Origin of the sequence: Rhizobium sp. AN5 (assembly GCF_900215255.1) — a bacterium.
Lineage (GTDB): Bacteria > Pseudomonadota > Alphaproteobacteria > Rhizobiales > Rhizobiaceae > Agrobacterium > Agrobacterium tumefaciens.
On sequence record NZ_OCMJ01000004.1, the window covers coordinates 455,824 to 678,014 of the forward strand.

A 222,191-nucleotide genomic window follows, 5' to 3' on the forward strand; every position below is an offset into this window, starting at 1 on the left:
TCGGAAAGTTTCAGCTCGATATAGGTCGGACGACCGTGATTGCACTGTCCTGAACCCGGCGTGTTTTCCATCTGCCGTAAAAGCGCGTTCATCTCCTCCGGCCGCATGCGCCGCCCTGAACGCACCGAGCCGTGGCAAGCCATGGTGGCGGCGACATATTCCAGCTTGTTGGCAAGCGTGGAGGCGGCGTCCCATTCGGCGATCTCGTCGGCAAGCTGCCGAACCAGCCCCTGCACGTTGACCTCGCCAAGCATCGCCGGCGTTTCGCGAGCCGCGACCGCCCCCGGTCCGAAACGCTCGATGACCAGCCCCAGCGCATCGAAACCAGCCGCATGGTCCATCAGCCGGTCGCAATCCTCTTCGGGAAGGTCGATGATCTCAGGAATGAGCAGCACCTGTGAAGGCGGGCGTCTGGAATGCAGCGCATTGCGCATTTCCTCAAACACCAGCCGTTCATGCGCCGCATGCTGATCGACGATGACGAGGCCGTCTTCCGTCTGCGCGACGATGTAGTTCTGGTGCAGCTGCGCCCGCGCGGCGCCGAGCGGATATTGTAACGGTTCCAGCGACGGGCTTGCAGACGCCTCGTAAACCTCGCGGGGTTCCGCCCGCGCGGTCGGCATGGTGATGTCGGAAAAGCGCGATTGCACTGCCTCGGCAAATTGCATGTTCCCGGAAACGGCAAGCGGTCGGGAAGGCGAGGCCGCGGCGGACCATGTCGCAGCGGCAGACGGTCGGAGATTGGACGGGCTGTAGCCAGGGCGAAAGGCGTTCATCATCTGGCTGGCACCAGTCGTCGCCGCTCTGTCGCCGTCGCGGGTCAGCGCCTGGCGGATCGCACCGACGATCAGCCCGCGAACGAGGCCGGGATCGCGGAAGCGCACATCTGATTTCGCCGGATGCACGTTCACGTCCACAAAGGCGGGATCGAGCGTCAGGGACAGCACCGCGACCGGATATCGCCCGTGCGGCACGGTTTCGGCATAGGCACCGCGAATGGCGGACAACAGCAATTTGTCCTGCACCGGGCGACCGTTGACGAAGACATATTGATGCGCCGAGTTGCCGCGGTTGAAGGTCGGCACGCCGGCAAAACCGGAGAGCGTTACATCCTCGCGCCCGGCATCGATTTCGATGGCGTTGTCCTTGAACTCGGCACCGAGAATCTGCGCCATGCGGGCAAGGTGATCGTCGCCGGTGGAGGGGATTTCAAGTGTGGAGCGGTCGGTGCCTGACAGCACGAAGCGGATATGCGGAAAGGCAATTGCCATCCGTTTGACGACTTCGGTAATGGCGGCTGCCTCCGCTCGCTCCGTCTTCAGGAATTTCAGCCGTGCGGGCGTCGCGAAAAACAGGTCGCGCACCTCGACGATGGTGCCGGCATTGGCGGCGGCGGGCCGGACCTCGGAGACCTTGCCGCCGGTGACGGAGATCACCGAACCCTGTTCTGCGCCGTGTTGCCGGCTGGTGATGGAAAGCTTGGCAACCGAGCCGATGGAGGGCAGGGCCTCGCCGCGAAAGCCGAGCGTGCGGATATCGTCAAGCGTGGTGGATATTTTCGAGGTGCAATGGCGTCGGACCGCAAGCTCCAGATCGGCAGGCGACATGCCGGAGCCGTTATCGGTGATGCGCACCAGTCCCTTGCCGCCGCCCGCCGTGGCGATCTCGATGCGCGTTGCGCCCGCGTCGATGGCGTTTTCCACCAGCTCCTTCGTGGCGCTGGAGGGTCTTTCGATGACCTCGCCGGCGGCGATCTGGTTGATGAGGGTTTCTGAAAGCTGCTTGATGGCCATGATCGTCATTTTCGCGGATTCGTCACGGCTTCGAAAGCAAAAAACTCAAGTCGTGAAAGTTTGCACATGTTTTGCGGCCTGCCCGGCATTTGATCATTTCCGTCAACGTCAGGTTAAGCGTTAATCCGCCTTTAATCGGCCTTGCATATGGTGAGGCGGCTTGAAATGACTGCAGGAACGAGGCCCCCCTTCGCCGGGTGGTGTGACGTCGTATATGGGTGAACGTCATCTTCCCCTCAAGACTGCTTCAAGTAGCGAACCCTGATGTCTCTTTTTCGGAATTTACCGTTTCATCCCGGCATTTGCCTCGGACGATTCCAATAGAAACATAAGCCTGACCCTGAAAACAGGTGGGAGTTTGCAGTTGAGTGATTTGGCGTCCTCCGGCGCGGGCGTTCATACGGTGATGCTTGATGCCCTTTGCGACGCGCTTGGCGCGGCGATCGTCGTTTACGACCGGAACGATCACATCGTTTTCGCAAGCCGGAAGCTTTTGAGTTTTTTTCCACTGCAAGAGGCCGTTATCGGGCCGGGCGCGCGGCTGCGCGACTATCTGAGCGCGCTTTACGATTGTTATCTTCTGGAAGCGGAAAGCCTGTCCGCCAATGCCCGGCAGCTGGGACGCGAGGAATGGATTGGCGAGCGGCTGGCGCTGCACTGGAAGGAAAGGTCTGAAAAAACCGAGCGGCTGAAGGGGGAGCGCTTCCTGCGCTTCGTCATGAACCGCCTGCCTTCCGGGTTGGGCATCAGCGTCGTTGCCGATATTTCCGAACAGAAGAAAAGAGAAGAACAGTGGCGCATCGACCTTGAGCGCGTGCAGCTGATCGAAGACATTCTCGACAATCTGCCGTTTCCGGTCCTCGTCAAGGACCGGAACCTCGCCTATGCCGCCGTAAATAAAGCCGCCTGCACCATGGTCGAGACCAGTGCAGAGAGCATTCTCGGCCGCACGGTTTTCGATCTGCATTCGCGCCAGGTCGCAGGCCGGATCGACGCTGCCGATCGCAAGGTGCTGGACAGCGGCACGCCGAGCATCCTTCCCGAAAGGGTAAGGCGCGCGAATGGTGAAGAGGTGCTGACGATTACCCGCAAGCAGCGGGTGGGTCGGCCTGGCCGGCATTTCCTGGTCACGACGATGGAAGACGTGACCGCGCTCGCCACCATCGACGCGAACGGCATGCCCGTCATCCCCTCGCTCGAACATGTCGATTTCGTCGCCTCCACCTATGGCAAGGATGAAGATCGCGATGCCGCAGGCGGTCTGCTGAAAAGCAAGGCGGTGCTGGTGGTTTCCGGAAACGGGCGCTTTGCCGAAGCCGCCTGCCACCGGCTGGCCGCGAGCGGCATGGATCATGCCGTGGTGAGGAGCGAGGAAGAACAGCGTAGTTTCATCGATATCGCCGCTTCCGCAGGCGTCGGCATCGATGTCGTCGTCGTCGACGCCCAGATGAGTGTCACATGCCTCGATATCGCGGCTGCGCATGACCTGCCGGTCGTCACCATCGAGGAAGAGGAGATCGACGCTTCGCTGCTGCATTATCTCGCCGTCGGCCTCAAATCGTCTCCGAAGGAAAAATCCTCCGACGAGGACTGGGAGATCATGACCGAAGACCTGCCCAAAATCCTCAAGACCGGCGGCGTCTGCGAGATACTTCTCGTTGAGGACAACAGGGTCAACCAGATCGTCTTCTCACAAATCCTTGACGGATTGGGGCTGTCCTGGCGGCTTGCCACGTCGGGTGAGGAGGCGTTGCGTCTTTTTGCGGAACAGGCCCCGTCCGTCGTCCTGCTCGACACCACGCTCGGCGATATCGACGGTTTTGAGGTCGCCCGCCGTATGCGCGCACTGGCCGGCGCCGAGCGCATTCCCATCGTCGGCGTCATCACCCACGCTTTCGAGGGCGATCTCGACAAATGCCTGGCGGCGGGCATGGAAGACATGCTGCTGAAACCCGTCAGTCCCGATATGGTCGATGCCGTTTTCCTGCGCCTTTTCGGCAAGGATGCCCTGCGGCTGCAAGCCTGAAGCTCCTCCATTTCGGCTTTTTGTGTTAGAGCCGCTGGCCTTGCGGAAACGCCGCCGCATTTTCGATGCGCGGTTCTATGGCTTTTTTAATACTTGCCCTGCATTGTGATCGCGGTCGACACGGGATTCACGAGATGCAGGAATGAAACGGGCAGAGCCGCAGGCGTTGCACGTCAGCCAGAACGAGCTGCAGGCGATGGCTTACAGCGATCCACTGACGGGGCTTGGCAATCGTTACCGTTTGCGGGACAAAATCCGCATGCTCGCCAGCGAGCGTTCCAGCGATCCCGCGCCCTTCACCGTCGGCATTGCGAATATTGACGGCTTCAAACCCATCAACGATCTTTTCGGCGTGCAGGCGGGCGACGAGATTTTGTGCCAGGTCGCGCATCGGCTGAAGGCTTGCATTCCCGATGGCGCCGCCGTGACGCGCCATGATGGCGACGAATTCGCCTTCGTGCTGCCGCTGGTATTCGAGCGCACCGGCGCAGAGCGCATTGGCAACATGATCAAAGACGTGCTTTCTGCGCCTTACGATCTCGGCGACCGCAACGTCCGGCTTTCCTCCTCCTTCGGTTTTGCCATCTATCCCTTCGCCGGCGATGATTTCGAGGATTTGCTGAAAAGCGCCGAGACTGCGCTTTACCGTTCCAAGCGCCGTGGCCGTGGCCAGATAACGGTCTATTCGCGCGAGATTGCGCAGGAAATGAAGCGCGCCACCCAGCTGGAACAGGCGTTGCGTAACGCCATCATCACCGATGCGATCGACGTGCATTTCCAGCCCATCGTCAGGCTGGAAGAAGCGAAGGTCATCGGTTTCGAGGCACTCGCCCGCTGGAACGACCCCGATCTCGGTTTCGTATCGCCCGCCGTTTTCGTTCCGCTGGCCGAAGAACGCGGTTTCATCGACGCGCTGTCGGAAGCGCTGCTGAGGAAGGCTGCGGAAGCGGCGCTGTTCTGGCCGCGAGAGCTTTTCCTGTCCTTCAACCTGTCTTCCGCGCAATTGATGGATCCCGGCACAGCGGATAATATTCTGTCCATCCTGTCGCGTGTCGGCCTTGATCCGCACCGGCTGGAGCTTGAAATCACCGAAACGGCTGTCATGACATCCGCCGATACCGCGCAGCGCATCATCAGCGAATTGCAGGGTGCCGGTGTTCGTATCTCTCTTGACGATTTCGGCACCGGCCAGTCGAGCCTTGGCCGCCTGCGCGACTTCACTTTCGACAAGGTCAAGATCGACCGCGCCTTCGTGTCCCGCATCAGCAGCGACCGTCCTTCGGAACATATCATCAAGGCCATCGTCGCCATGTGCGAAGGGCTTGATCTAGAGGTCGTCGCCGAGGGCATCGAGGAGCAGGCGGAAGAGGAAAAACTGCGCGCGCTCGGCTGCGCCATGGGGCAGGGCTATTTTTACGGCCGCCCCGCCGATGCCGCCGCCACGCAGCGTTACCTTCACGAAAACTATCGCGAGATCCTGTCGGATATTCCCTGAGAAATGGAATGGCCTTGGAAATAAGGCTCTAGGGACCTCCCCAACCTCATTCCTGTGACGAGCACAGGAATGAGAAGGCGGCACGCGCCGCGCTTCACAACCGGTAGAGCGGCTCGAACCTGCCCTTCACCTCAATCCCCAGCTCGAATGTCTTTCCGTGCTGCGGATTGGCGGCAATGGCGTCGTCGTCAAGATTTTCGCGGGCGGATGTGACGAGAAGGCGCGACGCATCGGGCCCGATGAAGGCCGGGCAGGTGGTCTGTCCCGCCGGCACCAGATAGCGTTCGATGTGGTTGCCGTCGGCATCGTAACGATCGACCGCACCCATCCCCCAGCGGGCGTTCCAGATATGCCCTTCCGCATCGCAGACCGATCCGTCTACGCCACCGTCGATCCCGGCGGTGTCAATGAACACCTCTGCCTTGCCGGTGGGAAGTCCCGTCTCGGCATCGAGCGGCACCCTCATCAGCTCGTTGACCTTGGTGTCGACGTAATATCCGGTCGCGCCATCGGGCGAAAAGCAGATCGAATTTGGAATGCTGATATCGGCAAATAGCTTGGTCACGGTTCCCCTGGCAACGTGGTAGATGCTGCCCGCGCCGATTTGCGCCTTGCGGCTCATTGTGCCGATCCACAGCGCGCCCGAGGGATGCATACGCCCATCATTGGAGCGGTTGTCGGGCATGTCCTTTTCCAGCTCCGCATGCAGCGTCAACACGCCGGTTGCCGTATCGCGAAGGAAAAGGCCGTCATCGGAGGCGATCAATTGCTTGTGGTCGCTGATTTTCGCCAGTGCGCTGCCCATGAAGGGCAGGGCGTGCACCGTTTTGCGGCCGGAAGCGAGATGCAATTCATGCAGTTCGCGCCCGATGATATTGAACCACCAGGCCGTGCCGGTCGCCGGGTCGAAAGTCGGGCCTTCGCCAAGCGTCATCGGCGTTTCGTCAAGAACACGTCCGGCAAAGGGATAAACGGTCGCCATGCTCTTATCCTCCAATTGCTGCATCATAGGCCGAAAGCGTGACGATGGCGCGCTCGCGCACCTCCGCAGCCGTCATGCCGGGCTTGTAGAGACTGGTGCCAAGCCCGAAAGCGAGGATGCCGGCGTTGGTATAGTCGGCGAAATTCTTGTCCGAAACGCCACCAACGGCGGCAATGACCAGATCCTTCGGCAGGATCGTCCGGATCGCATTGATGCCGGCCGGGCCGATGATGCTGGCGGGAAAGAATTTCAGCCCGGTTGCTCCGGCCTTTGCGGCAACCAAAGCCTCGGTGGGGGTCAGAACACCCGGCATCGTCACCATGCCCTTGACGCGCGCGGCGGTGATGACGTCGGCATCGGCGTTGGGGCTGACCATCAGCTTGCCACCGGCGGCGTCCAGCGCATCCACGTCTTCCGTGCTGAGCACGGTGCCGGCGCCGATCAGGCAATCGGCGGGCGCCATCTTCGCGGCGATCTCGATCGAGCGGAACGGATCGGGCGAATTGAGCGGGATTTCGATGGCGCGGAAGCCGGTCTCGATCAGCGCGCCGACGACGCCTTCGGTTTCCTCGGGTTTAAGGCCGCGCAGGATGGCGATCAGCGGATATTTCATGGCGGGGAAGGGGATACGCATGGTGGGTCTTTCGTCCTTGAGCGGGATGGCGAAAAGCGTGAGCGGTTTTCGCCTGGAATTCCGCTCCACTGAATAATCTATGACCAGATGGCATTTGCGGCGGCTAACAACCCGCGCCGAACGGCCTCGTCTGCGTCGATGACAGTATATTGAATCTCAAGGGCTGCGAATGCACCCTCGTAAAGCGCACCGAGCGCGCCGGAGCCAATCAGCACCACCGGCGTGTCCCGCCGTACGGAGGAATGCGCACCGGCAATTTCCAGTCCGATCATGATACCGGAAAGCTTGGCCTTGGCGTCTGTCGCGGTGAGGCCGTGCAGCAATTGTCCGGAGCGCAGGGTGAACAGACGGTTGGTGGCGAGCTGCGGATTGGCATAGATGTCACGCACCGCCGCCCTGAATGCCTCGTGCTCGCCGGTAAAGGCTTCGGCTTCCGCCACCGCATGGGAAAGGATGGTCTGTTTCGAGATGACCTCGAACAGCTCACCGGTCATGAAGGTGGCAAAGCCCGTCACGTCGCTGCCATCCACCGTTACCCATTTGGAATGGGTGCCGGGCATGCAGACCAGCTTCCTGCCGCCACCGGCGGAGCTGAGTGCACCGAGCAATTGCGTTTCTTCGCCACGCATCACATCAGGTGCGTTTTTGTCCCGCTGCGCCAACCCCGGCAGAATGCGGACATCCCGCTCCTGACCCGGCACGCGCACCGCACCATCAAGAACCGCTGAAAGCGATGCAGGCACGTCGATATAACCGGCCTCCACCCAGCCCTGCCGCGCACCTGCCATGCCGCAGATGAGAACCGGCAGTTTTTCCGGTGCGCCGATGGCATCGAGATGCGATTGCAGCACCTCTGTAAAGCCGGTCCGCATGGCCGTCGTCATGCCTTCAGCACTTCTGCGCTCAGCCAGCACCGCGCCGGACCGGCTGAGCAGCCAGAGCCGGAAACTGGTCGTGCCCCAGTCGACGGCGATAAAAGCGGGTTCAGACATTATAACAGGCCTCCGTCTACGATTATGGATTGCGCGGTGATCGCGCTCGATGCCGATGATGCGAGAAACAGGCACGGACCCACCAGATCGGCGGCGACAAGCGTGCGCTTGAGACATTGCCGTGCCGTGGTCGAGGTGACGTCGTCGTCCGTCAGCCACAATTCTTTCTGCCGTTCCGTCACGATCATGCCCGGCAGCAGCGTGTTGACGCGGATATTTTCCGGCCCCAACCGTCCGGCCAGGCTTTTCGTCAGGCCGATGATGCCGGCCTTGGCTGCCGCATAAGAAGGAAGCTCGCCCATGTTCAGCAAAAACGAAATCGAGGAGAAATTGATTATGGCTGCGTCCTGCGCCTGCCGCAGATGTGGCAAGGCGGCCTGAACCGTGAAGAACATCTGCTTGAGATTGACGGCCTGATTGGCATCCCAATAGGCTTCTGTGACTGTATCGATGTCGTGGCGGTCGTCCCATGCGGCATTGTTGACGAGCACCTTGATGCCGCCGGTCGCAGCTGCTGCCGCCTCCACGCTCTGCCGGGTCGCCGCAATGTCGCGCAGGTCGGTCTTGAAGAAATGGACCTGATGGCGTGTGCTCTGCGCAAGCCGCGCAACGAGCGCCACACTCTGCTCTTCGGCGATGTCGATGAACGCGACCCTTGCGCCCTGCGCCGCAAAGGCCTCCACCAGCGATGCCCCGATGCCGGAGCCGCCGCCGGTGACGAGCACGCCCGCGTCCTTGAGGTCAGGGAAATGGGCTTGCATCATCGACATCGTCTCGTCCAGTAGGGGATTGATTGTTCCATTATTTGGAACTAGATTTTACTAAGTGGAATTATTCTCTTGGCCGCAGGCTTATGTCAAGACAGATGACGGTGGATGTTGCATGCCCGATCACAAAAACCCAAATGACAGCGAGCATGAGGTGGTTCCTGCCTTTGAGCGAAAAAAGGAAAGCGTAACCGGCACACTCGGTAAGGCCGTCTCGCTTCTGGAGCTTATCGCCCTTGCCGAAAAACCGATGCGCTTCACCGACGTTGTCGAGGCTTGCGGCCAGCCGCGCGGCACGGTGCACCGCCAGCTCGCCCATCTCGTGGCCGAAGGTCTGGTAGATCATGTCGCCGACCAGACCTATGTCGTGGGTCTGAGGCTGCTGCAATTGGCTGCCAAGGCCTGGAGCGGCAATGATCTGCGCAGCGTTGCCGCGCCGCATCTGGCGGCATTGCAGGAGGCGACGCAGGAATCCGTGCATCTTGCCGTTCTGAACGGCGGGCAAGTCACCTATCTGGACAAGATGGAGGGCAGGCATACTTTGCGCATGCATTCGCAGGTGGGCAAGACATCACCCGCCTATTGCACAGGGGTGGGCAAGGCCGCGCTGTCAATGCTTTCCCCTGACGATCTCGCTGCACTTGCCGCAGAGCTGGACTTCCACCGCTTCACGCAAAATACGATCGTTACCCCGCAAATGCTGGCGCAGGATGTGGCCGCCATTCGCAGCAATGGCTACGGTTTCGACCTTCAGGAGCATGAGATCGGCATTCACTGCGTTGCCGCGCCGGTAAGGGCGCCGGGGCGTAATTTTCTCGCTGCGATTTCCGTTACCGGCCCAGCCTATCGCGTGGATGTGGAGCAACTGCGGAAATGGGGTCCTCTGGTGCGCGAAACGGCCGATCAAATTTCGGCGGAACTTGCCTGCAGATTATCTCCGGTTGCGAATGGTTGAGAAAAATGGATGCATGAAGCTGTTGGTTTCCGCTTCAAAAACGGCAGATCGCGCGCCGGTGCGTGTAAGTGAAATCTTATTTTCGATTATTCGGAATTAAGTTTCAACTTTTGTTTGCATGAATCATTTTGGCGAGTAACATCCGCGCAATTTCCGCACGAAGGCAGGCCTTTGCGGCGGTATTTTCTCTTTTTTGAAGAACCGCTTCATGCAGAAAACAGAGACGGCCGCCGTTCAGTCGATTGGTGTTGATTGCGTTCGCGAGATCGCCGGTCTGAACACGCAATTCGATATATTCCGGTTTTTGAAACGGCTGACGGAAGCCTGGGGATTCAAAGCCTTCATGGTGCTGGACCTGTCGGCCGAAATGGCGAGCGAATTGTCGCAATGCACCATCATCACCAGCTGGCCGGCCGAGCTTTTGCAGCGTTATGACGAAGAGGGCATGCTGCAGAGAAGCCGGGTGATGGCGCAGTTGAAGAAATCGACCACACCCTTTTCCGTCTCCCTGGATTTTCTGGTCAGCGGCGATGAAAACGCGCCAAAAAAACCGGTCATCGGTCTTTTTGAGCGGTTCGATATGATCAATTCGGTGTGGTTTCCCGTTCACGACATCACCACGATGCGGGGAGCGGTGTCCTTTTCCGGCAACAAAACGACTTTGCCCACCAGCCAGCTTGCGGAACTTTTTTACATTTCCAGCCATATCTTTGCCCGGCTATCTGAAATCCGCCGCCTTGACCTGCGGGTTCCAGAGACATTGAACGAGCGCGAAATAGATTGTCTCAACTGGACGGCCGCCGGCAAGACCAGCGCCGAGATCGCTGAAATCATGATGCTGTCGGAACATACCATCAATCACTACCTGAACCGTGCGACGAAAAAACTCGATACGGTCAACCGCACCCAAGCCGTCGCAAAGGCGCTCCGGGTTGGTCTGATTAAATAGCGAAACCGCAAATTTATCATTGTGATAAATGGGTTCCTGGGCGATCCTTCTTTCGAATCACCGGGAAGGAGAAATCGTTTGCCGGAACGGCATAGGATAAAAGCGGGGTTTTCTCCGACTGTCGATTGCGCCGTACTGATAGCCGCTGCCGAAAAAGGCTTTGCTGCCGACGAAGGCGTCGAACTGGAACTCATCCGAAAACAATCCGCGCGCGCCGTGCTTGCAGCACTTGGCGAGGACGAGGTTCAGATCGCCCATTTGCCCGCCCCGGTTCCCGTCGGTTCCGCGGTTGGCCTCGATGACCTGCCGGCCGATATTGTCGGCGTCTTCACTCTTTCCCTTGGCGGATCGGCAACGACCGTTTCGCACGGATTTTTCGACGAGCTTTACCGGGAGGGCATGAAGCTGCCAGACCCGGCGGCGTTCGGGCGGGCGATGGCTCGTGTCTGTTCCGCGCGCCGGGCGGCGGGTGAAAAACCGCCGGTCTTTGCGATCGAGGATATCGTGTCCACGCCGTTTTATGCGCTGCGTTATCTGCTCGGAAGCTGCGGCGTGCTGCTCGGCCGCGACATGGAAATCGTCGAAGCCATGCCGAAGGCTATGCCGGCGCTTTTGGAAAGCGGCAAGGTCGATGCGCTCTGTACCGCCGAACCGGCGGGCAGCGCTGTGGTGCTGGGTGGCAGCGGGCGGATCGTCACCACGGGAGCGCTGATCTGGCACAACGCGCCTGAAAAGATACTGGCCGTGAAGCGGCCCTGGGCGGAAGAGAACGCCACTGTGCTGGAAGGCTTGCTGCGTGCGCTTTATCGCGCCGGCGAATGGTGCGCCAACTCCGCCAATATCGAGGAACTTACCGGCATTCTTGCCGCCCCCCATTATATTGACGAGAACGGCGAATTCCTGCTTCCGGCGCTCACAGGCTATATTTCCACTTCGCAAAGGGACATGCAGCGCTTTCAGGAGTTTTTCGTAACAAGCGCCAAGGCCGCCAATTTCCCCTGGCAAAGCCAGGCGCTGTGGTTCTTTAGCCAGATGTTGCGCTGGGGTGAGGTTCCCCCCGATCGCCAGTTCGATGCAGCCGTGGTGGAGGCTGCGCGCAATGCCTATCGGCCGGATATCTTCCGTAAGGCGATGAAGCCGCTTTTCGTGCCGGTGCCGGGCGCGAACCTGAAGCTGGAAGGCACGTTGCGGGAACCGGTCCATGTCGGCGCGTCACGCTCGGGTCTTGTCCTCGGTCCCGACTGTTTTTTCGATGGTCGGGTTTTCGATCCGGAAACGCTTGATATGGACGACGAAATCTGAAGTCTGCGAATAAACCGTCGCGATGATCCGCTGTTTGCGGTTTGGCATTGGCGAACGGGCCGCGTTTGTCTATGGATGGCGCGGAATGCAGCCCATATCCGGCGGGATGATGTAGCGGAGTAAACATATGGCAGAGGTCAGCAAGCACCAGGTCGAAAAGGCTTTGGAGGCAGTCATCTATCCCGGCAGCGGCAAAAGCATCGTGGCGCTTGGCATGGTCTCGGAAATCTTCATCGCCGACGCGAAAGCCTATTTCTCCATTACCGTCCCGGCCGACAGGGCAGCCGACATGGAGCCGTTGAGGCTTTCGGCTGAACAGGCCGCCAAGGGCGTTCCGGGTATCGCCGGTGCCGTCGTCGCGCTGACGGCGGATCGCAAACCCGGCACACAACAACCCGCACCGGCGCGCCCGGCACCGGCACCCGCGCGCCCTGCGGCTGCAACCGGCCGGCCGCCCGCGCAACCCGGCTCGTCGAAGGTCGGCGTACCCGGCGTCGGCGCGATCATCGCCGTTGCCTCGGGCAAGGGCGGGGTCGGCAAGTCCACGACCGCCGTCAATCTGGCGCTGGGCCTACAGGCGCTCGGCCTCAAGGTCGGCATGCTCGACGCCGACATTTACGGCCCCTCGCTGCCACGACTGCTGAAGATTTCAGGACGCCCGCAGCAGCAGGAAGACCGCATCATCATTCCCATGGAAAATTACGGACTGAAGGTCATGTCCATGGGATTTCTGGTGGATGAGGAAGCGGCGATGATCTGGCGCGGGCCGATGGTTCAGTCCGCATTGATGCAGATGTTGCGTGAAGTCGCGTGGGGTGAACTCGATGTGCTGGTGCTCGACATGCCGCCTGGCACCGGCGACGCGCAACTCACCATCGCCCAGCAGGTGCCGCTCGCCGGCGCCGTCATCGTCTCAACGCCGCAGGATCTGGCGTTGATCGACGCGCGCAAGGGCATCACCATGTTCCGCAAGGTGGAAGTGCCGCTGCTCGGCGTCGTCGAAAATATGAGCTACTTCATCGCACCGGATACCGGCGCGCGTTATGATATTTTCGGCCATGGCGGTGCAAAGGCAGAGGCTGAGCGGATTGGCGTGCCGTTCCTCGGCGAAGTGCCGCTCACCATTTCCATCCGTGAAATGTCTGATGCCGGAACGCCGGTGGTTGCCGCCGAGCCGGATGGTCCGCAGGCCGCCATCTACCGCGATATTGCGGAAAAAGTCTGGGCCCGCATCGGTGCTGGCGAAAGAAAAGCCGCGCCGAAAATCGTTTTCGAATAACGTACCGGTTGCGGAAGAAAAAAAGGCCGGGCGGTTGTCCTGCCTGGATATATTTTAAAAACAATATGTTAACTGGTGGCTTCGGGAAAGGCCGATGCATTTGAACGCCAGAGATGCATCGCCTGCAATGCTGTCGCGAGAAAATATTGCTTGATTGGGTCTCGCTTTGGGAGCATAGCCCTGCGCCGTTTGGTTCTTGGTCCGTCAGTCCGGCGGGATGTGAAAATCCCGCTCGTTCCGGTGTTCCCTGAAGTGTCGTCCAAAGGTTTGCCGACCTTGAACAGGATATGTTAAGCAGCATTGCGGCTGAAGCCAGCGATGCGGACCGGAGAAACGGATTGATAAAAGCCTATCGCGCCAACTGCGAGGCGATCAGCCTGTCGCCAGACGACGGCCGTGAACAGATTCCCGACGATATCGTCTGGATCGACCTTATCAATCCGACGAGGACGGAAGAGCAGTACGTTGAAAAACTGCTGGGGCTTGAGCTGCCCACCCGAGAGGATTTGAAGGATATCGAACCTTCCAGCCGCCTTTACATGGAAGACGGCAACGTCTTCATGACCGCCTCTCTGGTTTGGAAGGCAGATTCCGACGGTCCGCGCCTGACCGATGTCGCCTTTATTCTTGCCGGCAAGCGCCTTGTGACGATCCGTTATGCCGAGCCGAAATCATTCCACCTCTTCACCGCCGCCATCACCCGCGTGCCGCACGAGATGCGCAGCGGCACCGCGCTGTTGCTGAAACTGCTGGAAACCATCGTCGATCGCACGGCGGAAATTCTCGAAAACTCGGTGGCAGGCATCGACAATCTCGCCGCCGATCTTCTCGGCAGCCAGGCGCGCAGCAAGCGCAAGGCGCCGCGTTATCTAGAAGACCGACTGACGAACATTGCCGCCTATCATCGGCTGATCTCCAAGGTTCGCGACAGCCTTGCTTCCCTTGCACGCCTGCAGACTTTCCTGTCCACAAGTGCGCAGGTCCAGCAGGACAAGGAAGCGAGGGAACAGAGCAAATCGATCGGTCGGGATATCCAGTCGTTGAGCGAACATGCCTCCTTCGTTTCCGGTAATCTGACATTCCTGCTGGACGCGTCTCTCGGCATCATCAACATCGAGCAGAACGGCATCATCAAGATATTCTCGATCGCGTCGGTCGTGTTCCTGCCGCCCACTTTGGTGGCCTCGATCTATGGAATGAACTTTCAGCTCATGCCGGAGTTGAACTGGACGTTTGGCTATCCACTCGCGCTCGTCGTCATGCTGATGTCGGCAATCATCCCGTTTCTCTTTTTCCGTTGGAAGGGCTGGCTCTAAGGAGCCAGGATCATCATGTCTCAAATCGCAGACAAGGACGTTACCGAGAAGCCGGATTCGGATGACAAGCATCAGAACAAGGGGCTTTATGCCGCGATCCTTGGTTCTATCGGCGTCGTCTACGGCGATATCGGCACCAGCCCGCTCTATGCCTTCCGCGAAGCGCTAAAGCCGATCGCCTATGATGGCGTGACGAGAGAAGAAGTCATCGGCCTGACATCCCTGATGATCTGGTCTCTGACGATCATCGTGACGTTCAAATACATCACGCTCCTCCTGCGCGCCGACAATGACGGCGAGGGCGGCACACTCTCGCTTCTGGCGCTGTTGATGAAGACGGCGGGCACTCACCGCAGCGTTCTCATCGTGCTCGGCCTCATCGGCGCAGCCTTGTTCCTGGGCGATGCCATGATCACGCCGGCGCTATCAGTGCTTTCGGCGGTGGAGGGTCTGAAGCTCGTCACTCCGGCCATGGACGACTTTATTATTCCCATCTCCGTCTGCATTCTCATCGGCCTCTTCGCGATCCAATCGCACGGTACGGGAACGGTAGCGAAATTCTTCGGACCGATCACCGCCGTCTGGTTCCTGGTCATGGGTGTGGCCGGCCTCATTCATATCGCCGATGATTTCGGCATTCTCTTTGCCTTCAACCCCTGGCACGCGGTCGAGTTTCTCGCCAATGAAGGGTTTTACGGCATCGTCGTGCTGGGCGCGGTTTTCCTGACGATCACGGGTGCTGAAGCGCTTTATGCCGATCTTGGCCACTTCGGCCGCCGTCCCATCCAGTGGGCATGGTTCTGTCTGGTTTTCCCGGCGCTGACGCTGAATTATCTCGGCCAGGGCGCGCTGGTTCTCAAGGACCCGGCGGCGATGTCAAATCCGTTTTACCTGATGTTCCCGCAATGGGCGATCCTGCCGGCCGTCATTCTGGCGACCGCCGCCACCATCATCGCCAGCCAGGCGGTTATAACAGGCGCGTTCTCGCTCGTGCGTCAGGCGATCCATCTCGGCTACCTGCCGCGCATGGAAATCCTCTTCACTTCGGAAACCAATACCGGGCAGATCTATCTTCCCGCCGTCAACACCATCCTGCTGTTCGGCGTCGTCGCACTGGTGCTCACCTTCAAGAGTTCGGATGCGCTGGCCACCGCCTACGGCATTTCCGTTACTGGCGCGATGGTCGTCACCAGCATGATGTTCTTCGAATTCGTGCGCAAGCGCTGGCAATGGTCCATCTGGCTGGCGATTGGCGTGCTGGCGCCGCTTCTGCTGCTGGAACTGATTTTCCTCGGTGCAAACCTGCTCAAGATACATGATGGCGGCTATGTGCCGGTGTTGCTGGCAATCGCTTTCACCATCATCATGACCACCTGGCAGCGCGGCTCGAAAATCCTCTTCGCCAAGACCCGCCGCAGCGATGTGCCGCTGAAGGCTTTCGTGGCTTCGGTGGAAAAGGAAAGCGCCCATGCGCCAGTGCGCGTGCCCGGCACAGCGATTTTCCTGACTGGCGATCCGGATGCCGCACCCGCTGCATTGCTGCACAATCTCAAGCACAACCACGTCCTGCACGACAAGAACGTGATTTTGACGATCCGCACGGAAGACCAGCCGCGCGTCCGTCCCGAAAATCGTTACACACTGACGAAGCTGAGCGATCGTTTTGCCGTGGTCGAACTGCATTTCGGCTTCATGGAAACGCAGAACGTCACCCAGGCGCTCGGTTACCTCAGGCGCACGGGTTACAAGTTCGACATCATGTCCACCTCGTTTTATCTCGGTCGCCGCAAGCTGGTGCCGGATCCGAAATCGGGCATGCCGGGCTGGCAGAACCGACTGTTCATCGCGCTTGCCGAAACGGCCGCCGATCCCTCGGACTACTTCCGCCTTCCGGCCAACCGCGTGGTGGAACTCGGGTCTCACGTCGTCGTCTGATCATTAGAAGGTGGTTACACATTAACGTGAAGCCGCGCCCACGCGCGGCGTTAACCAAGCATCAAGGTTAATAAGAGATTCTCGAACACCTGTAACAAATATGGTTCCTGGTGTTCGGAGTGCTGGTTTTGCGTTCGAAAAGAGTAATGCGTCGTCGGTCCTTTGCGTCCCTTCAGGCATGGACCTCACCCGTTGTCTTCGGCCTTGCTGCCTGGCTCGTCTTTCCTTCCATCGCCGCACGCGCGGATTTGGCCTCCCTGCTGGCGGGGCTGGACAATGGCGGCGAGCAATGGCGCATGGTGCTGACCGCGTCTCCGGCAGGCTCCGTCCACAATGCCTCGCTCACCTTTAACGATGCGGAGGGGGAGGCGGCGTTGCATGGCAGCGGCATGACCCTGCCCGATGGCCGCAAAGTGGCTTTCGTCACCAACAAGAAGGGTGACGAGACGACACCCGACAGCGAGCGCGTCAACCGTGCCGCCAAGAAGGGTCGCATCGTCGCAACCGAAATCATGCAGCCGCCAAAGGCCTTCACCGCCGGTTCCGTGCTGGAACGCACCAGCATGCTGGATATAGAGCCGCTGAAGCGCAAGGACCGCACGGCTTTTGTGAAACCGAAACGCGACAGCGACGTCAAACTTGCCTCCTTCTATTTCCGCCGTGAAGAAAAGAAGGCGGACAAAAGCGTCTCTCCGATGCTGGCGGAACTCGTCACCAACAGGACTCCCGACATTCTCGCCACGGCTTACGCGCCGGCCGAACCGGATTTCGCCCGTGAATCTCCGTTCGACGCCATTCTGAAAAAGCCGGAGGCCGGCCGCTTCGTGCCGTTGATCGGCGCGGACGATCACGCATGGGCGGCAACGCCGCTGCCCGCTGCCGTGTTTTCCGCAGCCGAACAGCAATGCCTCGCATCCGGCATCTATTTCGAGGCACGGGGTGAATCGGTCAAGGGACAGGCGGCGGTGGCACAGGTGATCCTTAACCGCGTGCGCAACCCCTCTTACCCGAAAACCATCTGCGGTGTGGTCTATCAGAACAAGGACTGGCGCAACCGCTGCCAGTTCTCCTTCGCCTGCGACAATATAAAGGACCGGGTGAATTCCGAACGTCACTGGAAAATGGCGCGCGAAGTGGCCATGGCCACCACCGCCGGCAAAATCTGGCTGACGGAAGTCGGCTCGGCGACTCACTATCATGCCGTCTATGTTCGTCCCGCCTGGGGAAAATCCATGAAGAAGGTCGGCAGGATTGGCTTGCACGTCTTTTATCGAACCTATGGTGGCGGCTGGAGCTGATACCACCGCCAATTTGTCGCAATTTGCGTGTCAAAAATGCCGATTCCCGGGGGAAACATCGTCGACAAACGGCGATTTGGCGTTAAGCCTTTGTTTTTAAATATTTAATTTGTCAAAAAACAAGCTTCGCCAGTGCCTTGACTAGCGAAGCCCCTAAAACTATGTTGCGCGCGACTTCAGAGCGGGCTGGAACAGGCTTAATCCGTCACCGTTTACAACTCCAAAGGGTTCTGGCATGGCTGGAACGGAGAAAATGGGTGGGATTTTAAGATGACTGGCAACCGTGACGATAGTCTGGACGAGCGTCGCAAGCGCCTTGCCGAAGAGTTGGCAAAGGTGAAGGCGGAGGATGAGGCGGAAGTGAGGGCGGAGACCAATGCCGCGGAAAGCCGGAAAGGCTTTGCGATGGCGGTGAAGCTCTCATCGGAGTTCATTTCGGCCATCGTGGTCGGCGCTATGCTGGGTTATCTTCTGGACTATTTTGTCGGCACGACGCCGTGGGGGATGATCGTTCTTCTTCTTCTCGGTTTCTGCGCAGGCGTATTGAATGTGTTGCGCTCCACGGGCGCGGTGGCAAAGCCGCCGCTGCTTGAGAGAGCCGACAAGCGAGACGAGGGTGGAAAAGACGGCGTTTAAGCTGTTTTTTCTTGCAGTTGAGATGCCGCCATGAGCGGCGACAGGTAAAGAGGGCAGCCGGTGGCAAACGATCCGACCCATCAGTTCTTGGTGCAGCCGATCATTCCGATCGAAATTGGCGGCGTCGATTTTTCCTTCACCAATGCGTCGCTTTTCATGGTCGCGACCGTGGCCGCCGCTTCCGGTTTCCTTTATTTCGCAACGTCGAGCCGTGGTCTGATCCCGACCCGCATGCAGTCCGTTGCCGAAATGTCCTATGAATTCATCGCCTCCATGCTGCGCGAAGGCGCCGGCAAAAAGGGCATGGTGTTTTTCCCATTCGTATTCTCGCTGTTCATGTTCGTGCTGACTGCGAACCTTCTCGGCATGTTCCCGTATTTCTTCACGGTCACCAGCCAGATCATCGTCACCTTCGCGCTTGCCTGCCTCGTCATCGGCACGGTCGTCGTTTACGGTTTCTACAAGCACGGTCTGCATTTCTTCGGCATCTTCGCACCTTCTGGCGTGCCGAAGGCGCTATTGCCGCTTGTCGCGTCAATTGAAATGATTTCGTTCCTGTCGCGTCCGATCAGCCTTTCCGTTCGTCTCTTCGCGAACATGCTGGCTGGCCACATCACGCTCAAGGTTTTCGCAGGCTTCGTCGCCTCCATGGGTGCGCTCGGCGCGCTCGGTATCGGCGGTGCAGTCCTGCCTCTCATCATGACGGTCGCAATGACCGCTCTCGAATTTCTCGTTGCCTTCCTGCAGGCTTATGTGTTCGCGGTACTGACTTGCATGTACCTGAACGACGCCGTGCATGGTGGTCACTGAGAAGTAAAGTCGCTGGCCCCGGCAACGGGCGCCAAAAGATAGCCGCAACAACCAATATCTCAAGGAGTCTCACATGGAAGCGGAAGCAGCAAAGTACATCGGCGCAGGTCTCGCATGCCTCGGCATGGCTGGTACGTCCCTCGCACTCGGCCGTATCTTCGGTGATTACCTCTCCGGCGCACTGCGCAACCCCTCTGCTGCCGACAGCCAGTTCGGCCGTCTGGTATTCGGCTTCGCCGTTACGGAAGCTCTGGGCATCTTCTCGCTGCTCGTAGCTCTCCTTCTCCTGTTCGCTGTCTAATAACGGCATCAGGTCTGGATCACGGCTCGCGCAAATTGCGTGCCGTGATCCTTCGCATTTGCAGTCCCCCTGGAGGTGAGCATGTTCGTGACCGAGGCTTATGCCCAGTCAGCACCGACCGTAGGTGAAACGCATACGGAAACTCCGGCTGTCGGCCAGCCGCAACCGGAAGCCACGCACACGGAAACCGGTGTAGCGCACGGCGCCGAACACGGTGCTTCCGGCGTTTTCCCGCCGTTCGACCAGTCTACTTATGCATCGCAGGTCCTGTGGCTGGCGATCACGTTCGGCCTTTTCTACCTGCTCATGCAGAAGGTCATCGTTCCTCGCGTCGGCGGCATTCTCGAAAACCGTCATGGGCGCATTGCACAGGATCTCGATGAAGCGGCACGGCTGAAAAGCGAAGCCGACGCTGCCGTCGAAACCTATGAAAAAGAACTCGCGGCAGCCCGCGCCAAGGCAAGCTCGATAGGCTCCGCGGCACGTGACGCCGCCAAGGCGAAAGCCGATGCCGACCGCGTCGCTATCGAAGCCGGACTTGCCGAGAAGCTTGCCGCCGCCGAAAAGCGCATTGCGGGTATCAGGGATCAGGCATTCGCGGATGTCGGCGCCATTGCCGAGGAAACCGCGACCGCAATCGTCGACCAGCTGGTTGGCGCCAAGGTCAAGGATGCCGACGTCAAGGCCGCCATTGCAGCCGCTTCGACTGTGAAGGGAGCCTGATATGGCGTTTGATGCATCATTTTTCGCTCTTGTCGGTCTTGTCCTTTTCTTCGTCCTGATCGCCTATCTCAAGGTTCCGGGCATGCTCTCCAAGTCTCTGGACGAGCGCGCGCAGAACATTCAGGACGAGCTGGCCGAAGCCAAGCGTCTGCGCGAAGAGGCACAGCACCTGCTGGCCGAATACCAGCGCAAGCGCAAGGAAGCCGAAGCTGAAGCAGCCGGCATCGTTGCCGCTGCCGAACGCGAAGCGGCCGCCCTGACCGCCGAAGCCAAGCAGAAGACGGAAGAATTCGTCGTCCGCCGCACGGCCCTGTCGGAACAGAAGATCAAGCAGGCCGAAGAAGACGCCATCGGCGCCGTTCGTGCCGCCGCCGTGGATATCGCCATTGCAGCTTCCGAGAAGCTCATTGCCGAAAAGACCACCGCTGCCGCAAAGGCCAAACTTTTCGCCAACACCATTGGCGAAGTGAAGTCGAAGCTGAACTAAGTTCATCTCGGACTATTCAAAACCCCTCCGGCTCCCGCCGCGAGGGGTTTTTTGTTTTATGCCTCAACCGGGGGCGGTCTTGGCAAGCTCGCGGGTGCACACTTGTAGCACCGGCTTGCAGAGTGTCGATATCGATGTCTGTCGGCCTTTGGAGAAAAAGCATCGTCTTTGAAGACTGGATGCTGGCCGGCAATTCGTGGCTGCCGGTTTATCGAGGCTTGCTAAGTAATCGCGGGATAGATTGTCTTGGCCTCGAGCGCGATCAGTACCGCCAGTACAAAAGCTGCTGCTGTGGCAACCAGAAATGCGCCACTGAAAGCCAGGCCTGCTTTCGCGATACCCAAGCCGAGATCCTGCATCAGCCATCGTATCTGTGCCTGCGCATACCAGATCGTGGCGAGCGCGATAATGGCGAGCCCGAACGTAAGGCCATGTTCCAGAGGCATGGATGCAAAATCGAAACCCAGAACCAGGACAAATGTAAACGGCGCAGCCACGTAACATTGGCTGAAGAACGGCGGACGCAGGGAGTTTCGGGTGATCCTTACCCGTTTCCACCGCAGAAGCGTGACGGCCATACACAGCGGATAAATCCCGAATATAACACCACGCGCTATGAGCAGGTTCGAACCCGAACCAAGCTCCCGGGCGGCCAATGTGGGATCGTAAATGGTCGGAAGGGAGGCGGAGAGACCCTGCGAAAATAGCAGAGTGATCAGGAGGAAGAGGGGCGGACTCAGTGTGTCGTCATACTGGTCCTCAAGCCGATCCGCGAGTTCGCTGTCGGCGTAGCGCATCATGCTGAGCGGTGCGACGACCGATCGCCACATTGTCAGCGGATAGAAGAGGAGCCATGAAACCAGCTCGTAGAGAAGTTCTTCGAGCGACTTCAGCAGTTTCATGAAATCCAAATCTCTTCTCCCAAAGCCCTGCGCGTCCATGCATTGAGATAGAATTCTACCAGTGGAGACGGAGATCGTCACCTCATGGAAGGGCGCTGAAATCCGGTGCGAGGCCCGCATTCTCCGCTTCAGGATCGTCGATTTCGATCAGTCCTGCTTCAGTGGCCGGAAACTCATCCGGTGCAGCGGGCAGGGCCCATGGCTTTCTATGGCGCGCAGGTGGGCTGGTGTGCCGTAACCGGCATGGCCTTCGAAACCATAGGAGCTGTGCACTACACCGGCCCGTTCCATCATCCGGTCACGGGTCACCTTGGCGATGATCGAAGCGGCGGCGATTGAGAGGGAGCGGGAATCGCCCTTGATGACGGCCTTTGACTCGCAGGTGATGCCCGGCGGCTTGTCGCGGCCATCTGCCAGCACGAGGGCTGGGGAGATTTCGAGGCCGAGTACGGCGCGACGCATGGCGTCGAGGCTGGCGCGCAGGATATTCATGGTGTCGATCAGGCCGGGGCCGGAGGAGGCGACAGAAACGATCGATGTTTCCATGATTTGCAGAAACAGGCTTTCCCGTTTCAGCTTGGTCAGTTTCTTGGAATCGTCAAGACCATCAGGAATATTGTCGGGATCGAGAATGACAGCCGCCGCAACCACTGGTCCCGCGAGAGGTCCCCGGCCCGCCTCATCCGTGCCGGCCACGGGCCAAAGCCCCTTCTTCCTCGCTTCGAGTTCGAAGGAGAAATCGGGGCCCGTATCGGCGAGATCAAAGAGGGCAGGAGAATCGGGTGCGGTGCGGCGTTTCATGCGGCAGAAACTTGCACACACACCCGATCTCCTGCAAGCCCCCGGAAGCGGGCGATGACGGGCGCGGCCAACCGGGTCAAGGGGCGTGGCCAACCGTGCCCTTAGGTCGTCATGACCTTTGATCCTCCAACGGGGCGGCGGAGGAAAAACGATCGCACGCGAGGCGGCGGGTTCCGGGGGGTGATGTCCGACGGGCCAGGGAAAACCCGCCGGGCATTTCGTCAAGAGCATGGCCCCTTCAACAGGAAAGGGCCGCCACTCTTTATGGGTCTGCACCGCTTGTTATCGTTGCGCGCATCGTACTGCGCCATCGATCGGCCAAGCGGGCCTCATATTTTCAAAGCAGCGACAATTGCACGCCGGCACCTCCCGGCGGCACGAAGATATCGTCGCGCAGGTGAATGCCGCGGCGGATGAGGGCAAGCCGTTTCGTCGCCATTTCGAAACGCCTGCCGATCTGCCATGCATAGGGACCAGCACCCTTCATGCGTTTTCCGAATTCCGCATCGTAATCCTTGCCGTCGCGCATGGAGCGCACCAGCGACATGACATGCCGGTAGCGGTCCGGATAGTTGCGCAGCAGCCAGTCGCGGAAGAGGGGGCTGACCTCCAGCGGCAGCCGCAGCAGCACATAGGAGGCCTCCGTTGCGCCAGCGGCCTTGCCGGCTTCGAGAATGCGTTCGATCTCATGATCGTTGAGTGCGGGAATGACGGGTGCCATCATCACCGCCACGGGAATGCCGGCATCCGTCAGCGCCTTGACGGCTTCCAGCCGTTTTTCAGGCGTGGCGGCGCGCGGTTCCATGCTGCGTGCCAGCTTGCGGTCCAGCGTCGTCACGGAAATACCAACCTTGACGAGACCTTTCTTGGCCATGGGCGCCAGAATATCGATATCCCGCTTGATCAGGGCCGATTTGGTGACGATGGCGACGGGATGGTCGGCCTTTGCCAGCACTTCCAGTATCTGCCGCATGATGCGCCATTCGCGCTCGATCGGCTGATAGGGGTCGGTATTGGTGCCGATGGCAATGACGCGCGGCTTGTAGCCGGGCTTCGCCAGCTCCCTTTCGAGCAGCTTTGCCGCATCCGGCTTGGCGAAAAGCTTCGCCTCGAAATCCAGCCCGGCAGAAAGCCCCATATAGCTGTGCGTCGGACGGGCGAAACAGTAGATGCAGCCATGTTCGCAGCCGCGATAGGGATTGATGGAGCGGTCGAAAGGGATGTCAGGCGATTCGTTGCGGCTGATGATGCTGCGCGGCTTTTCCACCTGCACTTCGGTGCGGAACTCCGGCAGCTCCTCCAGAGTCTGCCAGCCATCGTCGAAAACTTCCCGCTGCAGGGCCTCGAAGCGCCCGCCCGGGTTAAGTCCGGCGCCACGCCCGCGACGACGGTCGATCTCGATGCGCAGGCCCGACGCATCGGCCAGCGCATTGGCAATGTCAGGCGTATGGCTCGGCTGGAAGGCAGCCTGCCCCGAAAGCGTATGGTCTCTCATCTGGATGCTCCCAGGGTGCCGCACGCCTCTCAAGGCAAGCCAACGCCCTAAACCGTTTCCACTCGAACCGGCGTTTCATCGCCTCTTCGAATGATTAAATTCCTACCCCAGAAATGAGAACATTACAAGAACAAAAAAATGCAAAATCGATAGCTGGCCGACCCGCCACCGGGGTGCCGTTCGCGCCAATCCCACCTGAAAGTCGGCTGGAGTTAAGCCTGAACGGTCGCGGATTTTCTGACATCCAGTGCAGTGGCAATTTATTGTGCGATGCGTTAGAGCTATGCATATGTTGACAGTCATAATGGAATGCCGGGATCAGGAACCGGAACTGGCGCATACGCTGTCTGCGCTTGTAACCGGGGCCGTGGAAGGGCTGGTAAGCGACGTTGTGATCCTCGATCACGGTTCGCGCGATGGATCGTCGCGCGTCGCCGATGCCGCTGGCTGCCGTTTTTATGCGCAATGGGATATTGAGGATGTCATGCGCTCGGCGCGCGGGCATTGGATCCTGCTGGTCGAGCCGGGTGCGCGTCCGCAGAGCGGCTGGATCGAAGAGATTCTCGAATATGTGGCTGTCTGTGCCGAGCCCGCGCGTTTCTCGCCGTCCCGGTATCACAAGCGGCCGTTTTTCAGCCGGATAGTGCGCCGCCGGCCTCCCTTGGAATGCGGCTACCTGATGCCGAAAAAACATGCGGTGGCGATCGCAAAATCCGGCATGGGCCTGACACAGCTCGTGCACGCGCAAAAGCCGCGCCGCCTGAATGCGGAACTGGTTCCCGCCTGGACGGCGAGAACTTCCAACTAACCTGCAACGATGATGAAGCTGCTGTCCCTAGCGGGCGGTGAGCACCTTGCCGGGGTTCATGATGCCGGCAGGGTCAAAGGCGTGTTTGATGCGCCGCATCAGGTCCATTTCAATGCCGGGCCGGATCGCGGCCAGCTCGTCGCGCTTCAGCTGGCCGATGCCATGTTCGGCCGAAATAGAGCCGCCGAGCGACAGCACGATGCCGTGCACGATCTCGTTCATATCCCGCCAGCGACCGATGAATTCAGCTTTGTCCGCACCAACCGGCTGGGAAATATTGTAGTGGATGTTGCCATCGCCCAGATGGCCGAAGGCGCAGACGCGGGCGCCGGGAATGGCGGCAAGAACGGCCTTTTCCGCCGTTGCCATGAATTCCGGTATCTTCGACACCGGAACGGAAACGTCGTGCTTGATCGACCCGCCTTCGGGCTTTTGCGCATCCGACATGCTTTCGCGCATATGCCAGAGCGCCTGACGCTGCGCTTCCGATGAAGCGATCACCGCATCCTCGACCAGCCCGGCCGAAAAACCGCGCTCCAGCAGCGATTGCATCATCGTTTCAGCCGTCTCAGCCGAATCGGAGGTGGAGATATCGATGAGCGCGTACCAATCATGCGGCGTTTGTAGCGGATCGCGCACGCCGGGAATATGTTTGGCGGTGAATTCCACGCCGATGCGCGGCATGAGCTCAAAGCCGGTCAACGCCGTGCCGCAGAGGTTGGAGGCCATTTCGAACAGCTTCAACGCATCGTCGGTGGATCGAAGACCGGCAAAACCCACCTGATGGCCGAGCGGCACGGGGAAAAGCTTCAGCACCGCACCGGTGATAATGCCGAGCGTGCCTTCCGAACCGATGAAGAGATCGCGCAGATCGTAACCCGTATTGTCCTTTTTCAGCCGGCGAAGCCCGTCCCAGATTTCACCTGTCGGCAGCACCACTTCAAGCCCCAGGCAAAGCTGGCGCATATTGCCATAAGCGAGCACCGCCGTGCCGCCGGCATTGGTGGCCAGATTGCCGCCGATGCGGCACGAGCCCTGCGAACCGAGCGACAGCGGGAACATCCGCTCCACGGTCGATGCGGCCTTGTGAATGTCGTCGAGAATGCAGCCGGCATCCGCAACGATGGTGTTGGCGACCGGATCGATGTCGCGGATGCGGTTCATTCGCTCGAGCGAGAGGATGATGTCGGTTCCGTCAGCACGCGGCGTCTGGCCACCCACGAGGCCGGTATTGCCGGTCTGCGGCACGATGGGCGTGCCGGTCTCGCTGGCGAGCTTCAGGATGGCTGCAACCTCCTCGACAGTGCCGGGCTTGAGCAGCAGCGGTGACGCACCATGGTAAAGCCCGCGATTTTCCACGAGACGCGGCGCCATTTCCGCAGCGTCGCGTACCGCGTTCTTTTCGCCGACAATGGCAGTGAAGCGGTCGAGGATGTCGGAGGAGGGAGCGGCGATTGTCATTGGCGTCTCGCTGTCATTTGAAACGGTGGGCGAAATGGTGAAGTACCGTCAGCCTCGCGGCGCGGCGGCGCGGGAAAGGCGGTCATTGATCGCCTCTCCAAGACCGTGGGCGGGAATGGTTGTGACCGCGATTGTCGCGGCACCACTCGCATCTGCTGCTTTGAGATAATCGAACAGATTGGCGGCCGCCTCGGCAAGATCGCCGGAAGGGCTGAGGTCGAGAACGGTACGGGCGATCTCTTGTCCCTCAACCGCGATGCCGCCGAACCGGATCAGTGCCTCGCCGGAAGAAACGGACGTCGCGTCGAGGCGAACGGCTGCACCGGGCGCATAATGCGAGGCGAGCATTCCGGGTGCCTCGATGGCGGCTGATGCCTTTTCCGGCCGTTCGAGCTGGGTGCCGGTGATGCGCTCGATCTCCTCGGTGACGACGCCGCCGGGACGAAGCAGCCGCACCCGCCCGTCGTCTTCCACCTTGACGATGGTGGATTCGACACCGACGGAGGCAGCACCGCCATCAAGAATGAGGTTGATCCTGTTCCCGAGATCGGCCTCGACATGGGCCGCACTGGTGGGGCTGATCTTGCCGGAACTATTGGCACTGGGCGCAGCAAGAGGTTTGTCGAACCGGCGGATCAGATCACCGGCGAAACCCTGCGGCACGCGAATGCCGACGGTATCGAGCCCCGCCGTTGCCAGTGAGTGAATGCCGCTTGAGGGTTTCAGAGGCAGAACCAGCGTCAGCGGGCCGGGCCAGAAGGCTTCCGCAAGGCGTCGCGACACGGCATCGAAAACCGCATAACGTTCGGCCATGGCGATATCGGCCATATGGCAGATCAGCGGATTGAACTGCGGCCTGCCTTTCGTTTCGTAAATGCGGGTAATGGCCGCCGCATCGGTGGCGTCCGCAGCAAGGCCGTAGACGGTTTCCGTGGGCAGGGCGATTGGCTGGCCGCGGGAAAGCTCCTCGACGGCCGCCTGCAAGGCGGTTTCCCGCTCGTTTTCGATATCGATATGACGCGCCATGATGCTGCCTTTCAGGGCGTCAATAGCGTATTTCAGGGCCTTATGGAAAGCGCTATCGTGGCTTTTATATTGCCTTGATGATCTTGCGCATCTCGTCCGAGCGGGCGCCGAGCATAAGCACGTTTTTGAGCGCTACGCGCGGGTCGTGGGTCTGGAACAGCAGGCCGCCGCGATGAAAGGAGGTATCGATAGCGATATTCTTGTTGGGAAGCGCGTTGATGGCGACTGCGAAATACATCCGCGAATAGCGCGCATCGATGTTTTCGAAGAAGTTCTCGGTCCCGCTCAACTCGGCGAAGAAATTCGCGAAATAGAACGACCAGAGCACATGGCGCTCGGCGTCGAAACTGGTTTTCGCTGCCGTGACATGGCAATAGCCGAGATGCGGCCGCTCATCCAGCAGATGGTGGAAAACCATCTTGGGAAAACGGATGGACTGGTGGAAGCCATTGAGACGGCTATGGGTGGCATCGGCAGCAGCCTCGAGCTTACGCCCTGTCATCGCCGCCACTTCGTCATGGCTGTAATAGACGCGTTCCCTCGGCAGCCAGCGTTCTTCGTAGCGGCTGATGCGCCCGGTTCGCAGGAAATCCGAATGCGCGGTCTTTGAACGTATCGGCGTGACCGAATGTTTGCCGGCATCGAAATAACGTATGCGTGTCGCCTTCTCCACCCGGAACGCCCTCGTTGTTGTCGATCAGGCAATATAGTTTAGGGCATGTTAAAACTCCGTTGCGCCACAACCCCCGTTTTTTAACGGGTAGAGAGGGAGCCGCGCGACATCATGCGTCATATTGCGACGTGGTTTCCGGCGGGGAATAGCTGCCGGATTTCGCAGCGGAATGGCGTGCAACGGCCATTGGCGCATGTCGCAATTTGTCGCCAATGCGGAAGCCGATGTCGCTGTCTGCGCTGCCGCAAATGAACGCTGATGTTTAGATGGGATCATACTTCCGCAGTCCGATAAATGGTGTGGGGCAGGGCGGTTTGATCGAGGATTTGGCCATGGAATTACGTGATACCGTACTGCGTCAGCTGAAGAACCGCCGCGAAGGCTTCAGCCTGGAACAGTCTTTCTACACGGACCCGGATTATTTCAATCTGGACATGGAAACCATCTGGTACCGCGACTGGCTGTTTGTCGGCCATGATTGCGAAGTGCCGAAGGCCGGTAACTACATCACCGTTCAGGTCGGCGCCTATTCCGTCGTCATCATTCGCGGTCGCGACGGACAGATTCGCGCCCTCCATAATTCCTGTCGCCATCGCGGTTCCCGCGTCTGCTCTTCTCATAAGGGCCAGTCCGCACGCCTCGTCTGTCCCTATCACCAGTGGACTTATGATCTGGACGGCAAGCTGCTGTTTGCCCGCCATATGGGCGATGATTTCGACAAGGCTGAATTCGGCCTGAAGCCGGTCCACTGCGAAACCGTTGCCGGTTACGTCTTCATCTGCCTGGCAGACCAGCCCGCCGATTTCGCGCCGATGCGCGCCGAGGTCGAAAGCTACATGGCGCCGCATCGCATCTGGGAAGCCAAGGTTGCGCATGAAAGCACGATCATCGAAAAGGGTAACTGGAAGCTCGTCTGGGAAAACAACCGCGAGTGCTACCATTGCGCCGCCAACCATCCGGAACTCTGCCGCACCTATCCTGAAAACCCGAGCGTTACGGGTACGGACGGTGGTGCAAGCGATCCCGAGATCGGTGGCCACTGGGCACGCTGCGAGGCTGCCGGCCTGCCGAGCCGCTTCAAGATCGATCCGAAAGGCCAGTTCCGTGTTGCGCGCATGCCGCTGATCGGCGAGGCGGAAAGCTACACAATGTCGGGAAAACGCGCCGTGCGCCGGCCGCTTTCCGATGATGTCAGCATCAGCCATATCGGCGCGCTGCTTCTGTTCCATTATCCGACGACCTGGAACCACTTCCTCGGCGACCACACCATTTCCTTCCGTGTGCTGCCGCTCAACGCCAATGAGACCATGGTCACCACCAAATGGCTGGTGAACAAGGATGCGGTTGAAGGCGTGGATTACGATCTAGAGGATCTCACGCACGTCTGGAACGAAACGAACGATCAGGACCGCCGCATCGTCGAGGAAAACGCCTTCGGCATCCGTTCGCCCGCTTACCAGCCCGGCCCCTATTCCATGGAAGACGAGGGCGGCGTGATGCAGTTCGTCAACTGGTATGCCGATTTCATGGTTGACCGGCTGTCGGGCGACAAGGCCCGCCTTTCGGCAGTAGCGTAACGCGAAGATGAATATGGCTGTGACCTACAAGCACATAGACGAGATGAAGCCGTGGAGCGACAAGCTCCACCTGCTGGAATGCATTTCGGTGACGCCCGAGACGCCTGACGTGATGACATTCCTGTTCCGGTCGGAAGATCAGAACTGGTTCCGTTATCTGCCGGGCCAGTTCGTGACGCTGGAATTGCCGGTAGGCAAGGAGCCGCTCTACCGCACCTACACATTGTCCTCCAGCCCGTCGCGGCCCTATGCGCTGTCGGTCACGGTCAAGGCGCAGGCCACCAGCATCGGCACGCGCTGGATGTTCGACAATCTGAAGCCCGGCATGAAAATCCGGGCACTCGGCCCCCTCGGCGATTTCTCTTATGTCCGGCATCCCGGCGACAAATATCTTTTCATCTCGGCCGGCTCCGGCGTGACGCCGATGATGTCGATGGTGCGCGACATGAGCGACCGTGCGCCGCAAAGCGACATCGCCTTCATCAATTGCTCGCGCTCGCCATCCGATATCGTGTTTCGTCACGAGCTGGAATATCTTGCCCGCTTCATGCCGAAACTGTCGCTCGGTTTCATCGTGGAAAATTGCGGCCGCACTGATCTCTGGTCCGGCTTGAAGGGCATGGTCGACAAGGCCAAGATCGCGCTTCTGTCGCCTGATTTCATGGATCGCACGGTGTTCTGTTGCGGACCGGAGCCTTTCATGGCCGCCATCCGCTCCATGCTGGATGCTTCCGGCTTCGACATGAGCCGTTACCACCAGGAAAGCTTTTCGCCAGCCGCCCCGGTTGCTGTGGGCGAGAGTATTCACACCGTGGCGGATGGCGAAGCACTCTCGATGGTGGGGTTCACGCTTTCCGGCAAGGAAGTACCGTGCCAGCCCGGCCAGACCGTTCTGATGACGGCGCGCGCCGCCGGTGTGCGCATCGGTGCCGCCTGCGAATCGGGAATTTGCGGCACCTGCCGGGTGCTGAAGCTCTCCGGCGAGGTGGAGATGAACCACAATGGCGGCATTCTCGATGACGAAATCGATGAAGGCTATATTCTCGCCTGCTGCTCGCGGCCGTTGACCGACGTGAAGGTGGAAGCCTGAGCGCACGAAATCCTGCGTCTTATGCGGGAATCTATTTTTGAACCGGAACCAAAGGTCTTAAAACTCGTTTGCACGTCATCGAATTCTTTTCGGGTGTTTCAATGGGGCTGCCCCTACCTCCGACAAGACCGAGTAGTTAGAAAGCGCGGTTCAACGCGCTACAGCAAACGGAGGAAAGATCATGATGAATTTCCGCACGACGAGCGTCGCTACGGCGGTTGTCCTGTTCCTGACAAGCTTCACGCCGTCGCAGGCGTTCCAGGCGCCTGTTCCGATGGCGAAGCCGGCAATCTCAACCGAGAATGTAGTGCCGGTGCAGTACCGTGAATGGGACCGCAGAGGTGACCGCAGATACGGCGACCGTATGTATCGTCCGCGCCCGTCGCGGGACGGATATTATAACGGCCATCGTGGCTATCGCGACCGCCGTCCGGGCTACCGCTATCACAACGGAATGTGGTTCCCGCTGGCGGCCTTCGCCACTGGCGCAATCATTGGCGGTGCCATGGCGCAGCCGAGACCGGCTTATGGCGGCAGTCATGTTTCGTGGTGCCAGAACCGTTGGCGCTCGTACCGCGCTTACGATAACAGCTACCAGCCAAACAGCGGTCCGCGTCGCGTATGCGTATCTCCCTACAGCCGTTAAGCACGCCTTTCGAAAGCCCGGGTCTGATCCGGGCTTTTGCTTTCAGGTGGCGAGTTTCGGTAACCGAAGCGTGACAACGCCGTTAATGCTGGGTTCAGGCGAAAGCGCCTAGCCTGCAACCTGTGATGTTCCAGCCAGCACCGACAAACTGGCTGGATAAAAAGAAAAAGGTGTTATTATTCACGTGCAACGGCCTGTCGACCGTCGTGAATGGAGGAAGTCAGATGAGAAGCTATGTGAAGAATATCCTGGCTGTCGGTCTTTCTGCAATCGTGGTTGCAGGAGCGATTGTTCCCGCTGAGGCAATGCCATTGCTGATGGCGCCGAAGAGTGTCGAGACCCTGGGTAACGATGCCAGCAAGAATATCGTCAATGTGCAATACTGGCGCGATCGTGACAATCGTGGCGGCTGGGGCGGCGAACGCCGCGGCTGGTACGGCGGCCATCGCGGTTATCGCGACTACCGCCCGGGTTATCGTCACCACGACGGTTACTGGTTCCCGCTCGCAGCCTTTGCGACGGGCGCGATCATCGGCGGCGCACTGTCGCAGCCGCGGGAAGTCTACCGTCCGGTTCCGGAATATCGCCCGCGCCCGGTATACCGCGAATATCGTCCGGTCCGTCGTGCCGGCATGAGCCAGGCGCATGTGAACTGGTGCTATGGCCGGTATCGGTCCTACGATGCCTATAGCAACACGTTCCAGCCCTACAATGGCCCACGCCAGCCCTGCTATTCGCCTTACAGCTGATAGCACTACTCCGTCATCCGGCCTTGATCCGGCAAGACGGAGTAGGGATTGACCAGCCTGATAGTTACTACGAGCCGCCCGGATACGGGCGGCTTTTTGTTTTCACAGAATGCGCGCCCGCTTCAGCACGTACCAGGCAAGCATAACCGAAATCACGATGAAGATGCTGGCCGCCATCGTGCCGCCGGTGCCGACCGTAAATGGCAACTCATCCGTGTTCATGCCGAAGAAGCCGGTGACCAGCGATGGCGGCAGCAGGAATGCCGTCATCAGCGACAGGATATAAAGATGCCGGTTGGTTTCGGACGAGAGTTTGGAATCGATTTCCTCGTGCAGCAGCCTTGCGCGTTCCTGAAGGGCATAGACATCGTGATCGACGGCCTCGAGGCGGCCCATCAGCCGCGAGGCGACATCCTCGAAACCGTCAGGCATCTCGTCCTCATCGGCGGCAGACGCCCGCCGCATCAGGGTGAGCACCGTGCGCAGATGCCGGTGGAGGCGAACGACCGTGCGCCTGAGCGGCGCAAGACGCCGCCGCTCGTCGCGGTTTTCGCTGTCATAGACCAGGTCCTCGATGGCGTTCAGCTCTTCGGTCGTTTCCATCACCAGGCTGATCAGCGAACGCTGGAATTCCGCGACGAGGCCTTCGAAGACATGGGCCGGCGTGAGGTAGCGGTTGGAATTCTTGTCGACTGCCGCTTTCAGCCGGTCCACTGAGCGCAACGGTTGCAGGCGGGTGGTGATGATGAAACGGTCGCTGACCGCGAAATGCAGCCAACCGAAATCACGCGTTTCCTGATCGAACTCGCGCTGGAAATCGACCAGCGTCCCATAAAGTGACTTTTCATCCACCGTGATGGATGGATGGGTTTCATGGGTGGTGAGGCTTGCCAGCGCTGCCGGATCGAGACCGTCGATCGTTTCGAGAAAGCCCGCCACCCGCTGATCCGCGAGATTGAGGTGCAGCCAGAAGAAGCCCTCGCATTGCGCCATCTCGCCAAAGCCCGCATCGGGCGCAAGCCGCCTGCACGGCGCCGTTCCGGGATGGAATTGATAGGCCCAGACAAGGCCGGGGATAGCGGGTGTTATGAGATCCATCGTGGCAGTCCTGACCGGCGGGAAGGGAGGGGAGGCGTCCGTCGCCCCAAGACGGAAGCGGCAGCGGAGGCACGGCACCTGTCAGCGCATGCTGAGCAAATTCATATGACAGTTTTATAACAATCCCGCTGAAAAGGCGGGAATTTTCAAATTGACGTTTACGTAAAAATCATTTAGCCCGAAAGCAACAGCACGATAGGCAAGAGCTTCGGGAGGAGGCAGCATGTATACCGCGCCGGTGGATGATATCGCCTTTACACTCAAACATGTGGCGGGTCTGCAAGACGCGTTGTCCAGGGGTGCTCTGGGAGACCTCGGTGAAGATGTGGTCGATGCCATATTACAGGAGGCCGGCCGTTTCGCCACCGAGCAGGTCGCGCCGCTTGCCGATATAGGCGACCGCCAGGGCGCGCGGCTGAGCGACGGCAAGGTCTCAACGCCGGACGGCTGGGCCGATCTTTACCGGCGCTGGGCTGAGGCCGGCTGGAACAGCCTCACCGCACCGGAAGAATTCGGCGGCCAGAACCTGCCGCATATGCTGAATGTCGCCGCACTCGAAATGTGGAATTCCGGTTCCATGGCTTTCGCGCTTGCGCCGACGCTCACCATGGGCGCGGTGGAAGCTCTCGTTGCCCACGGTAGCAACGACCTGAAGCGCCTGTACCTTCCCAAACTCGTCTCCGGCGAATGGACCGGCACGATGAACCTCACCGAACCGCATGCGGGATCGGACCTTGGCGTGCTGAAAACCCGTGCCGAGCGTAATGGTGACGGCACCTACCGCATTTTCGGGCAGAAGATTTTTATCACCTGGGGCGAACATGACGCCGCGGACAATATCATCCACCTCGTTCTTGCCCGCCTGCCGGATGCGCCGGCCGGCACGCGCGGAATTTCGCTGTTCCTCGTGCCGAAATTCCTGCCCGAAGACGATGGCAAGCCGGGCAGCCGCAACGACGTCTTCTGCCATTCGCTGGAGCACAAGCTCGGCATTCACGGTTCGCCCACCTGCACGATGATCTTCGGGGACGGAAAGTTTGGCGAAGAGAAGGGTGCCTTGGGCTGGCTGATCGGCGAGGAGAACAAGGGTCTCGCCTGCATGTTCACCATGATGAACAACGCCCGCCTTGCCGTTGGCATGCAGGGCGTGGCGATCTGCGAGGCGGCGACACAGAAGGCAATCGAATACGCCAGGGAACGCACGCAGGGCAAGGCGCCCGGCTGGCAGGGTTCCGGCATGAGCCCGATCATCGAGCATCCCGATATCGCCCGCACGCTGTTGACGATGAAAGCGCTGACGCAAGGTGCGCGCGCCATCTCCTTCAACTGCGCCCACGCCATCGATATGGCGCATGCCGCCGAGGACGTGGCTGAACGCGCCCACTGGCAGGAACGCGCAGCTCTTTTAACGCCAATCGCCAAGTCCTTCTCCACCGATGCCGGTGTCGATGTCGCTTCCATGGGCATTCAGGTGCATGGCGGCATGGGCTTCATCGAGGAAACCGGTGCGGCGCGTTACCTGCGCGATGCCCGCATCGCGCCGATCTACGAAGGCACCAACGGCATTCAGGCGATCGACCTGGTGGTGCGCAAGCTGCCGCTTTCCGATGGCGCACAGGTGCGCGGTTTCATCGCAGAACTGCGTGAAATCGTCGCCCGAACGGCTGCCTCGAACCGCAGCGATCTCGGCGAGACTGCCCGTTATCTCGAAACGAGTCTCACCGATCTCGAAACGGCGACTGACTGGTTGCTGGAACGCCTGAAAGCGGGCGAAACCGAAACCGCGCTCGCCGGTGCCACGCCCTATCAGCGCCTCTTCGGGCTGGCGCTCACCGGAGCTTATCTTGCCAAGGGCGCCCTGGCCCAGGTGGATGACGGCAGGGGAGCGCATCGCGCATCGCTCTGCCGGTTTGCGGCGGAAAACCTGCTGGCGGAAACGGCAGCGCTTAGGGATCGCGTCATTGCCGGTGCAGCAAGTCTCGCCGCCGCCCGCGCCGTGCTGGGTTAAGGAGAAAACCATGTCGGACGACCATATTCTCGTCGAGCGGGTCAGTCATGCGCCTGACGTTCTGACCATCCGCTTCAACCGGCCGGAAAAGAAAAACGCCATCACCGATGCAATGTATCTGCGCATGGCAGAGGCTCTGAAGGCCGCCAATGCGGACCCGGATATCCGTGTCGTCGCGTTTCTGGGTACGGAAGGCTGCTTTTCCGCCGGCAATGACATGGCCGATTTTCTTGCCTTCGCCATGTCTGGCGCAAAGGGCAAGCTCGCGGTGCTCGATCTTCTGAAGGCGCTGGCAACCTTCGAAAAGCCGCTGGTTTCGGGCGTCGATGGGTTGGCCATCGGCATCGGCACGACGCTGAACCTGCATTGCGATCTGACCGTTGCCTCCAACCGCAGCCTGTTCAAGACGCCGTTTGTGGATCTGGCGCTGGTGCCGGAAGCCGCGTCCAGCCTGCTTGCGCCAAAGCTCATCGGCCATCAGCGCGCCTTTGCCCTGCTGGCCATGGGCGAAGGTTTTACCGCCGAACAGGCCTTGCAGGCCGGAATGATCTGGAAAGTCGTGGCGCCGGAACATGTCGAAAGCGAAACGCTGGCGCTTGCCACGCGGCTTGCCGCCAAGCCGCAGCAGGCGCTGAAGATTGCCCGCGATCTCGTGCGCGGCAATCCGGCAGATGTGCTGGCCCGCATCGATGAGGAAGCCCGCCATTTCACCGCGCAATTGCAGAGTGCCGAGGCGCGGGCCGCTTTCGAGGCATTCATGCGGCGTTAAGCGTTCCGGCAGGAATTCCTTGCGGTTAAGGAACCGGGTAATATGGCTGGGGTTAGATAACGCAACGTCATCCTTCGAAGGCCACCCGCTATGCGTCACTTTGTTTTCGCCCTGACCGTCCTCCTCTCCGCTGCGACTGTCGCAGAGGCGGCGGCGACCGTGCCTTTGCCGGGTTCGAGCAATAACGTCATTCTGGCGCAGTCCACGCAAGAGGACAGCCCGAATTATTACTCCGGCAATTCCCGCGATCGCCAGCGCCGCGCGCGTTTTGTTTGCGTCATCACTCCACCGGACAGCGCCAATCGTCGTCGGCCCTATGTCTGCCCCATCGAACAGGGCCGCGTTGGCGGCGCCTGCCGTTGCTCGGGCGTGGTCGGCAACGGCACTGTTGACACCGCCTGGTGATTATTTCTCCAGCGTCGCCACCGCTTCCACATGCGGCGACCACAAGAACTGGTCGACCGGCGTGACGCGCGTGACGCGATAGCCGCCCTCCACCAGAATGGCGAGGTCGCGCGCAAGCGTCAGCGGATTGCAGCTGACGGCGACGATTTTCTTCACCGCGCTGCGCGCAAGTTCCTTGCACTGGACTTCCGCACCGGCGCGCGGCGGATCCAACACCACGGCATCGTAATTCTTCATTTCGCTCGTCATCAACGGCCGGCGGAAAAGATCACGCTTTTCTATGCTGACGGGTTTCAGGCCCTGCGTGTTGCGCGCGGCGAAATCGAGCGCTTTCAGCGGCTTGTCCTCTGCCTCAACCGCATGCACGCGGCCGACGCGCGCAAGCCGCAGCGCAAACGTGCCGGAACCGCAGAAGAGATCGGCGATGCGTTTGGATTTGCCAACATGGGCAAGCACCAGTTCCGCCATGGCGTCTTCGGCCTGTTTGGTTGCCTGCGTGAAACCGCCGGCCGGTGGGGAAACCGGAATGCCGCCGAATTCGATGATCGGCTTTTGCGGTTCGATCAGGATTTCGCCTGATAGCGCGACACGGGCGATGCCACGCATTGCCAGCACCGTTTCCGTCAATGTGCGCCGCTGTTTGTCGCCGACGGATTTGATGCCTTCGACGGAAATGTCGAGGCCCGAAAGCGTTTCAAGAACGGTCATGCGGAACGGTTCGGCATTCGACGCAAGGGAAAGGCCGATTGCGCGCACGGCGTCCAGCCGCGCGACGATACCGGGCGAGGTGACGGGACATTCCTCGATGGCGACGATGTGATGGCTGTTTGCCTGGTTGAAGCCGAGCAGCAGGCCCTTTTCCGTCTTGCGGGCAGCAAACACCGCGCGGCGGCGCTCGCCGGGGCGACAGATGACTAGATCGTCTACTGGCGGCGTCAGGCCTTTCGATCTCAGCGCCGAGACCACCAGCTCCCGCTTGAAGGCGTGGTAGGGCTGGTCGGCAAAATGCTGCAGCGAACAGCCGCCGCAGGTGCCGTTAACGCCCTCGGGGCCGAAGTGGCGGCACACGGGTTCGCGGCGATCCGTGGAGGCTTCCGCAATCGAGATGATGGTGCCGGTATCCTTGACCCTGGCGATCGCCACCGTTTCGCCGGGCAGGGCGAAGGGCACATAGACCGGGCCGTCGGGACAGTGCGCAATGCCGTCGCCCTGGGCGCCAAGGCTCTTGATGCTGACGGTCTGCGTGCTCATGGCTTTTCGCCTCCGAGAAGAAATTCGATATTGCCATCGCCGCCGGAAATCGGCGAGGGGATGAGACCGAGGCTCTTCCAGCCCATGTCTTCAACGAGCCAGCGTTCCAGTTCGGCAGCAACGGCAGGCGCCGTTTCCGGCTCTTTCAACAGCCCTGCCTTGCTGATGGCATCACGGCCTGCCTCGAATTGCGGCTTGACCAGCAGAACCGCTTGCGCGCCGGAGGCGGCAAGTGCGAGTGCCGGGGCAAGGGCGAGCTTTATGGAGATGAAGGACACGTCGGAGACGATGAAGTCCACGGACCGGTCATCAATGTCGTCGGTTGTCAGGAAGCGCGCATTCAGCCCTTCCAGATTGGTCACGCGCGGATCGTTCTCGATCCGTGGATGCATCTGCCCGTGGCCGACATCGATGGAGGTGACGTGTTTTGCGCCGCGATGAAGCAATACCTCGGTGAAGCCGCCGGTGGAGGCGCCGACGTCGAGGCATTCATGGCCCTTCGGATCGAGCCCGAAGTGATCGAGCGCGGCGGTGAGCTTGAGGGCGGCGCGGGAAACATAGGCCTGCGCCGGATCGGTAATGGCGATCTTAACGTTTCCGGCAACGGTTTGGCTGGGCTTTGTGGCCGTTTTCCCGTTGACGCTCACGGTGCCGCGCGCAATCGCATCGCGCGCACGCGAGCGGCTGGCAAAGTGGCCGAGCGAAACAAGAAGCTGGTCAAGCCGTTCATTTTCAGGTGTTTTGGACATGGTCCCGTGTCAATGACCGCCAAACCCCGCAGATGCAAGCGATTTATCGCGCGCAAGGCTTCGCAACGGCACCATTTGCCGCAGCGCAGGGTCGTTTCGTGGTCGTTAAACAGCATATGCGATTAATCCAATATAAAGGCTTGTATTGCACTTTGTCTGCAAGGCCCGTGCGGCCAGTCGGAACCTGCCATGACGGCATCTCCTCCCATTCCCAAAATTGCGACCGTTGCAGCGCAGACGCTTGCTCCGTGGCATCAGGTCGCCGAGAGAGTTTGCGATGTCGCTAAAAAATTTCCCCATCAACATTAAGCTCATTGTCACCTTCTGCGTCTTGATGGGCGTTTGCCTGCTCGCCTCGGCGGTGGTCTTCTGGCAGACGCTGGGGAGCGAGCACGTCACGGTCCAGAACAACAAGGCCAACAAAATCCTGCATGCGGTTGACGGTGCGACGGCCGCAATGCTGGAACAGGCCGTCAACCAGCGCGGCTTTCTGCTGTTTCGCAGCGACAGCACCTACAACGATGTTTTCGCCCAGCGCGATCTGATGCTGAAGAAGCTTGGTGAAGCCCGTGCGCTTGCCGCCGGCCAGCCGGACATTCTGAAATCCATCGATGACATGCAGGCATCCGCCACCGTGTTCTTCAAGGAACTGGCGGAACCGCAGCTTGCCGCCCGCAAGACGACCGAAGCACCGATTTCCGAAATCATCGAGATCGGTCGCAATCAGGCCAAGGGTCAGCTCGACGGTTTCCGCGCCTCCGCCGCCAAGATCAAGGACCAGCTGAATGGCTTGTCGGCAAGCTACGCCGCACAGCAGGATGCTGCCGCACTCAACCTCAAGCTCGCACTTCTGGGTGGCGGCGCGGTTGCCGGTCTTCTTGCTGTGGCCCTCATCTGGGCGCTGTCGCGCTCCATCGTCACGCCGATCGTCGGTATGACGGCGGCTATGAGCAGGCTTGCCGACGGCGATATGACCACGGAAGTTCCGGCTCTCGACCGCAAGGATGAAGTCGGCAAAATGGCGAAAGCCGTTCTCGTCTTCAAGGAAGCCGGGCTGGAAAAATCCCGCCTTGCCGGCGAAACCGAGCGCATGCGCTCCGCAACCGAGACCGAGCGCCGCCGCAACGAAGAAGAGAAGGCCCAGGACGAAGCCGCCAACGCCCTTGCGCGTGACGAGCTTGGCAAGGGTCTTGCGGCTCTGGCGGAAGGCGATCTCGCCTACCGTATCGAAACGCCGTTCGCCCCCTACATCGATCCCATCCGTATCGACTTCAACAGCGCTGTCGAAAAGCTGCAGCAGGCCATGCGCGCAGTTGGCGAGAATGCCGCTGCAATCAATGCCGGGGCTTCGGAAATGCTCTCTGCTGCCGACGACCTGTCGCGCCGCACCGAACAGCAGGCTGCTTCCATCGAGGAAACCGCCGCAGCACTGGAAGAAGTCACCACCACGGTGCGTGACAGCGCAAGGGGTGCTGAGGACGCCGGCAATCTGGTTCAGCGTGCCCGCAGCGGAGCGGAAAAATCCGGCGTCGTGGTCCGCAAGGCGGTTGCCGCCATGCGCGAGATCGAAAAATCATCAGGCGAAATCGGCAATATCATCGGCGTCATCGACGATATCGCTTTCCAGACCAACCTGCTTGCGCTGAACGCAGGCGTCGAAGCCGCCCGTGCGGGTGATGCGGGCAAGGGCTTTGCCGTCGTCGCGCAGGAAGTGCGTGAACTCGCCCAGCGTTCCGCCAATGCCGCAAAGGAAATCAAGACGCTGATCGGCGCTTCCAGCCAGCAGGTGGAAAACGGCGTCAACCTCGTCGACGAGACCGGCAAGGCGCTCGAACTCATCGTGGCAGAAGTCGAGGAGATCAACGCCCATGTCAGCGCCATCGTCGTCGCTGCCCGCGAACAGGCGACTGGTCTGCAGGAAATCAACACGGCCGTGAACACCATGGATCAGGGCACGCAGCAGAATGCTGCAATGGTTGAGCAGCAGACCGCTGCCAGCCATTCGCTCGCCCGTGAAGCGGAAGCGCTCAATAGCCTGCTCGGCCAGTTCAAGGTGGGCGGCGTTCGCGGTGCCGTTGCCGGCGCCGGCGGATATTCTGCTCCTCGCCAGTCCTCAGTGAAGCCTGTCTACCAGTCCGCACCCGCCGCACCAGTCAGAAAAGCCGCAGTGAAGCCTGCCTCCACAACCGCAAGGCCGGTCGCTTCACCCGCCCGCGCCCTTGGCCAAAGCCTCGCCCGCGCCTTCGGCGGCAAAGCGGAAGCGCCGGCTGCCAAGGATCAGGACTGGACGGAGTTTTGAACGGAACGATCAGGACCTTGAAATGAAAAAAGGGGGCCTGCGAAGTCCCCTTTTTGCGACAAGTTTTCTCACGCCCAATATCCATGGCCGATCAACCGAAGTGCAGGCCCTCTTCGCCTATGTGCCCTGTAGCCTGAACATCCGCGCGAAAAATGCCTTATTGGATAGACGGTGAATCAGGGCAGCAATGACGGCGGTTGCCGCAATGGCGAAAACGAGCCGTCCGGCGAGGACGCCATAGATATCGGCGCCTAGAGACATCACGACTATGGTGTCCTCAATCACGCTATGCGCAAAGCCCATGAACACGCATGACAGAAAGACCTGACGCGCCGATATGGTTCCCGATCGCGCCTCGCGGATCAGAAGACCGGCCCCGTAGGAAATCCCCAGGAACAATCCGATTGCGGTGAGATGTTCGGCCTCGCCGCGAATGCCGGCAAGACGCAACACCGGCGAAAGCGCTTTCATCATCAATTTCATCAGCCCGGTCAGCTTCAGGATTTCAAGGCCAAAGGACAGGGCGAGAAGGATGACGAGCATGAAGAGCATGGTTTCACCAAGGCCCCAAAAATAATCCACCCAGTCGGGTGTGGCGCTCATGGCGCTCCAGGCGGGGTTTACCGGAGCCGAAAGCCACCCCGTCGCCTCCAGAAGATGATGTAGCAGAAACGCATAAAGCAATCCGCCAGCGATGCGCAGCAGCGTCGTAGCGACTATTCCGGGGCCAGCCTTTTCAATGATCTTCTGTTCGATGGGCAGGCCGTGTGCGAACAGAATGAGGGCCGAAAAAACCGTTATATCCGCCACATCAAGTGAAGATACGGGAACGAGCGTGAAAACCAACGGCACCGCGCCCCATATTCCCACCAGCATTCCCGTCAACCACGCCAGACCCAGCTCTGGCGGAAGCCCGATCAGGTTCATGACCGGCGCAAAGGCAGGAGCAACCGCCTCGATCGCGCCCATCCTCGATAATATCTCGGTCAGGATAGCGATTGGAACCGTGATCCGGACGAGCACCCAATAAATTTCTAGCGTTTCCAGCGTCTTGCGCCAGACGGGCATCAGGAATGGCATCCGAGACTCTCCTTCAAGGTTGTTCCAATCCACTAGCCCGAGCCGGTTCGCATTTGCGGTCAAAGATTGCGTTTTTATGCAATTTTATTGCAAATTCACTGTCGGACGATATGGTTCGGAAATGGATAGGATCGACCGGAAACTCTTGAACCTCTTGCAGGGCGACGCGTCGCGCACGAATGTGGATATGGCCGACGAGGTGGGGCTATCGCCCTCCAGTTGCCTGCGCCGTCTGCAACGGTTGCGCAAATCGGGTGTGATCGACCGCATTGTCGCGATCCTCAATCCTGCCAAGGCCGGGCGGGTGATCAGGGCTCTGGTGACGGTGGAACTGAAGTTGCATGGCGAGCAGCACATGCGCCGCTTTCTGGACATGGCAAGCGCCGAAGAAGCCGTCTCACATGCCTATGCCGTCACCGGCGCAACTGATGTCGTGCTGATGCTGCGCCTGCGCGACATGGAGGAGTTCGATGCCCTGTGCGACAGGCTGTTCCGCGACCAGAACAATGTCGCGCGCTTCTTCACGATGGTCGTCATAAAAACGGCGAAAGAGGAAACGGCCATTCGGCTTTGAAGAGGCAACAGTTTAGCTTCGATGAGACGGTCCCGTCTCATCGGTGATCGTGCCGCAATCGAGCAAAAATATGGGAATATTGTTGGTTTCAGCCTTCGTTGGGAACGGCGCCGCTACGATCTGAACAACACCATTACCCCGCAAATCCCACACCTGCCTGACGCTGGCCAAGTGCGTTGAACACGGTGGAAACGATGCCGGCGCGGTCGAGGCCGGCATTGGCATACATGGTCTCGGGCTTGGCCTGCTCCACCCAATGGTCAGGCAGGGTCAGGGTCCGAACCTTCGGGCCATGGTCTAGCAATCCTGCGCTTGCCATGAAATGCAGCACATGTGCACCGAAACCGCCGACGGAGCCTTCCTCGATCGTCACCAGCACTTCGTGATGGGCCGCAAGCTGGCGGATGAGGTCGAGGTCGAGCGGCTTGGCGAAGCGCGCATCGGCAACGGTCGTCGAAAGTCCGGCGGCATCGAGGTCTTCGGCAGCCGCCAGGCATTCGGCAAGGCGTGTGCCGAAGGAAAGGAGTGCGACCTTGGTACCCTCCTTGATGATGCGGCCCTTGCCGATCTCAAGAATCTGGCCGCGTGCGGGCATCTCGACGCCCACGCCTTCGCCGCGCGGATAACGGAAGGAAATCGGGCCTTCATCATAGGCTGCGGCTGTGCGAACCATATGTTTCAGCTCGGCCTCGTCGGACGCCGCCATAACCACCATGCCGGGCAGGGTGGCAAGGAATGTGGTGTCGAACGAGCCAGCATGGGTCGGTCCGTCTGCGCCGACGAAGCCGGCGCGGTCGATGGGGAAGCGCACGGGCAAGCTCTGGATTGCCACATCATGCACCAGCTGGTCGTAACCGCGTTGCAGGAAGGTGGAATAAAGCGCGCAGAACGGCTTGTAGCCATCCGCCGCAAGCCCCGCCGCGAAGGTGACGGCGTGCTGCTCGGCAATGCCGACATCGAAGGTGCGGGCCGGGAAAAGCTCGGCCATCTTGTCCAGCCCGGTACCATTAGGCATGGCGGCGGTGACGCCGATGATCTTGTCGTCGAGGGTCGCTTCCTGGATAAGCGCTTCGGCAAACACGCTGGTATAGCTCGGCGCATTCGGCTTGGCTTTCGCCTGCGCGCCGGTAATGACATCGAACTTGTTGACGCCGTGATATTTGTCCGCTGCCGCTTCCGCCGGCGCATAACCCTTGCCCTTCTGCGTCACCACATGGATGAGAACAGGGCCTTTCTGGTTGTCGCGCACATTGCGCAGCACCGGCAGCAGGTGATCGAAGGAATGACCGTCGATCGGGCCGATGTGATAGAAGCCAAGCTCCTCGAACAGCGTGCCACCTGTCACGTAACCGCGCGCATGGGTCACGGCGCGGGTAATGGCGCGATCGATGGTCTTGCCGAGATAGGCGGTGAGTTTCTTGCCAAAATCGCGAAAGCCCATATAGGTGCGGCCGGAGGCCAGCCGAGCGAGATAAGCGCTCATCGCGCCCGTCGGCGGCGCAATCGACATGTCGTTGTCGTTGAGGATGACGATCAGCCGCGCGTCGAGCGCACCGGCATTGTTGAGCGCCTCAAACGCCATGCCCGCAGACATGGAGCCATCACCGATGACGGCGATAACCTTGCGGTCGCTCTGATCCAGCCCCGCCGCCACCGCCATGCCGAGACCGGCAGAAATGGAGGTGGAGGAATGGCCAGCGCCGAAATCGTCATATTCGCTCTCGGCCCGACGCGTGAAACCGGAAAGCCCGCCTTCCTGGCGCAGCGTGCGGATGCGCTCGCGACGGCCGGTCAGGATCTTGTGCGGATAACATTGGTGGCCGACATCGAAGATCAACCGGTCTTCCGGCGTGTTGAACACCTTGTGGATGGCAATCGTCAGCTCCACCACGCCCAGACCGGCACCCAGATGCCCGCCGGTGCTCGACACCGCGTCGATCATCTCGTCGCGCAACTCCCTTGCCAATTCCGGCAGGTCGCGATCGTCGATCTCCTTGAGATCGGATGGAAAATTCACCCGGTCAAGCAATGGGGTCTGTGGCATTCCGGTCAATCGTTCGGCCTTTTCTCGTGTCAGCGGCGGGCGCAAGTGCGTCTTTCATATGGAAAGCCAGCAGTTGAGCCCTGCATGTCGTTCACTTCTATAGAATTTCAACCCTCCGGCAAAGGGACAAACTCTTCTTCGTCGCCGGGAACGATATCGAAGCGTCCGGTTCTCCACTCCTGTTTGGCCTGCTCTATGCGTTCTTTTGATGACGAAACGAAGTTCCACCAGATGTAACGGCGCTGGTTGAGTGCCGCACCGCCGAAGATCATGATGTGACAGCCGCCGCTGCAGCTCTGCAACGTGATATCGTCGCCGGGCCGGAAGACGAGCAACTGGTCGGCGGCAAAAACGTCACCCGCGACATCCAGAGAGCCGGAAAGAATATAGATCGCCCGTTCCTCATGGTCGGCGGAGAAGGGAAATTTCACGCCCGCCTCCAGCGTCAGGTCAACGTAAAGCGTGTCGGTAAAAGCCGAAACGGGGGAAGTGAGGCCTTCGAATTCACCGATAACGACCCGGCCGGATGCGCCCTTGATATCGATCAGAGGCATGTCTTCCCGGGCGGTATGGGCAAATGCCGGGGCGATTTCCTCCATATGATCGGGGAGGGCAAGCCAGGTCTGCAGGCCGGACATGGAAAGCGGATGGCCGCGCAGGTTTTCCGGCGTGCGCTCCGAATGCACTATGCCGCGCCCCGCCGTCATCAGGTTGATGTCGCCGGGCCGGATGACCAGTTCGGTGCCGAGACTGTCGCGATGCTTGATTTCGCCGTCAAACAGATAGGTAACGGTGGAAAGCCCGATATGCGGATGCGGCTTGACGTCGAGCGCTTCGCCTGCCTTCAGGATCGCCGGTCCCATGCGGTCGAAAAAGATGAACGGGCCGACAAGACGCCGCTGCCGCGTCGGCAGCGCGCGCCGCACGGCGAAGCCGCCAATATCGCTGGTGCGGGGAATGATGAGGTTTTCGATGGCGTCGCAGGCGAAAGCATCACCCGCGACAGGATCGTTGCCGGGAAAGAAGGACATCCGAAGCTCCTCGTATCGTTACACGCAAGCTTACCACGAACGATACGACGTGGGAGCGCCGTAATGTTGAACGCTGTGTCGCCCCCGTTCAACAGGACGTGTTTATTCCCCGTCCAGCGGCTCCACGCCCTGCGGTTTTCCGGCGCGGTCGAGACGGATTTTCTCGATACGCTTTTCGGCGGCGTTCAGAAGCGTCTCGCAATGTTTTTTCAGGGCTTCGCCGCGCTCGTAGATGGCGATCGACTCGTCCAGCGCCACGTCTCCGCGCTCCAGGCGTGCGACAATGCTTTCCAGCTCGGCGACGGCCTTTTCGAAGGAATAACCGCTGACATCGGCTGTGTTGGCATTTTCCGTCATTTTCAACCCTTCATCATTCTCAAAATATGCATGGCCGCCGATTCCGCCAGCCCTTCCAGATCATAACCGCCTTCAAGCAGGCTGACGACCCGGTTCGAGGCGTATTTGTCCGCCATTTCCAGCAGCCGCCCCGTCGCCCAGTCGAAATCCTCGCCCACCAGATTGATCTGCGCCAGCGGATCGCGGTGATGGGCATCGAAACCGGCGGAGATGATGATGAGATCGGGCGAAAAATCGGCAATCGCCGGCAGGACGCGGGATTTGAACGCCTCGCGAAAATACTCGCTGCCGGTATTGGGGGAAAGTGGCGCGTTGACGACATTGTTCTTCACGCCGGTTTCGTTTTTATCGCCGCTCCACGGGTAAAGCGGCATCTGATGGGTGGAACAGAACAGCACTGACGTGTCGTTCCAGAAGATATCCTGCGTACCGTTGCCGTGATGCACATCCCAGTCGATGATGGCGATGCGCTCTGCGCCGTGCACCTTCTGGGCGTGACGGGCGGCGATTGCCGCATTGTTGAAGAGGCAGAACCCCATGGCCTTTGCGGTTTCCGCATGGTGGCCGGGCGGGCGGGACGCGACGAAGACGTTGTCGGCCGCACCCGCAAACACGTCGTCCACCGCCGCCATCGCAGCACCTATACCGGTCAGCGCCGCCTGCAGGCTTTTCGGCGAGACATAGGTGTCGGCCTCAACGCGGTTGATCTCGCCATCCTCCTCGGGAATCTGGCGCATGACGGACAGCAGATGCTCCTCCGGATGCGCCAGAAGCACGGCATCCTCGTTGGCCTGCGGTGCTTGCTTGCGGACCAGCCGCTCGAAATTCGGATGTTCGAGCGCAATGTTCAGAGATCGCAGCCGATCCGGCCGCTCGGGATGGCCTTCCGGCGTGATGTGTTCAAGGAAGATCGGATGTTCGTAAAGACGGGTCGCCATTCTCTAATCCTCCCGAAATAAGCTGCTCAGGCGCGCTGCGGCAAAAGCGGATAACCGACCATCACAGCGCGGCCGGCAAGGGCGGCAAGCACGGCCTTCAACGCATCGCCGGGAATGAAGGCGAGCGAACCCATGAACGCCTTTTCAAACCCGAGCCCGACCACCAGCGCCAGATAGGAGATGCCGAAGGCATAAAGCACGACCACGCCGCCGGCGAGGCTGGCGATGAAGAAACCGATACCCTGCGTCAGAGCCGACTGGCCGCGATTGACGAGTTTTTCCGAGAGCGTGCCGGTGACGAAAGCGGCAGCAATCCAGCCGATCAGGAAGCCCGTGGTCGGCGTGGTGAAGATGGAAAGGCCGCCGCGTCCGCCTGATAGGACTGGCAGGCCGATGGCGGCGATGAGGATGGTCAGGAGAACCGCGAGCGTGCCGCGTTTAGCCCCCAGCACGACACCGGCCAGCATGACGCCGAGCGACTGCGCGGTGATGGGCACCGGAATGAAACCAAGCGTGATCGGCGGCAAAAGTCCGAGTGCGATGATGATGGCGGAAAACAGCGAGATCAGCACAAGGTCGCGGGTCGTCATGGCTCGGGAACTCCGGGTGGTTGTTTTGCCGTCAGCTTTGGCCTCTGAAACCGCGCGCGTCAATGGCATCGGCAATGGCATCCGCATCCTTCAACGTCATAATCACGAGCGGCACGATGATCGTGGCCAGTCGAACGGGGAGGCCGCGCGCGCGGTGGGCATCGCGCACGGCATGGTAACGGTTGACGATCTCCGGTACGAACCGCACGACGAGCCCGACCGCGAGCCCGATATCGGCTGCCTTGACCAGCCCCAGCCTTTCCAGCGGGGCGGCAGCAAGCGCGATTTCATCCATGAATTGCGAAATGCTGACGGTGATGGTGACGGCGGTGGCGAGAAGCGCCAGTGCAGTCAGCCGCAAAAGATTGACACTCGCATCGTGTACCGGAAGCAGCAGATAGCTGAAGGCGGCAACGAGGAGAATGGTCAGCATCACCGGGCGTAGCCGCAGGCCAATCTCCCGGAATTGCAGCCGCGTCTCGCGCAGAATGGCGGCGGCCACAACGACGGCGCATCCAAGCAAAAGCAGATCGCGGGTGAGAAACAGCGCAATGCTGAAAACCATCAGCGTCACGAGCTTGAGGCGCGGAGAGACGCGGTAGAGCCAGCCGGTGCCTTCGACATGCAGGGACTTCATCGCGACGCAACCTCCAGATAACGTGCCACCGCCTCTTCGGGGTTGGCGTCTGCAACAAGCTCGCCTTCGTGAAAGACCAGTACGCGATCGAAGCCGGAAAGCAGCGGCAGATCGTGGGTGATGACGACAAGCGCCTGCGACAGCGCAGCCATTGTCTTTTCAACGATGGTGCGGTTTTTGAGGTCGAGCTGATTGGTCGGTTCATCGAGAATGAGGATTTGCGGTTCAGTGACCAGCAGGGCGGCCAGCGCCGCCAGCTGCAATTCGCCGCCGGAAAGCTCGTGCGCGCGTCGTTCTTCCAGATGAGCGATGCCGAGCCGGGCAAGCACGGCCTTGACCCGCGTTTCCGTCTCTGTCTTGCCGATACCGAGCTGCTTGAGGCCGAAGGCGACATCGTCGCGTATGATCGGCAGGATGATCTGGTTCTGCGGATTCTGGAAGATGAAGCCGACCGTTTGCAGCACTGCTCTCGCATCTTCGACGGTGTCGAGACCGTTCACCGACACCTTGCCGTGCGTCGGCTTTGTCAGACCATTGATCAGCCGCGCAAAGGTGGTCTTGCCCGAGCCGTTGAGGCCGATCACGCCTATACGCCGTTCAGTCAATGTCAGTGACACGGGCTGTAAAGCCTGCCTGCCCTCGAAGGCGACGCCTGCGGTGTCGAAACGGATTTCCAAGACTGATGCATCCCTCTATCGCTTTCCGGTTCTATATCGTGTCATCAACAGAAGTGAAACAAAGAACAAAAAAAGAACATTGCAATCCTGAAAAAGCCGTCATACCTTCTGCTTTATGACGATCAAGGTTTCAAACGAAGCGGCAAGGCGGATTTTTCTGGCGCGGCAGGGGCTTTGCTCTCCGCCCGGAAAGGCGCTTTCCAAGGATGGCCTGCTGCAGCTTATTACCGATATCGGTTTTGTGCAGGTAGACAGTATCGGCACGGTGGAGCGCGCCCATCACCAGATAATATTCTCCCGAAACCAGACCTACAGGCGCGAACATTTGACAGCACTGCTGGAAAAGGACCGCGCGCTGTTCGAGCACTGGACGCATGATGCCTCCATCGTGCCGACCGAATTTTACCCCTATTGGAAGCACCGCTTCCGCCGCCGCGAGCCGATAATTCAGGAGCGCTGGCGCAAATGGCATGGTGAGGGGTTCGATGCGGCTTTCGCCGAGACGCTGGAGCGCATCGCCGCCACGGGTCCTGTTCTGGCGCGTGAGTTGAAGGAGGAGGGTCATCAGTCCGGCGGCTGGTGGAACTGGCATCCTTCCAAGACCGCACTCGAATATCTGTGGCACACCGGTAAGCTTGCCATATCCGGCCGCGTGAATTTCCAGAAGGTCTATGATCTGGCGGAGCGGGTCATTCCCGGCGAGCACCACGAAAGCGAAGTGGAGCATACGCAATTCGTAGACTGGGCATGCCGGCAGGCGCTCACCCGGCTGGGTTTTGCCACCCATGGCGAAATCGCCGCCTTTTTCGATCTCGTTACCCCGCAGGAGGCGAGGGACTGGGTCAAGAGCCACCGTGACGAACTGTGTGAGGTCTCGCTTCTCGCAAGCGATGGCGGTGCTGCCCGTCCGTCCTATGCCTTTGCGGATTTCAGCGCCGATGTCGCCAACCTGCCGGAACCGTCGTCCCGCGTCCGTGTGCTGAGCCCCTTCGATCCGCTGTTGCGCGACCGCAACCGCACGGAGCGGCTGTTTGGCTTCTATTACCGTATCGAGGTCTTCGTACCCGAGCCGAAACGGCAATATGGCTATTACGTCTTCCCGCTTCTGGAAGGCGACCGGCTGATCGGCCGTATCGACATGAAGGCAGACCGCAAGCGCAGCACGCTGGATGTGCGCCGCCTGTGGCTGGAACCGGGCGTGCGCGCCTCAACGGGAAGGCTCGAGAAACTAGACGCGGAATTGTCGCGGCTTGCGAAGTTTACGGGGGTGGAGAGTGTGAATTATCTGGAGGGGTGGCGGGAGGTGTAATTGCGCCTTGAGCGGCGACTGTTTCTTCCGTCATGCTCGGGCCCGTCCCGAGCATCTGCAACGGACAATGTATAGGATGCGTTTGCAGATCCTCGGCACAAGACCGAGGATGACGCCGGACGGGCGGAGAGGACGCCAAATCGAAGCGCCCTCGCGACGTCCCTAGATCACCCGATATCCGTTGCCGAAATCTTGATCCCGAAGCCTTCCAGCCCGACATAATGGCGCTCGCGGGTCGTCATCAGCTTGATCGAGCTGATGCCGAGGTCTTTGAGAATCTGCGCGCCGAGGCCGATTTCCAGCCACTCATTTTCGCGGGAGCGGGCCTGTGCGTGCGCCTCGTCGGGATCACGCACCTTGCGCCGTCCGTCCACCTGGCCGACGCCGACAGACCCTTCGCGCAGATAGACGATGACGCCGCGGCCTTCTTCGGCGATCTTCTGCATATAGTGCTGCACCGGCTGCCGGTCGCCGAACACGTCGTCAGCAACGTTTTCAGGGTGCAGGCGGACGGGAATATCGACGCCATCGCGGATATCGCCGAAAATCACCGCCATATGCTGCATCCGGTCCCAGGGCAGGGAATAGGTATGCGCCTTGGCCGGCCCGAACGGCGTTTCGATGGTGAAGGAGGATTCCATCTCCACCAGCGTTTCCTTGCGCTGGCGATAGGCGATCAGATCGGCGACCGAAACATGCTTCATGCCATGTTTTTCGGCGAAATCCAGGACCTGCGGCCCGCGCATCACGGTGCCATCGTCATTGACCAGCTCGCTGATAACGCCGATGGGCGGCAGGCCAGCGAGCCGGCAGAGATCGACGGCCGCTTCGGTATGGCCGGAACGCATCAGCACGCCGCCTTCGCGGGAAATCAGCGGGAAGATATGGCCTGGCCGGGTGAAATCCGACGCGCCGACATTCGGGTTGGCGAGATTGCGCACCGTCAAGGTGCGGTCATCCGCGGAGATACCGGTCGTCGTGCCATGCTTGAAGTCGACGCTGACGGTGAAGGCGGTCGTGTGGGCGCTGTCGTTTTCCGCCACCATGGCGTTGAGGTTCAGCCTCTTTGCCTCGTCACGCGGCATGGGCGCGCAAACGATGCCGGATGTGTGGCGCACGATCAGCGCCATTTTTTCCGGCGTGCAATGAACCGCCGAAATAATCAGATCGCCTTCGTTTTCACGGTCGTCGTCGTCGGTCACGACAACGATCTCGCCAGCTTCAAAAGCGCGGATAGCGTCGACGACACGTTTCTGATCATAGGCCATTTCGGATTTACCTCACTTCAACCGGCCGGTCTGGCCACGATCTCTCAAATAATGGTCGGCAACGGTGCAGGCCACCATCGCCTCGCCGATCGGCACGGCGCGGATGCCAACGCAGGGGTCGTGGCGGCCCTTGGTACGCACATCCACATTGCGGCCGTCGGTGTCGATGGACTGGCGCTCCGTCAGAATGGAGGAGGTGGGCTTGATGGCGAAGCGGGCGATGACGGGCTCGCCAGTCGCGATGCCGCCCAGAATGCCGCCGGCATGGTTCGACAGGAAAATCGGTTTGCCGTCATTACCCATGCGCATCTCGTCGGCATTCTCCTCGCCGGAAAGCTCGGCCGAGGCAAATCCCTCGCCAATCTCCACGCCCTTGACGGCGTTGATCGACATCAGGCTGGAGGCAATATCCTGATCGAGCTTGGCGTAGATCGGCGCGCCGATGCCGGCCGGAACACCTTCCGCCACGACTTCGACGACCGCGCCGATCGACGATCCCGCCTTGCGGATGCCGTCAAGATATTCTTCCCACACCGGCACCATCGCCGGATCGGGGCAGAAGAACGGGTTCTGATCGACCTGGTTCCAATCCCAATTGTCGCGGTTGATCTTGTGTTTGCCGATCTGCACCAGCGCACCGCGCACATTGAGGCTCGGTACTACCTTGCGGGCGATTGCGCCTGCGGCAACACGCGCCGCCGTCTCGCGGGCGGAAGAGCGTCCGCCGCCGCGATAGTCGCGAATGCCGTATTTCAGATCATAGGTGAAGTCGGCATGGCCGGGACGGAAGCTGCGGGCAATCTCGCCGTAATCCTTGGAACGCTGGTCGGTATTTTCGATCAGCATGGAGATCGGCGTGCCGGTGGTTATCATCGTCTCGCCGTCCTCATCCAGCATCACGCCGGACAGGACTTTGACAATGTCATCTTCGCGGCGCTGGGTGACGAAGCGGCTCTGGCCGGGCTTGCGCTTGTCCATCCAGTGCTGCACCTCGGCAAGCGTGAAGCGAATACCGGGCGGGCAGCCGTCCACCACGCAGCCCAAAGCGGGCCCATGGCTTTCGCCCCAGGTGGTAACGCGAAAAAGATGACCGAAGCTGTTATGCGACATATTTCTCTAGACCGGAAAACGAGGGCGCGCCTGCGGACAGGGGCCGTTTAAAACAAGCGGATTTGTCATAGTAGAAAATCGGACCAAGGCAAAAGCCTTTCTTTCATCGCAAGTCCGATAAGAAGGTGACGCACCGTTCACGACGCCGAGCAGCCCGGAAAACGACAGGCGTGGCCATGGCTGACGACTGGGCCGGATGAATGATTCGGCGGAAACGGCGCAGGGTTTTCCAGATGACAAAAGTGTAAAGGTGCTGGTGTTTTCCACGCTGTTTCGCGGTTTTCCAATATTGCCGGGAAATGCGGTGTAAAAATCACTAACGACTTGAACGCGATCCAAAATCCGTTCATCAATTGGGCCGAAAATGTCATGGTTGCGGGCAATTTCCGCCACATTCGAAAGGCAATTCTTCATGCTTGTAAGGTTTTCACGCAAATTCACGAAAGCTAGATCGATGCGTATGATGATTGCCGCCCTTCTGGCCACCGCCAATTTGCTTATGCCCATCAACAGCTACGCCCAGAGCGTCGATGTCGAGGGAACGATCAGCAAGATCGACGTGAATGCGCTGACCATTACCTTGAACGACGGCAAGAATTACCGTGTGCCGGAAGAGTTCAATTTCGAAGGCCTGAAGGCAGGTGTGAAGGTCGTCGTTTTCTACACGGAAGTGGACGGAAAACGCGTGGTCGATGATCTCGAGGTCGTGCAGTAAACTGCGGTTTCGGCTCTGCCTGTTGTCGAGGCGGACCTCTCTAATCCCGGTCGGGAAGCTCCAGAATTTCCATCATGCCGGACTTGATCCGGCATCCAGCCGACGAGCGTCTGCGTGGCGGGATTGGTTTTTTCAGCCTAAAGATTTGGGCTGGACGGGTTCTGGCTCAAGGCCGGAATGACGGAGGAGGAGGATGATCGGTACCCTCACGAAATCCACTCGGCACTGTTCCTGTCGATCTCGACCTTCAAAATCCGGTCCTGCGGGATCTGCGTCGTAGAGGCTTCATCCTTGTCCATGCCGGAAACCAGGCGGAAGATCGAGCGGATCACGCCGCCGTGGCAGACACATACCGTTGGCACCTCGACTGAGGAAAGCCATGCGCCAATACGCCAGGACAGGATTTCATAGCTTTCAGCATGCTGACCGGGGGGAATGAAGTCCCACTTGTTGGCCTTGCGCGCCTTCACCCGGTCGGGAAATTCTTTTTTCAGTTCCGGCAGGGTCTGGCCTTCCCAGTCGCCGAAGGAAACTTCGACGAGGCGGTCGTCCGTGCGGTAGGTGTGGGGATCGAGCCCCATCGCCCCGCGCATCAGCTCCATGGTCTCGCGCGTGCGCCCGAGCGGGCTTGCCACGTAATCGAAATCACGCGCGGAGTCGCCGAGAATTTGCGCCAGAACCTTGCCGTTGCCGACCGCTTGCGCGCGGCCGAAATCATTGAGCGGAATGTCTTTCTGGCCCTGAAGCCGGCGTATCGCATTCCAGTCCGTTTGTCCGTGCCGGATCACATAGACGAGCAAGGCGATACCCCTGTTTCAAAGTTCGTTCGGCTCAGTCCTTGACCACCGAGATATCCGGCGCGTCAACGGCCTTCATGCCGATGGTGTGATAACCGGAATCCACGTGGTGGATTTCGCCGGTCACAGCCGTCGAGAGGTCGGACAGCAGGTAAAGCGCCGACTTGCCGACTTCTTCGATGGAAACGGTGCGCTTCAGCGGCGCGTTGTATTCGTTCCATTTCAGAATGTAACGGAAATCGCCAATACCGGAAGCCGCAAGCGTCTTGATCGGGCCAGCGGAAACCGCGTTGACGCGGATGCCGCGACTGCCGAGGTCTACCGCGAGATAACGCACGCTGGCCTCGAGTGCAGCCTTGGCCACGCCCATGACGTTGTAGTTCGGCATGACCTTCTCGGCACCGTAATAGGTGAGCGTGATGATCGAGCCGCCATCATTCATGATCGGCTCTGCCCGCTTGGCAACGGCGGCCAGCGAGAAGACGGAAATGTCCATGGTGCGGTTGAAGTTGTCGCGGCTGGTGTCGAGATAACGGCCGGTCAGCTCGTCCTTGTCGGAAAAGGCGATGGCGTGCACGACGAAATCGATCTTGCCCCAATGCTTTTCCAGCCCGGCAAAAACCGCATCGATCGTCTCGAGGTCGGTCACGTCACAGTGGCCGGCCATGAAGGCGCCCAGTTCCTGCGCCAGCGGTTCGACACGCTTCTTCAGCGCGTCGCCCTGCCAGGTGAGCGCGATTTCCGCGCCCGCGTCCGCGCAAGCCTTGGCAATGCCCCAAGCGATTGAACGATTATTGGCGACACCCAAGATGATGCCGCGTTTGCCAGCCATAAGGCCGGATGCCTGAGCCATTGTATGCTCCCTGATACTTTCGATTGATCCTGCCTATGGCATAGGCTGCAATCCTGTTCAAGATTGCCGAGGATCATCTACTGTTAGGGAACGTAACAAAGGGTGCGTTGTCCCGCCTATTCGCAAAACTTTTACAAATAAAGGCCTTCGCGCATGTGGCGCATGAGGTCTGTCACCTTCTCGTCCGGCTTTTCGAGCAGGATGATGCGCAATTCGATGACGAGATCGCCATATCCACCCTTGCCGTCGGCAAGCCCCTTTTCGGCAAGCCGCAGCTCGCGATCGGAGCCGGACCAGGCAGGAATGGTGACGGTTTCCTCGCCAAGCGGCGTCCGGATACTCGTCTCGCAACCCAGAACCGCGTCACTGAGAGAGATTGGCAGCGTCGTATGAATATCGAAGCCGCGAAGGGAAAAGGCATCGTCGCGCGCCGCCAGCAACGTGACGGCCAGATCGCCGCGCGCAATGTTCGGCAGCTTCAGCCCCTGGCCCTTTAGCCGCACCACATGACCGTCCGTCATGCCGGGTTCAAGCTGGAAGCGAACCTCGCGTTCGTCGGCAAGGGATACGGTGATCCATTTACGCTCCAGAAGTTCGGTGACCGTAACGGTGGCTTCCGCCGTGATGTCAGGTGCCTTTTCCGGCGGTGTCTGCGGGGGGCGGAAGCGGCGCACGAGAGCGCTGAAGAGATTGGCGGCGAGCGAGGCGGCTGCGGTTTCGCTTGCAGACGTCTGCGTGGTTTCGCCAGCACCGGGCGCATCGCCTTTAACGCCAGTGGCTGCGGCTTTCGCCGCTTCGGCTGCCTGCTGCACCTTGGGGTCGTTCTGCGCGTCGGCGCCGAAAATCCGCTCGACGATATCTTCGGCCGTTTCGGGTTTTGCATCGGCTTTCTGGCCGGTTTGCGCCCTGTTGCGGGCATCCGCACGGGCCAGTTCCTCCATAAGCTTCTCAGCGGCCCTGGCGCGCTCGGCGGCCTCGCGTGCCGCCTCCCGCTGCTGCATGATTGTTTCGCCGCGTTGCTTCTTCTCGGCCGCCTTGCGGGCCTGGTCGTAAAGATCGCGCTTTTTGGGGTCTTTCAAAAGATCGTAGGCCTGCCCGACCTCGGCGAATCGCGCCGACGCGTCAGGGTCGTCGCGATTGGCGTCCGGATGGACGGTTTTCGCCTTCGTGCGCCAGGCAGCCTTGATGTCTTCGTGACGGGCGTCACGTTTTAAGCCGAGGATAGAATACGGATCGCGCATGCGAAACACCAGTTACGTTGGCTCAGGCACGTGCAGCCGCTCATGGCGCAATCCTGAAACAAACCCCTCCGAAAAGGGATGCCTGCGATCATTCGCATGCATGCCCTCGGTTCAAACAACGTCGACTGTGGCAATAAGTTGCTAAGCAGTTGTTTACGGGGAATGCGCGCCGCCATGCGGCCGGATTTATTCCGCGCGCCAGGGTAAACAGTTTATTTCTGTTCGAAGCGGGTGAGTAACCATTCGCCGGTTTCCGACAGGCAGGCCTGCCCGGCATAACTCGCCACACCTTCGAAAGAGTGGCGCGTCGTCTTGAAATCGCGGCAGACGAAACCGCTGGACTTGTCTTCGTGAATGGTGGTGACGACACCGGCGCTGCCGGTTGCGGCATTGGCCCAGGGCAGGGGCTGTTCCGCAAGTTTGGTGAGATCCGCCGATGTCACCGCATTGCGGATGGTCGCGTCGTCGGTCTGCGGGTTATTATTGGGCTGGTTGGGAACAGAGGCGGTGGAAAGCGAGCGATCGACCTTGTCGCCGCCGAACAGGTCAAGGCTGACGCATCCGCTCAGCACCACAAGCATTGACACGATGGCGGAAACTTCCGCTATCGATGAAAGGAGGCCCTTTGTTCGACTGTTCGACTTTGCTATGACGGTCACCATCTTTCGCCAGAGATCATCTCTGGGGTCCAAATCAGCTCGGGAGCATTTTAGTCAATATGTCGGAAACGGGGTTAACATCCAGTGACTTCACTGAAGAAAATGAACCGTTCACGCTTTTTGCCGAATGGCTGAAGGACGCGACGGCCTCCGAAATCAACGATCCGAACGCGGTAGCACTTGCAACCGTCGATGAAAACGGCCTGCCGAATGTGCGCATGGTGCTGCTGAAGGACGTCGACGATCGCGGCTTCATTTTCTATACGAATTTCGAAAGCCAGAAGGGGCGCGAGATCCTAGGCCAGAAAAAAGCGGCCATGTGTTTCCACTGGAAAAGCCTGCGCCGGCAGGTGCGTCTGCGCGGCGAGGTGGAGATCGTTACCGACGCGGAAGCGGATAGCTATTACGCCTCGCGTCCGCGCGGAAGCCGCATCGGCGCCTGGGCGTCGAAGCAGTCGCGGCCGCTGGAAGGCCGGTTCGCGCTGGAAAAGGCGGTTGCCGAATACACCGCTAAATATGCGATCGGCGATATTCCACGCCCCTCCTACTGGTCCGGTTTCCGCATTCGCCCGGTCAGCATCGAGTTCTGGCACGACCGCAAGTTCCGCCTGCACGACCGTGTCGAATTCCGCCGCGAGACGCCGGATGAACCGTGGTCCAAGGTCCGCATGTATCCTTGAAAGCTGCAGGGGCAGGCCATCCTGGCTGCCTATTTCAGCAGCGAATCAAATAGCGGCAGGCCGATGACGGCGGAAATGGCGATCAGGCCGTAGCAGATGCGCCTGAACGCTGCCTCGTCGGCAAGCCCGTGCAGCCGCGCACCTGCATAAAGACCCGCCCCGTAAAACGGCAGGGCCAGCAGGAAAAAAACAAAGACGTCAGCGGTGAACAGGCCACCAAAAAAATAGCTGGTGGCGGAGATCACGGTCGAAATCGCAAAATAGAGAATGACATTGGCGCGCACGAAAGCGCCCTTAAGGGCGCCGCCAAGCCAATAGGCGACGATGGGTGGACCGCCCAGTTGCGCCGCACCCGAAAACAGCCCGGCAACAAGCCCGGTGAACAGGGTGAGCGGCGTTTTCGGCCGGCCGCTGTAACGCCAGCCGGAAACGAGAAATAACAGCAGCACGACAACCACGATGGAAATGATCCAGCGCAGGGTGAGCGGATCCCCGCCGGAAAGCAGCAGCGTTCCAAGCGGGACGCCGACAAGCGCACCGGCCGCCATGGTGAAGACTTCACGCCGGTCGGCCATGCGCCAGGCCGGCGGTATCATGCCGAGCGTCAAAACGCCGTCCACCACAAGAAGAACCACCGAGGCGATGCGCGGCCCGACAATGGCGCTTGCCAGCGGAATGAAGATGAGGGCCGCACCAAAGCCGGAAAAGCCGCGGGCAAGTCCGGCGAGAAAGGCGGCGCCCGCAAACATGGCGATCAGCGTCGGACTATGCGCGGTGATGAGAGCCGAGAAAAAATCGAGGAGAGGCATGGGTGACTGCATGGGTTTCGAATACCTCTTTATCCCGCATGCAGGCACCTGTTGCGGAAATTTCAGCTCATTGTCGCACGATCCGCTTTCGAATCGACGCCGCCCGAGAATCGTGATCAGAGTTGTATCTCACGAACAAAGGATGAACAAATGCTTGCTGTCTTGATGCGTCAGTTTGAAGCTGCCTCACAGAAATACGCCGAGGAAAATGGGATCGTCCCCGATCCCGACTGGTATATGCTGAAGCTTCAGGAGGAGGTTGGTGAGGTCACGCAGGCCTGGAACCGGCTGACGGGGCGTGGGCGCAGCAAAGGCAGAAGCGAAGAGGAGATGAAACGGGATCTTGCCGACGAAACCGCCGATCTCCTCGGCCATGTGCTGCTGCTCGCCCATTATAACGGTCTCGACATCGAAGGATCGATAGAGCGCAAGTGGCGTTTTACACCGTCGGCTTGACAGGTTACGGCAAGGTAACCGGCCTTTGCGCGGCCGGATCTGCCACTGCCGCGATCAAGACAGCGAGACGGTAAAGAACAGAATGGCGAGAATGGCGGCCACTGGCGTCATGACCTGCCGCTCCGCACGGCTTCGCGACATTGCATTCAATCCGATGTTCACCGCAAGCGTGCAGGCGATGATCCAGATGCCGGGTTCGACCCAGCCTGCCGGCCAGAGCGTGATGAGGTCTGCCTTTTGCAGCGGAAACGATGCGGCCAGGATATAGACCGCGACAGCCGCCACGCTGGTAAAGCGCTGCGCGACGGGCAGGACCCTGTGCTCGCCGCCCTAGGCGAAGCGACCGAAGGGCGCACCCGCCGCAAGGACGATCTGAAATGCGCAAAGCGCGAGTATTATTAGCGTCGCGAGCGACACGGCAACAAGCAGCGTGACTACTCCGTTGATGAATGCGCCGGCAAATGAATTCGAGCGGGATCGGCCTGTCAGCCTATATGTGAGGCACCATAAAGACCAATGGCTAAAGGCATGTGACGCGCCTTCATGCCTCTGATAACGGCGCCTGTTGCAGGAGGCCGGCAACCGCATGAAGATCGCTTGAAACGGCGATGCATTTTTCCCGCATTTCCTCGGTCGGCGGCGCGACATCCGGAACCATGATCGTCATCATGCCCGCCGAGGAGGCGGACCGCACGCCGTGCCAGGAATCCTCCAGCGCCAGGCAACGGCCCGGATCGATGCCGAGACGTTTTGCGGCAGTAAGATATGGCATGGGCGACGGCTTCGGCTCCGAATAGTCGCCGCGGGCGACGATGGTATCGAAACGTTTGAGCAGGTCATAGGGGCCGAGATGACGCGTGACGGAATCGTGCCGCGAGGAGGTGGCGATGGCGCGGCGGATATCGAGCCTGTCGAGAAGATCGAGGATTTCGACGACGCCGGGTTTCAGCGCCACGCCTTCCGCCATCATCACGGCAAGATGCCGGAGCCAGGCGTCGCGGAAGCTGTCGATCGGAAAATCCGCGCCATAATCGGCGAAAATGGTGCCGGTGATGACATCCCACGGGCTGCCGCAGACCTTCTGATAGGTCTCGACCCGCATTCTGTGGCCGCCCTCATCTGACGCGGCCAGAAAGGAATCGCGATAAAGCGTCTCGCTTTCGATCAGCAATCCGTCCATGTCGAAAACGACAGCATGCGGGAGAAAAGGCAGCATGGCAGCTCAACCGAACCGGAAGGGGCGTTCGCCGAGGCTTTCGAACGGGCGGAGCAGATAACCGTCCGGATCGGCGACGATGAATTGCCGGTTGCCGACCTCGACTGTGCCGCGCCTGTACCATTTTTCCTCTGACGGCAGGACAAGATCGATTGAGGCCCGCTCAAGCCGGGCGAGGATGGGCAGCAGGGAAGGAACGGCAAGTTGCAGATTCATGCCGCGGCCCAGCGGAAATTCAAGCGCTGCATTTTCCGCCACGAAGGTCCGGGTCGCACCGATCTGGTCGATCATCAGCTGCGCATCACCCAGCGCCAGATAGGCAAAGCCCTCTTCGGCGCGCTCATAAACCACATGAAAACCGATCAGGTCGCAATAAAAAGCGCGGCTTTTCTGCCAGTCGCTGACGGCTAGTTCCGGGACGAGGGCATTTCGTATGATGGTCATGGTCTCCTTTGCCGCGCAGGCCCGGCGATGGGAGGCGTGGCCTGCGGTGATGGGGCGATATTATCGTCTTCCGGGTGACTTGCCAGAGGAATCCTCATCATGGCAGCCATGTGCGGAGTTGTGAGCTGAAGCAGGTTCAACTTTTCGTCCTGCCACAGCTTTTCTCACGTCATGCCGGACATGATCAGGCACCCAGTCAGCCCAAGTCCTTGGGCTGAAAAGACTCATCTCGCCAAGCGGACGCGGACAGGCTGGATTCCGGCTCGAGGCCGGAACTACGCCTTCGTGCCGCCGACGGTGATCTGGTCCATGCGCAGATGCGGCTGGCCGACGCCAACCGGCACCCATTGTCCTGCCTTGCCGCAATTGCCGATGCCCGTGTCCAGTTTCGAATCGTTACCGATCATCGAGACGCGTTTCATTGCGTCCGGCCCGTTGCCGATCAGCATGGCACCCTTCACCGGCGCGCCGATCTTGCCGTTCTCGATGAGGTAGGCCTCGGTGCAGCCGAACACGAACTTGCCTGATGTGATATCCACCTGACCGCCACCGAAGGAAACGGCATAGATGCCCTTCTTGACGGAGGAGATGATCTCCTCGGGCGTCTTGTCGCCTGACAGCATGTAGGTGTTGGTCATGCGCGGCATCGGCACATAGGCATAACCCTGCCGGCGGCCATTGCCTGTCGCCTTCGCACCCATCAGCCGGGCGTTCTGGCGGTCCTGCATGTATCCCACCAGCCTGCCGTTCTCGATCAGCACATTATAGGCCGACGGTGTTCCCTCGTCGTCGACGGTGAGCGAACCACGGCGGCTGTCGATGGTGCCGTCATCCACCACAGTCACACCGGGGGCGGCCACCATCTCGCCCATCAGGCCGGCAAAGGCCGAGGTTTTCTTGCGGTTGAAATCGCCTTCGAGGCCATGGCCCACAGCCTCATGCAGCATGACGCCGGGCCAGCCGGAGCCGAGCACCACATCCATGGTGCCGGCCGGCGCATCGACGGCGCTCAGGTTGACGAGCGCCTGGCGCAGCGCCTCGTCCGCACCGCGCTGCCAGTTCTCCGTGGTGATGAAATCGCCAAAGCCGACGCGGCCGCCAATGCCGTAGGAGCCGCTTTCCTGCCGGTCGCCTTCACCAGCCACCACGGAAATATTGATACGGGTCATGGGCCTGACATCGCTGACGCGATGGCCATCGGCGCGCAGAATATCCACTACCTGCCAGCTTGCGGAAATCGTCGCCGTCACCTGCCGGACATTTGCGTGCCTGTCGCGCAGATAGGCATCGATATCGGTGAGAAGTTTCACCTTCTCCTCAAAGCTCGGGCTGCCGATGGGGTTTTCGTCGCCATAGAGCTTCTTGTTGGTGCGCTGCGGGGCTGCGGCATAGGAGCCGGAATACCCTCTGGTCACGGCGCCAACCGCATCCGAAGCGCGTTTCAGCGCACTTTGAGACAGTTCGCCCGCATGGGCATAGCCCACGGTTTCCCCGGCGACGGCGCGAAGGCCGAAGCCCTGGTCCGTGTTGAACGAACCGCCCTTGAGGCGGCCATTATCGAAGGTCAGCGATTCGGCCTGCGCATGTTCGATGAACAACTCGCCATCATCAGCGCCGGTGAGCGCTTCCGCGACCAGCTTGCGCAACTGCGTCTCGTCGCAATCGAAGAGATTTACAAGGTCGTTGGTCATTGAAGGCTCCAGTCTTTATCGTTCCTTCGATTTAGGCACTGGAGCCGACAGACGCAAGGCTGTCTCTTTAGACGAGGCTTCAGGGAAGGGCGTCATAGCCTTCGGCAAAGCCGGTGAGCTCGATCGGAATACCCACCCGGTCCTGATCCACGGATTCACGCAGCGCGAAAACCGCGTTCTTGCCGGCGCGCAGAACCTTCAGCAGTTCGTCGTCAATATCGACCTCGACATAGCAGCCTTCGGAGAAGCAGCGGGTGAAATAGGCGCGGCCAATATTGTTGTTGTCGATATAAAGCTCCATGCCGTCCTTCAGGAGCACGCCAAGCGGTGCGAGGATACGCAGGATGCGCGACTTGCGGTCGGCGGTTTTCAGGACCACCACCGAAAGCCCCACTTCCGGGCGGTCGTCGGCAATCACGTTCTGCATCAGGGCGCATTGATCTTCGGATGCGCCTGCCGGCTTGTCGCAGATCACCGACCATGCTCCATGCGTCGACTTCGGCGTTCCGGGCGGCTGCTGTTGCGCCAGCGCCGCTGCGGCGGGAGCGATGATGGCAAGACCGGCGGCGGCAAGAAAAGTGCGCGCGAGCGGGGAAAGACGCATGGATACCTCTGGGATTCGAATCAGTGCGGCTATTTTGACGCCATAATCCGGAAAAAAAAGCCTTGGTACCTCAATTCCAGCCGAGTTGGGCGGAAATAGGACCTGTTGCCAGGTGCATGCGCGTGATTTGACCGTGCGGCAGCCGGTGCCTGGTGGCTGAAGCCTGCTGCAAAAGCGCTGCCAGCAGGGGCTGCGCCGGATTTTGACCATTGCCAAGCGCGCCTGAAATATCTTGCGGGATACGGGACGTGGGAAACTCGGCTGCGATGAACAATGGTGAAATTGGCTGACATCCGTGTCCTTACGCATATTGCGGCAGAGGACAAACTGTGGTTTGAAGTTAGTAACATAAGCATGGATTCTGCGTCTGTAATTGATCAAGATCAGACGCGTGAGGGAGAGGGTACCGTGACGAATAGGATTTACGCAGCACTGGCGGGGATGACCTGTCTGCTCACGGCTGTCGGCGCCCACGCCGATCAGCCGGTGCATTGGCAAATGGGCATGCAGGAGGCCGCCACGCCGATCATGCACGAAATACGCTGGTTTGAACAATATACGCTCTGGTTCATTGTTCCGGTTACGCTTTTCGTTCTTGCGCTGCTTATTATCGTCGCCTTGAAATTCCGCGCAGCGAAGAATCCGGTGCCGTCCAAGACCAGCCACAACACCGCGATCGAAGTGGTGTGGACGCTTGCGCCGGTTCTCATTCTGCTATTCCTCGCTTTCCCGTCGTTCAATCTTCTGAACGCGCAGCTGACGCAGCCGGAAAACCCTGATCTGACGCTGAAGGCGACTGCGACGCAGTGGCTGTGGAATTACGAATACAAGGCTGCCGAGGGCGCCGAGCCGCTCGCCTTCGACAGCTATCTGCTGAAGGAGCAGGATCGCGCTGCTGCGGGCAAGGAGGACAAGGCCCGCTACCCGCGTCTTCTCGCGGTAGACAATGAAATGGTCGTTCCGGTCGGCAAGACCGTTCGCCTTCTGGTGACGGCGGCGCCAACGGACGTCATCCACGCCTTCGCCATGCCCGCTTTCGGTGTTAAGATCGACGCCGTTCCGGGCCGCCTCAACGAAACTTGGTTCAAGCCGGAGAAGGAAGGCCTTTATTACGGCCAGTGTTCCGAGCTTTGCGGCAAGGACCACGCCTTCATGCCGATCGCCATTCGGGTGGTTTCCGAACAGCAGTACAATGCCTGGCACGCCGCCGCCGCTTCAGATCTGAACGGCGCGAACCGGGCACTGATGGCCTCCGTCGATGGCGCTCCGCGCACGGTCGACGTTGCCGCCAACGAAACCAACTGAGACCTGGAGTGACGACAATGGCTGGACCTTCCGCACACGACGATCATCACTCGCATGGTCAATCCGCTCATGATGGGCGCGCGCATGATGATCATTCGCATGATCATTCCCATAAGCCGGGCTTTTTCGCCCGCTGGTTCCTGTCGACCAACCATAAGGACATCGGCACGCTCTACCTGATCTTCGCCATCATGGCGGGCATCATCGGTGGCGGGCTTTCGGTTGTCATGCGTATGGAGCTGCAGGAGCCGGGCATCCAGATCTTCCACGGTCTGGCCTCCATGGTTTACGGCTTCGAGGGCGATGCTGCCATCGACGGCGGCAAGCACATGTTCAACGTGTTCACGACAGCGCACGCGCTCATCATGATCTTCTTCATGGTCATGCCGGCGATGATCGGCGGCTTTGCCAACTGGATGATCCCGATCATGATCGGCGCTCCTGACATGGCTTTCCCGCGCCTCAACAATATTTCCTTCTGGCTGATCGTTCCGGCGTTCATCCTGCTGCTCCTGTCGCTTTTCGTCGAAGGTCCGGCGGGCGGTTACGGCGTGGGTGGCGGCTGGACCATGTATCCGCCGCTTTCGACCAACGGCATGCCGGGACCGGCGGTGGATCTTGCGATCTTCTCGCTGCACGTTGCCGGCGCGTCCTCGATCCTTGGCGCCATCAACTTTATCACCACCATCCTCAACATGCGCGCTCCGGGCATGACGCTGCACAAGATGCCGCTTTTTGCCTGGTCGGTTCTGGTCACCGCATTCCTGCTGCTGCTTTCCCTGCCGGTTCTGGCTGGTGGCATCACCATGCTTCTGACCGACCGTAACTTCGGCACGGCATTCTTCTCGCCGGAAGGCGGCGGTGATCCGATCCTCTACCAGCACCTGTTCTGGTTCTTCGGCCACCCGGAAGTGTACATCCTGATCCTGCCCGGCTTCGGCATCATCAGCCACATCGTGTCCACCTTCTCCAAGAAGCCGGTCTTCGGTTATCTCGGCATGGCATACGCCATGGTCGCCATCGGCGCTGTCGGCTTCATCGTGTGGGCGCACCACATGTACACGGTCGGCCTTTCGCTGGAAGCGCAGCGTTATTTCGTCTTTGCAACCATGGTCATCGCGGTGCCGACGGGTATCAAGATCTTCTCGTGGATCGCGACGATGTGGGGCGGTTCGCTGACCTTCTCGACCCCGATGGTCTGGGCAATCGGCTTCATCTTCCTGTTCACGGTCGGCGGTGTTACCGGCGTCCAGCTCGCCAATGCCGGTCTCGACCGCTCGCTGCACGACACCTACTACGTCGTGGCGCACTTCCATTACGTTCTGTCGCTCGGCGCGGTCTTCGCGATCTTCGCCGGCTGGTATTACTGGTTCCCGAAGATCACCGGCTACATGTACAATGAGGTCATCGGCAAGCTCCACTTCTGGGTGATGTTCGTTGGCGTGAACCTGATCTTCTTCCCGCAGCACTTCCTCGGCCTTGCCGGTATGCCGCGTCGTTACATCGATTATCCCGATGCCTATGCCGGCTGGAACCTGGTGTCTTCCTATGGTTCCTATATCTCGGCCGTTGCCGTGTTGATCTTCCTCTTCGGTGTTTGGGAAGCCTTCGCCAAGAAGCGGATCGCTGGCAACAATCCCTGGGGTGAAGGTGCGACGACGCTCGAATGGCAGTTGTCCTCTCCGCCGCCATACCACCAGTGGGAACAGCTTCCGCGCATTCGCTGAATGCCGGACCGGAGTGCGCGGGCAGGGCTTGCGAGCTCCGGAAGCTGAAAAGAGGGGATGGTGTGGGCTTATCCGCGCCGTTTCCCTTGAGGCGGACGGTGTCTGCTGCTGCGTGAGGCATTTTGTCCAAGCGAAGCTTTTCGTGCGACATGATAAAAGCCAAGTACTGCCACTATGAATGGGCAGACGCAGCAGGGCGACGGAACGGGCGTGGCGATATGCCAGGCGCATGGCATCGGGTCTTTGACCCCTGTGCTGCCCGTGCCGGAACGTTCGGACCAATGAATTGACGCACCGTGCATGCCGAAAACGACACTCTGTTTTCGGGCTGGTGCAAGGGATGTCGCGGCAAGCGGCATCTGAAGAAAAACAGGATACGAAATGACCGTCATAGACAATCGCGAAATGCTTGGCCTGGAAAGCTCCGAACTTTCGGAAGCCGGCGCGCGCGATTATTTCGAATTGCTGAAACCGCGCGTCATGTCGCTCGTCGTCTTCACGGCGTTTGCGGGCCTCGTGCTGGCGCCGGGCCACATCAACCCGGTCCTCGGCCTCATCGCCATTCTCTGTATTGCCGTCGGTGCCGGCGCATCCGGCGCACTCAACATGTGGTACGATGCCGATATCGACGCCGTGATGAGCCGCACCGCCAAGCGGCCGATTCCGTCCGGCCGCGTAGCCCCGGGCGAGGCGCTGGCTTTCGGGTTGACGCTCTCGGCCTTTTCGGTGGTCATCCTCGGCCTTGCGGTCAACTGGTTCTCCGCCGGACTGCTCGCCTTCACTATCTTCTTCTACGCCGTCGTTTATACGATGTGGCTGAAACGCTCGACACCGCAGAACATCGTCATTGGTGGTGCTGCCGGCGCTTTCCCGCCCATGCTTGGCTGGGCCTGCGTCACCGGCGGCGTTTCGCTTGATAGCATCATTCTCTTCCTCATCATCTTCTTGTGGACACCAGCCCATTTCTGGGCGCTGGCGCTGTTCAAGATGCGCGATTACGGCTCCGTCGGCATTCCGATGATGCCGAACGTGGCGGGCGAGCGCTCCACCAAGAACCAGATGATCGTTTACGCGGTGCTGACGGCTGCCGCTGCGGTCGCGCCGTATTTCACCGGTCTTGCGAGCCTCGGTTACGGCATTTTCGCTGCCGTGCTGAGCGTGATCTTCGTTTACTGTTCGCTCGATGTCCGGCGCATGCCTGACGGTGACGAAAAAATGCTGCCCGCCAAGAAGATGTTCGCCTATTCGGTGCTTTACCTCTTCGCCATCTTCTCCGGCCTCCTGGCCGATCATTTCGCTCCGGCCCTCAAGGCCGTGATTTCGGGAGTTTTTTGATGGAAACCGTGGAACTGAGCGCGGCGCAGAAAAAATCAAGGCGCGGGCGCAACGTAGCGCTCGGCGTCTTGCTCGCCGGTCTGGTGGTGCTGTTTTACGTCATCACCATCATCAAGATCGGCTCGCATTGACGGCCTGACAGTGAGAGCATGATCGGAGGAGAGGAGGGGACATGGCGAATACCGGGGCAAATATCGGGGCAGACAAGGCAATGGCCGAGACGCAGCGGGTGAGCAATCGCTCCATCCTCGTGCTCTGTCTCGTGTTTTTCTGCGCTATGATCGGTATGGCCTATGCCGCCGTTCCGCTCTACAGCCTGTTCTGCCGCGTCACCGGCTATAACGGCACGACCCAGCGCGTCGAGCAATATTCCGACGTCATTCTCGACAAGACCATCAACGTCACCTTCGACGCAAATACGTCGAATGGCCTCAACTGGGATTTCCGCCCGGTCGACAAGCTGGTCACGCCGAAAATCGGCGAAACGGTGCAGATCAATTTCAAGGCGACGAACCGCTCAGCGGTGGCAACCACGGGCACGGCGGTCTTTAACGTCACGCCCATGGAAGCAGGCGCTTATTTCAACAAGGTGGAGTGTTTCTGCTTCACCGAAACGACGCTTCAGCCGGGCGAAACGCTCGAAATGCCGGTGGTGTTTTTCATCGATCCGGATATCGCCACGGCGCGCGAAACGAAGAACATTCATACTTTGACGCTGTCCTATACGTTTTATCCGGCCAAAACCGAAAAACCGGTTGCGTCCTTGCCGGTAAAGACTGAATCTGGCGAAAGCAAATTGTGAGAGGAGACTCGGGCCTTTTGAGCAGGGCCGGGTCTGGGAAGAGATACCAGGGGATTGTCACACATGGCAGATACGCATCAGAAGAACCACGACTACCACATCATAGATCCAAGCCCCTGGCCGCTTCTGGCCTCGATTGGCGCCTTCATTCTGACCTTCGGCGGCGTCTGTTACATGCGTTACCTGTCGGCTGGCTCCTTCAAGCTGTTCGGCATGGAACTGGCCAATCCCTGGCTGTTTTACATCGGTCTCGTCATCGTGCTCTACACCATGTACGCATGGTGGGCAGACACGATCAAGGAAGCCAATGAGGGTAGCCACACCCGCGTCGTTTCGCTTCACCTGCGTTACGGCATGATCATGTTCATCGCCTCTGAGGTGATGTTCTTCGTCGCGTGGTTCTGGGCCTATTTCGATGCCAGCCTTTATCCGCACGAGGCCATTCAGGCGTCGCGGCTCGAATATACCGGCGGCCAGTGGCCGCCAAAGGGCATCGAGGTCATCGATCCCTGGCACCTGCCGCTCTACAACACCGTCATCCTGCTTTTGTCGGGCACCTGCGTCACCTGGGCGCACCATGCCCTGCTGCACAATGACCGCAAGGGCCTGATCACCGGTCTCGTCCTCACCGTTGCTCTCGGCGTCCTGTTCTCGACCGTGCAGGTTTACGAATACATGCACGCCCCGTTCGATTTCAAGAACTCGATCTATGGCGCGACCTTCTTCATGGCGACCGGCTTCCACGGTTTCCACGTTTTCGTCGGCACGGTTTTCCTGCTGGTCTGCCTGCTGCGCGCCATTGCCGGCGGCTTCACGCCGAAACAGCATTTCGGCTTCGAAGCGGCTGCCTGGTACTGGCACTTCGTTGACGTGGTCTGGCTGTTCCTGTTCTTCGCGATCTACATCTGGGGCGGCTGGGGCGCGCCGCTGGCGGAGTGATGCGGTTTGTTTTGTGACTCGGAGGGCGGCATCTGCCGCCCTTTGTGTTTAAACAGGCGGGCCGGACGGAGGTTTAACCGGCCCAAGGCGGGAGGCCATCATGTCTGAACCCGAAAACGGCGGTTTTGCGCCGGTGGACCCAATAAAAGTCGGGCTGAAGGGCTGCTGCCCGCGTTGCGGCAATGGCAGGCTGTTCGACGGCTTCCTGACCCCGAAACCCGCATGCAGCGCCTGCGGGCTGGATTACGGCTTTGCCGATGCGGGTGAAGGCCCGGCAGTCTTTGTCATGCTGATCGTCGGTTTCCTTGTCGTCGGGCTGGCGCTTTGGTTCGATCAGCGTTTTGCGCCGCCCGTCTGGGTGCATGTCATGCTCTGGTTGCCTTTTGCGGTGATCGTCTCCCTCGTGCTGCTGCGCAAGATGAAGGGCATCATGATTGCGCTGCAATACCGCAACAATGCAAGCGAAGGCAGGCTTGATCGTGAATGAGGTTTCCCACATGAAGGCGGCGGAAAGACGCATCTGGTTTGCCGCGCCGCTCGTCCTTTTGGCACTTGCCATCCTTCTCGGACTAGGCACATGGCAGGTGAAGCGGCTTTACTGGAAAGAAGCGCTGATTGCCGATATCGAGGCGCGGCGCAACGCAAGCCCGGCCACGCTCTCTCAGATAGAGGCCATTGCCAAAAGCGGCGGCGAAATTGAATATCGCAGGGTCAACGTTTCCGGCGTTTTCGATCATGCCCGCGAACGGCATTTCTTCGCCACCCACCAGGGCAGAACCGGCTATTACATCTATACTCCGCTGTCGCTTGCCGATGGCCGCATCCTCTTCGTCAATCGCGGCTTCGTGCCTTTTGAGATGAAGGAGGCGACGAAGCGGCCTGAAGGGCAGGTCGCTGGCGAGGTGGAAATCAAGGGACTGGCGCGCGCGCCGCTCGTTGCAAAACCGTCTTCACTGCTGCCGGATAACGATATCGCCAAGAACATCTTCTACTGGAAGGATCTGGCGGCCATGGCGTCGAGCACCGATATCCCGCCCAACAGGCTGGTCAACCTGTTCGTGGATGCCGACGATGCGCCGAACCCCGGCGGCTGGCCACAGGGCGGCGTGACGCTGATAGATTTGCCCAACAATCACCTGCAATATGCGATTACGTGGTATGGTCTGGCGGCGGCCCTTGTCATCGTCGCCGGTTTTGCCTATTTCCGGAACGGTAAGGCGCAAGGTGACTAACGCGCGCCCTGTCCGGTAAGGCTGGCTACCGGGCAAGGGCAAGGAGCACGCCAAGGAGCACGAATGAACATCGCCGTTTCCAAACCCCCTTTGACGATAAGGCTGTGCGGACCGCGCGGCTTTTGCGCGGGCGTGGACCGGGCGATCCAGATCGTCGTGCTGGCGCTGAAAGCCTATGGCGCGCCGGTCTATGTCCGCCACGAAATCGTCCATAACCGATACGTGGTCGAGGGGCTGGAAGCCAAGGGCGCGATTTTCGTCGAGGAACTGCACGAAATCCCCACCGAACATCGCGAGCAGCCGGTGGTCTTTTCCGCCCATGGTGTGCCGAAATCCGTGCCGGAGGATGCGCAGGCGCGCAACCTGTTTTATCTCGATGCCACATGCCCGCTGGTCTCCAAGGTCCATAAGCAGGCCATGCGCCACCAGCGACTCGGCCGCCATGTCGTTTTGATCGGCCATGCCGGTCACCCTGAGGTCATCGGCACCATGGGCCAGCTGCCCGAAGGCACAGTCTCGCTGGTCGAGACGGTGGAGGATGCCGGCACCTATGAACCGGTGGACCGGGAAAACCTCGGTTTCGTTACCCAGACAACGCTGTCTGTCGATGATACCGCAGGCGTTATTGCCCGGTTGCAGGAACGTTTCCCGGCCATTCAGGCACCAGCCGCCGACAGCATTTGTTACGCCACCACCAACCGTCAGGATGCGGTAAAGCAGGCGGCCCCCGGCTGCGATCTCTTCATCGTGGTCGGCGCGCCCAATTCGTCAAACTCGAAACGGCTGGTGGAAGTGGCGCTGCGTGCCGGTGCCAAACACTCGGTTCTGGTGCAGCGTGCGGCGGAAATCGACTGGGATGCGATCGGCGATATCCGCACCGTCGGTCTTTCGGCTGGCGCTTCCGCGCCGGAGGTCATCGTTGATGAGATCATCGAAGCCTTCAAGGCGCGTTTCGATACGACGCTCGATCTGGCCGTCACGGTGGAGGAAACGGAACATTTCCTCGTCAACCGCGAACTGCGCAGCATCGAGCTGACGACGGACGACATGGCTTTCGTGAACGGCAATGCCAGCAATGCCCTGCCACCGAAAGCCGCCACTGGCGCCTAGACCGGGATGGCGAGATATGTGAGCGGTTCCCGCCGCGCATACGTCATCCCCTCTTCAAATTTTCACTCCATCCTTCATCAAGAGATTTGAAATTGGCAGTTTATACGGACATCACCGAAGATGATCTGAGGAATTTCCTCATACAATACGACGTTGGCAGCCTCACATCCTATAAGGGCATTGCCGAAGGCGTCGAAAACTCCAATTTCCTGCTGCATACGACGAAGGATCCGCTGATCCTGACGCTTTACGAAAAGCGCGTGGAAAAATCCGATCTGCCGTTCTTCCTCGGTCTCATGCAGCATCTGGCCGCCAAGGGTCTGTCCTGCCCCTTGCCGCTGCCGCGCAAGGACGGGGAACTGCTGGGCGAATTGTCCGGCCGCCCGGCGGCGCTGATCTCCTTCCTTGAAGGCATGTGGCTGCGAAAACCGGAAGCGAAACATTGCCGGGAGGTCGGCAAGGCGCTGGCCGCCATGCATCTGGCCGGTGAGGGGTTCGAGATCAAGCGCCCCAATGCGCTCTCCGTCGATGGCTGGAAGGTGCTGTGGGACAAGTCTGAAGACCGCGCCGACGAGGTGGAGAAGGGCTTGAAAGACGAGATCCGCCCGGAAATCGATTATCTCGCCGCCCATTGGCCGAAGGATTTGCCTGCGGGCGTCATCCATGCGGACCTGTTCCAGGACAACGTGTTTTTCCTCGGCGACGAGCTTTCCGGCCTGATCGATTTTTACTTCGCCTGCAACGACCTCCTCGCCTATGACGTGTCGATCTGCCTCAATGCCTGGTGCTTCGAGAAGGATGGCGCTTATAACGTCACCAAGGGCAAGGCGCTGCTGGAAGGTTACCAGTCAGTGCGTCCGTTGAGCGAGGCGGAACTGGATGCCTTGCCGCTTCTGGCACGCGGCTCGGCGCTGCGCTTCTTCCTGACCCGCCTCTATGACTGGCTGACGACGCCGGCAGGCGCGCTGGTGGTGAAGAAAGACCCGCTGGAATATCTGCGCAAGCTGCGGTTCCACCGCTCCATCGGCCATGTCGCCGAATACGGGCTGGTTGGCGAATGAAACATGTCGATATCTTCACCGATGGCGCCTGCTCCGGCAATCCCGGTCCGGGCGGCTGGGGTGCTGTGCTGCGATATGGCGAGACCGAAAAGGAATTGTCCGGCGGCGAGGCCGATACCACCAACAACCGCATGGAGCTGCTGGCGGCCATCTCGGCGCTCAACGCGCTGAAAAGCCCCTGCGAAGTCGATCTCTATACCGACAGCGCCTATGTCAAGGATGGCATCACCAAGTGGATTTTCGGCTGGAAGAAGAAGGGCTGGAAAACCGCCGATAACAAGCCGGTCAAGAATGTGGAGCTGTGGCAGGCGCTGGAGGCGGCGCAGGAGCGCCATAAGGTGACGCTGCACTGGGTCAAGGGCCATGCCGGCCACCCGGAAAACGAGCGCGCCGACGAATTGGCACGCAAGGGCATGGAGCCTTTCAAACGCCGGTAACGGAAGTCTGATTTCTTCCACTCGGCCCTGATCCGGGCCAACCGTGATAAGGGATTGTGAAAACTGAAACCCGATCTATCTTGTCGTCAAACAGTTGGACGATGTTCCAGCGGAGGAGAGACATTCAGATGATCCAGCATTGTGTATTTCTACGGTTCAAGGCTGCAACGGCATCCTCTGAAAAACACGCGGTGTTTGAGGCAATTGCGGCCCTCAAGGACGTGATACCCGGCATAATCGATGTAAAATACGGCCAGAATGTTTCGCCGGAAGGCCTGAACGGCGGTTTCGTCGATGGCTTCATCGTGACACTGGAAAGCCCGGAAGCCCGCGACGAATATCTGGCGCACCCGCAGCACATGGAAGTCGGTCAACGTCTGGTCTCGCTGACCGATGGCGGTCTGGCCGGGCTTCTGGTGTTTGATATGAACGTGTGAAAAAGGGCGGTTTGACCGCCCTTTAATGGATACTGTGCTTCATTCGCGACGACAGAGAGGCGGTTTAAAGCTGCTCGATCATCGCCGCAGCGGCCGAGACCGTCGCCTGACCGGGATTTTCTTCCACGTTGAGCGACGTTACCACGCCGTCTTTCACCAGCATCGAATAGCGCTTGGAGCGCACACCGAGGCCGCCGCCGGAGAGGTCGGCATCGAGGCCGAGCGCCTTGGTGAAAGCGGCGTCCCAGTCGGCAAGGAAGTGAATTTTGCCCTGGCCGCCGGACGATTGTGCCCATGCGCCCATGACGTGCCAGTCGTTGACGGAAACGACGGCGATGTCATCCACGCCCTTTGCGAGAATGGCGTCGCGGTTTTCGAGGTAGCCCGGCAGGTGGTTCAGCGAGCAGGTGGGCGTGAAAGCGCCGGGTACGGCGAAAAGTACCACCGTCTTGCCGCCAAAAAGCGCATCGGTGGTGGTTTCCACCGGGCCATCGGCGGTCTTTTCCTTGAAGGTTGCGGAAGGCAGTTTTTCGCCGATCTTGATAGTCATGTCCATGCTCCTATGGCCGTTTGGTTCGCGCGACTATAGAGCAAGGAAAAGAAAACTGTCATACGGTTTTCGCGGGAAATTCCATGGCTGAGACAGCCGTTCGGGATATGCCGCCGACCCGGTCAGGGCTTTGGAAAGTTGAGCATGGTCTCCATGGTCCGATCGCCGGATTTGACAAGAATGGGCCAGCTGTTGCCCTGCACCTGATAGGTTTTCGGCAAGCCCTTGATGTTCATGTAGAAGGAGAGCTTGCGCTTGTCGCGCACCAGGTTCTGCGGCTCGTAATAGGCAAAACCCGAGGGGCCGGCGATGAATATCTCGGTCTCCTTCGGCGCGTTTTCCGGTAGCTGCAATTGCACGCCGAGCATGGTCTTGTCGGGCGTGATGTGGAAATCGACAACCTTGAAATCGTCGGACGCAGCCTCTGGCAGCGTCTCGCGCGCCTCTTCCAGCAATCGCCGCTCTTCGTGGTCGTCATCGCCCGCATTGCCGCGGCTGATCGAAAACGTCGCCTCAAAGGGAATGCAGATATTCTGGCAGACGCCGATGAAGGCGGTGAGGTCGATGTTGCCTCCCGCTTTGGCGTCAACGGCTTTCAACTGGAAGGGAATGCTGACGGCGTGATCGTAGCCGATATCGGTGATATCGCCGTTCTCGATGAGCTTGGGAACAGGATAGGCCATTGATGTCAGGCTTACACCGCTTGCCGGATCAAGCGTGATCTTGGGCGGTATTCCAGCTTCGCCTGGTTCGCGCCAATAGGTTATCCAGCCGTCTTTCGGCTCGATCTGCAACACGCCGCGCACCACGCCGTCCGCATCCATGGCAAGGCTCGCCACACGCATCTGGCCGCCTTCACTTCTCGCCCAGTCGGTAATTTCGGCCTGCGCTACTTGCCCGCCACCGAGAAGGGCGGCGAAGGCAACAGCGAGGCGAAGATGTGAAAATCGAAAGAATGTCCTGACGCTCATTCTTTCCGTCTAACCCAACATCGCCCGATGGACCAGTTACGAATTCGTGCGGTTCATCATTTTCGGTTGATTGATCGGGCGCGATGCCGCATCCTGTGCTCTGTCGAAGTGCGAACGCCGCTTTCCCGTTCAATGATGGAATTCGGCAAGCTGGAGGCGCCGGTGAGCTTTTCAACCCTGATGGACAAACGCGAACGTGGCTTTTTCGACAGCCAGTTCCTTATCGCTATGCCGGGGCTGGACAATGGCAATTTTGCCCGTTCGGTAGTCTATATCTGCGCCCATTCGGATGCCGGAGCCATGGGTTTCATCATCAATCGGCCGCAGCAGATCACCTTCACGGATATTCTGCTGCATCTGAAGCTGGTGGACAGCAACGATGCCATCATGCTGCCCAACCGCACCCGGGAGTTTCCGATCCAGTGCGGCGGCCCAGTCGAATCCGGCCGGGGTTTCGTGCTGCATTCCGATGATTATTTAAGTGAATCGAGCATTCCCGTCAGCGACGACATTTCCTTGACGGCGACGCTGGATATCGTGCGCGCCATTTCCAACGGTCGCGGCCCGCAAAAGGCCACCATGATGCTCGGTTATGCCGGCTGGGGTCCGGGCCAGCTGGAAAACGAGATCGCCAATAATGGATGGCTGAATTGCCCGGCGGCGGAAGAGCTGATTTTCGACCGTGGACTGGACAACAAATACGAGCGGGCGCTTGCGCTTATGGGTGTGGATGCTCGCATGCTTTCTGCGGAAGCCGGCCACGCCTGATTTTTTCGTGACGCTCCTTTTGTCAACTGCTGGAACCAATCCCAATCCCTGACGTTAACAATCCCGAAAGCCGCACAGACAGTACGGCTCAACTAGGGAGCAGTAACATGGGTAGCACATCAGATAAAATCGCCGGTACAGCCAAGGAAGTTGCTGGCAAGGTCAAGAAAAACGTCGGCGAAGCAACCGGCAACAACGAGCTGCGCGCCAAGGGTGCCGCTCAGGAAACCGAAGGCAAGGTACAGAAGAACGTCGGCAAGGCCAAGGATGCGGTCAAGGGTGCCGTTGATCGTATGTAATGCCGCCTGACGGGCTCCCGTGTCTTTGATGCGGTGCTTTGGAGCGCATGTGTTATCGCACATGCGCTCTTGTCGTCTGGAGGCCTGAAGGGCGGGTTTGTTACGCCTTTCACGTTGGTCTCTTATATTCGCCTTCACTCAACTCATCCACCGCAAGGGTTTCATGAATGAAGCTTTTTTCCTGCGCTTCCTGTGGCCAGCCAGTCCACTTCGATAATCGTTTCTGCGTCTCCTGCGGCCATCGTCTGGCCTTCGTGCCGGATCGCCTCTCCATGGAAGCGCTGGCGCCTGCGGGTGAGCCGAACTGGCAACTTATCGCCCAGCCGGAAAGACAGGTGCGTTTTTGCGCCAATGAGGTGAACGACATCTGCAACTGGTCGGTGCCGGCGGAAAGCCAGAACGCATTTTGCCCGGCGTGCAGCCATAACCGTCTCGTGCCGAATATCGCGACGGACAAGGGCATCGAACAATGGCGCGGCATCAGCCAGGCGCAGCGGCATTTGTTTTATTCGATATTGCGTCTCGGCCTGCCGCATCCCAACCGCGATGCCGATCCTGTCGGTGGGCTAGTCTTTGACTTTCTGGTCGACGAGGTCGCACCTGACGGTTCCGTCATTCCCGCCATGACCGGCCACGACGAGGGCCTGATCGCCATTCGCGCGGCAGAGGTGGATGATGCGACGCGCGAGCAGGTGCGCGCCAACATGAACGAGCCCTATCGCACCATGCTTGGCCATTTCCGCCATGAGGTCGGGCATTTCATCTGGAACAAGCTGGTTCGTGATGAGAACCGACTGGAGGCCTGCCGCGCGGTATTCGGCGACGAGCGCGAAGACTATGCCGCGGCACTACAGCGCAATTACGAGCAGGGGCCGCGCCCCAACTGGCAGGAAACCTTCATAAGCGCCTATGCCTCCGTGCATCCCTGGGAGGATTTTGCCGAATGTTTCGCGCATTATCTGCACATCGTCGACACGCTGGAAACCGCGCGCGCCTTTGGCGTGGCGATAGATCCCGATGGACATGAGGAAATGGCGGCGGAGGTCACTTTCGATCCCTATAATGCCCGTAGCGCCGCACAGCTGGTCAAGGCCTGGATTCCGCTCAGCGTCGCCATCAACTCGATCCAGCGCAGCATGGGGGAGGCGGACCTTTATCCCTTCGTGCTGGCCCCGCCTGTTGTGAGCAAGATGGAGTTCATCCACGACCTGCTACACGGCAGGATCGACGCGATGCCTCAACAGCAGACGCAGCAGTTCGCGATGGTGCAGTGAATAAGGGACACGAGAAGTCATAGTCAGGAAACGCGCCGTTTCCTTCTCCCGTCATTCCGGCTCAATGCCGGAATGACGGCGGTGGATGGAGTAGCCCTTTACCACCCCATATTCCAATACCTTTTACGAAGCCCGCTTCGTCGGCTGGAACCGCTCCCGCAGAAGCTTCAGCGCCGCATCGCCGGAAACCGGGGTGCCGAACAGGAAGCTCTGGCCGAAATGGCAGTTCATGCGTGAGAGTTCCGCCGCATCCTCAGGCGTTTCAATGCCTTCCGCCACCACCTGCATATCGAGCGCGCGCGCCATGGCGATAACGGAGCGCAGCAGCACGTTGCGCTTGTCGCTGGTATTGGCCACCAGTGCCTTGTCAAGCTTGATCGTGTCGAAGGGGAAGCGGGTGAGATAGGCAAGTGACGAATAGCCGGTGCCGAAATCGTCCATGGCAAGGCTGATGCCCGTTTCCTTCAGCTTGGAAAGCACCAGCCGCGCCTGTTCCGGGTTCTCCATCACCACGGATTCCGTCAGTTCCAGCTTAAGCTGCTGCGGATTACAGCGCGTTCGCGTCAGCATGCCGCGCACGTCGTTATACAATTCGTTGTTCAGCAGTTGCGCGCTGGAAATATTGACGGAGATGAAGATCGGCATCTTCTCGATGGAATGCTGCCAGTCCATCAGGTCGGTCGCTGCCCGTTCCAGCGCAAACATGCCGAGCGGTTCGATCAGGCCGGAGGCTTCCGCGATAGGGATGAATTCGCTCGGCGGAATGTTGCCGCGTTTGGGGTGTTCCCACCGCATCAGCGCCTCGAAACCGGCCAGCGCGCCATCGTCAAGCTTGACGATGGGCTGATAGGCGAGCGACAGCTCCTTGCGCTCGATGGCGCGGCGAAGATCGCTTTCCATTTGCAGGCGGTCGGTGCCGGACGTGCGGAAAGCGGGACGGAACGGCTCGACGCGGTTTCCTCCGGCCCGCTTGGCGCGGTACATCGCCAGTTCCGCATCGCTCAAGAGACCTGCGGCGCTTTCCTGCTGGTCGATCCATGAAACGAGGCCGATGGAGGCGGTGAGGATGATTTCGCGGTTGGCGAAATTGATCGGTACCATGATCGCCTTGTTCACCGCATCGGCGAAATCGGCCACCCGTTGCGGATCGCGCTCCGAGGTCAGGATCAGGCCGAATTCATCGCCGCCGAGACGCGCCAGCGTATCCTGCGGTTTCAACAGACGGCGCAGACGCCGCGTCAGCGCGATGAGGATATTGTCGCCCGCAGCAATGCCGAGCGTATCGTTGACCAGCTTGTAACGGTCGATATCGATCGCCATCACCGTCGGGCGCACGCCGTCGCTTTCAGGAGAGAGGTTGAGGATCGATTGCAGGCGGTCGAGGAAAACCTGCCGGTTCGGAAGCCCGGTCAGATTGTCGTTCATCGCATCCTGCAACAGCCGCTCCACCGAGTTCTTCTGCTCGGTGATGTCGGTGATGGTGCCGACGCAGCGGATGATTTCGCCGTTGGAGCCGAGAACCGGGCGGGCGCGGATTTGCAGCCAATGGAAATGTCCGTCTTCAGCGCGAATGCGGAATTCGTGATTGAGGCGGCCCTTGCGATGGTCGAGCAGCACGTCGAGCGTTGCCTTGAACCGGTCGCGATCGTCGGGATGCAGGCGCGGCAGCCAGTTGCGCGCAGCACCATGCATCGTGCCGGGCTCCAGCCCCAGACGGTTGGAAATGTCAGGCGTGGTGACGATGCGGTCGCGCGTCACGTCCCAGTCCCACACGGTGTCGCCGCTGCCCGTCAGTGCGAGAGATTGCCGTTCGAGATCGGAAAACAGGCCCTGCTGATAGGCGCTGCCGGCAAAGGCATGCTGGATGACGGTGAAGCCGATCAGAAGCACGATCAGCACCAGCCCGCCGCCAAGCGCCGGCTGCACGATGTCGTTGTCCAATTGTCCGGTCACCGTCAGCCAGCTGCCGAACAGCCAGACGAGGATGAGCGCCCAGGACGGAACGAGCAAAATCGCCCGGTCGTAACGGTTGAAGCCGAGATAGACGATGAGCGCGATGCCGGCCGTCGCCGTCAGCGCGAAGGAGACGCGCGCGATACCGGAGGCGACCGAAGGATCGTAAATCGCGACGCCGAACAGCAGCGCCAGACCCACCACCCAGGCAAAGGTCGCATAACCCAGATGAGCGTGCCAGCGGTTGAGATTGAGATAGGTGAACAGGAAGACCACGAAGCTGGAGGCGAGAGCCACTTCGGCGCCCGCCCTCCATATTCGCTGATCGCTGGATGTGACGGTGATGAGTTTTTCAAGGAAGCCGAAATCGACGCAGATATAGGCGAGCACCGCCCAGGCGAGTGCGGCCGACGCCGGCAGAACCGAGGTTCCCTTGACGACGAACAGGATGGTCAGGAGCACGGCCAGCAGGCCGGCAATGCCGAGAACGATGCCGCGATAGAGCGTGAAGGCGTTGATCGTATCCTTGTAGGCTTCCGGTTCCCACAGATAGATCTGCGGCAATTGCGGCGTCGACAGCTCGGCGACGAAGGTGATGACGGAGCCGGGATTGAGCGTGATGCGGAACACGTCGGCATCCGGGCTTGGCTGCCGGTCAAGCGCAAAGCCTTCGCTCGGTGTGATCGCGATGATGCGCTGCGAGCCGAGATCGGGCCAGAACAGCTTGGAATTCACCAGACGGAAATGCGGTGCGACGATAACGCGCTCCAGCTGCTCTTCCGAGACGTTGGCGAGCGCGAAGACGGCCCAGTCGCCCTGATGGTCGGTGGAGCTGGCGCGCACCTCGATACGGCGGCGGATGCCATCCGGACCGGGCGCGGTCGAGACCTGAAAGGCTTCACCCTGATTGGCATAGATATCGGTTGTCGCGGTGAGATCGAGCGCCGTATCGTCACGGGAAATCTTCACCGGCTCGAAGGCGTAGGAAAGAGACGAAAAAAGCAGGAAAAACAGGAAGAACGGCGCAGCCAGTGCAATTGCCGCCAGACGTTTCGACAGGCACGGCGCAGAGTGAGTGTAAGTCATGTATCGTACTTCGTTCCACTGGAGCTTTGCTTGTCGGCAAGAAGGGAAAACATCGTATGATCCCGCCATTGGCCGTTGATTTTCAGATATTCCCGCAAGAGGCCTTCCCGCTGGAACCCGGCATTTTCGAGAAGCCGGATGCTTTTGAAGTTTTCCGGAATACAGGCTGCCTCGATACGGTGCAACTGAAGTCCGTTGAAGATATAGGGTATTACCAATTTTAATGCGGCAGACATATGGCCTTGCGCGGCGTAGCGTTCGCCCACCCAATATCCGATCATGCAGCTTTGTGCAGCACCCCGCCTGATATAACCGATGGTGATGCCGCCAACGAGCAACGTCTCCTTCTCGAATAGCAGAAACGACACGGCGGTGCCGGAGGAAAACTCCTGGCCGTTGCGCACCACACGCGTGCGGAAGGAGCCTTCCGTCAGTTCGTCCGGGCGCCAGGTGGGTTCCCACGGCTGGAGAAACTGCCGGCTTTCCGAGCGCAGAACGTGCCACTGCTTGAAATCGCCATAGCGCGGCAGTCTGAGAAGATGGTTGGCGCTGCGCAGTTCCGGGGTGTCGTTATGTCGGGAAAGAAAACGCAGCATTCACCATCCCTGTACGGAAAGAAACCGCAACCCTCAGCCGTTCGCCTTTATCCTTGCGGGCTGCTGCGCGGAAAGCGCGGCAGTAATATCTGAAAGAGGCGGCAGCTGTTCGAGCGGGCCAATTGCAGACAATGTCGGAACTGTATCGAAAAACAGCCGTCCTGCAAGATCGGTAAGGCGTTCCCGCGTGATGTCGTTCAGGCGTTCCATCATCTCCTCATTGGGGATGGGTCGGCCGTAAAGCATCATCTGCCGTGCCATCTGGCCGGCACGGGCTGCCGGGCTTTCCTGACCCATCAGCAATTGCGCGCGGATTTGTGCGCGGGCGCGGTCGATTTCTTCCTGATGAATGGTCTGGGAAGACTTGCGCAACTCGTCGACGATGACGGGCATCAGTTCCGGCAGGTCGTTGCCGCCGGTCGCCGCATGCACGCCGAAAATGCCGGTGTCGGAAAAACCCCAATGGAAGGCATAAACGGAATAACAAAGGCCGCGGGACTCTCTCACTTCCTGGAACAGGCGCGATGACATGCCGCCACCGAGAATATTGGCGAGAATTTGCGAACAGTAGAAATCGCGGGCGTGATAGGCCTTGCCCTCGAAGCCGAGAAGCACCTGCGCGTCCATGAGGTCACGGGTCTCGCGGATTTCCCCGCCGGTATAGATCGCCTTTTCGAGAACCGGCGTTGTGACCGGCAGCTGTGGCAGCGAGGCAAAACGTTCTTCCACCTGCTTCACGAAGCTCTGGTGATCGACAGCACCTGCTGCAACGACGAAGATGCGGTCCGTCGTATAGTTGCGGGCGAGATAATGCCTGATCTGGGCGCTGGTGAAGGATTGCACGGTTTCCGGAGTGCCGAGGATCGGGCGGCCGATGGTCTGGTCGCGATAGGCGACGCCGGAAAAATTGTCGAAGATCACATCGTCAGGCGTATCGGTGGCGGCACCGATTTCCTGGAGGATGACGTTTTTCTCGCGCTCCAGCTCGTCTTCGTCGAAGAGCGATTCCGTCAGAATGTCTGCAAGAATATCGACGGCGAGCGGAACGTGGTCTTTGAGGACGCGGGCGTAGTAGGAAGTTGTTTCCGTCGATGTCGCGGCGTTGACTTCGCCGCCGACATTTTCGATCTCTTCGGCGATCTGCCGGGCGGTGCGGCGCGCCGTACCCTTGAAGGCCATATGCTCGAGAAGATGGGCGATGCCGTGCTCGGCAGTCGTCTCGTTGCGGGACCCGGATTTGATCCACACCCCAAGAGCAACGCTTTCGAGATGAGGCATTCTTTCCGTGACAACGGTCAACCCGGACGAAAGCCGGGTCACATTAACTCTCATATCAAGTCTTTCCGCGTCTCTATTTGCCGGCGCGTGCGTGGCTGCCGATGAAGGTTTCCACCGTCTTCAGCTCTGCGTCCAGAATGTCGAAACGCTCCTCCCGGTTCATAATGTCAGCTAGCCATACTGGAAGCGCCGGGTCGATTGCGCAAGCGGATTTTACGGCGGCCGGGAATTTAGCCGGATGGGCAGTGGACAGGACCACCATCGGGCTTGATGCCTTTTCGTGTTTTTCCGCCACAAAAACGCCGGTCGCCGTATGCGGGTCGATCAGGTAACCGTTTTTCTCAAGCGTGTCGCGGATCGTCGCCGCCACCTGCTTTTCGGTGGCGCGGCCGGCGCGGAAATCCTTCTTGATGAATTTCAGCGCATGCGGCGGGATTTCAAACGCGCCGGATTGCTTGAGGCCATCCATCGACGCCTTTACCGCAGCGGAATCGCGGCCATAGGCTTCAAACAGCAGCCGCTCGAAATTGGATGAGATCTGGATGTCCATCGAGGGCGAGGTGGTGGGCGTGACGCCGCGCATCTCGTAACGGCCGGTCTTCAGCGTGCGCGCCAGAATGTCGTTGTCGTTGGTGGCGATGACAAGCTTGTCGATCGGCAGGCCCATCTTCTTGGCGACGTAACCGGCGAAGATATCACCGAAATTGCCTGTTGGAACGGTGAAGGAAATCTTCCGGTCGGGACCGCCGAGCGACAGGGACGCCGTGAAATAATAGACCACCTGCGCCATGATGCGCGCCCAGTTGATGGAGTTGACGCCCGAAAGCTTGACGCCGTCGCGGAACTTCGCGTCGTTGAACATTTCTTTGACGAGGTTCTGGCAATCGTCGAAATTGCCGTTGATCGCCAGCGCATGCACGTTGGAGGCTGTGGAGGTCGTCATCTGGCGCTGCTGCACCGGAGAGACCTTGCCATTGGGGAAAAGGATGAAGATGTCGGTGCGCTCGCGCCCGGCAAAGGCGTCGATGGCTGCGCCGCCCGTGTCGCCGGACGTGGCGCCGACGATGGTGGCGCGCTCGCCACGCTCAGCCAGCGTATAATCCATCAGGCGGGCGAGAAGCTGCATCGCCACGTCCTTGAAGGCAAGTGTGGTGCCGTGGAAAAGCTCCAGCACGAAGGTGTTCGGGCCGGTCTGCGTCAGGGGTGCTACGGCCGGATGGCGGAAAGTCGAATAGGCGTCGTCGATCATCGCCCTGAACTTGTCGGCCGGAATTTCACCGCCGGTGAAACGGTAGAGAACCTCAAACGCGATGTCCTGATAGGACTTGCCGCGCAGGTTGCGGATTTCCTTTTTCGACATGGAGGGCCATTCGCGCGGCACGTAAAGCCCGCCATCACGGCCAAGGCCCGCCAGAAGCGCGTCGCAGAAACCAAGCGAAGGGGCCGCACCCCTGGTCGATACATATTTCACGAGATAGTCCCTTGTCGTTTACCGGTCTGTCCGTTGCCGTTACCGGCTCTTTATCAGCAGCATCCCGCCGGAATGAGGCGATTGGCGAGGTAATGAAGGGCTTTTTTGAAAATTCAAGCAAAACCAAACATGCCAATCGATTTTTTCCAGCGTCGCTGCTATAGACCATCGCCAACCTGCGTGAAAGGTCAATAAACAGCGTCTCCGGTTCGGTTCCGGGACAATGGAGAGGGAATTAGAAGAGTGTCAGGGAATTTCTTGCGTTTGTCCGCCGCGATGTCGCTTCTGGCCGTTGTTGCAGGATGCAATTCCTCCAATCCGTCAGACTCGCTTGCCGTCAACCCTCCGGCGGCGCAGGCAAATGCCGTTGCCCCGGTGGTGCAGGCCAACTGCCCGGCGGTCACGGTTCTCGATGCCAATGCCGTCCACCGCGTCTATGCGGGTGGCGCAAAGGACGATCCGCAGAAACTCGCCTATCAGGTTTCGCTGTCAGACACGACGCGCTCTTGCACCGCGAACGAAACCACGCTGACGGTAAACGTGCTGGCCCAGGGCCGTCTCGTTCCCGGCCCGATGTCGAAGCCCGGCCGCGTGACCGTGCCGATCCGCGTCACCGTTAAGGACGGCGACGGCGAGATTTACGGCGAAACGACCAATTTCGCCATCGACGTTGCCGCAGGCGGTGCCGGCACGCAGTTCATCTTCAACAACGATCATGTCGCCATTCCCAACGGACCGGGCGGCGCACCGAGGTCGGTCAGTGTCTATATCGGTTTTGCCGAGCAGGGCGCAAAGGGCAAGACCAAGCGCCGGTGATTTGACGGACTGAGAATTAAAAAACCGGAGACTGCTTGCTACAGGCTCCGGTTTTTTGTCGAATGGAAACTAATTTAAAGGCCGGCTGCTTTCCGCAGGGCGTCATTAATGCGGCTCTGCCATCCTTTGCCACTGTCGCGAAAACGCTCTACCACATCTTCATCGAGGCGCAGCGTTACCTGTTTCTTCGGTTTATCTACCGGCGGGCGACCACGCGATTTTCGGTACTCATCAATCGCTTCAAAAAATGCGGGGGGGAGAACCTCCTTGGCGGGGCGAGCATTCGCAAGCTCCTGATCCGTCATTTCCGGGAAATCCACCGCATTCCAGTCCGCTTCGGTATAGCCGCGTCCGGGTTTGAATTGTTTTAGTTTTGCAACTTTGGCCACGGCACCCTCCTTCTTTCCCTGGAACTCGCCCGTCGAAAACTGATGATGGATATCGCTTCTGTTCCTACAGTCGCAAAAACAACGGACATAGTCCCGTCCCGAAAATATCCGATCGCTTTGAAGCGCGAACTTCCCCGTTCGGTCAAGCTTTTCTCGATGATGGCGTTTTCCCAATCAAAGCCATCGATATCTTCAAAGTCGAAGCCGTGCTTCTCGATATTGGCGAGCCTCTTCGGCTCGTCCCATATGATTTTCATGAATTAATGTAGCTACATTTATTAAAATATCAATGCTGCTACTCAGATCATGAAACAAGCCCCGTCACAACTCAAAAAGCGCCTTCCCATTCCGCCATCGCTGCAATAACGGCGGGCAGGTCCTGCATGCGTGAAATCACCGTTTCCGCGCCCGCATCCGTCAACCGGTCGGCATGGCTCGGATAGGTGTGGGATGCGCCAGTGAAGCCGATGACGCGCATTCCGGCTGCCTTTGCACCATGCACGCCGTGCACGGAATCCTCGATTACCACGGCGCGATCCGGTGAAACGCCGAACTGGGCTGCGCCATGCAGGAAGATATCCGGCTTCGGCTTGACGCGGTCGGCTCCGAGATCCTTGGCGGAGTAGATATGAGGTGCGAAATAGGGCTTCAGGCCCACCTTCGTCAGCATCATGTCGAGGCGGTGGCTGGAGGAATTCGAGCAGATGCAGCGCGGTGTCGTCAGGCGCGACAGCGCGAACTTGACGCCCTCGATGATCTTCACGTCGCGTTCCAGCCGCGCGTCGAGCAGCTTTTCCGACTTGTCGAGCAGGGATGCGGACAACGGGATGCTGGCTTCGCTTTCCACCTGCAGGAGGATGTTTTTCCAGGTCATGCCGGCGAAACGCTCGCCCATTTCCTCGACGGAGATCGGATACCCGGCCTCGGTCAGAAGGCGGGACTCCACCTGTGCCGCGATGATTTCGGAATCGACCAGAACGCCGTCACAGTCGAAAATAATGAGGTCGAAGCCGCTCATGGGCGCTCCCTGTATCGGATTTGCCTTGGAAAAAGTGATGCCCGGGCTTTTAGACCAAGTCCGCGTCAAGCTCAACCGGCTGGCCCGCAAGGGTCGGTCGCGCCCGGCTCATAGCTGGGATTTGGCTTTGCGCGTTTCCTGCGTGCAAAAACCGCTACACAGATCAGCGCCGGATGCGTTATGGGATGTTATGCCCAAGACAGCGAAAACCAGACCCGAAGATACCATCGCCGCACGCATCAGCCGCACTCTGGCTGACCGCATCGTGCGCGGTGAGCTGTCGCCGGGTGAACGTCTGAGGCAGGATCACATTGCCGCCGAATTCGGCGCATCGCATGTGCCGGTGCGCGAAGCGTTCCGCAGGCTGGAGGCGCAGGGCTTGGCCGCCAGCATTCCGCGCCGGGGCGTGCGGGTCGCGGATTTCGGCCTCGCCGATGTGCGCGAAGTCGCGGAAATGCGCGCCGCACTCGAGGTTCTGGCGCTGCGCCACGCCATTCCAAACATGACTTCAGCCATTCTCGACCAGGCGGAGGCCGCCACGCTCGAAGGCGATAGCGCGGTCGACGTACAGCATTGGGAAGAGGCCAATCGCCGCTTCCACCGCCTCATCACGGCGCCTTGCAACATGCCGCGCCTGATGGAAGCGATCGACGGCCTGCATGCCGCGAGCGCCCGGTTCCTGTTTTCCGCCTGGCGGGCAGGATGGGAGCGCCGCACCGATACCGATCACCGCGCGATCCTCGACGCACTGCGCGGCGGCCGTGCCGAGGAGGCGGTGCGAATTCTCGACGGGCACGTGCAATGGATCGGCCGCAAGGCAATCCGCACGCCTTCAGGCTCGGTGCACGACGCCTTCGCCATCGTCGGATAGGCCGGGAACGATTGGCTGCGCTCGTTTGGACTCCGCCGGAAAAGTCGGTTATCGATATCCGCCCGCGATGACGATCCGCGGTTTGCGTAGGGAGCATGGATGGCTGCTGATACGGCGAAATCACGGAGCGGATTTTTCCTTTGTCCGCCGATCTGTTTCTTTCATCGGAAATGCGTCCCGTGACTGTCCGCCTTCGCCCCCATCACCTTCTCTGCATGCTGACCTATGTTGGGAAGGGATATACCTCCGGCTTTGTCGAAAACTACGACCGTGTCGCCACTCGGCTGAACGCCGGCGAAGAGGATATCGAGCTGGTCGATGGGCCGGACGATATCTGCGTTGGCCTGTTGTGCGAAAGCCATGCCCACTGTTTCAACGAGGGCGTGGTGCAGAGGGACGAAGCGGCCCGGCTTTCGGTTTCAACGCTTTTGAACGAGACAATCACCGCCGGAAAGCGGCTGCGGGCAACGCCGGAGCTGCTGGAGAAAATGCATCTGGCCTTCGCCGCCGGAGACATCCGGCAGGCCTGTCGCGGCTGTCAGTGGATTAGGCTGTGCGATCGCATCGCGGCATCAGGATTTACCGGCGTGAAGATTGGCGAGCCGCCGCCGCACCCGGCCGGGCAGCGGCTTGCTGCTACTCCGGTACATTCGTCTCGGTTCTCTCGGCGGCCTTGACCGTCGCCTTGATCTCCTTCGGTTCGCGTCCGGATTTCTTGTCGTAGCTCACCTTTACCGAATAATCGCCGGGATGCAGGGTCTCCTGATGCCGCGTGCCGTAACGGCCGGAAATTTCCTTTTGCGTGCCCTGGAGGTCCTTGGTCGTTTCGACGATGTCGATCCGCTCCGCACCAGGTGCCGTGATTGCCAGAACGCCAGCATCGAGGTTGAGGTTGATCTCGGTGCGTTTTCCGGCAGTTACGGTGAAGGGCTGTTCCACCGTGACCTTGCCCAGACGCGCGCGCATCACGAAATCGCCGGCAGGCATTTCCATGGTCTTGCCGGTGCCGTAAACGCCGTTGATGGTCTGGCGCGTGCCATCAAGCGTCTCCTTGGCTGAAAGCGCCTCGAAACGGATATCGTCCGTTTCCACTGCCTTGCCACCGTCCGTATAGGCGGCCTTGGCAACGACCACGCCGCTCGGGATGACAAGCTCGTGGCTGATCGTCTCGCCCGCCTTGATGGCAAGCGTTTCCTGCGCCCGCGCAGGCCCGATGCTGCCGGTAAGGAGGAGTTCGCCCGCCGGCACGAAGGTCGTGTTCTGGCCGTAGACGCTGTCCTTGAAATCGCCCTTTGTGATTTCGGTTTTCGCCTGGCTTTCCACATCGCCGCCGGGGCTGCGTTTTGGCACCACCGTCAGTTCCGCCGCGTCGAAATTCGCCTTTGGCCTTGTTAGGCTTCCCTCCTTCACCTCAAAGGGTATTTCGCGACGGATGTTGCCCAGCGCTGCCACGCCGACATATTTGCCCGCAGGCAGCTTCGCTTCGAAGGTGGCGTCGTAGGAGCCGCCGGCATTGACGTCGCTGCGCACTCCGGCCCGGTCGGCCTTGTAAAAATCCCACCGCACCCTGTCGCTGTTGCCGAGCGAGGTGCCGCCATCGAACAGCACAGCGTCGGTGACGACGTTGTATAGCGGTGCCGGCTCCTGCGCCCCCAAGCTTGACGGCAGCGCCGCCAGAAGAAGAGCCGCGGAAAAGGCATGCACTGAAAAAGAAGCCACTCGCGTTACGGACGTCATTGCGGATTACCCCCTGAATTGCCGGTATTGCCACAGCACCGACATGCGGAACAGGGCAACCCGTTGTGCACAACGTTTTTGCTCCACTTCAGGTTCCCCGCCCGCGCCAGCAAATTGCGCGTGTAGGCCGCAACAGCCATTTATTTCGCATTTTCCGTGACTTGTTCAGGCTTTGATAACCATCTTCGGTAACCATAAGCATCAGTAGAGAGTAAGCGTATGGAGCGAGTACCAATGGCAGCAGTTTTTCCGCTGGCCGATTTTCGGCGTGCCGGTTTTGATCGTGCGGGCGAGAGTGACGCCTGGAAAGACAGCATAATCAAAGGTGATTGTGTCGCTGCCTTGGATGCCCTCCCGAGCCAGTCGGTGGATGCGATTTTCGCCGATCCGCCCTATAATCTCCAGCTCGGCGGTACGCTTCACCGGCCAGATCAGTCGCTGGTTGATGCTGTCGATGACGAGTGGGACCAGTTCTCCTCCTTCGAGGCCTATGATGCCTTCACCCGCGCCTGGCTGCTGGCCTGCCGCCGCGTGCTGAAGCCGAATGGTACCATCTGGGTCATCGGCTCCTACCACAACATCTTCCGCGTCGGCTCCATGCTCCAGAACCTCGATTTCTGGATCTTGAACGATATCGTCTGGCGCAAGACCAATCCCATGCCCAACTTCAAGGGCCGCCGTTTCCAGAACGCCCATGAGACCATGATCTGGGCGAGCCGCGATCCTAAAGCCAAGGGCTATACCTTCAATTACGAAGCGCTGAAGGCCTCCAACGACGACGTGCAGATGCGCTCCGACTGGCTGTTCCCGATTTGCAGCGGCCATGAGCGGCTGAAAGGTGACGACGGCAAGAAGGTGCATCCGACCCAGAAGCCGGAAGCATTGCTGGCACGCATCATCATGGCCTCCACCAAGCCTGGCGACATCGTGCTCGACCCGTTCTTCGGCTCCGGCACCACGGGTGCGGTTGCAAAACGTCTCGGCCGCCACTTCGTTGGTATCGAACGCGAACAGGATTACATCGACGCGGCCTCTGCCCGCATCGCCGCCGTCGAGCCGCTCGGCAAGGCGGAGCTGACCGTTATGACCGGCAAGAGGGCCGAACCGCGTGTTGCCTTCAACACCCTGGTGGAAAGCGGTCTCGTCCGTCCCGGCCAGGTGCTGACCGATGCAAAGCGCCGTTATAGCGCCATTATTCGTGCCGATGGTACGATTGCATCCGGCGGGACTGCCGGCTCCATTCACCGTCTTGGTGCAAAGGTGCAGGGTCTCGACGCATGCAACGGATGGACGTTCTGGCACTTCGAGGATGGCGACCAGCTGAAGCCTATCGATGATCTGAGAACAATCATCCGCAGTGAACTGGCAAAGGCCTGACAGGCTAAAGCCCAAAAGGCTGAAGGCAACGATCCACCGCCCGCCATTGTCAGCATACGTCTCCGTCCGGTTTAGTACCTTCAGTCCCGGATGGAGAACGACCAACGCCCGGCACTTCGGTGTCGGGCGTTGGTATTTTTGAATATCTAAATTTAGCCAGACAAGTTTCGCGCAAGAGAACGGTCATAGTGTCCTACGCAAAGCAATGGTTGTGACAATCCGGTTCGGAAAGTTCACGAAAACATTGCTGTCCCATGCCGCTTGCGGCAGGACTGGCGCAGGCCGGAGACCGCCATTTCCGCCTGCGCCAATTTTCTTTTTGGATCTGATGGTCTGTCAGACATCCACGCCGTAGGATTGCAGATCCTGCTTCAGCTTTTCCGCCCCGGTAAAATGCACCGCCTGCCAGCCGGCGGCCTTGGCGCCTTCGACATTAACAAGCGTATCGTCAATGAAGATGCTTGCGGCAGGGTCGAGACCAAATTCCTTCGCGTGCAGCTCGTAGATCGCCACATCCGGTTTCAGCAGCTTCACATCGCCAGAAACCGTCACGCCGCGCGGCAGGGTGAGGAAGGGGAACATCTTCTGCGCTTCGCGGAAGGTATCGGAGGCGAAGTTGGTCAGCATCGTCACGTCGTGACCGTTGTCGATAAGGCCGGTCATGATCGCGACGCTGTCGTCATAGGAATGCGAGACCATCTCATGCCAGAACTTGCGGAAGGCGCGGATATGCTCTTCCCGCTCGGGAAACCGCTCCATCAGCAGCGCCTCGGCGTCTTCCCAGCCGCGTCCGCGATCCTGCTCGAGGTTCCAGTCATGGGTGCAGACATTCTCGAAGAACCATTTGCGCTCGTCAGCATCGGGAATGAGGCGGCTATAGGGAATATGCGGATCGTAGTGGATCAGTACCTTGCCGATGTCGAATACGATATGCTCAATCTTGGTCATCGAAACTTCCTGCTTTCATCGAATGCGGATGGAATAGCCTGTGCGATGACTTTTTTCATCACCGTCGGCAAGGCTTGCGCGTCAAGATTTGTAACCGGCTCCCACCATCCGTCATCCGGGCCGGTTTCGAGCCCATCCGGCGCCTGTGCCCGATAGACGGTGAGCCGCAGCTCGAAATGGGTGAAGACATGCACGATGACGCCCGCCGCTTGCCAAGACGCGGCAAAAGGCGCGTGGCTCGTGTCGGTGCCGCCGTCCACGCGGGCGGTCCATGCCGTTGTCGGCACCTCCGTCATGCCACCGAGAAGGCCGCTTTCGATGCGCCGCCGAAGCAGAATTTCGCCGCTTGTATTCACCGCCACGAAGGCGGCTCCCAGCCGCACCGGTTTTGCCTTTTTCGCTGCCTTGACCGGAAACCGCTCCGGCTCGTCATGGGCAAGCGCCAGACAGCCGCCGTTGAACGGACAGAGCGCGCAGGCAGGGCGCTTCGGCGTGCAGATCGTCGCGCCGAGATCCATCATCGCCTGCGCAAAATCGCCCGGCCGGTCGGAAGGCGTAAGCTCCGCCACCTTCGCCTTCATGGCGGGTTTCGAGCCGGGCAGGGGTGCATCTATGGCGAAAAGGCGGGAGATGACGCGCTCCACATTACCGTCCATCACCGCCGCCTGCCGGTTGAACGCAATGGCCGCCACGGCAGCAGATGTATAGTCGCCGATGCCGGGCAGCTTCTTGAGGCCCTCTTCGGTATCGGGAAAGACGCCGCCATGGTCTTTCGCCACGGCTTCCGCACATTTTTTCAGATTGCGGGCGCGGGCGTAATAACCAAGTCCCGCCCATGCAGCCATCACATCCTCAACCGGTGCCGCCGCCAGATCGCTGACATCAGGCCATGTCGCGAGGAACTTCAGGAAATAGGGTTTGACCGCCTGCACCGTCGTCTGCTGCAACATCACTTCAGAGAGCCAGACATGATAGGGATCGGCACGTTTTCCTTGTGCCGCCATGGCCGGCGAGGTGCGCCAAGGCAACTCGCGATGGTGGCGGTCGTACCATGCAAGCAGCATCTGCGCGTGCGATGACGGGGCGGTTTTTTGAAGCATGTTTGCCGTTTCTCTTCGATTCGGCCTATAGTTGGGCCATTCATACCGACCTATCAAGAAGCTCCGGACTGTCCGGTCCTGAAACCCGAGTGAAAAATGCGATATCCACGCAAAGGCGTCATCCAGATTGCCGAAATAGCCAATGGCATCATGGATCCCCTCCTGTCGAAACGGGCGGGCATCAACACGGCGCTGCTCGGCTCGTGGGATGAGATCGCCGGCGATGACTTCGCCGATTGCACGCGACCGGAAAAGATCACCTGGCCGCGTCGCGACGAGGGGCCGGATCGCGGCGGTTACCAGCCCGGCGTGCTGACGATTGCCTGCGAAGGCGCGCGCGCTCTGTTCCTCACCCATGCACAGGGCGAGCTCATCGCCCGCATCAATGGCTTTTTCGGCTTTCCGGCGGTACGCCAGATCAGGATCGTGCAGAAGCCGGTATCGCAGCCCGTTTCCCGCCGGCGAAAGCCGCCGCCGCTGCGCGGTGATGCGGCAAAACGTCTCGACGATATGATGGACGGCATCGAGAGCGAAGCGCTGCGCAAGGCAGTGGAAAGGCTCGGCACGGCGGTGATGCAGAAGAAGAAGCCGCGGGGCGGGACGATTTGATGTCGCGCACGGTCCTTGACTGGTCACAATTCTTTGACAAGAAGAGTTCAAAACCCCGCTTGTGATGAACAGGCCGTCGCTATATCGGAATCAACAGACAATAGAGTCTATTACCAACAGGTGCTTTCATGCATTTTTCCGAACTGACCATTTCCCGTCGCAGCCTTCTCGGCGGCGTTGCACTTGCTGCCCTTGCCACGGCCCTGCCGTTTGCCTTCACGCCGGGCGTTGCCCAGGCGCAGGAATTGCCTGAATCCACCGGTGACGTGGATATGGCTGCGGTGTTGAAGCCCGGTCCGCTGCCGGAAGCGGCGCTCGGCGATGCGAACGCACCCGTCAAGATCGTCGAATATATGTCGATGACCTGCCCGCATTGCGCCAATTTCCACAACAAGACCTTTGACGAGATCAAGAAGAAATACATCGATACGGGCAAGGCCTATTTCGTCATCCGCGAATTCCCGTTCGATCCGCGTGCCGCCGCTGCCTTCATGCTGGCGCGCTGCGCACCGGAAGGACAGTATTTCCCGTTCGTTTCCATGCTGTTCAAGCAGCAGCAAAGCTGGGCAACAGCCCAGGATGCCCGTGCGGCTCTGCTGCAATTGTCGAAAATGGCCGGTTTCTCACAGGAGTCTTTCGAGGCCTGCTTGACGAACCAGAAGCTTCTGGATGATGTGAACGCAACGATGCAACGCGGTGCGACGGAATTCGGCGTCAACTCCACGCCGACTTTCATCATCAATGGCAAGAAATACGCGGGAGACATGTCGGTTGAAACCATGTCGGCTGTCATCGACAAGCTGCTCTGATCGCCGAACCCTTGAAGGAACGGGCGGCGGATATTTCCGTTCGCCCGTTTTTTATTGCCGTTATTTCAGGCGGAGCAGGGCGGCATGAAGTTCAACAAGCTCCGCGTCGTCGGTTTCAAATCCTTCGTTGAACCCTCGGAATTCATCATCGAGCCGGGTCTGACCGGTGTCGTCGGTCCCAATGGTTGCGGCAAGTCCAATCTGGTCGAAGCGCTTCGCTGGGTGATGGGCGAAAACTCCTACAAGAACATGCGCGCATCCGGCATGGATGACGTCATCTTCTCCGGTTCCGGCAATCGCCCGGCCCGCAACACCGCCGAGGTCGGCCTTTATCTCGACAATTCCGATCGCACCGCGCCCGCCGCCTTCAACGATGCCGATGAAATTCAGGTGACGCGCCGCATCGAGCGCGAAAACGGGTCGGTCTATCGCATCAACGGCAAGGAAGCGCGCGCCAAGGATGTGCAGCTTCTGTTTGCCGATGCCTCCACCGGCGCGCGTTCGCCCTCGATGGTGGGGCAGGGGCGTATCGGGGAACTCATCAACGCCAAGCCGCAGGCCCGCCGCCAGCTTCTGGAAGAGGCGGCCGGCATTTCCGGCCTGCATTCCCGCCGCCATGAAGCGGAGCTTCGCCTGCGCGCTGCCGAAACCAATCTGGAGCGGCTGGAGGACGTGACCGCCCAGCTTGAAAGCCAGATCGAAAGCCTGAAACGCCAGGCGCGGCAGGCCAACCGTTTCAAGATGCTGTCGGCGGATATCCGTGCCCGCGAAGCGACCTTGCTGCATATCCGCTGGGTAGAAGCCAAGGAAGCCGAAGGCGAAGCGGAAAGCGCGCTCAATCAGGCCACCAACATCGTTGCCGAAAAGGCGCAGGCGCAGATGGAGGCGGCCAAACAGCAGGGCATTGCCAGCCTGAAGCTGCCGGAACTGCGCGAGGATGAAGCGCGGGTCGCTGCCGCCCTGCAACGACTGCAGATTGCCCGCACCCAGCTGGATGACGAGGCGAACCGCCTGCTGCGCCGCCGTGATGAGCTGGCGCGCCGTCTGTCGCAGCTTGGCGAAGACATCGTTCGCGAAGAACGGCTTGTCTCTGATAACGCCCAGATCCTTGCGCGGCTCGATGAGGAAGAGGCAGACCTTCTCGAAATCCTCGCCGATTCCGGTCGCCATGCCGAAGAGATGCGCGAAGCCTTCGAGGCAGCTGCCGCGAAACTGACCGAAAGCGAAACCGTTTTCACTGCCATCACCGCCGAGCGCGCCGAGGCCGCCGCCGGGCGCCAGCAGCTGGAACGGGCGATCCGCGAGCTTTCCGATCGTAAACTCCGGCTGGAACGCCAGTCGCAGGAGGCATCCTCCGAGATCGATGCCGTCGATGAAAAACTCTCCGGCCTTCCCGATCCTTCGGAGCGCCGCGAGGCGGTCGAGGCAGCCGAGATCGCGGTGGAAGACGCGCTGATCGTGGCGGAGGAGGCCGAAGCCGCCGTTGCCGAGGCGCGTTCCGCCGAAGCGCTGGCGCGCGGCCCGCTGGAAACGGCGAGAAACCGGCTGAACGCTCTGGATACGGAAGCGCGCACCATCACCAAAATCCTGGCGGCCAGTGCTGCCGCCAATGGCAGCTTCACGCCGGTGGCGGAAGAAATGACGGTGGAACGTGGTTTTGAGGCAGCGCTTGGTGCAGCCCTGGGCGACGACCTCGAAAGTGCCCTTGATCCCGCTGCTCCCGCCTATTGGGCCGGCAATGGCGATGGTGTGGGCGATCCCGCTTTGCCGCAGGGCGTGAAGCCGCTTCTGAACTACGCGCAGGCGCCGGACGCATTAAGGCGCGGTCTCGCCCAGATCGGCGTTGCAGCCGACACTTCGGAAGCCTTGCGCCTGATGCCGTCGCTGAAGGCCGGCCAGCGGCTGGTGACGCGCGAGGGCGCGCTGTTTCGCTGGGATGGCCACATCGCCAGCGCTGATGCGCCGGGAGCCGCCGCCCTTCGTCTGGCGCAAAAGAACCGGCTTGCCGAAATCGAGACGGAACTGGATGAGGCCCGTTTCAGTCTGGAGGAGGCCGAAGAACAGCTCTCCATCAGGACCGACGACATCAGAAGCGCCGAGTTGCGGCTTTCGGAAGTGCGCGACAGAAGCCGGCTGGTGACGCGTCATCTTGCCGAGGCACGAGAGGCGCTGACATCAGCCGAACGCGCCTCGGGCGATCTTCTGCGCCGCCGGGATATCGTCTCGGAAGCGCTGAACCAGATCGGCGCGCAGATCGACGAGATCGTCGTTCAGGAAGAAAACGCCCGCATCGAAATGGAGGACGCACCGGATCTTTCCGCCCTTGATCTGCGCCTGCGTGAAAGCCAGCTGGAAGTCGCCACAGACCGTGGCCTGCTGGCAGAAGCGCGCGCCCGCCACGAGGGGGTGAGCCGCGAGGCGGAAAGCCGCCAGCGCCGGCTTCAGGCAATCGCGCAGGAGCGGTCCACCTGGGCATCTCGGGCCGCCAGTGCCGCCGATCACATCGCCACCCTGCGTGAGCGTGAGGAAGAGGCGCGCGAGGAAATCGCCGAGCTGGACATTGCGCCCGAAGAGTTCGACGAGAAACGCCGCAACCTCCTGACCGAGCTTCAGAAAACCGAAGACGCCCGCCGTTTGGCCGCCGACCGGCTGGCGGAGGCGGAAAACCTGCAACGCGCCGCCGACCGGGTTGCCACCACTGCCCTTTCCGAACTGGCCGAAGCCCGTGAAAAGCGCGGTCGCGCCGAAGAGCGGCTTGTTTCCGCCCGCGAGAAGCGACAGGAAACCGAACATCGCATCCGCGAAACGCTGAATACCGAGCCGCATATGGCGTTGCGCCTGACAGGCCTTGGTCCCGACCAGCCGAAGCCCGATATTCGCGATGTCGAGCGCGATCTCGACCGGCTGAAGATCGAGCGTGAGAGGCTGGGCGCCGTCAACCTGCGTGCCGAGGAAGAGCAGGCGGAGCTTTCTGCCAAGCTCGCGGCCCTCATCAAGGAACGCGACGATATCATCGACGCGGTGCGCAAGCTGCGCGCCGGCATCCAGAACCTCAACCGCGAAGGCCGTGAACGGTTGATTGCGGCTTTCGATGTGGTCAATTCGCAGTTCCAGCGGCTTTTCACCCATCTGTTTGGTGGCGGCACGGCGGAATTGCAGCTGATCGAATCCGACGATCCGCTGGAAGCCGGCCTGGAAATTCTCGCCCGTCCTCCGGGCAAGAAGCCGCAGACCATGACGCTGCTTTCCGGTGGCGAACAGGCGCTGACGGCCATGGCGCTGATCTTTGCGGTCTTCCTCACCAATCCCGCACCAATCTGCGTGCTGGACGAGGTGGACGCGCCGCTCGACGACCATAATGTCGAGCGCTACTGCAACCTGATGGACGAAATGGTGGCCTCCACCGAAACGCGTTTCGTCATCATCACCCACAATCCCATCACCATGGCGCGCATGAACCGCCTCTTCGGCGTCACCATGGCCGAACAGGGCGTGTCGCAACTGGTTTCCGTGGATTTGCAGACTGCCGAGCAACTGCGCGAAGCCGTCTGAGTTTCCCGTTCCGGACTTGCCCCTTAAGCCTTGTCCATCGCGAATTTATCTGGCCGCATCACCCATTCGGGTGGGCGACAATGCGCGGCATTTTGCTATGTCTTTTTGAAAGGAATTTGGGCTCTTTCCAGACCCCCCATCCGGTTTCCTGTACCGGATGGAAAGCCTTGCGAGGTCGCTGCCGTGGCCTCGCAAGGCTTTTTTTTGGTGTTATGCCTCGCGTCCCTCGTTCCTGTACCAGTCACAGGAAACCAGCCGACTTGCCGCCCTCTTACACCGGCACCAACCGCAGCCGCGTGCCCCACGGATCAATCGCTTCCACAACCTTGTTTTCCATCTCCACCAGCACATAACCGGCCGCCCGCAGCCGCGTTTTCTGCGCTTCAAGGTCCGTGGGATTTTTGATGGCGAGAGAGAACCAGTCGAGGCCGGTTTCGGTGGCGTTGCGCTCTTTCGCGTCCCGGCTATTCCATGTGTTGACGGCCAGATGGTGGTGATATCCGCCCGATGACAGGAAGGAGGCATCCGAACGGGCATCCTGCGTTGGTTTGAGACCAACGGCTTCCTCGTAAAAAGCGCGTGCGGTGGCAATCTCGCCGACCCGCAGGTGGATATGGCCGATGCGCATGCCGGAAGGTGCGGCCTCGTAATCGCTCTTTTTGGTGTCGGTCAGCGTTACGAGATCATCGACGTCGAGCGGTTCGGTCCCCATTTTAACCACGCTGCCGCTCCAGACCCATGTGTCCTTCGGCCGGTCGCTGTAAACCTCGATGCCGTTGCCTTCGGGATCGTTGAGATAGACCGCTTCACTGACATTATGGTCGGCAAATCCCGACAGCGGCACCTGCCTCAAGGCCGCATGTACCAGCCATCGAGCGAGATCCTTGCGGGTGGGCATCAGATAGGCGATGTGGAACAGGCCGGCTGAGGTGGGGCTTTCATAATCCGCCGTTGGCTTGTGAACGAGATCAAGCAGGGGAACGGCGCCGGCGCCTAGCGTCACGCCCCGTGCGTTGCGCGCAACCTCATTCAGCCCGAGCACGGAACGGTAATAATCGATCATCGGATCGAGATCGCGCACCCGAAGCGCCGCCTGACTGACATGCATCGGCGTGGTCAGCGCAAAGGGAAGGACGGTGCCTGCACTTGCTGCGGGTGGGTCGCCTTCTGCTCTAAGAGCACCGGCAAGGGCGGTGGCGGCGCAAGAAATTCCGGCAAATTTCAACGTGTGGCGGCGAGTAAATTGCATGAATAATCTCTTTTTGGGCGATGTGGATGGCTTAGGGAACACTCCGTTTCTGCGCACTACACGAATGCGTCAGTAACGCTGTTATTTTGCTTTTGCGGCAATTCTGGCGCGCAATTCGCCGCAATTATGCTGCACTGCGATGTAAACTGGACGTTGTGGCGTTTCCAACATGCCGCCAATGCTGTAGATGATAGAAAAATGACAACGCTTCTGGGTGGAGAGCGTGGAATGAAAAAGTGGGTTTATACCTTCGGCAACGGTGCTGCCGAAGGCCGGGCAGGTGACGTTGCTATATTGGGCGGCAAGGGTGCAAACCTTGCCGAAATGGCAAGTCTCGGCCTTCCCGTTCCCCCCGGCCTCACCATCATAACCGATGCCTGCGCCCTTTATCACAAGAACGGCCGCGATCTCCCCGAAGAGCTGAAGCTGCAGGTCATGGCCGGCCTTCACGGCATGGAAGCCGTAACCGGCAAGACATTCGGCGGCAGCCAGACGCCGCTGCTATTGTCGGTTCGATCAGGCGCGCGTGCCTCCATGCCGGGCATGATGGACACGGTGCTCAATCTCGGCCTCAACGACCGAACGGTGCAGGCGCTGGGCCACGATGCGGGCGACGCCCGTTTCGCCTGGGACAGCTATCGCCGCTTCATCCAGATGTATGCCGATGTCGTCATGGGTCTCGACCATGAGCTGTTCGAGGAAATTCTCGAAGACGAGAAAGGCCGGCTCGGCCATGAATACGATACCGATATGTCGGCGGTCGAGTGGCAGCATGTCGTTGCGCTTTACAAGCAGCTGATCGAGGACGAGCTGGGAGAGGCTTTCCCGCAGGATTGCCATGTTCAGCTCTGGGGCGCGATCGGCGCAGTCTTTGCCAGCTGGACGAACCATCGCGCCGTGACCTATCGGCACCTGCACAATATTCCCGGCGATTGGGGCACGGCGGTCAACGTCCAGGCCATGGTCTTTGGCAACCTCGGCTCGTCATCGGCAACCGGCGTTGCCTTCACCCGCAATCCCTCCACCGGAGAGGCGGAGCTTTACGGTGAGTTCCTCGTCAATGCTCAAGGCGAAGACGTGGTGGCGGGTATCCGCACGCCGCAATCCATCACCGAGGCCGCGAGGCTGGCGTCGGGTTCCGACAAACCCTCCATGGAAAAGCTGATGCCGGAGGCTTTCGCCGAGTTCATGGTGATCTGCAAGCGGCTGGAGAACCACTATCGCGACATGCAGGATCTGGAATTTACCATCGAGCGCGGCAAGCTCTGGATGCTCCAGACCCGTTCCGGCAAGCGCACCACACGCGCCGCCATGAAGATCGCCGTCGATATGGTCGAGGATGGGCTGATTTCGCAGGAAGAAGCCGTCTGTCGCATCGAGCCGTCATCGCTCGACCAATTGCTGCACCCCACCATCGATCCCGGTATTTCCCGGCCCATCATCGGCTCCGGCCTGCCTGCCTCCCCGGGGGCGGCAACCGGCGAGATCGTCTTTACCTCGGAAGAAGCGGTCGCTGCGGAAGCCGAAGGCCGAAGCGTCATTCTGGTCCGCATCGAAACCAGTCCGGAAGATATTCACGGCATGCATGCCGCCGAAGGCATTCTGACGACGCGCGGCGGCATGACCAGCCACGCCGCCGTGGTGGCGCGCGGCATGGGCATTCCCTGTGTTACCGGTGCGGGTTCGATGCGTGTGGATATGCGCAACAAGGTGCTGATCGGCGTTGGCTGCATGCTGAAACGCGGCGATGTCATCACCATCGACGGCTCTTCCGGCCGGGTGATGAAAGGTGAAGTGCCGATGACGCAGCCTGAACTGTCAGGCGACTTCGGCAAGCTGATGCAATGGGCCGATAATCTGCGCCGTATGACGGTGCGCACCAACGCCGATACACCGGCCGATGCCCGCGCCGCCCGTGCCTTCGGTGCAGAAGGTATAGGTCTTTGCCGCACCGAACATATGTTCTTTGAAGGCGACCGCATTCATGTGATGCGCGAGATGATTCTCGCCGAAAGCGAAAAGGGCAGGCGGGCAGCGCTTGACCGGCTTTTGCCGATGCAGCGTTCGGATTTTACCGAGCTTTTCCAGATCATGCACGGCCTGCCGGTGACGATCCGCCTGCTTGATCCGCCGCTGCACGAATTCCTGCCGAAGAGCGATGGCGAGATCGTAGAGGTCGCCGCCGCCATGGGCATGCCGCAGACCGTATTCCGCCAGCGGCTGGATGCGCTGCACGAGTTCAACCCCATGCTCGGCCATCGCGGCTGCCGGCTTGCCATTTCCTATCCGGAAATTGCCGAAATGCAGGCGCGCGCCATTTTTGAGGCTGCGGTTGCGGCGGCGCGCATCACCGGTGCACCTGTCGTGCCTGAGATCATGGTGCCGCTGGTCGGCCTCCGGTCCGAACTCGATTACGTCAAGGCTGTCATCGACACGGTGGCCGCCGAGGTGGCGGAAGAGACCGGCATGACGCTCGAATATCTGACCGGCACCATGATCGAGTTGCCGCGTGCGGCGCTGCGCGCCCATGTGATTGCGGAAGCAGCGGAGTTCTTCTCCTTCGGCACCAACGACCTGACGCAGACGACCTTCGGCATTTCCCGTGACGACGCGGCGCGTTTCATCAACACCTATCAGCGCAAGGGCATTATTGAACGCGATCCGTTCATCTCGCTCGATTTCGACGGTGTGGGAGAACTGATCCGCATTGCCGCCGAGCGCGGCCGCCAGACGCGGCCGGAGCTGAAACTCGGCATCTGCGGCGAACATGGCGGCGACCCGGCCTCGATCCATTTCTGCGAGGATGCGGATCTCGACTACGTGTCCTGTTCGCCCTTCCGCGTGCCCATCGCGCGTCTTGCCGCCGCGCAGGCGACACTTGCCGCAAGGGCAAGGCAGGGTGAGACCGCCAGCAATGTCGCCTTCATTCCGGTCAGGGGTTTGGTTGGACGATGATCCGCCGCTCCACCACCACCGGCCGGTAGAACATGTCGCGGTTCATCTGCGCCTGCCAGGCGCGGTTGTCGGCGCGGCGGTCGAGATCAAGGTCCAGCAGGCATCCGGCCATCTGATCCGTACCGGTGCGGAAACCATAACCCCGGCATGTTGCCTCATCCCGCGCCCGGCGCTCTTCCGGCGTCAGCGTCTGGCAGGCGGTGAGCGCCAGCATGGCGGCAAGCGAACCTAAGACGATGGAAACGCGCATTTTGTTTCTCCCCGGAGCATGACAGGTGGACGGCACTTTTATGGCCGCGATTGATACGCCTGTTTTTACGCGGGGAAAAGCCGCGTCGGGGCGGAAAGTTGCATCGGGCGATTGTTGCAAGATTGGTCTTGCAGGCGGCCGCAGGATACGGTCGCCTGGAACGTTACTACACTCAGGCAGGAACCGCGTCGCGGTCATCGAGCGCCTCGATGTCCTTGGCGTTGTTGTAGACTGCCTCGTCCAGAATGCCTTCACGTTTGGCGACGATGGTGGGCACCAGCGCCTGACCGGCGACGTTGACGGCCGTGCGGCCCATGTCGAGGATCGGGTCGATGGCGAGCAGCAGGCCAACACCTTCGAGCGGGAGACCGAGCGTGGAGAGCGTCAGCGTCAGCATCACCACGGCACCCGTCAGGCCCGCCGTTGCGGCCGAGCCGAGCACCGAGACGAACACGATCAGCACATAGTCCTGAATGCCGAGCGGCACCTGGAAGAACTGGGCGATGAAGATCGCCGAAATCGCCGGATAGATGGCGGCGCAGCCGTCCATCTTGGTGGTGGCGCCAAGCGGCACGGCGAAGGCGGCATATTCGCGCGGCACGCCGAGGCTCTTTTCCGTCACGGTTTCGGTGACGGGCAGGGTGCCGATGGAGGAGCGCGACACGAAGGCGAGCTGGATTGCCGGCCATGCGCCCGCAAAGAAGCGCGATGGCTTCAGGCCATGGGCGAGAAGCAGCGCCGGATAGACCACGAAGAGAACCAGCGCCAGACCGATATAAACGGCCGCCGCATACCAGCCAAGCTGCGAAAGCGTTGTCCAGCCATATTGGTCAACGGCGCGACCGAGCAGGCCGATGGTGCCGATGGGCGTGAGGCGGATGACCCACCACAGGATCTTGCGCACGATGGTAAGCAGCGACTGGTTGAAGGCAAGGAACGGCTCCGCCGCCTTCCCCGCTTTCAGCGCCGCGACACCAAAGGCGATCGACACCACGAGCAGCTGCAACACGTTGAAGTTCAGCGACGTGCTGGCGGAACCGTTGTTGAGCTTGGTCGAAGCCTCAAGACCGAACACGTTGGCCGGCACGAGACCCTTCAGGAAGTCGAGCCAGGAACCCGTCGAGGAGGGGGCTGCTGCTGCCGTATTGGCAATCGCGGTGTTCACGCCCGGCTGAATGACGAGGCCAAGCACGATGCCGATGACCACGGCGATCAGCGCGGTGATGGCGAACCACAGAAGCGTCTGCCAGACGAGCTTTGCCGCATTGGAGAGGTTCTTGAGATTGGCGATGGAGGCGACGATGGCTGTGAAAATCAGCGGCGGCACCAAAGCGCGCAACAGCTGCACGAAGATGCTGCCGATAGTCTGTAGCGTCACGGAAAGCCAGTTCGGGCTGCCGGCTGCATCAGGGCCGATATTGCGCGCAACGAGCCCGAGCAGCAGGCCGATGACCATGGCGATCAGAACCTGAAAGCCGAAATTGCGATAAAAGGGTTTTGACCCGGATAAGCGGGCTGGCGTCGTTGCCTGTGACATGGCTTGTCTCTTTTTTATGCAAGAAAACGAGGATAATGCACTTTTTACACGCATTCTCGAAGGAAGGGACGAAGAATACGCCGATTTCCTCAGCAATTAAGGGATGAGCTTGCGTATTTGTTGCACTGCCGGTGCATTATTCTCTTAAGGGGAGATAATGCGGAAAAATATTCCGCTCTATCGTGGCCTTGGCCTTTCACGCGCTCAAAACGATGTCGGAGGCTCGAAGAGCGTTTGCGTTTGCCGAGGCCGTTGCGTTCCCACTCCGTCACCCCGGACCAGATCAGGGGTCCATTGCGATCAAGTCCTTGATCGCTGGAGGCTTCTTTCAGGATGCAGATGCGCCGTGGCTGGATGCCGGATCAAGTCCGGCGCGACTAAGGTGGGTTTACGCACTTTACCCGCAGATCAGACCCGTCCTTGTTTTCCTCACCGCAAATCCGGTCTATGACATCATATGCAGGTGATTCCCTTGCCAGATTTCGGGTGCAACGCTTTTACGCCAATGCGATCTAACGGATATCCGCTTCCATGACTGTGCGTTTCGTCCGGCCTTTTTCAGTTGCAGCCTATCTTTCCCGCTATCTCGGTCTGGCGGCGCTGGCGCTTTTTCTTGTCGCCGCCGGCATCCACCGTTTCGGACCGTTGACGACGCCCGATCTCGTCGGCCTGCTGATGATTGCCGCTGGAATCGCTCTGGTGGCGATGCTTCTGGCGTTGGTTGGTCTTGAACGGCTGTGGACCACGGGTGCGCGCGGCGGCCTTTCTGCGCTTGCCGCGCTGCTGTTGTCGGCACTGCCGCTCGGCGTCGTCGGTTACGGCGCTTTTCTGTACTGGCAGCAGCCGAAGATTTACGACATCTCCACCGATCTTGCCGATGCGCCGGAATGGCTGGTGCCGCCCGTCGCTAACCAGCAATGGCTGACAAGACCCGCGGCCGTTTCCAAAGAGGACCGCGACGCGCAGGCGATGGCCTATGCGAGCCTTGCTGGACGCCGTTATGAAGGTGCGATAGACCGCATCTACACGGCTGCCAAAAAAATGGCCGCCGCCCAGAGCATCCGCATCACCCATACCAAAGGCGTCATCGGCACCGTGGAGCCGCCCTCCGTCGGCGTTCCCGAACAGGACAAGTCGCAGCCCACCGAGGAAGCGCCGGTAGAAGACCTGCCCTCCATAGTGCCGGTTCCCATGGCACGGCCGGTCGAGGCGCCGCAGCCCACCTTCTTTAACGGCAGCGGCGTGGTGCTGATGCAGGGCGAAACGCGCACGCGCATCTGGGGCCTGCGTTTCGACATCCTCATCCGCCTGAAAGAAGAGGCGGAAACCACGATCGTCGATGTGCGCGTTGCCTCCCGTTACGGCCCGCACGATCTCGGCATGGGTGCAGCAATCGCAGAGGCCTATCTCGATGCGCTGGATGCGGAAATGCAGGGCCTGAACGACAATTGAGGCCTAGTTTCCTTCTTCGTCATTCCGGCTCAAGGCCGGAACGACGGGAAATGCGACGGTGGTTGAAATCCGTGAACCGGATATGATGACGCCGATCTGAGCGTTGCGCGGAGACGCCTGCCTCACGCCGGAAAATATTCTCCCAGCAATGAAGGCGCACCCTCGGTCCGCACCTCGCCCTTTTCAATCAGGTCTTCGATATGGGCCAGTACGGAAAGTGCCGCAGCCCCGTGCAGGCGTTTGTCGGTGCTGGCATAGATCACCTTCACCATATCGGCGATCCGCCGGTCGCCTTCCCGGATGCGCTTCAAAACCGCCCGTTCCCGCATGCGGCGGTGGGCGCGAAGCCCGCGCATGAAGGCTGCGGGATCGTTGACCGGGCCGCCATGGCCGGGCAGGAACAGCCGGTCGTCGCGGGCGAGCAGGCGCTCCAGCGAGGCCATGTAATCGCTCATCGACCCATCAGGCGGTGCGACGATGGTAGTGGCCCAGGCCATGACGTGATCGGCGGAAAAGACGATGCCGCTGCCTTCCAGTGCGAAAGCGGCGTGGTTGGCGGTGTGCCCCGGCGTGTGCAGGGCCGTCAGCGCCCAGCCGTCGCCGGAAAGGCTCTGCCCGTCGCCAAGTGCCACATCCGGCACGAACGCCGTATCGGAACTTTCGGCAAAGGGATTGGTCTCACCCACATGCAGTGGCCGGGCGGCGCGGTGCGGGCCTTCCGCAACCGTGATCGCGCCGGTCGCCTGCCGCAGCCGCTGCGCAAGCGGCGAGTGATCGCGATGGGTGTGGCTGACGAAGATATGGGTGACCTCGCGGCCATCAAGCGCCGCCATCAGCGCCTGAAAATGCGCCTCATCCTGCGGGCCGGGATCAATGACGGCAACGGACCGGTCGCCGACGATATAGGAGTTGGTGCCATGGAAGGTAAACGCGGAAGGATTGTTGACGGTGATGCGCTGGATGATCGGGGCAACGGGAACCGCCTCGCCATAGGCCGGCCTGAAATCGAGATCGAATGCCGGGTCCGCCATCAAGACCTCCTGAAATATGCCATGCCACGCAGAGCCGCAGCCTCAGCCGCGCAATCGCCAAGCCCTAACATGCCATGTCAGGCACGGCATCCAAAAAGCTTGGATTTTGTGAAAAAATAAGCTGTCAGGTCATTGCCGCGTCGGGCAGGCTTTGCTAATCAGGCCCGGTTCAGGCAGCGGCGTTTCGCCCAAGCTGCCCTGTTGGGGCGTCGCCAAGCGGTAAGGCACCGGTTTTTGGTACCGGCATTCCCAGGTTCGAATCCTGGCGCCCCAGCCATTTTTAATTTTTTAAATAAATTTATAGATTTATAAAGCATTAGAAAACCTTAATATTAGCAGTTTCCCGGTGGATATTTCCGTATCATAACAAAGACATTGGCCTATTTCAGCAAGGCTCCCCAAAATGCTTCTGTATTCAAGCATAAGTGCGGCTGTGAACGTAGGGTGAAGCCGGTGTCCGCAAGTGGAATGTTGCTGTGGATAATGCCGCTTGATTCCAATTATGCGCACCAGAATCAATTTTTTCTATGAAACTCTTGTGTGCCTAGTTGGAGAAGAAAATGCGGTTCGGAGACCTTGCGATTGAGGATGTTGTGAAGCTGGCACTAGTTTGCTTCGGCGGTGCAGCTGCGACGTTCGTGGTCTATACAGCGGGTTATTTCTCACTGGTGGGCCCAGAGTTCTTAGGGATATACTTTGATGGGAATATAATTTCTGGGATAGTTCAGGTAACTCCCATGGTTACTGGCGTTACTTCGATATGTCTTTTTTTGTACTATTGGATTTACAGATTATTTTGCAGTTTTGACGATGGGGAGAAAATAATAGATTTTTTGCTTGTGATTGATAAGGTTTTGATAATACCGATAGTTGCTACCTTATTCATGGATAAGGATTGGTTAGATTTAAAAGCTTTTATTCTTTTACTGTCTGCCTTTGTCATTGCTGGCGCTGTATTTTTTCAAAATATGCACTACGGTGTCGTTAATTATTTAAGTGTTTCTTTTCTTATTTTTACATTATTCAATGCGGTGGACATCTCCGGTAAGGCGTCGGCGTATAGAGACCTAACAAAAGATGCTCCACGTTATTCACTTTATACCACCGATAAAAACTACGTGAATGTTGTCGTGCTTAGATCAACATCTAACGGAGTAATAGTAAAATCTGGCAATGACATTATTTTCTACGGGAAGGATCAAATCGAAAGGTTGGAGCGTGACTTGAAGGGCATAAAGCAGTTCAAGGCTAAGTAGTTTGTAGATTTTAGCTAATATCTTATTATATGTTTTGGATGTTATTCCAACGCGCCATCATTGCATCTATCTTGGGCCGCACGGGGGTATCCTCCCAGAAAAAACGCCGCGCATCCAAAGACACGCGGCGTCCAAACTTAAAATCGCGGCTAAGCCTTAAAGCGCGATATCCGGAACCTTCTTCACCGGCGCGCCAGCAGGTGCCGCTCCCGCGCCCTTCAGCGCGCCAAGATCGATCTGCGGCGGGGTCGGCAATTGCAGGTGCTCGGCCGTATAGGCCCATTCCTGCTGCACTTTTTCCGGGTCGTCATTGAGCTTGGTGCCGTAGCTCGGAACGATCTGGCGGATCTTGGCCTGCCATTCCGGTGTTGCCACCTTGTCCTTGAAGACCTTTTCCAGAACGCTCAGCATGATCGGTGCGGCCGTGGAGGCGCCAGGGGAGGCACCGAGCAGACCGGCGATGCTGCCATCCTGCGCGGCGACGATTTCCGTGCCGAGCCTGAGTACGCCGCCCTTTTCCTCGTCGCGCTTGATGATCTGCACGCGCTGGCCCGCCTGCCACAGGCGCCATTCGCCCTGCTTCGCGTTCGGGAAATATTCCTTCAGCGCGGCAAAGCGGTCGTCGTCCGACATCATCAGCTGGCCGGCGAGATATTCCACCAGCGGATATTCATCGATGCCGACGCGCACCATCGGCCAGGCATTGCTTGTCGTGACGGAGGAGACGAGATCGAAATAGGAGCCTTCCTTCAGGAACTTGGTGGAGAAGGTGGCGAAAGGTCCAAACAGGATGACACGCTTGCCGCCAAGCACGCGGGTATCCAGGTGTGGAACCGACATGGGCGGCGAGCCGACCGAGGCCTTGCCGTAGGCCTTGGCCAGATGCTGCATCGTCACGTCAGGATTGTCGTTGATCAGGAACGAGCCACCAACCGGGAAACCGGCGTAATTGTCGCCTTCCGGAATACCGGACATCTGCAACAGATGTAGCGCACCGCCGCCGGCGCCAATGAACACGAATTTCGCATCCACGGTCTGCTCAGCATCGGTCTTCAGGTTGCTATAGGTGACGCGCCAGCTGCCATCGGCATTGCGCTGGATATCGGAAACCTCGCTGTTGACCTGCAGGTCGAAATTCCGGTCGCTTTGCAGATGCGAAACGAACTGGCGGGTGATCTCGCCGAATTCCATGTCGGTGCCGAGCGGCGACCAGGTCGCGCCGATCTTCTGGGAAGGATCGCGGCCTTCCATCATCAGCGGCACCCATTTCTTAAGCTGCTCGGGGTCGCTGGAATATTCCATGCCGGCAAAAAGCGGGCTTGCCTTCAGCGCCTCGTAGCGCTTTTCGAGATAGGCGATGTTCTCATCGCCCCAGACGAAGCTCATATGCGGCGTGTGGTTGATGAAGGAGCGCGGGTTCTTCAAAACGCCGTTACGCACCTGCCATGCCCAGAACTGCCGCGAAATCTGGAAGGATTCGTTGATGTTGACGGCTTGGCTGATCTTGATGTTGCCGTTGTCGTCTTCCGGCGTGTAGTTCAGCTCGGCAAGCGCGGAATGGCCGGTGCCGGCATTGTTCCAGCCGTTGGAGCTTTCAAGCGCCACGCCGTCCAGCCGCTCGAGCATCTGCATCGACCAGGTCGGCTCCAGTTCACGCAGCCACACGCCGAGCGTCGCGCTCATGATGCCGCCACCGATCAGAAGCACGTCGACCTTCTTTGTAGCCGTATTGGCGAGAAGTGAGGATGTCGGTAGCGCTGTTGCTGCAAGCCCTGCGAGCGCAGTGCCGAGAACCTGTCTGCGGTTCATTGGAAGCGCATGGGAGGGAAGCGCGTCTGAGGAAAGATCAGTGAGCTGGGATTTGTCTTGATCGATGGGAGTCACGGCCATACCTGATTCTTGTTTTGTGTTAAAAACACTCCTCCCAGCCGCCCCGTTACAGCAAAGCGGAAACCGGCACAACCCTGACTTATTCACTCCAGTTCAAGCGTTTTTGCGGGGATTTTGCCGGGACATAAGGTCGCATTGGCGGTTTTTGCCATTTTGCGGATTGTCATTTTTGTGGTCGCGAGGATTAGACGGTGCTTTCAAACGGTTGAAAGTGTCTCAAGCGCGAATATCGCGAAAATGCCGTCAATTCGGCGTTTGCCGCGCCTGGCGGATCAGGCCGCGCTGTCCCGTGTGAAAAAAATTCATGAAAAATGACAATAATCGCAAAAAAGTGAAAAGGCCCGCCGGTTAGGGCAGGCCTTGGCTCGTTTCGTCTGCTGGACGAAAACTCAGTTTGCGGCGAGGAATTCCGCGCAGTAGCTCGGGCCGTTGACGCCGGGGCGGTCGGAAACCGTGCGTACCGAAGTGATCGTGTAGTCGCTGGAGACGGTGAGCTGAACCGTGCAGGAGAGCGAGGCGGTGCGGGCGGGCGAAATCTGGCGACCCTTCTTGCCATCCTTGCCTTCTTCGAACTTGGCCGGAATGGTGGCCTTCTTGTAACCGCCGCGCCAGTTATAGATGGTCGAGCTGCCGGTTTCCGTGTCGCTCAGCGGCGGGCCGAATTTTGCAAAGAAAATACCTGCGGACTGACCGACCCACCGCGTTTCAACGGGGCTCTTCTGGGTGAAGGAAGGGGCAGAGCCCGTCGATGTCGTGCAGGCGGAGAGCGCAATGGCGAGCCCTGCGAGCGTTACGCTGCGAAATAGCATGGTGAAATGTCCTTTGTGCCGTGTCCGGCTTCCCGCCGGTCATTACGTTCCCCTAGCAGATTTGGCGGCGACGGGCAGGGGAGCTGTGCCGCTTGACGAAAATTTCCTGCCACAATTGCTTTTTTGTAACGTTTTCCGGCACGCCGCCCGGTGCGGCAGGCACTTCGCGACCGCCCTGCGCAGCGCGCTGAAAACTTGTCACAAAAAATGCAATATGCCGCTTGTCGAATGCCGGAGGCTGGTCTATAGAAGCGCCGCTGGTCACGGAGTGTAGCGCAGTCTGGTAGCGCACGTCGTTCGGGACGACGGGGTCGGAGGTTCGAATCCTCTCACTCCGACCAGCTTAAGCCCAATATTTCCCGGGGCTTTCAAATGGTCCCAACACTTTCTGAAAATCCTTAAATCAAGGCCTTGTAGCGAAACCTGACCGTTTCAAACCGTACGGGTAAACGCATTTGGCTTCCGCGCCTGCAAATCGCGACTTTGGTGATTGCACGGAAGGTCAATTTCTCATCCTCGCCAACGGGAGAATGAGCAAAACGCAAACAACAGCCGTCGGCCAGAAGTCGGTTAAACCATCCCAGGACCAATTCCAGAAGTAATAACCTTCCAGATGGGGAGGAGGCATTTCTACGGACACCTCGTAGTCCCGCTTTTCCCGGCCATGGAAATGACCGGCGGCGAAGGCCATCCCGATTATCCACGCCATTCGCCAGCTAACGAGCAGGCGAAACAGAACGGCGACAATCGCCGCCATGATGACGGCCTCTAGAATGTGCCCCGCCCAATCCCAATGGTCTTGAATGTAAGTCCAGTCGATCATTAGCGGTAGCGGTAATCACCACGCCAGTCGCGACGATCACGCCAATCCCTCCGGTCGCGCCAGTCGCGACGGTCATAGTCACGGTAGTGGCGATCGCGTTCATAGGTGCGGTAATACACGCCTGTCGTATAATATCCGCCGCTACGGTAGCCCCGATCATCGACACAGCCGCTTAGGATGCCCACCGAAACCAGGCAGATCGCCGCAGTCAGAATTTTCATAATCTTCATCTCCCAATGACGGACACTAACGTGCGCTGAACCACGCAGTTCCATTGCTGAGAGAGTGAGGTGTCGGTCATTAACCGGGCCTGAACACATTCCCATGGCGCTGGCCATCTTCTCGGTTCCGCCAAGCTTCGCAAACTTGATGCGTTTGACGTTATCGACTGCGATGAAGCCGTCGTCAGCGCAGTCGCAGGGAACGCAACCGCGCCTCAACCGTTATCCCACCACAACAACGATGGAGGATAACATGCTAAAAGGTATTGCACTGTGGGCGATGGGTGTTCCGATTTTTGTGATCATTCTGCTTTACATGTTCGTGTTTTAAACGAGGCCTGATCCAAAGGCTTTCAAACGAAAAAGGCGACCGCTTTGACGGTCGCCTTTTGTTGTGCGCGCGTGTCTGTCAGTCCAGATCGCTGATCAGCCGTGAGGCAGTCGCGCCATCTGTGCGGCGGATGTCGATCTCGTCGCGGTGCTTGGCCAGCAGTTCGCTTGCCAGAAGCTTCTCGGCCAGATGGGCAGGCAGGGAGAGAATGACGCGGTCACCCTGTTCTTCCGTCGCGCCAACGCTGCGTTTGCCGGCAATCATGCCACCCGCCACCGTGTTGTTGGTGTCGGGGTCGATCAGGATAAAGGAGCCGGTTGCCCGGTTCTGCTCATAGGCATCGAAGATCGCCGTCTCGTCGAAGGAGAGCCGCACCTTGCCGATGGCGTTCATCGGCAGCGATGTCTCGTGCGCCTGCCATTCGCCTTCTTTCAGGTTGAGCTGGCTGACCGGCTGCACGCTGACGCGCTGGCGGCGGCTGCCGCTTTTCAGCCAGTAACGTTTGCCAGCCTCGATGCCACCCGGCTGCAACGCCACGATCTGCGCGTCGAAGGCAAGCCCTGTCTGCGGTTGTGCCTCGATGGACACGATCATGTCGCCGCGCGAGACGTCCACCTGACGGTCGAGAACGAGCGTGACTGCGTCACCAGCAACGGCGGCGTTACGCACCAGATCGAAAGTGACGATCTGCTTGACATTCGCGACCATACCCGACGGCAGCACGACAACGCTGTCGCCCGGCTTGACCGAGCCGCCGGCAACCGTGCCCTGATAACCGCGGAAACTTTCGCCGGGGCGCGACACGCGCTGTACGGGGAAGCGGAAACCACCCGATTGCGCCGAGCGCACCGTGGCAAGCTCCAGCGTTTCGACCAGCGTCGGGCCTTCGTACCAGGGCATGGAGGCCTTGCCTGATAGCACGACGTTTTCGCCCTTCAACGCCGACATTGGAATGGCTGTGATCTGCTTGATGCCGAGGTCGGAGGCGAAATCGCGGAATTCGTGGGCGATCAGTTCAAAACCTGCCTTGTCGTAATTCGTCAGGTCGATCTTGTTGATGGCCAGCACGAATTGCCGGATGCCCATCAGCGCCGCGATGGTGGCGTGTCGGCGTGTCTGTTCCAGAATGCCGGTGCGCGCATCGACCAAAAGCACGGCGAGATCGGCCGTGGAAGCGCCGGTCGCCATGTTGCGGGTATATTGCTCATGGCCGGGCGTGTCGGCAACAATGAAGGCGCGCCGGTCGGTGGAGAAATAGCGATAGGCGACATCGATGGTGATGCCCTGTTCGCGCTCTGCCTGCAACCCGTCGAGCAGCAGCGCGAAATCGGGCAGGCCGAGATCGTTCTGCTTGCCGCTATCGCGGTGCAGGGTGGCGGCCTGATCTTCCTTGACAGCCTTGGTGTCCCACAGGAGACGGCCGATCAGGGTCGATTTGCCATCATCCACGCTGCCGCAGGTGATGAGACGAAGCGGGCGCGTATCACGCGTCGCCTTCGAATGTTCGGCAAAGGGCAGAATGGTGGCCGTGGAGGCGGTGTTGGTAGCAGCGGCGGTCATCAGAAATAGCCCTCGCGCTTCTTCTTCTCCATCGAGCCGGACTGGTCTCGATCGATGGCGCGGCCCTGCCGCTCGGAAACGGTGGCGATTTCCAGCTCGGCGATGACCTCCTGAAGCGTCGCCGCCTCGGAGTGGATCGCGCCGGTCAGCGGGAAGCAGCCGAGCGTGCGGAAGCGGATCGAGCCGTGCTGGATCTCTTCGCCGGGCAGCAACTCCAGCCGCTCGTCTTCGGCAAGGATCATCATGCCGTCACGCTCGATATAGGGGCGCTCGGCAGCGTAGTAGAGCGGCACCAGCGGAATGTTTTCCGCCTCGATGTAACGCCAGATATCGACTTCGGTCCAGTTGGAGAGCGGGAACGCGCGCACGCTTTCGCCCTTGCGGACCATGCCGTTATAGATGTTCCACAGTTCAGGGCGCTGGTTGCGCGGGTCCCATTTGTGGTCCGGCGTGCGGAAGGAATAGATGCGCTCCTTGGCGCGGCTCGCTTCCTCGTCGCGGCGTGCACCGCCGAAGGCGGCATCGAACTGACCGGCGTCCAGCGCCTGGCGCAGCGCTTCCGTCTTCATGATGTCGGTGTAGAGCGCCGAACCGTGGGTGAAGGGCGTCACGTTTTCGCTCGCGCCGCGCGGGTTTGTGTAGGAGATGAGATCGAGGTCATATTCCTTGACGATCTTGTCGCGGAATTCGATCATTTCCTTGAATTTCCAGCCCGTATTGACGTGCATCAGCGGGAAGGGCACGCGGCCTGGGAAGAATGCCTTGCGCGCCAGGTGCAGCAGCACGGACGAATCCTTGCCGATGGAATAGAGCATCACGGGATTGTCGAATTCGGCGGCGACTTCGCGGAAGATATGAATGGCTTCGTTTTCAAGCGCCTTCAGATGCGGATCGAGCGGCGGCTTGGATGCGACAGTATTCTTGCTGTCCGTCTCGTGGACTGCGTTGGACATTTTAAACTCCGGAACTGGTCTGAATGATTATCGTTGTGGGATGGCGGAAATGGCGGACGCCTGGTCCGCACCGGCGACGTGAAGACCGCATTCGCGCTTCTCGTCGTTCTCCCACCACCATCGTCCGGCGCGCTCAGGCTCACCGGGCTTGATGGCGCGTGTACACGGCTCGCATCCGATGGAGGGGTAACCACGCGCATGCAACGGATTGACGGGAATGTTTTCAGAAGCGACATAGGCCTTGATCTGGTCGATGTCCCAGTCCGCCAAGGCATTGATCTTGATCAGATTACGCTCAGCATCGAACTCGGCAAAAGGCGTTGTCGCACGATTGCCCGACTGGCCGCGGCGGAGCCCGGTAATCCAGAAGGTGGCACCTTCCAGCGCCTTGCCGAGCGGGATCAGCTTTCTGACATGACAGCAGGCGTGACGGGCCTCGATGCTTTCGTAAAAACCGTTGAGGCCGTATTTTTCGGCATAGGCGTCGATATCGTCCTGTTCGGGCCGAAAGCGGCGGATGTCGATGCCGAAGCGTTCCTCGGTTTCCTCGATGAGATCGACGGTTTCCTTGAAGAGCCGGCCGGTTTCCAGCGTCACGACGTCGATCGGCAACCGGTGTGTGCCGATGGCCGCCGTGATGACTTGATCCTCGATGCCGAGGCTGGTGGTGAAGACCGCACGGCCGCCAAGACCGGCGATAAAGGAAAGTCGTCCCGCAAGATCGAGCCCGGCAAGCGTGGCGTCGAGGGATGCGGTATCGGCAGAGGCATTTGCTGAATTGATCGTCATTGTCACGTCCGGGATTTCCATGGCCGATTATTGTTGAAATCGGGCCTCTGGAACAGAAATGACAGTCTTTGTGCGCTGCACTTCAGAGCAAAAATGCCTCACGCGCACGATCTATGAGCAAAAGATGCCCGTTCACCTTCTTTGCAGCTTGGATTTGAATTGTGACAACTTCTGCGCTAAGCCGGAATTGCCGGGTATCCGGGCTTGTGTTCTACTGGTTTCACGATGATTTCGCAGAAGGCAAAATATGCGCTGAGGGCGCTTCTTTCGCTGGCAAAGGCCGACGGCGGCTGTCCTGTGCAAATTTCCGATATTGCCCGCGAACAGGCCATTCCGAAAAAATTCCTGGAACAGATCCTTCTCGAAATGAAGAAGGAACGCATCGTCGAAAGCAGGCGCGGCAAGCAGGGCGGTTATTTGCTGGCGCGCCCGGCTGCCGATATCACCTTCGGCGAGGTGCTGCGCCTCATCGACGGGCCGCTCGCTCCCTTGCCCTGCCTGTCGCAGACCGCCTATCGCCGGTGCGAGGATTGCGATGGCGAAAAGCAGTGCGAGATACGCCACGTCTTCGCCCGCGTGGCCGATGCCACCCGCAATATTCTTTTCAACACCACCGTTGCGGATGCCGTTGCAGGTGTGGAAGTGCCCGAACTTTTGACGGCCTGACGAAAAAATCGTCTAAAACCCCTGAATATTTTTCGCCGTAACGCCAAAAAATCGTCAAAAATGTGAAACGGTTTTGCATTCAGCAAAGTTTTACACGACGCTTGTTGCGCCTTTCGCCTATGCTGCGCTGTATTTGTTGCCCGTGGAAACGCTCTCGGGAAACACTTTTTCGATCGTATTCGGCCTCATTGACCAACTCTACCGGTCCAGTAGAGTTAAGCCATCTTCATCAGGAGGGAATACCGATGTCCAAGCTTCTGTCCGGTTTGAGCGTTTTCGCTCTCGGTCTATCGCTGGCTCTGGGAGGTGTCGGCTCGGCTGCCGCGCAGACCAAGCTGCTTAACGTGTCCTATGATCCGACCCGCGAACTCTACAAGGATTTCAACGAAGCCTTCGCCAAGAAGTGGAAGGCCGATACCGGTGAGGATGTCACGATCCAGCAGTCGCATGGCGGCTCCGGCAAGCAGGCGCGCTCGGTCATCGACGGTCTGGAAGCCGATGTGGTGACGCTGGCGCTGCAGAGCGATATCGATGCCATCGTCCAGAATTCCGGCAAGATCAACAAGGACTGGCGCGGCCGCCTGCCGCATAATTCCTCGCCCTACACCTCCACCATCGTGTTCCTCGTCCGCAAGGGCAACCCGAAGGGCATCCATAACTGGGGCGATCTGGTAAAGGGCGACGTGCAGATCGTTACCCCGAACCCCAAGACATCAGGTGGCGCACGCTGGAATTACCTTGCCGCCTGGGCATGGGCGAATGAAGAGTTCAAGGGCGACCAGGACAAGATCAAGGCCTATGTCGGCGAACTCTACAAGCGCGCTCCGGTGCTCGATACCGGTGCCCGCGGCTCCACGGTCACATTTGCGCAGCGCCAGATCGGCGACGTGCTGCTGGCCTGGGAAAACGAAGCCTATCTGGCCGGTCAGGAATTCGGCGCGGATGCCTTCGACATCATCGTGCCGCCGATCTCGATCCTCGCCGAGCCGCCGGTCGCCGTGGTTGACGCGAACGTCGATGCCAAGGGCACCCGCAAGGCGGCGGAAGCCTATCTGCAATATCTCTATTCCGACGAAGGTCAGAATATCGCGGCGAAGCACTTCTATCGTCCTTCGAACCCCGCAGTTGTCTCCAAGGATCTGCTGAAGCAGCTGCCCGACATCAAGCTCGTCACCATCGACGATCCGCAGTTTGGCGGTTGGGCCAAGGCGCAGCCTGAACATTTCGGTGACGGCGGCATCTTCGACCAGATTTACAAGCCCGCCAAGTAAGCGGATGATGGGCTGAAGACAAATCCGCCCACCCCGCTTAAGGGAACTTGAAAAACGACAAATCGATCGACCGGACACCGTGCCGGTCGATCCTTTATAACAAGGCCGGGGAACACCGGCTCCCAGAGAGCATTTCCAGGAAAAGTGGACCCCGGTTTTCTGTCCGGAAATGTGCCAAACTAAAGATTATCCGGAGCGTTGATGAGCAATAATACATCCGGAAACAGGTGGAAGTGGCGTCAATCGAGCGTGATACCCGGCTTCGGCCTGACGTTCGGTTACACGGTCGCCTATCTGTTTCTCATCATTCTTATTCCGCTCGGCGGCCTCGTCTGGTCCACGGCGAAACTTGGTTTTTCAGATTTTATTGCGATCGCTGTCGATAGCCGTACGCTGAATGCGCTGCGCGTCAGTTTCGGCACCGCCTTCATCGCCGCACTGGTGAACGCGGTTTTTGGCGTCATCGTCGCCTGGGTTCTCACGCGGTATCGTTTTCCCGGCCGCCGTTTCGTTGATGCCATAGTGGATCTGCCCTTTGCCCTGCCGACGGCGGTTGCCGGCATCGCGCTCACCACGCTTTATGCCAATCGCGGCTGGGTCGGCTCGCTGTTCGAACCCTTCGGCATTAAGATCGCGTTTACGCCGACCGGTATCGTCATCGCGCTGATCTTCATCGGCCTGCCATTCGTGGTCCGCACCGTGCAGCCGGTCATGGAAGAAATAGACCGGCAGGTAGAGGAGGTGGCGGCAACGCTCGGCGCCAACCGTTTCCAGACCATCACCCGGGTGCTGCTGCCAAGCCTCACGCCCGCCATCCTGACGGGCTTCGCACTCGCCTTCGCGCGCGGTATCGGAGAGTACGGCTCGGTCATCTTCATCGCCGGCAATATTCCTTACGTCTCGGAAATCGCACCACTCCTCATCGTCATCCGGCTGGAGGAGTTCAATTATGCGGGCGCGACGGCCATCGCCACCATCATGCTGATCATTTCCTTCGCCATGCTGTTCCTCATCAATCTCATTCAGGCCTGGAGCCGCAAGAGGTACGGTTATGTCTGATGCTTCCCGCACCTCGTCCCGACCGTTCCGCGATCCCGCCAGCGAGAGCCTGCCCGCCCGGCTGGTGCTGATCGCCATTGCCTTCCTGTTCCTTGCGGCTTTCCTCGTGCTGCCGCTGGTATCGGTGTTCTTCGAGGCATTTCGCAAAGGCGCCGATGCCTTCTGGGAAGCGATCGTCGAGCCGGATGCTCTCTCCGCCATCCGTCTGACGCTGCTTGTCGCCGCCATTTCGGTTCCGCTCAACCTTATCTTCGGTGTCGCTGCCGCCTGGGCGATTGCTAAATTCGAGTTCAAGGGCAAGGCGTTCCTGATAACGCTGATCGACCTGCCGTTCTCGATCTCGCCGGTCATATCGGGTCTGGTCTATGTCATCCTGTTCTCTTCGCACAGCGTGCTGGGGCCATGGCTGAAGAGTTACGGCATCGAAATCCTCTTTGCTGTTCCGGGCATCGTGCTTGCCACCATCTTCGTCACCTTTCCCTTCGTCGCGCGTGAATTGATCCCGCTGATGCAGGAGCAGGGCAATGGCGATGAGGAGGCGGCGATCTCGCTTGGCGCAACTGGCTGGCAGACCTTCTGGTATGTCACGCTGCCGAATATCAAATGGGGACTGCTCTACGGGGTGCTGCTCTGCAACGCCCGCGCCATGGGCGAGTTCGGCGCCGTCTCTGTCGTATCAGGCCATATTCGCGGCGAGACCAACACCATGCCGCTGCATGTCGAGATACTCTATAATGAGTACAATATCGGCGCGGCCTTCGCGGTGGCGACGCTGCTGGCTGGTCTGGCGCTCGTGACGCTCGTTCTCAAAACCATTCTCGAAATACGCTTTGGCGCGGGCAACGCAGCCGGCAAGCATTGAAAGGCATATTCATGGAAGTGAAAGTTTCCGGCATCACCAAGCAGTTCGATCGCTTTCCGGCGCTGAACGACGTGTCGCTCGACATTCGTTCCGGCGAGCTGATCGCGCTGCTCGGTCCCTCCGGTTCCGGCAAGACGACGCTCCTGCGCCTCATAGCAGGCCTGGAGCAGCCGACCCAAGGCCGCATCTTCTTCGGTGATGAGGATGCCTCGCACCGCTCGGTGCAGGAGCGCAATGTCGGTTTCGTGTTTCAGCACTACGCCCTGTTCCGTCACATGACGGTTGCCGACAACATCGCCTTCGGCCTGAAGGTGCGCCCTTCCGCCTCCCGCCCACCGAAAGCGGAAATCCGCAGGCGAGTTTCGGAGCTTCTGGACATGGTGCATCTGACCGGCCTCGAAAAGCGCTACCCCACCCAGCTTTCCGGCGGCCAGCGCCAGCGCGTGGCACTGGCCCGCGCAGTCGCCATCGAGCCGAAGGTGCTGCTGCTCGATGAACCCTTCGGCGCACTCGATGCCAAGGTGCGCAAGGAATTGCGCCGCTGGCTTCGCGAATTCCACGACCGCACGGGCCACACCACCGTCTTCGTTACCCACGATCAGGAAGAAGCACTGGAACTGGCCGACCGCGTCGTCGTCATGAGCCAGGGCAAGATCGAACAGGTCGGTACGGCGGATGACGTCTACGACACGCCCAATTCCCCCTTCGTCTTCTCCTTCATCGGCGAATCCTCCAGCCTGCCGGTGACGATCCGCGACGGCCAGGTGGTGTTTCAGGGAGAGAGCATCGGCGTCGCCGAAAATGGCGCAGGTGAGGGCGAGCTGTTCTTCCGTCCGGAAGATGTGGTGCTGACCGACGAGAAAAACGCGCTTTACGGCAAGGTTACCACCTGTCGCCGCCTCGCCGGCACCCGCATCGCCGAAATCGACATCGCCAATAACGGCCATGACCCCTATCACCTCGAAATCGAGGTGCCGCTCAACGCCGCCGTGGCGGTAGGTGCCGAACTGCGCTTTCGCCCGACCCGGTGGAAGGTGTTTGGCAAGAAGTAGGGGAGATGCGGCTGCGATTGGCAGCCGGCGGTTTGCGCCTATCCTGAGTTCCCCGCCATACCGGCCTTGAGCCGGTATCCAGCCAACCCAAGTCCTTTGGCTGAAAAGAACCTTTCCGCCACTCAGGCGCGCGTCCGACGGATGTATAAGATGTCTGCAACGCTAGCGTACACACCGTCATTCCTGTGCTCGTCACAGGTTGCCAGCCGGCGCGCGTCTGCGCGGCGGTGAGACTCCATTCAGTCCAAAGACTTGGTCTGGCTGGATCTCTGGGACAAGCACAGAGATGAGGGAGCCGGGTAAACGCGCCGATAACCCCAGAAACGGAAAAGGGTCGCCAGAGGCGACCCTTCCATGAGCTTGGTCCTGTTTACAGACCCGGGACTGTTTCTCAACGTTCCGAAGGCAAGAGGTTTTTACGCCGAGGGCTGCCCCGTCGAAAACCCACCCTTTCCATTGCCTGCACCAGAGACCGAAATCTCATTAGACATTGGATCACCTCCTTCCGATACGTTGAACATAACTAGAAGGTAGTACGATTCGTCATTAATGCAAGAGGTCTGATTAGGACACCCGCATCACTATCTTGCCGATATGATTGCTGGTTTCCATCAGCCGGTGGGCCTCCACAACTTCGTCCAGCGTGAAGACCTTGTTGATGACAGGCGCAACCTTGCCGCTTTCGATGAGTGGCCAGACCTGTTCGATAAGCTCATCACGGATGGCGCGTTTCTCGTCAGCGGTACGTGGCCGCATGGTGGAGCCGGTGACGGTCAGGCGTTTGACCATGATTGGCCGCAGATCGACCTTTTCAGCCACGGCGCCGCCCAGAAAGGCGATGATGGACAGACAGCCATCCTTGGCGAGTGCGGCAATGTTCTTTTCGAAATAGGCCGCACCGATCATGTCGAGAACCACATCGACACCCTTGCCATCGGTCTCGGCCTTGATGACCGTGGTGAAATCCTCGTCGCGGTAATTGATGGCCCGTTTGGCACCAAGCTTGACGCAGGCCTCGCATTTTTCCGCAGAACCCGCCGTCACATAGACATCAGCGCCGAAGGCTTTGGCGAGCTGGATGGCGGTTGTGCCGATGCCGCTGGTGCCGCCGTGGATGAGCACGCTTTCGCCTTCGGTCAGGCCCGCCATCTGGAAGAGGTTGGCCCAGACGGTGAAGAAGGTTTCCGGCAGCGCGGCGGCCTTGACGGCATCGTACCCCTTGGGGAAGGGTAGGGCCTGCCCGGCCGGCACGGTGCAATATTGCGCATAACCGCCGCCATTGGCGAGCGCGCAGACCTTGTCGCCAGGTTTGAATTCGCTGACACCTTCACCGAGCGCCACCACTTCTCCGGCAATTTCGAGGCCGAGGATCGGGCTTGCATCCTTCGGCGGCGGATAGGTGCCCTGCCTCTGCGCGACATCGGGGCGGTTGACGCCAGCCGCCTCGACCCTCACCAGGAGTTCGCCTCTGGCGGGGGTCGGCAAAGGTGCTTGCGAAAGCTGCATCACCTCCGGGCCACCATGGGAGGGAAGGTCGATGAAGCGCATTTTTTCGGGCAGGGTCACATTTTCGGGCATGGCCAGGGGCAATTCCTCAATTGTCGGCGTTACCTGAAGATTTAGGACAGATGTACCGCTTAGGGAAGGAGGCCCTTTGTCGCTGATGTCATTTTGTCTCCCCGAACACCCGGATGACGAGGCCGCCTTCGTTTTCTTTCGCGGCTGTCTTGATGCCGGCGATCTCGCTGCCGATGCGCTCGGGATTGGCGATGATCAACCCTTTTGGCAATGTGAGAACGCCGATGGAGCAACGCAGCAGGGCAAAATCCCGCTCATTGCCGCGACGGTCCAGCCCGACCATGCGACCGGCCTGACGGTCCTCTGGCGAATAGAGTTCGGCTACTTCACCGTGAAAATCGCTGAGCAGCCGCTCGAGGATTTCCGTCAGTTCCTCCACCGCCCAGTCACGCACGCCGACGAAGAAGTCGTCGCCGCCGATATGGCCGAGAAAGCAGTCGCCGGCGAAAAAGTAGCGACGCATCAGTGCGGAAAACAGGGTGATGGCGTGGTCGCCGGCATTGAAGCCGTATTTATCGTTGAAGGGTTTGAAATTGTCGAAATCGCAATAGCAGAAGAAACGGGTCTCATCGCCATCGCCGCAGCTGTCGGCAATGAAGCCGCCGATGGCGCGGTTGCCCGGCAGCGCCGTCAGCGGGTTCTGGTCCTGCGCCATCTTGAGCTGTTTTTCATTGATGACCTTGATGAGCGATGCGGCTGAGACGATGCCGGCGTAACGCATGTTTTCGGTCAGGATGATGCAGGCGCTGCCGCCCATACTGGCGAACATGTTCATCAGTTGATCGGCATCGGCGTCGAGACCCACGATCGGCGCGGGATCGACAAAGTGGGAAATGGTGCGCTCGTAGATCTTGTTCTTGAGGAGATCGCGGCCGAAAGGCCGGTAGATGTATTCCTTGAGGTGATATTCGTTGATGACGCCGCGCGGTTCCCCATTGGCGTTGAGGACAGGGAAAAACGCCTGCTGCGGGTTTCTGCGGAACAATTCGAAGACGCTGTCGACGCTGTCATGCTCATAGACTGTGGGAAGACGCTCTATTTCGCGACGGATGAGGATTTCGTCCAGCGACTGGCTGTTGCGCCGCGCCACGCCCATGCGGTTGAGGTGCGGAAAGCTCTCGGGAAGTTCGCTGGTGAAAACCGTCGGCTTGGCGATCAGCCAGCCCTGCACCAGATCGACGCCATATTCGCGGCAGGTGAGAAATTCCGCTTCGGTTTCGATGCCTTCCGCAATGACCCGAACGCCGAGAACATGGGCGATGTTGACGATGTTGCGCACCAGATGCTGCTTGCGCGGAAGATGATCGACACCGCTGATGAAATGCCGGTCGATCTTCAGGTAATCAAGCGGATAGTCGCATAGAAGCTTCATCTCGCCGTGACCGGCGCCGAAATCGTCGATCGCCAGCTTGAAACCTTCCTTGCGCATGCGGGCGATCAGCGCCTTGAACTCCGGCACGCTGGTATTGTCGAAACGTTCGGAAAGTTCAAAGCAGATGGAGGAGGCCGGAATGCCCGCCCGCGCCAGATGGCCAACGAGCTTGTCGAGAATGGCATCCCCGTGCGGGATAAGCCTTACATCGAGATTGAGGAAGAGGGTGGTGGTGGAAAAATCCGCCAGGGTGGAGAATTTCGCGAGCGCCCGGCTCGCCAGCATCTGCTCGAAGGCCTTCAGCTCGCCATCCTCGGCAGCCTGGTCGAGAAGCGCGAGCGGATTGGAAAACCCAAGCCGGTCATGTCCGCGCATCAGTGATTCATATCCGAAAATCGTGCCCGTCGTCGCCTCGACGATCGGCTGAAACGCGGTTTCAAGCACAAGCTTCGCCATGGGAAACATGTGCCCGGAGGCAAACCGCCTTATGACATCGTTCTCCAGCGTTACGGCCGGCATTTCTGTTCTCCGCTATTGCCAGTTCCCGTTGGTGGCATGACAAGTCAAATGCACACACGGGAACTTGTCTCTTTTCAGCAGACAATCGCAGATTACAGGTCAACAAAAGCTTTCACGACTGTGAAGCTTTAATGAAGGTTTTGTCACGGGCCCCTCAATAGCCAGGGGTATCTGGCAGGCCCTCAGGCCCGGCGCACATGGCCGGTGTGAGCGGCGTAAAGTTCCGCAACATTCAGGCGTTCGCGATCCGCCTCGATAGGCGCTGCAGCCTCTGTATCTGCGCCGGTTGCGGCAGCGGAGGCCGCCCATAGTCTCAGCGCGGCCCTTACGACCTCGCTGCCGGATGCGTAGGCGCCGCTATTCACGGCCTCGCGCATTCTTGCTGCCTGTTCCGGGGAAATCGATACTGTTACCATTGGCATGATATCACTCCCTTGTTCAACCGTTGCGAAGGCATCTCCGGTCCGTGCCGGGACCTGATTGGGATCGCGGTCTTGCGGGCGTTTTTTCAGCTTTCGTCTGGCGCCGCTTCCAACGAAATTTGTATCACTCTGCATATTAGCACGAAACGTGTTCCATTCCCAATTTGCAGTATATCACGGTTTAGTTTTTCCCCTGTGAGCGGCTCCTCAGCATGGAGCGGCTAGTCTTATCCGGCCTTGCCCGGGTTTCTTTGATCCATGGCAAATCAGCGACATGAAATGGCGCGTTTTTTATTGATTGATTGATCAATCAAGAATATTTTGCCCGCCATCAAGGAGACCCTTATGCCCAAGATCGGAATGGAGCCTTTGCGCCGCAAGGCGCTTGTGGATGCGGCGTTACGCACCATAGGCCACCATGGTTCGCTGAATGTGACAATGTCGGATATTGCCAGGGAAGCGGGCGTATCGCCGGCGCTTGCGCATCATTATTTCGGCAGCAAGCAGCAGCTTCTTCTGGAAACCATTCGCAGCCTGCTGCGGGATCTGAGGCGCGATGCGGTGGCGGCGCTGACCCGCGCCAATGGCCCGCGCGAACGGCTGAGCGCCATCGTTCACGTCTCTTTCCAGAGTGACCAGTTCACGCCCGAGACGGTGGCGGCATGGCTTGCCTTTTATGTCGAGGCGCAGCGCTCGGAAGAAACCCGCCGCCTGCTGGTGCTCTATTCCCGTCGCCTGCGCTCGAACCTAATGGCAAGCCTGAACCGGCTATGCCCGCCCGATGACGCCGCGCGCATTGCGGAAGGGGCCGCAGCCCTTATCGACGGGCTTTACATCAGGCACAGCCTGCGTTCGGCCCCGCTTGGGCTCGCCTCAGCGCCGGCCCTTGTCGAGGACTATTTCGACTTGCAGCTCAAACCATATCCTGATGGACAGCGCCCGAAGCCGTCCGTCCGCATTCTCTAGGAGTATTCGACATGACTATCGCGACGTCTCTCCGGGCGCAGCCCAAAGCCTCGCATTTCATTGACGGTGAGTATGTCGAAGACAATGCCGGCACGCTTTTCGAAAGCGTCTTTCCGGCAACCGGCGAGGTCATCGCAAGGCTGCATGCGGCAACGCCGGCGATTGTCGAGCGCGCCATTGCATCGGCCAAACGCGCCCAGAAGGAATGGGCGGCGATGAGCCCCATGGCGCGCGGGCGTATATTGAAACGCGCCGCCGATATCATGCGTGAACGCAACGAGGCGCTCTCCACGCTCGAGACGCTGGATACCGGCAAGCCGATCCAGGAAACCATCGTCGCCGACCCGACCTCAGGTGCCGATGCCTTCGAATTTTTCGGCGGTATCGCGCCTTCCGCGCTGAATGGCAACTACATCCCGCTCGGCGGCGATTTCGCCTATACCAAGCGCGTGCCGCTCGGCGTCTGTGTCGGCATCGGCGCATGGAACTATCCACAGCAGATCGCCTGCTGGAAGGCGGCCCCGGCGCTCGTCGCCGGCAATGCCATGGTCTTCAAGCCATCGGAAAACACCCCGCTCGGCGCTTTGAAGATCGCGGAAATCCTAATCGAAGCCGGTCTGCCGAAAGGTCTGTTCAACGTCATCCAGGGCGATCGCGACACGGGCCCGCTGCTCGTCAACCACCCCGATGTTGCCAAGGTTTCGCTCACCGGCTCTGTACCGACCGGCCGCAAGGTGGCCGCCGCCGCCGCCGGGCATCTGAAGCATGTGACGATGGAACTCGGTGGCAAATCGCCGCTGATCGTGTTTGACGATGCCGATATCGAAAGCGCTGTCGGCGGCGCCATGCTCGGCAATTTCTATTCTTCCGGTCAGGTCTGCTCCAACGGTACCCGCGTTTTCGTGCAGAAAAAGGCGAAGGACCGCTTCCTCGAAAACCTGAAGCGCCGCACTGAGGCGATGATCCTCGGCGACCCCCTGGATTACGCCACCCATCTTGGCCCGCTGGTCTCCAAAGCCCAGCAGGAAAAGGTGCTTGGCTATATCGAAAAGGGCAAGGCGGAGGGTGCGACGCTCGTAACCGGCGGCGGCATTCCCAACAATGTTGCAGGCGAGGGCGCTTATGTGCAGCCGACTGTGTTTGCCGATGTGACTGATGGCATGACCATCGCGCGCGAGGAAATCTTCGGACCGGTCATGTGTGTGCTGGATTTCGACGATGAGGACGAGGTTATCGCTCGCGCCAACGCCACCGAATTCGGCCTTGCCGGCGGCGTCTTTACCGCCGATCTCGCCCGCGCCCATCGTGTGGTCGACCAGCTGGAGGCGGGCACGCTGTGGATCAACACCTACAATCTCTGCCCGGTGGAAATCCCATTCGGCGGCTCCAAGCAGTCCGGTTTCGGGCGCGAGAATTCGGCGGCGGCGCTGGAGCATTATAGCGAGCTGAAGACGGTTTATGTGAGCACGGGGAAGGTGGACGCGCCTTATTGATGGTTGTGCGTGGGGCTTCACCCCCTCTGCCCTGCCGGGCATCTCCCCCTCAAGGGGGGAGATCGACCTGCGGCAAGGTCTCACCCATCTCGGTGTTTGAGAATGAAGTTGCGGTAGTGCGTCTTGCCGATCTCCCCCCTTGAGGGGGAGATGTCCGGCAGGACAGAGGGGGGTAAACCCGCCCGCTGACAGTCAATCGGAACCAACGCTCATTGGAGAGCAAATTATGCACGCAGATTACGTCATCGTCGGTTCCGGTTCCGCAGGCTCCGCCATCGCCTATCGCCTGTCGGAGGACGGCCGTTATTCGGTGATTGTCATCGAGGCGGGCGGCTCGGATTTCGGGCCTTTCATCCAGATGCCGGCCGCACTTGCCTGGCCGATGAGCATGAAGCGCTACAATTGGGGCTATCTCTCCGAACCCGAACCGAACCTCGACAACCGCCGCATCACCGCCCCGCGCGGTAAGGTTATCGGCGGTTCGTCCTCCATCAACGGCCTTGTTTACGTGCGCGGCCATGCCGAGGATTTCAACCGCTGGGAGGAACTGGGCGCGCAGGGCTGGGCCTATGCGGATGTGCTGCCTTATTTCAAGCGCATGGAACACAGCCATGGCGGCGAAGAGGGGTGGCGCGGCACGGATGGGCCGCTGCATGTTCAGCGCGGGCCTGTCAGTAATCCGCTGTTCCACGCCTTCATTCAGGCTGGCGCGCAGGCAGGCTTCGAGCTGACAGACGACTATAACGGCTCCAAACAGGAAGGTTTCGGCCTGATGGAGCAGACCATCCATAATGGCCGCCGCTGGTCCGCCGCCAATGCTTATCTGAAGCCGGCGCTGAAGCGCGGTAATGTCACGCTGGTCAATGGCTTCGCCCGCAAGGTCGTCATCGAGAACGGCCGTGCCGTCGGCGTCGAAATCGAGCGCAGGGGCGGGGTGGAAACCATCAGGGCCAATCGTGAGGTCATCGTCTCGGCATCGTCTTTCAATTCGCCGAAATTGCTGATGCTTTCGGGCATCGGGCCTGCCGCTCATCTGAAAGACATGGGCATAGAGGTTAAGGCGGATCGGCCGGGTGTGGGCGCAAACCTTCAGGACCATATGGAGTTTTATTTCCAGCAGGTCTCCACCAAGCCGGTGTCGCTTTACTCCTGGCTGCCTTGGTTCTGGCAGGGGGTCGCGGGTGCGCAATGGCTGCTGTCGAAAGGCGGGTTAGGGGCCTCCAACCAGTTCGAGGCCTGCGCCTTCCTGCGTTCCGCACCCGGCCTGAAACAGCCTGACATCCAGTATCATTTCCTGCCCGTCGCCATCTCCTATGATGGCAAGGCGGCTGCGAAAAGCCATGGTTTTCAGGCGCATGTGGGTTACAACCTGTCGAAATCTCGCGGCAATGTCACGCTGCGTTCCGCCGATCCGCATGACGACCCGGTCATCCGCTTCAACTATATGAGCCACCCGGAAGACTGGGAAAAATTCCGCCATTGCGTGCGCCTCACGCGCGAGATTTTCGGCCAGAAAGCCTTCGACGATTTTCGCGGGCCGGAAATCCAGCCGGGCGAAAAGGTGGAGACGGACGAACAGATCGACGCCTTCCTGCGCGAACATCTGGAAAGCGCCTATCACCCCTGCGGCACCTGCCGGATGGGCGACAGGAACGACCCCATGGCGGTCGTTGATCCCGAATGCCGGGTGATCGGCGTGGAGGGGCTGCGGGTCGCCGACAGCTCGATCTTTCCGCATGTGACCTATGGTAACCTGAATGGCCCGTCGATCATGACCGGCGAAAAGGCGGCGGATCATATTCTCGGCAAAACCCCGCTGCCGCGTTCCAATCAGGAGCCATGGACGAACCCGCGCGCGGCCGTCAGCGACCGGTGAGGATCAATGGTAATCGTCCTCGCGCTGGTGGCGGACGGCGGCGATGGTGACGGTTTCGGGGCCGTCGATGCGGAACAGCACAATGTAGCCGGATGAGCCGAACGGCACTAACAGTTCGCGTACCAGGCTGTTTTCCGCAGACGCCTTGCGGCAACTGAATGCAAAATCCGTCAGAAGCTGCAATCCGGTTCTAATCGCGTGGATCGCCTGTTCTGCAACATCGATGTCATAAGCGATCAGAAAGTCGTAGATTCGGTCGAAATCACCTAACGCTTCTTCAGTGTAGCGAAGCGAATATGTCATTTCTGCTTCGCAGACTTCGCAGACTTCGCAGCCTTCGCGGCATTTAGCTTTTTTTGCATCATCGAAAGAACGTCGTCGGTGTTATAATAGACCCCCGTGCGTTCCGCCTTTTCAAGCGACGCCAACCCGCGCGCAATGAACTCCGCCTGCGATTTGCGAATCTCCACCTGTCTGCGCACGGAATCCTCAACGAAGGACGAAAGTGTCTCGCCGTCCTTCAGCACGCTTTCGGCTGCCTCGCGAAAATCCGCCGTCACCCGCAGCGAAGGGATCGTTGCCGTTTTCATGGATCGTCTCCTTGCGTTGCAATTGCGATGCATAAGATTGGACATCGGTGGTGATAAGTCAAATGCAAAACCTTGCAATCGCGGGCCTTGAGGCAGATAAACGGGTTTCCTGTCTGCTAAATACCAAAACCACCGACCTGGACCGCCATGCCTGTCGACTACAAGAAGCTGAAAATGCTGCGCCGTTCCCGTGTCGTCTGGGGCTCCTGGCGGGTGTGGAAGCCGAGAGCAGTATTCTGGATCGGCGCGCTTGCAGTCGGCATCATCAGCGTCGGGTTTGCCTGGGCGGCGGATCGCGCCCAGCATCTTTTCTTCTCGGCAACATCTTCCGGCGAATGGGCGTTTCTGCTGCCGCTTGTCGTGACGCCGCTCGGTTTCACGCTGTGCGCCTGGCTGGCATTGACGGTTTTTCCCAATGCTGGCGGCAGCGGTATTCCCCAGGCCATCGCCGCGCGGCACCTGCGTGACGACGCGGATCGTTCGCGGCTCCTGTCGCTGAAACTCGCTTTCGGCAAGGTCGTGCTGACGGTCGTCGGGCTTTTGTCCGGTGCGTCGATCGGGAGAGAGGGACCAACCGTGCAGGTCGGAGCCTCGATCATGCTTCAGGCGGCGCGCTGGGGCGGCATGGCACAGGCAAAGGGTCTTATTCTTGCCGGATCAGCGGCGGGTATTGCGGCAGCGTTCAACACACCGCTGGCCGGCATCGTGTTTGCCATCGAGGAAATGAGCAAGACCTACGAATCCCGGGCAAACGGCCTCGTCCTTACCGCCGTCATCCTGTCCGGCCTTGCCTCGCTGGCGCTGGTCGGCAGCTATACTTATTTTGGCACCAGTTCCGTCATGGCAAAGACCATGATGGACTGGCTGCTCGTGCTGGTCTGCGGCATTGGCGGCGGTGCGATCGGCGCGCTGTTCAGCGCGGGGGCGCTGCGCCTGTCAGCGCGTATCCGGCGCTTCGCCCAGGCCATGCCGTCAAGGCGGATGCTGGCGTTTGCCGCTGCCTGCGGCCTTGCCTCCGCCGTGATCGGCATTGCAACTGATGGCGCAACCTTCGGAACGGGTTACGAACAGGCGCGCGCCGCAATCGAGGGTCAGGCCGCACCGGCCTTCTTCTTCATCGAAAAGCTGGCGGCCACGTTTCTGGCGATGATGTCGGGCATTCCGGGCGGTATATTCGCGCCGTCGCTGTCCGTGGGCGCGGGCTTTGGCAGTACGATGGCGACTTTGCTGGGTACGAGCATCGGCCTTGGCGCCATTGTCGGCATGGCGGGATATTTCGCGGGCGTGGTGCAGGCCCCCATGACGGCTTTCGTAATCATCCTCGAAATGACCGGCAATCATGACGGCGTCATCCCCATCATGGTGGCATCGATGCTGGGATATCTAACCTCCCGGCTGTTCTCCCGGGAGCCGCTCTATCACGGCCTGTCGCGTGTTTTTATCGCCCAGAGCATCCGCGCAAAACGCGCAGCACACGCCGCTGAGACCTGACCCGACTTTAAGCGCGGATACCCGCCACTCCGAAATAGCCAAGTCCCGGTATCTTCACGCCGGGCCGGCTGAAATCGAAACCCGCGACCAGGCCGAGGAAATTGACCTCGAAGCCGCTGCGTGCGCCCGCCGAAATGCCGAACAACCCGCCAAGCGATAGGCTCGCATCCTTCCAGTCGTCGGCGACGTGGTAAAACGCGCCGTTGGGCAGATAGTCGCGGCCCACCGCGTCTGATGGCAGAACCACACCGAGCTCCGGCACGCTGCGCAGCACATGGGCAACGAAAGTGTTGGAGTTGGGACCGGGATAGATACGATAGCCGCCCGGTTTGCCATAGGGATAATCGGCAATCGCCTGTTCGATCTTCGGGATCAGTTTTTCCGCTGCCGCCCCATGAATGGCCACCACCTGACGCGGCGTGTTGGAATACCAATAGGCATCCGCCGGATAGCCATTGTGGCGTATCGGCATTCCCCAGCCCACCTTGTCGTAGCGATCGTAGGCCGTCGCGCCCGGCTTTTTCAGCACGATCCAGGCATGGCTGGCGACGGAGCCTTTAAAGCCACCGGTCATGGCGGAAAAAACGTAAACCGCCGCCTGCCGGTCGGCACCGGCTTGCGGCAGGGTGCCGGAGGAAGACCAGCGCGCGTCACGCCAGCCCTGCGGGTGATCACGCATAGCCCACAACCCCGCCGATGCCAGAGCTGGTAGCAGATAGATGATGGCAATCGCCAGCAGCAGACGTTTTGCAAATTTCACTGATAGCCCCGTGCATCGAAAAATCAATTGCGCTATCAACGACATAAAATCAGAACTTTTTGAGGCCGCAAAAATGAACAATTCCGTTACCGTCGAAGTCCTCAGGGGCAGTCTGGTCGAAAGCCGCCACCAGGGTCTTGCCGTGGTGGTGGATGGCGATGGCGGCGTGGTATTTTCGGCAGGTGATGTCGAGCGTGGCGTCTTCCCGCGTTCGGCCTGCAAGGCCATGCAGGCGCTGCCGCTGGTGGAAAGCGGCGCGGCGGATGCCTATGGCTTCGGCAATCGCGAACTGGCGCTTGCCTGCTCTTCCCATTCCGGCGAGGACGAACACGCGGCGCTCGCCGCCTCCATGCTCGCGAGGGCGGGCAGGGATGTCGATACACTCGAATGCGGCGCGCACTGGTCTTCCGACCAGAAGACCATCATCCATCAGGCCCGCACGCTGGAAAAGCCGACGGCGCTTCACAATAATTGCTCCGGCAAGCACTCCGGCTTCATCTGCGCCTGCTGCCACACAGGCACCGACCCCAAGCGCTATGTCGGTTACGACCACCCCTTGCAGCGGGAAATCCGCGCGACGATGGAAAGCCTGACGGGTGTGACGCTTGGCCATGACAATTGCGGCGTGGACGGTTGCTCGATCCCCACTTATGCCGTGCCGCTTAAGGGTCTGGCGCATGGTTTTGCCAAGATGGCGACGGGCAGGGGGCTTGAGGCCGGGCGCGCGCAAGCCTCCCGCCGGCTCTTTGACGCCTGCATGGCGGAACCCTTTTACGTAGCGGGCACCGGCCGCACCTGCACCAGGCTGATGCAGATCGCGCCGGGCAGGATTTTCGCCAAGACCGGTGCGGAAGGCGTGTTCGTGGCCGCCCTGCCGGAAAAGGGCATCGCCATGGCGGTGAAATGCGAGGACGGCACGGCGCGTGCGGCCGAAGCGATGATTGCCGCCATGCTGGCGAAATACTTCGATGGCGCCGAGAACGAAGCGCTGCTTGCCATGGCAAACCGGCAGATGCGCAACTGGAACGGCATCCATGTCGGCGATATCCGCGTCGTCGGCCTCTAGAGCATCTCCAGTAAAACTGCGCAGCGGCTTTACGTCCGGAACATGCGTAAAGACAAAAAATAAGGCGCGCGACATGCCTTCGGTTAAACGCGACGCGCTTCAGAAATAACCTTTGACGCGGCCCGCTGCCGGCAGGATGATGGTTTGCCCTTGCATGTGATGGTCTGCCAGATCGCCGCCGCAGGGGCTGGCGTCCGCACGCGAGGAGGTGGGCGCCCCTCATTGCCCTGGAGGTTGCATATCCATGTTCACACTGTTTTTCTCCCCCGGTTCCTGCTCCCGCGCCAGCCATATCGTGCTTGAGGAATCCGGCCTGCCTTACACGGCCCATCGCGTCAACTTCGCCGAGGGCGAGCAGCGCTCCGAGGCATTCCTGAAGATCAACCCGAAAGGCCGCGTGCCGGCGCTTGCAACAGCAAGCGGGGTGCTGACGGAAACGCCTGCCATCCTTGCCTTTATTGCCCAGATGGCGCCGGAGAAGAAACTCGCCCCACTCGACGATCCCTTCGAATTCGCCCTGATGCAAGCCTTCAACGCCTTCATTTCCTCCACGGTGCATGTTGCCCATGCGCATGGCCGGCGCGGCAGCCGCTGGGCGAGCGAGGATAGTTCTCTGGCAGATATGAAAGCGAAGGTGCCACAGACCATGACCGATTGTTTCGAACTGATCGAGCACGGCATGCTGCACGGCCCATGGGTCTTGGGCACCGCCTATTCGGTCGCCGATCCCTATCTATTCGTCATGTCCGGCTGGCTGGAAAGCGACGGCGTGGACATTGCCCGTTTCCCGAAGGTGCATGATCACTTCAGGCGCATGAACGATCGCCCGGCCGTGCAGCGGGCGCTGGCGGGTGAGAAGGGGTGATGTGCTAAAAAGCTTGCTTCGTCATCCTCGGGACAGGCCCGAGGATGACGTCGATTGCGGAGAGAGGTCTGCCAACTATCCCCAGCTAGTGCCTTCGTTCACGCCGCCTCGGCGGCCCGGCTGTCCCACATGGACTTGAATGCCGTGCGGGCCTGGCAGCGCTCCAGCCAGGCTTTCAGCGCCGGATGGGCGTCAAACAGCGGCTGGTGGCCCTGCGCGTAACGGACGATTTCCGCCACGTTGAGATCGGCGACGGTGAAACGGTCGCCTACCAGATAATCGTGGCTGGCAAGATGTTGCTCCAGCACCCGGAAGGGCCGCCTCAAGAGGCGCGCGGCGACATCGATCACCGCTTTGCCGGCATCGCTTTCTGAGAGCCCTTCGGCGATGGCGGAGGAAATCTTCAGCGAATTGGTTTCGATTTCGGTCGCGGCAAAGAACGACCATTGCAGCATCGCCGCATCTTCCTTCAGGTCGACCGGTGCGAGCGGTCCGCCATATTTGCGGACGAGATAAAGGTTGATGGCCATGGATTCATAAAGCACCATGCCGTCATCTTCGATGCAGGGGATGGTGCCCATCGGATTGATCGCCAGAAACGCGGGGGACAGCGTGTTGAGCGGCGCATCTGCGGCCAGGGGATCGGCAACGCGGCGGGCCTGCACGACAGGCACGTGCTTGAATTCCATGCCCAGTTCCCCGGCAAGCCAGAGCGTGCGCGTGGCGCGGGAACGGTAGACACCATAGATCGTCAACATCGAAGTCACCCTTTTACCTTTTCGATGGCGGCACGTTAAGGTCTCATCCTTTTAAAGTGAAGTTGTGGATGTCAGGGTCAACTATGATTTTTTCTGATCCGTCAGGAGGTCCGTATCCGGTGACAGCCGGGCCTCGAAACGGTCGATGAACCGATCGAAAAGCCGGGCGAATGTCTCGACATCCTCCTCCGGCCATCCATCCATCACGTCCTGGATGACGCTCATCTTGGTCCGGCGCATTTCCTGCAGCAGACTGGTGCCAAGTGGTGTGATCTCAACGATGCTGCGGCGGGCATCTTCCTGCGAGACGCCGCGTTTCAACAGGCCGCGCCCGACCATATCCGCCACCACCCGGCTACCGCGCGAGGGGTCGATGCGCATGCCCTCGGCAATGGCACCAACGGTGACATCGCCGTCCGCACGGCGCAATATATCGAGAACGTCGATATGGGAGAGTTCGAGACCCGGAGCCACCTTGGCAAGCGCCATGCGCCCGATGATGCGCCGTCCGATCATGATGCGCATGCGCGTCATCGTATTGCCGATGCGCTTGATGTCTTCGGGCAGATCCTCGTTCCAGTCTTCCTCAGTCGACACGCTCAGCCGTTCCTTTCAATCCCGATTTGCGATCACATTTAGCGCCAATATCATGGATGTCAAAAACTTGCCATTGACATATATATGCTAATAGCACACAAATTGTCGCAGCAAAATTGCCGAAACTCAACGAGATTTTTCATGGATATGTCCCTTGCCCCCGTGGCGCCGCTTGTGTCGGATCACCGGCGTAGGCTCATCGTTTTCCTGTTTCTGATGCTGGCCATGTTCATGGCTACCCTCGACAACCAGATCGTCTCGACAGCGCTGCCCACCATCGTCGGCGAGTTCGGCGCGCTGGAGCGTTTCGGCTGGATCGGCTCGGCCTATCTTCTGGCAACCAGCGCGGTCATGCCTGTTTATGGCAAGCTCGGAGACCTGTTCGGGCGAAAATACGTGATGATCGCGGCGGTTATCATCTTCACTCTCGGCTCGCTCGCCTGCGGGCTGGCCTGGTCGATGGATAGCCTGATCGCGGCCCGCGTGCTTCAGGGCCTTGGCGGCGGCGGCATCATGGTGTCGATCTTCTCCGTCAATGCGGATCTGTTCGAACCGCGTGAAAGAGCCCGTTACCAGAGCTATTCCAGCCTCACCATCATGGCCTCGGGCAGCGTCGGGCCCATTCTCGGCGGCACGATGAGCGATCTGTTCGGCTGGCGGTCGATCTTCCTCATCAACCTGCCACTCGGGCTTATCGTCATCACCGGCCTGATTTTCCTGCTGCCCTACCGCCGTCCCGCGCGTCAGCCGAAGATCGACTATCTCGGCGCCGTCCTGCTGGCAGCGACGATCGCAAGCGTCGTCTTCTGGGCCGACAGCAGCGAATTGTTCGGTTCGCTTTTCGCCGGTCCCAGCCTCGGCATTATCGCTTTCGCCGTCATCGCCGCCTTCCTCTGGGTGCAGGTGGAACGTCGCGCGCCGGAACCCGTGGTGCCGCTCAGGCTCTTCAAGGACAGCACCTTTCCGCTGTTGATGATCGTTTCATTGACCAGCGGCGGCATTGGCATCGGCATGGTCAATTATTACGCGCTGTTCCTGCAGACCACGACCGGGCTTTCCCCATCCCATGCCGGCCTGTTCTTCATCGCCGTCACCGGCGGCATCGTCATGGGTTCACTGTCTGCCGGGCGGTTGATCTCGATCACCGGCGTCTACAAGCCGTTTTCGGTGGCCGGGCTCACCATCAATGTCATCGCCATGCTGCTCTTCACGCAGATGCATGCGGGAACGCCGCTTTGGCTGATTGCGATTCTCATGCTGGCGCAGGGTTTCGCCGTCGGCCTCGGCCAGCAGGCGCCGATTATCGGCGTGCAGAATTCCGCGCCGAAGGCCGATATCGGTGCCGCAAGCGGCGCGGTGACGCTCACCCGCATGGGCGGCGCAGCAATCGCCATCTCGGTCTATGGCGCGATCGTCACTTCCAGCCTCAAGGGCGTTGCCGTGACCATTCCGGGTGTCGGAAGGATCGAGGAATTGACGCCGAAAATGCTCTCCGAACTGCCCGCCGCATCCCAGGCCGCCGTTGCCTCGCTCTATTCGGATGCCTTCACGCCGCTGTTCTTCGCAGCCGCCGCAACCGCTGCCATCGGCCTTGCCGCAGCACTGATGCTGAAACCGGTCCGGTTGCCAGCCGCAGCACAGGCGGCCAAGCCGGCGGAAAGTGCGGGGGAGTAGGGAGCGGCTGTCCTTGTAAGGCGCGGTGACTCGAGCTGTGCCTTCCTCCGGCAACTTGCTCTTCCCGCATCCCTGTGAGAAGCACAAGGATGAGGGATGGTTCCGGGCCTTTCCAATATACCCGCGACCTCTGAGCGCGAAAACAAAACCGCACCCCTGGAAATTTAACGCCCGTTCCGCGTTATGCTCGCAGCACTTTAAATTCGCGCGGGCGGCCCTATCTCAATGAATATGAAGCCGGAACAGCTCCTGAATTCCACGCCCAAGGGTCTTTATTGCCCGCCGGGCGATTTTTATATCGACCCGGTGCGGCCGGTGGCGCGCGCGTTGATAACCCACGGCCATTCCGATCACGCCCGCGCCGGCCACGGGGCGGTGCTGGCCACACGCCAGACGCTCGATATCATGCGCATTCGTTACGGCGAGGACTTCTGTGGCAGCGAGCAGGCGGTCGCATTCGGGGAGACGGTGGAAGTGAACGGCGTGACCGTCGGTTTCCACCCGGCGGGCCATGTGCTGGGTTCGGCGCAGATCTCCGTGGAAATGAACGGCATGCGCATCGTTGCCTCCGGCGATTACAAGCGCGGTATCGATCCCACCTGTACACCCTTCGAAACGGTGCCGTGTGATGTCTTCATCACCGAGGCCACCTTCGGGTTGCCGGTATTTCACCATCCGCTGCCGCGGGTGGAAATCGGCAAGCTGCTCACCTCCATCAAGCAGTTTCCCGAGCGCACCCATCTGGTCGGCGCTTATTCGCTCGGCAAGGCGCAGCGCGTTATCAGGCTCCTGCGCGACAATGGTTATGCCGATCCCATCTATATCCACGGCGCGCTGGCGCGGCTTTGCGATTATTACGTTTCGCAGGGCATCGATCTCGGTGATCTGCGCCCCGCGACGCTTGAAAAAAGCGATCCCGCCATCTTCAAGGGCGCGATCGTCGTCGGCCCGCCCTCTGCATTTCAGGAGCGCTGGGCGCGCCGTTTCAACGAGCCGCTGATCGCATTCGCGTCCGGATGGATGATGGTGCGACAGCGGGCGAAACAGGGCGGCGTGGAGCTGCCTTTGGTCATCTCCGACCACTGCGACTGGCCGGAACTGCTGGAAACCATCAAGGAAATTGGCCCGCAGGCCGTCTGGGTCACGCATGGTCGCGAGGAGGCGCTGGTGCGCTGGTGCGAATTGCAGGGCATTGCTGCGAAACCGCTGCATCTTGTCGGTTATGAAGACGAGGGGGATTGAGATGAAAGCCTTCGCCACCCTTCTCGACCGCCTTGTCCTCACCCCATCGCGCAACGGCAAGCTGAAGCTTTTGACCGATTATTTCCGCGATACGCCTGACCCAGACCGGGGGTACGGGCTGGCAGCGATTGCCGGCACGCTGGACCTCAAAAGCGTCAAGCCCGCAATGCTGCGCGAGCTGGTGCTGGAGCGCATGGACGAGGTGCTGTTCCGCTATTCATACGATTATGTCGGCGACCTGGCCGAGACCATCTCGCTGGTCTGGGGCAATATCGGCGGTCTGGATGATTCCGAGGCGCAGGATCCACGTCTTGGCGAAGTCGTGACGCTGATGAATTCGCTCGGCCGCACCGAAGTGCGCGGAGCGGTGCGCGATCTGCTCGACCGGCTCGATACCTCCTCGCGTTTCGCCTTCCTGAAACTCGCAACCGGCAGCCTGCGCATCGGCGTTTCGGCGCGGCTGGCGCGGCAGGCACTGGCGGATTTCGCGGATAAGGACATCATCGAAATCGAAACCCTCTGGCACGGTCTGACGCCGCCTTACACGACGCTTTTCGCCTGGCTGGAGGGCAAGTCCGAGCGGCCGGTTCTGGCGACGCCCGCCATCTTCCACTCGGTAATGCTGGCCACGCCGGTTGCAGACGGTGACCTCGATGGTCTGGACCCTGCGGATTATGCGGCCGAGTGGAAATGGGACGGCATCCGTGTGCAGCTTTCCCGCGCAGGCGAGACGCGTAAACTCTATTCCCGCTCCGGCGACGATATTTCCGGCGCATTTCCCGACGTACTCGATGCCATCGATTTCGAAGGCGTGATGGATGGTGAATTGCTAATTGGCGGCACGGCGCGCTCCAACAATCTCACGCGCACCTTTTCCGACCTTCAACAACGGCTGAACCGCAAGACGGTGACGGCCAAGATGCAGGATGACTATCCGGCCTTCATCCGCGCCTATGACCTGCTGTTCGATGGTGAGAGCGACATTCGCGCGCAGACCTATCTAGAACGACGTGGCCGCCTGTCGGATATCATCGAACATGCCCCGCATGACCGCTTCGACCTGTCGCCGCTCATCGGTTTTTCAACGTGGGACGAGCTGAATACGCTGCGCGCCGCGCCGCCCGATCCGGTCATCGAAGGCGTGATGATCAAGCGCCGCGACAGCGCCTATCAGGCCGGCCGGGCCAAGGGGCCGTGGTTCAAGTGGAAACGCGATCCCTACAATATCGATGCTGTCATGATGTATGCGCAGCGCGGCCATGGCAAACGCTCGAGCTATTATTCCGATTTCACCTTCGGCGTATGGGCGGAAGGTGAGGATGGCGAACAGCTGGTGCCGGTTGGCAAGGCCTATTTCGGTTTTACCGATGCGGAGCTGGAAGTGCTGGACAAGTTCGTGCGCGACAATACCGTCGAGCGTTTCGGCCCCGTGCGCGCGGTGCGCGCCACGCCGGATTTCGGTTTCGTGCTGGAGGTGGCTTTCGAGGGCATCAACCGTTCCAACCGCCACAAATCCGGCGTTGCCATGCGGTTTCCACGCATTGCGAGGCTTCGCGCCGACAAACTGCCGGCGGAGGCGGATCGCCTGGCGACGCTTGTGGCGATGATCGATGGCGTGGAAGGGTAGGGGGCCCCGCTACCTCCCTCATCCCTGTGCTTGTCACAGGGATCCAGCCAGCCCAAGTCCTTGGGCTGATGTGACTCTTCCCGCCGCGCCGATGCGCGTCGACGGGATTCCTGTAACAAGCCCAGGAGTGAGGGAATGTTTCGTCCAGAAAATGCCATGATGGATGCGAATACATTGTTGTCATTCGCGAATCCGTGATTGGACAGCCTCTCGCCGCAGTGCTGAACTGCTTCTAACGTTTTGATCACTCAGGTGCGCATATGCCAGATAAACGCTTTCTCTCCTCAGCATTCGGACAGGAAGAAAGCGGCGCGACCTTAAGGAGCCTGACGCGGCGCAATCTGCTTGTGGGTGCCATGGGCCTGTCAGCAGCGGCACTTTTGCCCGCAGGTGCGAAAGCGGGCATTCCCACGCCCGAGGTGCTGCCGCTGGAAAAGCAGGATTACGGCGAGGCGCGCAAACGGTTCCATACCCATTTGCTACGCAAAATGTCCGCTCCGGAAAAATCATCGCCGCTCGGCACACCGCCGGGTGCGGAACGGGTCACCTATCGTGGCGGGCCGGATGGTTCCATCGAGCTTGTGGCCTGGCTTTCCCATTACCAGCCCTCGACGGTACTCAAACCCGCAGTGCTTTTCCTGCACGGCGGCAACGCCACCGGTGACGGCCATTGGGCGATGATGAAGCCCTATTGGGAGGCGGGTTTCGTGGTGCTTTTGCCGTCCTTCCGGGGCGAAAACGGCCAGAACGGCAATTATTCCGGTTTCTACGACGAAACAGCGGATGCGCTGGCGGCGGCGACCTATCTGGAAAGCCTGCCCGGTATCGACAGGAAACGCTTCTTCATCGCCGGCCATTCCAATGGCGGCACGCTGACGCTTTTGGCCGCCATGAGCCGCAAATTCCGCGCTGCCGCGCCGATTTCGGCCGGCGTCAATTCATGGCGTTACTTCAACCGCTATTCGGACGAACTCTGTTTCGACGAAACCGACGAGCGGGAGTTCATCATGCGCTCTTCGGTCTGTTTCGGCCCCAGCCTCAAATGCCCGGCGCTGTTGCTGCGCGGCACGGAGGAGCGCCCGTTCGACGCCGATCACCAGCTTTTCGTCGATCGCGCCGTGTATTCGGGATTCAAGGTCGACAAAAAACTGCTGCCCGGCACACACAATGGCGTGGTGCCGGGCGCCGTGACGGAAAGCATCCGCTTTTTCAACGAATTTGCATAAAAAAGGGCCGAAAACCGCTTTTGCAGCTTTCGGCCCTCTCGTAAAGTCAGACGCTCTTCTTAAAGTAGCCGAGCAGCCGCATGGCATTGGCGGTGACGAGAACCGTAGCGCCGGTGTCGGCGAAGACAGCGAGCCACAGGCCGGAGAGGCCGGTAACCGTTGTCACCAGGAATACCGCCTTCAGGCCGAGCGCGATCGTTACGTTCTGGTGGATATTGCGCATGGTGGCGCGCGATAGGCCGATCAGACGGGCAGCATCGCCGACATTGTTGCGCATCAGCGCTGCATCCGCCGCTTCCATTGCCACATCCGTGCCCGAGCCGATGGCGACACCGACGCTTGCAGCCGCGAGGGCGGGCGCATCGTTGATACCGTCGCCCACCATCACCACGGTTTTCTTCTGGGCAAGCTTGCGGATTTCCTCGACCTTGTTCTGCGGCAGGAGTTCGCCGCGCGCTTCAAGTCCCAGCTTGTTGCCGATTGCCTTTGCCGTGCGGGCATTGTCGCCAGACAGCATCAGCGAGGAAATACCCATCTCCTTCAGTGCCTTGATGCCTTCTGCCGCATCCTTGCGCGGTTCGTCGCGCATGGCGAAGAGACCGCTTGCCACACCCTCGGCCATGACGACGGCCACGGTCTTGCCTTCGCTTTCCAGTGCGGAAATGCGCTCTGCAAGTTCCGTCGATACGGTCCCGACTTCGGTTGCAAAACGCGGCGCGCCGATGAACAGCCGCTTGCCGCCGACGGTGCCCTGCATGCCACGACCGGAAATCGCCTTTATCTCCGAGCCGGGCAGGGGAGTTACGCCTGCCTTGTTGGCATGGTTGACGATGGCTCTGGCAAGCGGATGGCTCGATTCGTTCTCGATGGTTGCGGCCTGCGCGATCAGCCCGGCCTCGTTGCCGTCAAGAGCCACCACATCCGTCACGACAGGTTCGCCGAGCGTCAGCGTGCCGGTCTTGTCGAAGGCCACGGTTTCGGTGCGTGCCAGCATCTCGATAACCGCACCGCCCTTCACCAGCATACCGTGCCGTGCCGCAGCCGAAAGGCTGGAGGCGATGGCAGCGGGAACGGAAATGACGAGTGCGCAGGGGCAACCGATCAGAAGCAGGGCGAGACCGCGATAAATCCAGGTGTCCCAGTCGCCAAGGCCCACAAGCGGCGGCACGACGATGGTAAGTGCGGAAATCGCGACGATCAGCGGCATGTAATAACGCGAGAAGTTCTGGATGAAGCGCTCGGTCGGGGCGCGGGCGTCCTGTGCTTCTTCAACGAGCGTGATGATGCGGGCAATGGTGTTGTCTTCCGGCGCCCGGTCGACCCGAATGCGCAGCGAACCGTCATGGTTGATCGAACCCGCAAAGACGCGTGCGCCCTTTTCCTTGGCGACCGGAATGCTCTCGCCGGTCATCGGCGATTCGTCGACGCTGGATTCGCCTTCCATCACCACGCCATCGGCGGCAATGCGGTCGCCAGGACGCGCAACGACCACCTGACCGATGCGAACCTTATCGGCGGCCACCTGCCGAAGCGTACCGTTTTCTTCCACCAGTGCCGTTTTCGGCAGCAGGGAACCGAGAGCCTTGATGCCCGAGCGGGCACGCGCGGCGGCAAAGCCCTCCAGCAACTCGCCAACGGAGAACAGCAGCACGACGATGGCCGCTTCTTCCGCCTCGCCAATGATGATGGCGCCGATGGCGGCAATCGTCATCAGCATCTCGATGGTGAAAATCGCGCCGAAACGCGCCGCGTTGAAGGCGTTGCGCGCAATGGGAAACAGCGTGACCAGCGTTGCGACGATGAAGGCGTAACTGCCCCATGCCGGGAAGCCAAGCTCCGCCGCATAGGCGACGGCCACGAGAATGGTGCCGGTGAAGGTGTTCCGTGCCTTGGCGGTGCGCCACCACACACCTTTTTCATCCGCGCCATGGGCGTGGCCTATCTCGGCGCTCTGCGCGACGGTTTCAACGGTCGCGTGGCTGTGCGCGTGCTTCGCATCGTCATGATGGTGGCCGCCGCAGCTTGAGTGGTCGTGGTCGGCGTGGTCATGGCCCGAATGGTCGTGGCCTGAATGATCATGTTTGTGATCGTGATCATCGCCGTGATGACCGCTGCATGATCCATGGTCATGGTCGTGCGCATGATCGCGATTATGTTCTTCGACCTTGCCGAGTGCGGTTTTTTCCTGCGGCAGCAAGGCAGGCTTGAAGCCGAGCTTGCGCAGCGTGTCCTCGATCTTGTCGACCGGGGTTTTGTTGTCAGCCAGTGAAAGGTTCAGCCTTTCACGCGCAACGGATACCTTGACGTCGGCAACACCGGGCAGACGCGAGAGCGCGGTTTCGATCTTGGCCGCGCAGCTGCCGCAATCCATGCCGCCGACAGAGAAGGTCAGGGCATTGTTCTGCTCAATGCTCGGTGCAGCTTCCGCATGGTGATGACCACCGCACGATGAATGGTCATGATCGTGCCCATGATCGTGATGTTCCGCCGCAATCTTTTCGCGCGGTGCCTTGTCCTGCGGCAGCAAAGCGGGCTTGAAGCCGAGCTTGCGCAGCGTATCCTCGATTTTTGCGACCGACGTTTTGTCTTCCGCCAGCGAAAGGTTCAGCCTTTCGCGCGCAACGGAGACCTTGACGTCGGCAACGCCGGGCAGGCGGGAGAGCGCCGTTTCGATCTTCGCCGCACAGCTGCCGCAATCCATGCCGCCGACCGTGAAGGTCAGGTCTCCTGATTCCCCGTTCAAACTGCCGCGTGTCGAAATATTCATGGTTCTCGCTCCTGAATTCCACTCGACAGCCAATCTGGCACCTCTAGCAACTAGAGGTTCAAGAGCAAAAATGCGTTTTTTCGATTTTTTTTGAAAGGCACACACCAGCCTCGCGCCAGCCGCGCAATGCATCATGCCTTCAAACTTGGTTTCATGAAGCGGTTCAGATGACAGCACTCCTATTGAAAAACTGCCGCCGGGCGGCCTCGCTGGCGGTTATTGCGCTGCTGCCTTTCCTGAGCGGCTGCCTTTTCGTGACGGATACGAGCCGGATGAACCCGGACGTCTTCGTTCAGGAAACGGCGCCGGTGTTCAATTTCAATTCCGTAAGCTCCAATCGCCAGCCGGAACTGCCGCCACAGCCGGGTCAGCTTTCCACGCGCCCGCCGGATCTGTTCAGAACCCGCTTCCATCAGGAGTATGGCCCGCCGGTGCGCGGGCAGGGCCTGAGCGCGCCGCAGGTGCAGGGATTGAATGTGCCGCAGGCGCAAGGTCAGGCGATGGCTTATGGCCTTCCGGTCTCCAATCCGCTGCACCGGGTCATGTATGGCCCGATCCGCGATGACGACCGGTCCCTGCCGGCCATTCCCTATGGCCGCATCGATCCGCGTTATCTCCGGCAGGAGGTGAGCTACCAGACGGCGGAAGCGCCGGGTACAATCGTCGTGGATACGAAGCAGCATTTTCTCTATCTGGTGCAGCCGGGCGGCAAGGCTATCCGGTATGGCGTTGGCCTCGGGCGCGACGGTTACGCCTGGTCCGGTCGCGGCAAGATCCAGTGGAAGGCGAAATGGCCGCGCTGGACGCCGCCCGACGAAATGGTCAGGCGCCAGCCGGAACTTACCTCCATCTCCGCCGCCAATGGCGGCATGACGCCGGGTCTCAATAACCCGCTCGGCGCGCGTGCCCTTTATATTTTCAAGGACGGCAAGGACACGCTTTACCGCGTGCACGGAACGCCCGACTGGCAGTCCGTCGGCAAGGCAACTTCGTCCGGCTGCGTGCGCATGCTCAATCAGGATGTGATCGACCTCTACGAGCGCGTACCGAAGGGCGCACAGATTGTGGTTATCTGACCACTTTCTAAAAGAAAGCGCTGCATCGTGGGGTTCCCCCAGCGCCTTCTGACTGGCTTTTAGCGGTCGGTTAACTATTTTCGCAATACGCCTGTGTACGTGGAACAAACGATGTACAACGGCGATATAGCCGTTCGAAATGTGGGACAATCCGGCCTTATGACAAGCACCGACACAGATCTTTCCAGACGCACTTTCCTTTCCCTTCTGGGTATTTCCTCCGCTTCGTTGCTGGCGGGCTGCGCTTCTTCCGGCACGGGTGAAGCCATTCGCCAGCAGGCGAGCAGCATCGGCAGCGATTTCCGCCAGATGTTCTCGTCGGGCGTTAGCGATGCGGAACTGGCCGTCATGTACGGTTCGGTCGAGGATGGCGGTTACGTCATTCCCGCGGTTCCCTATCAGAAGATCGACCGGCGTTATTATCGTCAGCGCGTCGTCGATCCGACCGGCGAACGTCCCGGCACCGTTGTCGTGGATACGCGCTCGCGTTTCCTCTATGTCGTGGAGCAGGGCGGCAGCGCCATGCGTTACGGCGTCGGCATCGGCCGCGATGGTTTCGCCTGGTCCGGCGAAGGCGTCATCCAGTGGCGCCAGAAATGGCCGAAATGGACCCCGCCGGACGAAATGGTCGCCCGCCAGCCGGAACTGGTCAAATATTCTTCCAAGAACGGCGGCATGCCACCGGGCCTGAAAAACCCGCTCGGTGCCCGCGCGCTCTATATCTTCCAGAATGGCAAGGACACGCTTTACCGCCTGCATGGATCGCCGGAATGGAACTCCATCGGCAAGGCCGTCTCTTCCGGCTGCGTACGCCTGATGAACCAGGACGTCATCGACCTCTACGACCGCGTGCCGCAGAAGGCGCGTGTGGTGGTGTGGCAGTAAGCCAAGCATGTTCGGATAAAAAGGCGGCCTTGTGCCGCCTTTGTTTTTTCGGGATTACGGCCGGGCGATATTTTCCTTCAGCGCATTCACCTGGTCCCGCAGCTGCACCAGTTCCTCCAGCCCGCAGCCCGTGGCGTCGCCGATTGCCGCCATAATTTTCACGCCCTCCTTTTTGAGATCGGCGCCCTTGGGCGTTACGGCCACCAGCACCTGCCGCTCGTCAACGGTTCCGCGTTTGCGGGTGATCAGCCCGGCATGTTCCAGCCTCTTCAGCAACGGCGAAAGCGTGCCCGAATCGAGGCCCAGCATTTCACCGAGCGCCTTGACGGTGGAGGTTTCCTTTTCCCACAGGGCCATCATGACCAGATATTGCGGATAGGTCAGGCCGATCGGGTCCAGCAGCGGCTTATAAGCGCGGGTGAAAGCGTGCGCCGCGCCGTAAAGGGCAAAGCATATCTGCTGGTCCAGCCTCAACAGGCTTTCCAAATTGGTGTCGTCGCTCTCTGCGCCCATTGTTCTGCTCCAAAAATCAACCGGGAAGGGAACAATCAGCCCTGCCTTTCGGTTCCTGCCACATGGATGCGCGGCGAAATTTCGTGAAATTATCGCAAAAAAAGATTTTTTATTCAATGTGCAAAATTATATTGCGCACAATTGAATTGCGCATTATAAGAAACCCAACACCAACCCAACGGGAGTAAATGCCATGCCTATTCTCTACACGACCAAAGCATCCGCCACCGGTGGCCGCGCCGGCAACGCCAAGTCGGAAGACGGCGTGCTCGACGTAACGCTGACCGTTCCGAAGGAACTCGGCGGCGATGGCGCACGTGGCACCAATCCGGAGCAGCTTTTCGCAGCTGGTTACTCCGCCTGCTTCCTCGGCGCCTTGAAGGCTGTCGCCGGCAAGCAGAAGGTAAAGATTCCTGAAGACACGACTGTGACGGCAACCGTCGGCATCGGTCCGCGCGAAGACGGCACCGGCTTCGGCATCGAAGTGTCGCTGAAGGTCAACATTCCCGGCCTTGAGCGCGAAAAGGCAGAGGAACTGGTAGCCGCCGCCCACATCGTGTGCCCCTACAGCCACGCCATGCGCACCTCCACGGAAGTGCCGGTCTCTGTGGCCTGATCCAGCAAGTTCTAGCAGCAAGGCCGGGTTCATCCCCGGCCTTCTTGTTTGTGGAAAGAAAAGTGCTATATTCTTTCTAAGGAAAGGATAGATGCCATGAATATTCACGCCAAGACCGCCATGGATCCTGCTTCGCAGGGCAGGGTCGTCACCAAGGCCGTTATGACCGCTGCCGAGCGGCTGGGCCTGAATGCTGCCCGAACGGCGGATATTCTCGGTGTTTCCGCGCCGACGGTGTCGCGCATGAAGCGGCTCGATTTCCTGCTGGAGCCGGGCGCCAAGTCTTTCGAGCTTGCGGTGCTGCTGATCCGGGTTTTCCGTTCGCTGGATGCAATCGCCGGCGGCGATGAGGCGGTAGCCAAAAACTGGCTGCGCAATCACAATACGGCGCTCAACGCCGTGCCTGCCGAGAGGCTCACCACCATTACCGGATTGATCGATGTCCTCTCCTATCTGGACGCCCGACGCGCTCCTGTCTGAAAAACGCGCCGTATCGGGAAAATACTGGCGGCTGGTGGAAGCGCAGCATCAGGTTTCCACCATGAAGCTGGTCGATACGGTGGAGGAGCAGTCGCTGCTGGAAGATATTCTGGAGGCGAGCAAGCGGCCCTTTCCGCCGGAATGCGCCGGGCTCGATTATCTTCTTGCCACGCCCTTCCGGTATGGTGCGGCCTATCCGCATGGCTCGCGTTTCCGCCGGGCTGGCTTTACCGAAGGCGTTTATTACGCCGCAGCCAAGGTGGAAACCGCGCTTGCCGAAATGGCCTTCTACCGGCTGCTGTTTTATGCGGAATCTCCCGGCACACCGCTGCCTGCCAATCCCGCCGACTATTCCGCCTTTGCCGCCCGTATCGCCACCGATGCGGCGCTGGACCTGACGCAACCGGAATTGAACCGGGACGAGGTGCTGTGGACCGACCTGCAGAATTACGAGCCATGCCAGGCGCTGGCCGAGCAGGCGCGTCTGGCGAAGATCGAGGCGATCCTCTACCGCTCGGTGCGCGATCCCGCAGACGGCCTCAATATCGCGGTGCTGTCGCCGAAAGCCTTTGCCGAAAAAATGCCGGTGGAACGGATGAGCTGGCGCATCCGCCTGTCGAAGACCGGGGTGCAAGCACTGTGCGAATTTCCGATGCGCAGAACCGGGTTTGCGGTCGCGGATTTTTCCGGTGATCCACGCCTCGCCAGCCTGTTGGGCTGACGGGCGTTTCGCTTGTTTTACTCTCAGCCCGTTTGACGGGCCTCATGCCGACGCGAAAAACGGTTCGGGATCGTCGACTTCCACCAGCCTGCGCTTGTCGATCAGCCAGAAACGTGTTCCGACCGTCCGCACGAAACTCCTGTCATGCGAGACGAAGACGCAACTGGCCGAACGGTTGATGATTTCCGCCTCAAGCGCTTCCTGCCCATCTATATCAAGATGGTTGGTGGGCTCGTCCAGCAGGTAGAAATTCGGTTCCGCCAACCGCAGCGCCAGCATGGCGAGCCGGGCCTTCTGGCCGCCGGAAAGCGTTGCGATGCGACGTTTCTGCATTTCCATGTCGATACCGGCACCCGCAAGCAGGCCGTGTATGCGCTGGTCGCCAATGTCGAATCGGCGGGTCATGAGCGCAAATGGCGTGCTGTCGTCGTCGATTTCGGCAAGCGACTGATCGACATATCCGGCCACCAGCGAAGGCGTGGTCTTTATGCCGTCCTGTATTTGGCCTTCATCCATCACCGCCGCTTTCAGAAGCGAGATCAGCCGCGTCTTGCCGACGCCGTTGCGGCCGAGAATGACGATGCGGTCGCCCTGGTGGACAAATTGCCGGCCGGTGCGAAACAGCAATGTCCCGTCCGGCGTCGAGACTGGCACATCCTCCAGAGTGACCAGAACCTTGGCATGGGTGCCGCGATTGGCGAGCTGGATCTTGCCGGCGGAGCGCTCGCTATGTGCTGGGCGCGCATTCTCCTCCAGTTTCTCGGCACGCTGGCGCAATTGCTTGGTCTTGACGGTCAGAAGATCGCTGCCCGAATTGATACCAATATTGTTGAGCTTGGCGGCCTGCCGGCGCAATTGCTGCGCGGTTTTCATGTCGCGCTGGAAACGCCGCTCATCGGCGGCATCCTCCTCTTCGAGTGCCGTGCGCGCATGGCCGTAAGGCAGCCGGAACAGTGCCGAATTTTCCGGCCGCAGGAACAGCGTGGTCTTCGTGACATTGTCGAGAAAGGCGCGGTCATGGCTGACGATGACGACCGCCGTGTCGCGCGGCAATTGACCGAGCCAGCTTTCCAGCACGTTGATTTTTTCGAGGTCGAGATGGTTGGTCGGCTCATCGAGCAGGAGAACGTCAGGCTCGGTGATCCACGCCCGCGCCAGCATGGCAAGTCGCTGCCAGCCACCGCTCAGTTCTTTCAAATGGCGATGACGATAGGGTTCCGGCACCAGCATGGCATCAAAAATAATGTCGGCGCGCCAGCTCTCATTGTCGATCTCATCCACCGGCAGCGCGGAAAGTACGGCGTCCCGCATCGTCTTTTCCAGAAGCGGGGAGGGCAGGTGCTGGTGGACGATGGACTGCGTCAGCCCGCGCAGCCGGGTGATATCACCGCTGGTAGCGTTCAGTTCACCGGCAAGGCAATTCAGCAGGGTGGATTTGCCGTGGCCATTCGCAGCGACGATGCCGATGCGGTCTCCGGCATTCACGGTGAGGCCAAGATTGGAAAAAAGCGGCTTTCCCAGAATGATTCCGAGGTTTCGAAGCGTGATAAGGGTCATGAAATTGTCTCTGGCAAAACGGATCTGTGACGAACCGTGGTCTGCGACAATGCAGTACGGGATATCGGTTCGAGGTGATCCGTCGTGAAAACATGCGCAACGGCAGACAAGCTGCATTCTGCGCGGCCTTTCGGGCAAACCAGAGTTTTGGTGTTCCGGTCAGCCCTGCAAACGCGTCTGCAGGGCAAAAAGGTGGCAGATCTGGCGGTTGCGCCAGAAGCAGGAAATATCCATGCGAAGCCTCCTTTCTTGATACGTGTTGAACCGTCCAACAATTAACAGCGGCAGGGGTTCGAGGCAATGGCTTTTGGAGAGGCGGGTGGTGCCGGAGAATACGGCGACCCGCATTCTCCAGCCCTCTAGCGCGGCGCCCCTACTGTTTTGCCACGCGCTCGCGCAGTTTTTCCACATGTTCTGCGATTTCAGGTGTCACCGCGTCGCCGAAATCCTCCATTTCGAACATCGGGCGGATTTCGATTTCGCTGCGCTCCAGCATCGGGTTGGGGCAACGCTTCACCCACTCCACGGCCTCATCCATGTCCTTCACCTTCCAGAGCCAAAAGCCGGCAACCAGCTCGTTGGTGTGCGGGAAGGGACCGTCGATCACGCTGCGGCTGTCACCATCGAAAACAACTCTCTTGCCTTTGGAGGAAGGGTGGAGGCCATCACCGGAAAGCATGATGCCGGCATTGACCAGTTCCTCGTTGAACTTGCCCATGGCTTCCATCAGTTCGGTGGTCGGCATTATGCCATCCTCACTGCTGCGGGTGGCCTTTACGAAAACGATAACACGCATGGTTTCCTCCCTTGTTGCGTCTTCCTCGTTAGTTTCGCCGTCCGGCACGACGGGTAGATGACATTTCCACGGACAAAAGTGGCAATATGCCGCTTTCCCGTCAGCCGAGATCAATGAGGTCGCGGCGCAGCCGGTCGGGGTCGCCGCTGCCGATGCGGGCCTCGATTTCGGCGTGGGTCTGTTGCCAGATGGGGAAGGCGGCGGTGAGTACGGCCATGCCTTCCACCGTCAGCCGCAGCCGCTTGCCGCGCTTGTCCTTTGGGTCCTGCTCGATACTGACCAGCCCGCGCCGCTCCAGTGGCTTCAGCGCTGCCGTCAGCGTCGTGCGGTCCATGGCCAGAAGATTGGCGACCGGCCCCATCGGCGGCGGCTCCGGCCGGTTGAGCGACATCAGCAGGGAAAACTGGCCGTTATTGATGCCCACGGGCTTCAATGCGTTATCGAAAAGCCGCGCCAGCGCCCGCGCCGCACGCTGCGCATGCAGGCAAAGACAGGAGTCCCGCACTAAAAGAGTTGCCGAAAAGGGAATCACGCTGGCGTTTGACATGGACTATATATGTTGATATCAACGTAATTAGTCAAGCGGAACCTGTCGCCTTGCTGATGGTTTTCCTGGCTTCAATGCAGACACAGGCGGCGCCCACCATGGAAGAGGAGCGGTGCCGTGGTGAAAGACGGATCCAAGGAGGAAAGATCATGTCTCATCCCGTCGTTTCGAATGAGGAGTGGCTTGCGGCCCGCCGCGATCTGCTGGTGAAGGAAAAGGAATTGACCCGCGCGCGCGACAGGCTGAACGAGGCGCGCCGTGCATTGCCCTGGGAAGAGGTGACGAAAGATTATATTTTCGACGCGCCTTCCGGCCCGAAATCGCTGAAAGAACTCTTCGGCAATTGCAGCCAGCTCATCGTCTACCACTTCATGCTGGCACCCGACTGGGAGGAGGGCTGCACCGGCTGTTCCTTTTTCGCCGACCACGTCGATGGTGCGATGGTTCACCTGAAGCACGGCGATGCGGGTTTCGTTGCGGTCTCGCGGGCATCGCTCGAAAAGATCGAGGCCTATAAAAAACGCATGGGCTGGAAATTCCCTTGGGTTTCGGCCGACGGCAGCGACTTCAACTATGATTATCAGGCCTCCTTCCGTGATGAGGATATCGAGAGCGGGGCGATTACCTACAATTACCGTGAGATCGAGCCGATGGGCGACCTGAAGGACCTGCACGGCGTCAGCATTTTCGCCAAGGGTGAGGACGGCAGGATTTACCATAGCTATTCCGCCTATGCCCGCGGCATGGAAGAGACGCTCGGTACATTGATGCTGCTCGATCTGGTGCCAAAAGGCCGTAATGAAGAGGGTGTAATGGATTGGGTGCGCCGGCACGACCAGTACGAGGACGAGCCCAAGGCCGCATCTTGCTGCCACTGAAATAAGGACGAGGAGGAGGATACGACAATGGAAAATGCCAAGCCGCAGAAGGAACACGCGTTCCTGGGCAGGATCGTCGGCGACTGGGTCATGACCGCCAGTTCCGGCCATGAGGGATACGATCCCGATGACCCCGCCCAGCGGTTCACCGAAACCGTCAGCTCCGTCGGCGGGCTTTGGATCATCGGGAACGGCTCCGGTAAGATGCCTGACGGGACGGAGATGACGGCTGTCATCACCGTGGGTTTCGACCCGGCCAAGGGCCATTTTGTCGGCACCTGGGTGGGGTCCATGATGACCAATCTCTGGGTCTACAAGGGCTGGCTGGAAGACGACGGCAAGACCCTGACACTCGAAGCGGAAGGACCGGCCTTTGACGGTTCCGGCCGCATCGATACCTATCGTGACGTGCTGGTGCTGCACGACGACAATAACCGCAGCTTTTCCGGCAGCGTCCGGCAGCCGGATGGCAGCTTCAAGACCTTCATGACATCGGAATTCCAGCGCAAGGCGTGACGCCACGCCGGAATTTGCCCGATCACGCCTGATAATGCGCCGCCGCGTCCTGCGGCGGCCGATCGCCAGAAAAATGACGCCATAACCCCGGAGAGATTCAATGTCCGATACACACGGAAAATTCATATGGGTTGAACTGATGACGCCTGACATGGAGCAGGGTGCCCGCTTTTATGGCCATGTCGCCGGCTGGCAGACCAAGGATTTCGGTTCGCCGGAAATGCCCTATCTGGTGCTGGAAGCCGATGGCAAAGGCATGGGCGGCATCATGGAACTGACCGAAGAACACAAGGGCCAGGGCATTCCGCCCAACTGGACCGGTTATGTCGGCGTTGACGATGTGGACGCCACGGCAAAACTTTTCGCGGAAAAGGGCGGTTCGGTCAGGCGTCCGCCGCAGGATATCCCCGAGATCGGCCGTTTCGCCGTGGTGGCGGATCCTTCCGGTGCGGTTCTGTGCATCATGACGCCGCTGCCGATGGAAACCGGCGGTTTTCCGCAGGAGACGCAGAACCTGCCGGGTCACGTCGGCTGGTACGAGCTTGCCACCAACAATGTCGACGACGCCATCGCCTTTTACGGTGAGGTCTTCGGCTGGACCAAGGACCATGATTTTGACATGGGCGCAGAAATGGGCCCGTATCGCATCTTCGCCCACAACGGCAAGGTCGTCGGCGGCATGATGAAATGTATGGCGGGGGCGCCCACCTGTTATTGGGGTTATTACTTCAACGTCGACGGCATCGATGACGCCATCACCCGGGTCAGCACCGGTGGCGGCAAGGTCGTCAACGGCCCGATGGAGGTTCCCGGCGAGAGCTGGATCGTCAATTGCCAGGACCCGCAGGGCGCTTTCTTCTCGCTGCTGTCGCAGAAGAAGTAACCCTTCCTGGGCTGACATACCGATCTGCCGGAGGCTACTCCGGCAGATTACCGGTTTCTCGGTAGCCGAACGTGATCGATAAAGGCGCGGAGCTTCGGCGCAAGATGACGTCGATTGGGATAATAGAGATAAAATCCCGCAAAGGTCGGAGAATGGTCCTCCAGCATGGAAACAAGCTGGCCGCTCTCCAGGTAGGGACGGAAGGTCTCTTCCATGCCGAATGTGATGCCGGCGCCGGCACAGGCCAGCTTTATCATCAGCTGCATGTCGTTGGTGGTGAAGTCCGGCTGCACCGCGACCGCGAATTCCCGGCCATTTTCGGCAAATTCCCACCGATATGGCGCAACGTCCGGACGAGGGCGCCAGCCAATACATTTGTGATGGATCAGTTCGCGCGGCTGCGTCGGTAAGGTGACGCGATCTCGATATTGCGGAGAACAGACGGCGAGCTGCCGCTGCGGCCCGGAAACCGGAACGGCAATCATATCCTGCGCGATCAGCTCCCCCAGACGCACGCCGGCATCGTAGTGTTCGGCGACGATATCGAATTCCTCGTCCGTCACGACAATATCGAGTTGCACTTCCGGATGGATTTCAGCAAAGCGCGCCAGTAATGGCCCGGACAAGAAGCGCTCCGCTATGGAGGAAACGGCAAGCCGCAATTGCCCCCGAGGCGTTCCACTTAAGGAAGAGGCGGCCTGTGTTGCTTGCATGAGGTTGCCGATGGATGGCGAAACATCGGCGTAAAGCTGTTGCCCCGCTTCCGTCAGGCTGACGCTGCGCGTTGTGCGCTGAACGAGCGCTATCCCCATCGTTTCTTCAAGCCTGCGGATGGTCTGGCTGACGGCCGACCGTGTTACGCCGAGCCTGTCCGCTGTAGCCCGAAAATTGCGTTCCTCGGCAACCATGCAGAAGGTGGAAAGCGCGTTGAGATCAACATTCATTGGTTAGTAAATCTATCCATAGAGGTTATCATTGAGGTAATTATCACGACAATGGCAAAGCTTTATCTTTCCTGCAACGGCCTCCTCTCAAAAAAGCGGGCCGTAAAGCCAAGGAGAAAGCCATGACATTGAACAAAGTTATTCTCATAACAGGTGCGTCTAGCGGGATAGGTGAGGGTATCGCCAGAGAACTCGCCGCTGCAGGCGCAAAACTGGTTCTGGGCGCGCGTCGCATGGACCGTTTGCAGGCTTTGGCCGACGAACTGCGCCAAACGGGCGCCGAGGTTGTCGTCCATCCCCTCAACGTCACGGAAAGGCAGAGTGTCGAGGCTTTTGCCGAGGCGGGACGCAAGGCGTTCGGACGGATCGACGTCATTGTCAACAATGCCGGTATCATGCCGCTTTCGCTGATGTCGTCCCTCAAGGTCGATGAATGGGACCGAATGATCGACGTCAACATCAAGGGCGTGCTTTACGGGGTTGCCGCCGTTCTGCCTGAGATGACCGCGCGTGCTTCCGGCCACATCGTCAACATCGCTTCCATCGGCGCACTGGCCGTTTCGCCCACCGCTGCCGTCTATTGCGCGACGAAATTTGCGGTACGCGCCATCTCAGATGGGCTGCGGCAGGAAAACCGTGATCTGCGTGTCACCTGCATTCATCCCGGCGTGGTGGAAAGCGAACTCGCCGACACCATCACCGATCCGGCCGCCGCGGAGTTGATGCAAAGCTACCGGGCCATAGCATTGAAGCCGGACGCCATTGGCCGCGCAGTCCGCTATGCCATCGAACAACCCGACGACGTGGACGTCAATGAAATCGTCGTCCGCCCGACCGCCGCGTAGGGAGGATCGGGCCAATGAAGATTGTTTCGACATCGCTTGCCCTTGTACTCGCAACGGCCGCCGCCGATACCGGCCACCATCAGGACGGTCGTGCCGTGAAAGGGAATATGGACAAGATGGCCCAGAGCGAAAGCCACCCTTATATCGGCATGTGGGTCACCGGCGACGGCCATATCCGTCAGGAGCTTTTGCCTGATGGCCGCTACGACGAGGCGCGCGGCCAACGCAAAAGCGCCTATCAGGGGCGTTATGAGGTGAGGGGCAACCATATCGACTATTGGGATGATACCGGCTTTACCGCCAATGGCGAGTTCATCGACGATGTGCTCTACCACGGCGGCATGATTTTCTATCGCGAGCCGTGAACCGTCACGCTAACAGGAAAAAAATCCGCCCGGCTGATCAAGGCCGGGCGGCTTATCTGTTTTACCGCTTCAGGCTTCCCAGGATGCCGCGCACGATGGCGCGGCCCACGGATGTGGCAACCGAGCGGGCGGCACTTTTCATTGCCGCCTCGATCACGGTTTCGCGCTGATAACCGCTCGTCTTGCGGGCGCCGGTGGTGGAGGCCTTTGTGGGTTCCTCGTCGCCGAAACCGGGCAGGCGCCAGCGTCCCGAGGCACTGTCGGACTGGCTGGAGGCATTTTCCTCTTCCGCGCGCTTGGCGGCTTCGGCTTCCGCAGCCTTCTGGGCGCGTGCGTTGAGGATTTCAAAGGCCGATTCCCGGTCCATATCCCTGTCGTATTGACCGGCAAGCGGGCCGGTATCCATCAGCAATTTGCGCTCGGCATCGGTGAGCGGCCCGACGCGGCCCGAGGGCGGCCGCACAAGGGTGCGCTCGACGATGGAGGGCGCGCCCTTGTCATGCAGGGTCGAAATCAGAGCCTCGCCCGTACCGAGCGTGGTGATGATGTCGGCCGTGTTGAAGGCCGGGTTCTGGCGGAACGTATCTGCTGCGGTGCGCACAGCCTTCTGCTCGCGCGGCGTATAGGCGCGAAGCGCATGCTGCACGCGGTTGCCCAGCTGGGCAAGAACGGTTTCCGGCACGTCCAGCGGGTTTTGCGTCACGAAATAGACGCCCACACCCTTGGAGCGGATAAGCCGCACCACCTGCTCCACGCGCTCGACGAGCACCCTTGGCGCGTCGTTGAACAGCAGATGCGCCTCATCGAAAAAGAACACCAGACGCGGCTTTTCCGGGTCGCCCACTTCCGGCAGTTCCTCGAAGAGCTCCGAGAGCATCCACAACAGGAAGGTCGCGTAAAGGCGCGGGTTCATCATCAGCCTGTCGGCGGCGAGAACCGAAACCGTGCCACGCCCGTCCGTGCCGACGCGCATGATGTCGGCAATATTCAGCGCCGGCTCGCCGAAGAAGTTTGCGGCACCCTGCTGTTCGAGAACCAGCAGCCCGCGTTGCAGCGAACCGACAGAGGTCTTGGAAATCAGGCCGAACTGGCTGGAAAGCGCACTTGCATTCTCGCCCATGTAGTTCAGCAGCGATTGCAGGTCTTTGAGATCGAGCAGCGGCAACCCGCCCTGGTCGGCGATCTTGAAGGCGATGTTGAGCACGCCTTCCTGCGCTTCCGAAGCATCCATCAGCCGCGCCAGCAGCAGCGGGCCCATTTCGGCAATGGTGGCGCGCACGCGATGGCCTTTTTCACCGTAGAGATCCCAGAAGATCACCGGCGATTTGCCATAGGAAAAATCCGTGAAACCGATCTGTTCGGCACGTTTCTGCACCCAGTCCTTGGCTTCGCCCTGGGCGGCGATGCCGGAAAGGTCGCCCTTGATATCGGCGCAGAAAACGGGAACGCCGGCTTGCGAGAAACCTTCGGCAAGAACCTGCAGGGTCACGGTCTTGCCCGTGCCCGTTGCGCCGGTGATCAGGCCGTGGCGGTTGCCGAATTTCAGCTCCAGATATTCACCCTTGTTCAGGCTGTCGTCCGGATTGCGGCTGGTCCCGATATAGATCTGTCCGTCCTGCAACATCGACCATTTTCTCCTGCGACTGACGCATGACCCTTAAATCGCGATCGATTTGAAGATGGTCATGTCCGAATTGAACTTTTACGGCACCCTCTGGCCGCTACTGCCAAAGCGGCCTTTTCATAGTATGGTTGTGATGATCTTATAAGGACAGTTTCAAGGCGCAACAACTGCTTGATGGCGATGAAGAAAAACCGCTTCATGAAAGTTGCCGCACCCGCCTGCCGCCCGCTTGAATGCGGCATGAGATTGTTTTACGTTGACGTTAACGTCAGTTATTCGGTGTTGGCGTCGTTTTTCAACAGGAGGCAAGAATGAACGAAGTCGTTGACCAGATCGCCGCAAAGGCGGGCATAGACCCTGCGCTGGCCGAAAAGGCTGTTGGCATGATTCTGGGTTTTCTCCAGCGCGAGGCGGCAGATGGTCCGATCGCCCGCATGATCGAAGCCATTCCGGGTGCCAGCGATCTCGTGGCACAGTATAATGGCGAGGGCGCCGGTGGCGGCGGTCTGCTGGGCGGCCTGATGAGCGCGATCGGCGGCGGCGGCATCATGGGTCTCGGCCAGCAGCTGATGAGCCAGGGCATCGGCATGAGCGAAATCACCACGCTCGCCAAGGAAACCATCGCCGTTGCTCGCCAGCACGCGGGCGATGAGACCGTCGATCAGGTGATCGCTTCGGTTCCGGGCCTCAGCCAGTTCGCATAAGGCGACATTTTATTCCATAACGGGGCGCGGCGGCTGGTCATTGAACCGGCGCCGCGCCTCTTCTATTTCCGCATGGTGGGTTTCCGCCCATATCCACACGCCGCAAAAGGCGCTGCCAAGGGTCTCGCCGAGAGACGTGAGGCCATAATCCACATGCGGCGGAATGACGGGGTGCACGGTGCGGCGCACCAGTCCGTCGCTTTCCATCTGCCTCAGCGTTTTCGTCAGCATCTTCTGGCTGATGGTGCCGACCAGCCTGCCGATCTGCGTAAAGCGAAGCGTGCCATGCTCTTCCAGCACCTCAAGGATCAGCATCGTCCATTTGTCGGCCACTTTCGCGATGATATCCTCAACCAGCGCCTCGATGACCGGGTCGGTTTCCGTGGGCGGCGGAGACTTGCGCCTGTTCTCGATCATGGGATCGGCGACATACCGTTTCATCTCACACTCTCCTTTGGGTAAGTATAATTCTTTTGGGTGCCTACTTACGAATGGAGAGTATAGCCGCTAATTTCCCGTCATCCAACAGGCAAAGGATTTTTCGATGAAAACGACAGGCAACACCATTCTCATCACCGGTGGCGGCTCCGGCATCGGGCGGGCGCTGGCGGAAGCATTTCACCGGCTGGGCAACAAGGTCGTCATTTCCGGCCGCCGCCAGAATGTGCTGGATGAGGTAACGGCCGCCAATCCCGGCATGGCCGCGATGGTCATGGACGCGACCGACGCCGAAGGCATCCGCTCTTTCGCCGACAATCTCATCAAGACACATCCGACGCTCAACGCCGTCATCAACAATGCCGGCATCATGCGGCCGGAGGACATCTCCTCGGCCCCGGACTATCTGGACACGGCGGAGGAAACCATCGCCACCAACCTTCTGGCGCCCATTCGCCTGACGGCGGCGCTGCTGCCGCATTTCCTCAAGCAGCCCGAAGCGACGGTGCTGACGGTATCCTCCGGCTTGGCCTTCGTGCCCATGGTGGTCACCCCAACCTACAGCGCCACCAAATCGGCCATCCATGCCTATTCGGTCGCACTTCGCGAACAGTTGAAAGAAACCTCGGTTGAGGTCATTGAAATCGTGCCGCCCTATGTGCAGACGACGCTGATGGGAGAAGGCCAGGCAAGCGACGAAAGAGCCATGCCGCTCGAGGCCTTCATTTCGGAAGTGATGGACATTCTTGGCGGTCGCCCGGATGAGAAAGAAGTGGTTGTGGAACGCTGCAAGCCGCTACGTTTCGCCGCGCAGAACGGCAATTTCGATCAGGTGTTTTCGATGGTCAACGGCATGCATCCGTAAAGGTCCGGCCCTGTCTCGGACGCATCGCCTGTGATAACGTGGCGCTCTTTAAAGGGAGCGCCAGCTTTTCATGGGCAGCCGTCAATTCCTCATGCCGAAAACCGCCATGCCGGGTATTGCTGCCGTGGTTGCGGATAGCGACCGCTCTTTTCCACGTCACATGCACGACCAGTTCGGCATCGGCCTTGTGGAGCGCGGCGCGCAGAAATCGCTGAGCGGGCGCGGCATGGTGGAGGCTGAAGCCGGCCATGTCATCACCGTCAATCCGGGTGAGGTGCATGACGGCATTCCGCTGGGAGAGGGTGGGCGCGCCTGGCGGATGATCTATCTCGACATCGATATCGTGCAGGCCGCCATTGCCGATATCATCGAAAAGGATCACGGCACTTTCGAGTTCGCCTATCCCGTCGATACAAGGCCTCTGGCGGACCGGTTCCGCACGGTTTTTTCGGCCATGACGGCAACGGATCGGCCGGGGGATACCCTTCGTTGCGACGAGACCCTGCTGATGCTTCTGGCGGGAGCGATGGAGACTGCGACAACGCGGCGCGAACCGGCGGCAACCGGCAGCGTAAGACGGGCGAAAAGCAGGATCGATGACGATCCCACCCGGCCGTTCCGTCTTGCCGATCTGGCGCAGGAGGCCGGCATCAGCCAGTTTCGCTTCCTGCGCTCTTTTGCCAGGGCCACGGGGCTGACACCGCACAGCTACATTCTCCAGCGGCGCCTGCATCTGGCAAGGCGTGCACTGGCCAAGGGCGCACCGCCCGCCGAGGTGGCCTTTTCCGCAGGCTTCTCCGACCAGAGCCACCTGAACCGGCTTTTCGTGCGGCAGTTCGGGGTGACGCCCGCGGCGTATAGGGCAGCCGTTTCGTAGTGCAGGTTGGGGTAATAGGGGTACAGACGCGAGCCTCCAAGCATCAACGCTGCAATTTCATCCAAGACCCCCGCGCCGGACACAGTCATGCTCCTGTCCTCCATTCAACAGGACTTGCAGCATCCATGACGCCCGAATTCCTCATCACATCCCTGATCATCGCCGCTTCTCCCGGAACAGGCGTGGTTTACACGCTGGCCGCTGGCCTATCCCAAGGGGCGAGGGCGAGTGTCGTCGCGGCTTTCGGCTGCACGCTCGGTATCGTGCCGCATCTGCTGGCCGCCATCACCGGACTTGCCGCCATTCTGCACGCGAGCGCCCTGGCCTTCGGCGTGATCAAATATCTGGGTGTCGCCTACCTGCTCTACATGGCGTGGAACACGCTTCGGGAAGATGGGGCGCTGAAGATCGATGACAAGCAGGAACACCGCAGGGCGGGGCGGGTCATCGGTGAGGCGATCCTCATCAATCTCCTGAACCCGAAACTGTCGATCTTCTTTTTTGCGTTCCTGCCGCAATTCATCGCGCCGGAGGAGGTTTCTCCGACGTGGCGCATGGTCGATCTCGGGCTGATCTTCATGGCCATGACGTTTCTGGTCTTTGCGCTTTACGGCTGTTTTGCCGCCTCGGTCAGGCGGCAGGTTGTGGCGCGCCCGGCCGTGCTCACCTGGCTGAGACGCAGTTTCGCCGCCGCGTTTGTGGCGCTAGGGGCGAAACTGGCGTTGACACAGCGGTGAGACCGGACCGGGTTCACGCAGTCAATCGTCCCAGTCGGGCGCGAGGTGACCGGGGTTGACGATGCGGCCATCGGGTTTGGCAAGTGCGTGGATCGCCTGCATTTCCTCTTCCGAGAGCGCAAAATCGAAAATATCGAAATTCTCCTTGAGGCGGCTTTCGGTCGCGGTCTTGGAAAGTGCCACGACATCAGGCTGCTGCACGGCCCAGCGCAGCGCCACCTGTGCGGCCGTCTTGCCGTGCCTTGCACCAATATCCTTCAGCACCGTATCATCAGGCACCTTGCCATCCGCCATCAGATAATAGGCGGTGACCGAAAGCCCGTGTTTGCGCGCGGCCGCAATCACCTTCGTCTGGTCCAGATAGGGGTGGTATTCGATCTGGTTGGTGGCAAGCGGCGTGTCGGAGAGTTTGACCGCCTCTTCCGTCAGCGCCACGTTGAAGTTGGAAATGCCGATATTGCGCACCTTTCCGGCCTTGCGCACGTCGTTCAGCGCGCCGATCCTTTCCGCCAGCGGCACATCGCTTTTAGGCCAGTGCAGCAGCAGGAGATCGACATAATCCGTCTTCAGCTTTTGCAGGCTTTCATCGACGGAGGCGAGAAAATCAGCGTGGCGGTAGCGGTCCACCCAGACCTTGGTGGTCAGGAAAATATCATGCCGGGAAATGCCGGACTTTGCGATCACTTCGCCAACCGCACCTTCATTCTTGTAGATCTGGGCCGTATCGACATAGCGGAAACCGAGTTTCAGCGCCTCCGGCAAAATGCGCCTGATATCCTCTTCCGGAATGCGGAAGGTGCCGAAACCGAGGGCGGGAATGTTCGCGCCATTCGCGTTGACGTCATACATGCATGTCTCTCCTGTTTATTGCAAACATGGCCGGCAAGGAATGCCGGATGGGGAAGCGGTCTTTTATTAACTGGTGTCCGCGCCATTGGTTTCAAGCGTCTCGCCATTGCGAGGCGCTGTGCGCGAGGCTACCAGTCGATGGTGAAACTTCGTAGATGGCATGATCGTAATGTGGAGGAACCACGCGTGTCGCGCTCACAACGGCTTCTTGATCTGTTGCAGATCCTGCGCGCCCACCGCATGCCGGTCAGCGGCACGGCGCTGGCCGCGCAAACCGGCGTCAGCCTGCGCACGCTTTACCGCGATATAGCAACGCTTCAGGCGCAGGGTGCTGACATCGAGGGCGAGGCGGGTGTGGGTTATGTGCTGCGTCCCGGTTTCCTGCTGCCGCCTCTGATGTATTCGCAGCAGGAGATCGAGGCGCTTGTGCTCGGGTCGCGATGGGTCGCGGGCCGTGCCGATGAGGGGTTCGCGCAGGCCGCCCGCGCCGCACTCGTCAAGATCGCCGCCGTTTTGCCCGATGCCCTGCGCGAGGAACTCGATAATTCCACCCTGCTTGTCGGCCCCGGGCAGGCCATGGCCACCATCCATGTCGATCTCGCCGCCATTCGCGATATTATTCGAAAGGAGAGCAAGGTCGTGATGACCTATCGCGACGAAAAGGGAGAATTGACGGAGCGGGTGATCTGGCCCTTCGCGCTCGCTTTTTTCGATCTGGTGCGGGTCGTGCTGGCATGGTGCGAGACGCGGCAGGATTTCCGCAGTTTCCGGGCCGACCGCATCGAGAGCGTCAACCCTCTGGACATGCGTTATCCCCGCCGCCGCCAGTCCCTGCTGAAGGAGTGGCGCGAGCGGGAAAAACAGCGAAGGCAACAAAATCATGCTGACAAAAACTGACAGCATGGGAGGCTAGAACCTGTTCATCCGCAACTCAAGGAGAACAGCCATGACCCACCCCGATTTCACCATTCTCTACGTCGACAACCCGCCGGCCAGCACGGAATTTTATAAAGCCCTGCTCGGCGCAGAGCCGGTCGAAGCCTCTCCGACATTCTCCCTGTTCGTGCTTCAAAACGGCATGAAGCTCGGCCTCTGGTCCCGGCATACGGTGGAGCCGAAGGCATCGGTAACGGGCGGTGGAGGCGAGCTTGCCTTCCGCGTCGAAAGCGGTGCGCAGGTGGATGAAGCCTTCGGCGACTGGAAGGCAAAGGGCATCGCCATTTTGCAGCAGCCCGGCAAGATGGACTTCGGCTACACATTCACTGCCGCCGACCCCGACGGCCATCGTCTGAGGGTCTATGCCTTCGCGGGTTAGAGATAATGCGTTGAGGCCGATTGGCTAAATAGTGCCGTAGCCATGTCGTACTCTAAGCTCTCCTCATCCCTGTGCTTGTCACAGGGATCCAGCCGCCGCGCGTCTGCGCGGCGAGAGAGCCTTTTCAGCCCAAGGACTTGGGCTGGCTGGATTCCTGTGACAGGCACAGGAATGAGGGGAGGCGAAAACTACGCTACTTCTTCACCGCCACCACGAACAGGCGCGGAAAACGCAACAGCAGCCGGCCGTCCGCCATCGGCGGATAGGCGGCGGCGATGCGCCTCGTATAGTCGTTGAGGAAGGCCTCGCGGTGTTCCTCGCCGGCGGCGGCAAGATAGGGGCGCAGACCCGTGCCCTTCACCCATTCCACAATGCTTTCCGCATCCTTCATGGGGTGGTTGTAGATGGTGTGCCACACATCCACCCGCGCGGATTTCGGTGTCAGCGCATCGAAATAGGCTGATGGCGCGGGCAGGGGTTTGCGGCGCAATTTGCCATCCGCAAACGTGTCCTTCCAGGGGCCGTCTGCTCCCGTTTCCTCCATGGCGCGATGTGTCGGCTCCTGCAGATTGTCAGGCATCTGCACGGCAAGCACGCCGCCGCTTTCCAGCTCGTCCATCAGCTGCGAAAGAACGGCAAGATGATCCGGCACCCATTGGAACACCGCATTGGCATAAAGCAGGTCCGCCTTCTGGCTGGGCCGCCAGTTGCCGAGATCGGCCTTGCCGAAACGGGTGTTGGGCAGCCGGTCCGCCGCCTTTTCCAGCATGTCGTCGTCGCTGTCGATGCCGGTGATGACGTTGACGCCGTAACGATCGGTCAAAAGCTCGGTGGAATTGCCCGGGCCGCAGCCCAGATCGTAACCGTTCAGCACGCGCTCCAGCGGCACCTGCGCCAGAAGATCCCTTGCCGGGCGTGTCCGCTCGTCTTCGAATTTCAGATATTGCTGGGCGGACCATGCCATGATTTTCTCCTGCTGACGTGTCGCATTCGGATGGGCGAACAAGAATGGTAAAGGGCGTTGCAAGCGCCGTCAGACTGCCAGCATCGCATGGGCGAAATCGCCCCGCCATCATCCAATGCATGAATTATTGTGATGGATCTATTCATCAACCTTTTGTTTCGCCTCACAAAACGTCTTTGTCAGGGCATGCATTTGTTATTTTCCATCAAAATAAGACATGGCGGCAATTAAAACTTGACCTCACCCGGTCAGAGGCATTCACTCCCGCCGATTTCAGAGCATTGCCAGCAAAAGTGCGAAGCGGTTTTGCGTGCGGCAATGTGGCAGGACGAAAAAGATGGAGCTCTTTCGCTTTTTGCAGAAAGGCGGAGATGCTCAAGACAGGAGACAGTCATGACCGTCGATACCGCACCCCGATCAACCACCTGGACCTATTTTGATGGTCAATGGCTGCCCGGCAATCCGCCGCTCATCGGCCCGACCTCGCATGCCATGTGGCTGGCCTCCACGGTGTTTGACGGCGCGCGCTGGTTCGATGGCGTGGCTCCCGATCTCGATCTGCATTGCCAGCGCGTCAACCGCTCGGCCACCAACATGGGCATGAAGCCGACCATGACGGCGGAAGAGATCGAGGCATTGGCGCTGGAAGGCATCAATAAATTCGACGGCAAGACCGAAATCTACATCAAGCCGATGTATTGGGCAGAACACGGTTCGCCGGGCAGCGTCGTCGCGCCCGATGCCAATTCCACCCGTTTTGCGCTGTGCCTTTTCGAAGCGCCGATGAATGCCGGCGCATCGCTGACACTCACTGTCTCGCCGCTGCGCCGTCCTTCACCGGAAACCGCGATGACGGATGCCAAGGCCGGTAGCCTTTACCCCAATAGCGGCCGCGCCATTCTGGAAGCCCGTGCACGCGGTTTCGACAACGCCCTGATGTGCGACATGAACGGCAATGTCGCTGAATCGGCATCGTCCAACGTCTTCATGGTCAAGGACGGCGTCGTCTTCACCCCGGTTCCGAACCGCACCTTCCTTGCCGGCATCACCCGTTCGCGGGTGATAGGCCTTCTGCGCCAGGCCGGTTTCGAAGTGCGCGAAGCGACCCTGTCGGTCGAGGATTTCCGCGGGGCCGATGAAATCTTCTGCTCGGGCAATTATTCCAAGGTTTCCCCTGTTGTGAAACTGGATGACCGCGCATTGCAGGCAGGCCCGGTCGCCCGCAAGGCGCTCGATCTTTACATGGATTGGGCACGTCTCGGCGCAGACGTCTAGAGCGCCGTGCGTCCTGCCGGACGCTCTGACTCTCTTTAATCTGCGCATCGTTACGGACGAAAATCGAAGGTGATTTTCTGTCTGGTGGGCAAAGCTGACACGTATTTCGATCAGGGCCATGGCAGGCGTTCCGCTTGCCATGGCCTTTTGTTTTTGCAGTGCAGTATTTTCCCGCGAAAACTGAGGGGAATTTAATCCAATTTTAGACAAACCACCCGTAGTTTGCAGCATCTTCCCTTCCGGCTAACGAGGGCCGCCAGATTAATGTACTTGTAGGATTTTTTCTTACCATCAGCCTCGCGCTGGCCGGTTTGGTCGGCAACGAGTTGTGGCGGTCGGCCAATCGCGCCGGCACCTTTTCAGAGGTTGCGCAACTCGTCTCGCTCGACAAGCTTCTTTTCAACGCTCTTTTGAATTTCCGCAGTGAACGCGGCGACAGCGCCACGGCACTGACGCTCGATCCGTCGAAATCGACGGGCAGCGTCGCCAGCGTGCAGGCCGCACGCCAGAAGGTGGATGCCGCCATGACGGCATTCCTCACGCAGTCTTCGTCGCTTGAAGACACGCAGCTTCAGGTACCGCTGAAGCGCGTGAAAGATGTCTACGCGCAGTTCGTCGAATTGCGAAAGAAGGTTGACGCCAATGTTTCGCTGCCGCTCGACCGGCGCGAAGGCGGGCTCGACAAGACGGTCATGGCGCTTGGCGGCGATTTCCTCGCCTCGCTCGAGGCGGGCTCGACGGCGCTTGAAGGCACCGTTCGCTCTCTCGATCAGGGCCAGACCGGTTTGATCCAGTTGCGCTCCTACGGCTGGTCTGCCCGTGCCCTTGGCGGCAGCGCCACCGTCATTCTCAACGCTGCCGTTGCCCAGAACCGTCCACTGACGGCGCAGGAAATGCAGCAGCTCGGCGCATTCGATGCCGGTGCGGCTTTCGCCTGGAAAGCGACCGGCGATCTGGCAGCGCATGAATCGACGCCGCAATCGCTCAAGGATATCTACGCCACGGCGGACAAGACTTACTTCAAGGGCGATTTCAGCACGCAGCGCGCCAAGCTCATCGACGATCTCATGAATGGTCGCACGCCTGCCTTCACCATGGACAGCTGGCGCACCACCGTCACCGAAAACCTCGGCACGATCGCGAAAATCGCCTCTGCCGCCATGGATGTTCTGGACGCAAATGCCGCACAGGCCAAACAGGACGCCTTCATCGATGCAATGATCTATCTTTTCGTCTTCATCGCGACATTGGCGCTCTGTATCCTCTCGCTTGCCGTCATCGTCGGCCGCGTCACCCGGCCGATCAGCCGCCTGACCAACGCGATGATGGAGCTTTCGGGCGGCAATCTTTCGATCGATGTCGCCGGCGCAAAACGCGGCGACGAGATCGGCGAGATGGCCCGCGCCGTGGAAATCTTCCGCGAGGCGGCAATCCGCAACAGGCAGCTGGAATCCGAAGCCCTGGCCAACCGCGAGCGGGCCGAGCGGGACCGTATCGAGTTGCAGCAGCGCGCCGAGGCCGAGGCCGAAGAACGGCTCAATCAGGCCACGGGTTCGCTGGCGGGCGGTCTTCGCCGTCTCGCTTCCGGCGACATGGTCTGCGAGATCGCCACGCCGTTCGCACCGCAGTTCGAGGCGCTGCGGCACGATTTCAACAGCTCCGTCGTTCAACTGCGTGAAGCGCTGACAAGTGTCGGCCAGTCCGTGCAGACGGTAAATGGCGGCGCTCACGAGGTTTCGTCGGCATCCGACGATCTTTCCCGCCGCACAGAGCAGCAGGCTGCCTCTCTGGAAGAGACCGCTGCCGCGCTGGAAGAGATCACCGCCAATGTTTCGGCCACCTCCAAGCGGGCAGGCGATGCGCGCGACACGGTGCGTGAGGCAAGGGCAAAGGCCGATCTTTCCGGCAAGGTGGTGCGCGATGCCGTTTCCGCCATGGAACGCATCGAGCATTCCTCGCGCCAGATCGGCCAGATCATCGGTGTTATTGACGAAATCGCCTTTCAGACCAACCTTCTGGCGCTGAATGCGGGCGTCGAGGCGGCGCGGGCGGGCGATGCGGGCAAGGGTTTTGCAGTCGTTGCCCAGGAAGTGCGCGAACTGGCCCAGCGTTCCGCCAAGGCCGCCAAGGAAATCAAGCAGCTCATCAACACGTCAGCCGTTGCGGTGGGTGAGGGCGTGAAGCTTGTCGCCGATACTGGCGTCGGGCTTTCCGAGATCGAGCAGCTCGTACTGTCCGTCAACACCCATATGGACGCCATCGCCACCGCGGCGCAGGAACAGTCCGCCGGTCTCTCCGAGGTCAACACCGCCGTCAACCACATGGATCAGGCCACGCAGCAGAACGCCGCGATGGTCGAGGAAATGAATGCGGCCGGTGCGGGTCTTGCGCAGGAATGTGCCAATCTCCAGGCTTTGTTGGCGCAGTTCCAGCTCGGCCCGCAGACCTCCGCATTGCGCGAGACGGCAAGGCACATGCAGCGCGCTGCAAGCTCTGTTCACGCGCCTGCTGCACCCGTCGCTGCACCTACTAGGGCCCGCCCGGTCGCTGCCGCGCGCGGCAATGCGGCGCTGGCCGTGAAGGGTGACGACTGGACGGAGTTCTGAGTTTTGCAAGCATTGCTCGCGTCATCGGATGGCGCGAGCAATGCTGGTGACGAAGCATCCGACACACTCAACGTTGTGCTCTGGCCTGCCGCCTCGAACCGGACACCAAAAGAAAAGTAGCGTCATCAGATGGGAAGGCAAGTCGGGCCAACCACGCCGACGTCATCCTCGGGCCTGTCCCGAGGATCTGCAACGTATTGATTTTATTCGACGTGTTTAGATCCTCGGGACAGGCCCGAGGATGACGTCGCGAGAATGTTGACCCTCCACGACTGACTTCAAAAGGGGGGCTGCGGGTCGTCCGGAATTTAAACCGGACAGCAGTGGGACAAGCCCAAGGATGACGCTGAGGCGGGCGCACTATTCGCCATCAGAAGCGATGGCTGGCCTGCCCTCGCAACCCGGCGCAGGCCTCACCGTTTCCGCACATCCGGCAGCGCAGCAGCGAGCGCCCTTAGTGGCGCGGTCATGTGCTTGTCGCGTCTGAGGGCAAGGGCGATCCGCCGTTCGAGCGGTGGCTCGAGCGAGCGCCATTCAAGCCCCGATGCAGCACCTTCATGCTCTATCGCCATGCGTGGCACGATGGCAAGGCCAAGGCCCGCGCCCGCCAGTTTCTTGATGGCCTCGACGCTGCCCAGTTCCATGGCGGGTTGCACGGTGCGGCCGCTTGCCGAAAACCATTGATCCACGAGCTTGCGCGTATTGCCGCCCTCGTAAAGCAGCAAAGGCTGTGTCGAAAGCGTCTCGGCATTCAGGATTGTTGCGTCGCTGATGGTGCCATGCGGGAAAACCGCAACCAGTTCATCGAGATGGATGTCGCTGATATCGAGGCTGCGGCCGCTGGCCGGCAGGGCCACCACCGCCGCGTCGATCGTATTGGCTTCAAGAAGCCTCAGTATATCGTGGGTATTGCCGGTCTGCACGACGATGTCTATCCCCGGCATCACCTGGCGGATTTTGCCCAGCACTGGCGGCAGAAGATAGATGCAGGCGGTGGCACCCGTGCCGATGCGCAGGCGTCCCGTCACCCCGCTGCGATGAGGGGCTACGGTATCGATGGCATGCGCCACTTCTTCCGCAATCCGTCTTGCATGGATGAGAAAGTCCCGGCCTGCCGCCGTCGGCTGCGCGCGCCTGCCGACCCGTTCGATCAGCCGCACACCGAGCTGCTTTTCCAGCAGCCGGATGTGCAGGCTAATGGCCGGCTGCGTCAGCCCCGCCTTGTCGGCTGCGGCGGAAAAGCTAACGAGATCGGCGACATCCATGAAGCTGCGCACCTGCCGCAGATCGAGGTCCATCATCAAAGAAAACCTTATCGTTTGTATAAGACAGATAATCTTTATTTTGACTGAGCCGCAATGCACAATAATGCCGTGAATGACCACAGGACACGAGAATGACCCTTCCCACAATTTCCAGCCTTACCATTCGCCCCTGCGAGGAGGCGGATATTCCAGCCATTACCGAAATCTACCGGGATGCCGTGCTGCATGGCCGCGCCAGCTTCGAGATCGATCCGCCAAGCGTGGATATGATGCTTGAGCGCCGCCGACTGCTGGTGGAAGGCAACTACTCCTATCTCGTCGCAGAAATCGACGGAAAGATAGCCGGATATGCCTATGCCGGCGCCTATCGTCCGCGCCCGGCCTATGGTGCTGCTGTGGAGAATTCCGTTTACATCGATCCGGCCATGAAGGGCATGGGAATTGGCCGCAAGCTGCTCGATGCGCTGATCGAGGATGCGACTTCGCGCGGCTTCCGGCAGATGATTGCGGTCATCGGCGATAGCGCCAACGCCGCCTCCATCGGGGTTCACCGCGCCGCCGGTTTCGAGCATGTCGGCACATTCAAGTCTATCGGCTGGAAACACGGCCAGTGGCTGGACACGGTGCTGATGCAGCGCGCGCTGGGCGATGGCGACACCACGCCCCGTTTCTGAAACCTCAGGGCTTGGTGGAGCCGGGGATTTCAACCTTCAGCGTATCGCCGGCAAGCTCGCTGCCGAGTTCGACGGCCTTGGTCTTCTTGTCGTAAACGCAGATATGGCTGATCGTCGCATCCGCGCCCCCATTCTGACCGGTGAATTTGGCCTTGCCGGTGAGGACGGCGAGGCCATAATTCTCGCTGCCCACCGGATCGACCACCACCTTGGCGTCCTCGATCATGTCTTTGCCGGCGCCAAGGCACGCCGTCTGCACATCCGCCACGAATTCCTTCCACGCATCGTCAGACGATGCGACGGCGGGTAGCGCCAGCGAGGAGAAGGCGGCGAGAAGCAGCGCGCGCTGGATCATGGGGCGGGTCATGGAATTTCCTTCCTGCAATTTCATCAAAAGCGAACCGATAGGGTGGAAAACGGTACGCCAGGGTTGTGAAACAAATGTGGTGGCGGCTGGCTTGAGAGGAATTTTCTCTTTTGTCGGAACATTTTGATATTTCACAGGTTGCCCAAACAGAGGTTCGCTCCTATGGTCCGCTCACACGGTTTCTAGGAGCGGTAACCCGCTGCAAAAAGGAGTAAAAACCATGGCCTTCGAACTTCCTGAACTCCCATACGACTACGACGCGCTTGCACCATACATGTCGCGCGAGACGCTCGAGTTCCATCACGACAAGCACCACAAGGCATATGTCGACAACGGCAACAAGCTGGCGGCGGAAGCCGGTCTTTCCGACCTTTCGCTTGAAGAAGTCGTGAAGAAGTCCTTTGGCACCAATGCTGGTCTCTTCAACAATGCTGCCCAGCATTACAACCACGTCCATTTCTGGAAGTGGCTGAAGAAGGACGGCGGCGGCAACAAGCTGCCGGGCAAGCTGGAACAGGCATTCGCCTCCGATCTCGGCGGTTACGACAAGTTCAAGGCTGATTTCATCGCTGCCGGCACCACGCAGTTCGGCTCCGGCTGGGCATGGGTTTCCGTCAAGAACGGCAAGCTCGAAATCTCCAAGACCCCGAACGGCGAAAACCCGCTGGTTCATGGCGCAGAACCGATCCTCGGCGTCGACGTATGGGAACACTCCTACTACATCGACTACCGCAACCTGCGTCCGAAGTACCTCGAAGCCTTCGTCGACAACCTCATCAACTGGGACTACGTCCTGGAGCGTTACGAAGCCGCTTCCAAGTAAGTTTTGCGGATTGTAATTTTTTGAGCACCCGGCCCCCCAAAGGCCGGGTGTTCTGCTTTTGAGGTCGACAATCCAGCATGTCGCTCCCACTTGTCACAAGCCTGTCATCCGCCCGGTTTATCGCGGCGCATCATGACTGAAAAAACCACACCGCTCTTCTCCTTCGGCATCGTTGCCGATCCCCAATATGCCGATGCCGAGCCCCGCCCGGATATGGGCCGGTATTATGCCGAAAGCCCGAAAAAGCTTGGCGAGGCGATCGACGCCTTCAATCGCGAGGAACTGGCCTTCGTGGTGACGCTGGGCGACATCATCGATCGCGGTTTTGAAAATTTCGATGCGATCCTTGGCGTCTACGAGCAGCTTCGCCACCCTTCGGTGATGCTGCCGGGAAATCACGATTTCGCCGTTGCCGCCGAACACCTGTCCGCCATCCATGCCCGCCTCGGCATGGCGTCGCCCTGGCACGATTTCACCATCGGTGAGATACGTTTCGTGGTGCTTGACGGCAACGAGGTCAGCCTGTTTGCCCCGCCGCCCGGCGATCCGCGCCGCACGCTGGCGCAAGAGCGTCTGAAGCGCCTGCAAGAGGTGGGTGCGATCAATGCGCAGGACTGGAATGCGTCGCTCAGCGACGAACAGTTCGAATGGCTGCGAACCGTTCTGCAAAAGGCGGATGCGGCGGGTGAAAAAGTGGTCATTTTCTGCCACTATCCGGTCTATCCGGAAAACGCCCATAATATGTGGGATGCGCCCCGCATCCTTGATCTTCTGGATGTACACCCTTCGGTCGTCGCATGGTTCAGCGGCCATAATCATGAGGGCAATTACGGGGTGCAGGGCAACACTCACTTCGTCAACTTCAAGGGCATGGTGGATACGCCCGACCAGAACACCTTCGCCATTGCCGATGTGTTTGCCGACCGAATCGTCATCCGCGGTTTCGGGCGCGAGGACGATAGGGTGCTGGAGCATTTGCGGCATAACGCTGCCGTGCTTTGAAGCGAGCATAACCCTCTCAACCGTCATTACTCTCCCTGTCACAGGAATGACGGTTGAGACGGGGGCACCGACACAGAACGAAGGTTGAAAGACGCGCTAAATCAGTTGCTTTACGCGCCTGCTTGATTCGTCGTTCGTTCCGAAGTCCTCAGCTGATTGCTCTGCCAGCCGCTCATCCACAATTGCCGCAACCTTTCGCCTTCCATCTTGAAAAAGCTGCCGGTTGTCTTGCAGGTCAGAACGCGGTCGGAGCGGAAATTGCGGATCGCTTGCCTTAGCTCGCACCAGGCGACGATATTGGTCGTCTCCGAATAATAGATCATGGCGATGGGCCGGATCTGTCGCCGGGTCTCCGCGCCGGTTTCATCGCCATAGGTTATGTCCAGCCGCTCCTCGTCGCGCACCGCCCGCCTGACCATGGCAAGATCGACGCCGGCGGGTGAGGGCGCGATGCTGCCCCAGGCGTGCAGGGCATTGGCGGACAGGGTTTTCGACAGGGGTTCGGGCAGGGATGCGGCAATCTTGTCGCTGACCTTTTTGGCCGCCTGCCGCAATTCGGTATCGCCAGTGCGCGCGACCATGGCGAGTGCAAGCACGATCGCCTCCGTCTCCTCGATGGAAAACATCAGCGGCGGCAGGTTGAAGCCGGGACGCAGGATGTAACCGACGCCGCGTTCCCCTTCGATCGGCACGCGCATGGTCTGAAGGGCCGAAATATCGCGATAGACCGAGCGCACCGTGACCTCCAGTGCCTCGGCAATGGTCTGCGCGGTGATCGGCCTGCGCGCCACCCGCAGGATCTGGATGATCTCGAACAGTCTCGATGCCTTGCGCATTGCCGTTTTCCCGGAGGTTTCCCAACGCAACTGACACAACGCTGTCAGTTGGCTTTTCCTATAAGCAGCAAAACACATTGAGAAACATGAGTTTTCCCGAATGTGTAGCAAACTGTCTTGGGAGATACTGACATGAGTTACGCCGAAAATCTCTGGCTTTTCTTTCTGGTCCTGTTCGGCATCATCATCCTGCCGGGCATGGATATGCTGTTCGTGCTGGCAAGTGCGTTGACGGGTGGCAAAAGAACCGGGCTTTCCGCCGCAAGCGGCATGAGCGCCGGCGGCATGGTGCATTCGCTCTACGGTGCGTTGGGCGTCGGCATGCTTGCCGCCTGGATGCCGTCGCTGTTCCTGCCGCTGCTGGTCGCCGGTGCCGCTTACATGGTCTGGATCGGCGTCGGCCTGATGAGCAGCGCTATCACTGTCAATGGCGATGAGGCACAGGCGAGCGCCTCTGTCAGAAAGGCGTTCTGGCGGGCCGTGCTCACCTGCCTTTCCAATCCGAAAGCCTATCTCTTCATGATGGCGATCTATCCGCAATTCCTCAAACCCGACTATGGTCCAATCTGGATGCAGGGGCTGGTAATGGGCGCGATGGTGGCCATCACGCAGTTCACGGTCTATGGCGCTCTGGCGCTGACGGCGGATAAAAGCCGGGCATGGCTCGTTTCCTCGCCTGCCGCGACGATTTTCATCGGCCGCGCCGCTGGTTTCATGCTGATTGCCGCAGCCCTGGTTACGCTTTGGGAAGCACTCTCCTAGACTTCTGTTTTCTTGGGGAAATTCACTGCAATGTGACTTCTTTTCGCCATGCGGAAAGGGCATCCTCGCGCCGTTCATCGCGCGTTCGGCATCTGCCGGAATCAAGGAGAAAGTGTATGAAACTGAAAACCATCGCGGCGGCCATGCTTTTCGGCTGTCTTTGCGCCGGAGCGGTCTACGCTGCCGGCGAAGTCGAAAAACGTGAAGGCATGATGAAGCAGATCGGCGGCTCCATGGGTGCGCTTGCTGCCATCTCCAAGGGCCAGAAGCCTTATGACGCCGAAGTCGTAAAGGCTGCCGTGACGACCATCAGCACCAACGCCAAGGCTTTCCCCGACCAGTTTCCCCCAGGCAGCGAGACCGGCAGTGCTGCGGCACCCGCGATCTGGGAAAATTTCGATGACTTCAAGTCCAAGGCCGCCAAGCTCGGTGCCGATGCGGACAAGGTCCTCGCCAGCCTTCCGGCCGATCAGGCAGGTGTCACCACCGCCATGCAGACCCTCGGTGCCGATTGTGGTGCCTGCCACCAGACCTACCGTCTGAAGAAATAATCCTATTAAGAACGCCGCTTCACGGCGGCGTTTTTTCAGCGGGAATGACGCCTGATCTCATCAGGTGATAATGGGGAGAGGGGTCATGGCCTCCATTTGGACGAAGCTCGCGGGCGGGATCGCGGTGGCGGCCATTGCCGGTTTCGGCATTTTCGCCTGGGTGACCGCGCCTGTGCGTCAGGCACCCAGCCACTGGGTGAGCCTTGGCGAGCCGGACCTTGCCAATGGCGAAACGCTGTTCTGGGCGGGCGGCTGCGCAAGTTGCCATGCGGCACCAGATGCCAAGGGCGATGCGCTTTTGACGCTCTCGGGCGGGCAGGCGCTGAAAAGCCCCTTCGGTACCTTTCATGTGCCCAATATTTCCTCCGATCCTCAGCATGGCATTGGCGGCTGGACGCTTTCGGAATTCGGCGATGCGATGACGCGCGGCGTCGGCAAGAACGGCGAACATCTCTACCCGTCCTTCCCTTACGCCTCCTATGCCCGCATGACGCAGAAGGACATCAACGACCTCTTCGGTTATTTGCGGGTTCTGCCCGCCAGCCAGAATGATGCGCCGGATCATGAACTGCCGTTCCCCCTCAACATGCGCATGGCATTGGGCGGCTGGAAATTCCTCTATTTCGATACATCCGCGCCACCCCGCGTCGAGCTTGCCGATGCCAATGCCGAATTGCTGCGCGGCCAATATCTGGTGGAAGGCCCGGGCCATTGCGGCGAATGCCACACGCCGCGCAATGCGCTTGGCGGTTTTCTGGATGGCAAATGGCTGGCCGGTGGTCCCAATCCCGAAGGCGAGGGCCGCATTCCCGATATCACCCCCGGCTCGCAGAGCGTAGGAGGCTGGGAGGCGGCCGATATTGCCAACTATCTGGAAACCGGCTTCACCCCGGAATTCGACAGCGTCGGCGGCTCCATGGTCAAGGTCCAGCAGAACATGGCGCATCTGACGGCCGATGACCGCAATGCGATCGCCGCCTATCTGAAGGCCATCCCGGCGCGGTAGCCCTTTGCCGTCATGTCTGACTTGATCCGGCATCCAGCAACAGTGCGCAATTCTCACGCCGGCCTGCCATTGACTCCCACCCGCACCCATCGGATAACGATCGTGTGATGGTTCCTTCCGGGCGTTCCGGAAGGTGAAAAGGGAACACGATAGGGAGACATCCTCATTCGTGGCTGCCCCCGCAACTGTGAGCGGAGAGCCTGAAACGAAATGCCACTGGTAAGCATCTCGCCGGATATGGGCGAGGGCAATGCCGGGAAGGTGTTTCAGGTTTTGACCCGTAAGCCAGGAGACCTGCCATCACGGAAATGTCCATGCCGGCGGGGTGTCCGGAAGAGCGGAATTTCAGGGTGGTTGCGCTTGAACGTGCCGCCCTGTGTCAGTCTCGTATCCCCGTGGTGAAGTGTATCGCATGCGGCTGCACGGCGTTTTGCCGTTCCGCCGCGTCTAAAGGCGCGGGGTCGCGCCGTAAGAGGGGTCACCATGTCCATCAACCAGAATACGGCAAATGCCGCCGTTTCAGCAAAAACGGGCAGCTTCGCGCAATCGCTGACGGCGATCGTGCTTGGCCTGTTCGTCGTCGGTTTTGTCGGCTTTTCGCATGTGGAAGCCGTTCACAACGCCGCGCATGACACACGTCATGCCAATGCTTTCCCTTGCCATTGAGGGGGAAAGCATGTCGTTCTTTCGCAATATCGTTTTTACCGCCGTCCTCGTCGGCATCGTTGGCGGCTTCGCCGTTTCGGCCATGCAGGCTTTCGGCACCACGCCGCTGATCCTGAAGGCGGAAGCCTATGAAAATGCCGGTGGCGAAGCGCCCCATAGCCATGATGCTCCGGCCACGACCGGTGCTGCCATTCCCGCGCACGAACATAGTGAGGAAGCCTGGTCTCCGGCAGACGGCTTCGAGCGCACCGCCTATACGGTAGCCGCCAACGTGCTGACCGCCATCGGTTATGCGCTGGTGCTCACCGGCCTCATCTCGCTGCGCGGCACCAATGCCGGCTGGCGCGAAGGCCTTTTGTGGGGTGTGGCCGGTTTTGCCGCCGTCATGCTTGCGCCGATGATCGGCCTGCCGCCGGAACTGCCGGGCAGCCCGGCCGCCGCGCTTGAGGCGCGTCAAATCTGGTGGCTTTCGACGGTTGCCGCGACCGCAGGCGGCATTGCGCTGATCGCATTCCGGCGCGAACCCTGGGCAATCGTGCTCGCACTGGTGTTGATCGTTGCTCCACATGTGGTGGGCGCGCCCCTGCCGCCGGAAGGTGAACATGCGCTGGCACCGCTGCCGCTGGAACGACAGTTCATCGTCGCCGCCACCGTGACCAGCTTTGTCTTCTGGGCCTTGCTCGGAACATTGAGCGCGTTTTTCCTGAAGCGCTTCCAGTCGGCTTGAAACCATGCAGGACGCAGCCGAATGGAGTGACGAACTCGATGCGCTGCGTTTTGCCGTTCCCGGTCACGGCGCTTCCTGCGCCGTGCATCGCCTTGCTTTCAAGGCAGTCCTCGGCGTCAGCCCGGAACGGGAAGCGGCGCTCGCCTATTTTCATGAGAATGAGGCTGCCTTTACGGCCGCAGCCCTTGCCAAAATAAAACGCTCGGCTTTGCCGGCCGGTCGCAGTCTGCATCTCAACAGCCGCGATATCCGCCGTGCGATTGCGGGGGAGGGAGCGGAGCCTGCGCCCCGCGCGTGCAGGGTGCTTGATCGCGGGTAATGCGCGATATTGTCCGGACGCTCATGCTTTGCGCGCCCTCATTCCTGTGACAGGCACAGGAATGAGGATGAGAGGATCCGCAAAACTCTCGACACCAAGGTGAGCTTCACCGGTGTTCCGCCGCAAAAATTCCAAGTTCCGCCTCGGCTTCCGGACCAAAGAGGCCGAGGTGTTTCAGAATTTCCACAGCGAAACTGACCGGTGCACTGCCGGCTGCGGTTACGATACCGCCATCGCTGACCGCCTTCGGCTGGTCGCGATAGAGCGCTTCGCCGCGATAGGACGGATAGGCCTTGTGCGAGGCGAGCGAATTGCCGGTATGGGCGACGTCATCAAGGGCGCCCGTGCCTGCAAGCGCGCTGGCAGCCGCGCAGATGCCGGCAACCAGTCGGCCCTTCTCGCGAAACCGCTGTACCAGCCCGCCAAGATCGACAGCCGTTCCCTTTTCCCAGCTGAGGCCGCCGGGAATGACGAGCGCATCGATGTTAGCAGGATCAAGCGCGTCATAGGATGTGTCGGGCGTAACGTTGAGCCCGCCCATTGAAACCACGGGCCGGCCGTCCGGGGTTGCGTAAACGATCTCGACGCCGAGATAGCCGCGCGCGGCGGCGGCAAGCAGCGCCGGTTCCCAGTCAGCAAAATCCTGCGCAAGCGCAATGGCAATCCGTGTCATGGCCGTCTCCGAAGGTTGCAATCAGGCGATAGACTGCATGTAGCGCATGCCGGTGACCGGGCGCGGCGCGAAATCCATGCTTTCGTAGAAACGATGCGCGGCGACATTGCCGGTCGTGGCGCTGACGGAAAGATAGTCGCAACCGAGGCGCTTGGCGATATCGCGGGCGCGGGAAACCAGGTGCTGGCCGGTGCCATGGCCGCGGTGACCGTCACGCACGAAAAGATGGTGCAGCTCAAGCCCGCGGCGGCCTTCCTGCGCCCTGTAGAGCGGCAGCATCAGGGCGTAACCGATCAATGCGCCGTCGGCTTCCGCCACCAGCCCATGCACCCAGGGAAGCGGGCCGAACAGGTCGCGTTCCAGTTTCGCCGGCGTAATCGCCGCCGCATCGCCATGAAAGGTGGCAAGCAGGGTGATCATCTCATTGAGCTCAGGCAAATCGGTCTTGCGTGCGCCACGAATGATGACGACGGGCGGTCTTTCCAGCGTAAGGGAACTGTCTTCGGTCATTTTTCTGGTCCTTCGGTTTTATCGGTGCCGTCAGGACGCTTGAAAAACAACAAAGCCGCCTGACGGCGGCTTGTTGACAAAATGATCTGTCGAGCCGCCCTTTACAGGTAGGCCCAAAAGTACGAGCAGGAGATGGGTGCGCGTTCGTTGATCATGTCCATGCAATGCGCTCGAATCTGAAATCTGTCAAGCCTGCTCTTCAGCCTCAATGCTCCCCTTCGCACATGCCATGGTCGGAAAGCGCGCGGATGACGTAACAATCCTCGATCGAATGACCATGGCAATGGGAGACGATACGTTCCAGCTCATGCTCGAGCTTCTTGAGGCTGCTGATTTTTTCGCGCACATGGGCGAGGTGTTCGGCGGCAATGCGGTCCGCACCCTCGCACGGCATTTGCCGGTGCTGGCTGAGCGCGATCAATTCTCTGATGGCGTCGATATTGAGCCCGATATCGCGGGCATGGCGGATGAAGGCCAGCCTTTCGAGATCGGATTTTTCGTAACGGCGCTGGTTGCCTTCCGAGCGGTCTGCCTCGCGGATGAGGCCCATCTGCTCATAATAGCGGATCGTCGGAACCTTGACGCCGGTACGTTTGGACAATTCACCGATGGACAGCATTGCCTTCTCCATATCCTCAAGAGCAGCCGGGACAAGAACGAACCGGATGCTCTAGTCTCTAGAGATATAGCTTTTCAGCCTGCCGTTCAATGGGTGTCAGGCGGCAGCATCCACGCCGAGTGCCTGCGCCAGGGCTTTGAGAACTTCTGTCTCGATGCTGGCGGCGGCGTCAGGCTGCGCGGATGCGGCGATCTCTACCGCCGGTTCGGTTCTGGCCTGTGCGCCGCTGTCGAGGTTCCAGAGTGCTGCGGCAAGGCCGGCGGAAACGCTGGCGGCGGCAGGTGCGGCGGAAACGGCAACGCTCTCGGCGCTGGAAATCGCGCGGTGTGCCGCCCGTGTCAGTTCCAGCAGGGCCTCGGTGGTTGCATTGGTTTCCCTGGTCTTCGTCGGCTCAAGGGTCCGGACCGGAGTTGCGTAGTAGCTGCTGGTTGTTGCTGCGATAGTCGTCATGACTGAGTCCCCTAAGTTTCATGGGGTATTTTTAGGGGTCGAAACATTCGCGAAGATTGCGTCGCGCAGGGCTTGAACCGAAAAACATCGCAATATAGTATACCCCCCTATAGTATATGAGGTACTCATGTCCCATACGATCCGCAACAAGGAGAAGCTTCTCGCTCGCATCCGTCGCCTCAAGGGGCAGATGGAGGCGGTGGAGCGTGCCCTGGACGATTCCAAGCCCTGCGGCGAGGTGCTGCAATTGCTGGCCTCGGTGCGCGGTGCGCTCTCAGGCCTGACGGGGGAGGTGATGCAGGAACATCTGCATGAGCACGTCGTGCACGCCGAAAATGAAGACGAGCGGGCGCGTGCGGCGGAAGAGCTGGCCCAGGTGCTGAAGACCTACATCCGCTAGCCTCTCTCCCAAAAGTGTCCGCGGCTTTGGGAAAAGACATGCGTGAAACAGAATATTCCAGGATCGAACAGGATTAGCGACATGACGACGACATCCGAATTTCCCGCAGCGTCCGGCCACGACCATGTTTTCCTCGGCCGGAACCATGAGCGTAACGAAAAGCGCGTGTGGATGGTGATTGCGCTGACCACCGTCATGATGGTGGCGGAGATCGTCGCCGGCCACTGGTTCGGTTCCATGGCGCTGACGGCAGATGGCTGGCACATGTCCACCCATGCGGGCGCAATGCTCATCTCGGCGCTGGCCTATCTCTATGCCCGGCGTGAGGCGCGCAATCCGCGCTTCACCTTCGGCACCGGCAAGTTCGGTGATCTCGCCGGTTTTGCCAGCGCCATCGTGCTGGCGGTGGTGGCGCTGCTCATCGCCGTCGAAAGTGCGATGCGGCTTTTCAATCCTGTTCAGATCGACTTCAATCAGGCGATCCTCGTCGCCTTCATCGGTCTTATCGTCAATCTCGTCAGCGCCGTGCTGTTGAAGGATGACCACGATCACGGCCACGGGCATGGTCACGCACACGGTTCGCATGCCCATCACGGCCATGGCAGCCACGCCCATCACGATCACGGCTCGCATGCGCATCACGGCGAACACGGTGCGAAGGGCGGCAGGGACAATAACCTGCGCGCAGCCTATCTGCATGTACTCGCCGATGCGCTGACTTCCGTTCTCGCCATTGTCGCGCTGCTGCTTGGCAAGTGGAACGGCTGGTCCTTCCTCGATCCGTTGATGGGTATTGTCGGCGGTGTGGTGATTGCCCGCTGGTCATGGGGACTCATTCGCTCCACGGCAACGACGCTGGTGGATGCGGTTCCGCTGACGGAGGACTTGCCGCAGGAAATTCGCGAAAGCGTGGAAACGGAAGAAGACCGCATCACCGACCTGCACGTGTGGCAGGTGGGGCCGGGGCATCACGCCGCCATTGTCGCCATCCACTCGCAGGTGCCGAAGGCACCGGCTTTCTACAAGCAGAAGCTTGCAGCCATACATGAACTCTCACATGTAACGGTGGAGGTCAGCCCGGCAAGGGCCTGATCGGAATCATCTATTCGTATTCGGAATAGGCGCTGCGCACCCATTCGGCCTGCGCTTCTGCCTTGTCCTCTGCGGAGGTCGCAGCCGGCGTGTGGGCCGGTGCGCTGCCATTGCCGACGGCCCACAGCACGTTGGCCAGCGAACGGGAAAGAACGGTGCTGGAAACGGTCGGGTTGCCGGGGCCGCGTTTTACGGCCTGTTCCTCGGGCGCGCTCTGCGCGCTGCCGGGTTTTTCGATGTCGCGGACACGAGCCTGATAATTGTATCCGCCAATATTGCTTTCGATCTGCATGCCAGTGATTCCGCGTTCAAAAGTTAACAAATGGTTAACGGCGGCGGCTTGCCCGAAGCTTGCGCTTGCTGCATTGCAATGTCGTTCCCGGCTTGACACGTGGCAAAGGGGTGCTTCGTTTTTGCATGGCTGGACGGGAAGGCGGGCATTGCCGGCCTTGCCCCACACTTCGCGTCGTGCTCGCCATGGCGACCCTGTTGTGCCGCTCAAACTCTGGCGCCAAACACCCCACTCCCGTCATGCCGGCTCTAGGCCGGTATGACGAAAGAGCGTTTTGACGCGGCCAGCCAGCTCCGATGTCTTTTGCGCAGCGGGGCGGGGGGGCTGTTTCGGTCCTCTGAAAGAAAGGCAAATCCTGTTGGTGCCGGATTACGCAGTTTCCTTCTCCACCGGCGCCGCCGGTTCCGGGATTTTTGCCACTTCCTCCACGACTGCCAACCTGGCCTCCGCCTCCTGAGGTGCCGGCGTGACCATCGCCGCCACCAGCGTGTCGAGGCCGATGGCGCCGACTGGCTTGCCGTCTTCATCCACCACATGGGCGCTGGTTTCGTTCGCCTCCGACATATCGCGGGCGATGGTTTCCAGTGTCGCGTTTTCCGGCACCGACATGCCCTCGGGTTTCGCCGTCAGCGGTTCCATCACTGTGGTCGCCTGAAGCACGCGGCTGCGATTGACGTCACGCACGAAGTCGGTGACGTAACCATCCGCAGGGGAAAGGATGATGCTCTGGCCGTCGCCCTGCTGCACCACTTCGCCGTCTTTCAGAATGGCAATGTGGTCGCCGAGCCGCAAAGCCTCATCCAGATCGTGGGTGATGAACACCACGGTCTTTTTCAGCTCCTGCTGAAGGTCGAGCAGCATCGTCTGCATATCGACACGGATCAGCGGATCGAGAGCCGAATAGGCCTCGTCCATCAGGAGAATATCGGCATCGTTGGCAAGCGCGCGGGCAAGGCCGACGCGCTGCTGCATGCCGCCGGAAAGCTGGTTCGGATAATAATCCTCATAGCCGGCAAGACCGACACGCTCCAGCCAGTAACGGCCTTTCTCTTCGCTGTCCTTGCGTGGCATGCCCTGAATATCGAGGCCGTAGACGCTGTTTTCCAGGACGGTGCGATGCGGCAGAAGGCCGAATTTCTGGAACACCATCGCCGTTTTGTGGCGGCGGAATTTCCGCAGTGCCGAAGTGCTCATGCCGCAAATGTCCTCGCCGTCGTAGAGAACCTCACCTGCGGTCGGGTCGATCAGCCGGTTGATGTGGCGGATCAGCGTCGATTTGCCGGAACCGGAAAGCCCCATGACCACGGTGATCTTGCCGCCCGGCATGGTGATGTTGATGTTGTTGAGGCCAAGCACATGGTTGTGTTTGTCGTTCAGCTCGACCTTGTCCATGCCTGATCGCACCGCTTCGAGATATTTCTCGGGATGCTTGCCGAAGATCTTGTAAAGATTCCTGATTTCGATGCTTTTAGCCATGGGAGACCTCGCGGTATTTCTGCAGGCGCTTGCCGAAAGCCTGGCTTGCCCGGTCGAACATGATGGCGATGGCGACCAGAGCGAAACCGTTCAGGAAGCCCACCGTGAAGAACTGGTTGTTGATGGCCTGCAGCACATTCTTGCCGAGCCCGCCGACACCGACCATGGAAGCGACGACGACCATGGCGAGCGCCATCATGATGGTCTGGTTGATGCCGGTCATGATGGTGGGCAACGCCAGCGGCAGCTGCACATTAAACAGCTTCTGGCCGTTGGAGGAGCCGAAGGCATCGGCGGCTTCCAGCACTTCCCGGTCTACCAGGCGGATGCCGAGGCTGGTCAGGCGGATGACGGGTGGAATGGCGTAGATCACCACTGCGATCAGGCCCGGTACCTTGCCGATGCCGAAAATCACCACCACGGGGATGAGATAAACGAAGCTTGGCAGGGTCTGCATCACGTCGAGCACGGGATTGATGATACGCTGCAACCGTTCGGAGCGTCCCATCAAAATGCCGAGCGGCAGGCCGATGACGATGGCGATCAGCGTGGCGATGGCGACGATGGAAAGCGTCGTCATGGCGTCGCGCCAGAGGCCGACTGCGCCGATCATGAGCAGGGAGATGGCCGTGCCACCGGTGATCTTGAAGCTGCGCCCGGCCAGATGCACGATCGCCAGAATGACCAGCATGGTGACGATCCACGGAGTCTGGATGAACAGCCGCTCCGAGGAGTTGAGAAAGAGCTGCAGCGGATGCACGATCACATCGATCGCATCGCCGTAATTGCGCACGATATCGCGAAAACCGTCATCGATGGTCTTGCGTGCCACACGCATCGTGGAGTTGTCGATTGCCGGGAATTTGCAGAGCAAATCCGGCAGGTAGTTGCAGAGGGCCATTATTGTTGTTTTCCCTTTGGGTTATGGGCGGTGGGGGCTGGAGCGCGCGGGGCACCCCCCTCTGTCCTGCCGGACATCTCCCCCACAAGGGGGGAGATTGATCCGAGGCAAAGTCTCGCCCATCAAACAGGTTGCGGATTTGTGAGAAGGGTGCGCCCAGCCGATCTCCCTCCTTGTGGGGGAGATGCCCGGCACGGCAGAGGGGGGTAGGCGGCTTGCGCCGACTCCCCCATCAACCAACCAATCACATCGAAGCCTTGATCTTCTCCGCCACCTCGGGCGAAACCCACTTCGTCCAGATATCTTCGTTGTTCTCGAGGAAATATTCCGCGCCGTCTTCGTTGGTGCCCTGGTTTTCATCCATCCAGGCCAGAACCTTGGCGACGGTCTCGTTGTCCCACTGCCGCTTGCGGATATAGTCGATGGAAGGACCGGCCTTCTCGGCGAAGTCCTTGGTGACAACGGTGAATACCTCTGCCACCGGATAGGCGTTTGGCTTGGGATCGGCGCAATCAGGCTTGGCGATGCAATTGTCGTAGGCCTCGCGGTCGAGTGCCACGCCATCGTCCAGCTTCACCATGTCGTACTTGCCAAGAATGGCCGTCGGGGACCAGTAATAGCCGAGCCAGCCCTGCTTTTTCTCATAGGCATTGGAGATCGAGCCATCGAGACCTGCAGCGGAGCCGGTGTCGATCAGGGCGAAGCCTTTCTCGTCGGCCTTGCGTGCCTTGAAAAGGTTGGCGGTCGTTGGCTGGCAGCCCCAGCCCGGCGGGCAGCCAAACACGGCACCCTTGCTGGCGTCTTCCGGCGCCGGGAAAAGCTCGGGATGCTTGAGTGCGTCCTCAACTGTCTTGATATCAGGGTGTTCGTCGGCGAGATATTTGGGAATCCACCAGCCTTCGACGCCACCTTCACTCAGGATTTTGCTTTCCTGGATCAGGTTGCCCTTCTTGACGGCGTCCTCATAGGGGGCGCCAAGGGTATTCACCCACATTTCGGGCGCCATATCCGGCTGGCCCTTCTCGTTCATGGAGGTGAATGTGGGAGTGGTGTCGCCGCTGATGACGTTGACCGTGCAATCATAGCCGTTTTCCATGATGAACTTGTCGACGTAAGCCGCAACACCGGCGGATGCCCAGTTCATTTCGGCGATGGTGACGCTGCCGCATGTTTCTGCGGCGTTGGCGGAATTTGCTGCACCGGCAGCGATGGTAAAGCCCGTTACGAGAATGGTCGAGGCCAGGAGTTTCTTCATGGGAGACCTCCAAGTCTGATGCAGTGTTTTCAGTTGGCAAAGCGGGAGCACTGCAAAGCCCGGATTGCCAAGGGCGAACTGACATGGCGCATGAAAAAGCCGAAAAAATCCGGCGATAAGATTATCCGCAAGACGTACTGCAGGATTGCCGCGAGAAAAGCGGCGAAAAGGCGCATGAATATGTCAACGGCCCGGATAATACGGCCGAAAAGTGATATTGCAATGCGAAATGGTGCAACGCAGCCATGCGTTCGATTTACGGAACATTTTTTCCGGTGACGCAATACATGGGAATTATTTGCGTTTGTAAAAGATATATTATGAATTGCAGCAACTGGAAATAAAAATTCAATGCCTGTGAAGATGCTATTTAAATAAAAGATACGTCTGATAATTTGTGGAAAAAATATTCGATAACGAGATTTTTGCAGGTATTTTCGTCCAAAATAAGATCGGGCGACGATTGGATCGCCGCCCGTTTCTGCATGCAGCGTGTCAGACGGCGTCCTTGCCCGCCACCTTCAGTGCGAAGGCATATTCGAAGGCAATTTCTTCCAGCCGCTGGAAACGGCCCGACTTGCCGCCATGGCCAGCCGCCATGTTGGTCTTGAGCAGGATCGGGGCTTCCCCCGTCGTCTTTTCGCGCAGTTTCGCCACCCATTTGGTCGGTTCCCAATAGGTCACGCGCGGGTCGGTGAGGCCGGAAAGCGCAAGCAGCGGCGGATAGGGCTTTTCGCCGACATTGTCATAGGGGCTATAGGCGGCGATCCACTGATATTCCTCTTCCGATTCCAGCGGATTGCCCCATTCCGGCCATTCCGGCGGGGTTAGCGGCAGCGTGTCATCAAGCATGGTCGTCAGCACGTCCACGAAGGGAACCGCAGCGATGATGCCGGCAAATTTTTCCGGGGCCATGTTGGCGACGGCGCCCATCAGCATTCCCCCTGCCGAACCGCCTTCCGCGATGATGCGGTCGTAGGAGGTAAAGCCTTCCTTGACCAGATGATCGGCAGCCGCGATGAAATCCTTGAACGTGTTCTGTTTGTCTTTCATCTTACCGGTTTCATACCACTCGAAACCCTTGTCCTTGCCGCCGCGAACGTGGGCGATGGCATAGATGAAGCCACGGTCTGCCAAAGACAGCGTTGTGGTGGAGAAGGAAGCGGGAATGGTGATGCCATAGGCGCCGTAGCCATAGAGCAGGCAGGGGGCTGAACCGTCGAGCGCCACATCCTTGCGGTAAAGCAGCGAGACTGGCACCAACTCGCCGTCATGGGCAGGCGCCATGATGCGGCGGGTAATGTAATCGTCGGAATTGTGGCCGGAGGGCACTTCCTGCGTCTTCAGCAGCGTGCGGTCGCGCGTCACCATATTGTAGTCGAACAACTGGCTCGGCGTCGTCATCGAGGAGTAGGAGAAGCGGATGACATCGGTGTCGTATTCTGCAGCGCCATGCAGGCCAAGCGAATAGGCTTCCTCGGCAAAGGCGATGGAATGTTCCTCGCCCGTGCTTCGATCGCGGATGACGATGCGCGGCAGGCCGTCGCGGCGCTCCAGCCAGATCAGATGGCGGGCATAGGCATCGACGGAGAGAATGAGGCGACCCGGCTCATGCGGCACGACCTCCTCCCAGTTTTCCTTGCCCGGCGCGTTAACCGGCGCTTCCATGATGCGGAAATCCTTGGCATCGCCGTCATTGGTGAGGATGTAGAAGACATCGCCGCCTTCGCACATCGAATATTCGATACCTTCCTCGCGCTCCGCAACCACGACAGGCTCGGCCATCAGGTCCTTGGTGGAAAGAATGCGGTATTCGCTGGTCTCATGGTCGTGAATGTCGATGAAGATGAAGTCGTCGAGCACGGACGCGCCAACGCCCATGAAAAAGCCGGGGTCCTTTTCCTCATAGACCAGCCGGTCGGCCGATTGCGGCTCGCCGATGATGTGGTGGAAGACCTTCGAGGGGCGGTGGTTTTCGTCCTGCAGCGTATAGAAGAAGCTCTTGCCGTCAGGCGCCCATGCCCCGCCGCCGCCGGTATTTTCCACGACATCGGCAAGGTCTTCACCGGTTTCGAGATTACGGATGCGCAGCGTGAAATATTCCGAACCCTTGTCGTCATAACCCCAGATGCCGTGACTGTGATCGGAGGACTGGTCGAGGCCGGCAAGACGGAAATAATCCTTGCCTTCCGCTTCCCTGTCGCCATCAAGCAGCACGTGCTTGTCGCCGCCATCACGCGGGGTGCGGAAATAATGCGGCTGCTCGCCGCCGGTCACGAACAGGGTGCCATAGGCATAGGGTCCGTCATTGACCGGCACGGAGGAATCGTCCTGCTTGATACGGCCTTTCATCTCCTCGAACAGCTTTTCCTGAAGCGCCTTGGTGTCACCCATTGCGGCTTCCATATAGGCGTTCTCGGCCTCCAGATGGGCGCGGATGGCTGGGTCGAGCAGGGTAGGGTCCTTGAACATGGCCTGCCAGTTATCGGCCCGGAACCATGCGTAGTCATCGGTGCGGGTGATGCCGTGATGCGTATCCTGGACGGGCCGTTTTTCGGCGGTCGGGGCGGCGGGCAGGTTCTTGAAAATCGGCAAGGGAAACTCGCTTTCGTATGATGAACGACGCTAAAACAGATTCGTTGGGGACGACCCTAACATTTTTTTGCGCCCCGCCTCACCCTCGGATTGGTACTTGTGGTGTCTCGGGTTCTGCTCATCACGAATGGCCGTGTTAGTCTTTCCCTCTCGCAATGTAACCAATACCCACCCTGGGTCCATATTCCGAACTTCGAACCTCGATGCGCATTAGCCAATGCTCCGGCTTGGCCGGCCCGGAAGGCACGCATTTTATCAATATACCGGCCCGCTTTGTTACAGGATCGTAGAGCGGAACAGGGTCATCAAATAGCTTTACAAAAACGTGTAGATCCGGGCAAAGCCGCTTGGCATTGAGGTACATATTGACTTGCTTGGTCAGTCCAGCCTGATTTATGTCGCCAATATCTGGATTTTGCTCAATGTTCTTCAACTCCACAACATAATCGCCCAGTTTTCCGAATGTCTTGTCGGCCGGTCGGTGAGAAATGGGGTAGGTTGTCGCGATCGCCTTTATATAGGCCTTGTTGAGATTAAGTGCTTTGTATTCAGTATCTGCCGCCGACACCTGCGTGGCGAGGTCTGCACCGAGAGTGACGTTGGCAACGGTCCTTAAAAGCCGAGATTTAGCGTTCTCTTTATCTGTCTGGGTACAGCCGGAAAGCAAAGCGGCGATAATCGTGAAATTAATAATTGTATTTTTCATAATTTACCGAAATTTAAATTAATATAGGAATTTTATTTATTCGAAAAATCAATTTGTTTCTCAAGTTATTCTTTAAATTTTGGGGGATGGCAAGATTTTTAGGGCAGTTTCTTCAAAAGAATCCCAGCCGATATTCCTCTCCCAGCCGATCAAGTTTCAAATCTCCACAGGCTTGATGGCGTTCGGGCACAATTTCGTCAGTTTTCGATCACATTTTGGCAATATCCGGCAAATCAGCGATGATACGCGCCTGCCACCGGCCTGCCGTGCATCGATAAGAACAAACGAAAACTGACAGGATCCCATGCGAAAGTTTCTTCCCGCTGCTCTTTCTGCGTTTTTACTTGCCTTGCAGGCATCGACACCCGCTTTCGCAATAGACGCCAACGTCATGCGGCAGCTGAACGTGCTTGCCCCCGAGGAGCGTCTGGAGCAGCGTTGCGACATAGAGGCGATGGAGCGGATCGCGACCGAGCAGAAGGGCATGAAGCCGGATAAGGTCATTGCCTATACCTTCGGTGATCCCGAGGTTGGCAAGAATTCGATTAAGGCGTCGGGTGCAGTCTTCAGAAGCGCCGGTGAATGGTACAAGCTCAAATACAAGTGCCAACTGAAAAGCGACAGCCTCTCCATCCAGTCCTTCGATTACCGTGTCGGCGACAAGATCCCTGAAGAGCAGTGGAAGAAGTTGTATCTTTATGACTGATCGAGGAATTCTTCGTCCGTGGTCGCCGGTTTAAACCCCGCTTTTCTTGCCGCCCTGCCAATGGGTCTGTAACGCTGTCCTTCGATCGAAGGGAGGGGCGAGAACATGGCGAAGCAATTCAAGGGACTTTCGGCTTTTCCGATCACGCCCGCTGACGAGGCCGGGCAGGTGGATAGCCAAGCCTTTTCCGCCCTCGTCGAGCGGCTGGATGCGGCGGAGGTCGATTCCATCGGCATTCTCGGCAGCACCGGAACCTATATGTATCTGTCGCGTGCCGAGAGGCGGCGGGCGGTCGAGGCAGCCCATGCCGTCCTCAAGGGCAGGCGCACGCTGATGGCAGGCGTCGGCGCGTTGCGTACCGATGAGGCCGTGGCGCTGGCGAAGGATGCCGAAGCTGCCGGTGCCGATGCGCTGCTTCTGGCACCCGTTTCCTATACGCCGCTGACTCAGGAAGAGGCCTATCACCATTTCGCCGCTGTCGCCGGCGCAACCGATTTGCCGCTCGCCATCTACAACAACCCGACGACGACGCGATTCTCCTTCAGCGATGAGCTTCTGGTCAGGCTCGCCTATATCCCGAATATCCGTGCCATAAAGATGCCACTGCCGGCCGATTCCGACTATGCGGGAGAGCTTGCGCGGCTGCGGCCGAAACTGACGGATGATTTCGCCATCGGTTATAGCGGCGACTGGGGATGTGCGGAAGCAACGCTTGCCGGCGGCGATGCCTGGTACAGCGTCGTTGCGGGCCTGCTGCCGGTTCCGGCATTGCGGTTGATGCGCGCCGCTCAGGCCGGGGATGCGGAGGAGACGCACAGGCTCGATCTGGCGTTCCAGCCGCTCTGGGCGCTCTTTAAGGAATTCGGCAGTATCCGCGTGGTCTACGCCGCCGCCAATGCTTTGTCGGTAACGGCATGTGAGCCGCCCCGGCCAATCCTGTCGCTCACCAGCGCGGAGCGCCAGCGGGTGGAAGAGGTGCTCAACGCTCTGTCCACGCTGGAAGCCGCGCCATAATTCGGGCGTTTTGCAGGCGGATTGCCACATCTTACCCTTCGGAAACTGAAAAATGCTGCGTAGCCTGCCCTTTGCCGCTCTCTTCCTGTCGCTCTCGACTGCCGCCTTCGCGGGGACGGGTCTCGTCGAGCCGACGCTGAAAATGACGCCGAGGCATGACGGCAAGGTGCGGGTGGCGATGACTCTGGACGCCTGCATGGGCAAGACCGACCATCGCATTCTCGATACGCTGGTGCAGGAAAAGATACCGGCAACGATCTTCGTCACTGCCCGCTGGCTGAAGCACAACAGCGACGCACTTGCCGTAATGATGGCGCATCCGGATCTGTTCGAGATCGAAAACCACGGCGAAAACCATGTGCCCGCGGTGGATAAGCCCGTTGCCATCTACGGCATTGCCGCTGCCGGTTCGGAAGCGGCAGTCGAGCAGGAGGTCGAGGGCGGCAGGCTGGCAATTGTCGCGATGACCGGTCTTCAACCGCAATGGTTTCGCGGTGCCACGGCGAAATATACCACCTCGTCCATGGCCACCATCAACAGGCTCGGCATGCGGGTGGCGGGTTATTCCGTCAATGGCGATGGCGGCTCGCTTCTGGGCGCGGCCGCCACGGCAAAGCACATCGCTTCGGCCAGGGACGGCGACGTCATCATCTCCCACATCAACCAGCCCACCCACGAAGCGGGTGAGGGCGTGGTGAGGGGCCTTCTGGCGCTGAAGGCGCGCGGCGTGGTGTTCACAAGGCTGGACGACCCGTCGTTTACGCCGCCGGGTAATTGAGCCGGGCGGCTCTCTTCTCATTCCTGTAACAAGCACGGGAATGAGGAACTGCGCATCCCACATCCACGCCCGTTTTTCGGCGGCATACCGCTCAAATTTGCGCTAGCTTCCTCACATGCTGTTCAAACGCCCCGACACCGAAACCCTATATTCCGCCCTTGTGAACAAGGACCCCGCCTATGAGGGCGTGGCCTATGTGTGCGTGACCTCGACGAAGATTTTCTGTCGCTTTACCTGTACGGCGAGAAAGCCGAAGATCGAAAACTGCCGGTTTCGCGAAACCATCGCCGAATGTCTGGAAGCTGGCTTCCGCCCCTGCAAGCGCTGCAAGCCGATGCTTTCCTACGGCACGGCGGATGAAACCGTCACCACGCTTCTGATGGCGCTGGAAAACGAACCGGCGCGGCGCTGGCGCGAGGAGGATGTGGTGGCGATGGGCCATGACCCTTCCACCGTGCGTCGCACCTTCAAACGCCGTTTCGGCATGAGTTTTCTGGAAATCGCAAGATTGCGGCGGCTGGGAGATGCGGCGACAAGCCTTGCATCAGGAGAAGCCGTGATCGGCGCGCAGATCGATGCTGGATATGAATCCGGCAGCGGTTTCCGCTCGGCCATCAACCAGTTCTTCGGCACCTCTCCCGCCGCCATGAAGGGCAAGGGGTTCCTGAAGGGCGACTGGATCGACACGCCGATCGGCCCGATGCTGGTCGTTGCCGATGATCACGCCCTGCATCTTCTCGAATTCGCCGACCGGCCAGCGCTTCCGGCCGAATTGAAGCGGCTGAAGGCCCGCACCGGCGCGGATATGGTGCTGGGCAGGACACCGGTCACCGGCCAGATCGCAGCAGAACTCGCGGCCTATTTCGCCGGGCACTCGGCTGACTTCGAAACCCGGCTTGCCGGACACGGCACACCCTTCGAGCGCGATGTCTGGCACGCATTGCGGGAGATACCGGCGGGAGAGATCGTCAGCTATTCTTCGCTTGCGACGTCGATGGAACGGCCATCCGCCGTGCGTGCCGTCGCCCGCGCCAATGGCGCCAACCAGATTGCCATCGTCGTTCCCTGCCACCGGGTGCTGGGCGCAGATGGCAGCCTGACCGGTTATGGCGGTGGGCTGTGGCGGAAGAAATGGCTGATCGAGCACGAGCGGCGCATGGCCGATAAGCTCCGCATCCCTCTCGCCTCCTGACCGGCCTTCAGGCCGGCAGGTTTGGAACGATGCGGCGTGAGGGAAACAGCTCGCGCGTTACTGTCATGGCGATCAGCGACAGCGGCAGTGCCAGCATGGCGCCCGCAGCACCCCACATCCACGTCCAGAAGATGATCATCACGAACACCAGGAAGGGGTTGATCTCCATGTTGCGGCCCACCACCGCCGGAAAGGCCAGGTTTTCCATCAACAGGTGAATGGTGAAGAAGATTGCGGATGGCAGCAGCGCCAGCATCATGTTGTCATGCGTGATGATGCCTGCCACCGCGAGCGACACCGTCATGGCGGTGATGCCGAGAAACGGCACGAAGCTGGAAAGGAAGGCGAAAAGCCCCCATAGAAGCGGCATGGCCAGCCCACCGAAATAGGCGATCGCCACCATCGTCACGCCCAGTGCCGCATAGATCAGCGCTGCCGTGGCAAAATAGGTGCCGAGCACTTCTTCCACCGAAGCGATAATGCGAATGGCCCTCAGACGCTGGTGCCGGGCCGGAAAGGCCATGATGATCGCCTTGCGCAGCCGCAGGCGGCTGTAGAGGAACATCAACAGCGCGGCGAGGAAGATCATGCCCTGAACGACTGCGGGGGTGACGTTGGAACCGAGCAGGGAAATGATCTCGCCGCTGCGCGAAATCAGCGACTCCATCGAAATCGACCCCATGCTGAAGGTCGCTGCCGAAATGTTCAGCCATCGGATGCTTTGAAGATAGGGCAGGAAGCGGTCCATACTGCGTTCGATCAGCGCCGGTCCTTCGGAGGCGAGCTGCGACAACGGGTCGATCAGCGAATTGATCACGAAAAACATGACGGCCGCGACAAGGCCGGAGAGAATGACCGCCACACCGGCACCAGGAATGCCATAGGAACTGAGCTTTTCCGCCGCGATGCCGAGGATCATGCCCACGACAATCGCCAGCACCACCGGTATGAGGATGAGCGACAATTCATGAATCACCGCCATCATCACGACGAGAAAAATGCCGATCACCGACCATGCGACGGCCACATCAAGCGCTTCGCGGCCGAGCGGTTGCTGGCTGCGCGCGTCGTCACGGTGTGACCCGGACGCCAGACCCTCGAAAGGGTCGGCCCTCGTCGACGGAGCGTTTGCGGCGCGCCGCCCGATATTGCCCAATATGCCGGTTTTTTCCGGCCTGGCATTTTCATTCATCGAACTGTCCCCCAATAAGACGTCAAACGTTCGAAAAATGAGGCGGTTCCGGAGCGGCAAAAATTTCTGCCGCCCCGTCGTGTTTACGCGGAAAGCTTCAGGCCGATGCCCCACGGATCTTTGAGAACAATACCGTCGCTCTGCCGTTCCGTAGCTATTTCCAGCCGGTCGAGAGCGGCCATTGCCGTATCGAGCGCCGCACTGTCGTTGAACTTCAGCGAGTAGCCCGAAAGGCCGGTCATATTGTCCTTGCGGGCCGTGGCGCCGCGGCTGTTCCAGATATTGGCGGCCACATGGTGATGATAAGCGCCGGAGCCGAAGAAGCTGGCACCCGGATAACGCGCCATGATCTTCAACCCCAGCACATCCTGATAAAACTCATCCGCCTGCGGAATATTGCCGACCTGCAGATGCATGTGGCCGATGGCCGTTCCATCGGCGGCGCCCTCGAACGCCGTTTTCGGCGCACTGTCATACAGCGCCTGTAGGTCGAGGCGGAGCGTGGCCATCTCCACCGTGCCGTCCTGCTGGTAGGTCCATTCCGAGGGCGACCGGTCGCGATAGACCTCGATGCCGTTGCCTTCGGGGTCGGCGAGATAGATCGCCTCACTCACCAGATGGTCGGATGCGCCCTGAAGCTGGATATTGTTGTGCGCGGCATGGGCTAGCCAATGGGCCAGATCCTCGCGGCGCGGCATCAGGAAGGCGGTGTGGAACAGGCCTGCGGCATTGCGCGGCGCGCGTTCAACCGTGCCGGAGGTGGAAAGCGTCAGCAGCGGCTGGCCGTTGACACCAAGAACCTCGCCGCTCGGGCTTTTCTCGATGACGGAAAGACCGATGATTTTCTGGTAGAATTCCGAAATGCGCGGCAGATCGTGAACGACAAGATGAGCCTGACCGACATAAGCCGGCCGCGTCAGGGCGAATTGTTTGATTTCACTCATCATAATCTCCATATTGAATCCGGCGTGCTGACGACGCGGATTTGCGCGTCTGCATCAGCCGGCGCCGCTTTGCGGCGTTCATTTGTGGTGAATATGGGCGGGTTTTGTCGTTCAGCAAAGATCGCCATCTGGCGATTGACCGTCCACTATTCGTTGACAATGCCCCTGTTGCTGCCCCGACGCGGCTTTGACTTCAATCAAGGCGAAGGGTGCACCGGCAGGGAAATATGAGCCCGACACGTGAACGGCAGATTACGCCAAAGGAGATAGCCATGTACAAGAAAATCATCGTACCGGTAGACCTCAGTGCCATCGACAAGGGAGAGAAGATTCTCGCCAAGGCCAGGGCGCTGCTGGATGCCGATGGCGAGATCGTCCTCATCAATGTGGTTGAGGAACTGCCCGGCTATATGGCGATCGACCTGCCGGTAGACCTCATCGAAAATGCCATCAAGGATGCCAAGACGAAACTTGCGGATATTCAGGCGAAGGCCGGCTTCAAGGGCAAGCACGAAATCAGAAGCGGCGCGCCCGCGCGTGAAATCATTGCCGCCGCCGAAGAGCACAAGGCCGATCTCATCATCATCGCATCGCATATGCCTGATTTTACCAATTATTTCATCGGCGCCACGGCAGACCGCGTGGTGCGCCATGCCAAGTGCTCGGTGCTGATCGACAGGTAAAGTGAGTTGAAATCTTGGGGTTGCGGGCGATTTTCGCCCGCACCGGCTGGAGGAGAAGACCATGAATGTCGAAAGTTACGAGAAAATCCTGCGCGACCGCCAGCGCGAGCTTTACAGCCGCCTGCACAAAATCGAGGCGGATTTCGAAGAACCGCGCAACCCCGATGATGACGACCGCGCCGCTGAACGCAGCAATGACGAGGTGCTGGATGAAATTGGGCAGGTGGGTCAGGACGAGCTGCGTGGCATCGACGCCGCACTCGACCGCATCGCGAACGGCACCTACGGCACCTGCGTCAAATGCGGCAAGAAAATTTCGGAAGACCGCCTGAAAGCCGTGCCCTATACGCCGTTCTGCCAGGAATGCGCTGCGGCCTTGTGAGGGCGCTCCTTATCTTCCCTCTTTATTCCTGTGACAAGCACAGTAATAAGGGGAAGGGCGAGGCCGCCACTCAACCTCTCCTTTCGCAACAGCCCGGAACGCAATTTGATCGCCGTTAACCCGCTGCTGTCTTGTTCCTGTCTAATATTGCCGTCATGCTTCAGCCGAAGCAGGCAAATGGATATGGACTATGAGTAACGTGTGGCGGTTTGGGCGCCAGTATGATTTTCATGAGATCGTCGCCGACGGCATCGTGCACGGCGTCGGCATTGTGTTCGCGCTGGTCGGCGCCACGGCGTTGATTTTTTACGCGACCGTCTGGGGCAGCCTCAGCGCCATTGCGGCGGCCTGGATTTACGGTCTTGGCCTCGTCGCCTGCCTTTCCGTGTCCTTCACCTATAATATCTGGCCGCATTCCAACGTAAAATGGTTCCTGCGCCGGCTGGATCACTCGGCGATCTTCATCCTGATCGCCGCCACCTACACGCCGTTCCTGATGCGCGGTATCCACGAGCCGCTGATTGCCACCATGCTGGGGCTGATCTGGCTTGCAGCCATCTGCGGCATATTGCTCAAATGCGTGTTTCCCGGCCGTTACGACCGGGTCGCCATCGGCCTTTATCTCGCCATGGGTTGGAGCGGCATCATGGTGGTGCAGCCGCTCTCGACGCATCTGGCCCCCGTCACGCTCTGGCTGATTGTCGCTGGCGGTGTCATCTATTCGCTCGGCGTGGTCTTCCATGTCTGGGAAAAGCTGCGATTCCAGAACGCCATCTGGCACGGTTTCGTCGTTGCCGCCGCCGTTGTCCACTATTTTGCCGTGGTCACTTCCTTCAGCCTCGTTCCCATGTCTTCCTGAGCTAGAGAGCACTGGACAGCCATCCGCGTCATCGCCTAATGCTCGCCTGAAGGTCGTGTCCCGGAACGTCAGGGGCGCGATGCAGACAGGAAAGAGGGCGAACGATAATGAGTTTGGAACTGCGCGATGCCACCGTGGACGATCTTTCCGGCATCATGGAGATTTACAACGACGCGGCCCTGAACACGACGGCGATCTGGAACGAAGTGCTGGTCGATCTGGAAAACCGCAAGGAATGGTTTTCCGCCCGCAAGTCACGTGGCTTTCCTGTGATCGTCGCCATTCTTGACGGCAAGGTCGCCGGCTATGCTTCCTATGGCGACTGGCGCGCCTTCGACGGTTATCGCCACACCCGCGAACATTCGGTTTATGTCCACAAGGACGCGCGCGGCCACGGCATCGGCAAGCGGCTGATGCAGGCGCTCATCGACCACGCCTCCGGCAACGATGTGCATGTGCTGATCGCCGCGATCGAATCGGAAAACGCCGCCTCCATCCGCCTGCACGAAAGCCTCGGTTTCACCGTTGCCGGCCGGTTTTCGGAAGTGGGCACCAAGTTTGGCCGCTGGCTGGACCTGACCTGCATGGAGCTTAAACTGAACTAGGATGCGGGCCGGGATTTCTCTCAGGCGGGGCGCCGGGCGAAGGCCAGCATGACACCGAAAGCCATCATCATCGAGCCGCTGATTCGGTTGACGCGCTTCAGGGCGCGCGCATTGCGCATAAGACCGGACAGTCGCGAACCGACAAAGGCATAAACGGTGATCGCCACCACCTCGAGCAGCAGGAAAATTGCGCCGAGCGTGGCGAAGCTCTGCCAATAGGCGTCCTGCTGGATGAATTGCGGGAAAAAGGCCGTGAAGATCAGGATGGCCTTCGGATTGCCGGAGGCGACAAAAAACTCCTGCCGCAGATAGGTCTTGAGAATATTCCCGTTGTCCGAGGAGATATCGGGAGCGGTGACATCCGCCCTTGAGCGGATGAGCTTGAAGCCGATCCACAGCAGGTAGAGAACGCCGATCCATTTGATCAGCGAAAACATCATTTCGGAAGCCATCAAAAGTGCGCCGAGGCCCAAAGCGGCGATCGCGATCATGCCCGCAAACGCAACCAGCCGGCCGCTCGCGGCCATCACTGCCGTTGCCATGCCGTATCGCGCACCAACCGTCATCGACAGGAGATTGTTGGGCCCAAACGCCATGTTCAGGGCAAAGCAGGCGGGAATGAATATGAGGATGGTTTCGAGCGCCATGATGGTGATCCGGAAGGAGTGAGATCGCGATAATCTCATTCTCCGGTCCGGCTGTCGAGACGGTCATTTTCTTCGCAAAAACGGCCGGCAGGCAGCCGGCCGTTACCTGTCTCTCATCAGATCGGTTCGAACACCATCGAATGGCCGTTGATGCAATAACGCAGGCCGGTGGGCGGTGGGCCGTCCGGGAAGACGTGGCCGAGGTGGCCGCCGCAATTGGCGCAGCGGATTTCGGTGCGCACCATGCCAAGCGTCGCATCGCGATGTTCCGTCACCGCACCCGGTTTCACCGGTTCGAAATAGCTCGGCCAGCCGCAACCTGCATCGAATTTGGTATCGGAGAGGAACAGCGGTTCGTCGCAGGCGGCGCAGCGATAGAGGCCTTTCTGGAACGTGTCCCAGTAGGGACCGGTAAATGGGCGCTCGGTGCCGTGTTCACGCAGGATGCGATATTGCTCCGGCGTCAGCTGCTCGCGCCAGTCGGCATCGCTCTTGTTCACTTTCGGGGATGTCAGATCGCTCATGGAATGATCCTTTCTGTTCCTGCCAGAAATAGGCATCGCCGCTGCCGATTGAAAGAGGGCAGCTGTCATAACGAGTACGTTATGGGCAGGTGTGAGAGTCGATTTGGGTTGAGATGCCGGTGTCTATGCCTTAACTGAAAAATACGATTTGAAAAGAACGCCATTGATGGGCGTACAGGGGTAGGGGAAGCCCTGGGAGATGTGAATGACACCCGATGTCACGCAGCTGACATTCCTGTCGCTGTTTTTGCCGTTTCTGGCAGCGCTTGCCGCACCGATGCTGGTGAAAAGATTAGGTCACAATGCCGCGTGGATATTGGCGATCGCGCCCGCGCTGGCTTTTGTCCATTTCGCACTGATGCTGCCGCAGGTGGCGGCTGGCGGTGTGGTCACGGGCGGTTACGTCTGGGTTCCAAGTTTCAACCTCAGCTTTTCGTGGTTCATCGACGGCCTGTCGCTGACCTTTGCACTTCTGATCACCGGTATCGGTCTGCTGATCGTGCTCTATGCCGGCGGTTACATGAAGGGGCATCCGCAGCAGGGCCGCTTCCTGTCTTTCCTGCTTCTGTTCATGGGCGCGATGCTGGGCGTCGTGGTGTCCGACAGCCTGTTGATGCTGTTCGTTTATTGGGAACTGACCTCGATAACCTCGTTCCTGCTGATCGGCTTCGACCATGCGCGCCCGGCCGCACGCCGTGCCGCCTTGCAGGCGCTGGTGGTAACGGGTGGCGGCGGTCTGCTGCTGCTCGCCGGGTTGATCTTCATCTGGGACATGAGCGGCATGACGCAATTGTCCATGCTGGTGCGTGGCGGCGATATATTGCGCGACAGCCCGTTCTATCTGGCTGCGCTGCTGCTGGTGCTCGGCGGCGCCTTCACCAAATCGGCGCAGTTTCCGTTTCATTTCTGGCTGCCCAACGCGATGGAGGCACCAACGCCGGTTTCGGCCTATCTGCATTCGGCGACCATGGTGAAGGCAGGCGTCTATCTTCTGATGCGCCTCAACCCCGTTCTCGGCGATACCGCTGCCTGGCAGATCCTGCTGCCGTTCTTCGGCGGGTTGACCATGCTGACCGGCGCGCTGCTGGCCGTGCGCCAGACCGACCTGAAGCTGATGCTGGCCTATACCACCATGTCCTCGCTCGGTCTGCTGGTGATGCTGACGGGCTTCGGTTCGGACCACGCGATCGAGGCGGCTGTGCTTTATCTGGTGGCGCATTCGCTGTTCAAGGGCGCACTGTTCATGGTCGCCGGTATCATCGACCACGAGACCGGAACCCGCGATGTGACGAAGCTCGGCGGCTTGCAAAAAGCCATGCCGATCACCTTTGCGGCAGCACTTGCTGCGGCCATCTCCATGGCCGGCCTGCCGCCCTTTTTCGGCTTTCTCGCCAAGGAAGAGATTTATTATGCGCTGGCGCATGGCAATCCGCGTGCCGTGCTGTTCACCGGCATCGCCATTCTCGGCAATGCGCTGATGTTTGCCGTCGCTTTTGCCGTGGCGCTGAAACCTTTCCTCGGCAAGCCCGTGAAAACCCCGAAACACGCGCATGAGGGACCACTGCTGCTGTGGCTCGGCCCGGCGCTGCTGGCGATAAAGGGGCTGACCATCGCTCTCTTCGCTGGCCTTTCGCATTTCTACATTTCGACGCCGATGGCAAGCGCGATCGCGGGTGAGGCGCGCCCGGTGGAAATCTCGCTCATTCCCCATATCGGCGTGCCGCTCGGCCTGTCGCTGCTGACGATCGCGCTCGGCATCGTCCTGTATATGCAGCTTTCCGCCGTTCGCGGCCTGATGGTGCGCACCTTCAAGGCGCTAGGTGCAGGGCCGGACAGGGGCTTCGATGTTTTCATCGAAACGCTGGTCAAAATCTCGTTCCATGTGGTCAGGCTTATCCAGCCCGGCAGGCTGGAATTTTACGTCACCGCCACTTTTGCCGTCATTGCCGTCGTGCTGCTTGCGCCGCTGTTTCTCTATGGTGAACTGCCGTCCATGCCGGCGTGGCCGCACGACATGAAAATCCATGAACTGACCTTCATTGGCATCGCGGTTGCGGGCCTTGTCGCGGTACTTACGGCGTCCAGCCGGCTTACGGCCATCATCGCGCTCGGCATTCAGGGGTTTGCGGTGGCGGTCATCTTCCTGCTGTTCGGCGCGCCCGATCTGTCGTTTACGCAATTCATGGTCGAAACCCTGTCCGTGGTCATTCTGACGCTGGTGATGACACGGCTTCGCCTGTCGCCGTCAGACCACCGCGGCCCTGGCCAGAAGCTTCTGGACAGCACCATCGCCATTGCCTGCGGAACCGGCTTTGCCCTGTTCCTGATGCGGGCGACGGAAGCGTCGTTCGATAATCGCCTCACCGATTTCTACAACACCTATTCCAAGGTCATCGCCCACGGGGCGAATGTGGTGAACGTCATCATCGTCGATTTCCGCGGCACGGATACGCTGGGCGAGATTGCGGTGGTGATGATAACAGGCCTGGCCATTCTCGCGCTCATCCGCATCCGCCCGGCTGCTGCCATCAAGGGACCAGCAAAAATAGCGAAGAAGAAGGGAGCGCGGGCTTGAACACGCTTATCCTGCGCACCGTCGCCCCTGTAGTCACCAGCCTCATGGTGCTGTTTTCCATCTTCGTATTGCTGCGCGGCCATAACGAGCCGGGCGGCGGTTTCATCGGCGGGTTGATTGCGGTCTCGGCGCTGGCGATCTACGGCATCGCTTATGGTGTGGCCGCAGTCAGGCGCGCCATCGTGTACCATCCGCTGTCCATTGCCGGCGCAGGGCTGCTGTTGGCGATGTTGTCTGGTCTCGTCTCGATTGCAGCGGGCGTGCCCTTCATGACCGGGCTGTGGGTCTATCCGAGCCTGCTCGGTGTGGAAGTGCCGCTCTCCACCGTCATGTCCTTCGATATCGGGGTTTATCTCGTGGTGGTCGGTGCCATCACCTCCATTGCGCTGGCTCTGGAAGAAAGGGATAGCGACTGATGGAAGCGGTTTTCTCCATTCTCGTCGGCATCTTCTTTTCGGTGGCGATCTATCTCATGCTCTCGCGTCACAGCATCCGCATGCTGCTCGGCATCGCCATTCTCGGCAACGCAGTCAACCTCCTGCTGTTTACGGCGGGAAGGCTGACGCGCGAAGTGCCGCCGATCATTCCGCCCGGCATGGACACGCTGCCGGCCGGTGCCGCCAATCCGCTGCCGCAGGCGCTTATCCTCACGGCAATCGTCATTTCCTTTTCCTTCTTCTGTTTCCTGCTGGTGCTGACCTGGCGCGCGTTCCAGGAATTGCAGACCGACGACACCGACGAAATGCGCACCGCAGAACCTGCAGGCGAGCCTTTGCCGCCGCTCGGTTATTGAGCGGGGCGGGGCACAGACACATGGCTTCATCCACCACTTCCGCAATATCAGATCTTTCCGCAGCGCTGGTCACGGCACCCGTGCCGCTATCCGACTGGCTGATCATCCTTCCCGTCGCGCTCTCAATCGGCGCAGGTGCGGTGCTGATGATGCTGCGCCACACCATGCGCCTGCATGCGCCCATCGCAATCACGGCACTTGTTCTGCTGGTACTGCTCGATGCCGCGCTTCTGTGGAAGGTGGTGACCCAAGGGCCGTTCACCATGGTCATGGGCCGCTGGCTGCCACCCTTCGGCATTGCCTTTACGGCTGATCTGACCGGCACGCTGCTGTCGCTCGCCGCCGCCATCGTAGCGCTGGCCGGTGCGATCCATGCCAGCGCCGATATCGACGCCAGCGGCAGGCGATACGGTTTTTATCCATTCCTGATGCTGTTGATGGCGGGTGTCACCGGTGCGTTCCTGACCGGCGACCTCTTCAACCTCTATGTCTGGTTCGAGGTGCTGCTGATCTCGTCCTTCGGCCTCATCGTGCTGGGCTCCACACGCGAGCAGATCGATGGCGCGCTGAAATACGCCATCCTCAACCTCATCGGCACGACGCTGTTCCTGATCACGGTCGGTTATCTCTATGCCATCTTCGGCACGCTCAATATGGCCGATATCGCGCTGAAGGCGACGCAGCTGCGCGGCACGGCTCCGCTGATGACGCTTGCCAGCCTGTTTGCTCTCGCCTTCGCCATGAAGGCGGCGGCCTTTCCGGTGAATTTCTGGCTGCCCGCCTCCTATCACACGCCGCGCATCGTCGTTTCCGCCCTGTTCGGCGGCCTGCTCACCAAGGTCGGCATCTACGCGCTGCTGCGCGTCATGGTCATGCTGTTTCCTGTCGAGCGGGAGGAGCTGAGTATCGTCATCGCCATCTCTGCGGCGCTGACAATGGTGCTCGGCGCCATGGGTGCGCTGGCACAGAACGATATCCGCCGCATGCTCGGTTACATCGTCATATCAGGCATCGGTTACATGATGGCGGGCATCGCCATCGGCACGCCCTCCGGCGTTGCTGGCGCGATCTTTTACGCGCTGCACTCCATGGTGCTGATGACGGCGCTTTATCTCGCCGCCGGCCACGCTGCCCGCCTTGGCGGCAGTTTTACCCTGACTTCGCTCGGTGGCCTTTATCGGCAGGCGCCGTGGTTTTCGGGCCTCGCGCTCGCCTTGTTTTTCGCCGGTTCCGGCCTGCCGCCGTTTTCCGGCTTCTGGCCGAAAGTGGTTCTCGTCAAATCGGCGATCGATATCGGCGCCTGGTGGCTTGCCGCCGCCCTTCTCCTGTCCGGCTTCATCGCCACCATCGCCTTCGGGCGGGTCTTCCTCTTATGTTTCTGGCGCCCGGCAGTGGCCTCCACCGGCCAGGCGCCGTCGCTGCCTGTGTCGCCTCTGGCGGCCCCTTCTTTCGTCCCGCTGGTCGGGCTGACATTGCTGGTGGTGTTCTTCGGTCTGTTTCCGGAAAGCCTGCTCAATCTCAGCCAGCAGGCGGCGGCGGGGCTTGGCAACCCCGAAGCCTATATCCAGTCGGTGTTTCCCGAAGGGAGCAGACCATGAGCCGATACATCCTGTTATTGCTCTTCGTTGGCGTATGGCTCTCCGTAAGCGGCAGCGTCACGCCGGCGAACATTCTCTTCGGCCTCATCGTCTCGGCGCTGGCGCTCGGCCTTATTCGTCACCAGATCCCCAAGGGCCGCCGTCATCGGCTGCGTCCCCTCCGCGTGCTGTCGCTGCTGCTGCTGTTCTTCAAGGAGCTGGCGCTGTCGGCCTGGAAAGTGGCGGTGATGGTGACGCGGCCGAAGCTCGATGTGCAGCCCGGAATCTTCGCCTATCCGCTCAGGCTGACGACGGATTTCGAGATCACGCTGCTTGCCAATCTCATCACGCTGACCCCCGGCACACTTTCGGTCGATGTTTCCGAGGATAAAACAACGCTCTACGTCCACGCGATCGATTGCAGCAATATCGAAGCCGCCAAGAATGACATCAGAAACGGCTTCGAAAAAAAGATCATGGAGGCGTTTCAGGGATGACGCCGGAACTCATGGTTTCATTTGCAACTGTACTTGCCACGGTTGTACTGTCCGCTGCCTTTTTGCTGACAGTATATCGCGTCGTCGTCGGTCCGACCTTGCCGGACCGAATCGTCGCGCTCGACATGCTGGTCGGTATCGCCATCGGCTTCATTGCGGTTATCGCCATCCGCACCGGCGTCGATCTTTATGTCGATATCGCCATTGCGCTCGGACTGGTGGGTTTTCTCGCAACGGTGGCTTTTGCCCGCTTCGTCCTGTCGCGCGGTGCAGATGACAGGCGCAGGACAAAGGCTGTGCTGGACGGCGAGCGGGCATCGGAAGTCGTTGAAAAGCCTGAAAAACAAATATCCAGGCGTGGAAAAAGAAGGGGCGGGCGATGATGGGCTGGATCGTGGCTATTCTGGTTGCGGCACTGACGGTCTCAGGTGCTTCCTTCTCGCTGATTGCGGCAATCGGGCTTAATCGCCTGCCGGATGTCTACACCCGGATGCATGCGGCTTCCAAGGCGGGAACGGTGGGCTCAGGCCTGTTGCTGCTGGCTGTCGGCATTCATTCCACGGAAATATCGACGCTGGCACGGGCACTTGCCGGTTTCTTTTTCTTTGTTCTGACAGCACCGGTCTCCGCACATCTTCTTGCAATGGCTGCACACAAGGCAGGTTATCCACTTGCTGATAAATCGGTAGTTGATGACCTAAAGAAAATTTGAAGTTGAATTACCCCCTAATAATGGGGGGTCTTCGTTTTCCATTACTACTTGGCATAGTATTTTATTACCCGTGATTTTTTGTATTCCAATTAGACTGTTTTGAACTGAAAAAATCATAATAGGAATTTGACTTTTGCTGTTTTGATGCTATCCAAATTAAGTGTAAAATTGCTTATTGCGATTTGCATCTAGCCTCTTCATGGTCGGCATAGGCATTTTATTAATGTCTAATCTATGGTTGATCAGACCTTTGTTGGCCATGTCGCGGGCTACAAGTTGAATCTCGGATCAATTCGTTTCCGGTTTCGCTTGAAATCTAGGGGTAGATTTCTCGTTGGTTTCAACAGGGCGAAGGAGGGGCACCGGGTAACTTCACATCGCTCGATGCGGCGTTCATCCGTGTCTGGAGATAAATAACAGGAGATACTTAAATGACGGAAACTGCATACGGTAACGCCCAGGATCTGCTGGTCGAACTGACGGCGGATATTGTGGCTGCCTATGTTAGCAACCACGTCGTTCCGGTAACTGAGCTTCCCGGCCTTATTTCGGATGTTCATACGGCACTCAGCGGAACATCGGCACCGGCATCGGTGGCGGTCAATGTTGAAAAGCAGAAGCCTGCTGTGTCCGTTCGCAAGTCGGTTCAGGACGATCATATCGTCTGTTTGGAATGTGGTGGCTCGTTCAAGTCGCTCAAACGCCACCTGACGACGCATCACAGCATGACGCCGGAAGAATATCGCGAAAAATGGGATCTGCCGGTCGATTATCCGATGGTTGCTCCCGCCTATGCCGAAGCCCGTTCGCGGCTCGCCAAGGAAATGGGTCTCGGTCAGCGCCGCAAGGCGAACCGTTGATTTTCTAAGACGGATTGTGTCGCGGCTGTATTTTCTCCCCATCCGGGGAAAGATGGCCCGAAGCGCCGGATAAAGGGGACCTTGGCAGCATATTGCTGGCCTTGCCCCTTAACTCGCCGCCGTGACCTTTTCCCCTAGCAGAATATGGCGGCAGGGCGCGCATGCCCGCTCCATACACATCTTGCACCTAGTGTTATGTCCAGCTGGTCCTTCGACCAGCTTTTTTATTGCCGCGCGCAATTTCGACAGAGGAAAAAAATCCTTGTCCGGGCGTCACCTTTATTCAAAAACAAAGCGAAATCAATCGCATGTTTTTCGCCGCCAAATTTGCGCTTTCCCGCGCCCATCCTCAGGTGTATGAATTAATTCCTATTCGTAAAGGAGTTGCATATGCCGCCGGACATATCGTCTTTGCCTGCCCCCTCGCGGCCCTGCCTGCAGGTTGCCGATAGCAATTTCCGCCGTTTTCCGCCTGCTGCCGGGCGGGATGAGATTTCACGGATTTGCCGGCTGGTCCGTCAACTGGCCGGGGAAATGGTGCAATTGACCGGCGATCGTGTGGCTGCGCGCCGGGACAGGCGGCGCACCGAATGCCATATCCGCCAGATCGCCATGTATGTGTGCCATGTGCAGCTCGGTATTCCGATGTCAGATATCGGACCCTGTTTCGGCAGGGACAGAACGACAGTCGGCCATGCCTGCCAGGTGGTTGAGGATCGTCGCGACGAACCCGCCTTTGACGAGTTCGTCGCGACACTGGAGCGACTTTCCGGCAGCATTTTCAACGTGATGAAGGGTGTTCGGGATGAGTGAGACAAAAAGCGCTCCAGCCATGCCTCCCGATCCTGTCCTGTTGCGGCTCCTGCGCTGCATTGCTGCGGGCACGGCTGAGATATCGGAGGATCGCGGCAATATGGTACTGCGGCGACCGGAGGCCGGGAAAGGCAGGACAGGGCGTCCGGCGTTGCGGTTTCCGGCCGCCACGGTGCAGCTCGCCCTCTCTTCGGGGCTGATCGAGAGACGCGAAAACACGCTCTCCGCCGCGCCGCCGCTCGCCTCCTATTTGAAGCGCGCTATAGCCAGGGATCGCGACGAGATTTTTCAGGAACAGCACTGGGATTTGCAGACGGTGGTTCTGGATGTCGGCAAGGACAGGCAGCCGGCCCGGCGCAACCTCAATAGCTCGCCACTGACAGGCCTTTCACGGCTGAAGGAAAAGGATGGCACCGCATTTTTTCCGAGTGACGCCTTGCAGGCGGGCGAACGCCTCGCCGCCGATTTTCACCGCGCACAATTGAACCCGAAGGTGACGGCAACGTGGGAACCGAAAATTGCAAGCCGCACGAAGGGGGAGGCGGGTGGCAGGCACGATCTTACCGATGCGGCGATTTCCGCCCGGGCGCGGTTTTCCCGCGCGGCCGATGCTATGGGGCCTGAACTTTCAGGTGTCGCCATCGATATCTGCTGTTTCGAAAAGGGGCTGGAGGCCGTGGAGCGCGAGCGGCAATGGCCGGCGCGTTCGGCAAAACTGCTGCTGCGGGCCGCCTTGCTTTCGCTTGCCCGCCATTATGCGCCGCAAGCGCAACGCAGCAGAAGGGCAAGCCACCATTGGGGCGACGAAGATTATCGCCCGCCGATGGCGCCAACGATGGCCAAAGAGTGAAGGCTCAGGCGGTCAGAAGTCTCGCTTCCTCGCGGATACGCTTGACCATGGAACGCAGGCCATTGGCGCGCTGCGAGGACAAATGTTCCACCAGCCCAATCTTGTCGAACACCTCAATGGCGTCGAGACCGGCGATTTCGGAAGCTTTTTTACCGGAATAGACGGCAAGAACGATGGCGACGAGGCCGCGCACGATATGCGCATCGGAATCGCCCTCGAAGGTCATGAGAGGATCTTCCGCACCATCGCTGTGGCTGACGAGCCAGACCTGGCTTGCGCAGCCCTGCACCTTGTTCTCAGGCGTGCGCTTGTCTTCCGCAAGGTCGGGAAGCGCCTTGCCGAGTTCGATGACGTAACGATAGCGATCCTCCCAGTCGTCGAGGAAGGCGAAATCGTCAAGGATCGTATCGAGAGAGGCCATGTTGCGCGCCGTATCGTCCGTTATTGTCATGCTTCGCTACGATATAGGGCAAGTGCGGACGGTTTTGAACCATGCGGACCATGAAAAAGCCCACGGAAAACAGGTTTCCGTGGGCAAGTTTGGCAGGCAGTCACGCAGGCGGACATATCCGGCTGCAGAGAAGGGGCGGCGCCGGGTTAAGCGGCGGCGCAAAATATCAGGGGGTGGGGCGCTTCTGCGGCAGGGGAATGATGGTGCCGGTCTTCAGCATGTCGGCATTCCCAGGGAATTCGACGCTGATCGCCGGTGCTGCGGCCAGTTTTTCGCTCTCGCTGGCGAGTTCGGCTGCGGGTGCCGTTTTATCACCGGAAGCAAGCTGCGCGTCGAGCAATTCATAGGCGACCTTGGCGCCTTCCTTTGCCCGTTCACCGAGCGCGTGGAAGGTTTCGGCGCCCTTTACGCAGACGTCGGGTTTTTCGATGCAGATGGCGCTGACATAACGATAGGCCTCACCGGCTGCCGAAACGGCGCTGGGAATATCGAATGCCGAAGGTTCCCTGGTCGGATCGTTGCTGCTGCCGAAATAGGACAGCGCGACCAGCACCAGCGAAAACCAGAATGTTCCTTTGATCAGAAACCACATTGTCAGACTACCCTGCCAGATGATCTTTGTTTTGAAGCCCCGCCCGTTTCGGGTCATCGGCCTTTGTCCCGTTTTTCGGGCTTGGAGAGAAGCTACAGGCGACCGGCGAACAGCCAATTGCAAAAAGCCGCGCAATTTAATTCAAATTGTATCTATTCTCCTCGCATCGGGACCGGCTCCAGCAATTCCGTCGCATTTTAACAGTCCATGTTAAGCATAATTGCGACAGATGCCGTCTGTTCCGGGCAAAAGTGGTCGCCCGTGCTGCCACAAAGGTTAACGCGATGGCAAAAATAAAGCGAAATCCGTCGCTTACCCGTCATTAACCATGATTGGCAAAGCTTGGTTGAAATGCTCCGTAATGGGACTGCGGCGCATTTCGCGGGTGTTTGGCGCCGTTCTTTTTATCCATTCCTTAAGCCGCGGCCTTCTATTGTCGGAGCCGTTAGATCCGTCTCAGGGATTCAGGTTTGGTATTGCGTAATATGAGAGAAAAAGCGGTCGCATTGGTCGACCATGCCGCAGGCAGATGGCTTGCGCGTATGGAGGAGGACGCCGAAAGGCGCGCCGGCACCGTTGCGCGCCTGCGCCGCCTGTTTGCCTTCAGCGCCGTCGGCTTTCTGGTCGTTCCCGCCCTGTTCAGCCTCGTCTTCAGCCCCGCCATCGCGCTGCCCATCGGCGCCGCTCTGGTGCTGGCGCTCTATCTGGCCGCAGCCGCCCTGTTGATCGCCTTTTCGCGTCCTGCCCGTGGCGCAGCGTCCCTGTCCGCTCAAGCCGGCGACGATGACCTCATTGCGGCATCGCAGGTGCCCGGCCTCGTACTCACCATCAATGAAAACGGCCTCGTCGAGCGCGTCTCCGGCCGCGACCTTGAAACGTTTCCAGCCGATCTTCAGGCCTGCAAAGGCCATGTCTTTGCCGAATATGTCTATGTTTCTGATCGCATCGAGCTGATGCAGGCTTTCGACCTTCTGCGGCAGGGCGAGGAAAAGTCCAGCGTGGAACTGCGGTTCGAAACCGGCGCGAAATCGCGCCAGGCGCAGTTCATTCACGCGCGTATGGAAATGACGGCGATCCGCAATGCGGCCGGCCGGCTGCGCCGCGTCGCCGCCCAGCTCTCCGACGTCACCGAGATGGAGCTTCTGCGCCGTGATGTCGCCCGCAAGGCGGCGGAGGCGGAATCGGCCAACGACGCCAAGTCGCGGTTCCTCGCTGCCGTCAGCCATGAGCTGCGCACCCCGCTCAACGCCGTCCTCGGCTTTTCCGACATTCTGGCGGGCGAATATTTCGGCCGGCTGGAAAACGACCGCCAGCGGGAATATGTCGGCTTGATCCGCCAGTCCGGCGCGCATCTCCTGTCGGTGGTCAACACCATGCTGGATATGAGCAAGCTGGAAGCGGGTCGTTACGAGCTGATAATGGAAAGCTTCCCGATCGGCGAAACCATCTCGTCCTGCGAGGCCATGCTCGGCTTGCAGGCGAAGGAAAAAGGTCTGACATTGACCAGTCGCATCCAGCGCGGTATCGGCGAAATCTCAGCCGACCAGCGCGCCATCCGCCAGGTTCTCATCAATCTGGCCGGTAACGCCATCAAGTTCACCGATGCCGGCGGTGTGGTGTCGATCGATGCGGCGCGTGAAGGCAGGATGCTGAAACTGACGGTCAGCGATACCGGCATCGGCATCGCATCCGACAAGATTGAACTCCTGGGCCAGCCCTTCATGCAGGTCCAGAATGAATATACCCGTCGCTATGAGGGCACGGGTCTGGGATTGTCCCTGGTCAAGGGTCTGGTAGCACTGCATGGCGGCACTTTCGCCATCACCAGCCAGCCCGGCGCGGGGACGGTCGTAACGATCATGTTGCCTGCCGACGGTTCCGGCATGGCTGGTGGCGAAAATGCTGAAACCGAATGCATGGTGGAGTTTCCGCCGCGCATCAAACGGCTCGGCGAAATGGCCGCGATTATGAAGAAGGATGGTGACGATGGCCCCGCGAAAGCGAAAATCGCCTAAGAAAACAACGGCCCAGATTGGCGCCGGGATTGTTTCCTTGGTGGTTTCGGCCATCGGGCGCGAACTCCTGCGCCGTCCGAAACTGGTGGGCGGCTCAGGCGCCTTCGTGGTCGTCTTCGGTTTTGTCGCCGCCAACGCGCTCTGGTACCAGCCGGGCGTTCACCCGTCTCCTTTCCTGCGTACCCGCGATGCGGCAAACCCGAACGGCATTGCCGGCTATCGCGCGGCAGAGCCGCTCGGCACGCAGGGTCATGTCACGACCTTCCGCATAGAACGCCCGAGCGAAACCGAAACGGCACAGCAACCGGCGGCCGCAACGGCGACGCCTGCGACATCGGTTGCGGTGGAAAACCAGAAGCCGCAGCAGATCGTTGCCGATATTCAGGCCGAACTTAAAAAACGCGGGCTTTACGAAGGCGAGGCGGACGGCAAGATGGGACCGCGCACGGCTGCCGCCATCATGTTCTTCGAAGAAACGCTTGGCATGGAACAGACCGGCGAACCGACGACACGGGTGCTGGCGGCGCTCAGGATCGACGGCGCAACCGTCGCCGCAATCCCGAAGGATCGGCCTTCCGACGCCAACATCGGCGGCGGCGTCGAGATCGACCCGGTCGCGGCCGCAATCCGCAAGGCTGAAGCACCGCGTCCCAAGGCCGAACCGGTCTCCTTGAACAGCGCTGCTGCCGCTTCAAAGCCGGTGAGCCGCGATCTGATTGCAAAGATCCAGCAGGGACTGATCAATATCGCCTATGCCGATGTGAAGGTGGACGGTGTGGCCGGCGAGCAGACCCGCAACGCCATCCGACATTTCGAAAAACACTACCGCCTGCCAGAGACCGGTGAACCGAGCGAAGCCGTGCTGAAGAAGCTGAAATCGATCGGGGCGCTTTAGGGGGCTAGGTCTCAACTCTCCTCATTCCTGTGACAAGCGCAGGAATGAGGAAAGAAGAGAGCATAACAACACGGACAGGCAGCGGCCTGCCGCCTCCATCGAAAGCACCCCCAATGCGCCTCAAATCCGAAATCTTCGTATCAGCCCTTATCCGCCGCGTGTTTTCCGCTGGTGGCTTTGCCGCTGTCGAAAAGAAGGGTGCGGAAGAGGCCGGTGCGATCTTCATCCGCCAGCGCCTTCGTGATGGCCGCGAAAACCTCTATGGACCTGCGCCGCAGAGTTTTGCCGAGGACGAGGAAGTCCGGGCCGAACGCCGTTTCGAGACGCGCCTTGCGGGTGTGGAGGGGGAGGAAAGTGCTGCTCTTCTCGAAAGGGAGCGGCGCTTCGACAGCGATCTATGGGTCGTCGAGATCGAAACGGACGAGATCGGCACTCTCCTGACGCTGGTGGACCAGCCGAAGATTTAAAGCCTGCAGCAGCTTTGCGCCCGGAATTGCTCCGGGCAAGGGGTGGCCGCTTTAACCCTCACGTCCCCGTTCTGTGAATGACAGGTGCGCTTTGGTTCGGTCGTTCGCGGCCGTGGGTGTAGCTGTCGGCGCGCCGCCAGCTTTCCACCCGCTCTTCGCATTCGATGATTTCGAGGCGCTCGAGCAGGGCCTCAGCGCGGCTCATGTCGCCTTCTGCGGCGGCAAGATGCGGATAGAAGCATTGCAATATGAAGGCGGCTTCGGAAAATTCCATGCCGAGCCCGATCAGGGTGGTGGCGAGCTGCGTGCCTGATATGTCGAGCATGATGCGCTCCGACAGCCAGTAGCTGGACGACAGCGAATCCGCCAGCGTCACCGCAAACTGCCGCGCGTCACGCTCGCGGGCGAACCGCACGAGCAGCGCTTCCTGCACGTCGCTCAGGCGGCGCAGGCCAAGAACGTCGCTTTCCGGGCGGCTGAGCTGATGCGCCATCCGTTTGATGCGCTGGCGCATTTCCTCTTCCACGGCGGTGGATTTGATCTCGACGTCTGCCGGCTGCGCAATGGCGGGCTCCGGCATGGCGGGAGGCGTCGCGTCATCGGGTCGCTTCAGGTCTTCCATGTGCCGCAGGCCGACAAGCGCGTCGATGACGGTCGGCGACAGGTCCTCGCGCCGCACGATGGCGCGGGCATGGGCGGCCCCTTGCGTGCGGGCAATGGTGATCAGCGTGTCGTCATCGAGGCACTTCGACGAAATCAGGAAGGGGGCGGCAATGGAAATCGGCTGGCAGGCGATGAAGAAGGCAACCGCCGAAGGCACGTTTGGATGCTGGGAAAGCGCTGCAATGGCTTCCCGCTTTGCCTCTTCGGTGGAAGCGTTGAAAAGCGGCATGAAAAGCTCGGCAAACTGCCGAAGGTCCGTTTTTGACGGATGGGGAACAGTCTCAAAATTCGTGACAGTGGCCATTAGCACCACATCTTTCTTCCTCACGGCTCTTGGCCTCTCAAGTTCTCGAAACCGGTCGGTCAACGCACTACCCAACAAAAACGCAAACACAATATCGGTTCAAATTAGAGCAAATCCGTTGACACCCTGTTAACTATGGGGGGTGGCAAGCGTTATTGTGCGTTTATCAACAAGGAAATTTTAAAACCTTCGTGACGGACAAAACGTCATGGAACCTTGCCGTCTCGCCTTTGTTTTAAACGGGTGCAGCTTTATGAAGGATAAGTTGGCGCCCGGCGATTAGGGTTAACGGATCATTAACCTCTGTCTGTTTCTAATTTCATGGGCAGTATTAGGATTCCATGTTATTCTGATTGATAGAATAATTTCGAAAATGGCATGCCGAAGCCTTGATATGCGCACGACACCTTGCAAAATCGCCATCGATTTGTGGGTCGTGCGAAAACCAGTCTGTGGGCTGGATTATGCGCAATGTGATGGTGATGAAATTCCCGACGCAAGACGAGGCTTGCGCGGTTCCCATGGGCAACATTGACTCCCGAAGAGGAGACGAGCATGGCAGTTATTATTCCAATCGCCGAAGCCCGACGAAGCCTGCGCCCGGCCGGAATGTCCGGCAAGGTTATGGGCCCGGCAAAGGTCGTGCTGTTTACCGGCGTGCGTTATGAAAAACGCGATACGGAACCGGCCGGCAAGGATGTGCGCAAGCGCAAGCCCGCACCGGAAACCGCCTTCAAATCCTGATTACGCTTGGTAGACCGGCGCTATTTCCAGGGTGTCGGCTGGCATTTCGCCTCGTTCAGGAACCGTTCCGCTTCTTCCCCGAAGCTCGGCTGCGGCACCATGGTCCGCAACACCACATACCCTTCCGTCTGATCCGATTCCGCCAGAATGGCCTGTGAGAGCGATGGCGGCTGCGCCTTGCGAATGGCCGCGATCTGCACCGAATCCGCCACCAGAATATCCATTACCCCGCCTGCGGACGTGCGGTCGTTCATGCTGAACACCTCGTTCGACGCCTTGTCGTAAACCGCGACCGACCAGAAGGGCACCGCGCCGATGGCCGTCAGCCTGACGGGCTTTTCCTCGATATTGAAGGTGCAGACAGCAACCCGCATGAAGGGATCGCCGCTTCCCAGTGTCTTTTTCTCCGTCGTTTCTTCGAGAAGATGAAACTGATACGGCTTACCTTCCGCCAAGGCGCGGGTATAGGCGTCGCGATTGCTGAAATGCGGTATCGCCAGAAGAATGACGACATGGAGCACGGCGGCGGCGACAAGGCCGGTGAGGATGGCGAGCAGGGTCCTAAGCATTGCCACACCCCAGCTTGCGGATTTGCGGCATGGCGATGTCGATAAGGCCGGAACTGCCGGCAACCGGCGTGTCGAGCAGCGTCATGACCAGCTTGAATGTCTGCCCCTGCGGCACGGCCAGCCAGTTATAGGTCTGGGCATCGGGCGCGATGGTGATGTCGATGCCGCCATCGGCGCTGCGCAACAGCGTGCGCGAATTGAGCGCAAACGGTCGTCCGGCATCTTCCGCCAGAACATTGCCCTGCTGGTCTGCGGTATAGAGCGTCCAGAACCGCGAGGGCGGCACGGCGCCCGCCAGCTGGTAACGGCATTCGCCGGTCAGGCGCTGGCCGTCGCTGTCGACGGAGGCGGTGAAGGCCAGCCCCTCGGCCGTTCCATAAAGCAGCTTGCCGGCATCGGCGCGGTGCGACTTGGCGTAGGGATCGGCTTCGATCGTCTGCGCTTCCGGAAAGGCATCCCATGAGCCGATGCGGATCGAGCCGAAGCCGGATGTCGCCTCAAGTGCTGCCAGCGTCGCGGCAATGCCGCCGCCAAAGGCGATCAATAGGGCGATGCCGACAAGGAATGGAACTCGAAACACGCTGTTTTCCCGTTTTTGAACAGGTCGAGGACTATCACTGATTCCCTGTTTGGAAAATGGTACGCCTTGTTTAGTCTTGATGGAAATGACCAGAAGAGGGATTCCACCATGTCGCGACAAGCCGCCATAGACCACGCCACCCGCTTTTTCGACGATGGCAGGTTCGAGCAGGACTTGGCGCGGCGCGTTTCGCTTCGCACCGAAAGCCAGGATGAGGCGCGCGGTGCCGAGCTGGCGCTCTATCTGGAGCGCGAAATGCAGCCCGCTTTCACCGCCATGGGGTTTTCCTGCACGATCCTGCGCGACCCGGCGGCGGATTTGCCGTTTCTGATCGTCGAACGTTTCGAGGATGAAGATCTGCCGACCGTGCTGGGTTATGGCCACGGCGATGTGGTGCGTGGTCTTGACGACGGCTGGGCAGAAGGCCTTTCGCCTTTCGTGATGTCCGAGCGCAATGGCAGGTGGTACGGGCGCGGCACCGCCGACAATAAGGGGCAGCATTCGGTCAACATGGCGGCGCTGAAAGCGGTGCTGGAGACGCGCGGAAGACTTGGGTTCAACGCCAAATATCTGATCGAGATGGGCGAGGAGAGGGGTTCTCCCGGCCTGAGGGAAGTTTGCCGGCACTATGGCGAGCGGCTGAAAGCCGATCTTCTGATCGCTTCCGACGGCCCGCGCCTGAATGCGGAGCGGCCGACAGTTTTTCTCGGTGCGCGCGGCGGCATTACCTTCGATCTGGTGATCGAGGCGCGGGAAGGGGGCCATCATTCCGGCAATTGGGGCGGGGCGCTGTCCAATCCCGGCGTGCAGCTGGCGCATGCCATGGCAAGCCTCGTTGGCCCATCCGGGCAGATCCGGGTGCCCGAACTGGTGCCGGAAGAACTGCCGCAGGCGGTGCGTGATGCGCTTGCCGATTGCGAGATCGATGGCGGCCCGGATGGTCCGAAAATCGATCCTGACTGGGGCGAGCCCGGCCTTTCCACCGCCGAACGTGTGTTCGGCTGGTGTGCGCTGGAGGTGCTGGCCTTCGAGACAGGAAATCCGCGCGCGCCCGTCAACGCCATTCCGCCACGGGCATGGGCGCGGCTGCAATTGCGCTTCGTTGTCGGCATCGATCCGGAAGCGGTGCTGCCCGCCATCCGCCGCCATCTCGACCGGCAGGGGTTCAGCATGGTGCGGATCGCACCCGCCGGCGACGAGATTTTCCGCGCCACCCGGCTCGATCCGCAGGACCCATGGGTCGGCTTCACGCTGAGCTCCATTGCCCGCACGACGGGCAAGAAACCGGCACTTCTTCCCAATCTGGGCGGATCGCTGCCCAACGATATCTTTGCCGATATACTGAAACTGCGCACCATCTGGGTGCCGCATTCTTATCCCGGCTGCTCGCAGCATGCGCCGAACGAACATCTGCCGAAAGAGATTGCCCGCGAGGCGCTTGCCATCATGGCCGGGCTCTACTGGGACCTTGGAGAGGGAGATACCCCTCCGCTTTAGGCGCCCATGACCAGCTTGAAGGCGATGGCCCACATGGTGATGGCGATAACCCCTTCGAGGATGCGCCAGGCGGACGGCTTTTCGAAGATCGGGCGCAGCCAGCGCGCGCCGTAACCCAGCGAAAAGAAGAACAGCAGGGAGCCGGTGGCGGCACCCGCCGCGAAGGTTTTTTCAAAGCCGGGAAATTGCGTGGAGATGGTGCCGAGCAACACGACGGTATCGAGATAGACATGCGGGTTGAGAAAGGTCAGCGCCAGGCAAATGGCAAGCGTCTGCCACAGGCTCGCCTCCCGCCTTTCCGCCACCGAAAGCACCTCCGATGAACGCAGGGCCGAATGTAGGCTTTTCGCGCCATACCAGATGAGAAACGCCGCACCGGCATACCGCATGATGGGATCGAGCGCCGGCATGACGGCGCTTATCCGCTGAAAACCGAAGACGCCGACGGTGATCAGCAGCGCATCGGAAATCGCGCAGGTGGCACAGACGGCAAAAACATGGGAGCGCGCCAGCCCCTGCTTCAGAACGAAAGCATTCTGGGCGCCGATGGCAACGATGAGGCTGAGACCCATCGTCAGGCCGGTGAAGAAGATCTGAATGTCCATGTGCTGGCTGCTGCCTTTTTGTCTCTGCCTGTGCGGATGGATGATGCCACCGCTTCCAGACCGAGTGCTTTGATATTTCCCTCACATGGTTTAATCAAATTAAACAAACTCAGTTCAAGTAAGTAAAACTAATGACGGGCAAAAACGATGCGACAGGGCGGTTTCATGTGCCGGCACCTCGCCTGACCCTCATTCCTGTGCTCGTCGCGGGAATCCAGTCGACGCGCGTCTGCGCGGCGGAAGAGTCGTTTCAGCCCAAGGACTTGGTCTGGCTGGATTCCTGTGACAAGCACAGGAATGAAGGAAGAGGAGAGTGCTACGGCTACTGCTACTGCCCGGCCGCTTCCCGCCCACCACGCCCATATCAACCTTTACAAGGAGGCCTTTGATGCTGGACTATCCTTCCATGCGCGCCGTGGCGCTCGTGGCCCAGACCGGCAGCTTTGAGAAGGCGGCACAGGTGCTGTGTGTCACGCCCTCGGCCGTTTCCCAGCGCATCAAGCAGCTGGAGGAGCGCCTCGGCGTGGTGCTGATCGTGCGCGGTAATCCTTGCGTGGCGACGGAAAAGGGCGAATGGCTCTGCAGGCACATGGACCACGTCGGCATGCTGGAAAGCGAACTGTTCCGGCAGCTTCCGGTTCTTTCGGAAGCGGGCGCGGCGGCGGAGCGTGTCACGCTCAACATTGCCACCAATGCCGATAGTCTCGGCACATGGTTTCTCGACGCGGTTTCGAAATTCACCGGTGGCAGCGACTATCTCGTCAACATCGCGGTGGACGATCAGGACCATACGGTGGAATGGCTGCGCGGGGGCAGGGTGCTCGCCGCCGTCACCGCCCATGCCAAGCCTGTACAGGGCTGCCGGGTCTTGGCTCTCGGCGTGCTCAGATATCACGCCACCGCCAGCCCTGCTTTCATGGCGCGCCATTTCTCCGATGGCGTCACGCCCGCCACGCTTGCCCGCGCGCCGGGGCTTACCTTCAACCAGAAGGACAGGCTGCAGGCCAGTTGGATCAAAAAAGCGCTGGGTGAGGATATATCCTATCCCACCCATTGGCTGCCCTCGACCGACGGTTTCGTGAAGGCAAGTCTTGCCGGCATGGGCTGGGGCCTCAATCCGGTGCAGCTGGTGGGAGAGCACCTCCAGGCGGGGCGGCTTGTGGAAGTCGTTCCCGGCACGCCGCTCGATATCCCGCTTTACTGGCAGGTCAATCGGCTCGCCGCTGAACGCCTCGGCACGCTCACCGCCCATGTGGTGGAAACAGCACGGGCGGCGCTTCTTTCCTGAGGCAGATCAAATAGTCTGCCATTCGCTCCAGTTCAACACGCGCGGAATCTGCGGTTTTGCTTCGCCGCCAAGAAACGCGATATATTCCAGCGAGTGGCCGTCGGGATCCTTGAAATAGACGCTGGCTGCCGGCATCCATGGAAAGACGACGGGCTCGTCGATCTCCTTTTCGCCGTCAAAACCGAGCGGAGTTACGCCGTTTCGGCGTAGATAGTCCGGTGCGGCGAGAAGCTGATCAAAATCGACGCTGAAGGCGATGTGCAGTCTCATATTGATGGGTGCGGAATGGATGGACCATAGGCCAAGCATCGAATGCCCACGTTCGCCGGTCCAGAAGAACGCCACATTCCGTTCAGGGAATCGTTGTGCCAGCTCCAGACCGACAACATTACGATAAAACTCAACCGAGCGTTCCAGGTTCGAAACCGTCAAATGCGTCTCGAACAATGCTTTTACTTTCACCATTTCCTGTCCTCAATTGCCTAGCGCTGCGCCTTTCGGGCATTCGCTTTCTTGCAACCGGACTGTGCAACCTCAACCACGATTGAGGTCAAGCACCAAATGTGGATTTTTCTAAAGCCGAGTGCAGGCAGCAATCTGGAGGGAAAAACGCCTTCAGCATTATGAGCCAAGGTTGCCAAGCCGTCACCGCCGGGCCGCATCCCCCGGGCCATCCCGCAACGACGCATCCGCAACCTTCTGCGTCGTGACAGTCAAAGGCGCGGCTTCCTTCATCTTCTTGGCGATGGAACGGATGACGCGGGTTGCTTCGGCTGAGAGCGAGCGTGGGCGGGTAAGTGCCGGCATGGCGGGTGCAGCAGTGGCGGATGCGGCAGCGACCTGGGCCGAAGGCTGCGGGCGCGCGCCAGTCGGCAGCGGGTTCTGGATGCCGGGAATGGGGCGAAGCTCCATGCCTTGATGGGCGTAGTCCATAAGCCGCTTGAAGGTCATGGCGGGAAGCGCGCCGCCGGTCATGTTGTTCATCGGCGTGAAATCGTCGTTTCCGAACCAGACCGCCGTGGTGTAGTTGCCGGTGAAGCCCACATACCAGGCGTCGCGGTAAGCCTGCGACGTGCCGGTCTTGCCGCCGGAAACGATGCCGTTTTCGAGTGCGCCGCGCCGGGCCGTTCCCATCACGGGAATGGTCACCAGCATCTGGTTCATCTTCGAATTGGCCTCTTCGGAAAGCACCCGCTTGGCAGGCTCCTCGTCACGGCCGAAATCGTAGAGAACCTTGCCCTCGTAATCCAGCACCTGCTCGATGCCGTGGCGGCGCGATTGCATGCCATCGGCCGGGAACACGGCATAGGCCGTCGCCTGATCGAGAACCGTCAGTTCCGATGTGCCGAGCGGAATGGTCTTGTCGCTGCGCAGTGGCGTGGCGACGCCCATCGCCTTGGCGGTGTCGACGATCACCTGCGTGCCGAGCACGTCTTTGGCGAGACGCACCGGCACGGTGTTGTAGGATTTGGCAAGCGCCACCTGCAACGTCACCTTGCCCGCGTAGGAGCGGCCATAATTCTGCGGCGACCAGCCGCGCCAGGTCACGGGCGCGTCGGAAATCAGCGTCTCCGGCTTCATGCCCTTTTCCATGGCGGCCGAGTAGGTATAGACCTTGAAGGAGGATCCCGGCTGGCGCAGCGCCGCCGTCGCGCGGTTGAACTGGCTTTCGCCGTAGTCACGCCCGCCGACCATGGCGCGCAACGCGCCGCCGTTTTCGATCATCACCATCGCGCCCTGCTTGACGCGGTAGCCCTCGCCATACTCGCGCAGCTCCATTTCCATCGCCTGCTCGGCTGCCTGTTGCAGCCCGGTATCGATGGTGGTGCGCACGACGACGGTATGGTCCTTGAACCTGCCCTGCGCCGCCAGCCGCTGTACCTCGTCAAACGCCCAGTCGAGGAAATAATCCGGGGCTTTCACATCGGCGCGGTCGATGACGGTGGCTGGATTGCGCCGCGCGCCGATCACCTGACCCTCGGTCATCAGCCCGCTCTGCACCAGGTTGGAAAGCACGGTGTTGGCGCGCGCACGTGCGGCGGGCAGGTTGACATGCGGTGCGTATTTGGCCGGCGCCTTGAACAGGCCGGCGAGAATGGCGGATTCGGCAAGCGTGACATCGGTCAGGTTCTTGCCGAAGTAAAATTGCGCCGCCGCTGCCGCCCCGAACGTGCCGCCGCCCATATAGGCGCGGTCAAGATAGAGGCTGAGGATTTCCTTCTTCGACATGTTGGCCTCGAGCCACAGCGCGAGGAAGGCTTCCTTGATCTTGCGCTCCAGCGAGCGCTCATTGGTAAGGAACAGGTTCTTGGCAAGCTGCTGCGTCAGCGTCGAGCCGCCCTGCACCACGCCGCCGGCGCGGGCATTCTCGCTCATGGCGCGGGCAAGGCCGATGAAATCGATGCCGAAATGGTCGAAGAAACGCCTGTCTTCGGTGGCCAGAACCGCCTTGATGAAATGATCCGGCATCTGGTCGATCGGGACGGAATCCTCATGGATGATGCCGCGATGGCCGATGGTGTTGCCGTAACGGTCAAGGAAGGTCACGGCAAAATCGCCGCGATAGCGCCAGTCCTTCTTGGTTTCCTCAAAGGCGGGCATGGCAAGCGCCAGAAGCACGACACAGCCGGCCGTTCCGAAGGTCAGCGCGTCGCAGGTCAGGTTGACGAGAAGCTTCTTCCAGCCGCGCACATGCAGTTTGCGCGAGGCAATGGTGACGTCTTCCCAGAAATCCACCAGCCTTGCCGCAACCGTCCACAGGCCGGAGTCGATAAAGCTATCGATTCTCAGCAGGATGTGCCGCTTTTTGCGACTGTTTTTATCGTCTTTTTCTTCCTGCACCTGGCGATGTTTTCCTGTTCAACGCAACGCGGATTGTCAATGTTTCTGTGCTTCATCCAATTCCGGACGCAAAACCATGACATGGTTCTGCTGGAATTGCTTGACGCGGCGGCCTCTCGCGGGTCAATGACCCTTTGCCACTCGCCAAAATGCTAAAATATCGTACAAACCAGCCCTTGGCGATACGATATTAAGGATTAGGGATCGGTTAAACCTTGCCCTCCAAGAGATCAAAATGGAACGGAAATGTTAACGATGAATGACGCGCCGTTCTGGAAAACCAAATCACTTGAAGAGATGAGTGGCCAGGAATGGGAAAGCCTGTGCGACGGCTGCGGCCTGTGCTGTCTGAACAAGCTGGAAGATTGGGACACCGGCGAAGTGGTGTTCACGTCGGTCCGCTGTCAGCTGCTTGACGGTGAAAGCTGTCGGTGTTCCGACTATGAGAACCGCCGCGCCACCGTGCCGGACTGTATCCAGCTGGATTTGAAAAAGGTGCACGAAATCGGCTGGCTGCCGCCCACCTGCGCCTACGCGCTGGTACGCGATGGCAAGGACCTGTACTGGTGGCACTATCTCGTCTCCGGCGACGTGAACACGGTGCATCAGGCCGGCATTTCCGCGCGCGGCCGCACCGTCAACGAGCTGGACGTGGAGGTTGACGATTTCGAGGATTATGTGGTGGACTGGCCGCTCACAGTGGGTGAGACGGCGGGCGAAAAAGAGAATAGCTGACGGAAGTCGCCAATTTTCGTGTTGGTCCTATTCCTGCCCCATCGTTTTCTTAAGGCATGTTTCGGAAGAACGGCATGCCTGAAACAAGGGCCGCCGTTCATCCATTCCGGCATATGATCCGCAAAATGCGGACGAGGGACATCAAAACGCATGCGCTATCGGCTGCCCGCCATCGTTCTTTCGTGCATTGCCCTTCAGGGTATTCTGCCGCTTTCCGCCTCCGCACAGCAATCGCAGGCTTTTGAATGCACGCTGGTCACCTCCATCGAGACCGGCGCTGTCATCAACCAGCAGGGCGCCTGCGATCAGCGCGTGGCGCCGGCCTCCACCTTCAAGGTACCGTTGGCCCTGATCGGTTATGACGCCGGCATCCTGCTGGATGACAAGACCCCCGCATGGGACTGGAAACCTGGCACGGAGGCCCGCGCGCAGGACCGCAAGACGGTTGATCCGACCATATGGGAGCAGGATTCGGTGCTGTGGTATTCGCGCGAACTCACCCGCCGCCTCGGCCCGGAAAAATTTGCCGCCTATGTGAAACGTCTGGGTTACGGCAATGCCGATGTATCCGGTGAACCCGGCAAGAATAACGGTCTCACCCATTCCTGGCTCGGCGCTTCCCTGACCGTTTCCCCGGTCGAGCAGGTGGGCTTCATCCGCCGCCTTCTGGCCGGAAATCTGCCGGTTTCGCGCGACGCGCAGGCGAAGACGCGGGCGATCGTGCCGGTGTTTGACGCGCCGGAGAGCTGGAGCGTGCACGGCAAGACCGGCACGGGCTTCATGCGCGACGAAAAAGGCAACCCCGACCGCAGCCGCCCCTTCGGCTGGTTCGTCGGCTGGGCGGAGCGCGAAGGCCAGCACATCGTCTTCGCAAGGCTTCGCGTTGCCGACAAGCCCTCGACTGAACCGCTCGGCCCCGCAGTGCGCGACGCCTTCCTGCGCGATATTGCCCGGCTGGCGGTGCACAGATGATTATACGGCCGTCCAGCCCCAAGGAAAAGCGGACATGGTGGATGCCTCCAACGATGTGATCAAGCTCTACAACGACCATGGGGCCGATTTCGACAGGCTGCGCGGTCGTTCCCTTGCCGAAAAACCCTGGCTGGATAGGTTCACGTCGCTTTTGCCGCAGGGCGGATCCATCCTCGATATCGGTTGCGGTTCAGGCGAACCGATTGCCGGCTACTTCATCGGCAACGGATATGATGTGACGGGCATCGATACGTCATATCCCCTGATAGAAATTTGCCGCACCAGATTTCCGGAAAAGCGCTGGGTGGTTGCCGATATGCGTGAACTCGTTTTGAGTTGCCGTTTCGACGGGTTGATTGCCTGGCATAGTTTTTTCCATCTGAAGGCCGACGATCAGCGCCGCATGTTCGGTATTTTCCGGCAGCACGCCAATGACGGCGCCGCACTGATGTTTACGGCCGGGCCGGCACACGGGGAAGCGACGGGGACCCTTCAGGGAAAGCCGCTTTACCATGCCAGCCTCGCTCGCGAAGAATATGAAAGCCTGCTTGCCGCGCACGGGTTTCGACTTCTCGACCACATCGTCAACGATCCCGATTGCGGTGGGGCGACGATTTATCTCGCCAGACGTGTGGCGGCGTAACCATCGAATTCAGAGCATTGCCCAGGCACTCACGATTGTGTGTGCGATAAAAAATGTCGTTATCCCTTGACCTTCCCATGATGGGAATCCTTACATAGTAGCTATAAACGGGCGAGGTCGCCCCAGGGAAGTGGCGTTATGAATATCGGACAGGCTTCGGATGCATCCGGCGTTTCCGCCAAGATGATCCGTTATTACGAGCAGATCGGCCTCATCACCCCCGCCGCCCGCACCGGCAACAACTACCGGGTTTATGGCGAGCAGGACGTGCATAATCTCCGCTTTATCAAGCGCGCGCGCACGCTTGGCTTTTCGCTGGAGGAGACCGAAACGCTCCTGAAACTCTGGCAGGACAAGAGCCGCGAGAGTTCGGCGGTGAAGGACATTGCGCTTGTACATATCGCCGATCTCGAACAGAAGATTGCCGAGATGAAGGGCATGGTGAAGACGCTGTCCCACCTTGCCCATTGCTGCGGCGGCGACCACCGGCCGGATTGCCCGATCCTCGATGATCTAGCGGCAGGCGTCGAAAAGGCCGCCCACAAGCCTGCGAAGGCCCACTGACGGCCGCATCCCGCCCCGCCGCCAGTCCCTAAACCTCGTCGAACGCACCGCCTTCGCGTGAGGGATTGCGGTCGATCACGCGCTCTTCCTCGTCATCGGGAAGGGCCTCGTCGCTTTCCTGATAGGGGTCGTCCTCGCTCTCGGCCTCTTCTTCCTCGATTTCATGTTCGATGGACTGCGGAATTTCTCCCTTTGCCGGAAGGGCGTCGATATCGAGATCGAGCAGTTCCTCGTCCATGGCGTCTTCGTTGAGAGGTGTGATTTTCTTGCGGTCCATGGTGGTATCCTTTCTGTCTGGTCATTGCGCAAACGACCGGGGAGGCAGAGGGTTCCTGATGCCTGCAAGTTCGCTCGAGCGGAATAGGTGAAAAGGCACCTTGACCTCAATGGTGCTTGAGGTTCTAGTTTGCCCGCCGTATCGCAAAAATGGAAAGGATACGGCTTTGACGAGTATGGAAATGACGGAGAAAAATAGCTGGTCGGAATTGCTTGGTGGGGCGAACCTCTCGCTTCTGACCGTCATTTCCTCCGGTATCGGCCTGCATGCCTTCAACCAGTTTGCAGTAGTCACGGCCCTGCCGGTCGCGGTGCGCGAGATTGGCGGCGCGGCCTTCTATAGCTGGGCCTACAGCCTATACTTCGTCGGTTCCGTGGCAGGCGGTGTCACTGCCGTTCTGTTTCGCGAGCGTTTTGGCGCACGCAGCGTTCTATTCCTGTGCTGCCTTATCTTTTCCTTCGGCTCCGTCATGTCGGCGCTTGCTGACAGCTTTTTATGGGTCGTCATCGGCCGGGCGTTGCAGGGACTTGCCGATGGCCTGATCGTGGCCGTGTGTTACAGTCTCATACCCGCCGGCTTTCGCTCGGCTCTGCTGCCGAAGGTCTTTGCCATCGAGGCGGCCATCTGGGCGGTCGCGTCCTTCGTCGGGCCGCTCACCGGCGGGTTTGCCACGGAGCACATCTCCTGGCGCGCCACATTCCTGCTGTCTGCGCCGCTGATCGTGCTGCTGCTGGCCTACACGGCGATTGCGGTCTCGGCGGAACGGTCGGTCGCGACCTCGCGAAAGCCGCTGGTGCCGCTGCTCCTTTGCCTCGTCGGCGCATTGGCCTTCTCCGCACCCTCCGCCTTTGAGGATACTGGCCTGCGCATCATGTCGCTGCTGGTCGGTGCGGCACTGTTGTGGGCATCTCTGAAGGCGGGCACCCGGCCTTCCACCGGCCTGTTCCCCAGGGATTCCTTCCGGTTGAAAACGGTACTTGGCAGCGGTTTCTGGGTGTTGTTCCTGATGTCCTATGCCCATGCACTCGGCAGCGTCTATCTCGCTTATGTCGCCATCAATCTCTGGCACCATGAGCCGACCTTCGCCGGTTTTATTGTCGTGACGATGCCGCTTGCCTGGAGCTTCGTGGCAATGCTGATCGGCAGCCTGCGTTCGGGCCGCCTGCGGGAGCTTTGCCTGCATTACGGACCCTACCAGATGGTGCCGGGCTGTGCGCTGCTCGGGCTTGGGCTGGCGACGGGGAACTGGCCGGAAATGCTGATCGGGCAGATATTGATCGGTTCGGCTTTCGGCATGTCCTGGGCAGGCATCAGCCAGGCGGCCATGGAAGCCGCGCCGGACGAGGAGCGCAAGATGACCGGCGCGCTGCTGCCTACGGTCGCGACGCTGGGTGCCGCGGCCGGTGCGGGTGCAAGCGGCACCGTCGCTGCCGCGAGCGATCTCGTTTTGCAGATCGATCGTGCGGATGTGACGATGCCGATGGTCTATCTCTATGGGCTGGGTGTCATCGTCTCGCTGCTGGCGATCCTGACAACCCGCGGCTTGCGAAGCGCACAGCGCTGACGCCTCTGCGGCGTATGCGCGGTTAAGATTGCGTGGTGGCGATGGTGATCGCCGCCAGATAAACCACGAAAGCCATGATCGCGATCGCGCCGATGATGATGACGACACCCTTGCCCGCGCGTTTTTTCTCGGCCTTGTTTTCGTTGGCTTCTGTCGGAAACAGGATGGGATCGCGGGAATCGCTGATTTTTGTCATGCCGTTTCTCCTTTGAGCGGTTGCTGCTTATCAACAGCAGATCCGCCAAAAGGTTCCTCACGGACGCAGCGCCCAGCTGGTGGCATGCACTACAGCCCCCGGCGCGGCCTTGAGAAGCGCCGAACGCACGGGTTCGAAACCCTCTATGCGTTTTGTGCCCACATACCGGCCCCGGTTGGCGAACACCTCGATGGATCCGTAGTCCAGAAAGACGCGGATGTGCGAGGCCCGTGCTCCTCTGGCGATATAATGCGGCGAGGGGCCATCGCGCCCGTCCTCGTGGCGGATCCACAAACCCGTTTCATCGGCGACGAGGCCCAGTGTGACCACGGGATGATCGAGCACCAGCTCGAACGGTGCGCCGGGCGAGGCAAGCTCGATCAGCATCTCCACCGCACCGTTGATGAAGGTGACGCGCTCACCGGCCGCCAGCCGCGTGCGATCGACAATATGGCTTCGCAGGCTTTCCGCCGCACCGATGGGCGGGGTCAGTAGCTCGCCGTTCGAATAGTGGATCCGGCGCGGCAGCGTCATGGATGTCGGGAAATCGATCTCCGGATTGGCATCCGCCCAATTGGCGAGCCAGCCGATGCCGATGATGCTGTCGCCATCCAGAAACGCCTGGAAGGCGTAATTGTCGGTGCCGAAATCCAG

General features: G+C 59.8%; 232 protein-coding genes, 2 tRNA genes and 1 riboswitch (2 of these 235 only partly in view). Of the genes, 129 read left to right on the top strand and 105 right to left on the bottom strand.

Translation table 11 applies throughout. The features are described from left to right. Positions 1 to 1,793 carry the 5' portion of a DNA mismatch repair endonuclease MutL gene (mutL, locus tag CRP02_RS14500; protein WP_097171560.1) on the bottom strand. 28 nt of this gene lie to the left of the window's left edge, so 1,793 of the gene's 1,821 nt are visible here — the first part of the coding sequence; its start codon is at positions 1,791 to 1,793; its stop codon lies beyond the left edge, outside the window. A gap of 406 nt (positions 1,794 to 2,199) precedes the next feature. Here mutL and CRP02_RS14505 point away from each other — a divergent pair, with 406 nt between their 5' ends. Together CRP02_RS14505 and CRP02_RS14510 are read left to right on the top strand one after the other, a co-directional pair. Further along, positions 2,200 to 3,819: a response regulator gene (locus CRP02_RS14505; RefSeq protein WP_179784151.1), complete on the top strand. Its 1,620-nt coding sequence runs from the start codon at positions 2,200 to 2,202 to the stop codon at positions 3,817 to 3,819. Positions 3,820 to 3,961: 142 nt separating this feature from the next. Then, positions 3,962 to 5,314, top strand: coding sequence for a putative bifunctional diguanylate cyclase/phosphodiesterase (locus tag CRP02_RS14510; RefSeq protein ID WP_003519050.1), 1,353 nt, complete (start codon positions 3,962 to 3,964; stop codon positions 5,312 to 5,314). Positions 5,315 to 5,408: 94 nt separating this feature from the next. Here CRP02_RS14510 and CRP02_RS14515 read toward each other — a convergent pair whose 3' ends face one another. The 4 genes from CRP02_RS14515 to CRP02_RS14530 form a co-directional block, all read right to left on the bottom strand. Further along, positions 5,409 to 6,296, bottom strand: a complete 888-nt coding sequence (locus CRP02_RS14515) for an SMP-30/gluconolactonase/LRE family protein (protein WP_097171562.1) — start codon at positions 6,294 to 6,296, stop codon at positions 5,409 to 5,411. 4 nt (positions 6,297 to 6,300) lie between these two features. After that, a complete protein-coding gene (locus CRP02_RS14520) occupies positions 6,301 to 6,930 on the bottom strand; it encodes a 2-dehydro-3-deoxy-6-phosphogalactonate aldolase (protein ID WP_026330617.1) in 630 nt (209 codons plus the stop codon). A 77-nt stretch (positions 6,931 to 7,007) separates the two neighbouring features. After that, positions 7,008 to 7,922, bottom strand: coding sequence for a 2-dehydro-3-deoxygalactonokinase (locus CRP02_RS14525; protein WP_097171563.1), 915 nt, complete (start codon positions 7,920 to 7,922; stop codon positions 7,008 to 7,010). Further along, positions 7,922 to 8,692 carry an SDR family NAD(P)-dependent oxidoreductase gene (locus tag CRP02_RS14530; RefSeq protein WP_097171564.1) on the bottom strand — a complete coding sequence of 257 codons (771 nt, stop codon included), beginning with the start codon at positions 8,690 to 8,692 and terminating at the stop codon, positions 7,922 to 7,924. Before CRP02_RS14530 ends, CRP02_RS14525 begins: the two co-directional genes overlap by 1 nt. Positions 8,693 to 8,804: 112 nt before the next feature. Here CRP02_RS14530 and CRP02_RS14535 point away from each other — a divergent pair, with 112 nt between their 5' ends. The 12 genes from CRP02_RS14535 (at position 8,805) to CRP02_RS14590 (ending at position 20,680) form a co-directional block, all read left to right on the top strand. Beyond that, positions 8,805 to 9,644: an IclR family transcriptional regulator gene (locus CRP02_RS14535; RefSeq protein WP_097171565.1), complete on the top strand. Its 840-nt coding sequence runs from the start codon at positions 8,805 to 8,807 to the stop codon at positions 9,642 to 9,644. 208 nt (positions 9,645 to 9,852) lie between these two features. After that, positions 9,853 to 10,593: a helix-turn-helix transcriptional regulator gene (locus CRP02_RS14540; protein WP_025592618.1), complete on the top strand. Its 741-nt coding sequence runs from the start codon at positions 9,853 to 9,855 to the stop codon at positions 10,591 to 10,593. A 78-nt stretch (positions 10,594 to 10,671) separates the two neighbouring features. Beyond that, positions 10,672 to 11,895, top strand: coding sequence for a CmpA/NrtA family ABC transporter substrate-binding protein (locus CRP02_RS14545; RefSeq protein WP_097171566.1), 1,224 nt, complete (start codon positions 10,672 to 10,674; stop codon positions 11,893 to 11,895). A 127-nt stretch (positions 11,896 to 12,022) separates the two neighbouring features. Next, positions 12,023 to 13,174 (top strand): Mrp/NBP35 family ATP-binding protein, encoded by a 1,152-nt coding sequence (locus tag CRP02_RS14550; RefSeq protein WP_065702785.1) that lies wholly within the window; start codon positions 12,023 to 12,025, stop codon positions 13,172 to 13,174. Positions 13,175 to 13,512: 338 nt separating this feature from the next. Next, positions 13,513 to 14,490 carry a magnesium/cobalt transporter CorA gene (gene corA / locus CRP02_RS14555; RefSeq protein WP_174001449.1) on the top strand — a complete coding sequence of 326 codons (978 nt, stop codon included), beginning with the start codon at positions 13,513 to 13,515 and terminating at the stop codon, positions 14,488 to 14,490. Positions 14,491 to 14,505: 15 nt separating this feature from the next. Continuing rightward, the gene (locus tag CRP02_RS14560) at positions 14,506 to 16,425 is read left to right on the top strand and encodes a potassium transporter Kup (RefSeq protein WP_097171567.1); all 1,920 of its coding nucleotides are present in this window, start codon (positions 14,506 to 14,508) and stop codon (positions 16,423 to 16,425) included. Between the two features lie 146 nt (positions 16,426 to 16,571). Continuing rightward, a complete protein-coding gene (locus CRP02_RS14565; protein WP_179784026.1) occupies positions 16,572 to 17,723 on the top strand; it encodes a cell wall hydrolase in 1,152 nt (383 codons plus the stop codon). Positions 17,724 to 17,993: 270 nt separating this feature from the next. Next, a complete protein-coding gene (locus CRP02_RS14570) occupies positions 17,994 to 18,359 on the top strand; it encodes an AtpZ/AtpI family protein (RefSeq protein WP_003511695.1) in 366 nt (121 codons plus the stop codon). A gap of 60 nt (positions 18,360 to 18,419) precedes the next feature. Beyond that, complete coding sequence (locus CRP02_RS14575; RefSeq protein ID WP_003511697.1) at positions 18,420 to 19,169, top strand: F0F1 ATP synthase subunit A; 750 nt, start codon at positions 18,420 to 18,422, stop codon at positions 19,167 to 19,169. A 73-nt stretch (positions 19,170 to 19,242) separates the two neighbouring features. Beyond that, complete coding sequence (locus CRP02_RS14580; protein ID WP_003494147.1) at positions 19,243 to 19,470, top strand: F0F1 ATP synthase subunit C; 228 nt, start codon at positions 19,243 to 19,245, stop codon at positions 19,468 to 19,470. Positions 19,471 to 19,551: 81 nt separating this feature from the next. Beyond that, positions 19,552 to 20,193: a F0F1 ATP synthase subunit B gene (locus CRP02_RS14585; protein WP_003511698.1), complete on the top strand. Its 642-nt coding sequence runs from the start codon at positions 19,552 to 19,554 to the stop codon at positions 20,191 to 20,193. 1 nt (position 20,194) lies between these two features. Next, positions 20,195 to 20,680 (top strand): F0F1 ATP synthase subunit B, encoded by a 486-nt coding sequence (locus CRP02_RS14590; RefSeq protein ID WP_003511699.1) that lies wholly within the window; start codon positions 20,195 to 20,197, stop codon positions 20,678 to 20,680. A gap of 221 nt (positions 20,681 to 20,901) precedes the next feature. Here the strand turns inward: CRP02_RS14590 and CRP02_RS14595 are convergent, their stop codons facing one another. The 3 genes from CRP02_RS14595 to CRP02_RS14605 form a co-directional block, all read right to left on the bottom strand. Then, the gene (locus CRP02_RS14595) at positions 20,902 to 21,591 is read right to left on the bottom strand and encodes a hypothetical protein (protein ID WP_003511701.1); all 690 of its coding nucleotides are present in this window, start codon (positions 21,589 to 21,591) and stop codon (positions 20,902 to 20,904) included. A 138-nt stretch (positions 21,592 to 21,729) separates the two neighbouring features. After that, the gene (locus tag CRP02_RS14600) at positions 21,730 to 22,383 is read right to left on the bottom strand and encodes a ribonuclease HII (RefSeq protein WP_097101681.1); all 654 of its coding nucleotides are present in this window, start codon (positions 22,381 to 22,383) and stop codon (positions 21,730 to 21,732) included. Between the two features lie 337 nt (positions 22,384 to 22,720). Continuing rightward, positions 22,721 to 23,878: a PA0069 family radical SAM protein gene (locus tag CRP02_RS14605; RefSeq protein WP_097171568.1), complete on the bottom strand. Its 1,158-nt coding sequence runs from the start codon at positions 23,876 to 23,878 to the stop codon at positions 22,721 to 22,723. Positions 23,879 to 24,167: 289 nt separating this feature from the next. On the opposite strand from CRP02_RS14605, the gene CRP02_RS14610 reads away from it, so the two are divergent. Beyond that, a complete protein-coding gene (locus CRP02_RS14610) occupies positions 24,168 to 24,686 on the top strand; it encodes a hypothetical protein (protein WP_003511706.1) in 519 nt (172 codons plus the stop codon). 27 nt (positions 24,687 to 24,713) lie between these two features. Here the strand turns inward: CRP02_RS14610 and CRP02_RS14615 are convergent, their stop codons facing one another. The 3 genes from CRP02_RS14615 to CRP02_RS14625 form a co-directional block, all read right to left on the bottom strand. Next, complete coding sequence (locus CRP02_RS14615) at positions 24,714 to 26,147, bottom strand: FAD-binding oxidoreductase (RefSeq protein WP_097171569.1); 1,434 nt, start codon at positions 26,145 to 26,147, stop codon at positions 24,714 to 24,716. Between the two features lie 48 nt (positions 26,148 to 26,195). Beyond that, the gene (locus CRP02_RS14620) at positions 26,196 to 27,173 is read right to left on the bottom strand and encodes an L-threonylcarbamoyladenylate synthase (protein ID WP_097171570.1); all 978 of its coding nucleotides are present in this window, start codon (positions 27,171 to 27,173) and stop codon (positions 26,196 to 26,198) included. A gap of 64 nt (positions 27,174 to 27,237) precedes the next feature. Beyond that, complete coding sequence (locus tag CRP02_RS14625; protein WP_097171571.1) at positions 27,238 to 27,846, bottom strand: DUF6656 family protein; 609 nt, start codon at positions 27,844 to 27,846, stop codon at positions 27,238 to 27,240. A 332-nt stretch (positions 27,847 to 28,178) separates the two neighbouring features. Here CRP02_RS14625 and CRP02_RS14630 point away from each other — a divergent pair, with 332 nt between their 5' ends. The 4 genes from CRP02_RS14630 (at position 28,179) to CRP02_RS14645 (ending at position 31,908) form a co-directional block, all read left to right on the top strand. Next, a complete protein-coding gene (locus tag CRP02_RS14630; protein ID WP_003511714.1) occupies positions 28,179 to 29,423 on the top strand; it encodes an aromatic ring-hydroxylating oxygenase subunit alpha in 1,245 nt (414 codons plus the stop codon). Positions 29,424 to 29,430: 7 nt separating this feature from the next. Then, positions 29,431 to 30,513, top strand: a complete 1,083-nt coding sequence (locus CRP02_RS14635) for a hybrid-cluster NAD(P)-dependent oxidoreductase (RefSeq protein WP_013635587.1) — start codon at positions 29,431 to 29,433, stop codon at positions 30,511 to 30,513. A gap of 181 nt (positions 30,514 to 30,694) precedes the next feature. Next, a complete protein-coding gene (locus tag CRP02_RS14640; protein ID WP_065688052.1) occupies positions 30,695 to 31,159 on the top strand; it encodes a BA14K family protein in 465 nt (154 codons plus the stop codon). Between the two features lie 224 nt (positions 31,160 to 31,383). Further along, positions 31,384 to 31,908, top strand: coding sequence for a BA14K family protein (locus CRP02_RS14645; RefSeq protein ID WP_097171572.1), 525 nt, complete (start codon positions 31,384 to 31,386; stop codon positions 31,906 to 31,908). A gap of 102 nt (positions 31,909 to 32,010) precedes the next feature. Here the strand turns inward: CRP02_RS14645 and CRP02_RS14650 are convergent, their stop codons facing one another. Next, positions 32,011 to 33,006, bottom strand: coding sequence for a transporter (locus CRP02_RS14650; RefSeq protein WP_097171573.1), 996 nt, complete (start codon positions 33,004 to 33,006; stop codon positions 32,011 to 32,013). A 223-nt stretch (positions 33,007 to 33,229) separates the two neighbouring features. Between CRP02_RS14650 and CRP02_RS14655 the strand changes: the two genes are divergently transcribed. From CRP02_RS14655 to CRP02_RS14665, 3 genes are all read left to right on the top strand, one after another. Continuing rightward, on the top strand, positions 33,230 to 35,014 hold the full coding sequence (locus CRP02_RS14655) for an acyl-CoA dehydrogenase (protein WP_097171574.1): 1,785 nt from the start codon (positions 33,230 to 33,232) through the stop codon (positions 35,012 to 35,014). 10 nt (positions 35,015 to 35,024) lie between these two features. Further along, positions 35,025 to 35,783: a crotonase/enoyl-CoA hydratase family protein gene (locus CRP02_RS14660; RefSeq protein ID WP_003511725.1), complete on the top strand. Its 759-nt coding sequence runs from the start codon at positions 35,025 to 35,027 to the stop codon at positions 35,781 to 35,783. Positions 35,784 to 35,873: 90 nt separating this feature from the next. Next, complete coding sequence (locus CRP02_RS14665; protein ID WP_065702770.1) at positions 35,874 to 36,188, top strand: hypothetical protein; 315 nt, start codon at positions 35,874 to 35,876, stop codon at positions 36,186 to 36,188. Here the strand turns inward: CRP02_RS14665 and CRP02_RS14670 are convergent, their stop codons facing one another. Continuing rightward, positions 36,189 to 37,439, bottom strand: a complete 1,251-nt coding sequence (locus CRP02_RS14670; protein WP_097171575.1) for a class I SAM-dependent RNA methyltransferase — start codon at positions 37,437 to 37,439, stop codon at positions 36,189 to 36,191. It abuts the gene before it with no gap. Beyond that, positions 37,436 to 38,188, bottom strand: a complete 753-nt coding sequence (locus CRP02_RS14675) for a TlyA family RNA methyltransferase (RefSeq protein ID WP_019564205.1) — start codon at positions 38,186 to 38,188, stop codon at positions 37,436 to 37,438. The genes CRP02_RS14670 and CRP02_RS14675 overlap by 4 nt, the downstream gene beginning before the upstream one ends. Positions 38,189 to 38,465: 277 nt before the next feature. Here CRP02_RS14675 and CRP02_RS14680 point away from each other — a divergent pair, with 277 nt between their 5' ends. Beyond that, positions 38,466 to 40,487, top strand: a complete 2,022-nt coding sequence (locus tag CRP02_RS14680) for a methyl-accepting chemotaxis protein (protein ID WP_097171576.1) — start codon at positions 38,466 to 38,468, stop codon at positions 40,485 to 40,487. 117 nt (positions 40,488 to 40,604) lie between these two features. On the opposite strand, the gene CRP02_RS14685 is transcribed toward CRP02_RS14680, so the two are convergent. After that, positions 40,605 to 41,567 (bottom strand): nucleoside recognition domain-containing protein, encoded by a 963-nt coding sequence (locus CRP02_RS14685; RefSeq protein WP_097101704.1) that lies wholly within the window; start codon positions 41,565 to 41,567, stop codon positions 40,605 to 40,607. A 121-nt stretch (positions 41,568 to 41,688) separates the two neighbouring features. Between CRP02_RS14685 and CRP02_RS14690 the strand changes: the two genes are divergently transcribed. Then, positions 41,689 to 42,141, top strand: coding sequence for an Lrp/AsnC family transcriptional regulator (locus CRP02_RS14690; protein ID WP_097103186.1), 453 nt, complete (start codon positions 41,689 to 41,691; stop codon positions 42,139 to 42,141). 133 nt (positions 42,142 to 42,274) lie between these two features. Here CRP02_RS14690 and dxs read toward each other — a convergent pair whose 3' ends face one another. From dxs to CRP02_RS14725, 7 genes are all read right to left on the bottom strand, one after another. Next, complete coding sequence (dxs, locus tag CRP02_RS14695) at positions 42,275 to 44,194, bottom strand: 1-deoxy-D-xylulose-5-phosphate synthase (RefSeq protein WP_065702759.1); 1,920 nt, start codon at positions 44,192 to 44,194, stop codon at positions 42,275 to 42,277. A gap of 98 nt (positions 44,195 to 44,292) precedes the next feature. Beyond that, complete coding sequence (locus tag CRP02_RS14700; protein WP_097171577.1) at positions 44,293 to 45,216, bottom strand: pirin family protein; 924 nt, start codon at positions 45,214 to 45,216, stop codon at positions 44,293 to 44,295. 102 nt (positions 45,217 to 45,318) lie between these two features. Next, positions 45,319 to 45,573: an exodeoxyribonuclease VII small subunit gene (locus CRP02_RS14705; protein WP_003503059.1), complete on the bottom strand. Its 255-nt coding sequence runs from the start codon at positions 45,571 to 45,573 to the stop codon at positions 45,319 to 45,321. 2 nt (positions 45,574 to 45,575) lie between these two features. Then, positions 45,576 to 46,511 carry a histone deacetylase family protein gene (locus CRP02_RS14710; protein WP_097171578.1) on the bottom strand — a complete coding sequence of 312 codons (936 nt, stop codon included), beginning with the start codon at positions 46,509 to 46,511 and terminating at the stop codon, positions 45,576 to 45,578. A gap of 26 nt (positions 46,512 to 46,537) precedes the next feature. After that, entirely contained in the window at positions 46,538 to 47,101 is a 564-nt protein-coding gene (locus CRP02_RS14715) for a biotin transporter BioY (RefSeq protein ID WP_035197936.1), read from the bottom strand. A 31-nt stretch (positions 47,102 to 47,132) separates the two neighbouring features. After that, positions 47,133 to 47,738 (bottom strand): energy-coupling factor transporter transmembrane component T family protein, encoded by a 606-nt coding sequence (locus CRP02_RS14720; RefSeq protein ID WP_013635601.1) that lies wholly within the window; start codon positions 47,736 to 47,738, stop codon positions 47,133 to 47,135. Then, positions 47,735 to 48,415, bottom strand: coding sequence for an energy-coupling factor ABC transporter ATP-binding protein (locus CRP02_RS14725; protein ID WP_097171579.1), 681 nt, complete (start codon positions 48,413 to 48,415; stop codon positions 47,735 to 47,737). Before CRP02_RS14725 ends, CRP02_RS14720 begins: the two co-directional genes overlap by 4 nt. A 115-nt stretch (positions 48,416 to 48,530) precedes the next feature. Here CRP02_RS14725 and CRP02_RS14730 point away from each other — a divergent pair, with 115 nt between their 5' ends. Further along, entirely contained in the window at positions 48,531 to 49,724 is a 1,194-nt protein-coding gene (locus CRP02_RS14730; protein WP_097171580.1) for a winged helix-turn-helix domain-containing protein, read from the top strand. 167 nt (positions 49,725 to 49,891) lie between these two features. Here CRP02_RS14730 and ribB read toward each other — a convergent pair whose 3' ends face one another. From ribB to CRP02_RS27535, 3 genes are read right to left on the bottom strand one after another with little or no spacing between them, the layout of a single operon-like run. After that, positions 49,892 to 50,992, bottom strand: coding sequence for a 3,4-dihydroxy-2-butanone-4-phosphate synthase (gene ribB, locus CRP02_RS14735; protein WP_097171581.1), 1,101 nt, complete (start codon positions 50,990 to 50,992; stop codon positions 49,892 to 49,894). A 12-nt stretch (positions 50,993 to 51,004) separates the two neighbouring features. Further along, positions 51,005 to 52,102 carry a chorismate synthase gene (aroC, locus tag CRP02_RS14740; RefSeq protein WP_097171582.1) on the bottom strand — a complete coding sequence of 366 codons (1,098 nt, stop codon included), beginning with the start codon at positions 52,100 to 52,102 and terminating at the stop codon, positions 51,005 to 51,007. Between the two features lie 6 nt (positions 52,103 to 52,108). After that, complete coding sequence (locus CRP02_RS27535; protein ID WP_210200303.1) at positions 52,109 to 52,516, bottom strand: hypothetical protein; 408 nt, start codon at positions 52,514 to 52,516, stop codon at positions 52,109 to 52,111. A 40-nt stretch (positions 52,517 to 52,556) separates the two neighbouring features. Here CRP02_RS27535 and CRP02_RS14745 point away from each other — a divergent pair, with 40 nt between their 5' ends. Continuing rightward, positions 52,557 to 52,817, top strand: coding sequence for a DUF1344 domain-containing protein (locus CRP02_RS14745; protein ID WP_003511760.1), 261 nt, complete (start codon positions 52,557 to 52,559; stop codon positions 52,815 to 52,817). A 206-nt stretch (positions 52,818 to 53,023) separates the two neighbouring features. Here the strand turns inward: CRP02_RS14745 and CRP02_RS14750 are convergent, their stop codons facing one another. The 4 genes from CRP02_RS14750 to CRP02_RS14765 all read right to left on the bottom strand — a co-directional run bounded on the left by CRP02_RS14750 (position 53,024) and on the right by CRP02_RS14765 (position 56,370). Then, entirely contained in the window at positions 53,024 to 53,617 is a 594-nt protein-coding gene (locus CRP02_RS14750) for a histidine phosphatase family protein (RefSeq protein ID WP_097101721.1), read from the bottom strand. A 31-nt stretch (positions 53,618 to 53,648) separates the two neighbouring features. Beyond that, positions 53,649 to 54,467 carry an enoyl-ACP reductase FabI gene (gene fabI / locus CRP02_RS14755; RefSeq protein WP_003511762.1) on the bottom strand — a complete coding sequence of 273 codons (819 nt, stop codon included), beginning with the start codon at positions 54,465 to 54,467 and terminating at the stop codon, positions 53,649 to 53,651. A gap of 131 nt (positions 54,468 to 54,598) precedes the next feature. Further along, positions 54,599 to 55,708, bottom strand: a complete 1,110-nt coding sequence (locus CRP02_RS14760; RefSeq protein ID WP_025592658.1) for a DnaJ C-terminal domain-containing protein — start codon at positions 55,706 to 55,708, stop codon at positions 54,599 to 54,601. A 212-nt stretch (positions 55,709 to 55,920) separates the two neighbouring features. Beyond that, on the bottom strand, positions 55,921 to 56,370 hold the full coding sequence (locus tag CRP02_RS14765; protein WP_003511767.1) for an RT0821/Lpp0805 family surface protein: 450 nt from the start codon (positions 56,368 to 56,370) through the stop codon (positions 55,921 to 55,923). 56 nt (positions 56,371 to 56,426) lie between these two features. On the opposite strand from CRP02_RS14765, the gene pdxH reads away from it, so the two are divergent. Continuing rightward, on the top strand, positions 56,427 to 57,047 hold the full coding sequence (gene pdxH, locus CRP02_RS14770; RefSeq protein ID WP_097171584.1) for a pyridoxamine 5'-phosphate oxidase: 621 nt from the start codon (positions 56,427 to 56,429) through the stop codon (positions 57,045 to 57,047). Between the two features lie 29 nt (positions 57,048 to 57,076). Here pdxH and CRP02_RS14775 read toward each other — a convergent pair whose 3' ends face one another. Continuing rightward, positions 57,077 to 57,856: a TSUP family transporter gene (locus tag CRP02_RS14775; RefSeq protein ID WP_179784028.1), complete on the bottom strand. Its 780-nt coding sequence runs from the start codon at positions 57,854 to 57,856 to the stop codon at positions 57,077 to 57,079. 150 nt (positions 57,857 to 58,006) lie between these two features. On the opposite strand from CRP02_RS14775, the gene CRP02_RS14780 reads away from it, so the two are divergent. Then, on the top strand, positions 58,007 to 58,312 hold the full coding sequence (locus tag CRP02_RS14780) for a MazG nucleotide pyrophosphohydrolase domain-containing protein (protein ID WP_097171585.1): 306 nt from the start codon (positions 58,007 to 58,009) through the stop codon (positions 58,310 to 58,312). A 54-nt stretch (positions 58,313 to 58,366) separates the two neighbouring features. On the opposite strand, the gene CRP02_RS27960 is transcribed toward CRP02_RS14780, so the two are convergent. From CRP02_RS27960 to CRP02_RS14805, 5 genes are all read right to left on the bottom strand, one after another. After that, on the bottom strand, positions 58,367 to 58,597 hold the full coding sequence (locus CRP02_RS27960) for a hypothetical protein (protein WP_323455369.1): 231 nt from the start codon (positions 58,595 to 58,597) through the stop codon (positions 58,367 to 58,369). 256 nt (positions 58,598 to 58,853) lie between these two features. Continuing rightward, positions 58,854 to 59,528, bottom strand: coding sequence for an HAD family hydrolase (locus CRP02_RS14790; protein ID WP_097171586.1), 675 nt, complete (start codon positions 59,526 to 59,528; stop codon positions 58,854 to 58,856). 6 nt (positions 59,529 to 59,534) lie between these two features. Next, positions 59,535 to 59,972 (bottom strand): bleomycin resistance protein, encoded by a 438-nt coding sequence (locus tag CRP02_RS14795; protein ID WP_003511773.1) that lies wholly within the window; start codon positions 59,970 to 59,972, stop codon positions 59,535 to 59,537. Positions 59,973 to 60,247: 275 nt separating this feature from the next. Next, on the bottom strand, positions 60,248 to 61,663 hold the full coding sequence (gene tldD / locus CRP02_RS14800; protein ID WP_097171587.1) for a metalloprotease TldD: 1,416 nt from the start codon (positions 61,661 to 61,663) through the stop codon (positions 60,248 to 60,250). A 79-nt stretch (positions 61,664 to 61,742) separates the two neighbouring features. Next, positions 61,743 to 62,267 carry an invasion associated locus B family protein gene (locus tag CRP02_RS14805; RefSeq protein ID WP_003511775.1) on the bottom strand — a complete coding sequence of 175 codons (525 nt, stop codon included), beginning with the start codon at positions 62,265 to 62,267 and terminating at the stop codon, positions 61,743 to 61,745. Positions 62,268 to 62,708: 441 nt separating this feature from the next. Here CRP02_RS14805 and coxB point away from each other — a divergent pair, with 441 nt between their 5' ends. From coxB to CRP02_RS14870, 12 genes are all read left to right on the top strand, one after another. Beyond that, positions 62,709 to 63,572: a cytochrome c oxidase subunit II gene (gene coxB, locus CRP02_RS14815; RefSeq protein WP_019564187.1), complete on the top strand. Its 864-nt coding sequence runs from the start codon at positions 62,709 to 62,711 to the stop codon at positions 63,570 to 63,572. Between the two features lie 17 nt (positions 63,573 to 63,589). Further along, complete coding sequence (ctaD, locus tag CRP02_RS14820; protein ID WP_097101737.1) at positions 63,590 to 65,299, top strand: cytochrome c oxidase subunit I; 1,710 nt, start codon at positions 63,590 to 63,592, stop codon at positions 65,297 to 65,299. Between the two features lie 381 nt (positions 65,300 to 65,680). Beyond that, the gene (locus CRP02_RS14825; protein WP_097171589.1) at positions 65,681 to 66,634 is read left to right on the top strand and encodes a heme o synthase; all 954 of its coding nucleotides are present in this window, start codon (positions 65,681 to 65,683) and stop codon (positions 66,632 to 66,634) included. Continuing rightward, the gene (locus CRP02_RS27965) at positions 66,634 to 66,765 is read left to right on the top strand and encodes a hypothetical protein (protein ID WP_013635615.1); all 132 of its coding nucleotides are present in this window, start codon (positions 66,634 to 66,636) and stop codon (positions 66,763 to 66,765) included. Before CRP02_RS14825 ends, CRP02_RS27965 begins: the two co-directional genes overlap by 1 nt. Positions 66,766 to 66,806: 41 nt before the next feature. Then, entirely contained in the window at positions 66,807 to 67,436 is a 630-nt protein-coding gene (locus CRP02_RS14835; protein ID WP_097171590.1) for a cytochrome c oxidase assembly protein, read from the top strand. A gap of 63 nt (positions 67,437 to 67,499) precedes the next feature. Next, a complete protein-coding gene (locus CRP02_RS14840) occupies positions 67,500 to 68,375 on the top strand; it encodes a cytochrome c oxidase subunit 3 (RefSeq protein ID WP_003511788.1) in 876 nt (291 codons plus the stop codon). 100 nt (positions 68,376 to 68,475) lie between these two features. Next, on the top strand, positions 68,476 to 68,862 hold the full coding sequence (locus CRP02_RS14845; protein WP_097171591.1) for a DUF983 domain-containing protein: 387 nt from the start codon (positions 68,476 to 68,478) through the stop codon (positions 68,860 to 68,862). Positions 68,863 to 68,872: 10 nt separating this feature from the next. Then, positions 68,873 to 69,607 (top strand): SURF1 family protein, encoded by a 735-nt coding sequence (locus CRP02_RS14850; RefSeq protein WP_097171592.1) that lies wholly within the window; start codon positions 68,873 to 68,875, stop codon positions 69,605 to 69,607. A gap of 63 nt (positions 69,608 to 69,670) precedes the next feature. Then, positions 69,671 to 70,717 (top strand): 4-hydroxy-3-methylbut-2-enyl diphosphate reductase, encoded by a 1,047-nt coding sequence (ispH, locus tag CRP02_RS14855; protein ID WP_019564182.1) that lies wholly within the window; start codon positions 69,671 to 69,673, stop codon positions 70,715 to 70,717. A gap of 92 nt (positions 70,718 to 70,809) precedes the next feature. Beyond that, on the top strand, positions 70,810 to 71,778 hold the full coding sequence (locus CRP02_RS14860) for a homoserine kinase (RefSeq protein ID WP_097172785.1): 969 nt from the start codon (positions 70,810 to 70,812) through the stop codon (positions 71,776 to 71,778). After that, positions 71,775 to 72,215, top strand: a complete 441-nt coding sequence (rnhA, locus tag CRP02_RS14865) for a ribonuclease HI (protein ID WP_003511799.1) — start codon at positions 71,775 to 71,777, stop codon at positions 72,213 to 72,215. Before CRP02_RS14860 ends, rnhA begins: the two co-directional genes overlap by 4 nt. Positions 72,216 to 72,343: 128 nt before the next feature. After that, positions 72,344 to 72,652 (top strand): Dabb family protein, encoded by a 309-nt coding sequence (locus tag CRP02_RS14870; RefSeq protein WP_097101752.1) that lies wholly within the window; start codon positions 72,344 to 72,346, stop codon positions 72,650 to 72,652. A 64-nt stretch (positions 72,653 to 72,716) separates the two neighbouring features. Here the strand turns inward: CRP02_RS14870 and CRP02_RS14875 are convergent, their stop codons facing one another. Together CRP02_RS14875 and CRP02_RS14880 are read right to left on the bottom strand one after the other, a co-directional pair. Next, a complete protein-coding gene (locus tag CRP02_RS14875) occupies positions 72,717 to 73,202 on the bottom strand; it encodes a peroxiredoxin (protein WP_003511803.1) in 486 nt (161 codons plus the stop codon). A gap of 122 nt (positions 73,203 to 73,324) precedes the next feature. Continuing rightward, positions 73,325 to 74,173, bottom strand: a complete 849-nt coding sequence (locus tag CRP02_RS14880) for a protein-disulfide reductase DsbD domain-containing protein (protein WP_019564180.1) — start codon at positions 74,171 to 74,173, stop codon at positions 73,325 to 73,327. Positions 74,174 to 74,335: 162 nt separating this feature from the next. Here CRP02_RS14880 and CRP02_RS14885 point away from each other — a divergent pair, with 162 nt between their 5' ends. The 3 genes from CRP02_RS14885 (at position 74,336) to CRP02_RS14895 (ending at position 76,514) form a co-directional block, all read left to right on the top strand. Next, complete coding sequence (locus CRP02_RS14885) at positions 74,336 to 74,941, top strand: YqgE/AlgH family protein (RefSeq protein WP_003511807.1); 606 nt, start codon at positions 74,336 to 74,338, stop codon at positions 74,939 to 74,941. A 107-nt stretch (positions 74,942 to 75,048) separates the two neighbouring features. Next, positions 75,049 to 75,240, top strand: a complete 192-nt coding sequence (locus CRP02_RS14890) for a CsbD family protein (protein WP_097101754.1) — start codon at positions 75,049 to 75,051, stop codon at positions 75,238 to 75,240. Between the two features lie 167 nt (positions 75,241 to 75,407). Then, entirely contained in the window at positions 75,408 to 76,514 is a 1,107-nt protein-coding gene (locus CRP02_RS14895) for a putative zinc-binding metallopeptidase (protein ID WP_097171593.1), read from the top strand. Between the two features lie 123 nt (positions 76,515 to 76,637). Here the strand turns inward: CRP02_RS14895 and CRP02_RS14900 are convergent, their stop codons facing one another. Genes CRP02_RS14900 through thrC form a run of 4 tightly spaced genes read right to left on the bottom strand, consistent with a single transcriptional unit; the run spans position 76,638 to position 82,898 of the window. Further along, the gene (locus tag CRP02_RS14900) at positions 76,638 to 79,553 is read right to left on the bottom strand and encodes an EAL domain-containing protein (RefSeq protein ID WP_097171594.1); all 2,916 of its coding nucleotides are present in this window, start codon (positions 79,551 to 79,553) and stop codon (positions 76,638 to 76,640) included. Further along, positions 79,550 to 80,149, bottom strand: a complete 600-nt coding sequence (locus CRP02_RS14905) for a GNAT family N-acetyltransferase (RefSeq protein ID WP_003511814.1) — start codon at positions 80,147 to 80,149, stop codon at positions 79,550 to 79,552. Before CRP02_RS14905 ends, CRP02_RS14900 begins: the two co-directional genes overlap by 4 nt. Positions 80,150 to 80,182: 33 nt before the next feature. After that, complete coding sequence (locus tag CRP02_RS14910) at positions 80,183 to 81,481, bottom strand: M16 family metallopeptidase (protein WP_003511816.1); 1,299 nt, start codon at positions 81,479 to 81,481, stop codon at positions 80,183 to 80,185. Positions 81,482 to 81,500: 19 nt separating this feature from the next. Continuing rightward, positions 81,501 to 82,898: a threonine synthase gene (thrC, locus tag CRP02_RS14915; protein WP_097171595.1), complete on the bottom strand. Its 1,398-nt coding sequence runs from the start codon at positions 82,896 to 82,898 to the stop codon at positions 81,501 to 81,503. A gap of 276 nt (positions 82,899 to 83,174) precedes the next feature. Here thrC and CRP02_RS14920 point away from each other — a divergent pair, with 276 nt between their 5' ends. Beyond that, entirely contained in the window at positions 83,175 to 83,714 is a 540-nt protein-coding gene (locus tag CRP02_RS14920) for a PilZ domain-containing protein (protein ID WP_179784152.1), read from the top strand. 74 nt (positions 83,715 to 83,788) lie between these two features. On the opposite strand, the gene CRP02_RS14925 is transcribed toward CRP02_RS14920, so the two are convergent. The 3 genes from CRP02_RS14925 to CRP02_RS14935 form a co-directional block, all read right to left on the bottom strand. Beyond that, positions 83,789 to 84,103, bottom strand: a complete 315-nt coding sequence (locus CRP02_RS14925; protein ID WP_097171596.1) for a BrnA antitoxin family protein — start codon at positions 84,101 to 84,103, stop codon at positions 83,789 to 83,791. After that, a complete protein-coding gene (locus CRP02_RS14930) occupies positions 84,082 to 84,360 on the bottom strand; it encodes a BrnT family toxin (RefSeq protein ID WP_097171597.1) in 279 nt (92 codons plus the stop codon). The genes CRP02_RS14925 and CRP02_RS14930 overlap by 22 nt, the downstream gene beginning before the upstream one ends. A 71-nt stretch (positions 84,361 to 84,431) precedes the next feature. Then, positions 84,432 to 85,121 carry an HAD family hydrolase gene (locus CRP02_RS14935; RefSeq protein WP_097101766.1) on the bottom strand — a complete coding sequence of 230 codons (690 nt, stop codon included), beginning with the start codon at positions 85,119 to 85,121 and terminating at the stop codon, positions 84,432 to 84,434. Between the two features lie 190 nt (positions 85,122 to 85,311). Between CRP02_RS14935 and CRP02_RS14940 the strand changes: the two genes are divergently transcribed. Beyond that, positions 85,312 to 85,992, top strand: a complete 681-nt coding sequence (locus CRP02_RS14940; protein ID WP_013635630.1) for a GntR family transcriptional regulator — start codon at positions 85,312 to 85,314, stop codon at positions 85,990 to 85,992. A gap of 215 nt (positions 85,993 to 86,207) precedes the next feature. After that, positions 86,208 to 86,669 (top strand): DUF1284 domain-containing protein, encoded by a 462-nt coding sequence (locus CRP02_RS14945; RefSeq protein WP_097172786.1) that lies wholly within the window; start codon positions 86,208 to 86,210, stop codon positions 86,667 to 86,669. On the opposite strand, the gene CRP02_RS14950 is transcribed toward CRP02_RS14945, so the two are convergent. Then, the gene (locus CRP02_RS14950) at positions 86,629 to 87,729 is read right to left on the bottom strand and encodes a hypothetical protein (protein WP_097171598.1); all 1,101 of its coding nucleotides are present in this window, start codon (positions 87,727 to 87,729) and stop codon (positions 86,629 to 86,631) included. The two genes, CRP02_RS14945 and CRP02_RS14950, sit on opposite strands and share 41 nt — an antisense overlap. 234 nt (positions 87,730 to 87,963) lie before the next feature. On the opposite strand from CRP02_RS14950, the gene CRP02_RS14955 reads away from it, so the two are divergent. Continuing rightward, the gene (locus CRP02_RS14955) at positions 87,964 to 89,106 is read left to right on the top strand and encodes a site-specific DNA-methyltransferase (protein WP_003511827.1); all 1,143 of its coding nucleotides are present in this window, start codon (positions 87,964 to 87,966) and stop codon (positions 89,104 to 89,106) included. A gap of 336 nt (positions 89,107 to 89,442) precedes the next feature. Here CRP02_RS14955 and CRP02_RS14965 read toward each other — a convergent pair whose 3' ends face one another. Together CRP02_RS14965 and mutY are read right to left on the bottom strand one after the other, a co-directional pair. Then, a complete protein-coding gene (locus CRP02_RS14965) occupies positions 89,443 to 90,054 on the bottom strand; it encodes an HAD family hydrolase (protein WP_097171599.1) in 612 nt (203 codons plus the stop codon). Beyond that, on the bottom strand, positions 90,051 to 91,154 hold the full coding sequence (gene mutY, locus CRP02_RS14970; RefSeq protein ID WP_097171600.1) for an A/G-specific adenine glycosylase: 1,104 nt from the start codon (positions 91,152 to 91,154) through the stop codon (positions 90,051 to 90,053). The genes CRP02_RS14965 and mutY overlap by 4 nt, the downstream gene beginning before the upstream one ends. 96 nt (positions 91,155 to 91,250) lie before the next feature. Between mutY and CRP02_RS14975 the strand changes: the two genes are divergently transcribed. From CRP02_RS14975 to CRP02_RS14985, 3 genes are all read left to right on the top strand, one after another. Further along, a complete protein-coding gene (locus CRP02_RS14975; RefSeq protein ID WP_097101776.1) occupies positions 91,251 to 91,763 on the top strand; it encodes a DUF721 domain-containing protein in 513 nt (170 codons plus the stop codon). Between the two features lie 128 nt (positions 91,764 to 91,891). Then, positions 91,892 to 92,572, top strand: coding sequence for a DsbA family protein (locus CRP02_RS14980; protein ID WP_003511833.1), 681 nt, complete (start codon positions 91,892 to 91,894; stop codon positions 92,570 to 92,572). Between the two features lie 84 nt (positions 92,573 to 92,656). Then, complete coding sequence (locus CRP02_RS14985) at positions 92,657 to 96,124, top strand: chromosome segregation SMC family protein (RefSeq protein WP_097171601.1); 3,468 nt, start codon at positions 92,657 to 92,659, stop codon at positions 96,122 to 96,124. Positions 96,125 to 96,395: 271 nt separating this feature from the next. On the opposite strand, the gene CRP02_RS14990 is transcribed toward CRP02_RS14985, so the two are convergent. Then, entirely contained in the window at positions 96,396 to 97,373 is a 978-nt protein-coding gene (locus tag CRP02_RS14990) for a VOC family protein (RefSeq protein WP_097171602.1), read from the bottom strand. A 228-nt stretch (positions 97,374 to 97,601) separates the two neighbouring features. Here CRP02_RS14990 and ppdK point away from each other — a divergent pair, with 228 nt between their 5' ends. Then, positions 97,602 to 100,328, top strand: coding sequence for a pyruvate, phosphate dikinase (gene ppdK, locus CRP02_RS14995; RefSeq protein ID WP_097171603.1), 2,727 nt, complete (start codon positions 97,602 to 97,604; stop codon positions 100,326 to 100,328). Here the strand turns inward: ppdK and CRP02_RS15000 are convergent. Both CRP02_RS15000 and CRP02_RS15005 read right to left on the bottom strand, forming a co-directional pair. After that, entirely contained in the window at positions 100,306 to 100,578 is a 273-nt protein-coding gene (locus tag CRP02_RS15000; RefSeq protein WP_097101784.1) for a hypothetical protein, read from the bottom strand. The two genes, ppdK and CRP02_RS15000, sit on opposite strands and share 23 nt — an antisense overlap. A gap of 172 nt (positions 100,579 to 100,750) precedes the next feature. Next, complete coding sequence (locus CRP02_RS15005) at positions 100,751 to 102,115, bottom strand: dicarboxylate/amino acid:cation symporter (RefSeq protein ID WP_097171604.1); 1,365 nt, start codon at positions 102,113 to 102,115, stop codon at positions 100,751 to 100,753. Positions 102,116 to 102,646: 531 nt separating this feature from the next. On the opposite strand from CRP02_RS15005, the gene CRP02_RS15015 reads away from it, so the two are divergent. Next, a complete protein-coding gene (locus CRP02_RS15015; RefSeq protein ID WP_097171606.1) occupies positions 102,647 to 103,567 on the top strand; it encodes a DUF1499 domain-containing protein in 921 nt (306 codons plus the stop codon). 122 nt (positions 103,568 to 103,689) lie between these two features. On the opposite strand, the gene CRP02_RS15020 is transcribed toward CRP02_RS15015, so the two are convergent. Beyond that, on the bottom strand, positions 103,690 to 104,598 hold the full coding sequence (locus CRP02_RS15020; protein WP_097171607.1) for an MBL fold metallo-hydrolase: 909 nt from the start codon (positions 104,596 to 104,598) through the stop codon (positions 103,690 to 103,692). Positions 104,599 to 104,800: 202 nt separating this feature from the next. Between CRP02_RS15020 and CRP02_RS15025 the strand changes: the two genes are divergently transcribed. Further along, positions 104,801 to 104,875 (top strand) — tRNA-Gln (locus tag CRP02_RS15025). Positions 104,876 to 105,158: 283 nt separating this feature from the next. Next, positions 105,159 to 105,854, top strand: coding sequence for a hypothetical protein (locus CRP02_RS15030; protein WP_097171608.1), 696 nt, complete (start codon positions 105,159 to 105,161; stop codon positions 105,852 to 105,854). 156 nt (positions 105,855 to 106,010) lie between these two features. Here the strand turns inward: CRP02_RS15030 and mqo are convergent, their stop codons facing one another. Together mqo and CRP02_RS15040 are read right to left on the bottom strand one after the other, a co-directional pair. Beyond that, positions 106,011 to 107,744 (bottom strand): malate dehydrogenase (quinone), encoded by a 1,734-nt coding sequence (mqo, locus tag CRP02_RS15035; protein ID WP_025592695.1) that lies wholly within the window; start codon positions 107,742 to 107,744, stop codon positions 106,011 to 106,013. 389 nt (positions 107,745 to 108,133) lie between these two features. Then, positions 108,134 to 108,553 carry a hypothetical protein gene (locus tag CRP02_RS15040; protein ID WP_003511854.1) on the bottom strand — a complete coding sequence of 140 codons (420 nt, stop codon included), beginning with the start codon at positions 108,551 to 108,553 and terminating at the stop codon, positions 108,134 to 108,136. Between the two features lie 264 nt (positions 108,554 to 108,817). Here CRP02_RS15040 and CRP02_RS15050 point away from each other — a divergent pair. Beyond that, positions 108,818 to 108,894 (top strand) — tRNA-Pro (locus CRP02_RS15050). 161 nt (positions 108,895 to 109,055) lie between these two features. On the opposite strand, the gene CRP02_RS15055 is transcribed toward CRP02_RS15050, so the two are convergent. Both CRP02_RS15055 and CRP02_RS15060 read right to left on the bottom strand, forming a co-directional pair. Continuing rightward, positions 109,056 to 109,376 carry a hypothetical protein gene (locus tag CRP02_RS15055; RefSeq protein ID WP_097101797.1) on the bottom strand — a complete coding sequence of 107 codons (321 nt, stop codon included), beginning with the start codon at positions 109,374 to 109,376 and terminating at the stop codon, positions 109,056 to 109,058. Further along, positions 109,376 to 109,597 carry a hypothetical protein gene (locus CRP02_RS15060; protein WP_003511857.1) on the bottom strand — a complete coding sequence of 74 codons (222 nt, stop codon included), beginning with the start codon at positions 109,595 to 109,597 and terminating at the stop codon, positions 109,376 to 109,378. The genes CRP02_RS15055 and CRP02_RS15060 overlap by 1 nt, the downstream gene beginning before the upstream one ends. Positions 109,598 to 109,700: 103 nt before the next feature. On the opposite strand from CRP02_RS15060, the gene CRP02_RS15065 reads away from it, so the two are divergent. After that, the gene (locus tag CRP02_RS15065; protein ID WP_097171609.1) at positions 109,701 to 109,928 is read left to right on the top strand and encodes a hypothetical protein; all 228 of its coding nucleotides are present in this window, start codon (positions 109,701 to 109,703) and stop codon (positions 109,926 to 109,928) included. Positions 109,929 to 110,006: 78 nt separating this feature from the next. On the opposite strand, the gene cysN is transcribed toward CRP02_RS15065, so the two are convergent. Genes cysN through CRP02_RS15080 form a run of 3 tightly spaced genes read right to left on the bottom strand, consistent with a single transcriptional unit; the run spans position 110,007 to position 113,251 of the window. Then, positions 110,007 to 111,488, bottom strand: coding sequence for a sulfate adenylyltransferase subunit CysN (gene cysN, locus CRP02_RS15070; RefSeq protein ID WP_003511861.1), 1,482 nt, complete (start codon positions 111,486 to 111,488; stop codon positions 110,007 to 110,009). Further along, a complete protein-coding gene (cysD, locus tag CRP02_RS15075; RefSeq protein WP_097171610.1) occupies positions 111,488 to 112,441 on the bottom strand; it encodes a sulfate adenylyltransferase subunit CysD in 954 nt (317 codons plus the stop codon). The genes cysN and cysD overlap by 1 nt, the downstream gene beginning before the upstream one ends. Before the next feature lie 27 nt (positions 112,442 to 112,468). Continuing rightward, positions 112,469 to 113,251 (bottom strand): phosphoadenylyl-sulfate reductase, encoded by a 783-nt coding sequence (locus tag CRP02_RS15080; protein WP_179784029.1) that lies wholly within the window; start codon positions 113,249 to 113,251, stop codon positions 112,469 to 112,471. A gap of 204 nt (positions 113,252 to 113,455) precedes the next feature. Here CRP02_RS15080 and CRP02_RS15085 point away from each other — a divergent pair, with 204 nt between their 5' ends. The 5 genes from CRP02_RS15085 to CRP02_RS15105 all read left to right on the top strand — a co-directional run bounded on the left by CRP02_RS15085 (position 113,456) and on the right by CRP02_RS15105 (position 118,140). After that, a complete protein-coding gene (locus tag CRP02_RS15085; protein WP_025592702.1) occupies positions 113,456 to 113,896 on the top strand; it encodes an RrF2 family transcriptional regulator in 441 nt (146 codons plus the stop codon). Between the two features lie 245 nt (positions 113,897 to 114,141). Beyond that, a complete protein-coding gene (locus CRP02_RS15090; RefSeq protein WP_003511869.1) occupies positions 114,142 to 115,167 on the top strand; it encodes a sulfate ABC transporter substrate-binding protein in 1,026 nt (341 codons plus the stop codon). Positions 115,168 to 115,368: 201 nt separating this feature from the next. Then, a complete protein-coding gene (gene cysT, locus CRP02_RS15095) occupies positions 115,369 to 116,226 on the top strand; it encodes a sulfate ABC transporter permease subunit CysT (RefSeq protein WP_097101801.1) in 858 nt (285 codons plus the stop codon). Then, a complete protein-coding gene (gene cysW, locus CRP02_RS15100) occupies positions 116,219 to 117,088 on the top strand; it encodes a sulfate ABC transporter permease subunit CysW (RefSeq protein WP_003511871.1) in 870 nt (289 codons plus the stop codon). The genes cysT and cysW overlap by 8 nt, the downstream gene beginning before the upstream one ends. Positions 117,089 to 117,099: 11 nt before the next feature. Next, positions 117,100 to 118,140 carry a sulfate/molybdate ABC transporter ATP-binding protein gene (locus CRP02_RS15105; RefSeq protein WP_003511873.1) on the top strand — a complete coding sequence of 347 codons (1,041 nt, stop codon included), beginning with the start codon at positions 117,100 to 117,102 and terminating at the stop codon, positions 118,138 to 118,140. A gap of 564 nt (positions 118,141 to 118,704) precedes the next feature. On the opposite strand, the gene CRP02_RS15115 is transcribed toward CRP02_RS15105, so the two are convergent. The 3 genes from CRP02_RS15115 to CRP02_RS15125 form a co-directional block, all read right to left on the bottom strand. Further along, a complete protein-coding gene (locus CRP02_RS15115) occupies positions 118,705 to 119,718 on the bottom strand; it encodes an NAD(P)H-quinone oxidoreductase (RefSeq protein ID WP_179784030.1) in 1,014 nt (337 codons plus the stop codon). An 88-nt stretch (positions 119,719 to 119,806) separates the two neighbouring features. Then, positions 119,807 to 121,609, bottom strand: coding sequence for a GGDEF domain-containing protein (locus CRP02_RS15120; RefSeq protein WP_097171612.1), 1,803 nt, complete (start codon positions 121,607 to 121,609; stop codon positions 119,807 to 119,809). Positions 121,610 to 121,791: 182 nt separating this feature from the next. After that, a complete protein-coding gene (locus CRP02_RS15125) occupies positions 121,792 to 122,031 on the bottom strand; it encodes a type II toxin-antitoxin system ParD family antitoxin (protein WP_097172789.1) in 240 nt (79 codons plus the stop codon). A 345-nt stretch (positions 122,032 to 122,376) separates the two neighbouring features. Here CRP02_RS15125 and betI point away from each other — a divergent pair, with 345 nt between their 5' ends. From betI to betA, 3 genes are all read left to right on the top strand, one after another. Beyond that, positions 122,377 to 122,997 (top strand): transcriptional regulator BetI, encoded by a 621-nt coding sequence (gene betI / locus CRP02_RS15130; protein ID WP_003511878.1) that lies wholly within the window; start codon positions 122,377 to 122,379, stop codon positions 122,995 to 122,997. 11 nt (positions 122,998 to 123,008) lie between these two features. After that, a complete protein-coding gene (gene betB, locus CRP02_RS15135) occupies positions 123,009 to 124,490 on the top strand; it encodes a betaine-aldehyde dehydrogenase (RefSeq protein WP_097171613.1) in 1,482 nt (493 codons plus the stop codon). Between the two features lie 226 nt (positions 124,491 to 124,716). After that, positions 124,717 to 126,366 carry a choline dehydrogenase gene (gene betA, locus CRP02_RS15140; protein WP_097171614.1) on the top strand — a complete coding sequence of 550 codons (1,650 nt, stop codon included), beginning with the start codon at positions 124,717 to 124,719 and terminating at the stop codon, positions 126,364 to 126,366. A 3-nt stretch (positions 126,367 to 126,369) separates the two neighbouring features. On the opposite strand, the gene CRP02_RS15145 is transcribed toward betA, so the two are convergent. After that, on the bottom strand, positions 126,370 to 126,669 hold the full coding sequence (locus tag CRP02_RS15145) for a type II toxin-antitoxin system RelE/ParE family toxin (protein WP_097171615.1): 300 nt from the start codon (positions 126,667 to 126,669) through the stop codon (positions 126,370 to 126,372). Continuing rightward, positions 126,666 to 126,956: a YlcI/YnfO family protein gene (locus CRP02_RS15150; protein WP_097171616.1), complete on the bottom strand. Its 291-nt coding sequence runs from the start codon at positions 126,954 to 126,956 to the stop codon at positions 126,666 to 126,668. Before CRP02_RS15150 ends, CRP02_RS15145 begins: the two co-directional genes overlap by 4 nt. Positions 126,957 to 127,103: 147 nt before the next feature. Here CRP02_RS15150 and CRP02_RS15155 point away from each other — a divergent pair, with 147 nt between their 5' ends. Further along, positions 127,104 to 128,447 carry a chloride channel protein gene (locus tag CRP02_RS15155; RefSeq protein ID WP_179784031.1) on the top strand — a complete coding sequence of 448 codons (1,344 nt, stop codon included), beginning with the start codon at positions 127,104 to 127,106 and terminating at the stop codon, positions 128,445 to 128,447. A gap of 7 nt (positions 128,448 to 128,454) precedes the next feature. On the opposite strand, the gene CRP02_RS15160 is transcribed toward CRP02_RS15155, so the two are convergent. Continuing rightward, positions 128,455 to 129,207 (bottom strand): DUF3750 domain-containing protein, encoded by a 753-nt coding sequence (locus CRP02_RS15160; RefSeq protein ID WP_003511884.1) that lies wholly within the window; start codon positions 129,205 to 129,207, stop codon positions 128,455 to 128,457. Positions 129,208 to 129,280: 73 nt separating this feature from the next. Here CRP02_RS15160 and CRP02_RS15165 point away from each other — a divergent pair, with 73 nt between their 5' ends. Further along, on the top strand, positions 129,281 to 130,273 hold the full coding sequence (locus tag CRP02_RS15165) for an asparaginase (RefSeq protein ID WP_097171617.1): 993 nt from the start codon (positions 129,281 to 129,283) through the stop codon (positions 130,271 to 130,273). A 244-nt stretch (positions 130,274 to 130,517) separates the two neighbouring features. Next, the gene (locus CRP02_RS15170) at positions 130,518 to 131,138 is read left to right on the top strand and encodes a glutathione S-transferase family protein (protein WP_097171618.1); all 621 of its coding nucleotides are present in this window, start codon (positions 130,518 to 130,520) and stop codon (positions 131,136 to 131,138) included. Positions 131,139 to 131,236: 98 nt separating this feature from the next. Here CRP02_RS15170 and CRP02_RS15175 read toward each other — a convergent pair whose 3' ends face one another. Together CRP02_RS15175 and CRP02_RS15180 are read right to left on the bottom strand one after the other, a co-directional pair. Then, a complete protein-coding gene (locus CRP02_RS15175; RefSeq protein WP_003511889.1) occupies positions 131,237 to 131,896 on the bottom strand; it encodes a glutathione S-transferase family protein in 660 nt (219 codons plus the stop codon). Between the two features lie 81 nt (positions 131,897 to 131,977). After that, the gene (locus CRP02_RS15180) at positions 131,978 to 132,493 is read right to left on the bottom strand and encodes a MarR family winged helix-turn-helix transcriptional regulator (protein WP_003511890.1); all 516 of its coding nucleotides are present in this window, start codon (positions 132,491 to 132,493) and stop codon (positions 131,978 to 131,980) included. Between the two features lie 141 nt (positions 132,494 to 132,634). Between CRP02_RS15180 and CRP02_RS15185 the strand changes: the two genes are divergently transcribed. From CRP02_RS15185 to CRP02_RS15200, 4 genes are all read left to right on the top strand, one after another. Next, positions 132,635 to 134,167, top strand: a complete 1,533-nt coding sequence (locus CRP02_RS15185) for an MDR family MFS transporter (protein ID WP_179784032.1) — start codon at positions 132,635 to 132,637, stop codon at positions 134,165 to 134,167. A gap of 225 nt (positions 134,168 to 134,392) precedes the next feature. After that, on the top strand, positions 134,393 to 135,409 hold the full coding sequence (locus tag CRP02_RS15190) for a ligase-associated DNA damage response exonuclease (RefSeq protein ID WP_038490174.1): 1,017 nt from the start codon (positions 134,393 to 134,395) through the stop codon (positions 135,407 to 135,409). A 1-nt stretch (position 135,410) separates the two neighbouring features. Beyond that, the gene (locus tag CRP02_RS15195; RefSeq protein ID WP_097171619.1) at positions 135,411 to 137,036 is read left to right on the top strand and encodes a cisplatin damage response ATP-dependent DNA ligase; all 1,626 of its coding nucleotides are present in this window, start codon (positions 135,411 to 135,413) and stop codon (positions 137,034 to 137,036) included. A gap of 260 nt (positions 137,037 to 137,296) precedes the next feature. Beyond that, positions 137,297 to 138,262, top strand: a complete 966-nt coding sequence (locus CRP02_RS15200; RefSeq protein WP_003511897.1) for an alpha/beta hydrolase family protein — start codon at positions 137,297 to 137,299, stop codon at positions 138,260 to 138,262. Positions 138,263 to 138,308: 46 nt separating this feature from the next. Here CRP02_RS15200 and CRP02_RS15205 read toward each other — a convergent pair whose 3' ends face one another. Further along, positions 138,309 to 141,029 (bottom strand): heavy metal translocating P-type ATPase, encoded by a 2,721-nt coding sequence (locus tag CRP02_RS15205; RefSeq protein WP_097171620.1) that lies wholly within the window; start codon positions 141,027 to 141,029, stop codon positions 138,309 to 138,311. Between the two features lie 167 nt (positions 141,030 to 141,196). Here CRP02_RS15205 and CRP02_RS15210 point away from each other — a divergent pair, with 167 nt between their 5' ends. Both CRP02_RS15210 and CRP02_RS15215 read left to right on the top strand, forming a co-directional pair. Next, a complete protein-coding gene (locus tag CRP02_RS15210; RefSeq protein ID WP_019564146.1) occupies positions 141,197 to 142,105 on the top strand; it encodes a L,D-transpeptidase in 909 nt (302 codons plus the stop codon). Positions 142,106 to 142,264: 159 nt separating this feature from the next. Beyond that, entirely contained in the window at positions 142,265 to 142,990 is a 726-nt protein-coding gene (locus CRP02_RS15215) for a L,D-transpeptidase (protein ID WP_013635657.1), read from the top strand. A gap of 54 nt (positions 142,991 to 143,044) precedes the next feature. On the opposite strand, the gene CRP02_RS15220 is transcribed toward CRP02_RS15215, so the two are convergent. After that, entirely contained in the window at positions 143,045 to 143,503 is a 459-nt protein-coding gene (locus tag CRP02_RS15220; RefSeq protein WP_003511901.1) for a MarR family winged helix-turn-helix transcriptional regulator, read from the bottom strand. A 193-nt stretch (positions 143,504 to 143,696) separates the two neighbouring features. On the opposite strand from CRP02_RS15220, the gene CRP02_RS15225 reads away from it, so the two are divergent. The 3 genes from CRP02_RS15225 (at position 143,697) to CRP02_RS15235 (ending at position 145,320) form a co-directional block, all read left to right on the top strand. Further along, complete coding sequence (locus CRP02_RS15225; protein ID WP_003511906.1) at positions 143,697 to 144,119, top strand: organic hydroperoxide resistance protein; 423 nt, start codon at positions 143,697 to 143,699, stop codon at positions 144,117 to 144,119. 96 nt (positions 144,120 to 144,215) lie between these two features. Then, complete coding sequence (locus CRP02_RS15230) at positions 144,216 to 144,599, top strand: MbcA/ParS/Xre antitoxin family protein (protein ID WP_003511907.1); 384 nt, start codon at positions 144,216 to 144,218, stop codon at positions 144,597 to 144,599. Continuing rightward, a complete protein-coding gene (locus tag CRP02_RS15235; protein WP_179784033.1) occupies positions 144,559 to 145,320 on the top strand; it encodes an RES family NAD+ phosphorylase in 762 nt (253 codons plus the stop codon). Before CRP02_RS15230 ends, CRP02_RS15235 begins: the two co-directional genes overlap by 41 nt. 42 nt (positions 145,321 to 145,362) lie before the next feature. On the opposite strand, the gene CRP02_RS15240 is transcribed toward CRP02_RS15235, so the two are convergent. From CRP02_RS15240 to CRP02_RS15255, 4 genes are all read right to left on the bottom strand, one after another. Further along, entirely contained in the window at positions 145,363 to 146,877 is a 1,515-nt protein-coding gene (locus tag CRP02_RS15240) for an ABC-F family ATP-binding cassette domain-containing protein (RefSeq protein WP_097171621.1), read from the bottom strand. Between the two features lie 159 nt (positions 146,878 to 147,036). Beyond that, positions 147,037 to 147,225, bottom strand: coding sequence for a hypothetical protein (locus tag CRP02_RS15245; RefSeq protein WP_097171622.1), 189 nt, complete (start codon positions 147,223 to 147,225; stop codon positions 147,037 to 147,039). Positions 147,226 to 147,250: 25 nt separating this feature from the next. Continuing rightward, on the bottom strand, positions 147,251 to 147,673 hold the full coding sequence (locus CRP02_RS15250; RefSeq protein WP_038490203.1) for a YciI family protein: 423 nt from the start codon (positions 147,671 to 147,673) through the stop codon (positions 147,251 to 147,253). 100 nt (positions 147,674 to 147,773) lie between these two features. Further along, positions 147,774 to 148,220 carry a MarR family winged helix-turn-helix transcriptional regulator gene (locus tag CRP02_RS15255; RefSeq protein WP_013635660.1) on the bottom strand — a complete coding sequence of 149 codons (447 nt, stop codon included), beginning with the start codon at positions 148,218 to 148,220 and terminating at the stop codon, positions 147,774 to 147,776. A 149-nt stretch (positions 148,221 to 148,369) separates the two neighbouring features. Between CRP02_RS15255 and CRP02_RS15260 the strand changes: the two genes are divergently transcribed. From CRP02_RS15260 to CRP02_RS15270, 3 genes are all read left to right on the top strand, one after another. Further along, positions 148,370 to 149,098: a DUF899 domain-containing protein gene (locus CRP02_RS15260; protein WP_097101829.1), complete on the top strand. Its 729-nt coding sequence runs from the start codon at positions 148,370 to 148,372 to the stop codon at positions 149,096 to 149,098. Between the two features lie 27 nt (positions 149,099 to 149,125). Continuing rightward, positions 149,126 to 149,614 (top strand): DUF1579 domain-containing protein, encoded by a 489-nt coding sequence (locus CRP02_RS15265; protein ID WP_097101831.1) that lies wholly within the window; start codon positions 149,126 to 149,128, stop codon positions 149,612 to 149,614. 100 nt (positions 149,615 to 149,714) lie between these two features. Further along, on the top strand, positions 149,715 to 150,497 hold the full coding sequence (locus tag CRP02_RS15270; protein ID WP_025592729.1) for a VOC family protein: 783 nt from the start codon (positions 149,715 to 149,717) through the stop codon (positions 150,495 to 150,497). 47 nt (positions 150,498 to 150,544) lie between these two features. Here CRP02_RS15270 and CRP02_RS15275 read toward each other — a convergent pair whose 3' ends face one another. Continuing rightward, positions 150,545 to 151,441: a LysR family transcriptional regulator gene (locus tag CRP02_RS15275; RefSeq protein ID WP_097171623.1), complete on the bottom strand. Its 897-nt coding sequence runs from the start codon at positions 151,439 to 151,441 to the stop codon at positions 150,545 to 150,547. A 122-nt stretch (positions 151,442 to 151,563) separates the two neighbouring features. On the opposite strand from CRP02_RS15275, the gene CRP02_RS15280 reads away from it, so the two are divergent. Together CRP02_RS15280 and CRP02_RS15285 are read left to right on the top strand one after the other, a co-directional pair. Further along, complete coding sequence (locus CRP02_RS15280; protein ID WP_097101837.1) at positions 151,564 to 152,286, top strand: SDR family oxidoreductase; 723 nt, start codon at positions 151,564 to 151,566, stop codon at positions 152,284 to 152,286. 14 nt (positions 152,287 to 152,300) lie between these two features. Continuing rightward, a complete protein-coding gene (locus tag CRP02_RS15285) occupies positions 152,301 to 152,651 on the top strand; it encodes an Atu4866 domain-containing protein (RefSeq protein ID WP_179784034.1) in 351 nt (116 codons plus the stop codon). Between the two features lie 61 nt (positions 152,652 to 152,712). Here CRP02_RS15285 and CRP02_RS15290 read toward each other — a convergent pair whose 3' ends face one another. Further along, positions 152,713 to 154,275 (bottom strand): helicase HerA-like C-terminal domain-containing protein, encoded by a 1,563-nt coding sequence (locus tag CRP02_RS15290; protein WP_097171624.1) that lies wholly within the window; start codon positions 154,273 to 154,275, stop codon positions 152,713 to 152,715. A 311-nt stretch (positions 154,276 to 154,586) separates the two neighbouring features. Here CRP02_RS15290 and CRP02_RS15300 point away from each other — a divergent pair, with 311 nt between their 5' ends. Then, the gene (locus CRP02_RS15300; RefSeq protein WP_003511926.1) at positions 154,587 to 154,979 is read left to right on the top strand and encodes a hypothetical protein; all 393 of its coding nucleotides are present in this window, start codon (positions 154,587 to 154,589) and stop codon (positions 154,977 to 154,979) included. Between the two features lie 9 nt (positions 154,980 to 154,988). On the opposite strand, the gene CRP02_RS15305 is transcribed toward CRP02_RS15300, so the two are convergent. Beyond that, positions 154,989 to 155,420, bottom strand: a complete 432-nt coding sequence (locus CRP02_RS15305) for a winged helix-turn-helix transcriptional regulator (RefSeq protein ID WP_097171625.1) — start codon at positions 155,418 to 155,420, stop codon at positions 154,989 to 154,991. Between the two features lie 103 nt (positions 155,421 to 155,523). Between CRP02_RS15305 and CRP02_RS15310 the strand changes: the two genes are divergently transcribed. The 3 genes from CRP02_RS15310 (at position 155,524) to CRP02_RS15320 (ending at position 157,896) form a co-directional block, all read left to right on the top strand. After that, positions 155,524 to 156,282, top strand: a complete 759-nt coding sequence (locus tag CRP02_RS15310; RefSeq protein WP_038490216.1) for an SDR family oxidoreductase — start codon at positions 155,524 to 155,526, stop codon at positions 156,280 to 156,282. Between the two features lie 70 nt (positions 156,283 to 156,352). Beyond that, complete coding sequence (locus tag CRP02_RS15315; protein ID WP_097171626.1) at positions 156,353 to 157,159, top strand: AraC family transcriptional regulator; 807 nt, start codon at positions 156,353 to 156,355, stop codon at positions 157,157 to 157,159. Between the two features lie 125 nt (positions 157,160 to 157,284). Further along, entirely contained in the window at positions 157,285 to 157,896 is a 612-nt protein-coding gene (locus tag CRP02_RS15320) for a LysE family translocator (protein ID WP_097171627.1), read from the top strand. Between the two features lie 21 nt (positions 157,897 to 157,917). Here CRP02_RS15320 and CRP02_RS15325 read toward each other — a convergent pair whose 3' ends face one another. Beyond that, the gene (locus CRP02_RS15325; RefSeq protein ID WP_097171628.1) at positions 157,918 to 158,745 is read right to left on the bottom strand and encodes an aldo/keto reductase; all 828 of its coding nucleotides are present in this window, start codon (positions 158,743 to 158,745) and stop codon (positions 157,918 to 157,920) included. Between the two features lie 186 nt (positions 158,746 to 158,931). Here CRP02_RS15325 and CRP02_RS15330 point away from each other — a divergent pair, with 186 nt between their 5' ends. Together CRP02_RS15330 and CRP02_RS15335 are read left to right on the top strand one after the other, a co-directional pair. Beyond that, positions 158,932 to 159,642, top strand: a complete 711-nt coding sequence (locus CRP02_RS15330) for a helix-turn-helix transcriptional regulator (protein ID WP_097171629.1) — start codon at positions 158,932 to 158,934, stop codon at positions 159,640 to 159,642. A gap of 49 nt (positions 159,643 to 159,691) precedes the next feature. Then, positions 159,692 to 160,060, top strand: a complete 369-nt coding sequence (locus CRP02_RS15335; protein WP_097171630.1) for a VOC family protein — start codon at positions 159,692 to 159,694, stop codon at positions 160,058 to 160,060. Positions 160,061 to 160,253: 193 nt separating this feature from the next. On the opposite strand, the gene tam is transcribed toward CRP02_RS15335, so the two are convergent. Beyond that, entirely contained in the window at positions 160,254 to 161,024 is a 771-nt protein-coding gene (gene tam, locus CRP02_RS15345) for a trans-aconitate 2-methyltransferase (protein ID WP_097171631.1), read from the bottom strand. A gap of 393 nt (positions 161,025 to 161,417) precedes the next feature. Between tam and CRP02_RS15350 the strand changes: the two genes are divergently transcribed. Together CRP02_RS15350 and CRP02_RS15355 are read left to right on the top strand one after the other, a co-directional pair. Then, a complete protein-coding gene (locus tag CRP02_RS15350; protein WP_097171632.1) occupies positions 161,418 to 162,299 on the top strand; it encodes a branched-chain amino acid aminotransferase in 882 nt (293 codons plus the stop codon). A gap of 260 nt (positions 162,300 to 162,559) precedes the next feature. Continuing rightward, positions 162,560 to 164,905: a methyl-accepting chemotaxis protein gene (locus CRP02_RS15355; protein WP_097171633.1), complete on the top strand. Its 2,346-nt coding sequence runs from the start codon at positions 162,560 to 162,562 to the stop codon at positions 164,903 to 164,905. 413 nt (positions 164,906 to 165,318) lie between these two features. On the opposite strand, the gene CRP02_RS15365 is transcribed toward CRP02_RS15355, so the two are convergent. After that, on the bottom strand, positions 165,319 to 166,206 hold the full coding sequence (locus CRP02_RS15365) for a LysR family transcriptional regulator (protein ID WP_097171635.1): 888 nt from the start codon (positions 166,204 to 166,206) through the stop codon (positions 165,319 to 165,321). Between the two features lie 95 nt (positions 166,207 to 166,301). Here CRP02_RS15365 and CRP02_RS15370 point away from each other — a divergent pair, with 95 nt between their 5' ends. Continuing rightward, complete coding sequence (locus CRP02_RS15370; protein WP_019564126.1) at positions 166,302 to 166,844, top strand: GNAT family N-acetyltransferase; 543 nt, start codon at positions 166,302 to 166,304, stop codon at positions 166,842 to 166,844. 4 nt (positions 166,845 to 166,848) lie between these two features. Here CRP02_RS15370 and CRP02_RS15375 read toward each other — a convergent pair whose 3' ends face one another. Further along, positions 166,849 to 167,211: a hypothetical protein gene (locus tag CRP02_RS15375; protein ID WP_174001519.1), complete on the bottom strand. Its 363-nt coding sequence runs from the start codon at positions 167,209 to 167,211 to the stop codon at positions 166,849 to 166,851. Positions 167,212 to 167,431: 220 nt separating this feature from the next. Here CRP02_RS15375 and CRP02_RS15380 point away from each other — a divergent pair, with 220 nt between their 5' ends. Both CRP02_RS15380 and CRP02_RS15385 read left to right on the top strand, forming a co-directional pair. Continuing rightward, positions 167,432 to 168,034 (top strand): superoxide dismutase, encoded by a 603-nt coding sequence (locus CRP02_RS15380; RefSeq protein WP_003511955.1) that lies wholly within the window; start codon positions 167,432 to 167,434, stop codon positions 168,032 to 168,034. A gap of 132 nt (positions 168,035 to 168,166) precedes the next feature. Beyond that, positions 168,167 to 169,036 (top strand): metallophosphoesterase, encoded by an 870-nt coding sequence (locus CRP02_RS15385; protein ID WP_097171636.1) that lies wholly within the window; start codon positions 168,167 to 168,169, stop codon positions 169,034 to 169,036. Positions 169,037 to 169,146: 110 nt separating this feature from the next. Here the strand turns inward: CRP02_RS15385 and CRP02_RS15390 are convergent, their stop codons facing one another. Continuing rightward, entirely contained in the window at positions 169,147 to 169,872 is a 726-nt protein-coding gene (locus CRP02_RS15390) for a helix-turn-helix transcriptional regulator (protein WP_097171637.1), read from the bottom strand. A 132-nt stretch (positions 169,873 to 170,004) separates the two neighbouring features. Here CRP02_RS15390 and CRP02_RS15395 point away from each other — a divergent pair, with 132 nt between their 5' ends. From CRP02_RS15395 to CRP02_RS15420, 6 genes are all read left to right on the top strand, one after another. Then, entirely contained in the window at positions 170,005 to 170,634 is a 630-nt protein-coding gene (locus tag CRP02_RS15395; RefSeq protein ID WP_097171638.1) for a LysE family translocator, read from the top strand. 116 nt (positions 170,635 to 170,750) lie between these two features. Further along, entirely contained in the window at positions 170,751 to 171,185 is a 435-nt protein-coding gene (locus tag CRP02_RS15400) for a c-type cytochrome (RefSeq protein WP_174001522.1), read from the top strand. An 85-nt stretch (positions 171,186 to 171,270) separates the two neighbouring features. Beyond that, the gene (locus tag CRP02_RS15405; protein ID WP_097171639.1) at positions 171,271 to 172,191 is read left to right on the top strand and encodes a c-type cytochrome; all 921 of its coding nucleotides are present in this window, start codon (positions 171,271 to 171,273) and stop codon (positions 172,189 to 172,191) included. A 91-nt stretch (positions 172,192 to 172,282) separates the two neighbouring features. Beyond that, positions 172,283 to 172,508: riboswitch (cobalamin riboswitch) on the top strand. Positions 172,509 to 172,674: 166 nt separating this feature from the next. Further along, positions 172,675 to 172,857: a CbtB domain-containing protein gene (locus CRP02_RS15410; protein WP_003494386.1), complete on the top strand. Its 183-nt coding sequence runs from the start codon at positions 172,675 to 172,677 to the stop codon at positions 172,855 to 172,857. A gap of 10 nt (positions 172,858 to 172,867) precedes the next feature. After that, a complete protein-coding gene (locus CRP02_RS15415) occupies positions 172,868 to 173,584 on the top strand; it encodes a CbtA family protein (RefSeq protein WP_097171640.1) in 717 nt (238 codons plus the stop codon). Positions 173,585 to 173,588: 4 nt separating this feature from the next. Next, positions 173,589 to 173,903: a hypothetical protein gene (locus tag CRP02_RS15420; RefSeq protein WP_097101877.1), complete on the top strand. Its 315-nt coding sequence runs from the start codon at positions 173,589 to 173,591 to the stop codon at positions 173,901 to 173,903. A gap of 106 nt (positions 173,904 to 174,009) precedes the next feature. On the opposite strand, the gene CRP02_RS15425 is transcribed toward CRP02_RS15420, so the two are convergent. The 4 genes from CRP02_RS15425 to CRP02_RS15440 all read right to left on the bottom strand — a co-directional run bounded on the left by CRP02_RS15425 (position 174,010) and on the right by CRP02_RS15440 (position 176,155). Next, a complete protein-coding gene (locus tag CRP02_RS15425; RefSeq protein ID WP_097171641.1) occupies positions 174,010 to 174,576 on the bottom strand; it encodes a type 1 glutamine amidotransferase family protein in 567 nt (188 codons plus the stop codon). A 21-nt stretch (positions 174,577 to 174,597) separates the two neighbouring features. Then, the gene (locus CRP02_RS15430; RefSeq protein ID WP_003511975.1) at positions 174,598 to 175,086 is read right to left on the bottom strand and encodes a GNAT family N-acetyltransferase; all 489 of its coding nucleotides are present in this window, start codon (positions 175,084 to 175,086) and stop codon (positions 174,598 to 174,600) included. A gap of 205 nt (positions 175,087 to 175,291) precedes the next feature. Beyond that, on the bottom strand, positions 175,292 to 175,705 hold the full coding sequence (locus tag CRP02_RS15435; RefSeq protein WP_025592768.1) for a MerR family transcriptional regulator: 414 nt from the start codon (positions 175,703 to 175,705) through the stop codon (positions 175,292 to 175,294). 96 nt (positions 175,706 to 175,801) lie between these two features. Then, positions 175,802 to 176,155: a hypothetical protein gene (locus CRP02_RS15440; protein WP_097171642.1), complete on the bottom strand. Its 354-nt coding sequence runs from the start codon at positions 176,153 to 176,155 to the stop codon at positions 175,802 to 175,804. Between the two features lie 127 nt (positions 176,156 to 176,282). Between CRP02_RS15440 and dmeR the strand changes: the two genes are divergently transcribed. Together dmeR and dmeF are read left to right on the top strand one after the other, a co-directional pair. Continuing rightward, the gene (gene dmeR / locus CRP02_RS15445) at positions 176,283 to 176,555 is read left to right on the top strand and encodes a Ni(II)/Co(II)-sensing transcriptional repressor DmeR (RefSeq protein ID WP_003494395.1); all 273 of its coding nucleotides are present in this window, start codon (positions 176,283 to 176,285) and stop codon (positions 176,553 to 176,555) included. Between the two features lie 81 nt (positions 176,556 to 176,636). Next, a complete protein-coding gene (gene dmeF / locus CRP02_RS15450) occupies positions 176,637 to 177,647 on the top strand; it encodes a CDF family Co(II)/Ni(II) efflux transporter DmeF (RefSeq protein WP_097171643.1) in 1,011 nt (336 codons plus the stop codon). Between the two features lie 10 nt (positions 177,648 to 177,657). Here dmeF and CRP02_RS15455 read toward each other — a convergent pair whose 3' ends face one another. The 6 genes from CRP02_RS15455 to CRP02_RS15485 form a co-directional block, all read right to left on the bottom strand. Then, positions 177,658 to 177,939, bottom strand: a complete 282-nt coding sequence (locus CRP02_RS15455) for a hypothetical protein (RefSeq protein ID WP_038490269.1) — start codon at positions 177,937 to 177,939, stop codon at positions 177,658 to 177,660. A gap of 369 nt (positions 177,940 to 178,308) precedes the next feature. After that, complete coding sequence (locus CRP02_RS15460; RefSeq protein ID WP_097171644.1) at positions 178,309 to 179,415, bottom strand: quaternary amine ABC transporter ATP-binding protein; 1,107 nt, start codon at positions 179,413 to 179,415, stop codon at positions 178,309 to 178,311. Continuing rightward, on the bottom strand, positions 179,408 to 180,316 hold the full coding sequence (locus tag CRP02_RS15465; protein WP_097101891.1) for an ABC transporter permease: 909 nt from the start codon (positions 180,314 to 180,316) through the stop codon (positions 179,408 to 179,410). The genes CRP02_RS15460 and CRP02_RS15465 overlap by 8 nt, the downstream gene beginning before the upstream one ends. A gap of 244 nt (positions 180,317 to 180,560) precedes the next feature. Then, a complete protein-coding gene (locus CRP02_RS15470; protein WP_019564115.1) occupies positions 180,561 to 181,571 on the bottom strand; it encodes an ABC transporter substrate-binding protein in 1,011 nt (336 codons plus the stop codon). A 495-nt stretch (positions 181,572 to 182,066) separates the two neighbouring features. Then, the gene (locus CRP02_RS15480) at positions 182,067 to 184,166 is read right to left on the bottom strand and encodes a S9 family peptidase (protein WP_097171646.1); all 2,100 of its coding nucleotides are present in this window, start codon (positions 184,164 to 184,166) and stop codon (positions 182,067 to 182,069) included. A gap of 136 nt (positions 184,167 to 184,302) precedes the next feature. Next, positions 184,303 to 184,872, bottom strand: a complete 570-nt coding sequence (locus tag CRP02_RS15485; RefSeq protein ID WP_097171647.1) for a hypothetical protein — start codon at positions 184,870 to 184,872, stop codon at positions 184,303 to 184,305. Positions 184,873 to 185,176: 304 nt separating this feature from the next. On the opposite strand from CRP02_RS15485, the gene CRP02_RS15490 reads away from it, so the two are divergent. The 4 genes from CRP02_RS15490 to CRP02_RS15505 all read left to right on the top strand — a co-directional run bounded on the left by CRP02_RS15490 (position 185,177) and on the right by CRP02_RS15505 (position 188,562). Next, on the top strand, positions 185,177 to 185,578 hold the full coding sequence (locus tag CRP02_RS15490; RefSeq protein ID WP_097171648.1) for a DUF930 domain-containing protein: 402 nt from the start codon (positions 185,177 to 185,179) through the stop codon (positions 185,576 to 185,578). A 105-nt stretch (positions 185,579 to 185,683) separates the two neighbouring features. After that, on the top strand, positions 185,684 to 186,592 hold the full coding sequence (locus CRP02_RS15495) for a dihydrodipicolinate synthase family protein (protein ID WP_097171649.1): 909 nt from the start codon (positions 185,684 to 185,686) through the stop codon (positions 186,590 to 186,592). Positions 186,593 to 186,644: 52 nt separating this feature from the next. Next, entirely contained in the window at positions 186,645 to 187,370 is a 726-nt protein-coding gene (locus CRP02_RS15500) for a polysaccharide deacetylase family protein (protein WP_097171650.1), read from the top strand. A 115-nt stretch (positions 187,371 to 187,485) separates the two neighbouring features. Beyond that, positions 187,486 to 188,562, top strand: coding sequence for a bifunctional transcriptional activator/DNA repair enzyme AdaA (locus tag CRP02_RS15505; RefSeq protein ID WP_097101904.1), 1,077 nt, complete (start codon positions 187,486 to 187,488; stop codon positions 188,560 to 188,562). 7 nt (positions 188,563 to 188,569) lie between these two features. On the opposite strand, the gene CRP02_RS15510 is transcribed toward CRP02_RS15505, so the two are convergent. Both CRP02_RS15510 and CRP02_RS15515 read right to left on the bottom strand, forming a co-directional pair. Then, complete coding sequence (locus tag CRP02_RS15510; RefSeq protein ID WP_097101906.1) at positions 188,570 to 189,754, bottom strand: AI-2E family transporter; 1,185 nt, start codon at positions 189,752 to 189,754, stop codon at positions 188,570 to 188,572. 83 nt (positions 189,755 to 189,837) lie between these two features. Further along, positions 189,838 to 190,698, bottom strand: coding sequence for a VOC family protein (locus CRP02_RS15515; protein ID WP_065702645.1), 861 nt, complete (start codon positions 190,696 to 190,698; stop codon positions 189,838 to 189,840). Between the two features lie 272 nt (positions 190,699 to 190,970). On the opposite strand from CRP02_RS15515, the gene CRP02_RS15520 reads away from it, so the two are divergent. The 4 genes from CRP02_RS15520 to CRP02_RS15535 all read left to right on the top strand — a co-directional run bounded on the left by CRP02_RS15520 (position 190,971) and on the right by CRP02_RS15535 (position 193,227). Next, positions 190,971 to 191,381 carry a universal stress protein gene (locus CRP02_RS15520; protein WP_003512003.1) on the top strand — a complete coding sequence of 137 codons (411 nt, stop codon included), beginning with the start codon at positions 190,971 to 190,973 and terminating at the stop codon, positions 191,379 to 191,381. A gap of 61 nt (positions 191,382 to 191,442) precedes the next feature. Next, positions 191,443 to 191,763 (top strand): TraR/DksA family transcriptional regulator, encoded by a 321-nt coding sequence (locus tag CRP02_RS15525; protein ID WP_097171651.1) that lies wholly within the window; start codon positions 191,443 to 191,445, stop codon positions 191,761 to 191,763. A 190-nt stretch (positions 191,764 to 191,953) separates the two neighbouring features. Then, positions 191,954 to 192,622, top strand: coding sequence for a PAQR family membrane homeostasis protein TrhA (gene trhA / locus CRP02_RS15530; RefSeq protein WP_013635699.1), 669 nt, complete (start codon positions 191,954 to 191,956; stop codon positions 192,620 to 192,622). Positions 192,623 to 192,729: 107 nt separating this feature from the next. Then, the gene (locus CRP02_RS15535) at positions 192,730 to 193,227 is read left to right on the top strand and encodes a GNAT family N-acetyltransferase (protein WP_097171652.1); all 498 of its coding nucleotides are present in this window, start codon (positions 192,730 to 192,732) and stop codon (positions 193,225 to 193,227) included. Between the two features lie 20 nt (positions 193,228 to 193,247). Here the strand turns inward: CRP02_RS15535 and CRP02_RS15540 are convergent, their stop codons facing one another. Further along, positions 193,248 to 193,874, bottom strand: coding sequence for a LysE family translocator (locus CRP02_RS15540; RefSeq protein ID WP_065688115.1), 627 nt, complete (start codon positions 193,872 to 193,874; stop codon positions 193,248 to 193,250). A 116-nt stretch (positions 193,875 to 193,990) separates the two neighbouring features. Then, positions 193,991 to 194,398 carry a peptide-methionine (R)-S-oxide reductase MsrB gene (gene msrB, locus CRP02_RS15545; RefSeq protein WP_003512009.1) on the bottom strand — a complete coding sequence of 136 codons (408 nt, stop codon included), beginning with the start codon at positions 194,396 to 194,398 and terminating at the stop codon, positions 193,991 to 193,993. Between the two features lie 205 nt (positions 194,399 to 194,603). Between msrB and CRP02_RS15550 the strand changes: the two genes are divergently transcribed. The 10 genes from CRP02_RS15550 (at position 194,604) to CRP02_RS15595 (ending at position 203,075) form a co-directional block, all read left to right on the top strand. Then, positions 194,604 to 196,973: a putative monovalent cation/H+ antiporter subunit A gene (locus CRP02_RS15550; RefSeq protein WP_097171653.1), complete on the top strand. Its 2,370-nt coding sequence runs from the start codon at positions 194,604 to 194,606 to the stop codon at positions 196,971 to 196,973. Continuing rightward, positions 196,970 to 197,389, top strand: coding sequence for a Na(+)/H(+) antiporter subunit B (locus tag CRP02_RS15555; RefSeq protein WP_003512013.1), 420 nt, complete (start codon positions 196,970 to 196,972; stop codon positions 197,387 to 197,389). The genes CRP02_RS15550 and CRP02_RS15555 overlap by 4 nt, the downstream gene beginning before the upstream one ends. Next, the gene (locus CRP02_RS15560; protein WP_003509263.1) at positions 197,389 to 197,766 is read left to right on the top strand and encodes a Na+/H+ antiporter subunit C; all 378 of its coding nucleotides are present in this window, start codon (positions 197,389 to 197,391) and stop codon (positions 197,764 to 197,766) included. The genes CRP02_RS15555 and CRP02_RS15560 overlap by 1 nt, the downstream gene beginning before the upstream one ends. A gap of 20 nt (positions 197,767 to 197,786) precedes the next feature. Continuing rightward, positions 197,787 to 199,364, top strand: coding sequence for a Na+/H+ antiporter subunit D (locus tag CRP02_RS15565; RefSeq protein WP_097171654.1), 1,578 nt, complete (start codon positions 197,787 to 197,789; stop codon positions 199,362 to 199,364). Further along, the gene (locus CRP02_RS15570) at positions 199,361 to 199,840 is read left to right on the top strand and encodes a Na+/H+ antiporter subunit E (RefSeq protein WP_097171655.1); all 480 of its coding nucleotides are present in this window, start codon (positions 199,361 to 199,363) and stop codon (positions 199,838 to 199,840) included. The genes CRP02_RS15565 and CRP02_RS15570 overlap by 4 nt, the downstream gene beginning before the upstream one ends. Continuing rightward, positions 199,837 to 200,223: a cation:proton antiporter gene (locus CRP02_RS15575; RefSeq protein ID WP_097171656.1), complete on the top strand. Its 387-nt coding sequence runs from the start codon at positions 199,837 to 199,839 to the stop codon at positions 200,221 to 200,223. The genes CRP02_RS15570 and CRP02_RS15575 overlap by 4 nt, the downstream gene beginning before the upstream one ends. Next, positions 200,220 to 200,552, top strand: coding sequence for a monovalent cation/H(+) antiporter subunit G (gene mnhG, locus CRP02_RS15580; protein ID WP_097171657.1), 333 nt, complete (start codon positions 200,220 to 200,222; stop codon positions 200,550 to 200,552). The genes CRP02_RS15575 and mnhG overlap by 4 nt, the downstream gene beginning before the upstream one ends. 431 nt (positions 200,553 to 200,983) lie before the next feature. Next, entirely contained in the window at positions 200,984 to 201,412 is a 429-nt protein-coding gene (gene ros, locus CRP02_RS15585; protein WP_003512037.1) for a MucR family transcriptional regulator Ros, read from the top strand. Positions 201,413 to 201,802: 390 nt separating this feature from the next. Then, the gene (locus CRP02_RS15590; protein WP_097171658.1) at positions 201,803 to 202,225 is read left to right on the top strand and encodes a helix-turn-helix domain-containing protein; all 423 of its coding nucleotides are present in this window, start codon (positions 201,803 to 201,805) and stop codon (positions 202,223 to 202,225) included. Next, entirely contained in the window at positions 202,218 to 203,075 is an 858-nt protein-coding gene (locus CRP02_RS15595) for a DUF6456 domain-containing protein (protein ID WP_097171659.1), read from the top strand. The genes CRP02_RS15590 and CRP02_RS15595 overlap by 8 nt, the downstream gene beginning before the upstream one ends. A gap of 4 nt (positions 203,076 to 203,079) precedes the next feature. Here the strand turns inward: CRP02_RS15595 and CRP02_RS15600 are convergent, their stop codons facing one another. Next, positions 203,080 to 203,496, bottom strand: a complete 417-nt coding sequence (locus tag CRP02_RS15600) for a SufE family protein (RefSeq protein ID WP_025592801.1) — start codon at positions 203,494 to 203,496, stop codon at positions 203,080 to 203,082. Between the two features lie 196 nt (positions 203,497 to 203,692). Next, positions 203,693 to 204,118 carry a DUF5330 domain-containing protein gene (locus CRP02_RS15605; protein ID WP_097172794.1) on the bottom strand — a complete coding sequence of 142 codons (426 nt, stop codon included), beginning with the start codon at positions 204,116 to 204,118 and terminating at the stop codon, positions 203,693 to 203,695. A gap of 485 nt (positions 204,119 to 204,603) precedes the next feature. Between CRP02_RS15605 and CRP02_RS15610 the strand changes: the two genes are divergently transcribed. The 3 genes from CRP02_RS15610 to CRP02_RS15620 all read left to right on the top strand — a co-directional run bounded on the left by CRP02_RS15610 (position 204,604) and on the right by CRP02_RS15620 (position 207,495). Further along, on the top strand, positions 204,604 to 206,133 hold the full coding sequence (locus CRP02_RS15610) for a sensor histidine kinase (protein WP_097171660.1): 1,530 nt from the start codon (positions 204,604 to 204,606) through the stop codon (positions 206,131 to 206,133). Next, entirely contained in the window at positions 206,105 to 207,028 is a 924-nt protein-coding gene (locus tag CRP02_RS15615) for a peptidoglycan-binding protein (protein WP_179784035.1), read from the top strand. Before CRP02_RS15610 ends, CRP02_RS15615 begins: the two co-directional genes overlap by 29 nt. Before the next feature lie 113 nt (positions 207,029 to 207,141). Further along, positions 207,142 to 207,495: a DUF1491 family protein gene (locus CRP02_RS15620; protein ID WP_003512046.1), complete on the top strand. Its 354-nt coding sequence runs from the start codon at positions 207,142 to 207,144 to the stop codon at positions 207,493 to 207,495. A gap of 58 nt (positions 207,496 to 207,553) precedes the next feature. On the opposite strand, the gene CRP02_RS15625 is transcribed toward CRP02_RS15620, so the two are convergent. Beyond that, positions 207,554 to 208,462, bottom strand: coding sequence for a DUF2336 domain-containing protein (locus tag CRP02_RS15625; protein ID WP_179784036.1), 909 nt, complete (start codon positions 208,460 to 208,462; stop codon positions 207,554 to 207,556). Between the two features lie 555 nt (positions 208,463 to 209,017). On the opposite strand from CRP02_RS15625, the gene CRP02_RS15630 reads away from it, so the two are divergent. Further along, entirely contained in the window at positions 209,018 to 209,206 is a 189-nt protein-coding gene (locus tag CRP02_RS15630; protein ID WP_097171663.1) for a hypothetical protein, read from the top strand. Between the two features lie 20 nt (positions 209,207 to 209,226). Here CRP02_RS15630 and CRP02_RS15635 read toward each other — a convergent pair whose 3' ends face one another. Then, complete coding sequence (locus CRP02_RS15635) at positions 209,227 to 209,775, bottom strand: DUF1254 domain-containing protein (RefSeq protein WP_097171664.1); 549 nt, start codon at positions 209,773 to 209,775, stop codon at positions 209,227 to 209,229. Continuing rightward, the gene (locus CRP02_RS15640; RefSeq protein WP_003512054.1) at positions 209,768 to 210,355 is read right to left on the bottom strand and encodes a DUF1214 domain-containing protein; all 588 of its coding nucleotides are present in this window, start codon (positions 210,353 to 210,355) and stop codon (positions 209,768 to 209,770) included. Before CRP02_RS15640 ends, CRP02_RS15635 begins: the two co-directional genes overlap by 8 nt. A gap of 108 nt (positions 210,356 to 210,463) precedes the next feature. On the opposite strand from CRP02_RS15640, the gene CRP02_RS15645 reads away from it, so the two are divergent. Then, a complete protein-coding gene (locus CRP02_RS15645) occupies positions 210,464 to 211,852 on the top strand; it encodes a M20 family metallopeptidase (protein WP_097171665.1) in 1,389 nt (462 codons plus the stop codon). Here CRP02_RS15645 and CRP02_RS15650 read toward each other — a convergent pair. Further along, positions 211,849 to 212,457, bottom strand: a complete 609-nt coding sequence (locus CRP02_RS15650) for a LysE/ArgO family amino acid transporter (protein WP_097171666.1) — start codon at positions 212,455 to 212,457, stop codon at positions 211,849 to 211,851. The two genes, CRP02_RS15645 and CRP02_RS15650, sit on opposite strands and share 4 nt — an antisense overlap. A 388-nt stretch (positions 212,458 to 212,845) precedes the next feature. Between CRP02_RS15650 and CRP02_RS15660 the strand changes: the two genes are divergently transcribed. Continuing rightward, complete coding sequence (locus CRP02_RS15660; protein ID WP_097171667.1) at positions 212,846 to 213,745, top strand: LysR family transcriptional regulator ArgP; 900 nt, start codon at positions 212,846 to 212,848, stop codon at positions 213,743 to 213,745. A gap of 6 nt (positions 213,746 to 213,751) precedes the next feature. Here the strand turns inward: CRP02_RS15660 and CRP02_RS15665 are convergent, their stop codons facing one another. Both CRP02_RS15665 and CRP02_RS15670 read right to left on the bottom strand, forming a co-directional pair. Then, on the bottom strand, positions 213,752 to 214,210 hold the full coding sequence (locus CRP02_RS15665) for a VOC family protein (protein WP_097101941.1): 459 nt from the start codon (positions 214,208 to 214,210) through the stop codon (positions 213,752 to 213,754). Positions 214,211 to 214,390: 180 nt separating this feature from the next. Beyond that, positions 214,391 to 216,586, bottom strand: coding sequence for a transglycosylase domain-containing protein (locus tag CRP02_RS15670; protein WP_097171668.1), 2,196 nt, complete (start codon positions 216,584 to 216,586; stop codon positions 214,391 to 214,393). A 255-nt stretch (positions 216,587 to 216,841) separates the two neighbouring features. Here CRP02_RS15670 and CRP02_RS15675 point away from each other — a divergent pair, with 255 nt between their 5' ends. From CRP02_RS15675 to cueR, 4 genes are all read left to right on the top strand, one after another. Beyond that, complete coding sequence (locus CRP02_RS15675; protein ID WP_019564095.1) at positions 216,842 to 217,321, top strand: YcgN family cysteine cluster protein; 480 nt, start codon at positions 216,842 to 216,844, stop codon at positions 217,319 to 217,321. A gap of 150 nt (positions 217,322 to 217,471) precedes the next feature. Then, complete coding sequence (gene blaOXA, locus CRP02_RS15680; protein WP_097171669.1) at positions 217,472 to 218,293, top strand: class D beta-lactamase; 822 nt, start codon at positions 217,472 to 217,474, stop codon at positions 218,291 to 218,293. A 34-nt stretch (positions 218,294 to 218,327) separates the two neighbouring features. Beyond that, the gene (locus CRP02_RS15685) at positions 218,328 to 218,936 is read left to right on the top strand and encodes a class I SAM-dependent DNA methyltransferase (protein WP_097171670.1); all 609 of its coding nucleotides are present in this window, start codon (positions 218,328 to 218,330) and stop codon (positions 218,934 to 218,936) included. Between the two features lie 138 nt (positions 218,937 to 219,074). After that, complete coding sequence (cueR, locus tag CRP02_RS15690; RefSeq protein ID WP_097171671.1) at positions 219,075 to 219,500, top strand: Cu(I)-responsive transcriptional regulator; 426 nt, start codon at positions 219,075 to 219,077, stop codon at positions 219,498 to 219,500. 28 nt (positions 219,501 to 219,528) lie between these two features. Here cueR and CRP02_RS15695 read toward each other — a convergent pair whose 3' ends face one another. Next, positions 219,529 to 219,777: a hypothetical protein gene (locus CRP02_RS15695; protein ID WP_097101947.1), complete on the bottom strand. Its 249-nt coding sequence runs from the start codon at positions 219,775 to 219,777 to the stop codon at positions 219,529 to 219,531. A gap of 175 nt (positions 219,778 to 219,952) precedes the next feature. On the opposite strand from CRP02_RS15695, the gene CRP02_RS15700 reads away from it, so the two are divergent. Next, on the top strand, positions 219,953 to 221,341 hold the full coding sequence (locus CRP02_RS15700; RefSeq protein WP_179784153.1) for an MFS transporter: 1,389 nt from the start codon (positions 219,953 to 219,955) through the stop codon (positions 221,339 to 221,341). Between the two features lie 22 nt (positions 221,342 to 221,363). Here CRP02_RS15700 and CRP02_RS15705 read toward each other — a convergent pair whose 3' ends face one another. Together CRP02_RS15705 and CRP02_RS15710 are read right to left on the bottom strand one after the other, a co-directional pair. Then, the gene (locus CRP02_RS15705; protein WP_097171672.1) at positions 221,364 to 221,537 is read right to left on the bottom strand and encodes a hypothetical protein; all 174 of its coding nucleotides are present in this window, start codon (positions 221,535 to 221,537) and stop codon (positions 221,364 to 221,366) included. Between the two features lie 57 nt (positions 221,538 to 221,594). After that, positions 221,595 to 222,191 carry the 3' end of a glycoside hydrolase family 32 protein gene (locus CRP02_RS15710; protein ID WP_097171673.1) on the bottom strand. The gene runs 1,122 nt beyond the window's last position, so 597 of the gene's 1,719 nt are visible here — the last part of the coding sequence; its start codon lies beyond the right edge, outside the window; the stop codon is at positions 221,595 to 221,597.

Coding starts and splice junctions, on each gene's coding strand:
- CRP02_RS14505 (WP_179784151.1), top strand. CDS start 2,200: ATGCTTGATGCCCTTTGCGACGCGCTTGGCGCGGCGATCGTCGTTTAC.
- CRP02_RS14510 (WP_003519050.1), top strand. CDS start 3,962: ATGAAACGGGCAGAGCCGCAGGCGTTGCACGTCAGCCAGAACGAGCTG.
- CRP02_RS14515 (WP_097171562.1), bottom strand. CDS start 6,296: ATGGCGACCGTTTATCCCTTTGCCGGACGTGTTCTTGACGAAACGCCG.
- CRP02_RS14520 (WP_026330617.1), bottom strand. CDS start 6,930: ATGCGTATCCCCTTCCCCGCCATGAAATATCCGCTGATCGCCATCCTG.
- CRP02_RS14525 (WP_097171563.1), bottom strand. CDS start 7,922: ATGTCTGAACCCGCTTTTATCGCCGTCGACTGGGGCACGACCAGTTTC.
- CRP02_RS14530 (WP_097171564.1), bottom strand. CDS start 8,692: ATGTCGATGATGCAAGCCCATTTCCCTGACCTCAAGGACGCGGGCGTG.
- CRP02_RS14535 (WP_097171565.1), top strand. CDS start 8,805: ATGCCCGATCACAAAAACCCAAATGACAGCGAGCATGAGGTGGTTCCT.
- CRP02_RS14540 (WP_025592618.1), top strand. CDS start 9,853: ATGCAGAAAACAGAGACGGCCGCCGTTCAGTCGATTGGTGTTGATTGC.
- CRP02_RS14550 (WP_065702785.1), top strand. CDS start 12,023: ATGGCAGAGGTCAGCAAGCACCAGGTCGAAAAGGCTTTGGAGGCAGTC.
- CRP02_RS14560 (WP_097171567.1), top strand. CDS start 14,506: ATGTCTCAAATCGCAGACAAGGACGTTACCGAGAAGCCGGATTCGGAT.
- CRP02_RS14565 (WP_179784026.1), top strand. CDS start 16,572: ATGCGTCGTCGGTCCTTTGCGTCCCTTCAGGCATGGACCTCACCCGTT.
- CRP02_RS14570 (WP_003511695.1), top strand. CDS start 17,994: ATGACTGGCAACCGTGACGATAGTCTGGACGAGCGTCGCAAGCGCCTT.
- CRP02_RS14580 (WP_003494147.1), top strand. CDS start 19,243: ATGGAAGCGGAAGCAGCAAAGTACATCGGCGCAGGTCTCGCATGCCTC.
- CRP02_RS14585 (WP_003511698.1), top strand. CDS start 19,552: ATGTTCGTGACCGAGGCTTATGCCCAGTCAGCACCGACCGTAGGTGAA.
- CRP02_RS14590 (WP_003511699.1), top strand. CDS start 20,195: ATGGCGTTTGATGCATCATTTTTCGCTCTTGTCGGTCTTGTCCTTTTC.
- CRP02_RS14600 (WP_097101681.1), bottom strand. CDS start 22,383: ATGAAACGCCGCACCGCACCCGATTCTCCTGCCCTCTTTGATCTCGCC.
- CRP02_RS14605 (WP_097171568.1), bottom strand. CDS start 23,878: ATGAGAGACCATACGCTTTCGGGGCAGGCTGCCTTCCAGCCGAGCCAT.
- CRP02_RS14610 (WP_003511706.1), top strand. CDS start 24,168: ATGTTGACAGTCATAATGGAATGCCGGGATCAGGAACCGGAACTGGCG.
- CRP02_RS14615 (WP_097171569.1), bottom strand. CDS start 26,147: ATGACAATCGCCGCTCCCTCCTCCGACATCCTCGACCGCTTCACTGCC.
- CRP02_RS14620 (WP_097171570.1), bottom strand. CDS start 27,173: ATGGCGCGTCATATCGATATCGAAAACGAGCGGGAAACCGCCTTGCAG.
- CRP02_RS14630 (WP_003511714.1), top strand. CDS start 28,179: ATGGAATTACGTGATACCGTACTGCGTCAGCTGAAGAACCGCCGCGAA.
- CRP02_RS14635 (WP_013635587.1), top strand. CDS start 29,431: ATGAATATGGCTGTGACCTACAAGCACATAGACGAGATGAAGCCGTGG.
- CRP02_RS14640 (WP_065688052.1), top strand. CDS start 30,695: ATGATGAATTTCCGCACGACGAGCGTCGCTACGGCGGTTGTCCTGTTC.
- CRP02_RS14645 (WP_097171572.1), top strand. CDS start 31,384: ATGAGAAGCTATGTGAAGAATATCCTGGCTGTCGGTCTTTCTGCAATC.
- CRP02_RS14650 (WP_097171573.1), bottom strand. CDS start 33,006: ATGGATCTCATAACACCCGCTATCCCCGGCCTTGTCTGGGCCTATCAA.
- CRP02_RS14655 (WP_097171574.1), top strand. CDS start 33,230: ATGTATACCGCGCCGGTGGATGATATCGCCTTTACACTCAAACATGTG.
- CRP02_RS14660 (WP_003511725.1), top strand. CDS start 35,025: ATGTCGGACGACCATATTCTCGTCGAGCGGGTCAGTCATGCGCCTGAC.
- CRP02_RS14665 (WP_065702770.1), top strand. CDS start 35,874: ATGCGTCACTTTGTTTTCGCCCTGACCGTCCTCCTCTCCGCTGCGACT.
- CRP02_RS14670 (WP_097171575.1), bottom strand. CDS start 37,439: ATGAGCACGCAGACCGTCAGCATCAAGAGCCTTGGCGCCCAGGGCGAC.
- CRP02_RS14675 (WP_019564205.1), bottom strand. CDS start 38,188: ATGTCCAAAACACCTGAAAATGAACGGCTTGACCAGCTTCTTGTTTCG.
- CRP02_RS14680 (WP_097171576.1), top strand. CDS start 38,466: ATGTCGCTAAAAAATTTCCCCATCAACATTAAGCTCATTGTCACCTTC.
- CRP02_RS14685 (WP_097101704.1), bottom strand. CDS start 41,567: ATGCCATTCCTGATGCCCGTCTGGCGCAAGACGCTGGAAACGCTAGAA.
- CRP02_RS14690 (WP_097103186.1), top strand. CDS start 41,689: ATGGATAGGATCGACCGGAAACTCTTGAACCTCTTGCAGGGCGACGCG.
- CRP02_RS14700 (WP_097171577.1), bottom strand. CDS start 45,216: ATGTCCTTCTTTCCCGGCAACGATCCTGTCGCGGGTGATGCTTTCGCC.
- CRP02_RS14705 (WP_003503059.1), bottom strand. CDS start 45,573: ATGACGGAAAATGCCAACACAGCCGATGTCAGCGGTTATTCCTTCGAA.
- CRP02_RS14710 (WP_097171578.1), bottom strand. CDS start 46,511: ATGGCGACCCGTCTTTACGAACATCCGATCTTCCTTGAACACATCACG.
- CRP02_RS14715 (WP_035197936.1), bottom strand. CDS start 47,101: ATGACGACCCGCGACCTTGTGCTGATCTCGCTGTTTTCCGCCATCATC.
- CRP02_RS14720 (WP_013635601.1), bottom strand. CDS start 47,738: ATGAAGTCCCTGCATGTCGAAGGCACCGGCTGGCTCTACCGCGTCTCT.
- CRP02_RS14730 (WP_097171580.1), top strand. CDS start 48,531: ATGACGATCAAGGTTTCAAACGAAGCGGCAAGGCGGATTTTTCTGGCG.
- ribB (WP_097171581.1), bottom strand. CDS start 50,992: ATGGCCTATGATCAGAAACGTGTCGTCGACGCTATCCGCGCTTTTGAA.
- aroC (WP_097171582.1), bottom strand. CDS start 52,102: ATGTCGCATAACAGCTTCGGTCATCTTTTTCGCGTTACCACCTGGGGC.
- CRP02_RS27535 (WP_210200303.1), bottom strand. CDS start 52,516: ATGAAGAATTGCCTTTCGAATGTGGCGGAAATTGCCCGCAACCATGAC.
- CRP02_RS14745 (WP_003511760.1), top strand. CDS start 52,557: ATGCGTATGATGATTGCCGCCCTTCTGGCCACCGCCAATTTGCTTATG.
- fabI (WP_003511762.1), bottom strand. CDS start 54,467: ATGGCTCAGGCATCCGGCCTTATGGCTGGCAAACGCGGCATCATCTTG.
- CRP02_RS14760 (WP_025592658.1), bottom strand. CDS start 55,708: ATGCGCGATCCGTATTCTATCCTCGGCTTAAAACGTGACGCCCGTCAC.
- CRP02_RS14765 (WP_003511767.1), bottom strand. CDS start 56,370: ATGGTGACCGTCATAGCAAAGTCGAACAGTCGAACAAAGGGCCTCCTT.
- pdxH (WP_097171584.1), top strand. CDS start 56,427: ATGTCGGAAACGGGGTTAACATCCAGTGACTTCACTGAAGAAAATGAA.
- CRP02_RS14775 (WP_179784028.1), bottom strand. CDS start 57,856: ATGCCTCTCCTCGATTTTTTCTCGGCTCTCATCACCGCGCATAGTCCG.
- CRP02_RS14780 (WP_097171585.1), top strand. CDS start 58,007: ATGCTTGCTGTCTTGATGCGTCAGTTTGAAGCTGCCTCACAGAAATAC.
- CRP02_RS14790 (WP_097171586.1), bottom strand. CDS start 59,528: ATGCTGCCTTTTCTCCCGCATGCTGTCGTTTTCGACATGGACGGATTG.
- CRP02_RS14795 (WP_003511773.1), bottom strand. CDS start 59,972: ATGACCATCATACGAAATGCCCTCGTCCCGGAACTAGCCGTCAGCGAC.
- tldD (WP_097171587.1), bottom strand. CDS start 61,663: ATGACCAACGACCTTGTAAATCTCTTCGATTGCGACGAGACGCAGTTG.
- CRP02_RS14805 (WP_003511775.1), bottom strand. CDS start 62,267: ATGCGTCTTTCCCCGCTCGCGCGCACTTTTCTTGCCGCCGCCGGTCTT.
- coxB (WP_019564187.1), top strand. CDS start 62,709: ATGACCTGTCTGCTCACGGCTGTCGGCGCCCACGCCGATCAGCCGGTG.
- ctaD (WP_097101737.1), top strand. CDS start 63,590: ATGGCTGGACCTTCCGCACACGACGATCATCACTCGCATGGTCAATCC.
- CRP02_RS14825 (WP_097171589.1), top strand. CDS start 65,681: ATGACCGTCATAGACAATCGCGAAATGCTTGGCCTGGAAAGCTCCGAA.
- CRP02_RS27965 (WP_013635615.1), top strand. CDS start 66,634: ATGGAAACCGTGGAACTGAGCGCGGCGCAGAAAAAATCAAGGCGCGGG.
- CRP02_RS14835 (WP_097171590.1), top strand. CDS start 66,807: ATGGCGAATACCGGGGCAAATATCGGGGCAGACAAGGCAATGGCCGAG.
- CRP02_RS14840 (WP_003511788.1), top strand. CDS start 67,500: ATGGCAGATACGCATCAGAAGAACCACGACTACCACATCATAGATCCA.
- CRP02_RS14845 (WP_097171591.1), top strand. CDS start 68,476: ATGTCTGAACCCGAAAACGGCGGTTTTGCGCCGGTGGACCCAATAAAA.
- CRP02_RS14850 (WP_097171592.1), top strand. CDS start 68,873: ATGAAGGCGGCGGAAAGACGCATCTGGTTTGCCGCGCCGCTCGTCCTT.
- ispH (WP_019564182.1), top strand. CDS start 69,671: ATGAACATCGCCGTTTCCAAACCCCCTTTGACGATAAGGCTGTGCGGA.
- rnhA (WP_003511799.1), top strand. CDS start 71,775: ATGAAACATGTCGATATCTTCACCGATGGCGCCTGCTCCGGCAATCCC.
- CRP02_RS14870 (WP_097101752.1), top strand. CDS start 72,344: ATGATCCAGCATTGTGTATTTCTACGGTTCAAGGCTGCAACGGCATCC.
- CRP02_RS14875 (WP_003511803.1), bottom strand. CDS start 73,202: ATGACTATCAAGATCGGCGAAAAACTGCCTTCCGCAACCTTCAAGGAA.
- CRP02_RS14880 (WP_019564180.1), bottom strand. CDS start 74,173: ATGAGCGTCAGGACATTCTTTCGATTTTCACATCTTCGCCTCGCTGTT.
- CRP02_RS14890 (WP_097101754.1), top strand. CDS start 75,049: ATGGGTAGCACATCAGATAAAATCGCCGGTACAGCCAAGGAAGTTGCT.
- CRP02_RS14895 (WP_097171593.1), top strand. CDS start 75,408: ATGAAGCTTTTTTCCTGCGCTTCCTGTGGCCAGCCAGTCCACTTCGAT.
- CRP02_RS14900 (WP_097171594.1), bottom strand. CDS start 79,553: ATGACTTACACTCACTCTGCGCCGTGCCTGTCGAAACGTCTGGCGGCA.
- CRP02_RS14905 (WP_003511814.1), bottom strand. CDS start 80,149: ATGCTGCGTTTTCTTTCCCGACATAACGACACCCCGGAACTGCGCAGC.
- CRP02_RS14910 (WP_003511816.1), bottom strand. CDS start 81,481: ATGAGAGTTAATGTGACCCGGCTTTCGTCCGGGTTGACCGTTGTCACG.
- CRP02_RS14920 (WP_179784152.1), top strand. CDS start 83,175: ATGTCGCTTCTGGCCGTTGTTGCAGGATGCAATTCCTCCAATCCGTCA.
- CRP02_RS14930 (WP_097171597.1), bottom strand. CDS start 84,360: ATGAAAATCATATGGGACGAGCCGAAGAGGCTCGCCAATATCGAGAAG.
- CRP02_RS14935 (WP_097101766.1), bottom strand. CDS start 85,121: ATGAGCGGCTTCGACCTCATTATTTTCGACTGTGACGGCGTTCTGGTC.
- CRP02_RS14940 (WP_013635630.1), top strand. CDS start 85,312: ATGCCCAAGACAGCGAAAACCAGACCCGAAGATACCATCGCCGCACGC.
- CRP02_RS14945 (WP_097172786.1), top strand. CDS start 86,208: ATGCTGACCTATGTTGGGAAGGGATATACCTCCGGCTTTGTCGAAAAC.
- CRP02_RS14950 (WP_097171598.1), bottom strand. CDS start 87,729: ATGACGTCCGTAACGCGAGTGGCTTCTTTTTCAGTGCATGCCTTTTCC.
- CRP02_RS14955 (WP_003511827.1), top strand. CDS start 87,964: ATGGCAGCAGTTTTTCCGCTGGCCGATTTTCGGCGTGCCGGTTTTGAT.
- CRP02_RS14965 (WP_097171599.1), bottom strand. CDS start 90,054: ATGACCAAGATTGAGCATATCGTATTCGACATCGGCAAGGTACTGATC.
- mutY (WP_097171600.1), bottom strand. CDS start 91,154: ATGCTTCAAAAAACCGCCCCGTCATCGCACGCGCAGATGCTGCTTGCA.
- CRP02_RS14975 (WP_097101776.1), top strand. CDS start 91,251: ATGCGATATCCACGCAAAGGCGTCATCCAGATTGCCGAAATAGCCAAT.
- CRP02_RS14980 (WP_003511833.1), top strand. CDS start 91,892: ATGCATTTTTCCGAACTGACCATTTCCCGTCGCAGCCTTCTCGGCGGC.
- CRP02_RS14985 (WP_097171601.1), top strand. CDS start 92,657: ATGAAGTTCAACAAGCTCCGCGTCGTCGGTTTCAAATCCTTCGTTGAA.
- CRP02_RS14990 (WP_097171602.1), bottom strand. CDS start 97,373: ATGCAATTTACTCGCCGCCACACGTTGAAATTTGCCGGAATTTCTTGC.
- ppdK (WP_097171603.1), top strand. CDS start 97,602: ATGAAAAAGTGGGTTTATACCTTCGGCAACGGTGCTGCCGAAGGCCGG.
- CRP02_RS15000 (WP_097101784.1), bottom strand. CDS start 100,578: ATGCGCGTTTCCATCGTCTTAGGTTCGCTTGCCGCCATGCTGGCGCTC.
- CRP02_RS15005 (WP_097171604.1), bottom strand. CDS start 102,115: ATGTCACAGGCAACGACGCCAGCCCGCTTATCCGGGTCAAAACCCTTT.
- CRP02_RS15015 (WP_097171606.1), top strand. CDS start 102,647: ATGACTGTGCGTTTCGTCCGGCCTTTTTCAGTTGCAGCCTATCTTTCC.
- CRP02_RS15020 (WP_097171607.1), bottom strand. CDS start 104,598: ATGGCGGACCCGGCATTCGATCTCGATTTCAGGCCGGCCTATGGCGAG.
- CRP02_RS15030 (WP_097171608.1), top strand. CDS start 105,159: ATGCGGTTCGGAGACCTTGCGATTGAGGATGTTGTGAAGCTGGCACTA.
- mqo (WP_025592695.1), bottom strand. CDS start 107,744: ATGGCCGTGACTCCCATCGATCAAGACAAATCCCAGCTCACTGATCTT.
- CRP02_RS15040 (WP_003511854.1), bottom strand. CDS start 108,553: ATGCTATTTCGCAGCGTAACGCTCGCAGGGCTCGCCATTGCGCTCTCC.
- CRP02_RS15055 (WP_097101797.1), bottom strand. CDS start 109,376: ATGATCGACTGGACTTACATTCAAGACCATTGGGATTGGGCGGGGCAC.
- CRP02_RS15060 (WP_003511857.1), bottom strand. CDS start 109,597: ATGAAAATTCTGACTGCGGCGATCTGCCTGGTTTCGGTGGGCATCCTA.
- CRP02_RS15065 (WP_097171609.1), top strand. CDS start 109,701: ATGGCGCTGGCCATCTTCTCGGTTCCGCCAAGCTTCGCAAACTTGATG.
- cysN (WP_003511861.1), bottom strand. CDS start 111,488: ATGACCGCCGCTGCTACCAACACCGCCTCCACGGCCACCATTCTGCCC.
- cysD (WP_097171610.1), bottom strand. CDS start 112,441: ATGTCCAACGCAGTCCACGAGACGGACAGCAAGAATACTGTCGCATCC.
- CRP02_RS15080 (WP_179784029.1), bottom strand. CDS start 113,251: ATGGAAATCCCGGACGTGACAATGACGATCAATTCAGCAAATGCCTCT.
- CRP02_RS15085 (WP_025592702.1), top strand. CDS start 113,456: ATGATTTCGCAGAAGGCAAAATATGCGCTGAGGGCGCTTCTTTCGCTG.
- CRP02_RS15090 (WP_003511869.1), top strand. CDS start 114,142: ATGTCCAAGCTTCTGTCCGGTTTGAGCGTTTTCGCTCTCGGTCTATCG.
- cysT (WP_097101801.1), top strand. CDS start 115,369: ATGAGCAATAATACATCCGGAAACAGGTGGAAGTGGCGTCAATCGAGC.
- cysW (WP_003511871.1), top strand. CDS start 116,219: ATGTCTGATGCTTCCCGCACCTCGTCCCGACCGTTCCGCGATCCCGCC.
- CRP02_RS15105 (WP_003511873.1), top strand. CDS start 117,100: ATGGAAGTGAAAGTTTCCGGCATCACCAAGCAGTTCGATCGCTTTCCG.
- CRP02_RS15115 (WP_179784030.1), bottom strand. CDS start 119,718: ATGCCCGAAAATGTGACCCTGCCCGAAAAAATGCGCTTCATCGACCTT.
- CRP02_RS15120 (WP_097171612.1), bottom strand. CDS start 121,609: ATGCCGGCCGTAACGCTGGAGAACGATGTCATAAGGCGGTTTGCCTCC.
- CRP02_RS15125 (WP_097172789.1), bottom strand. CDS start 122,031: ATGCCAATGGTAACAGTATCGATTTCCCCGGAACAGGCAGCAAGAATG.
- betI (WP_003511878.1), top strand. CDS start 122,377: ATGCCCAAGATCGGAATGGAGCCTTTGCGCCGCAAGGCGCTTGTGGAT.
- betB (WP_097171613.1), top strand. CDS start 123,009: ATGACTATCGCGACGTCTCTCCGGGCGCAGCCCAAAGCCTCGCATTTC.
- betA (WP_097171614.1), top strand. CDS start 124,717: ATGCACGCAGATTACGTCATCGTCGGTTCCGGTTCCGCAGGCTCCGCC.
- CRP02_RS15145 (WP_097171615.1), bottom strand. CDS start 126,669: ATGACATATTCGCTTCGCTACACTGAAGAAGCGTTAGGTGATTTCGAC.
- CRP02_RS15150 (WP_097171616.1), bottom strand. CDS start 126,956: ATGAAAACGGCAACGATCCCTTCGCTGCGGGTGACGGCGGATTTTCGC.
- CRP02_RS15155 (WP_179784031.1), top strand. CDS start 127,104: ATGCCTGTCGACTACAAGAAGCTGAAAATGCTGCGCCGTTCCCGTGTC.
- CRP02_RS15165 (WP_097171617.1), top strand. CDS start 129,281: ATGAACAATTCCGTTACCGTCGAAGTCCTCAGGGGCAGTCTGGTCGAA.
- CRP02_RS15170 (WP_097171618.1), top strand. CDS start 130,518: ATGTTCACACTGTTTTTCTCCCCCGGTTCCTGCTCCCGCGCCAGCCAT.
- CRP02_RS15175 (WP_003511889.1), bottom strand. CDS start 131,896: ATGTTGACGATCTATGGTGTCTACCGTTCCCGCGCCACGCGCACGCTC.
- CRP02_RS15185 (WP_179784032.1), top strand. CDS start 132,635: ATGGATATGTCCCTTGCCCCCGTGGCGCCGCTTGTGTCGGATCACCGG.
- CRP02_RS15190 (WP_038490174.1), top strand. CDS start 134,393: ATGAATATGAAGCCGGAACAGCTCCTGAATTCCACGCCCAAGGGTCTT.
- CRP02_RS15195 (WP_097171619.1), top strand. CDS start 135,411: ATGAAAGCCTTCGCCACCCTTCTCGACCGCCTTGTCCTCACCCCATCG.
- CRP02_RS15200 (WP_003511897.1), top strand. CDS start 137,297: ATGCCAGATAAACGCTTTCTCTCCTCAGCATTCGGACAGGAAGAAAGC.
- CRP02_RS15205 (WP_097171620.1), bottom strand. CDS start 141,029: ATGAATATTTCGACACGCGGCAGTTTGAACGGGGAATCAGGAGACCTG.
- CRP02_RS15210 (WP_019564146.1), top strand. CDS start 141,197: ATGACAGCACTCCTATTGAAAAACTGCCGCCGGGCGGCCTCGCTGGCG.
- CRP02_RS15215 (WP_013635657.1), top strand. CDS start 142,265: ATGACAAGCACCGACACAGATCTTTCCAGACGCACTTTCCTTTCCCTT.
- CRP02_RS15220 (WP_003511901.1), bottom strand. CDS start 143,503: ATGGGCGCAGAGAGCGACGACACCAATTTGGAAAGCCTGTTGAGGCTG.
- CRP02_RS15225 (WP_003511906.1), top strand. CDS start 143,697: ATGCCTATTCTCTACACGACCAAAGCATCCGCCACCGGTGGCCGCGCC.
- CRP02_RS15230 (WP_003511907.1), top strand. CDS start 144,216: ATGAATATTCACGCCAAGACCGCCATGGATCCTGCTTCGCAGGGCAGG.
- CRP02_RS15235 (WP_179784033.1), top strand. CDS start 144,559: ATGTCCTCTCCTATCTGGACGCCCGACGCGCTCCTGTCTGAAAAACGC.
- CRP02_RS15240 (WP_097171621.1), bottom strand. CDS start 146,877: ATGACCCTTATCACGCTTCGAAACCTCGGAATCATTCTGGGAAAGCCG.
- CRP02_RS15245 (WP_097171622.1), bottom strand. CDS start 147,225: ATGCGGGTCGCCGTATTCTCCGGCACCACCCGCCTCTCCAAAAGCCAT.
- CRP02_RS15250 (WP_038490203.1), bottom strand. CDS start 147,673: ATGCGTGTTATCGTTTTCGTAAAGGCCACCCGCAGCAGTGAGGATGGC.
- CRP02_RS15255 (WP_013635660.1), bottom strand. CDS start 148,220: ATGTCAAACGCCAGCGTGATTCCCTTTTCGGCAACTCTTTTAGTGCGG.
- CRP02_RS15260 (WP_097101829.1), top strand. CDS start 148,370: ATGTCTCATCCCGTCGTTTCGAATGAGGAGTGGCTTGCGGCCCGCCGC.
- CRP02_RS15265 (WP_097101831.1), top strand. CDS start 149,126: ATGGAAAATGCCAAGCCGCAGAAGGAACACGCGTTCCTGGGCAGGATC.
- CRP02_RS15270 (WP_025592729.1), top strand. CDS start 149,715: ATGTCCGATACACACGGAAAATTCATATGGGTTGAACTGATGACGCCT.
- CRP02_RS15275 (WP_097171623.1), bottom strand. CDS start 151,441: ATGAATGTTGATCTCAACGCGCTTTCCACCTTCTGCATGGTTGCCGAG.
- CRP02_RS15280 (WP_097101837.1), top strand. CDS start 151,564: ATGACATTGAACAAAGTTATTCTCATAACAGGTGCGTCTAGCGGGATA.
- CRP02_RS15285 (WP_179784034.1), top strand. CDS start 152,301: ATGAAGATTGTTTCGACATCGCTTGCCCTTGTACTCGCAACGGCCGCC.
- CRP02_RS15290 (WP_097171624.1), bottom strand. CDS start 154,275: ATGTTGCAGGACGGACAGATCTATATCGGGACCAGCCGCAATCCGGAC.
- CRP02_RS15300 (WP_003511926.1), top strand. CDS start 154,587: ATGAACGAAGTCGTTGACCAGATCGCCGCAAAGGCGGGCATAGACCCT.
- CRP02_RS15305 (WP_097171625.1), bottom strand. CDS start 155,420: ATGAAACGGTATGTCGCCGATCCCATGATCGAGAACAGGCGCAAGTCT.
- CRP02_RS15310 (WP_038490216.1), top strand. CDS start 155,524: ATGAAAACGACAGGCAACACCATTCTCATCACCGGTGGCGGCTCCGGC.
- CRP02_RS15315 (WP_097171626.1), top strand. CDS start 156,353: ATGGGCAGCCGTCAATTCCTCATGCCGAAAACCGCCATGCCGGGTATT.
- CRP02_RS15320 (WP_097171627.1), top strand. CDS start 157,285: ATGACGCCCGAATTCCTCATCACATCCCTGATCATCGCCGCTTCTCCC.
- CRP02_RS15325 (WP_097171628.1), bottom strand. CDS start 158,745: ATGTATGACGTCAACGCGAATGGCGCGAACATTCCCGCCCTCGGTTTC.
- CRP02_RS15335 (WP_097171630.1), top strand. CDS start 159,692: ATGACCCACCCCGATTTCACCATTCTCTACGTCGACAACCCGCCGGCC.
- tam (WP_097171631.1), bottom strand. CDS start 161,024: ATGGCATGGTCCGCCCAGCAATATCTGAAATTCGAAGACGAGCGGACA.
- CRP02_RS15350 (WP_097171632.1), top strand. CDS start 161,418: ATGACCGTCGATACCGCACCCCGATCAACCACCTGGACCTATTTTGAT.
- CRP02_RS15365 (WP_097171635.1), bottom strand. CDS start 166,206: ATGATGGACCTCGATCTGCGGCAGGTGCGCAGCTTCATGGATGTCGCC.
- CRP02_RS15370 (WP_019564126.1), top strand. CDS start 166,302: ATGACCCTTCCCACAATTTCCAGCCTTACCATTCGCCCCTGCGAGGAG.
- CRP02_RS15375 (WP_174001519.1), bottom strand. CDS start 167,211: ATGACCCGCCCCATGATCCAGCGCGCGCTGCTTCTCGCCGCCTTCTCC.
- CRP02_RS15380 (WP_003511955.1), top strand. CDS start 167,432: ATGGCCTTCGAACTTCCTGAACTCCCATACGACTACGACGCGCTTGCA.
- CRP02_RS15385 (WP_097171636.1), top strand. CDS start 168,167: ATGACTGAAAAAACCACACCGCTCTTCTCCTTCGGCATCGTTGCCGAT.
- CRP02_RS15390 (WP_097171637.1), bottom strand. CDS start 169,872: ATGCGCAAGGCATCGAGACTGTTCGAGATCATCCAGATCCTGCGGGTG.
- CRP02_RS15395 (WP_097171638.1), top strand. CDS start 170,005: ATGAGTTACGCCGAAAATCTCTGGCTTTTCTTTCTGGTCCTGTTCGGC.
- CRP02_RS15400 (WP_174001522.1), top strand. CDS start 170,751: ATGAAACTGAAAACCATCGCGGCGGCCATGCTTTTCGGCTGTCTTTGC.
- CRP02_RS15405 (WP_097171639.1), top strand. CDS start 171,271: ATGGCCTCCATTTGGACGAAGCTCGCGGGCGGGATCGCGGTGGCGGCC.
- CRP02_RS15410 (WP_003494386.1), top strand. CDS start 172,675: ATGTCCATCAACCAGAATACGGCAAATGCCGCCGTTTCAGCAAAAACG.
- CRP02_RS15415 (WP_097171640.1), top strand. CDS start 172,868: ATGTCGTTCTTTCGCAATATCGTTTTTACCGCCGTCCTCGTCGGCATC.
- CRP02_RS15420 (WP_097101877.1), top strand. CDS start 173,589: ATGCAGGACGCAGCCGAATGGAGTGACGAACTCGATGCGCTGCGTTTT.
- CRP02_RS15425 (WP_097171641.1), bottom strand. CDS start 174,576: ATGACACGGATTGCCATTGCGCTTGCGCAGGATTTTGCTGACTGGGAA.
- CRP02_RS15430 (WP_003511975.1), bottom strand. CDS start 175,086: ATGACCGAAGACAGTTCCCTTACGCTGGAAAGACCGCCCGTCGTCATC.
- CRP02_RS15435 (WP_025592768.1), bottom strand. CDS start 175,705: ATGCTGTCCATCGGTGAATTGTCCAAACGTACCGGCGTCAAGGTTCCG.
- CRP02_RS15440 (WP_097171642.1), bottom strand. CDS start 176,155: ATGACGACTATCGCAGCAACAACCAGCAGCTACTACGCAACTCCGGTC.
- dmeR (WP_003494395.1), top strand. CDS start 176,283: ATGTCCCATACGATCCGCAACAAGGAGAAGCTTCTCGCTCGCATCCGT.
- dmeF (WP_097171643.1), top strand. CDS start 176,637: ATGACGACGACATCCGAATTTCCCGCAGCGTCCGGCCACGACCATGTT.
- CRP02_RS15455 (WP_038490269.1), bottom strand. CDS start 177,939: ATGCAGATCGAAAGCAATATTGGCGGATACAATTATCAGGCTCGTGTC.
- CRP02_RS15460 (WP_097171644.1), bottom strand. CDS start 179,415: ATGGCTAAAAGCATCGAAATCAGGAATCTTTACAAGATCTTCGGCAAG.
- CRP02_RS15465 (WP_097101891.1), bottom strand. CDS start 180,316: ATGGCCCTCTGCAACTACCTGCCGGATTTGCTCTGCAAATTCCCGGCA.
- CRP02_RS15470 (WP_019564115.1), bottom strand. CDS start 181,571: ATGAAGAAACTCCTGGCCTCGACCATTCTCGTAACGGGCTTTACCATC.
- CRP02_RS15485 (WP_097171647.1), bottom strand. CDS start 184,872: ATGAAAAATACAATTATTAATTTCACGATTATCGCCGCTTTGCTTTCC.
- CRP02_RS15490 (WP_097171648.1), top strand. CDS start 185,177: ATGCGAAAGTTTCTTCCCGCTGCTCTTTCTGCGTTTTTACTTGCCTTG.
- CRP02_RS15495 (WP_097171649.1), top strand. CDS start 185,684: ATGGCGAAGCAATTCAAGGGACTTTCGGCTTTTCCGATCACGCCCGCT.
- CRP02_RS15500 (WP_097171650.1), top strand. CDS start 186,645: ATGCTGCGTAGCCTGCCCTTTGCCGCTCTCTTCCTGTCGCTCTCGACT.
- CRP02_RS15505 (WP_097101904.1), top strand. CDS start 187,486: ATGCTGTTCAAACGCCCCGACACCGAAACCCTATATTCCGCCCTTGTG.
- CRP02_RS15510 (WP_097101906.1), bottom strand. CDS start 189,754: ATGAATGAAAATGCCAGGCCGGAAAAAACCGGCATATTGGGCAATATC.
- CRP02_RS15515 (WP_065702645.1), bottom strand. CDS start 190,698: ATGAGTGAAATCAAACAATTCGCCCTGACGCGGCCGGCTTATGTCGGT.
- CRP02_RS15520 (WP_003512003.1), top strand. CDS start 190,971: ATGTACAAGAAAATCATCGTACCGGTAGACCTCAGTGCCATCGACAAG.
- CRP02_RS15525 (WP_097171651.1), top strand. CDS start 191,443: ATGAATGTCGAAAGTTACGAGAAAATCCTGCGCGACCGCCAGCGCGAG.
- trhA (WP_013635699.1), top strand. CDS start 191,954: ATGAGTAACGTGTGGCGGTTTGGGCGCCAGTATGATTTTCATGAGATC.
- CRP02_RS15535 (WP_097171652.1), top strand. CDS start 192,730: ATGAGTTTGGAACTGCGCGATGCCACCGTGGACGATCTTTCCGGCATC.
- CRP02_RS15540 (WP_065688115.1), bottom strand. CDS start 193,874: ATGGCGCTCGAAACCATCCTCATATTCATTCCCGCCTGCTTTGCCCTG.
- msrB (WP_003512009.1), bottom strand. CDS start 194,398: ATGAGCGATCTGACATCCCCGAAAGTGAACAAGAGCGATGCCGACTGG.
- CRP02_RS15550 (WP_097171653.1), top strand. CDS start 194,604: ATGACACCCGATGTCACGCAGCTGACATTCCTGTCGCTGTTTTTGCCG.
- CRP02_RS15560 (WP_003509263.1), top strand. CDS start 197,389: ATGGAAGCGGTTTTCTCCATTCTCGTCGGCATCTTCTTTTCGGTGGCG.
- CRP02_RS15565 (WP_097171654.1), top strand. CDS start 197,787: ATGGCTTCATCCACCACTTCCGCAATATCAGATCTTTCCGCAGCGCTG.
- CRP02_RS15570 (WP_097171655.1), top strand. CDS start 199,361: ATGAGCCGATACATCCTGTTATTGCTCTTCGTTGGCGTATGGCTCTCC.
- CRP02_RS15575 (WP_097171656.1), top strand. CDS start 199,837: ATGACGCCGGAACTCATGGTTTCATTTGCAACTGTACTTGCCACGGTT.
- mnhG (WP_097171657.1), top strand. CDS start 200,220: ATGATGGGCTGGATCGTGGCTATTCTGGTTGCGGCACTGACGGTCTCA.
- ros (WP_003512037.1), top strand. CDS start 200,984: ATGACGGAAACTGCATACGGTAACGCCCAGGATCTGCTGGTCGAACTG.
- CRP02_RS15590 (WP_097171658.1), top strand. CDS start 201,803: ATGCCGCCGGACATATCGTCTTTGCCTGCCCCCTCGCGGCCCTGCCTG.
- CRP02_RS15595 (WP_097171659.1), top strand. CDS start 202,218: ATGAGTGAGACAAAAAGCGCTCCAGCCATGCCTCCCGATCCTGTCCTG.
- CRP02_RS15600 (WP_025592801.1), bottom strand. CDS start 203,496: ATGGCCTCTCTCGATACGATCCTTGACGATTTCGCCTTCCTCGACGAC.
- CRP02_RS15605 (WP_097172794.1), bottom strand. CDS start 204,118: ATGTGGTTTCTGATCAAAGGAACATTCTGGTTTTCGCTGGTGCTGGTC.
- CRP02_RS15610 (WP_097171660.1), top strand. CDS start 204,604: ATGAGAGAAAAAGCGGTCGCATTGGTCGACCATGCCGCAGGCAGATGG.
- CRP02_RS15615 (WP_179784035.1), top strand. CDS start 206,105: ATGGCCCCGCGAAAGCGAAAATCGCCTAAGAAAACAACGGCCCAGATT.
- CRP02_RS15620 (WP_003512046.1), top strand. CDS start 207,142: ATGCGCCTCAAATCCGAAATCTTCGTATCAGCCCTTATCCGCCGCGTG.
- CRP02_RS15625 (WP_179784036.1), bottom strand. CDS start 208,462: ATGGCCACTGTCACGAATTTTGAGACTGTTCCCCATCCGTCAAAAACG.
- CRP02_RS15630 (WP_097171663.1), top strand. CDS start 209,018: ATGGCAGTTATTATTCCAATCGCCGAAGCCCGACGAAGCCTGCGCCCG.
- CRP02_RS15635 (WP_097171664.1), bottom strand. CDS start 209,775: ATGCTTAGGACCCTGCTCGCCATCCTCACCGGCCTTGTCGCCGCCGCC.
- CRP02_RS15645 (WP_097171665.1), top strand. CDS start 210,464: ATGTCGCGACAAGCCGCCATAGACCACGCCACCCGCTTTTTCGACGAT.
- CRP02_RS15650 (WP_097171666.1), bottom strand. CDS start 212,457: ATGGACATTCAGATCTTCTTCACCGGCCTGACGATGGGTCTCAGCCTC.
- CRP02_RS15660 (WP_097171667.1), top strand. CDS start 212,846: ATGCTGGACTATCCTTCCATGCGCGCCGTGGCGCTCGTGGCCCAGACC.
- CRP02_RS15665 (WP_097101941.1), bottom strand. CDS start 214,210: ATGGTGAAAGTAAAAGCATTGTTCGAGACGCATTTGACGGTTTCGAAC.
- CRP02_RS15675 (WP_019564095.1), top strand. CDS start 216,842: ATGAATGACGCGCCGTTCTGGAAAACCAAATCACTTGAAGAGATGAGT.
- blaOXA (WP_097171669.1), top strand. CDS start 217,472: ATGCGCTATCGGCTGCCCGCCATCGTTCTTTCGTGCATTGCCCTTCAG.
- CRP02_RS15685 (WP_097171670.1), top strand. CDS start 218,328: ATGGTGGATGCCTCCAACGATGTGATCAAGCTCTACAACGACCATGGG.
- cueR (WP_097171671.1), top strand. CDS start 219,075: ATGAATATCGGACAGGCTTCGGATGCATCCGGCGTTTCCGCCAAGATG.
- CRP02_RS15695 (WP_097101947.1), bottom strand. CDS start 219,777: ATGGACCGCAAGAAAATCACACCTCTCAACGAAGACGCCATGGACGAG.
- CRP02_RS15700 (WP_179784153.1), top strand. CDS start 219,953: ATGGAAATGACGGAGAAAAATAGCTGGTCGGAATTGCTTGGTGGGGCG.
- CRP02_RS15705 (WP_097171672.1), bottom strand. CDS start 221,537: ATGACAAAAATCAGCGATTCCCGCGATCCCATCCTGTTTCCGACAGAA.